The organism is Planctellipticum variicoloris (assembly GCF_030622045.1).
GTDB lineage: Bacteria > Planctomycetota > Planctomycetia > Planctomycetales > Planctomycetaceae > Planctellipticum > Planctellipticum variicoloris.
Genome location: NZ_CP130886.1, coordinates 2,652,889 through 2,883,574, shown reverse-complemented (window position 1 = coordinate 2,883,574; position 230,686 = coordinate 2,652,889). Strand labels below are relative to the sequence as shown.

At 63.6% G+C, this 230,686-nt stretch carries 165 protein-coding genes, 2 tRNA genes and 1 pseudogene (2 of these 168 running past the window's edge); 97 read left to right on the top strand and 71 right to left on the bottom strand.

All coding sequences use genetic code 11. The annotated features are described in order from the left end of the window. The 13 genes from SH412_RS11225 to SH412_RS11165 all read left to right on the top strand — a co-directional run. On the top strand, positions 1-619 hold the 3' portion of the coding sequence (locus SH412_RS11225; protein ID WP_336523605.1) for a PHP domain-containing protein. Its footprint begins 698 nt before the window's first position; only the last 619 of its 1,317 coding nucleotides appear in the window; the start codon falls outside the window, past its left edge; it ends in the stop codon at positions 617-619. A 271-nt stretch (positions 620-890) separates the two neighbouring features. Further along, positions 891-1,298, top strand: coding sequence for an IS5 family transposase (locus tag SH412_RS11220; RefSeq protein WP_336518887.1), 408 nt, complete (start codon positions 891-893; stop codon positions 1,296-1,298). Next, positions 1,193-1,690, top strand: a complete 498-nt coding sequence (locus tag SH412_RS11215; protein WP_336524152.1) for an IS5 family transposase — start codon at positions 1,193-1,195, stop codon at positions 1,688-1,690. The genes SH412_RS11220 and SH412_RS11215 overlap by 106 nt, the downstream gene beginning before the upstream one ends. Before the next feature lie 207 nt (positions 1,691-1,897). After that, the gene (locus tag SH412_RS11210) at positions 1,898-2,077 is read left to right on the top strand and encodes a hypothetical protein (RefSeq protein ID WP_336523604.1); all 180 of its coding nucleotides are present in this window, start codon (positions 1,898-1,900) and stop codon (positions 2,075-2,077) included. 613 nt (positions 2,078-2,690) lie between these two features. Continuing rightward, positions 2,691-3,701 carry a DUF1559 domain-containing protein gene (locus SH412_RS11205; protein ID WP_336523603.1) on the top strand — a complete coding sequence of 337 codons (1,011 nt, stop codon included), beginning with the start codon at positions 2,691-2,693 and terminating at the stop codon, positions 3,699-3,701. A gap of 150 nt (positions 3,702-3,851) precedes the next feature. Further along, positions 3,852-4,259 (top strand): hypothetical protein, encoded by a 408-nt coding sequence (locus SH412_RS11200; protein WP_336523602.1) that lies wholly within the window; start codon positions 3,852-3,854, stop codon positions 4,257-4,259. Positions 4,260-4,292: 33 nt separating this feature from the next. Next, positions 4,293-5,108, top strand: a complete 816-nt coding sequence (locus tag SH412_RS11195) for an endonuclease/exonuclease/phosphatase family protein (protein ID WP_336523601.1) — start codon at positions 4,293-4,295, stop codon at positions 5,106-5,108. A gap of 157 nt (positions 5,109-5,265) precedes the next feature. Beyond that, on the top strand, positions 5,266-6,702 hold the full coding sequence (locus SH412_RS11190) for a hypothetical protein (RefSeq protein ID WP_336523600.1): 1,437 nt from the start codon (positions 5,266-5,268) through the stop codon (positions 6,700-6,702). A 75-nt stretch (positions 6,703-6,777) separates the two neighbouring features. After that, the gene (locus SH412_RS11185) at positions 6,778-7,077 is read left to right on the top strand and encodes a hypothetical protein (RefSeq protein WP_336523599.1); all 300 of its coding nucleotides are present in this window, start codon (positions 6,778-6,780) and stop codon (positions 7,075-7,077) included. A 4-nt stretch (positions 7,078-7,081) separates the two neighbouring features. Beyond that, the gene (locus SH412_RS11180) at positions 7,082-7,633 is read left to right on the top strand and encodes a hypothetical protein (protein WP_336523598.1); all 552 of its coding nucleotides are present in this window, start codon (positions 7,082-7,084) and stop codon (positions 7,631-7,633) included. A gap of 416 nt (positions 7,634-8,049) precedes the next feature. After that, positions 8,050-9,183 carry a substrate-binding domain-containing protein gene (locus SH412_RS11175; protein WP_336523597.1) on the top strand — a complete coding sequence of 378 codons (1,134 nt, stop codon included), beginning with the start codon at positions 8,050-8,052 and terminating at the stop codon, positions 9,181-9,183. 164 nt (positions 9,184-9,347) lie between these two features. Further along, a complete protein-coding gene (locus tag SH412_RS11170) occupies positions 9,348-10,988 on the top strand; it encodes an ABC transporter permease (RefSeq protein WP_336523596.1) in 1,641 nt (546 codons plus the stop codon). A gap of 20 nt (positions 10,989-11,008) precedes the next feature. Next, positions 11,009-12,529 carry a sugar ABC transporter ATP-binding protein gene (locus SH412_RS11165; RefSeq protein WP_336523595.1) on the top strand — a complete coding sequence of 507 codons (1,521 nt, stop codon included), beginning with the start codon at positions 11,009-11,011 and terminating at the stop codon, positions 12,527-12,529. A gap of 102 nt (positions 12,530-12,631) precedes the next feature. Here the strand turns inward: SH412_RS11165 and SH412_RS11160 are convergent, their stop codons facing one another. Both SH412_RS11160 and SH412_RS11155 read right to left on the bottom strand, forming a co-directional pair. Next, on the bottom strand, positions 12,632-13,828 hold the full coding sequence (locus tag SH412_RS11160; protein WP_336523594.1) for a hypothetical protein: 1,197 nt from the start codon (positions 13,826-13,828) through the stop codon (positions 12,632-12,634). Between the two features lie 139 nt (positions 13,829-13,967). Further along, a complete protein-coding gene (locus SH412_RS11155; protein ID WP_336523593.1) occupies positions 13,968-15,065 on the bottom strand; it encodes a TlpA family protein disulfide reductase in 1,098 nt (365 codons plus the stop codon). 369 nt (positions 15,066-15,434) lie between these two features. Here SH412_RS11155 and SH412_RS11150 point away from each other — a divergent pair, with 369 nt between their 5' ends. The 10 genes from SH412_RS11150 (at position 15,435) to SH412_RS11105 (ending at position 27,398) form a co-directional block, all read left to right on the top strand. After that, entirely contained in the window at positions 15,435-16,418 is a 984-nt protein-coding gene (locus tag SH412_RS11150; protein WP_336523592.1) for a fatty acid desaturase family protein, read from the top strand. A 534-nt stretch (positions 16,419-16,952) separates the two neighbouring features. Next, the gene (locus SH412_RS11145; RefSeq protein ID WP_336523591.1) at positions 16,953-20,438 is read left to right on the top strand and encodes a tetratricopeptide repeat protein; all 3,486 of its coding nucleotides are present in this window, start codon (positions 16,953-16,955) and stop codon (positions 20,436-20,438) included. Between the two features lie 82 nt (positions 20,439-20,520). Continuing rightward, positions 20,521-21,576, top strand: a complete 1,056-nt coding sequence (locus tag SH412_RS11140; RefSeq protein ID WP_336523590.1) for a tetratricopeptide repeat protein — start codon at positions 20,521-20,523, stop codon at positions 21,574-21,576. A 313-nt stretch (positions 21,577-21,889) separates the two neighbouring features. Next, positions 21,890-22,780: a MotA/TolQ/ExbB proton channel family protein gene (locus SH412_RS11135; RefSeq protein ID WP_336523589.1), complete on the top strand. Its 891-nt coding sequence runs from the start codon at positions 21,890-21,892 to the stop codon at positions 22,778-22,780. Between the two features lie 104 nt (positions 22,781-22,884). Continuing rightward, positions 22,885-23,346, top strand: coding sequence for an ExbD/TolR family protein (locus tag SH412_RS11130; protein WP_336523588.1), 462 nt, complete (start codon positions 22,885-22,887; stop codon positions 23,344-23,346). A 62-nt stretch (positions 23,347-23,408) separates the two neighbouring features. Beyond that, the gene (locus SH412_RS11125) at positions 23,409-23,906 is read left to right on the top strand and encodes an ExbD/TolR family protein (RefSeq protein ID WP_336523587.1); all 498 of its coding nucleotides are present in this window, start codon (positions 23,409-23,411) and stop codon (positions 23,904-23,906) included. An 81-nt stretch (positions 23,907-23,987) separates the two neighbouring features. Continuing rightward, positions 23,988-24,665, top strand: coding sequence for a GDSL-type esterase/lipase family protein (locus tag SH412_RS11120; RefSeq protein WP_336523586.1), 678 nt, complete (start codon positions 23,988-23,990; stop codon positions 24,663-24,665). A gap of 197 nt (positions 24,666-24,862) precedes the next feature. Next, complete coding sequence (locus tag SH412_RS11115; protein ID WP_336523585.1) at positions 24,863-25,813, top strand: TIGR04222 domain-containing membrane protein; 951 nt, start codon at positions 24,863-24,865, stop codon at positions 25,811-25,813. 122 nt (positions 25,814-25,935) lie between these two features. After that, the gene (locus tag SH412_RS11110; RefSeq protein ID WP_336523584.1) at positions 25,936-26,832 is read left to right on the top strand and encodes an MbnB/TglH/ChrH family RiPP precursor modification enzyme; all 897 of its coding nucleotides are present in this window, start codon (positions 25,936-25,938) and stop codon (positions 26,830-26,832) included. After that, the gene (locus SH412_RS11105) at positions 26,829-27,398 is read left to right on the top strand and encodes a hypothetical protein (RefSeq protein WP_336523583.1); all 570 of its coding nucleotides are present in this window, start codon (positions 26,829-26,831) and stop codon (positions 27,396-27,398) included. Before SH412_RS11110 ends, SH412_RS11105 begins: the two co-directional genes overlap by 4 nt. An 86-nt stretch (positions 27,399-27,484) precedes the next feature. On the opposite strand, the gene SH412_RS11100 is transcribed toward SH412_RS11105, so the two are convergent. Continuing rightward, positions 27,485-28,273, bottom strand: a complete 789-nt coding sequence (locus SH412_RS11100) for a 3-keto-disaccharide hydrolase (protein WP_336523582.1) — start codon at positions 28,271-28,273, stop codon at positions 27,485-27,487. Positions 28,274-28,533: 260 nt separating this feature from the next. On the opposite strand from SH412_RS11100, the gene SH412_RS11095 reads away from it, so the two are divergent. From SH412_RS11095 to SH412_RS11045, 11 genes are all read left to right on the top strand, one after another. Further along, entirely contained in the window at positions 28,534-29,628 is a 1,095-nt protein-coding gene (locus SH412_RS11095) for a hypothetical protein (RefSeq protein WP_336523581.1), read from the top strand. Between the two features lie 324 nt (positions 29,629-29,952). After that, entirely contained in the window at positions 29,953-30,753 is an 801-nt protein-coding gene (locus SH412_RS11090) for a metallophosphoesterase (protein ID WP_336523580.1), read from the top strand. Between the two features lie 379 nt (positions 30,754-31,132). Next, on the top strand, positions 31,133-32,155 hold the full coding sequence (gap, locus tag SH412_RS11085) for a type I glyceraldehyde-3-phosphate dehydrogenase (protein ID WP_336523579.1): 1,023 nt from the start codon (positions 31,133-31,135) through the stop codon (positions 32,153-32,155). 133 nt (positions 32,156-32,288) lie between these two features. Next, entirely contained in the window at positions 32,289-32,975 is a 687-nt protein-coding gene (rpe, locus tag SH412_RS11080; protein ID WP_336523578.1) for a ribulose-phosphate 3-epimerase, read from the top strand. Between the two features lie 34 nt (positions 32,976-33,009). Next, positions 33,010-33,639 (top strand): histidine phosphatase family protein, encoded by a 630-nt coding sequence (locus SH412_RS11075; protein WP_336523577.1) that lies wholly within the window; start codon positions 33,010-33,012, stop codon positions 33,637-33,639. 23 nt (positions 33,640-33,662) lie between these two features. Continuing rightward, a complete protein-coding gene (accD, locus tag SH412_RS11070; RefSeq protein WP_336523576.1) occupies positions 33,663-34,508 on the top strand; it encodes an acetyl-CoA carboxylase, carboxyltransferase subunit beta in 846 nt (281 codons plus the stop codon). Positions 34,509-34,660: 152 nt separating this feature from the next. Beyond that, a complete protein-coding gene (locus SH412_RS11065) occupies positions 34,661-35,545 on the top strand; it encodes a serine/threonine protein kinase (RefSeq protein WP_336523575.1) in 885 nt (294 codons plus the stop codon). 39 nt (positions 35,546-35,584) lie between these two features. Continuing rightward, entirely contained in the window at positions 35,585-37,612 is a 2,028-nt protein-coding gene (locus tag SH412_RS11060) for an ATP-dependent helicase (protein WP_336523574.1), read from the top strand. A 7-nt stretch (positions 37,613-37,619) separates the two neighbouring features. Further along, positions 37,620-38,330, top strand: coding sequence for a tRNA (adenosine(37)-N6)-threonylcarbamoyltransferase complex dimerization subunit type 1 TsaB (gene tsaB, locus SH412_RS11055; RefSeq protein ID WP_336523573.1), 711 nt, complete (start codon positions 37,620-37,622; stop codon positions 38,328-38,330). A gap of 121 nt (positions 38,331-38,451) precedes the next feature. Further along, positions 38,452-38,775, top strand: a complete 324-nt coding sequence (locus tag SH412_RS11050; RefSeq protein WP_336523572.1) for a DUF6793 family protein — start codon at positions 38,452-38,454, stop codon at positions 38,773-38,775. Positions 38,776-38,893: 118 nt separating this feature from the next. Continuing rightward, positions 38,894-39,703 (top strand): SDR family NAD(P)-dependent oxidoreductase, encoded by an 810-nt coding sequence (locus SH412_RS11045; RefSeq protein ID WP_336523571.1) that lies wholly within the window; start codon positions 38,894-38,896, stop codon positions 39,701-39,703. 172 nt (positions 39,704-39,875) lie between these two features. Here the strand turns inward: SH412_RS11045 and SH412_RS11040 are convergent, their stop codons facing one another. The 3 genes from SH412_RS11040 to SH412_RS11030 all read right to left on the bottom strand — a co-directional run bounded on the left by SH412_RS11040 (position 39,876) and on the right by SH412_RS11030 (position 47,926). Next, the gene (locus tag SH412_RS11040) at positions 39,876-44,975 is read right to left on the bottom strand and encodes a tetratricopeptide repeat protein (RefSeq protein ID WP_336523570.1); all 5,100 of its coding nucleotides are present in this window, start codon (positions 44,973-44,975) and stop codon (positions 39,876-39,878) included. A gap of 186 nt (positions 44,976-45,161) precedes the next feature. Further along, positions 45,162-46,157: a S1/P1 nuclease gene (locus SH412_RS11035; protein ID WP_336523569.1), complete on the bottom strand. Its 996-nt coding sequence runs from the start codon at positions 46,155-46,157 to the stop codon at positions 45,162-45,164. Positions 46,158-46,336: 179 nt separating this feature from the next. Continuing rightward, positions 46,337-47,926 (bottom strand): sialate O-acetylesterase, encoded by a 1,590-nt coding sequence (locus SH412_RS11030; protein WP_336523568.1) that lies wholly within the window; start codon positions 47,924-47,926, stop codon positions 46,337-46,339. On the opposite strand from SH412_RS11030, the gene SH412_RS11025 reads away from it, so the two are divergent. The 12 genes from SH412_RS11025 (at position 47,918) to SH412_RS10970 (ending at position 66,031) form a co-directional block, all read left to right on the top strand. Next, positions 47,918-48,049 (top strand): hypothetical protein, encoded by a 132-nt coding sequence (locus SH412_RS11025; protein WP_336523567.1) that lies wholly within the window; start codon positions 47,918-47,920, stop codon positions 48,047-48,049. The two genes, SH412_RS11030 and SH412_RS11025, sit on opposite strands and share 9 nt — an antisense overlap. Before the next feature lie 621 nt (positions 48,050-48,670). Beyond that, complete coding sequence (locus tag SH412_RS11020; protein WP_336523566.1) at positions 48,671-50,821, top strand: transketolase C-terminal domain-containing protein; 2,151 nt, start codon at positions 48,671-48,673, stop codon at positions 50,819-50,821. 96 nt (positions 50,822-50,917) lie between these two features. Further along, the gene (locus tag SH412_RS11015; protein ID WP_336523565.1) at positions 50,918-54,004 is read left to right on the top strand and encodes an ATP-binding protein; all 3,087 of its coding nucleotides are present in this window, start codon (positions 50,918-50,920) and stop codon (positions 54,002-54,004) included. Continuing rightward, entirely contained in the window at positions 54,001-55,158 is a 1,158-nt protein-coding gene (locus SH412_RS11010) for a sensor histidine kinase (RefSeq protein ID WP_336523564.1), read from the top strand. The genes SH412_RS11015 and SH412_RS11010 overlap by 4 nt, the downstream gene beginning before the upstream one ends. Before the next feature lie 177 nt (positions 55,159-55,335). Next, positions 55,336-56,619 (top strand): OmpP1/FadL family transporter, encoded by a 1,284-nt coding sequence (locus SH412_RS11005; RefSeq protein WP_336523563.1) that lies wholly within the window; start codon positions 55,336-55,338, stop codon positions 56,617-56,619. A 328-nt stretch (positions 56,620-56,947) separates the two neighbouring features. Beyond that, complete coding sequence (locus tag SH412_RS11000) at positions 56,948-58,654, top strand: response regulator (RefSeq protein ID WP_336523562.1); 1,707 nt, start codon at positions 56,948-56,950, stop codon at positions 58,652-58,654. 72 nt (positions 58,655-58,726) lie between these two features. After that, entirely contained in the window at positions 58,727-59,584 is an 858-nt protein-coding gene (locus SH412_RS10995; RefSeq protein WP_336523561.1) for an alpha/beta fold hydrolase, read from the top strand. 255 nt (positions 59,585-59,839) lie between these two features. After that, positions 59,840-61,123, top strand: coding sequence for a metal-dependent hydrolase family protein (locus tag SH412_RS10990; protein ID WP_336523560.1), 1,284 nt, complete (start codon positions 59,840-59,842; stop codon positions 61,121-61,123). 564 nt (positions 61,124-61,687) lie between these two features. Beyond that, positions 61,688-62,083: a GntR family transcriptional regulator gene (locus SH412_RS10985; RefSeq protein ID WP_336523559.1), complete on the top strand. Its 396-nt coding sequence runs from the start codon at positions 61,688-61,690 to the stop codon at positions 62,081-62,083. After that, positions 62,080-63,003, top strand: coding sequence for an ABC transporter ATP-binding protein (locus tag SH412_RS10980; RefSeq protein WP_336523558.1), 924 nt, complete (start codon positions 62,080-62,082; stop codon positions 63,001-63,003). Before SH412_RS10985 ends, SH412_RS10980 begins: the two co-directional genes overlap by 4 nt. A gap of 108 nt (positions 63,004-63,111) precedes the next feature. Further along, entirely contained in the window at positions 63,112-64,476 is a 1,365-nt protein-coding gene (locus tag SH412_RS10975; RefSeq protein ID WP_336523557.1) for a hypothetical protein, read from the top strand. 106 nt (positions 64,477-64,582) lie between these two features. Further along, a complete protein-coding gene (locus SH412_RS10970) occupies positions 64,583-66,031 on the top strand; it encodes a hypothetical protein (protein WP_336523556.1) in 1,449 nt (482 codons plus the stop codon). Positions 66,032-66,036: 5 nt separating this feature from the next. Here SH412_RS10970 and SH412_RS10965 read toward each other — a convergent pair whose 3' ends face one another. After that, entirely contained in the window at positions 66,037-67,254 is a 1,218-nt protein-coding gene (locus SH412_RS10965) for an MFS transporter (RefSeq protein WP_336523555.1), read from the bottom strand. A gap of 24 nt (positions 67,255-67,278) precedes the next feature. Further along, positions 67,279-68,445: a tetratricopeptide repeat protein gene (locus SH412_RS10960; protein ID WP_336523554.1), complete on the bottom strand. Its 1,167-nt coding sequence runs from the start codon at positions 68,443-68,445 to the stop codon at positions 67,279-67,281. Positions 68,446-68,907: 462 nt separating this feature from the next. Here SH412_RS10960 and SH412_RS10955 point away from each other — a divergent pair, with 462 nt between their 5' ends. Next, complete coding sequence (locus tag SH412_RS10955; protein ID WP_336523553.1) at positions 68,908-69,801, top strand: hypothetical protein; 894 nt, start codon at positions 68,908-68,910, stop codon at positions 69,799-69,801. 44 nt (positions 69,802-69,845) lie between these two features. Here the strand turns inward: SH412_RS10955 and SH412_RS10950 are convergent, their stop codons facing one another. Next, positions 69,846-71,822 carry an SUMF1/EgtB/PvdO family nonheme iron enzyme gene (locus tag SH412_RS10950; RefSeq protein ID WP_336523552.1) on the bottom strand — a complete coding sequence of 659 codons (1,977 nt, stop codon included), beginning with the start codon at positions 71,820-71,822 and terminating at the stop codon, positions 69,846-69,848. Positions 71,823-72,581: 759 nt separating this feature from the next. On the opposite strand from SH412_RS10950, the gene SH412_RS10945 reads away from it, so the two are divergent. Further along, the gene (locus SH412_RS10945) at positions 72,582-72,866 is read left to right on the top strand and encodes a hypothetical protein (protein ID WP_336523551.1); all 285 of its coding nucleotides are present in this window, start codon (positions 72,582-72,584) and stop codon (positions 72,864-72,866) included. Between the two features lie 138 nt (positions 72,867-73,004). Here the strand turns inward: SH412_RS10945 and SH412_RS10940 are convergent, their stop codons facing one another. Then, a complete protein-coding gene (locus SH412_RS10940; protein WP_336518718.1) occupies positions 73,005-74,255 on the bottom strand; it encodes a hypothetical protein in 1,251 nt (416 codons plus the stop codon). Between the two features lie 88 nt (positions 74,256-74,343). Beyond that, the gene (locus SH412_RS10935) at positions 74,344-74,598 is read right to left on the bottom strand and encodes a hypothetical protein (protein ID WP_336518717.1); all 255 of its coding nucleotides are present in this window, start codon (positions 74,596-74,598) and stop codon (positions 74,344-74,346) included. 473 nt (positions 74,599-75,071) lie between these two features. Here SH412_RS10935 and SH412_RS10930 point away from each other — a divergent pair, with 473 nt between their 5' ends. The 4 genes from SH412_RS10930 (at position 75,072) to trpE (ending at position 83,928) form a co-directional block, all read left to right on the top strand. Beyond that, positions 75,072-75,674, top strand: a complete 603-nt coding sequence (locus SH412_RS10930; protein ID WP_336523550.1) for a hypothetical protein — start codon at positions 75,072-75,074, stop codon at positions 75,672-75,674. A gap of 424 nt (positions 75,675-76,098) precedes the next feature. Next, positions 76,099-79,761: an FG-GAP repeat domain-containing protein gene (locus SH412_RS10925; RefSeq protein WP_336523549.1), complete on the top strand. Its 3,663-nt coding sequence runs from the start codon at positions 76,099-76,101 to the stop codon at positions 79,759-79,761. A gap of 102 nt (positions 79,762-79,863) precedes the next feature. Next, entirely contained in the window at positions 79,864-82,224 is a 2,361-nt protein-coding gene (locus SH412_RS10920; protein ID WP_336523548.1) for an SGNH/GDSL hydrolase family protein, read from the top strand. Between the two features lie 204 nt (positions 82,225-82,428). Beyond that, complete coding sequence (gene trpE / locus SH412_RS10915; RefSeq protein WP_336523547.1) at positions 82,429-83,928, top strand: anthranilate synthase component I; 1,500 nt, start codon at positions 82,429-82,431, stop codon at positions 83,926-83,928. 205 nt (positions 83,929-84,133) lie between these two features. Here trpE and SH412_RS10910 read toward each other — a convergent pair whose 3' ends face one another. The 4 genes from SH412_RS10910 to SH412_RS10895 form a co-directional block, all read right to left on the bottom strand. Next, positions 84,134-85,918 (bottom strand): amidohydrolase family protein, encoded by a 1,785-nt coding sequence (locus SH412_RS10910; RefSeq protein WP_336523546.1) that lies wholly within the window; start codon positions 85,916-85,918, stop codon positions 84,134-84,136. Positions 85,919-86,272: 354 nt separating this feature from the next. Next, positions 86,273-91,210: a thioredoxin domain-containing protein gene (locus tag SH412_RS10905; protein ID WP_336523545.1), complete on the bottom strand. Its 4,938-nt coding sequence runs from the start codon at positions 91,208-91,210 to the stop codon at positions 86,273-86,275. Further along, a complete protein-coding gene (locus SH412_RS10900) occupies positions 91,207-92,709 on the bottom strand; it encodes a serine/threonine-protein kinase (protein WP_336523544.1) in 1,503 nt (500 codons plus the stop codon). Before SH412_RS10900 ends, SH412_RS10905 begins: the two co-directional genes overlap by 4 nt. Further along, positions 92,699-93,313, bottom strand: coding sequence for an RNA polymerase sigma factor (locus SH412_RS10895; RefSeq protein WP_336523543.1), 615 nt, complete (start codon positions 93,311-93,313; stop codon positions 92,699-92,701). Before SH412_RS10895 ends, SH412_RS10900 begins: the two co-directional genes overlap by 11 nt. Positions 93,314-93,494: 181 nt before the next feature. Here SH412_RS10895 and SH412_RS10890 point away from each other — a divergent pair, with 181 nt between their 5' ends. Then, positions 93,495-94,601 carry an efflux RND transporter periplasmic adaptor subunit gene (locus SH412_RS10890; protein ID WP_336523542.1) on the top strand — a complete coding sequence of 369 codons (1,107 nt, stop codon included), beginning with the start codon at positions 93,495-93,497 and terminating at the stop codon, positions 94,599-94,601. Further along, positions 94,598-98,008 (top strand): efflux RND transporter permease subunit, encoded by a 3,411-nt coding sequence (locus tag SH412_RS10885; RefSeq protein WP_336523541.1) that lies wholly within the window; start codon positions 94,598-94,600, stop codon positions 98,006-98,008. The genes SH412_RS10890 and SH412_RS10885 overlap by 4 nt, the downstream gene beginning before the upstream one ends. 3 nt (positions 98,009-98,011) lie before the next feature. On the opposite strand, the gene SH412_RS10880 is transcribed toward SH412_RS10885, so the two are convergent. From SH412_RS10880 to nirB, 4 genes are all read right to left on the bottom strand, one after another. After that, positions 98,012-99,370, bottom strand: a complete 1,359-nt coding sequence (locus SH412_RS10880) for a DUF1501 domain-containing protein (RefSeq protein WP_336523540.1) — start codon at positions 99,368-99,370, stop codon at positions 98,012-98,014. A gap of 125 nt (positions 99,371-99,495) precedes the next feature. Beyond that, a complete protein-coding gene (locus tag SH412_RS10875; protein ID WP_336523539.1) occupies positions 99,496-101,694 on the bottom strand; it encodes a molybdopterin oxidoreductase family protein in 2,199 nt (732 codons plus the stop codon). Continuing rightward, on the bottom strand, positions 101,691-103,385 hold the full coding sequence (locus SH412_RS10870; protein ID WP_336523538.1) for a DmsC/YnfH family molybdoenzyme membrane anchor subunit: 1,695 nt from the start codon (positions 103,383-103,385) through the stop codon (positions 101,691-101,693). The genes SH412_RS10875 and SH412_RS10870 overlap by 4 nt, the downstream gene beginning before the upstream one ends. A 184-nt stretch (positions 103,386-103,569) precedes the next feature. Continuing rightward, entirely contained in the window at positions 103,570-106,572 is a 3,003-nt protein-coding gene (gene nirB, locus SH412_RS10865) for a nitrite reductase large subunit NirB (protein ID WP_336523537.1), read from the bottom strand. A gap of 417 nt (positions 106,573-106,989) precedes the next feature. On the opposite strand from nirB, the gene SH412_RS10860 reads away from it, so the two are divergent. Continuing rightward, positions 106,990-108,846: an ATP-binding protein gene (locus tag SH412_RS10860; protein WP_336523536.1), complete on the top strand. Its 1,857-nt coding sequence runs from the start codon at positions 106,990-106,992 to the stop codon at positions 108,844-108,846. Continuing rightward, entirely contained in the window at positions 108,839-109,483 is a 645-nt protein-coding gene (locus tag SH412_RS10855) for a response regulator transcription factor (protein ID WP_336523535.1), read from the top strand. Before SH412_RS10860 ends, SH412_RS10855 begins: the two co-directional genes overlap by 8 nt. Positions 109,484-109,502: 19 nt before the next feature. Here SH412_RS10855 and SH412_RS10850 read toward each other — a convergent pair whose 3' ends face one another. Continuing rightward, positions 109,503-109,844 (bottom strand): cupin domain-containing protein, encoded by a 342-nt coding sequence (locus tag SH412_RS10850; protein ID WP_336523534.1) that lies wholly within the window; start codon positions 109,842-109,844, stop codon positions 109,503-109,505. 108 nt (positions 109,845-109,952) lie between these two features. Here SH412_RS10850 and SH412_RS10845 point away from each other — a divergent pair, with 108 nt between their 5' ends. After that, positions 109,953-111,194 (top strand): sialidase family protein, encoded by a 1,242-nt coding sequence (locus tag SH412_RS10845; RefSeq protein WP_336523533.1) that lies wholly within the window; start codon positions 109,953-109,955, stop codon positions 111,192-111,194. A 514-nt stretch (positions 111,195-111,708) separates the two neighbouring features. Here SH412_RS10845 and SH412_RS10840 read toward each other — a convergent pair. From SH412_RS10840 to trhA, 4 genes are all read right to left on the bottom strand, one after another. Beyond that, on the bottom strand, positions 111,709-112,710 hold the full coding sequence (locus SH412_RS10840) for an HAD family hydrolase (protein WP_336523532.1): 1,002 nt from the start codon (positions 112,708-112,710) through the stop codon (positions 111,709-111,711). Between the two features lie 93 nt (positions 112,711-112,803). Further along, on the bottom strand, positions 112,804-114,600 hold the full coding sequence (locus SH412_RS10835) for an arylsulfatase (protein ID WP_336523531.1): 1,797 nt from the start codon (positions 114,598-114,600) through the stop codon (positions 112,804-112,806). A 56-nt stretch (positions 114,601-114,656) separates the two neighbouring features. Then, positions 114,657-115,715: a formylglycine-generating enzyme family protein gene (locus SH412_RS10830; protein ID WP_336523530.1), complete on the bottom strand. Its 1,059-nt coding sequence runs from the start codon at positions 115,713-115,715 to the stop codon at positions 114,657-114,659. Between the two features lie 118 nt (positions 115,716-115,833). Next, positions 115,834-116,475: a PAQR family membrane homeostasis protein TrhA gene (trhA, locus tag SH412_RS10825; RefSeq protein ID WP_336523529.1), complete on the bottom strand. Its 642-nt coding sequence runs from the start codon at positions 116,473-116,475 to the stop codon at positions 115,834-115,836. A 227-nt stretch (positions 116,476-116,702) separates the two neighbouring features. Between trhA and SH412_RS10820 the strand changes: the two genes are divergently transcribed. After that, complete coding sequence (locus SH412_RS10820; RefSeq protein ID WP_336523528.1) at positions 116,703-117,503, top strand: LssY C-terminal domain-containing protein; 801 nt, start codon at positions 116,703-116,705, stop codon at positions 117,501-117,503. Positions 117,504-117,655: 152 nt separating this feature from the next. Here SH412_RS10820 and SH412_RS10815 read toward each other — a convergent pair whose 3' ends face one another. After that, the gene (locus tag SH412_RS10815; protein ID WP_336523527.1) at positions 117,656-118,468 is read right to left on the bottom strand and encodes a hypothetical protein; all 813 of its coding nucleotides are present in this window, start codon (positions 118,466-118,468) and stop codon (positions 117,656-117,658) included. Between the two features lie 242 nt (positions 118,469-118,710). On the opposite strand from SH412_RS10815, the gene SH412_RS10810 reads away from it, so the two are divergent. Beyond that, on the top strand, positions 118,711-119,010 hold the full coding sequence (locus SH412_RS10810) for a hypothetical protein (protein ID WP_336523526.1): 300 nt from the start codon (positions 118,711-118,713) through the stop codon (positions 119,008-119,010). A gap of 68 nt (positions 119,011-119,078) precedes the next feature. Here the strand turns inward: SH412_RS10810 and SH412_RS10805 are convergent. Then, positions 119,079-119,149 (bottom strand) — tRNA-Gln (locus SH412_RS10805). A 317-nt stretch (positions 119,150-119,466) separates the two neighbouring features. Here SH412_RS10805 and SH412_RS10800 point away from each other — a divergent pair. Together SH412_RS10800 and SH412_RS10795 are read left to right on the top strand one after the other, a co-directional pair. Further along, entirely contained in the window at positions 119,467-121,374 is a 1,908-nt protein-coding gene (locus SH412_RS10800) for a thioredoxin-like domain-containing protein (protein ID WP_336523525.1), read from the top strand. Positions 121,375-121,635: 261 nt separating this feature from the next. Then, complete coding sequence (locus tag SH412_RS10795) at positions 121,636-122,868, top strand: homocitrate synthase/isopropylmalate synthase family protein (protein ID WP_336523524.1); 1,233 nt, start codon at positions 121,636-121,638, stop codon at positions 122,866-122,868. A gap of 27 nt (positions 122,869-122,895) precedes the next feature. Here the strand turns inward: SH412_RS10795 and SH412_RS10790 are convergent, their stop codons facing one another. From SH412_RS10790 to SH412_RS10775, 4 genes are all read right to left on the bottom strand, one after another. Then, positions 122,896-124,281 (bottom strand): sigma-54-dependent transcriptional regulator, encoded by a 1,386-nt coding sequence (locus SH412_RS10790; RefSeq protein ID WP_336523523.1) that lies wholly within the window; start codon positions 124,279-124,281, stop codon positions 122,896-122,898. Further along, positions 124,278-126,362 carry a sensor histidine kinase gene (locus tag SH412_RS10785; RefSeq protein ID WP_336523522.1) on the bottom strand — a complete coding sequence of 695 codons (2,085 nt, stop codon included), beginning with the start codon at positions 126,360-126,362 and terminating at the stop codon, positions 124,278-124,280. The genes SH412_RS10790 and SH412_RS10785 overlap by 4 nt, the downstream gene beginning before the upstream one ends. Positions 126,363-126,371: 9 nt before the next feature. Continuing rightward, complete coding sequence (gene hpt / locus SH412_RS10780) at positions 126,372-126,923, bottom strand: hypoxanthine phosphoribosyltransferase (RefSeq protein WP_336523521.1); 552 nt, start codon at positions 126,921-126,923, stop codon at positions 126,372-126,374. A 158-nt stretch (positions 126,924-127,081) separates the two neighbouring features. Then, positions 127,082-127,288: a hypothetical protein gene (locus SH412_RS10775; protein ID WP_336523520.1), complete on the bottom strand. Its 207-nt coding sequence runs from the start codon at positions 127,286-127,288 to the stop codon at positions 127,082-127,084. Positions 127,289-128,321: 1,033 nt separating this feature from the next. Here SH412_RS10775 and SH412_RS10770 point away from each other — a divergent pair. The 5 genes from SH412_RS10770 to thrS all read left to right on the top strand — a co-directional run bounded on the left by SH412_RS10770 (position 128,322) and on the right by thrS (position 137,505). Then, a complete protein-coding gene (locus SH412_RS10770; protein WP_336523519.1) occupies positions 128,322-128,654 on the top strand; it encodes a Rieske (2Fe-2S) protein in 333 nt (110 codons plus the stop codon). Between the two features lie 265 nt (positions 128,655-128,919). Beyond that, positions 128,920-133,314: a PAS domain S-box protein gene (locus tag SH412_RS10765; RefSeq protein ID WP_336523518.1), complete on the top strand. Its 4,395-nt coding sequence runs from the start codon at positions 128,920-128,922 to the stop codon at positions 133,312-133,314. Continuing rightward, positions 133,307-133,924 (top strand): response regulator transcription factor, encoded by a 618-nt coding sequence (locus SH412_RS10760; RefSeq protein WP_336523517.1) that lies wholly within the window; start codon positions 133,307-133,309, stop codon positions 133,922-133,924. Before SH412_RS10765 ends, SH412_RS10760 begins: the two co-directional genes overlap by 8 nt. Positions 133,925-134,125: 201 nt before the next feature. Continuing rightward, positions 134,126-135,049 (top strand): PAS domain S-box protein, encoded by a 924-nt coding sequence (locus tag SH412_RS10755; protein WP_336523516.1) that lies wholly within the window; start codon positions 134,126-134,128, stop codon positions 135,047-135,049. 218 nt (positions 135,050-135,267) lie between these two features. After that, positions 135,268-137,505 (top strand): threonine--tRNA ligase, encoded by a 2,238-nt coding sequence (gene thrS, locus SH412_RS10750; RefSeq protein WP_419555779.1) that lies wholly within the window; start codon positions 135,268-135,270, stop codon positions 137,503-137,505. Positions 137,506-137,696: 191 nt separating this feature from the next. On the opposite strand, the gene SH412_RS10745 is transcribed toward thrS, so the two are convergent. From SH412_RS10745 to SH412_RS10725, 5 genes are all read right to left on the bottom strand, one after another. Continuing rightward, positions 137,697-138,260, bottom strand: coding sequence for a hypothetical protein (locus SH412_RS10745; protein WP_336523514.1), 564 nt, complete (start codon positions 138,258-138,260; stop codon positions 137,697-137,699). Between the two features lie 355 nt (positions 138,261-138,615). Beyond that, positions 138,616-139,122 (bottom strand): glycoside hydrolase family 18 protein, encoded by a 507-nt coding sequence (locus SH412_RS10740; RefSeq protein WP_336523513.1) that lies wholly within the window; start codon positions 139,120-139,122, stop codon positions 138,616-138,618. A gap of 266 nt (positions 139,123-139,388) precedes the next feature. Next, positions 139,389-140,738 carry a dihydroorotase gene (locus SH412_RS10735; RefSeq protein WP_419555803.1) on the bottom strand — a complete coding sequence of 450 codons (1,350 nt, stop codon included), beginning with the start codon at positions 140,736-140,738 and terminating at the stop codon, positions 139,389-139,391. 256 nt (positions 140,739-140,994) lie between these two features. Beyond that, positions 140,995-141,438 (bottom strand): bis(5'-nucleosyl)-tetraphosphatase, encoded by a 444-nt coding sequence (locus tag SH412_RS10730; RefSeq protein ID WP_336523511.1) that lies wholly within the window; start codon positions 141,436-141,438, stop codon positions 140,995-140,997. Positions 141,439-141,682: 244 nt separating this feature from the next. Continuing rightward, on the bottom strand, positions 141,683-143,065 hold the full coding sequence (locus SH412_RS10725) for a neutral/alkaline non-lysosomal ceramidase N-terminal domain-containing protein (protein WP_336523510.1): 1,383 nt from the start codon (positions 143,063-143,065) through the stop codon (positions 141,683-141,685). 271 nt (positions 143,066-143,336) lie between these two features. On the opposite strand from SH412_RS10725, the gene SH412_RS10720 reads away from it, so the two are divergent. Beyond that, positions 143,337-143,780 (top strand): hypothetical protein, encoded by a 444-nt coding sequence (locus tag SH412_RS10720; protein WP_336523509.1) that lies wholly within the window; start codon positions 143,337-143,339, stop codon positions 143,778-143,780. 732 nt (positions 143,781-144,512) lie between these two features. Here SH412_RS10720 and SH412_RS10715 read toward each other — a convergent pair. After that, complete coding sequence (locus SH412_RS10715) at positions 144,513-148,130, bottom strand: translocation/assembly module TamB domain-containing protein (protein WP_336523508.1); 3,618 nt, start codon at positions 148,128-148,130, stop codon at positions 144,513-144,515. On the opposite strand from SH412_RS10715, the gene SH412_RS10710 reads away from it, so the two are divergent. Continuing rightward, on the top strand, positions 148,129-148,560 hold the full coding sequence (locus tag SH412_RS10710; RefSeq protein ID WP_336523507.1) for a hypothetical protein: 432 nt from the start codon (positions 148,129-148,131) through the stop codon (positions 148,558-148,560). The genes SH412_RS10715 and SH412_RS10710 overlap by 2 nt on opposite strands. Here SH412_RS10710 and SH412_RS10705 read toward each other — a convergent pair. Beyond that, positions 148,557-149,855: an O-acetylhomoserine aminocarboxypropyltransferase/cysteine synthase family protein gene (locus SH412_RS10705; RefSeq protein ID WP_336523506.1), complete on the bottom strand. Its 1,299-nt coding sequence runs from the start codon at positions 149,853-149,855 to the stop codon at positions 148,557-148,559. The two genes, SH412_RS10710 and SH412_RS10705, sit on opposite strands and share 4 nt — an antisense overlap. A 273-nt stretch (positions 149,856-150,128) precedes the next feature. Between SH412_RS10705 and SH412_RS10700 the strand changes: the two genes are divergently transcribed. After that, the gene (locus SH412_RS10700) at positions 150,129-150,995 is read left to right on the top strand and encodes a hypothetical protein (protein WP_336523505.1); all 867 of its coding nucleotides are present in this window, start codon (positions 150,129-150,131) and stop codon (positions 150,993-150,995) included. A gap of 145 nt (positions 150,996-151,140) precedes the next feature. Here SH412_RS10700 and SH412_RS10695 read toward each other — a convergent pair whose 3' ends face one another. Both SH412_RS10695 and SH412_RS10690 read right to left on the bottom strand, forming a co-directional pair. After that, positions 151,141-151,974, bottom strand: coding sequence for a hypothetical protein (locus SH412_RS10695; protein WP_336523504.1), 834 nt, complete (start codon positions 151,972-151,974; stop codon positions 151,141-151,143). Beyond that, positions 151,974-152,096, bottom strand: a complete 123-nt coding sequence (locus SH412_RS10690; RefSeq protein WP_336523503.1) for a hypothetical protein — start codon at positions 152,094-152,096, stop codon at positions 151,974-151,976. The genes SH412_RS10695 and SH412_RS10690 overlap by 1 nt, the downstream gene beginning before the upstream one ends. Positions 152,097-152,548: 452 nt before the next feature. Here SH412_RS10690 and SH412_RS10685 point away from each other — a divergent pair, with 452 nt between their 5' ends. Beyond that, a complete protein-coding gene (locus SH412_RS10685; protein ID WP_336523502.1) occupies positions 152,549-152,815 on the top strand; it encodes a hypothetical protein in 267 nt (88 codons plus the stop codon). A gap of 306 nt (positions 152,816-153,121) precedes the next feature. Here SH412_RS10685 and SH412_RS10680 read toward each other — a convergent pair whose 3' ends face one another. Both SH412_RS10680 and SH412_RS10675 read right to left on the bottom strand, forming a co-directional pair. After that, positions 153,122-153,949, bottom strand: coding sequence for an SGNH/GDSL hydrolase family protein (locus tag SH412_RS10680; RefSeq protein ID WP_336523501.1), 828 nt, complete (start codon positions 153,947-153,949; stop codon positions 153,122-153,124). A gap of 84 nt (positions 153,950-154,033) precedes the next feature. Then, positions 154,034-154,735, bottom strand: a complete 702-nt coding sequence (locus tag SH412_RS10675; RefSeq protein ID WP_336523500.1) for a hypothetical protein — start codon at positions 154,733-154,735, stop codon at positions 154,034-154,036. Positions 154,736-155,017: 282 nt separating this feature from the next. Here SH412_RS10675 and SH412_RS10670 point away from each other — a divergent pair. The 3 genes and pseudogenes from SH412_RS10670 to SH412_RS10660 all read left to right on the top strand — a co-directional run. Beyond that, positions 155,018-155,371: pseudogene (locus tag SH412_RS10670) on the top strand (type I restriction endonuclease); the annotation flags it as partial. 26 nt (positions 155,372-155,397) lie between these two features. Then, the gene (locus SH412_RS10665; RefSeq protein ID WP_336523498.1) at positions 155,398-155,532 is read left to right on the top strand and encodes a hypothetical protein; all 135 of its coding nucleotides are present in this window, start codon (positions 155,398-155,400) and stop codon (positions 155,530-155,532) included. Between the two features lie 14 nt (positions 155,533-155,546). Further along, positions 155,547-155,696 (top strand): hypothetical protein, encoded by a 150-nt coding sequence (locus tag SH412_RS10660; protein ID WP_336523497.1) that lies wholly within the window; start codon positions 155,547-155,549, stop codon positions 155,694-155,696. Positions 155,697-155,701: 5 nt separating this feature from the next. On the opposite strand, the gene SH412_RS10655 is transcribed toward SH412_RS10660, so the two are convergent. The 5 genes from SH412_RS10655 to SH412_RS10635 all read right to left on the bottom strand — a co-directional run bounded on the left by SH412_RS10655 (position 155,702) and on the right by SH412_RS10635 (position 161,925). Continuing rightward, on the bottom strand, positions 155,702-156,118 hold the full coding sequence (locus tag SH412_RS10655; protein ID WP_336523496.1) for a hypothetical protein: 417 nt from the start codon (positions 156,116-156,118) through the stop codon (positions 155,702-155,704). 514 nt (positions 156,119-156,632) lie between these two features. After that, positions 156,633-156,706: transfer RNA gene (locus SH412_RS10650), tRNA-Met, on the bottom strand. Positions 156,707-156,874: 168 nt separating this feature from the next. Further along, positions 156,875-158,671 (bottom strand): GTPase, encoded by a 1,797-nt coding sequence (locus tag SH412_RS10645; protein ID WP_336523495.1) that lies wholly within the window; start codon positions 158,669-158,671, stop codon positions 156,875-156,877. Positions 158,672-158,862: 191 nt separating this feature from the next. Beyond that, entirely contained in the window at positions 158,863-160,752 is a 1,890-nt protein-coding gene (locus SH412_RS10640) for a GTPase domain-containing protein (RefSeq protein ID WP_336523494.1), read from the bottom strand. Between the two features lie 72 nt (positions 160,753-160,824). After that, positions 160,825-161,925 (bottom strand): glucose 1-dehydrogenase, encoded by a 1,101-nt coding sequence (locus SH412_RS10635; protein ID WP_336523493.1) that lies wholly within the window; start codon positions 161,923-161,925, stop codon positions 160,825-160,827. A gap of 586 nt (positions 161,926-162,511) precedes the next feature. Between SH412_RS10635 and SH412_RS10630 the strand changes: the two genes are divergently transcribed. The 4 genes from SH412_RS10630 to SH412_RS10615 all read left to right on the top strand — a co-directional run bounded on the left by SH412_RS10630 (position 162,512) and on the right by SH412_RS10615 (position 166,183). Next, positions 162,512-163,462 carry a GNAT family N-acetyltransferase gene (locus tag SH412_RS10630; protein ID WP_336523492.1) on the top strand — a complete coding sequence of 317 codons (951 nt, stop codon included), beginning with the start codon at positions 162,512-162,514 and terminating at the stop codon, positions 163,460-163,462. 446 nt (positions 163,463-163,908) lie between these two features. Beyond that, on the top strand, positions 163,909-164,268 hold the full coding sequence (locus SH412_RS10625) for an STAS domain-containing protein (protein ID WP_336523491.1): 360 nt from the start codon (positions 163,909-163,911) through the stop codon (positions 164,266-164,268). Positions 164,269-164,343: 75 nt separating this feature from the next. Beyond that, the gene (locus SH412_RS10620) at positions 164,344-164,772 is read left to right on the top strand and encodes an ATP-binding protein (RefSeq protein WP_336523490.1); all 429 of its coding nucleotides are present in this window, start codon (positions 164,344-164,346) and stop codon (positions 164,770-164,772) included. A 415-nt stretch (positions 164,773-165,187) separates the two neighbouring features. Further along, entirely contained in the window at positions 165,188-166,183 is a 996-nt protein-coding gene (locus SH412_RS10615; protein WP_336523489.1) for a magnesium transporter, read from the top strand. A gap of 95 nt (positions 166,184-166,278) precedes the next feature. On the opposite strand, the gene SH412_RS10610 is transcribed toward SH412_RS10615, so the two are convergent. The 12 genes from SH412_RS10610 to SH412_RS10555 form a co-directional block, all read right to left on the bottom strand. Continuing rightward, positions 166,279-168,804, bottom strand: a complete 2,526-nt coding sequence (locus tag SH412_RS10610) for a deiodinase family protein (protein WP_336523488.1) — start codon at positions 168,802-168,804, stop codon at positions 166,279-166,281. A gap of 52 nt (positions 168,805-168,856) precedes the next feature. Further along, positions 168,857-169,270 (bottom strand): hypothetical protein, encoded by a 414-nt coding sequence (locus SH412_RS10605; RefSeq protein WP_336523487.1) that lies wholly within the window; start codon positions 169,268-169,270, stop codon positions 168,857-168,859. Positions 169,271-169,337: 67 nt separating this feature from the next. Further along, positions 169,338-170,282, bottom strand: coding sequence for a DUF1559 domain-containing protein (locus SH412_RS10600; RefSeq protein ID WP_336523486.1), 945 nt, complete (start codon positions 170,280-170,282; stop codon positions 169,338-169,340). A 106-nt stretch (positions 170,283-170,388) separates the two neighbouring features. Beyond that, a complete protein-coding gene (locus tag SH412_RS10595; RefSeq protein WP_336523485.1) occupies positions 170,389-171,735 on the bottom strand; it encodes a TlpA family protein disulfide reductase in 1,347 nt (448 codons plus the stop codon). A 64-nt stretch (positions 171,736-171,799) separates the two neighbouring features. Further along, a complete protein-coding gene (locus tag SH412_RS10590; protein ID WP_336523484.1) occupies positions 171,800-172,216 on the bottom strand; it encodes a hypothetical protein in 417 nt (138 codons plus the stop codon). A gap of 90 nt (positions 172,217-172,306) precedes the next feature. Continuing rightward, entirely contained in the window at positions 172,307-173,227 is a 921-nt protein-coding gene (locus tag SH412_RS10585; protein ID WP_336523483.1) for a DUF1559 domain-containing protein, read from the bottom strand. Between the two features lie 108 nt (positions 173,228-173,335). Beyond that, positions 173,336-174,772 (bottom strand): carboxymuconolactone decarboxylase family protein, encoded by a 1,437-nt coding sequence (locus SH412_RS10580; protein ID WP_336523482.1) that lies wholly within the window; start codon positions 174,770-174,772, stop codon positions 173,336-173,338. A gap of 74 nt (positions 174,773-174,846) precedes the next feature. Continuing rightward, a complete protein-coding gene (locus tag SH412_RS10575; RefSeq protein ID WP_336523481.1) occupies positions 174,847-176,220 on the bottom strand; it encodes a carboxymuconolactone decarboxylase family protein in 1,374 nt (457 codons plus the stop codon). Between the two features lie 66 nt (positions 176,221-176,286). Continuing rightward, the gene (locus tag SH412_RS10570) at positions 176,287-176,661 is read right to left on the bottom strand and encodes a hypothetical protein (protein ID WP_336523480.1); all 375 of its coding nucleotides are present in this window, start codon (positions 176,659-176,661) and stop codon (positions 176,287-176,289) included. A gap of 129 nt (positions 176,662-176,790) precedes the next feature. Further along, positions 176,791-177,738 (bottom strand): DUF1559 domain-containing protein, encoded by a 948-nt coding sequence (locus tag SH412_RS10565; RefSeq protein WP_336523479.1) that lies wholly within the window; start codon positions 177,736-177,738, stop codon positions 176,791-176,793. A gap of 382 nt (positions 177,739-178,120) precedes the next feature. Further along, on the bottom strand, positions 178,121-178,534 hold the full coding sequence (locus SH412_RS10560; RefSeq protein ID WP_336523478.1) for a hypothetical protein: 414 nt from the start codon (positions 178,532-178,534) through the stop codon (positions 178,121-178,123). 85 nt (positions 178,535-178,619) lie between these two features. Continuing rightward, positions 178,620-178,829, bottom strand: a complete 210-nt coding sequence (locus tag SH412_RS10555) for a carbon storage regulator (protein WP_336523477.1) — start codon at positions 178,827-178,829, stop codon at positions 178,620-178,622. 351 nt (positions 178,830-179,180) lie between these two features. On the opposite strand from SH412_RS10555, the gene SH412_RS10550 reads away from it, so the two are divergent. Next, positions 179,181-182,489: a PVC-type heme-binding CxxCH protein gene (locus SH412_RS10550; protein WP_336523476.1), complete on the top strand. Its 3,309-nt coding sequence runs from the start codon at positions 179,181-179,183 to the stop codon at positions 182,487-182,489. Between the two features lie 189 nt (positions 182,490-182,678). Here SH412_RS10550 and SH412_RS10545 read toward each other — a convergent pair whose 3' ends face one another. Next, positions 182,679-183,215 (bottom strand): adenine phosphoribosyltransferase, encoded by a 537-nt coding sequence (locus SH412_RS10545; RefSeq protein WP_336523475.1) that lies wholly within the window; start codon positions 183,213-183,215, stop codon positions 182,679-182,681. A gap of 102 nt (positions 183,216-183,317) precedes the next feature. After that, entirely contained in the window at positions 183,318-184,019 is a 702-nt protein-coding gene (locus tag SH412_RS10540; protein ID WP_336523474.1) for an LON peptidase substrate-binding domain-containing protein, read from the bottom strand. Between the two features lie 247 nt (positions 184,020-184,266). Between SH412_RS10540 and nth the strand changes: the two genes are divergently transcribed. Beyond that, positions 184,267-184,947 carry an endonuclease III gene (gene nth, locus SH412_RS10535; protein ID WP_336523473.1) on the top strand — a complete coding sequence of 227 codons (681 nt, stop codon included), beginning with the start codon at positions 184,267-184,269 and terminating at the stop codon, positions 184,945-184,947. 67 nt (positions 184,948-185,014) lie between these two features. Further along, the gene (locus SH412_RS10530; RefSeq protein ID WP_336523472.1) at positions 185,015-185,923 is read left to right on the top strand and encodes a S1 family peptidase; all 909 of its coding nucleotides are present in this window, start codon (positions 185,015-185,017) and stop codon (positions 185,921-185,923) included. 124 nt (positions 185,924-186,047) lie between these two features. Here the strand turns inward: SH412_RS10530 and SH412_RS10525 are convergent, their stop codons facing one another. Beyond that, complete coding sequence (locus SH412_RS10525; protein ID WP_419555790.1) at positions 186,048-187,349, bottom strand: IS4 family transposase; 1,302 nt, start codon at positions 187,347-187,349, stop codon at positions 186,048-186,050. Positions 187,350-187,435: 86 nt separating this feature from the next. Then, positions 187,436-188,755, bottom strand: coding sequence for a 3-keto-disaccharide hydrolase (locus SH412_RS10520; protein WP_336523471.1), 1,320 nt, complete (start codon positions 188,753-188,755; stop codon positions 187,436-187,438). 326 nt (positions 188,756-189,081) lie between these two features. On the opposite strand from SH412_RS10520, the gene SH412_RS10515 reads away from it, so the two are divergent. Then, entirely contained in the window at positions 189,082-190,017 is a 936-nt protein-coding gene (locus tag SH412_RS10515) for a DUF1559 domain-containing protein (RefSeq protein ID WP_336523470.1), read from the top strand. A gap of 112 nt (positions 190,018-190,129) precedes the next feature. Continuing rightward, positions 190,130-190,378, top strand: a complete 249-nt coding sequence (locus SH412_RS10510) for a hypothetical protein (RefSeq protein ID WP_336523469.1) — start codon at positions 190,130-190,132, stop codon at positions 190,376-190,378. A gap of 78 nt (positions 190,379-190,456) precedes the next feature. Here the strand turns inward: SH412_RS10510 and SH412_RS10505 are convergent, their stop codons facing one another. The 5 genes from SH412_RS10505 to SH412_RS10485 all read right to left on the bottom strand — a co-directional run bounded on the left by SH412_RS10505 (position 190,457) and on the right by SH412_RS10485 (position 198,885). Next, the gene (locus SH412_RS10505) at positions 190,457-191,524 is read right to left on the bottom strand and encodes an alpha/beta fold hydrolase (protein WP_336523468.1); all 1,068 of its coding nucleotides are present in this window, start codon (positions 191,522-191,524) and stop codon (positions 190,457-190,459) included. 266 nt (positions 191,525-191,790) lie between these two features. Beyond that, positions 191,791-192,459, bottom strand: a complete 669-nt coding sequence (locus SH412_RS10500) for an OmpH/Skp family outer membrane protein (RefSeq protein WP_336523467.1) — start codon at positions 192,457-192,459, stop codon at positions 191,791-191,793. A gap of 212 nt (positions 192,460-192,671) precedes the next feature. Continuing rightward, positions 192,672-194,891: an FdhF/YdeP family oxidoreductase gene (locus SH412_RS10495; RefSeq protein WP_336523466.1), complete on the bottom strand. Its 2,220-nt coding sequence runs from the start codon at positions 194,889-194,891 to the stop codon at positions 192,672-192,674. A gap of 365 nt (positions 194,892-195,256) precedes the next feature. Continuing rightward, entirely contained in the window at positions 195,257-195,907 is a 651-nt protein-coding gene (gene cmk / locus SH412_RS10490) for a (d)CMP kinase (protein WP_336523465.1), read from the bottom strand. Positions 195,908-195,984: 77 nt separating this feature from the next. After that, positions 195,985-198,885, bottom strand: a complete 2,901-nt coding sequence (locus SH412_RS10485) for a hypothetical protein (RefSeq protein ID WP_336523464.1) — start codon at positions 198,883-198,885, stop codon at positions 195,985-195,987. A gap of 507 nt (positions 198,886-199,392) precedes the next feature. Here SH412_RS10485 and pilM point away from each other — a divergent pair. From pilM to fae, 10 genes are all read left to right on the top strand, one after another. After that, the gene (gene pilM, locus SH412_RS10480; RefSeq protein WP_336523463.1) at positions 199,393-201,669 is read left to right on the top strand and encodes a type IV pilus assembly protein PilM; all 2,277 of its coding nucleotides are present in this window, start codon (positions 199,393-199,395) and stop codon (positions 201,667-201,669) included. An 81-nt stretch (positions 201,670-201,750) separates the two neighbouring features. Next, on the top strand, positions 201,751-203,442 hold the full coding sequence (locus tag SH412_RS10475) for a hypothetical protein (RefSeq protein WP_336523462.1): 1,692 nt from the start codon (positions 201,751-201,753) through the stop codon (positions 203,440-203,442). A 98-nt stretch (positions 203,443-203,540) separates the two neighbouring features. Next, positions 203,541-205,841, top strand: a complete 2,301-nt coding sequence (locus SH412_RS10470; RefSeq protein WP_336523461.1) for a hypothetical protein — start codon at positions 203,541-203,543, stop codon at positions 205,839-205,841. Positions 205,842-206,107: 266 nt separating this feature from the next. Next, the gene (locus SH412_RS10465) at positions 206,108-208,552 is read left to right on the top strand and encodes a DUF1549 and DUF1553 domain-containing protein (RefSeq protein ID WP_336523460.1); all 2,445 of its coding nucleotides are present in this window, start codon (positions 206,108-206,110) and stop codon (positions 208,550-208,552) included. Positions 208,553-208,600: 48 nt separating this feature from the next. Further along, positions 208,601-209,926: a DUF1501 domain-containing protein gene (locus SH412_RS10460; RefSeq protein ID WP_336523459.1), complete on the top strand. Its 1,326-nt coding sequence runs from the start codon at positions 208,601-208,603 to the stop codon at positions 209,924-209,926. An 18-nt stretch (positions 209,927-209,944) separates the two neighbouring features. Then, positions 209,945-211,609 carry a PPC domain-containing protein gene (locus tag SH412_RS10455; protein ID WP_336523458.1) on the top strand — a complete coding sequence of 555 codons (1,665 nt, stop codon included), beginning with the start codon at positions 209,945-209,947 and terminating at the stop codon, positions 211,607-211,609. Between the two features lie 93 nt (positions 211,610-211,702). Continuing rightward, entirely contained in the window at positions 211,703-214,099 is a 2,397-nt protein-coding gene (locus SH412_RS10450) for a CehA/McbA family metallohydrolase (RefSeq protein WP_336523457.1), read from the top strand. Beyond that, complete coding sequence (locus tag SH412_RS10445) at positions 214,099-215,805, top strand: CocE/NonD family hydrolase (RefSeq protein ID WP_336523456.1); 1,707 nt, start codon at positions 214,099-214,101, stop codon at positions 215,803-215,805. The genes SH412_RS10450 and SH412_RS10445 overlap by 1 nt, the downstream gene beginning before the upstream one ends. Positions 215,806-216,169: 364 nt before the next feature. After that, positions 216,170-217,183, top strand: a complete 1,014-nt coding sequence (locus SH412_RS10440; RefSeq protein WP_336523455.1) for a nucleoside hydrolase — start codon at positions 216,170-216,172, stop codon at positions 217,181-217,183. A gap of 321 nt (positions 217,184-217,504) precedes the next feature. After that, positions 217,505-218,089: a formaldehyde-activating enzyme gene (fae, locus tag SH412_RS10435; protein ID WP_336523454.1), complete on the top strand. Its 585-nt coding sequence runs from the start codon at positions 217,505-217,507 to the stop codon at positions 218,087-218,089. Positions 218,090-218,178: 89 nt separating this feature from the next. Here the strand turns inward: fae and SH412_RS10430 are convergent, their stop codons facing one another. Further along, positions 218,179-219,687 (bottom strand): SMP-30/gluconolactonase/LRE family protein, encoded by a 1,509-nt coding sequence (locus SH412_RS10430; RefSeq protein ID WP_336523453.1) that lies wholly within the window; start codon positions 219,685-219,687, stop codon positions 218,179-218,181. A gap of 464 nt (positions 219,688-220,151) precedes the next feature. Between SH412_RS10430 and SH412_RS10425 the strand changes: the two genes are divergently transcribed. Both SH412_RS10425 and SH412_RS10420 read left to right on the top strand, forming a co-directional pair. Beyond that, on the top strand, positions 220,152-220,907 hold the full coding sequence (locus tag SH412_RS10425) for an FHA domain-containing protein (RefSeq protein WP_336523452.1): 756 nt from the start codon (positions 220,152-220,154) through the stop codon (positions 220,905-220,907). Between the two features lie 445 nt (positions 220,908-221,352). Continuing rightward, positions 221,353-221,997 (top strand): DNA-binding transcriptional response regulator, encoded by a 645-nt coding sequence (locus SH412_RS10420; protein WP_336523451.1) that lies wholly within the window; start codon positions 221,353-221,355, stop codon positions 221,995-221,997. A gap of 94 nt (positions 221,998-222,091) precedes the next feature. Here SH412_RS10420 and SH412_RS10415 read toward each other — a convergent pair whose 3' ends face one another. Continuing rightward, positions 222,092-222,880, bottom strand: coding sequence for a segregation and condensation protein A (locus tag SH412_RS10415; protein ID WP_336523450.1), 789 nt, complete (start codon positions 222,878-222,880; stop codon positions 222,092-222,094). Positions 222,881-223,099: 219 nt separating this feature from the next. Then, positions 223,100-224,023, bottom strand: coding sequence for a ribokinase (rbsK, locus tag SH412_RS10410; protein ID WP_336523449.1), 924 nt, complete (start codon positions 224,021-224,023; stop codon positions 223,100-223,102). A 234-nt stretch (positions 224,024-224,257) separates the two neighbouring features. Between rbsK and SH412_RS10405 the strand changes: the two genes are divergently transcribed. Then, entirely contained in the window at positions 224,258-225,550 is a 1,293-nt protein-coding gene (locus SH412_RS10405; RefSeq protein WP_336523448.1) for a PQQ-binding-like beta-propeller repeat protein, read from the top strand. Between the two features lie 108 nt (positions 225,551-225,658). Beyond that, entirely contained in the window at positions 225,659-228,778 is a 3,120-nt protein-coding gene (locus SH412_RS10400; RefSeq protein ID WP_336523447.1) for a hypothetical protein, read from the top strand. A gap of 34 nt (positions 228,779-228,812) precedes the next feature. On the opposite strand, the gene SH412_RS10395 is transcribed toward SH412_RS10400, so the two are convergent. Then, a complete protein-coding gene (locus tag SH412_RS10395) occupies positions 228,813-229,691 on the bottom strand; it encodes a hypothetical protein (RefSeq protein ID WP_336523446.1) in 879 nt (292 codons plus the stop codon). Positions 229,692-230,006: 315 nt separating this feature from the next. Between SH412_RS10395 and SH412_RS10390 the strand changes: the two genes are divergently transcribed. Continuing rightward, positions 230,007-230,686 carry the 5' portion of a PP2C family protein-serine/threonine phosphatase gene (locus SH412_RS10390; RefSeq protein ID WP_336523445.1) on the top strand. It continues 607 nt past the right edge of the window, so 680 of the gene's 1,287 nt are visible here — the first part of the coding sequence; its start codon is at positions 230,007-230,009; its stop codon lies beyond the right edge, outside the window.

The window sequence follows — 230,686 nt, the reverse complement described above, 5'->3', positions numbered from 1 at the left end:
CCAGCTCGCCCCGCACACCGGCGTCTCCGCGAACGACGCCCACCAGAACGTCGGACTCGTTATCCGCAAGATTGATGGAGACAAAGTCCGCGTCGAAGATCCCCTCGGCGAGAAACTGATCGAACTCCCCGCCGCCGCCGTCCAGCCTCTGCTCGCCACGCTCCCCCCGTCCGATGCCGGCGCCGACCCGTCAATCCTGTTCAAGCTGCAGCTCGACCCATACGCCAACGCTCTCCGCCACGTGGCCACGCATGTGCTGATGCCGGAACTGACGCAGCCCGCCCTGTGGGAGGCCCTGGAAGCCGGCCGGGCGTTCGTCGCCTTCGACTGGCTCGCGGATTCCACCGGCTTCGACGCCGCGGTGTTCGCGGGAGACGCCCGCCACGAACTGGGGAGCCGCCCGGCGTGGTCCGACGGCCTGCACCTCCAAGCCCGGGCCCCGCTGCCCGGTCACTGGAAACTGATCCGCAACGGCGAGCAAGTCGCCGAGGGAACTGGCCGGGCCTTCGAGCAGGCCATCGCCGAACCGGGCATTTACCGGCTGGAGCTGTGGCTGGATGTCGCCGGGGCGGAGCGGATCTGGGTGCTGGGGAATCCGTGGTTTGTGGGGGCGGAGTAGCGAGGGACTTCGGCCGTCTGCACCCAGGAGCGGACGACAATCGCCAGAATCCGGCGGTGGAGTTCTTCTTCGGCCCCGAGATTCCGTGATTCTGTGCGTCCGATCACTGTGCCATTGACATCACTGCGACGGGGGAATAAGCTGAAGCCTGCCAGTTGGGAGAGCTGTCCGCTGACGGCTCGCGTCTGGGCGACCAGACCCTAGGGCGTGTGGACATTCCTCTTTCGGAGATTTCCTGGAATTGCAATGATCTTGCGGCTTGAAACTGGTCATGGAGGACCTCGCAGTGCCGCCGCGACATGCTCTCACGGATGAACAATGGGATCGTATCCGGAATTTGCTTCCTGGAAAGCCGGGCGATCCCGGCCGGTCCGGGGAGGACAATCGGCTGTTCGTGGACGCCGTTTTGTACGTGGCCAAAACGGGAGTGCCCTGGCGCGATCTGCCGGAGCGTTTTGGCAACTGGAACTCCGTCTGGCGGCGGTTTGATCGCTGGTGCGAGAACGGGGTCTGGGAGGCCGTCGTCCGGGAGCTCGGCGAACTCGATCTTGAGGAACTGCAACTCGATTCGACATCGATCAAGGTCCATCTGGCCGCCGTTGGCGGCCGACGCGAAGCGGAGGAAAAAAAGAAGACGCGGACCGCCGTCGCGGCGTTGGCCGCTCTCGCGGAGGTCTGAACACCAAAATCCACGCGGCGGTGGAAAAGAACGGACATCTGGCGGCCATGCACCTGAGTCCCGGGCAGGACGGAGACGGCCCTCATGGCCGCGCGCTGCTCGAATCGTTCGAACCCGGACAAATCGAACACGTGATCGCAGATACGGCCTACGACGGAGATGAAACGCGAGACCAGATCCGGAAACTGCAGGCGAAAGCCTGCATCAAGCCCCACAAGAACCGCAAGACCAGGAAGCGCTACGACAAGCAGCGCTACAAACACCGCAACCAGGTGGAACGCTTCTTCAACCGCATCAAACAGTTTCGCCGCGTGGCCACACGTTACGAAAAGACCCTCGAAAACTTCGCCGGCTTCGTCTGGCTGGCGGCGCTCATGGTCGATGTCCTATGAATGTCCACACGCCCTAGCTGGCCTTTTCTTTGCATCTTGCGGGCCGGCAAGCATGTATCCGGTTTATCTACATCGCTCGCGCGATTGCCCCGACCTCCGACCGGGAACCGCTCGGTTCACGCATCAATCCCGGAAAGTGGGCACGGCGTCGAGTTCCTTAGCGTCGATCCTGCCATACGAGCCCGAATATCGCAGATCTGGGCGTAGATGAGTCTGGACGGGAAACCAGAATCTGTCCGCAGCGGCGAGCAAGTGACTGCGGGGACTGGCCGGGCCTTCGAGTTCGCACTTGAGGAACCGGGAGTCTACCGGCTGGAACTCTGGCTGTACGTCGCCGGGGCTGAGCGGATCTGGGTGCTGGGGAATCCGTGGTTTGTGGGGCAATGAGCCACCGAAATTCAAGCTCATGAACGTCGTCGGTCAGTCGGCGGGTCCCTCAGATCGATGTACGTCGATTCCATCGCCGACCGTAGTCTGATCGCCTCAATCGAGTGCGTTCGAAGTCGAATCGGCCCGCCGCTCAAACCCGAGGTCACCGACTTGAGTCCGGCCACTCATCTGGATCAGTTGGATGTGTCGCTCGCTGAAATGACCGACAGATTCCCGTCGGTCGCTTGCTGAGCGGTGATACGCCAGATACCCTCAAACGGCTTGTAGTGCAAACACCAATATCCGGACGTTCCGGTATCGTCGCCGGACTGGCCGTCGCGATGGCGTCTGAGGCGATTCGGGCTGTCGCAGTTCGTGAAAACCTTTTCGCAGCATCGTTTTACGTGATTCGTACGCCCACCCGGCCGTTTTGTCAGTTGCGACCGGAAAACTGCAGCAAGAAGATCTCGCTGGTGAAAACACCTGCGAACTTCATGGAAAGTTCGAATCCGCCTCGTAACCTGTCGGCGAACTGCGGAATGTGGGAATCACGCCTCGAGTTCTCGCCATTTCCCCAGGCAATTTTCGGTGGTCATTGATGTTTTCTGGTTTTACTTCTGAAGGAGCGATTGTGGTTCGGAAACGTGGCTTTACGCTGATTGAACTGCTCGTCGTCATTGCCATTATTGCGATTCTAATTGCCCTGCTTTTGCCGGCCGTGCAGCAGGCCCGCGAAGCGGCCCGGCGCACGCAGTGCAAGAACAATCTCAAGCAGATTGGCTTGGCGCTGCACAATTACGAGTCGACATTCACCGTCTTCCCGCCGGGGGACGTCTCGGTCAATTATGGTGCTGGCGAGATTCCTCAAGCGTCGACGCACGCGTATATCCTGCCGTACCTGGACGGCGGAAATAACTACAACACGTTTAACTTCAACTTCCAGGTCAACGGCAACAACAACAACGCGAACGCCCGTGTGCAGAATATTCCGTCGTACCATTGCCCGTCCGAAATCGGACCGATCACGAACAACGTCGCCGGACTCATTCTCGCCGCCAGCACGAATTACGTGCAGTGCCTCGGTTCGATCGCCACTCAGATGCCAACCTCTCCGACGCCGTACCACGGCGTGTTCTTCCGGAACTCCAGCACACGCATTGGACACATTACCGACGGCACGTCAAATACTGCCATGTTCGGCGAAATCAAAAAGGGGCCGAACAATCCCGTCAATCCCGGCGGTTCGTTTCTTGTGGTGCCCGCCGGCGATCCGCGAGATTTTCTGGTGGCGACCAACTACGGGTCGGCATTTACGTCAGCCGAACAACTCGCGGCGCCGACCGCCTGCGAAAACCGCGCCGGCAATGCCTGGGCCTATCGCGGCCTGCAGTACTATCGCGGCCTGCTGGTGGCGACGTACTACACGCATACGCTGACGCCCAATGCGCGTCTGCGAGATTGCATTACGACCCTTCCAACGTCGACGTTCAATGGTCACCTGGCGACCCGCAGCTATCACGTCGGGGGATCGCACGTGGTCATGGCCGACGGCTCCGTTCGCTTCGCCAGCGAGAACGTCGACGGCAATATCTGGCGGGCCGTGGGTTCCACACGCAACGGCGAAGTCGTCGGCGAGTTCTAAGATGCCTGGAAACTGAACATTTCCGTATGGAGGCGATGCGTCGCTGGATGTATCGCCTCCACCGAGGCGCTGCTAGCCACGCTATTGCCTTTGCCATTGTTTAACGGGGTTTCAGGGATGTCTTGTCGACGAGTGTTGATTGCGTGTGCCATGTCTTGTGCCACCCTCGGATGCAACCCGTCTCAACCGACGGGTGATCGGGAAGCCACGGTTTCCGCTGGTGGAACTCTGACTCACCAGGGCCAGCCCCTGGCCTACTATCAGGTGCTCCTCACTCCTCAGGCGCCGCAGCGCCCGGCGGCAGGGACCACCGACGAGCATGGGAAATTCACTCTCGGGACAAACGCTCCCGGCGACGGCGCTGTCGTCGGCAGTCACCGGGTCGCAGTCGTCTTTGTCGGACCGCCGGGCAGTGGCGGCGATGGAATGAACGACTTTGCGCCTCCTCCGGCGCCGAAGCTGAAACTCCCGGCGAAATACGGCAACGCCGAGAAGTCCGGCATTTCGGTCGAGATCCCTGCGGGGGGCGATCGCGAGTTGAAGATCGATCTCCCCTGACGTTTCTCCGTTACCTGCCGGAATGATTCCATCATGCCACGACTTCGCCGGTTGTCCGTCGTATTCCGCGCGAACATGCCGTTGGCTCTGACAGCCGTCCTGGTTCTGTCGGTCTGCGAATACGCCAGCACCGCCGAACCCGACTCCAGTCGGCTCCGAGTCCTCTGCTACAACATCCACCACGGCGAAGGAACCGACGGTAAGGTCGCCCTGCCGCGCCTGGCAGAAGTCATCCTCGGGGCTCGACCAGATCTGGTCGCATTGCAGGAAGTCGACAATCGGACGGATCGCACCGGCGGCGTCGACCAGACCGCAGAATTGGCCCGGCTCACGGGCCTTCACGGCCGATTCTGCAAACAGATTGACTACGAAGGGGGCGAGTACGGCCAGGCCGTCCTTTCCCGCTTCCCGCTGTCGGAGCCCACGATCCACTGGCTCCCCGGCATGCCGGAGCGCGAACGCCGGATCGCTGCCGAGGTCCAGTTCGAGGCAGCCGGACAGAAATTCTCGCTGGTCACCACGCACCTGCACCACAACCAGGAGCAGTTACGCCAGCAGCAAGCTGCGAAGCTCAACGAGATCTTCGCGGGTTCAGATCGTCCGGTCATTCTGGCGGGCGATCTGAATGCTAATCCGGACAGCGAGCCGCTCCGGATTCTGTCGCAGGAATGGCTGGTTGCAACGTCCGATCGGCCGCTTGCAACCTACCCGTCTGGCGAACCCGCGAACCAGATCGATTATATCCTCGCTCGTCCCCGCGGACGTTTCCGGGTGATCTCAGTTGAGGTTCTGCCGGAGCCCGTGGCCTCCGACCATCGCCCTGTCCTGGCTGTCATCGAACTACGTTGATTGGCCGCGACTGTTGAGAGTCAGGCGGCCTACTGCGATTACGATCGAGATTTGACGCCCACAGTTCGACTCTGCCACGATCCTTGCAGCCGAGTCCGAAGCTTCTCGTTATGCTGGCGCGACTTTCCCAATCGTGCTCGCATGACAAGATATTTGCATGCCCCTGCAACCCGCGTCCCCGCCCCTCTGGCAATCCCTCCTCTTCCCCTCGCTCGCCGGCGGCATGGCCTGGGGGATTCGCGGTCAATACGGCCACGAAACCGGGGCGATGCTCGCCGGGCTGCTCGTGGGGCTGGTGCTCGCCCTCCTCTACTGCCCCGCCGCTCCGTCCCTCTTCACCCTGCGGGCCGTCGCCTGGTGTACCGCGGCGATGGGGATCGGCGGCTCGGAAACTTACGGCCAGACGATCGGACTGACCCAGAACGCTCCCGTCATCGGGCACTGGGACGCCCTCCTCTGGGGCATGCTCGGCCTGGCGATCAAAGGGGGGCTCTGGATCGGCTTCGCCGGGGCGTTCCTCGGCATGGGGCTGAGCGGCGTCCGCTACCGCTGCTGGGAGTTGCTCCTGGTTCTGCTGGCGATGGTGGGCCTGTCGCTGCTCGGCGTCTGGCTCATCAATCAGCCGTATGACCCGGCGAACAAGGTTCTGCCCGCGGTTTATTTCTCCGCCGACTGGGTCTGGGAGCCCGATGCCGAAGCGTTAAAGCCCCGCCGCGAAGCCTGGGGGGGCATGGTCCTGGCGCTGGCGGGTCTGCTCGTCTGGACCGGCGGCGTCCGCCGCGACGGCCTCGCCTGGCGGATGGGTTTGTGGGGCCTGCTCGGCGGCGCGCTCGGTTTCCCCGGCGGCCAGTCGCTGCAGGCTTTCCACGCCTGGAACCCCGAACTCTTCCGCACCGGCGTCTGGATCTGGCTCGATCCGATCATGAACTGGTGGAACTGCATGGAGACCACCTTCGGCCTGATCATGGGGGCCACGCTGGGGCTCGGCCTCTGGCTCCATCAGCGCCGCATCGCGCCGCCGACCAAAGTTCCCGCGCCGACGCTCCTGCCGGTCTTCGAGGCCGTGCTGGTGATCGCGCACGTCACGCTGCTCGCCTGCGCCGAATTCACCGGCCTTGCCTTCCCGAGCAGACTCTACGAAATGGGCCTGGTCCTCGCCCTGATCCCCATCGTCGGCAGCGCCGGCGGCCGCTGGTGGCCGTCCTTGCTGATTCTGCCGATCACCGCCTTTCCCATCGCCGGCAAGACGGTCCGCCAGCTCGTGTACAAAGACCCGTCGGTCGCCCCACTGCCCGGCTGGCTGATCTACTTCGTGCTCCCGGTCGCGCTGACGACGCTCGCCGCCGTCTGGCTGATACGCAGGCCGAAAGACGCCCCCGCCGCGCCGGGCCTGCGGCTGTCGCTGCTTTTGACAACATGGCTCTACTTCGGCCTGAACTTCGGCTTCTTCCACCTCCCCTGGCCCTGGCAGACGTGGACGGGGCGCACGCCGAATGCGATGGTGTATGTGGGGTGCGCGGTCGGGTTGACGCTCTGCGCGCTGCTGTCGGGACGGCGGCGGAGTTCAGACTCAGGCGGCGGTCTGCCGGGATGAGGTGGCATCATGGATCAGGTTTCGAATTCAGCCCCGGTAAGTGATGTCGGACGGCGCAGATTCGAACGGATCGGATTGACGCTCGTCGTCCTGCTGTGCCTGTGCCGCTGGATTTCCGTTGAGTGGCGACTCGTAGAGCAAAGCATCCGCGCCAGCTTTGCCGTCGAGCAGTTCGGCATCTTCGAAGAGTTCGCCGAGAGGGACGGTGGTACCGGCCACATGGTGGATGACATTCGCAGCTACTACCCCTCGGGCACCAAGCAGGTCACCGGCTCGCACCTCGATCTGCTCGTCGAACGCTGCCGGCGCCTGGCGATCCGCCTGGCGAACTGCGATTGCGCGAAGTCAGCCGCTGACCAGAAGCGGAAGGAGTGACGCGGTGCCGTTACCAGGAACCAATTTCGGCTGGCACTCGATCCCGGAGTGCACTCTCACGTTGTACGGATTCGGAGGCGTTGTGCTCCGTCTCGTCACCCGAGATGTCCTCGGCACTCCCGAAACGCTGCACGACCCGTCCGCGATCCTGTTCGACATCGTGCTCGATGGGACTGAACCCATTGTCTATCGTGGCAATGGAGGGTTCTACGGCTCAATCTACGAGTTTCACCGGGATCTCACCGCACTCCGGCAAGGTGAGCGGGACGAGGTGAACTTCCATCTGGAATACCTGCGACTCCGAATTTTCAAACACGAGTACAAGGATCGCAGCGGCTACTGTGCCGAACTTATGGCAAGAAACGTCGCGCCGCCGCAGCGGCGGCGACCGAAGATGCCCGTCGACGAGCTCGCCGACCACGCAATGATGGAACGGACCCCGGCGTACGACCTGCGCTATGACTTTCCGGTCCCGCTCTCCGATCCTCCCGGAATCGAGCAGTTTCTGCGAGATGTCAGCAAACTGGTGGCGTATCTGCGCGGTCTGGCGACGTGAAACTGTCCGCGGGACGATTCAAATCGTCTGGCTTCTTTCGCCCCGGCCCGGGGCCTGTCGGATCGTTAATTGTGTCTCGCGGAATCGCGGGCTGACGCCGCGGGGCTATGACTCTGCCGCCCCTGGCGGGGCTGAGGGCTGGATCCCCGTCGCGTCCGGACCGGGGCTTCGCGACGACGCTCCAGCCGCCGGCCACCCTTGCGTTCAGAGTACGCTCCGTCACTTTCGACATTCCGCCTTCGTCATTCGACATTGTCTCCCCGCGCAACCATTCTCAATCCCGCCGCCAGTGCAGTTCATTGACCCGCCGGGCGTCTGCGGGATATCGTGCTCGGTTCCGATGGCGGGCGAGGTCCGGTCCCGGCGCGCTCGCCGCCACACGACACTTCTCAAGATGTTCCCCCGGAGATATCACCGTGAGCCGGCAACCCTGGAGCCTGATCTGTCTTGGCCTGAGCGTCGCCTGCACCACCCTGCTCGTCGGTTGCGGCGAACCTTCCATTCCGCGGGAAGCCGGGTCGTCCAGCGCCGCGAAAGCGCCGGAGGGAGCCGCCGGCGGCAAGCAGCGGTTCGTCTTTCTGACCAACGGCAACTCCCCCTACTGGGACGCCTGCCGGGCCGGCATTCAGGACGCCGAAAAGGAACTCAACCTCGCCGACGCCGGGTTCACGGCGATCATGGAAACCGGTGACGGCACCGTCGAAGGCCAGCTCAACAAGCTCAAGCAGTTCGGCGGCCAGGCCGATATCGCCGGCATCGCGGTCTCGGTCCAGCAGGCCGATAACGCCGCGATCGCCGCCCAGCTCAAGGAACTGCGCGACAAGGGAATTCCGATTCTCGCCGTCGACTCCGACGTCGAGCGGGCGACCTTCCGCAATTCCCGAGACGCCTTCATCGGGACCGATAACGTCGCCGGCGGCCAGGTCCTCGGCCTGTGCGCCAAGGCCCTCCGGCCCGAGGGCGGCGAGTTTGTCTCGTTCGTCGGCGATCTGGCCGCGCAGAACGCCAAGGACCGCATCGGCGGCTTCGCCGCAGGGGCTGGCGAAAAGTTCGTGGCCAAGGACGCCATGCCGGACGCCAATAAGCCGGACGTCGCCCGCGAGAATGTCCGCAATGCCCTGCTCAGCCACCCGCAGCTCAATACGCTGGTCGGCATCTGGTCCTACAACGCCCCGGCCATCGTCGACGTCCTCCGCGAAAAGAACCGCCGCAAGGACTTCGCCGTCGTCGTCTTCGACGCCGAGCCTTTGACGATTCAAGCGGCCGCCGACGGGGACATCGACGCGATGGTCGTCCAGAATCCGTATGCCATGGGTCTGGAAGCGATCCGCCTGCTGAAGGCGCTGAAGACGAAAGACGACGCCACGATCAAGCAGATGCTCCCCAACTTAGGCCAGCCCGAGGGAGACATCTTCGACACCGGCCTGAAAGTCGTCGTTCCGAACGCCGACTCGCCGGTCGAGAAAGACCTCTTCACCGGCAACGTCGAGTTCCTGACGCTCGACGAATTCAATGCCTGGCTGGCGAAGTACAATTTGACGCAGTCTTGAAGAAGTGGCGAGTGATTAGTGGCTAGTTGTGAGTGAAGAATACGACGAATGCTGCACGTAGGGCCGGCTATGCCGGCCGTCTTCCGTAGCCCCGTCAAGGGGCGATCAAATGTAGCCCAGGGTGTAAACCCTGGGCGATCTTGGCTGGTCACAAAGAGTCCGCAATGTCCCACGGAGCTTCATTGACGAATGCGGATGCCGGTCCGTTCGCGATCTTCCGCCGGCACGAATTCGGACTGCTCGCCGCCGTCATCGGCGTGGCGCTGCTGACCCTCGTTCTCGACACTCAGCACAACTACTGGTTTCGTCCCGGCAGCAGCGCGGTCGATCTGACTCGGACTGCCTCGCAGCTCGGCCTGATCTCGCTCGGCGCCGCCATCGTGATCATCTCCGGCGGCATCGATCTGTCGGTGGGGGCGGTGATCGCCTTCAGCGGCACGATCTGCGCCTCGATTCTGCTGCTCCTCGCTCCCGAGCAGATGCTGACCAATCAGCCCCTTCCCCACGGAGTGATCGCCGCCGCCATTGGCGGCGCGATTCTGTCCGGCGTGATGATCGGCAGCCTGCATGCCTGGCTGATCACCATTGTCGGCCTGCCTCCGTTCATCGCGACGCTGGGAACCCTCGTCGGTCTCCGAAGTCTCGCCCGCGCTATCTGCGAAGCGGTGACGCTCGAAGTCCAGGGGGGGACGAGCACGCAGATCAACGTCTCCGACGCCACATTCCGGTCCCTGGCCCACTGGTCCTTCACCGCGATCCTGCTGGGCGTCACCACCCTCCTGCTGGCCGGCCTGCTCGGCAAGACCGTCATCGGGCGGCATCTGTATGCCCTCGGCGGTAACGAACAGGCGGCCCGGCTCAGCGGCATCCGGACCGACAATCTCAAGTGGCTGGCCTACTGCCTGAGCGCCGTGCTGGCCTCCATCGCCGGCGTGATCGCCGTCGCCGAGCAGAGCGTCGCCACGCCGCAGACGCTCGGTGTGAACGCCGAACTCAACGCCATCGCCGCGGCCGTTGTTGGCGGCTGCAGTCTGCAGGGAGGCGTCGGCACCATGACCGGCACCGTCCTCGGGGCACTCTTCCTGCGCGTGGCCATCGACGGCGTCGCCAAGATCATCAAGACCGGGGCCGACGTCTACCAGGGACTCATCGTCGGCGTCCTCGTCGTCTGCGCAGTCACGTTGACCAAATCCTCCGATCAGTCGCGGATCGCCCGGAAACTCCTTTCCGGCCGGCTCGGCCTGGTGACGATCCTGAATCTCACGCTGCTGGCCGCCACGTTGATGGCCCTGATCGGCGGAAAACTCCTCGCAGGATCCGTGCAGCTCGAAACGAGCTGGCTCGCCGGGTTGACCGGACTGTCGGCCCTGGGCCTGATGCTGATCCTGCGCAGCAACCTGGCCGGCGGTCCCCGCCGGATGTTGCTGATCGTCTGGGCTGTCGCCACCGTGGTCGTCAGCATTGGACTCGACCGCGCCTATCCCGGCTGGCAGCGCTCCGCAGCGGTCAGCCAGATTCAGCAGCTCGGCGGCAAGGTCAGCCAGAACGATGACGGCCTGATCGTCGATCTCGCCGGCACCCAGGCCACCAGCAGCGACGTCCTGCGGCTCTTCCCCCGGCTGAAGTTCTTTCCCGCCGTCGCCGAACTGCGGCTCTCGGGAACTCAGGTTGACGATTCGCTCGTCGGTCAGCGCGGCGGCAGCTTCCCCGCCGTGAAGAAGGTCGACGTGACCGGCGCGAAGATGACGGACGGCGGGCGAATGAAGCTGAAGCGGGCCGTCCCCGGCGCTGCCGTGATCCCCTGAGTGTGGAAGGGAGCCCGTTCATGGTCGATATCGTACCGCTGATCCGTTTCGACGGCGTGACCAAGCGATTTCAGGCGGTGACCGCCCTCAGCGATGTCTCATTTGCCGTCCGGACGGGCGAGTTCCACGCTCTCTGCGGCGAGAACGGCGCGGGCAAGAGCACGCTGATGAAGATCCTTTCCGGCGTCATCACCGACTACGACGGACGGATCGAAGTCGACGGCGAAACGATTCGCTTGGCAGGGACGCGCGACGCCGAGGAACGCGGCATCAGCATCATCCACCAGGAACTCAACCTCGTCAGCGACCTCTCCGCCGCGGCGAATGTCTTTCTGGGACGCGAGCTGACCCGCGGATTCGGCTGGCTCGACACGGCGGCGATGGAGCGCCGCGCCCGCGAGCTCTTCCAGCAACTCGACTGCGTGATCGGCGTCCGCGAACCGGTCCGCCGGCTCCGCATCGGCGACCAGCAGCTCGTCGAGATCGCCAAGGCCCTCTCGCTCAACAGCCGCCTGCTGATCATGGACGAACCGACCAGCGCCCTGACGGAAACCGAAGTCGAACGTCTCTTCCGCGTGATCGGCCGCCTGCGGGACCAGGGGGTCACGATCATCTACATCTCGCACAAGATGGACGAAGTCTTCCGGAACGCCGACCGGATCACTGTCCTGCGCGACGGCAAGGTGGTCAGGACGCTGGATCGAGCCGACACGTCTCCCGAAGAAATCACCGCCCTGATGGTCGGCCGCGAGATCGCGGCGGTGGAGGTCGCCGAGGAACGCAGCCCGTCCGACGAACGGCTGCGCGTCACCCGGCTGTCCCTCCCCTGGCGGAATCATCCGCGGCAATGGCGGCTGAAGGACGTTTCGTTCTCAGTCCGTGCCGGCGAAGTCGTCGGCATCGCCGGCCTGATGGGCGCCGGCCGGACCGAACTCCTCGAATGCCTCTCCGGAGCGAGTCCGGAGCCCCCCACAGGGGAAATCCTCCTCTCCGGTCGCTGGGTGCGATTCCATCACCCGAACGAAGCCCTGGCGGCGGGCGTTTCGCTCGTCACGGAAGACCGCAAACGCTACGGCATCTTCCCGCAGATGTCCGTGCGCGAACACATCAGCCTGGCGGCCCTGGCGAAATGCGCTTCGGCCGGAATCGTTCGCCGCGCCCGTGAAAGCGAGCTGGTCGACGCGGCAATCGGCCGACTGGCGATCAAGACCGCCGGCCGGGAAGCCCCGATCACCAGCCTGAGCGGCGGCAACCAGCAGAAGTGCCTGATCGCCCGCGCCCTGCAGGTCCGCCCGCGCCTGCTGCTGCTCGACGATCCGACCCGCGGCATCGACGTGGGGGCCAAGGCCGAGATCTACCGCCTGATCGACCGCCTCTGCCGGGAGGGCCTGGCGATCGTGATCACGTCGAGCGAGCTTCCCGAGCTGCTCACCGTTTGCGACCGGATCCTGGTCCTCTGCGAAGGCCGGCTGACGGGCGAGTTCGCCCGCCACCAGTTCTCGGAAGCCGCAATCATGGAAGCGGCGACCGGGCAGGTCTGAAGACGGAAAATTTTACGCAACGATGCAAAGAGGAACGCAAAGACGCCAGGAAGAAATATCGAATGACCAAGGCAGAATGTCGAAAGGGGCGACTGCGGGGTATCACTCGCCTATTTCGTCGGCTTCTTTCCATCTGGCCAACGAGGCGTGAAAGTCACCCATGGTCTGCTTCAAGTCAATCGCATAAACGTCGCCGTACCAGCCCGCGACGAGTAGCTGTTGCGATGACTCGCTCCAGTAGAGAGCCCAGATTTCGGAGTTCTCAGCTCTGGCGACGAGCTCATCGTATCCCGTCGCCCAGTCGATGAATACGATTTGGCCTCCACTCAGCGCGAGAAAGCTGCCTCGAAGGTCTCTTGCGTCCACGGCCCCCCGCACGCGTAGGTCGCCGACGTAGTATCGATACTGGATTCCGCCGCGGGCGACACAACCGTCAAACTTGTAGGTGAATTGTGTGAGACCTCCTCCGTTCTGCTCGCGGTAAGGGCTTGGGTTAAAACACGCCATCCAGAGTCCACCTTCCCACAAGGCTGCGTGTTCAACGTGATCGCTGTTCTGATCGACCCAGCGGTACGAGACTTTACCGCTGGTCTCAAGAATGGAGAATCGTTTGTTTCGCCGACGAAGGGCAAATTGCGATCCCAATACGCACTCGACGTCCGCTCGTCGAGCAATTGGAAGTAGCGCATCTGACACATAATCCCAGATCAGGACCTCGTCACCCTCCAGAATGACTCGATCGTCCAGAAGGATGATTCGGCTTTGCTTCCATTGCCTCAGATCTGGGCTGTCGACTCGTCCGCGGAGATCGCAGACGGCGGCGACATCGCCGTTATGGTCGAGCGCCGCTAGACCAAATGCGAATCCAACCGCAGTGATCGGCGAGCCAGGCCGTGTACAAGACATGCATGCCGGCCCCAGGCTTTCCGGGACAGGGACAGGCCTTCCCGACAAGGTGAGGCCAGGAGCTTCTGAATCCCAGGGAGCGAAAAGGACCCTGCCAGCAACAACATCAAGAATTCGGTCTTCCATGAGCGCCGGCTCGTCGATCCAACGCGCCGTCAGGTCGTGTCGGTCAATTTCGAAGAGGTGACGCCCGAGGGCATACAAGCCGCCATCGCTGGACCGAAAGAACTGGTCGATCGGACGTCGGACGTGGCAGACCCCGCGGATCCGCAGATCGAGAGGCTCCGGTTTCCAGCCGGCCTGTCGTGCGATATCGGGAATCGCGACGGGAAAACAGGACTGGGGAGTTTCGTGAACCCAGGAGTCTGGCACCGTCTGTTTCCATTTCGACACGAAACGAGTCCTATTATGTGCGCCTGCTGCATGGCGAAAAACATTCTACTTGCCAAACTCCCGCCGCCGCATATTCGCGCCGGACAACAGTTCAATCCAGTTCATCAACAGCGGCGAAAGCCCCAGGCGGCCAATCGACTCACTGCCTCTCGTCAACCAGACGGCTGACCCAGGCGTCCAAGGTGTCGCCCAGAAAGCCGGTCGCCTTGTACCGGATCTTGTGGTCGCGATCCAGAACGTAAAACGTCGGCCAGCTCTCGATCTGCCAGGCGCGCGACAGCGGGCCGTCCGAACTTCCGTCCGCCAGACACCGCCAGGCGAGGCCGTCCTTCTTCATCGTCTCGGCGACCGACGCCAAGTCCTTGTCGGTATTGACTTCCACCAGTTCGACGTCTCCCGCCGAGTGCTTCTTGAGCAGCTCCTTTTCGACGGCGTGCATCGCCTTGCAGGGACCGCACCAATGGCCGGAAAACGACAGGACGACGATCTTGCCTTTGAGAGAGGTGAGCGAGAACTTCTCCCCCTGCAGATCCATCCCCGACAAGTCCGGCGCCGGACGGCCGAGTGCGAACGGTCCGCGCAGTTCGTCGAGGAGCTTCTGGGCGTTGTCCCCGTTTCGACCGTGGTAAGTTCCGACGTCCGGAAACTCGGCGATGACTCGCTTCAGGACGGATTCCGCTTCGTCGCAGAGTTTCAGGGAACTCTCGATCTCGGCCTTTGTCTTCAATCTCGCACCGAGCGTATACAGCGCCGATCCCCGGATGCTGGCATTGGGATGAGTCTCCACAAGATGGCGCAGCGCCGGATCAAGTCGACTCGATTGCGCGGGAATGAAGGTCGGGAGCACGAGCTGCAGCCGGATCTCCTCTTTCAATTCTCCGGCATGGTCGCTCATGAAATCCATCATGGCGTCGAAATCCGGTCCCGCGACGCCTTCGACGGAGATCCAGATCAGACAGTCCTGCCACGTCTCGGGGTCCGTCGCGTGCGCCTTCGCCAGGTTGACAAACCTCGCCGTATAAAGGCTGTTCAATGCGCGCAGTTGACGTCGAAGCTCGGGGCGCAGTTCGGCGGGCGATTCTTGAATCGCCGTCGTCAGAGCCTGCTTCGCGGGCTTCCATTCATTGTACACGACCCCATAGGGAGAGCGTTGCGGGGAGCCCTCCGCCGCAATGCTCGATGGCGCCGGTCCCCCTGCGAGAACTGCAATCAGAATCAGAATCAATATCGGCCTCATGTCGCATCACCTCCGTGAAGTGCCGGTCATAAAATCGTCGCTCGAACTCTGTTCGCCCGGCCGGGGCCTTGCACCCCCGCGTCCAAGAGAATGGCAGCCGTATGGTCTGGCGTCCGCACTGGCGCGTCGCTCGAACAGAACAGACTACCAGTTTCGATGAGTTCACCGGGACTGGATTCGTCGGGAAACTCAGCGGCAGCCGTGTCCTCGCCTTCGTCGCCGCAACGCACGAAGTGGTCGATCAAAGATCATGTGTGAATAACAGTTTTCTTGCAAAACCGTAATCCGGACGCCCGTGGCCGCACAGATGACATCCGGACGACCTGACAGTTAGAATTCTCCCGAAGCCTTTTTGGGAGGACACCGCTCATGTCCGAACTGCTCGAACCCGAGTCGACCGCCGCCGCCAACGACACGCACGATACGATCGAATTCGATTCCTTGCGCTGGCGGCTGTTCTTTCTGCTCTTCCCGTCGATCACCGGCATCGCCGTCTGCTGGTACGGGACATGGCCCTGGCTGGAGGCGGCGATCGTCGCCTGGACGTCGTACTTCTTCCTGTGCGGCACCAGCATGTTTCACGAGTTCACTCATCGCCACACGCACCCCCGCTGCCGCGGCTGGGCGCAGGTGATTGGAACCCTGATCCTGATCCCCGCCACCGCCTATCGCGAATCGCACGTCCGCCACCACGCCTACTTGAACAAGCCCGTCGACTGGGAGCTCTGGCCCTATTCGGATCCCCAATGCTCCCGCCTGTTCCGCATCGTCTTCGCCTGGATCGATCTGTTCGCCGGCTTCCTCACCAGCCCGTTCATCTATGGCCGCATCTACTGGCATCGCCATTCGCCGCTGCCGCCGAAGTCGCGAACCGCAATCGCCTGGGAATACCTCGGCATTCTCGCCTTCTGGGGGGTGGCGCTGACGATCATCGGCTGCTATGACCAGTGGACCGGTTTCCTGCGGGCGTGGGTTCTCCCCTGGGGACTCGCCGGCGTCCTGCAGACCGGACGCAAATTCACGGAACACCTGGGCATGAGCAGCTACGATCCGCTGCGCGGGACGCGCACCGTTTACGGCGGCGGCCTGCTGACCCGGGTCTGCTCGTACCTCAACGCGGACATCTTCATCCACGGACCGCACCACCGCAGCCCGATGGTCACCGCCGACGAGCTCCACGCCTTCGCCCGCAGCCTGCAGCAGCAGACTGACGAGGACCCGCTGCCGTTCTTTACGTCCTACGCCGCCGCCACGCGCAACATGCTGCCGCATCTGCTCCTGAACCCCGGCGTCGGCGAAAACGCCCGAACTCGCCGGACCGATTCCCCGGCGGCGGTCGAAATCGCCACCTGACCTGCCGTAGAACGACCGCGTCCGATTTCGCCTTCAGTCGTACGACGGACGTCACGTCCGTCGGCTGCTCAGCCGCGACCACATCGACGGCGAAAACGACGGACGAGGACGTCCATCGTACGGAACTCCGCCGTTCGACCGTCCGTTCCTTGCCGCCCGGCCTCCCGCAAACTCGCAGTTCCTCCATTTTGCGATTTGATTTTTCATTTTGCAGTTTGCAATGTCGTTCCCCTCCCATCCATCACGACCAGTCATTCCCGACCTGCCGGTCGTGCCGGACGAACCCTTATCGCCAGCACACCCGATTCGCCGGTGCCGCCGCAAATCGTGAAGTAAGCTTCGTCGCAGAATTCCGCCCGCACGGGGTGGTCGGCCGGCTGTACGATCTGCAAGCCGCGAAAGGGGTTGACCCGCTTGCCATTCGGATCGACAGCGGTTTATCCTGCTGGAACCAATCTGTCGAACTTCGCGAACTGGCGCACGCCCGGACCGGCCGGTCCGGGCGCAGCGATCTTGCAGACAGGATCTTCAACAATGATTCGTCGCTGGACGGCAGGAGTGTGGCTCGCCGCCATGCTCTGGACGACGGTGCTCCCCGCTGAAGAGCGGTATGCGGAGTTTCTCGACGGTCTGCGCGAGCGTCAGTATTACGACCTCGCGCTGCAGTATCTCGATCAGCTCAAGGCCCGGCCGGAAGTCCCTGCCGAGATGAAGGAGCTGGTGCCGCTCGAAAAGGCGCTCACCCTGCAGGACGCCGCGCGGATCTCCCGCAGTCCCGAAGCGCAGACCGAGCAGCTCGATCAGGCCCTCGCCTTTCTCGAAGAATTCGTCAAGGCCAGCCCCAGCCATCCCCGCGCCGGCGACGCCAACGCCCAGCGGGCGGAAATTCTGCTCGGCAAGGCCCGCGTCGAGATCATGCAGTCCCGCGCCCCGGCCAATCAGGGCGCCCGGGGCGAATACCAGCAGCGGGCGCGCGGTCTGATTCAGCAGGCCCGCAAAGTCTTTCAGACCGCCTACGACCAGCACGACGCCGCCTGGAAAGCCTTCGGCTCGTTCATCGATAGGCAGAAGGATCCCCAGAAGTTCGCCGACCGCGCCGCCGCCGAACTCCAGATGATCAGCGCCCTGCTGAACCTCGGCCAGTGCACCTACGAAGAAGCCCAGACCTGGGACGTCGGCGTCCCCGAGCGCAAGAAGCTGCTCGACGATGCGGCCGGGCAGTTCGAGCAGATGCATCAGCGCTATCGCAGCCAGGTCGGCGGGCTCTACGGCCGGCTCTGGCAGGGGAAGTGCTACGAAGAACAGGGCGACCTGCAGAAGGCGATGGGGATCTACAACGAGCTGCTCGATCACCCCGGCGACTCCGGGCCGCTGGTCAGGCTCAAAGATCAGACCCTGCAGTTCAAGCTGATCATGCTCAACCTGGACGCCCGCAAAGATCACCAACTGGTGATCGATCTGGCGCAGGAGTGGTTGAAAGAAAACGGTCCGACCAGCCGCACGCGGACCGGGCTGGGGATCCGCTGGGAACTCGCCCGCGCCTTCGAACTGCTGGGCGACAACCGCGAACTGCCCAAGAACGACGCCGAACGGAACTGGAAGCTGGCCCGCACCGAAGCCCAGAACATCGTCAAATTCCCCGGCGAATACCGCGACGTCGCCATGGCGATGATCCAGCGGATGGACGCCAAGCTCGGCGGCAAGGAACGGGACCCGGCGAATTTCGACACGGCGTTCGGTCTCGGCCGGTCGATGATTACGCCGATTCAGGACATCAAAAAGAAGATCGACGTCGCAAAGCAGACGAAGCAGCCCGCCGAGGAGATCAAAACCCTCGAACAGGACCTGACGAACACGCTGAACGAAGCGGCGCGGATGTTCGAACTGTCGCTGCGACTGGCGGACAAAGGGGACGAAGCCAAGAACGTCAATCAGGCGCGGTACATGCTCGGCTACGTGTACTACCTGATGCGTAAAAACTACGAAGCCGCCATTCTCTGCCAGTACGTCGCACGCACTGCCGACAAAGAGTCCGCCGCCGCCGGCCTTGACGCCGCCTACCTGGCGATGGGCGCGTTCGTGCAGGCCTTCAATGACGAGATCGGCACGACGGAGCAGAAAGAGCCCGACATGGGCTTCATCGTCAAAGCCTGCAACCTGATCGCCGAACGCTGGCCCGAGAGCGACAAGGCCAACGACGCCCGCATGACCCTGGGGCGAATTTACACCCAGGTCAAACGGCCCCTCGACGCTGCCGAGTGGTTCGCCAAGGTCCCCCAGGCCGACACCCGCTACGCCGACGCCCAGATGGCCTCCGGCCAGGCGTACTGGTCGGCGTATCTCGGAATCGGGCGCAAGCCGGACGAGTCGCCGACCTCGGCGCAGCTCGCCGAGTGGCAGGCGACCGCCCGCAAGTCGCTCGAAACGGGCATCGCCAAAATGTCCGCGGCCCTGCCGAAGGAAGGCGCCGCTCCCCCCGAGCTGATCGCGGCAAAGATGTCGCTCGCGCAGATCATGGTCAGCCAGGGGCAGGAAGCCGAAGCCATCAAGCTGCTCCTCAACGATCCGCACGCGGTCATCAAGGCCGTGCAGGTCGCCGACGAGACCAAACGACCGTCCAAAGGGGTGCAGGGCCGGCAATTTGCCACCGAATCGTACAAGCTGCTGCTGCGGTGCTACATCGGCAGCGGCAAGCTGAACGAAGCCCGCGCCACCATGACCGCGATGGAAAAGGTCGCCGGGGGCGAAGCCGGAGGCGACATCACCGACCTCTATGTCAGCCTGGGGCGTTTGCTGCGGGACGAACTGGAGCGGTTCCGCAAGAACGGCGAAACCGATCGTTACAACAGTCTGATGGGCTCCTTTGAAACGTTCCTCAACGATCTGGCCCAGCGAAAAGACGGCCAGTCCTTCGGCTCCCTGAGCTGGATCGGCGAAACGTACTTCGCCCTGGGCGAAGTCAGCGAAAGCGACCCCTCCCGCTCGGCAACGTTCTTCGACAAAGCCGGCCAGGCCTACGGCGAAGTCATCAGCCGCGCCGCCGCCGATCCGAATTTCGCCCCCCCCGATCAGCTCCTCGCCGTCAAGCTCCGCCAGGTCCGGGCCCTCCGGTTCAAAAAGGATTTCGAGGCGGCGAGGACGCTGGTGGCGGAGGTTCTCGCGCAACGCAGCAACGACCTCCGCGCACAAACGGAAGCCGCCTTCGTGTTTCAGGACTGGGGCGCCAGCGGCGACCCCGACGCCATCAAGCATCTCACAACCTCACTCACCGGCGACAAAACCATCGGCGCCTGGGGCTGGGGCAACCTGTCGAACCGCCTGCAGAACGCCTATCAGAACAAGCCCACGCACGAACTGCTCGACAGCTTTCTGGAGGTGCGCTACAACGTCGCCGCCGCCCGCCGCCAACTGGCGCAGGTCCAGACCAGCACCGAACAGCGAACGAAAGATCTCGATCTCGCCGAAATGGAGCTGGTCGCCACGGTCGCCATCCTGAAAGATCCGCCCGAGGACAAACTCGAGCGGCTGAACGAGATCTACCAGCAGATCCTCGCGGACGGCGGCAAGGAGCCGAAGAAACTGGAAGCCAGTCCGGACTTCGCCTCGGTTTCCGAGGAAACGCTCGCGGAGGTCGAGGCGGAAAAGGCGGCCATTGCCAAAGCCACCGCTCCTAAGCCGGAACCAGCCCCTCCCCTCGCGTCGAGCTCGATGGTCTTCATCATCTTCGGCGTCGTCGCGGTCATCGGGCTGGCCGGGATCGGCTTCGTGATGATGAAGGGGAGTAAAACCCCGCGACGTCACATGGTCGGCAGCGGCCCCGAGGCCCCGCCGTCGTTCAAAGTCCCGGCGGGTTTCTCCGTGCCGACCGGGATCGAAGCCCCCAGCTTCCCGACCGCTCCTCCTCCCCGCCGCACCCGACCCAAAACGGACGAGGGAACTCCCGCACCGAAGCGTCCGGCTTCGTCCGGCGAAGCCCCTGCAAAACCTCGCCCGCGACCGAAGCCGCCCGAGCCGACGTAAACTGCGTCTTCCGTCCCGTGACGGAGACCTTCCAGAAATCAGTTTTTCCACGACAGATGCGCCTCCCGCGAGGAACAGTTTGATGAATCAGTGGAGTCGATGGAGCCTGACGGCGATCGTTGCGTCGTCGCTGACAATCTCTGCAGCCCAGGCCGATACGATCCAGCGCAAGTCCGGCGGCCGACGGCTGAGCGGCGAAGTGACCGCGGTCTCCAAAACGGAGATTACCGTCAAGCCGCAGACCGGCGACGCGATCGTCATCCCGGCCAACGACATCGCCTCGATCACCTGGGACGACGCCCCCCCCGATCTCTCCGTCGCAATCAGCGACGAAAACGGCGGCCGTCTCGAAAGCGCCCTCGCCCGGCTCGCCAAGTCGCAGGAAGCCGCCAAGGCCGGCTCCGCGAACATCAAAACCGACATCGAATTCCTGATCGCCCGCGTGACCGCCCGGCAGGCGCTCGTCGACGCGGCAAAGCGGGACGAAGCCATCCAGAAGCTGACCGCATTTCAAAAAGCGGCCAGCGACAGCTTCCGTTACTACGAGGCAATCGGCTACCTGGGCCAGGTCCAGCTTGCCAAGGGGGACTACGCCGCAGCCCGCGCGGCGTTCGACATCCTGGCGCAGTCGCCGTGGAAAGAGTTCAAGCTCGCCGCCACCATTTCGACGGCCCGGATCCTTTCCGCCGAGGGGAAGCCGGACGAAGCTGTGAAACTCTACGACGAAGTCATCACGACCGCCGGCAGCGACCCCGCGGAGCAGGCTCGCAAGTACGAAGCCATGGTCGGCCGAGCCCGGGGACTGGCCGCGCAGAGCAACTTCGCGGAGGCGCTGACCTCGCTCGAAGAAGTGACGAACAAGGGCCCCGCGGACGATTCGGCCCTCCAGGCGGAGGCGTATGTCCTGGAAGGGGCCTGCCTGCAGGGACTGAACCGGACCAAAGAGGCGATTCTCGCCTACCTGCACGTCGACGTGCTGTTCGCGAAGGAGTCGGCGATGCATGCGGAAAGTCTGTATCAGTTGTCCCGGTTGTGGCGGCTGGTGCAGCACGACGATCGGGCGATCGACGCCCAGGCCAAGCTGGTCGCCTCCTACCCCAACAGCGAATGGGCCAAAAAGGCAAACGGCGGACAATGAAGTAAGCTTGTTTTCCGGGCCGCCGCGGGAGGCCGAGACATCGAGTCCTCCCGCAATCGGCTCGGCCGGTCGCCAATCGCGGTTCCCGGCGCGGCGATACGAAAACTCCGGCGAGGTCCGGTCGCAAAGTCGCGGCTGGATTCAGATTTTGCGAACGTCTAGAATTTCTGTTTCGAACATTGCGACGGGCGACGAGGTGAGAGTGGCAGACCGGTCTGCAGACCCCGCAGGGGGACTGCCCGGCGACCGGAAGCCGATCTCAATCGGCGTTTGTCGGACGCAGCGAAGAGGTGGACACGTGAAGGGGATCAGTGTGAGCGACTCTGCCATGTTTCGGCCGTTCTGGGGATGTCTGCTGCTGGCTTCGCTGGCCTTTGCCGGCTGGTCGGCGTCCGATGCCGGAATTTCTGTCGTCGCGGCTCAGGAAGAGACCGCAGCCCCCGAGGCCGCTCCCGCCGCCGCCGCGGCCGGTGGTGTCGTCGACGCGGAAGCCGCGGAACTGGAACGCCGCAAGCAGGAAAGCTTTCTGGCGTGGATGATCCGGGCGTCGGGGATCTTCGGATTCCTGATTCTGCTCTGTTCGTTCGTGCTCGTGGCCCTGATCATGATGGACTTCCTCCAGCTCCGCCGGGCGAACTATCTCCCGGCCGACTTCGTCGAGCAGTTCGAGCAGAAGGTCAACGCGCGGGATCTGCCCGGCGCGTTCGAACTCGCCAAAAACAACGATTCGTTCATCGCCCGGGTTCTCACCGCCGGCATGGGCCGGCTGAACCGGAGCTGGGAAGAAGCCGAGCAGGGGATGCAGGAGGTCGGCGAAGACGAAACGATGGCGATGGAGCAGAAAGTCGGCTATCTGGGCCTGATCGGCTCGGTCGCGCCGATGCTCGGATTGCTCGGTACGGTCCAGGGGATGGTGCTGGCGTTTCAGGTCATCGCCACCTCGGCGACGTCCCCGAAGCCCTATCAGCTTGCCGACGGTATTGCGACCGCGCTGTTCACAACCCTGGAGGGTCTGACCGTCGCCATTCCCGCAATTGTCTTCTTCTCGATCTTTAAAAACCGCCTGGCGCGGTACGTCATGGAGTGCGGCTTCGTCGCCGAGAACCTGATGAATCCGATTCAGAAGATGATGAAGGCTCAGGCGGCGGCTCGGCCGGCGGGCGGCGGCAGCGCCGCGACTGCTCCGGCTGCTCCTCAGTCGTAGTTCGACATCAGCCAGTCTTGCCGAGCGAATCACTCGGAGGAATCCGGGACGGTCGACGTGCAGAGCCGGCGGCCCGGATTTCTCTCGACGCGGAAAAGGCCATCATGCCGAAGACACGCCAGGTCACGATCACGTTTGAAGAGCCGGATATGACGCCGATGATCGACATCGTGTTTCAGCTCCTGACGTTCTTCATGGTCGCCATCAACTTCGAGAACACGCAAGCCGACGAACGGGTCAAGCTTCCCAAGGACATGCTCGCCAAGCCCCCGGAAGTCCGTCCGGACGACGAACTGGTTCTCAATATGGGCTACGAGAAGCTCGGAAGGCAGGGGCAACCGGTCGTGTTCTATACGGGTGAGGAGATTCCCGTTTCGAAGATGCTTCCGCGACTGCAGCAGGAAGCGCGAATCTTTCGACAGACGAAGGTCGATCCGAAGGCCGTCACCGTAGTGATCCGTTCCTCGGCAGACGTTCCCACCGGCGAGGTGCAGGAACTGATCAAGTCCTGCCAGGCGGCGGAGTTCGAAAAGTTTGCGTTGAAGGCGACGCAGGAAGAGAAATGACTCCCGCCGCCGCTTGACGAATCCGTCTGAACGTGCGCCTCTTGCTGTGAAGTTCTGCTGCTATGAAGCTATCGAAGTCGAAAGGTCCGAGCAAAGTCGAAATCCCGATGGCGCCGATGATCGACATCGTGTTTCAGCTCCTCGTCTTCTTCATGCTGAACCTGAAGATCATTGCCCCCGAAGGGGACTTCAATATCAACATGCCCATCGGCATGGCCGCCAGCAGCGAGCCGAATCAGCTTCCCGACCTGAAAGTCGGCCTCCGGGCCAATCCGGATGGATCGCTGGCCCAGCTCACTTTCGGCGGCAGGAACCTCGGAAACGACGACGCGGCCTTCGACCGCCTGAACGCCGAGATCCTGAAAGTCATCGTCAAGCCCGGCAACCCGCTCACCAAGGACATCGAAGTCGAGATCGACGCCGATTTCAACGTCCGCTACGAATACACGATCCGTGCCGTGTCGAAGTGCACCGGCCGGCTCGATCCCCAGACGAAACGCATCGTCCGGTATATCGAGAAAGTCAAATTCAAGCCGTCCAAGCGACCGGAAGCCGAGTAGCTCGGACACCGGCAGAGACTCCTCGAAGGCCCGGAATTCCCCCAGGGACGCCGGGCCTTCGGCATTCTTGGAGAACCAGCGATGAACGTGAGAAAATTCGCCGGATGGTGGCTCGCGATCGTAATGCTCTCGGCCGTGCCCCTTTCCGGTCAGGAACCGCCGGCTTCGCGGTGGGAAGATGCGATGCAGGCTTTCGAGCGACAGGACAGGAAGTCCCCCCCTGCACAGCAGGCCAACGTCTTCGTCGGCAGTTCCAGCATCCGGATGTGGAAACTGCAGGACGCGTTCCCGGGGCATGACTGCGTGAATCGGGGCTTCGGCGGTTCCGAAATGGCCGACGCCGCGCAGTATGTGAAACGGATCGTCCTGCCGCTCAAGCCGCGGGTCATTGTCCTCTACTCCGGGGACAATGACCTGTCCAAGAACAAGACACCGGAGGACGTGCTGGCCGCATACCAGGACTTCGCCCGGCAGGTCCGCGAACAGTCCGCGGAAACGAAACTCGTAGTCCTCGCCCTCAAACCCAGCCCGAGGCGTTTTTCGCTGGCCGACAAGTATCGGGCCGCCAATCGCCTGCTGGAAGCGGCTGTGAAAACCGATCCGCACGCGGTCTTCATCGACGTCTGGTCGCCGATGCTCGGCGAGGAAGGTTTCCCCCGTCCCGAACTGTACATGGCCGATCAGCTCCACCTGACCCCCGCCGGCTACCGCGTCTGGAATCAGCTCGTCGAACCCCATCTGGCCCCGCGAGCTCCGTAACGTTCTGACGCAAGATCCAGTCCAGTATGTAGATCCGGTGAATCGCATTTTCGGCGATGATCTGCCGGGCCGAAGTCCGCGTTCTCTCCTGCGCACCAACCACCGAGACGCCACCGGGGGCGAACCCGGGAGCCTGACAACGGGTCAGGCTCTGGCGATGATGACGATTCATCGCCTCCTTTCGCAGGGAGAGGACCATGCTGGACTGGCTCTGGAACAACCCGCTCGGAACGATGTACGGTCCGTACTTTCTCGCTCTCTACACAATCGCCATTGGAACGGTGATCGTCGGCAGCCGCTGGCTGATACGGCAGGGCGACGAAACGCGCCACGTACCGACGCCCCCCGTCCCCGAAACTCCCGACCCCTACCTGGTCGCCTGGCTCCGCGGCAACACCAACGAAGTCGCCCGCCTGGCCCTCTTCGATCTGCTCCAGCAGGGCCGCATCGAACAGTACGCGAAGAAAAGCGCCTTCGGCCTTGTCTCGACGCAGATGCTCCGCCGGGCCGAAGGGGCCCGCGGGGATGACCTGTCGCCGCTGTTGAATGCGGTCTGGAAGTGGCTCGGCACGGAACGCGAAGCAAACAAGGTCTTCCAGTCCGGACTGCCAGAAGCGGTCGCACCTTTCACCGAATCGCTGCAGGCCGACTGCGAGCGGCTGGGGCTGATCACCCGGGAAGAGGGGCTGCACGGACAGCGCCTGATCCGTGGCGCGGGACTCCTCGCGATCGCGGTCCTCGGCGGCTACAAGTTCGCGGTTGCCCTGGCGACCGGCCACCACAACGTCGCGATTCTGGTCGTGCTTGGCCTCGGCGGCTGCGCGGCCCAGCTCGTTCTGGCCCGTACCCGGCGGCTCACCGACCTGGGTCGCCGGACGCTCAAAGCCATGCAGACCGCATTCGCAGGAGTTCAGAAGGACGTCCCCGCCGACGCCACCACCGATCCGCGGCTGCTGCTGGCGATGGGCGTCTTCGGCATCATCGCGCTGCAGGGAACCGCCCACGGCGGGTTCTACGATCTCTACCGGAAGTCGGCAGCGGCGTCCGGCGGCTGCGGAGCGGGTATCGGGGCGAGTTGCGGCAGTGCGAGCTGTGGCGGCGGCAGCGGGTGCGGAGGAGGAGGCTGCGGAGGGTGCGGCGGTAGCTGATCACGCAGATTCATCAGGTAGGGTGAGTCGAGTCTTCGAGGCTCACCACTCCTTTCAACGCGATTCCAGCTTCGCCTGACTCCGCATGCAATTTCGCTGAAACCCCGCAAACAGGGCGTCCGATGCCACCCGATGCTATAGCCGCAGTTTCGCCCGACAATCAACCGGACTCGGCGTGGTCCGACCTGCCCCGGCTGGGCGTCGGCTTCGGGTTTCGCGCCCCCTATCGGGCGGACGTCTTCCTGCACGCCGGAAACATCGACTTCCTGGAAATCACCGCAGACCACTACTTCGACGTTCCGACCGATAAGCTCGACGAACTGGATCTCCTGCGCAACCGGTTTCCGCTGATCCCGCACGGCCTGTCCCTCTCTCTGGGCTCGGCGAATGGCCCGCGTCCGGATTACGTGCGCAAGCTGGCGGCGCTCGTCGAGTCGCTGCGGCCGCCGTGGTGGAGCGAGCACATCGCGTTCACGCAGGCCGGCAGCGGGAACATCGGACATCTGGCCCCGCTGCCGCTGACCCGCGATTCGCTCGCCATCCTCCAGCGCAACATCCGTTCGGTCCGCCAGGAGATTCCGGGCCCGCTGATCCTGGAGAACATCACGTACGAAGTGACGTATCCGTGGTCGGACCTCGACGAAGCCAGCTTCCTGGGCGAACTGCTCGACTCCGCCGGCTGCGGCTTGCTGCTGGACGTGACGAACGTCTACACGAACTCCGTCAATCACGGCTTCGATCCTCTGCGGTTTCTGCAGCGGCTGCCGGCCGACCGCATCGTCCAGCTTCACTTCGTCGGCGGCCACTGGCGCGACGGCGTGCTGATCGATAGCCATTCCAGACCGACGCCCCCCGAAGTCTGGCAGCTTCTCGAAGAAGTCGTCAAATTTGCCCCGGTGAAGGGACTGATTCTGGAACGGGACGAGAATCTCCCGCCGTTCGCCGAGATCCTGGACGAGCTGCAGCACGTTCGCGAACTCTGGCGCCAGCATCAACCGACCGTCGAGACGTCTCGATGACAGCTCTCGATCCGTTCGACAGCGCCGCCGAACTTCAGGAAGCGCTGGTCCGCTTGTGGACCTCCGCCGCGAACCGCGAACAGTTCCTGGCAAATCGGGAAGCCTGGCTGGCGACGGAATCACTCTCCGCCGAAACCTGCCGTAAGCTGAGGCTGCTCGACGCGGTCCAACTGCAACGCTTCGCGGACGGGCTGCTCCGCAAGCGACTCGGGCAGGTCCGGCAACTCCTCCCCGGCACGGCCATGCGACTCGGCCCCGCGTTCCCCGCCCGCTTCATCGCCTGGGCGCGCTCGTCGCCCCCGGGGGATTCGCAGCACCATTCCGACGACGCCCGTCAGTTCGCATTACTTCTGCTGCGCGACGGACCGGGCCGTGAGCTGAAAGACGTCCTGCGCTGGGAGTTGCTGCAGCTCCGTCTCAATCAGCAACGAACCGGTTGCGGTCTCCTCATCTTTCGTCACGACGTGCGCCGCACCGGACGGGCTCCCCTGCCCCGCCGGTTCCTGATCGCCGTCTGGTGGATCGCCGGCCGTCGCGCCCGGCCGCGATTGTGGATGCTGCCGTAGCGAGTCCGGCGGTGGCCGTCAGACCGGGGCTTCGCGAAGACGCTCCAGCCGCCGGCCACCCGAAACTGTTGCTCGCGCGTTCTGAATCAGTCCTTGAGCTTTAGCAGCTCCACCTTCCGGAAATCGATTGGATGGCTTTCGGACTGCAGCGAGATCGTTCCCCCGTTGAGCAGCAGTTGCCCGCCCTGCTTCGCCGCCAGCTCCTTCGCATGCGCGTCGCGATCGTCGAGCTGCGGCTGCTCGTACGACAGGACCTCTTCGCCGTCGATCAGATGCCGGATGACCTTGCCGCCGTGGACTTCGATCTCCACCGTCACCCACTCATCGCCCCGATACGTCTTCGACTTCGAGCTGGTGCAGTGACGCGTCACCAGCTTGCCCTCCATGACGACGTTCGTGCCCGGCGTACACAAATTGGCGTTGGTCCGCTCCCCGGTCGCGGCGCCGCCGAGGAGCTGCACTTCGATCGAAGCCGGGAAATCCTGGTCCTTGGCCATCGTCTGCGGGGCTTCGCCGTGAATCATGACTCCGCTGTTGCGGATGGCCCAGCCAGGTCCGCCGGGCGCCTGGTCGCCGACGAACCGATACTCGACGCGCAGCCGGTAGTGCGACAGCGGCTCCCGGTAGAACAGGTGCCCGAAGCGCTCGTCGAATTTTTCGTACTGGTCGTAGCGGACCTTGAGCAGGCCGTCTTCCACGCGGAACGTATTGCCGTAGTTCTCGCCCAGCGCCGAGTAGCGGATCTTCGGCGTCCAGCCTTCCAGGTCTTTGCCGTTGAAGAGGGCCGTCCAGTCCTCGGCCAACGCAGCACTGGAAACGCACGCCAAAACAGCCAGGAAAGCCATCGAACGTAGACTGACGGGCAGGAAGTGCATGGGAAGTTCCGCAGCAGAAATGGGATCTCACGAGGCGGCAGTCCGGTAGCGCCTGCCGCGCAGCATCACTATGCCGGAGAGGATCGGGGAACGCCACTGCCCTCCGCTCGGACAGTCTGTTTTGAGACGACGCAATGAGATTCTTTCATGGTTTTCATTGGTCACTCTGAGAGTCAGGCTGGTACCATGCGTCCAAGCGCCGGCGGGGTCCCGCGTATTGTGCCGGCAGACAGTCGGAATGTCCTGAAGGGAGATCGAAGATGCGACGGAATGGAATGCTGGCCTCGGCCGCTGCGGCCTGGCTGGCCTGTGCGTCATTGGGCTTCAGTGCCGATATCTACAAGCTGCCCAAAGGCTCCCCCGAACTGCAGTCGGCCGGGCCGCTCGCATTCGGTCCCGATGGCATCCTGCTCATCGGCGACCCGAAGGGGGCTGCCATCGTAGCCATCCAGACCGGCGATAAGACCGGCGACCCCAGCGCCGCGAAGTATGACATCGCCGGCCTCGACGCCAAAATCGCGACCGCCCTCAACGCTTCGAAAATCGTGATCAAGGATCTGGCCGTCAATCCTCAGACCGGCAATGTGTTCCTCAGCGTCATGGCCGGCGACGCTCCGGCGATTGCCAAACTCGACGCGGCCGGCAACGTCTCCAGCGTTTCTCTGAAAGACGTCCCGTTCTCGCGAGCCTCTCTCTCCAACGCGCCGGAAGACAAAGACGTCGAACAGCGCGGTCGGACCGTCAACAAGCGGATGGATTCGGTGACGGACCTGGCGTTCGTCGACGGCCAGGTCCTCGTGACCGGACTGAGCAGCGCCAAGTCGGCCTCAAACGTCCGGGCCCTGGCGTTCCCCTTCACCGAAGCCGACGACGGCGCCAGCCTGGAAATCTTCCATGCAGCCCACGGCCGCGTCGAAGACTATGCCCCGATCCGGACCTTCGTGCCGTTCATCATCGACGGCAAGCCCAACGTTCTGGCCGGCTTCGTCTGCACCCCCCTCGTTAAGTTCCCCATCGCCGCCCTGGAAGGGACCGAGAAGGTCAAGGGGACGACCGTCGCCGAGCTGGGCAACCGGAACCAGCCCCTCGACATGATCGTCTACAAGAAGGATGGCAAAGACTATCTGCTGCTGGCCAACAGCGCCCGCGGCGTGATGAAGATCGACACGGACAACCTCGATCGCGAGGAAGGCCTCACAAAGCCCATCTCGGGCGGCGGCACCGCCGGTCAGAAATATGAGACCGTCGATTCCTACGCCGGCGCCATTCAGCTCGACAAGCTGAACGAGACGATGGCGGTCGTCCTCGTCTCCGCCGATGGCAGCCTGAATCTGAAGACCCTGCCGCTGCCTTAACGCAGGCATCTCGCAGACACCATCCCGCAGTCTCCGCGGTCGGCCCCATTCCGCCGCGGGGACTGTTTTTTTCCCAAACCGGAACATGCTCCAGAAATAGTCGGGTGGTTGGGGTCGAGTCTTCGATCCCCCGGATTCTCGCCACTTCGCTTGGGGGCGGCTCAAAACGGCCGACGCCAGCGACCCCATTGAGGTCTGATCTGCACGGGTCACTGCACTAGCCCGTGCGGGCCGACCCAGTTACGCTGTTTTCCAGGGACGGAACGAACCCGGCGCAGCAATCCCGCGCCGGCTGACTTGCAGGGATAGCGAGAGGGGCGATCTGTGGCGGGTGTTTCACTGGCGACAAAAATTGACGGGCCGGTCGCCGTCATTGGCGACGTGCACGGCCAGGTCGACAAACTGCTGGCCGTCCTCGACAAACTGCAACGGCTCCCCGACTACGCACAGCGCTGGATCGTCTTCATCGGAGACCTCGTCGATCGCGGCCCCGATCCCGCCGGCGCCGTCGAGATCCTGGCGAAACTCCTGAAGAGCCATCCCCGCACCACGGCGATCGAAGGAAATCACGAGTTCGCCATGCTCTCGGCTCTCGGCTGGCATCCGTCGCTCGAATTCACGAACTGGCGCGAACGCTGGGTCGGTCAGTACGACGCCGAGACCACGTTCGAGTCGTATGGAGCAGAGTTCGGCAACCTCGAAGATCTGGCCGCAAAGGTTCCTCCGCACCACCGCGAACTGCTGGTCAATCTGCCTTGGGCCGTCGAGCATCCGAAATACCTCTTCGTGCACGCCGGTCTGGACCCCAACCAGCCCTACGACCTGCAGCGCCGCGTGCTGAAAGCCCGGGATTTCACTCTCAGTCGCCCTCCCTGGCTCTGCTCCAAGGCCTTCATCGAGCAGGAACCGCCGAACGACTGCCCGCTGGCGGTCGTCTCGGGACACGTCCGCGTCCCGGAAGTCGTGATTCGGCCGCGACGCCTGCTGATCGACACCACCGGCGGCACGCACGGCAACCTGAGCTGCGTCCTGCTCCCCGAAAACCGGGTCGTCTCCTCCGGCGAAGCCGCCTCCCCGGTCGCATCCTCCTCCGCCAAACCCAAATCCTGGTGGAAACTCTGGTAACCCGCCGGGGGCGGGGCCGCTGCCGACTCAGAAATGGGTTTGTCGTGGATGCCGCATTCGGCGGCGATGAATAGAGTGGCGCCCGGAGAAACGATCGGCGGGATCGTCAAACAGGAATATGTACATGCATTGGTCGCTGCCCGCCGGTCGCGCGGACAATCGCGCTCTCGTTCAGTCATGCGATAGCCGCAGGCTCTGGAAATCGTAAGGTGCGGTTGTCCGCAGTACCGACGACCGTTGCTTGTTCCCACGCTCCGGTATTCCTATAATTCGGCGCATTCCGGGCGTAACCGGAGGTATACAAACGGCTTGGCTTCAGCAGGCTTTGCGTCTCACGCAATCCCGCCAGCCGGGCTTGGTTCGTAAGGAGTTTCCCACAGTGGCAGCGGTGCGTGTCGGTATCAACGGTTTCGGTCGGATTGGTCGCGTGGCGTTCCGTGCAATGGCCGCCCGCCCGGACGAATTTGAGATTGTCGCGATCAACGACCTCGGGAAGCCGGACTCGCTGGCCACCCTGCTGAAGTACGACAGCGTCCAGGGACGGTTCAACGGAACCGTTTCCTGCGAAGGCGATTCGATCATCGTCAACGGCAAGAAGGTCAAGGTCTGTGCGGAGAAGGATCCGCGCAACTTGCCCTGGAAAGACCTCGGCGTCGAAATCGCCCTGGAATCGACCGGCTTCTTCACCGGCCGCGCGAAGGACGGCAAGCCCGGCTACGACAGCCACATCGAAGCGGGCGCCCGCAAGGTGATCCTCTCCGCCCCCGCCAAGGATAAGCCGGACCTGACGGTCGTCATGGGCGTCAACGACAATCAGCTCACCGCCGAGCACAAGACGATCTCGAACGCAAGCTGCACCACGAACTGCCTGGCTCCCGTCGCCATGATTCTGCAGGAAAAGTTCGGCATCGCCAGCGGCCTGATGACGACCTGCCACGCCTACACCAACGATCAGCGCGTGTCGGACCAGTTGCACGACAACATCTATCGTTCGCGGGCCGCCGCCATCAACATCATCCCCACCACGACCGGCGCCGCGAAGGCCGTCGGCGAAGTGCTGCCGGCCTTGAACGGCAAGCTCACCGGGATCTCGCTCCGCGTACCGGTCCCCGTCGGCAGCATTGTCGACCTCGTCGTCAACCTGGAGAAGGACGTCACCGAAGCCGAGATCAACGGCGCGATCAAGGAAGCCGCCGAAGGCCGGCTCAAGGGAATTCTGGAATACACCGAAGACCCGATCGTCTCCAGCGACGTCATCGGCAACCCCCACAGCTCGATCTTCCACGCCCCCTGGACCATGGTCCTGCAGAAGCGGATGGTCAAGGTCCTCTCGTGGTACGACAACGAGTTCGGCTACTCCAGCCGGACCGCCGACCTGATCGCCAAGGTCGCCCGTCTGTAGTCGGAACGGGAAGGCTCCCCTTCCTCTGCGGTCTTGTCCCGGCGGGGCGTCAGCCCCGCCGGGCAATCCGCCGCCGGATCGCCGCCCTGTCCGGTGCGGCAACTGGAAAACTTCTCAGCTTGGTCTGGGTCCCATGGATCGACGATCCCGTCTGGCCAGTCTGGCTGCCGATCACCCGCTGATCGCGCCGTCGATGCTGAAATGCGATTTCGCCGATCTCGTCGGCGAATTGTCCAGGCTCGACGCGGCCGGCGCGGACGTCATTCACTGGGACGTCATGGACGGCCACTTCGTGCCGAACCTGTCCTACGGCCCGATGCTGATCCAGGCGGCCCGGAAGCGGTCCGAGCGGTTCTTCGACGCGCACCTGATGATCTCGGATCCCGGCAAGTACCTGGACGAGTATCTCCAGGCGGGCTGCGACGCGATCACGATCCATATTGAAGCCGTTCCCGACCCGACGCCGGTGCTGTCGCGGATTCGCGAGGCCGGGCGCGTGGCCGGTCTGGCGCTGAACCCGGGGACCCCGGTCTCCGCAATCGAGCCCTTTCTGCCCGCCTGCGACCTGGTCCTCGTCATGAGCGTCCAGCCGGGATTCGGCGGTCAGAGGTTCATGCCCGAAGTGCTGCCGAAGCTGCAGCGATTGAAAGAGATTGTGTCACCGAAGACGGTGCTGTCGATCGACGGGGGCATTGCGGCCTCCACGATTTCGGCGGCCTCCGCGGCAGGAGCCCGGCTGTTTGTCGCCGGCAGCTCTGTTTTTGACGCCGCGGAGTACGGTCCGGCGATCGCCAATCTGGCGCATCTGGCCGGAGCGTAGCACGGATCTTCCCTGAAGGAGCTCGGTAGAGTTCATGGCGATTGTGGTGCTGGTTCGCCCGGGTGCAACGGCGTTTGAGTTGCAGGACCGGATCGAAGGCTCGTTGAGCCTGCCGATGTGCGAATCGTGTGTCGTGGTGATGGAACAGCTCGTCGAGGCCCTGCCCCGCGAAGTCTCTCCCCGCGTCGTTTTCTGCGGTCCCGCCGAGTCGTCCCGGGCGACGGCGGAATCGCTGGGAGGCTGGCTCGGCGTCCCGGTCAAAGCGACAGAAACCCTGGGAAACATCAATCTCGGGCTCTGGCAGGGGCTCCCGGAAGACGACGTCCGGCGCAAGCAACCCCGGCTGATCAAGCAGTTCGAAGAAAACTCGGTCTCAGTCTGCCCCTCGGGCGGCGAGACCATCGCCGAGTTCGTCGATCGCGTGGGAGAAACGCTCGAACGTCCATTGCGAAAATTCGACGCGATTGCGATTGTGATGGCCGAACCCGGAGCGTCGCTGGTGCGGCAGATGCTGCTGGGGCAGCCCTACGTGCTGGAGCGTCTGACCAATCGACTTCCCCCCGAAGAACGGGTGGAGTTCATCAATACGGAAACCGGCGCCTTCGGACACTGCTGGAACGAGATCCGCCGAGAACCGGTCGGCGCTGGACGAGTCGCTCGCTGAGATTGCGCCACATCGAGGCCGTTATGAATACCGAAGTTCCCGATTCGGACGCCAGCTCGCAGGCCCGCAAGAAGCGCGGCGTGCCCGAGGGCCTGTGGATCCGCTGCGACGCCTGCAAGAACACCGTGTTCAAAAAGCAGGTCGACAAGAACTTCGGACTCTGTCCCGATTGCGGCCATCACTTCTACATCTCCGCCCAGAATCGCATCGAGCAGTTGCTGGATCCGGAGAGCTTTGAAGAGTGGTATGCGGATCTCTCGCCGCTCGATCCGCTCGGCTTCGCCGATTCCAGACCTTATAAGGATCGGCTCGTCGCCGAGCAGCGCAAGACCGGACTGAAGGAAGCCTGCATCGTCGGCCGGGGTTACATGCGCGGGCGCCCGCTCGTCTTCGGGCTGACCGACTCGGCCTTCATCATGGGGAGCATGGGCTCGGTCGTTGGCGAGAAGCTGACGAGGGCCATCGAACGCGCGACCGAATTGTCGCTCCCCGTCGTGATCGTCAGCGGGTCCGGCGGCGGCGCCCGGATGCACGAGGGCATCCTGTCCCTGATGCAGATGGGCAAAGTCTCCGCCGCACTGGCGCGGTATCAGTCGGCGGGGGGGCTGTTCATCTCGGTGCTGACGAATCCGACGATGGGCGGCGTCGCGGCCAGTTTCGCGTCGCTGGGCGACATTATCATCGCCGAACCGAAGGCGCTGATCGGCTTCGCCGGTCCGCGCGTGGTCAAGGCGACGGTGAAGATCGAGCTCCCGCCGGACTTCCAGACCAGCGAATTCCTGTTGAAGCACGGATTCGTCGACCGCATCGTGGCGCGCCCCGAACTGCGGAGCGAGATCGCCCGCCTGTTCGACTACTGCGGCAAGTGACGCCGGCCATCCGACATCATCCGGGCGGAAGCGCGCGGTCTTCAGGTCCGTTCTCCGGGCTGTGATGGTCGCTTGGCGGGCAGCGGCGGTATACTGCAGTCTCCCGTCGACTCCCGAGTTCCGATCCGTCTGTTCGAGCCGGTGCCTGCTCCATGTGGAAGTATCTGACGTCGTTGCTGCAGCGGAAGCCCCGCGTCGACAAAGTCGACATCGTCCGCCGGTTCGAGCTGATCAGCCGCGTCGGCCAGGGGAGCATGTCCAAGGTCTGGAAGGCGCGCGATTCGCGCAGCGGACGGATCGTGGCCCTCAAGGTGCTGGACCTGGAGAAGACCCGCAAGCTCGAAGCCCGCTTCGACAAACGGCTGAAGAAGCCGACCGAGGGGGAGATCGCGATTGCGCTCAAGCATCCGCGGATCGTGGAAACGACCGAATACGGGATGACGACGAACGGCGAGCAGTATCTGGTGATGGAGTACGTCGAAGGGATGGCCCTCAGCGTCCTGATCGACGCCCAGAACGACGTGATGAAGAAGTATCGCGTCCGGATAATGATCGAGCTGGGGGATGCGATCCAGTACTTCCACAAGCAGCAGTGGATTCACCGCGACATCTGCCCGCGGAACGTCCTGCTCGACATGCAGTACCACGTCAAGCTCATCGACTTCGGGCTGGTCGTGCCGAATACGCCGCCGTACCAGGCGCCCGGCAACCGGACCGGAACGGCGAACTATATGGCCCCCGAGCTGGTGAAGCGGCAGCGGACTGACCAGCGGATCGACATCTTTTCGTACGCGGTGACGTGTTACGAAATGTGCGCCGGGCGGATGCCGTGGGACGCCGCCGGGACCCTGGAAGCAGTGATGCAGCACATGAATACGCCGGCGACCGACCTGCGAGTCTACGCCCGCGATATCGATCCGGAGCTGTCGGACACGATCATGAAGGGGCTGGAGCTGCGGCCCGACGATCGCTGGCAGACGATGGCCGAAATGCTGCAGCCGTTGCGGCAGTTGCCCGGCGCAACGATTCAGGGATGACTCTCCTCCGCCGCTGGCGGAGCCGATCAGGAGGATGGGGTGGCTGATTTGTCGTTGAGTGCGCCGCGCGGAAGTGCAACGGCTGCGGGGGGACACCTGTCGGGGCTCAACCCGTCGCAGAAGGACGCGGTCCTGACGCTGGCGGGGCCCCTGCTGGTCCTGGCGGGGGCGGGCACGGGCAAGACGCGCGTCATCACCTACCGCATGGCCGAGCTGATCCGGACGGGAACCCAGCCCGACCGCATTCTGTCGGTCACCTTTACGAACAAGGCCGCCAAGGAAATGCAGGAGCGCATGTCGTCCCTGCTGGGCGGAAAGCGACAGCGATCACGCCCCGTCGTCTCCACGTTCCACTCGCTGTGCGTGAAGATCCTGCGGCAGGAGATCACGGCCCTGGGCTACCCCGGGACGTTCCTGATCTACGACCGCGGCGATCAGGAATCGGCGGCCCGCAAGGCGCTCCGCGACATCCGCGTCCCCGACACGTCCCTCCGTCCCGGCGATCTGCTGGCGCAGATCAGCAAGTGGAAAACGCTGGGCGTCGGTCCGGAGGACGCGCGGGACTTCATCGAAGACGATCGCGGCATGCTGGCCGCCGCCGGCTACCGCAAGTACCAGGCGAGTCTGCGGGCCGCCGGCGCGGTCGATTTCGACGATCTGCTCATGCTGACGGATCTGCTGTTCCACGAATTCCCAGACGTCCTCGGCCGTCAGCAGCAACGCTTCGACCACGTGCAGATCGACGAGTACCAGGACACCAACGAGATGCAGTTCCGGATCATCCGGGACCTCGTGCTGCCGCATGGCAACCTGTGCGTCGTCGGCGACGACGACCAGTCGATCTACGGCTGGCGCGGGGCCGAAGTCAAGCACATCCTCGGCTTTCAGCAGCACTTTCCGGGCGCCAAGGTCGTCCGACTGCAGGACAACTACCGCTGCACGCGGCAGATTCTCGACCTGGCCAACTCGCTGGTCAAACACAACCGCGGACGCCACGAAAAGACGCTGGTCGCCCACAAAGACGGCGTCGAAGTCCTGGTCCGCCCGTATGCCGACGAACAGACCGAAGCGGAAGGGGTCGTCCGCGAGATCAACTATCTCACCAAACAGCTCAACATCCCTCCCGGCGATATCGCCATCCTGTTCCGCACCAACGAGCAGCCGCGGCTGTTCGAGCAGGAGCTCAGGCGCCTGAATATCCCCTACACCCTGGTCGGCGGCCAATCGTTCTTCGATCGGCGGGAAGTGCGGGATATGATGGCCTACCTGAAAGCCATCGCTCATCCCGAGGACGAAGTCTCGCTGCTGCGGATCATCAACACCCCGGCCCGCGGCATCGGTGATACCGCCGTGGAAAAGGTCCTGACGCGGGCCGTCAAATCGGGTCAGAAATTCTGGGCGGCGGTCCCCGACGCCGTGGCGGCGAAAGAAATCACCGTCAAGACGGCCAAGGCGATGGAGGAGTTTCATCATCTCCTGGCGCGGTTCCGCAGTCAGCTTCAGACCCCCGGGCAGAAAATCAGCACGCTCCTCCGCGAATTGGTCGACGTCATCGACTACGAGTCGGAGATTGAGAAGCAGTACAAGGAAAAGCACCAGCAGCTCGCCCGCTCGGGGACGATCGACGAGTGCATCGAAGCCCTGGAACAGTACGAAGAGCGGACGCACCAGCCGACGCTCTCGGAATTCCTCGAACAGACGACCCTGGAGGGGCGGGAAGAGAACTTCGGCAACGACGACAAGCAGCTCGATCGACCCGCGGCGAAACTGATGACGCTGCACAGCGCCAAGGGACTCGAGTTCCCCCGCGTGTTCCTCGTCGGGCTCGAAGAAGGGATCCTGCCGCACAAGCGATCGGTGGATGCGGAGGGGGACGATCCCAATGCGATCGAAGAAGAGCGGCGGCTGGCGTACGTCGGCGTGACGCGGGCCAAGGACTACCTGACGCTGACGCGCGCCGAAACGCGCACGAGTTACGGCAAGCGCAAGCTGACCAAGGTCTCGCGGTTTCTGCGAGAAATGTTCGATCTCGACAGCGAAGAAGAAGCCGCCCTGCTCGGGAAGTAGCCCCGCCATGACACAGTACCTCCTCGCCCTCGAAACCAGCGGACGGACCGGCAGCCTGGCGCTGCTGGCGGACGGGAGCGTGCGCGAAACGAAACGTCTCGACGACGTCGGCCGACGACACGCCCAGACCCTCGTCAGCGAGATCCACGACCTGCTCGGACGACACGGTCTCACGCCGCAAGATCTCTCCGCAGTCGCGGTCAGCCGGGGCCCCGGAAGTTTTACCGGACTGCGAGTCGGAATCGTCTGCGCCAAAACATTCGCCTACGCCGCGGGGCTGAAGCTGCTGGCGATCGACACCTTTGACGCCATCGCGGCCGCCGCGCCCGAGGACGCCCGAGTCGTCCAGATTGTCGACGATGCCCAGCGCGGCGATCTGTTCGTGGCGACCTTTCGACGCGGGTCCGACGGCAAGCTGACGGCCGACGGGCCCGTGACGATTGCCCCGGCGGAAGTCTGGGTCGCCGCCGCGGAGCCCGACGCACTGGTGCTCGGTCCGGCAGCCGCGGCGCTGCTCGACCTCGGGTTGCGGTCGAGAGTCGCCGCCGAACCCGCGCAGAACTTTCCCGCCGCAGGCGTCGTAGGGCGTCTGGCCTGGGAACGCTTCGCGCGAGGAGAAGCGGACGACTTCTGGACCGCAGGCCCGTACTATCTGCGGGCCAGCGCGGCCGAGGAAAAGTGGGCGCTGTCGCATGGAGGCGCTTCGCCTCGGGCCTGATTCGCGAGCCGAGTCAATTGCCGAAGAACTTCTGGACGATCCGGCGCAAGCAGGGCTATACTGAGCCCGCCAGATCACAGAGCGCGGTCGAAACTCCACGTCATATCAACGGAGGTGTCGCATGGCTTTGTACGAGATCGAAACGACCGCACACATCATGATTGCCTGGGGACAGAGTCAGGCCGAGGCGGAGTCCGCGATTCGCGAGCACTACCCCGACGAAGACATCGTCCGGATCACCAAGCGCCCTCGCGATGTGTGGGTCATCTCCAAGCGGCTCCTTGGAATCGAAGGCGCCACGGAGCCCTGCCACGCCGCCCGCGACTGCCTCAGCAAGGCTCGCGGCGACAAAGTCCACGCGATCCGGCTTTACATGCAGGATACCGGCGTCGATCTGCAGCAGGCCCAGCGGGCGATCGAGACGAACATGTCGCTGGGCTGGTAAAACAGGCCGATTTGAGTTCAATTAGCACGCGGACGCAGGCGGGCCGCACGGGAACCGTGCGGCCCGCCCTTCGTTTGCAGGACGGCGCAATTCCGACAACCGGGAGTGAAAGAACATCGTGGCGAGATTGCTCGAACGAAAAGTGGCGCTGGTCACCGGCGCCGGGCGAGGACTGGGACGGGCCTTCGCCGAGCGGCTGGCCGCGCTCGGCTGCCATGTCGGCATCCACGGCATGCGCGAAAACGGCCCCGCCGAATACGGCGAAGGGACCACGCTGACCGAGACTGCCCGTCAGATCGCCGAACAGTTCGGCGTCCGCACCGTGCGGGTCCTGGGTGACCTGACTCTCGAAGCGGACGCCGCGCGAGTCGTCGCGACGGTGGGAGCCGAACTCGGCCCGCTCGACGTCCTCGTGCACAACGCGGGCGGCGACATCGCCGCCGCCGGCGGCAAACCGAATCCCAACGACGCCGTCATGATCAAGGAAGTCGACGTCCGGTCCGTGATGGACCGCAACCTGCTGAGCACCGTGCTGATCTGCCAGCAGGCCGCCCGCGTGATGATGCCCCGCAAGTCCGGACGAATTGTGACGATCAGCTCGATCTCGGCGTTCAAAGGCAGCGAAAACAGCGCAATCTACGCCACCGCCAAGGCGGCGGTCGTCGAATACACGCGCTGCCTCGCCGTGCAGATGCGACCGTACAACGTGACGGTCAACAGTCTCGCGCCAGGGGACACCCGGACCGGACGTTACCTCGGCACGCGGCACGTCCCCGAGGACCGGCTCGTCAGCGATGGAACCCTCGATCGCGTCGCCCTCGTCGATGAAGTCGCTCGCGTCGTCGAGTTCTTCGCCGGCCCCCTGGGAGACTTTGTCACCGGACAGGTCCTGCGCGTCGACGGCGGCAGTCAGTGCTGGCCGGGATAGCCCGCGCGGTTGAAGAATTGTTGCAAGGAGTCCCGAACAGGAATGTCCGGGACACCTTTTCTGCGGAAACTTCGTCAGGTGGGACAGACATTCCTGTCTGTCCCCAATTCCTCAACAACCTGTATTGTCAGGCGGTTCATCGCGATGGAAGCGTTCGCTCGGCCCTGAATCGTCATTGGGGAGGCGCAGCTTCCGCCGGATCGGCTCGATCGATCTCGGCGTGCCGCTCCCGGTCGAGCGGATGAGATTGCTCCAGCGTCCAGCCCAGCTTGCGGGCGCGGCTCCAGGCCTCGACCGCCTCTTTCTTCTGGCCGAGCTGCCAGAGCGCCTCCGCCAGCCGCGCCTGCAGGCCGCCGCGCCGTTCCAGTTCCGGAGAATTGCGGAGGTCCTGCAACGCCGTCTGAGGGCTCCCGGTTTCGATGGAAACCGAAGCCGACGTATCCAGCAAATCGGGCTGTGCACCCGCCAGCTTGATGGCCTGCTGAATGGCTCCCCGCGCCAGTTCGGGATTCTTGTGCAGCTTCGCCGTCATAAACGCGGTGTTATTCAGCCCCACAACGTTTGTCGGCTCAATCTCCGTCACTCGCGAATACGCGGCCAGCGCCCCCTCCCAGTCCGCCATCGTCTGAGAAATATCGCCGATCAGAAGCTGAAGCCGCGCCCGACGTTCCGGAAGCGTCTCCTCGGCCGCCGCCTCGATCACGCGCGTTCGGGCCTCCTGAAGTTTGCCGGCCGGCAGCTTCGCATCGCGCACGATATTCGAGACCGTCGCCGCAGCCGTCAGAGTATCGAGCCGGGACCAGTTCGCCCCGACCAGCTCCAGAGCTTCGGTCACCCGCTGCTGCCGGACCAGCAGTCCCACGAGCTCCAGCACGTGAGCCGCCGTGCGAGCGCTCCCGGCAAGCACCTGCCGTCGCAAGGTCTCCGCTTCAGGGGCCGCGCCGAGCCTCTCAAGCAGTCCCGCGGCGTCGGCGATCGCCAGCAGTCTCCATTCGGCGACCAGCGGAGCAAGCACGGGTTTCGCCAGCAGACTTTGAGACGCGCTGTGATCGCCGCCATTCTGCGCCTTGACGACTTCGCCCCAGGCCCCCTGCATCGCGGGGTCTGCCGGCATCAGTTCCAGCAGCCGTTCGCCTTCGACGAGAAAATCGGGGCGCTCCACCCACTCGCTGATCAGCACCGAGCTGTCCTGCTTCAGTTTGACGTCGGCCGTCCGCGTGAGCAGTCCGATCGCCGAGGCCGCCTGGCCGTTGAGCTCCAGGAATGCCGCCCGGGCGCGCGCCGTTTCCCACGCCAGGGGCGCAATCAGCTCCAGCCGACCGAGCGCCTGTTCCGCATCCGATCTCATCTCCGAATCGGCGCCGAACCGCCGCAGCATCTGCTGGAGATATTCGATCTTCACTGCGATCGACGTCGGGAATTCATCTTCCAGTTCCCGATATCGAGCCGCAGCCTCCGGCCACCGACCGGCGACGGCCAGGATCCGCGCCGTCGCCAGGCCGCTGGCGGCGTCGCGAACGGCCCCGGCTGAATCGCTGACCAGCGCCGCGGCGCTCGCCTGCTCCGCCGGAGACGACTCCCGTTCCAGCGCGGCAGCCAGCGTCTGAAGCGTCGCCCGCGTGCGGTCTCCCAGCCGGACAGCCTCCAGCAGCGCCTGCCGCAGCAGGAGCCGGCCCGCGGGCCCCGGGTCGCGCAAGGCCAGTTGCGCGGTCAGCAGTTGAACGTCCCGCTGCACACCCGGAGGCAGGCTGGCCAGTCGATCGCGCAAGGGCTGCAGCAGTTCGACGGGCTCCTGGCTGTCGCGGAAACGCAGCGACATCCGCACGGCCGACAATCGCAGCAGATCATTCTTCGGTTCGGCCGCGACGGCCTTGCGATAAAACTCCATGGCAGCCTGCCACTCGGCGACACGCAGTTCGGGGCGTTCGCGACCGATCTGCTCGTGCAGCCGAGCCAGCGTCCAGGGTTTCGTCTCGGGCGGTGCGGCCGGAAGACGTTGCTCCGCCAACTTGACGATCTCGTCGAGCTGCGCTCCGGTCGCCCCTCGACGCAGCCGTTGCTGAATCAGAAATTCCCAGGCCTCTGGCAGTGCTCGACCGCGGTCGGTCACGAACGCCAGCAGTTCGTCGTCGCTGACATCCGACAGCCCGTTGCTGGCCGCAGCGTTAAACTGCCAGACGCGCAATTGATCCCGCGGATCGCCCGACTTGGCGGCGACCTTTCGCGCCAGCTCGCCCGCCTGTCCAAAATCGTTCCGCGCCGCGACCCACATCGAAACGGACCGTCCGAGCGGACCGAGCAGTTGCGACTGGTCCTCGGACTCCAGTTGCCGAACGGTGTCCCGGAACTCCGACTGTCGCTCGTTCTTGTACAAGTTCTCCAGAACCGCGTAAATCACTTCCTGCGAGCGATCCCCCAGTTGAAAGGCGTGTTCCCACTCCTTGACCGCCGCCTCTCGATCCCCCTGCAGACTCAACAGCAGCCCTCGCAGCCGGGGCACCGCCGACCAGGTCGGCCGCCACCGTTCCACCTTCTGGATCAGTTGACGCGCTTCGAGCAGTCGCTTCTGCCGATCTGCGGCATCGCTCTCGCGATTCAACCCCAGCAGCATCCGCCAGGCGTTCAAATAGGCCACCGTACTGTCCAGCGTCCCCTCTGCCCGACCAATTGCCGCCAGACTCTCGTCCCAGAGCTTCTCGGGAATCGGCGCATCCGGCCGAGCAGCCTGCTGCCGCAGCAGGGTCTCGACTAGCTGCAGCCGCAGGGCGTTGTCTTTCGGCGCCAGCGCGCAGGCCGCCTCGGCCAACCGCCGCGCCTCGTCCCAGTTCTCGCGCGAACCCCGCCAGATCCCCAGCGACGACAGCACCGCAGCCTGCCCCACCGCCGGCAGCTCCGCAGCCCGCCGTTCGATCTCCTGCAGGTAGTCTTTGGCCGCCGCTTCGTCCTTGGGCAGCAACGCGTTCGCCTCCGCCAGCAGAAGCTGCGGCGTCGTACCCAGCGCCGCTCGAGCGGCGTCGAGCTCCTTCTGCACCAGCGTACGGCGCTCCGGCTCGTCCAGGTCGATCCGTTCGTTGGCCGACTGCAGCCGCGCCAGCCAGATTGCGGCATCGGAGGGGAACCGTTCGCACGCGGCGGCGAACGCCTTATCGAGTTGCTCGACCTCCGCTTCCAGCAGCCGAGGCACGGCGGCGCTGCGAAGCGATGCGTCGGTCCACACCTTCAAACGGAGCGTACTCAGTTCCGCCGCCGCCAGTTCGGGCGAGTCCGGTGACACTTCCCGAGCTTTTTTCAACATGGCGTCAAGCAGTGACCATTTCCGCTCGCTGGGAGGGAGCGAAATCAATTGCCGTTGGAGAATTCCGCATAGCCGCAGCGCAGCCCCCGGCAGATTCGAGGCCGCCTTCAGGTGCGGAATCGACTCTTTCGAACGTCCCGCGGCAATCAGCGACTCGGCAAGGCTGAACTGCGTCGCGGCGGACAACGGTTCGCTCTTCGCCAGCGAATCCAGAACGTCGACCGCCTGCTCCGGGTGCCCCAACTCGTGGAACGCCCGCGCGAGCAGCCCCGCCGTCCGTCGACGCCACGGCGACGCTGTGCCGGCTCGATCTTTGAGTTCGCTGGCGATCAGCAGCATCTCGCGCGGCGACCTGGCCAGCAGCGCCGCGTGCAGCCGCAGAGAATCGACGATCAGCGGATCCAGCCCCGCCGACTTCATCGACTCGACGAGACCGTTCACTTCCGTCAGCAGCGGCGCCCGCTCACGGTCGGGAAGGCTCTCGCAGCGCTGCAGCAGCGCCTCCGCCAGTGTCAGGTTCAATCGCTGCCGGGTCTCGAGATCCCGAAGAAATGTGGCCGAGTATCGAAACTGCGGGCGGCGCTCCGGCATCGCCGACAGCCCCTGCCGGGCGCGTCGTTCCGCCGCCTCCAGGGCCGAAGTTCGCTCCGCGGCCGACCCCGCCATCGCCGCATCCCCCAGGTCGAGCTGACCCAGCAGCAGCTCGCAGCGAACTTTCAGCTCGGCGTGCTCCAGCCCCGCTTCGGCAATCCGACGCGCTTCACGCTGCAGCTTCTGAGTCTGATCGAGATCGACGTCCTGCAGCGCGATCCGGCGCGCCTGCGTCAAGTCGAGCTCCAGAGGAATGCGCTCGACCTCCGTCGCCTCCGTCGCCGCGGACAGCAGCGTCTCGACGTAGTCCAGCCGGGCGGTGCGGGCCGGACGCTGCAGGCAAGTGAGAAATTCCTCGGAAGTGATCCGCCCGTCCCCGTTTCGATCGGCGAACGGCGGAACTCGCATGTCCCAGCGCTTGGACCGCTCGATGACCCCGTCGTTTCTATCGAGTTCCAGCAAGCCAAAAACGGACGCCAGCTCCTGGTCCGCCGCCTGCGGCGACCGGACTCCGGTTTCGCGTTCGGCAGGCAGCTCCAGCACGAACTGGGCCGTAGCAAGCTGAGCCGACGGGCCGGGGATTTCCTCCCGCATCAGCGTCAACAGTCCGATCGCCGCCGGCACTCCGCTCAAACGGCTTCCGACAGCCGAATCGGTCAAACGCTTTCCAAAGTCCGACCACTCCTCAGACCGGGCCAGCATGGCGTCGGGAAGTTTCGGGGCGACATCCGACTCGGTCCAGAGTTTCGCCAGCCCCACGTAGGCCGCCGTCCGCTCCGGAGCCGCTTCCAGGCAGCGCCCCCAGCTTTCCTGCGCTTCAACAAACTGACGCAGCGCCACCTGACACTGAGCGATCCGCTCATCGATCCCGGGCAAGTCGGCGGCTGGGGCATCCTTCCGCAGAAGTTGGAGGTGGGCCACGGAATCGCCGTAACGCTGCAGCAGAAACTGTCGGTCCGCAAGCCGCGAACGAACTGCCCCGCGTCCCGGGTCGAGCCTCAGCAGTTCTTCTTCCGCCGCAATCAGCGCCAGAATCACTCGCGACTCCCGCGCCGCCGCTTCCTGCAGATCGACAATCCGTTCGAGGACGTCCGCCTGCTGCCCCGGACTCAGCCGGCGAATCGACCGTCCGAGCTGGAGGTACTGTCGGTAAAGTCCGACGGCACGTTCGATCTCACCCGCTTCGGCCGCTTGATCCGCCCGCTCTCGAATCACATCGCAATTGCGATAAACGAAGTAGCTCCGAAGTCCGTACGCCGTTCCCCCCAAGATGACCAGAATCACCAACGTCCGCAGAATCAGACGGCCGTTGAGACGCGAATCCTTCGACGATTTTCCCCGGGTGCGGGTCAGCTTTCTCAGTAGACGTTCGAGAAACTTGAGCATGGCGCTGCGGCGGCTCCTGAGGTGCACCGACGGATGTCAATCTCCACAGCTATACTCTAGCCGGGAAACCTGCCACAACGGGGCTGTTCACGAATCGTATCGGGAACCGCAAGGCGAAATCTCCCCCAGACGGCGCAATTGCGACAATCCCTCTTCAGAAACCTGCTCAAGCGTTCCGGACTTCGATCAGCGATCTCCGTCGGCAACCTGGGCCAGGACCGTCCCCAGGCGATATCCGGCCGAAACAATTCGAGTTTCCGCAACGGCCCCTGCCGACTTCAGATAGCTTTCGCTGAGCGCCAGCGACGGCAGCTCCCTTCGACCATCGCGGGGAAGTTGACGGAGAAACGCCAGCACCTCTGCGCAATATACCGCGTCGCGGCAGGCGGCATGGCTTTCGGCCACCCACTCGACTTCGTCGAGCTGTCGACCAGCCGCCTCGCCAAGGCTTCGCCGGTCAGGCTTCGCGATCAGTCCGAGAGCCCGGTTGCGAGCCTCCGTCACCGCCATCCGTCCCCCCGGCAATCCATCCCAGACCGAATGCAGATTGGACCTTTGCCCCGTTCGAATCAGATTGCCGCCGCGGTCCCCCTCGGGAAACAGCCCCTCCGCAAACATCGCCGTCGAATGCAGCGGCTGATGCACGTCGCCGACTGTGTGGAAGATCCAGGTCAGCATCAACGCCCGCTCCGACTTGTCGGCGGCGGGATCGCCAGCCAGACGCCGTGCCAGTCGGATGGCCTGCACGACGTTCAAATCCTGGACCGCGGACTGCGTCGGATCGAGCGTCAGGTTGATCGCAATCGAACCCTGCAGACGCTCCCGGTCCCGATCGGTCAGAAACAGAGGTCGGTTGATATAGTGCCAGGTGCCGCGATGAAATTTCTCCTTCTCCGCTTCCGGGAATCCGCGCACCAGATCCGGCCAGATCGCAGCCTGCTGGAAAGCCCATTCGTCCTTCAGCTCCGCGGCCCCCGAACGAACTTCCGCCGGCACGGCCCCCTCGAAATCCTGCGCGTAACGCGGATGATGTTTCAGGAGGGCGACGATCCTCTCGCGCTGAGCCGGCGTGAGCTGCCGGAACGCAATCGAAGCAATAATCTTGTGGCCGGCGTCGCTCCAGGCCTGCGCATGAGCCGCCAGGAACAGGACAAACAGCAGGGCTAACGTCGGCCGACGCATAGGGTGCCTTTCGGAACAATGAGGAGGGATCGCCAGATTCGTTATCCGGCGGGCGGACCCGCGGTTCCAGCGACGCCGGGAAAACTCATCGAAAACCCATCAATCCGAAAATGCTGGCAGCCGCAGAGTCTCCTCCGCGGCTGCCACCCGAGTTCAAACTTCCGTCGGCGCTAACTCGCTCATTTCGCGCTCGCGGTCACACCCGGCCAGTCGTCGGTCCGGAACGGCGTCAGCGGCAGTCCTTCCTCGCTGTACATGTTGCAGACCGGGTTGTCGGCCCAGGCATAGCGGACCGCGACCGGAACGGCGACATCCGGGCTGGAGACTTCAATCGTGTCCGGTCCAACGAGCTTTGCCTGGGCCGGGACCCACTTCTTATCTTCCCCGGCAATCGTGAAGCCGACCGGATCAGCCACGTCGAAGGGACGGAAACCCTTCCCGGTGTGGGCGAATTTCAGCACGATCTTCGCCCCCTGCTTCTCCAGGCTCGCGTACTCCGGACTGCGGTACGCCACGTCGACGCCATAGTCCTTCGCCAGCGCCCACCGAGCCAGCCGATGCGCGACGTCGACCTTGTTCCGCGGGTGAATGTCCTTCCCTTCGCCGATGTCGATAATCACCGCCTGGCCGACGTTCGGCAGCTTCGACATCGTCATCGTCTGGGCCTCGCGCAGTTCCGCCCAGGCGCTCTCGCCGGGCTCGGGTTTCTCGGCCAGGAAGTCGGCGAGCTGCACGTAGTAGAACGGAAAGTCCCCCTGCCCCCATTCATCGCGCCAGCTCTTGATCATCAGCGGGAACAGCTCGCGATACTGGTAGGCCCGGCCGGCGTTCGTCTCCCCCTGATACCAGATCGCGCCACGGATGCCGTAGCCGATCGTCGGCTTCAAGACGCCGTTGTAGATGTTCCCCGGACGGGCATTGCCGGTCAGTTGATTCCGCGGATCCTGCGGCTGACGGGGGGCCGGCTTGCCCGCCGCTTTGGCGTCCGCGACCGCTTTTTTCCAGTCCTCAAGTTGCTGCTCGTACCGGGCCACGGTCTCGGGTTTTCCGGCGTTTTCTTCGATGGCCTTCCAACGGTCGAGCAGCGGCTGGTACTGCGGGTCGGCGGCCAGAATGTCCCGCTTGATCCATGCCTCGCAGGCCGATCCCCCCCAGGCGTCGTCGATCAGCCCGACCGGAACTCCCAGGGTCAGGTGGAGCTTGCGGCCGAAGTAGTAGCCGACGGCGGAGAAGTCTCCGACCGTCGCGGGACTGCAGACCTGCCAGGCCCCCTTGAAATCGCGCTGCGGCTCCTGCGTGCCGACCTGCGGGACCGAAATCAGACGAATCTGCGGAAATTTGGCGGTCAGGATCGCCAGGTCGGCATCGGTCGACTGCTTCACCGCCCACTGCATATTGGACTGTCCGGAGCAGACCCAGACTTCACCGACCAGCACGTCTTCAATCGTCAGCTTGTTCTTCCCTTCGACGGTCAACGTCAACGGGCCGCCGACCGGCAACGCCTTCAGGCTGACCATCCATTTCCCGTCCGTTCCCGCCGTCGCTTCATGCGTCTGACCGGCGATTGCCACCTCGACCTTCTCGCCGGGATCCCCCCAGCCCCACACGCGGTTGGACTGCCCCTGCTGCAGAACCATGTGATCCGTAAACAAAGCCGGAAGCTTCACGTCGGCCCGGACGGGGCCGCAGACTCCAATCACAGCTCCCAGAGCCAGGCAAGCTGCGGCGAGCCCCCGCTGAAGTTGCCGCCGGCGTTGAACATGGTGCATATCACTGTTCCTTTCAAAGTGAACCCGAAACGGTGGGCCGACACGGTCGAGCGCGATTCGGAGATCGCCGAAACCGCGGCGCACGACGCGCTCGGCTTCGTAGCCGCATCGCAACGCATCTGACATTCCCGATGCCACGGCAGTATCAGCCGACAGCGGCAGGGATGCAAGGAGCCGGAACGACTCCTCAGCGACGCCCGATTCAGCACTCCACCCGGTCCCGGACCGGCTTCCCGTCCCAAGACCCGAATCGAAAAGACATGCACGTTTGAGCATACTTCGGATGCTCTGCCAAACAATCGCCCTCTCTCCCACGTTGCTTGATCGCCTCATTCTCGTCAAAACACCCATCCATCGGTGTTACCATCAGCCGGGGTCATTCCCAATTCACGCGACTCCACTTGATGGCATGCGAGCTCGATGCCGCGACGTGGCCCCACGGCCCCGCGGATCGGTTGCCGATGGTCGAACAATTCTCGCCAACCGACACAGATGCGTTGTCTGTAAGTCCGGTAATTACATCGGGATGTAGCGATTGTGTCGAGGCATCCTCGCGCGGTCGGAGTTCGTCCGCTCCGTCAAGTCTCACCGCTCGCCTTAAGCCGATTTGGTGAGCGCGCGAAAGTTTTTCTGCGGTCGAAGAACGAATTTCCGCACAAAACGAGAAACCCGAGAAACTGGTATTTTCACCACCCGTAGACCTGCTTAGGGTGTGAAGTTGAAAAAAGGAAACAAACTGGGGAAATGTCCTCAAGTGCGGATGTCCCCTGCCGGGTGTGGAATATCGGCCGCAAGGACTGTCGGGGAGGCGGATCGGAAATGAACCAGATCGACTGGGAACGGACGGGCGATTCGCAACCTGCCGGGGCTGGCTGGTTGCGTCCGCATATTGAGTTTGGTCAGTCCGAGGTGCTCCGTGGTCAGCCCGAGCAGGATCAGGCCCGCCCGGCCACGGTGGACTCGGAAACTCTGGCAGACTTTGTGTGCCGCGGTGTGCACGGCTGGCTGAATATGCGGCTGCAACCGCTCACTGTCGTGTCGCTCGTGCCGCAGAGCCTGCTCCCGCGGCTTTCGGAAGAGGGCGACAGCAGGGTCTTCTGGGCAGAGAACGACGCAGGCTCAGCCCTGCAGTGGGCGCTGTCCCTCGTCGGACGCAAGCAACGCGTCGTCGTCTTGATCTCGGCCCGCCAGCTCCGCCAGCACCTGGACGAAATCTGCGGCGGTATCGGAACACGCCTGCTGCTCATCGTCATTTTGACGCCGGACGACGACTCCGAAGCAGGCGGCCGCGGCCTGTCGCCCAATGAATCCTGCCTCTCAATGCTGAGCCTGCTCCCCTGGAAATCCGTGATGGTCCCGGCAGATCCCTTTGACTGCCGGGAAATGGTGTCACTGGTCGCCTCCGCCGTTGAGCCGACCGCAATTCTCGTTTCCGCACGGCCGCGGCTGCCGATTGCGTTTCCCGACTCGCGAACGTCGATCCAGTTCGGAAGATCCGAGTGTCTGTTTCGAGGCGGCGAGGTGGTCCTGGCGGCGATCGGCGAATCCGTCGCGCCGGCGGTGGCGGCAGCTCGTCGGCTGACGGCATCCGGGCAAACGGTTTCGGTGCTGAACCTGCGCTTTGCCGCGCCCTTCGATCACCGGACCCTGGCCCGGGAAGTTCGCGATGCGAAGCGACTCTACGTCATCGATGCCGGCGCAAAGCCATCGTCGGTCCTGACACCTCTCCAGGGAGAGATCCTGCGGTCCCTGCGACGGATCGGATGGCCGACTTCATCGCGGCAGATCGTGCTGCATGGCCCGATCACTCCCGAAACCCTGGAGTCGCACGTCGATCAGATCGTCCAGTCCGTCCGCAACTCGGGATTTGCGGCGAGAGATCGAGACCTTCACTCCTCGCCCAATCAGCCGATGAAACGCGCCGGGCTCGACAGCTTCGGATTCTCTCTCTCGTCCCTGAGGCACGAGCACGAAGCGGTCCAGGCCACGGTCCTGTCGCCGCAGATCGAAGCCTGGTATCAGACCTACTCGACGGTGGGACCGCGCGGTCGCTACCTGTGGCAATGGTGTCAGCACGGAGCCTATCTGACGACTCTTCCCTGCGTCCGGGAGGACTTGGTTCAGCACGTCTGCGAAACCAAAGTGCTGTCGATCATGCTCTGCGTCCTGCTGGACGACGTCGCCGACGAACAGGGGCGAGAGACCCTGCTCGACGTCCTGTTCCGGATCATTGAACCGCAGGAAGGGGTCGATCTGTCTGGCCTGTCGGCGCCGGACAGGCGCTGGGCGAAGGTCACTCGGGAACTCGCGACGACCTACCACGAACGGATTCGCGAGTGCCCGCTGTATGCGGAATATGCGGATCTGCTCAACTTCGATCAGCAGCAGTATTTCAACACAATGCGGTACTCGAGCCTCCTCAACCGGCATCTGAATCTGCTCAATCCGACCGAGCACGACCTGTATCTCCCACACGCCATGCACATGATGAGCTTCTCGACGCTCGACCTGATGTGCTCGCCCGGATTTCCCGCGGAGGATCTCGGGCGGCTGCGGGAGGCCCTGTGGCAACTCCAGTGCATGGGACGCGTCGGCAATCTGCTCAGCACGTGGCGCCGCGAGATTCCTCAGAGCGATTTCACCAGCGGGGTCTTTGCGCGGGCGGTTGTCTCAGGCGACCTGACTGTCTCGGATCTGGCCAACCCCTCTCCCCACTTTGTCGAAGACGCCGTTGTCGACGGCCGTCACGAACGGCATTTCGCGCGCCGCTGGCACAGCCATCGCCATCGTTACATTCGTAAGGCTCGTGATATCCGCAGTCTGGATTGGAAAAAACTGCTCGAAGGAAACGAGCGATTCTTCCGTATGCATCTGGGCAGCCGAGGCTTGATCTGATCGGCCGACGGCTGCCCTTCCTCCGGCCGATCAATTCCGATGTCGAGATCGCTCGCAGTAGCGACGAGTCTCGCCGGAACTCCTCGGACGGTAGAGATGCTCGACAGACTGCTGGACCGCTGCGGTGGGTGGTATGTCCTCGTGATGATGCTCATCACGAGGCCGCTCTGCCTTTTGGGCGGCGCTCTGACGATCTACTTCGTCAGCCTCTCCATGGCTCTGCCGCATGCCCTGCTCGAACACCTGATTCTGTTCGCCGCAATCTGGATTGCCATCTCCACCATCTCCACGGTGCTGCTCGCTCAGTACGAGACGCGCACACTGCGCAGGGTGATTGAAGAGATCCGCGCCGGACACGGCGTTTCTCCTGCCGATGGAGATCGAGCCGGCCGCGAAGCCGCGATGTTCAGCAGCCTGCACCACTGGCGCGAAAGCTGGCTGGTCCCGCTGACGACCGTCCTCCCGATCAATGCCTGGCTCTGGGTCGTCGATTCGCCGCCGCTCCTTCTGCTCCTGCAGATCGGAGCCGCCGGGTTTGTCGGCATTTCCGCCGTCCTGCTCATGACCTTCTTCGCCGCCGAACGCTGGATGGCGACCTGCACCACGTTTCTCCTGTCAAACGGCGTTCAAATCGACTTCCGCGACCTGCCGCGAAGTCATCTGCGACGACGCATGAACGTCTGCTTCGGCCTGACCCTCGCCATCACCGCCCTGATGATCGGCAGCCTGGCCAATCAACGCGCCTTTGAAATCGTCCAGAACCCCGCTTCGCAGATGGAGGCCGTCGCCAGCCTGCGCGAACACACCGTTGGCATCTCCATCACCGCCGTCGCCGTCGGTTTGCTCCTCTCCCACTTCCTCTCGTCCTCGGTCTCCACCCGCGTCGACCACCTCGTCGCCGCCATGCAACGCGTCAAATCCGGCCGGCTCGACGAGCGCCTGATGCCCGTCGGCAACGACGAAATCGACCACCTCGCCCGCGAATTCAACACGATGGTCGAGCAGCTCAACCGCAACGACGCCATGATCCGCGAACTCAACTCCACCCTCGAAGAAAAGGTCCGTCTGCGAACGCGACAGTTGATGCGGAGCAAGAAAACTCTCCAGAGATCCTTCCGGAAACTCCGCGAAACCGACCGGCTGAAGACCGAATTCTTCTCGAACGTCAGCCACGAGCTCCGCACCCCCCTCACTATGATTCTCGCCCCCGTGCAGCGGCTGCTCGAACAGTCCGACGCCCTCCCGGAACGCGATCGCTCCCTCCTCGACGTCGTCCGGCTCAACGGCCTGCGCCTGCTCGAACTCATCAACCAGCTCCTCGAATTCTCCCGCGTCGGCTCCGGCAAGGAAGAGCTGCGCCCCGAAAGCCTGCACCTCAATCGGCTCGTGGAATCGCTCGTCCGCTCGGCGGAACCCCTCGCCGAGCAGCGCGGCGTGCGGCTGACCGCTCGTCTTGAGGCCACTCTGCCACTGACCTCGGCCGACCCCGACAAGCTCGAAACGGTCATCCGCAACCTGGTCTCCAACGCGCTCAAGTTCACGCCGCAGGGCGGTGCCGTGCACGTCGAAACCCGGCTCCAGAACGACCGGCTGCTGCTCAGCGTGGCCGATACGGGAATCGGCATCAAACCCGAAGATCACAACCGGATCTTCGACCGGTTCGTGCAGATCGACGGTTCCCGCTCCCGCGCCTTCTCCGGCACGGGATTGGGGCTGTCGCTGGCGCGCGAGCTCATCGAACTTCACGGCGGCACGATCGGCGTCGACAGCGAGCTCGGCCGCGGCGCCACTTTCTGGATCGAGCTCCCGGTCGTCAAACCGCTGGTTCCCGTGGCGGCCGCGATCTCCCCCACCGCCTCGGGAATGCGAAGCACTTTCGCAGAACTGCAGACATTCCCCGGCTCCCGCCCGATCCCCGCGGTCGCGGGCTCCGTCGACGAAACGTCGCCGCTGATCCTGATCGTCGACGACACTCCCGAAATGCGGTTCCTGATCGGCGACGTCCTGTCGGACCACTATCGGATCGAACTGGCCGCGGACGGTTTCGAAGCGCTGGAGACCCTGGAGCGTCTGACCCCCGATCTGGTGATCTCCGACGTCATGATGCCGGGTCTCGACGGCTACGAACTGTGCCACCGGGTCCGCGCGGACGCGCGCTGGTGCAATCTCCCCTTCGTGCTGCTGACGGCACGCGCAGAAACCTCCATGAAAATCGAGGGTCTGCAGTGCGGGGCCGACGACTATCTGGTCAAGCCGTTCGACGCCGAGGAGCTCCGCGCCCGCGTCCGGTCGCTGCTGCGCGTCCGCGACCTGCACCGGCAACTGGAAGTCAAAAACCGCGATCTGGAATCGACGCTCCGCGACGTCAAGGCGATGCAGTCGCAGCTCGTCCATTCGGAGAAAATGAACTCCATCGGCCAGCTCGTCGCGGGCGTCGCCCACGAAATTAACAACGCCATCAACGCCGTCTACAACGGCATTCAGCCCCTGGCGAGCAAGGTCGGCGCCGTCCGCGAGATCCTGACCGCCCGCGAGGCGTCCGGCAGGCTGGACGTCGACATCGACCGGGGGCTGACGCGAATCTCAAGCCTGGCGGAAGTGATCCTCCACGGTGCGGAACGCGCCACCCGCATCGTCCAGGATCTCAAAACTTTCTCCCACCCGGGGGCGGAAGTTCCGCAGTGGTTCGACGTCAACCGCTCCCTCGACGTCTGCATGAACCTCCTCGGCCACGAACTCAAAGACCGCATTACGGTTCACTGCGACTACTGCGAATCGGCACGCATCTTCGGTCCGCTGGGAGAGCTGAACCAGGTCTTCATGAATCTGCTCAATAACGCCCGCCAGGCGATCTCCGGACCAGGTGACATTTTCGTCCGCACCAGTCTGGAAGAGGGCTGGCTGACCGTCGCCATTCGCGACACGGGCTGCGGAATTCCCGATTCGGTCCGGAACCGGATTTTCGACCCGTTCTTTACGACCAAGGACGTCGGCGTCGGAACGGGGCTGGGATTGTCGATCAGTTGCCGAATTGTCGAAGGCCTCGGAGGAAACCTCCGGTTTGTCTGTCCTCCGGAGGGGGGCACGGAATTTACGATCACCGTCCCCGCGGATGATCGAGGCGAGACGAAGTCAGGAACAGTCATCGAGGTCTCGCGACCTCTGGAGATCGTGGCGCAATGAAGCCGGAACTGCTGTACGTGGACGACGAAGTGGGCAATCTGGTGGTCTTCGAGGCCGCCTTCGAGGACGACTTCCAGATCACCCTCGCCCAGAGCGCCGAGGAAGTCCTCGAGCTGATGGAAGAGCGGGCGTTTGCCGTGGTCGTCGCCGACCATCGCATGCCGCGGATGACCGGCGTTGAACTCCTGGAAATCCTGCGGGAACGACACCCTCTGACCAAACGCATCCTCCTCACGGGCTACACCGACCCCGCGGCGATGATCGATTCGATCAACCGTGGCCAGGTCTTCCACTACGTCCGCAAGCCCTGGGAACGCCACGAGCTGCTGGCGATCCTCCGGCGGGCGTTCGAAGCCCACGATCTCGAAATCGCCAATCAGACCCTCACCAACCAGCTTATCGCCGCAGACCGGTTGGCGACGCTGGGACAGGCCACCGCTCGAATCGCCCACGAAATGGGCAATCAGCTTTGCATGCTCCCCCTGCTCGAAGTCATGCAGGGAGAGTTTGCCGGCAACCCGCGAATGCAAAAAATCGCCGGCTTCGCCACGCAAACCTACGAACGGCTTGTGGCCCTGGTCGAAGAAGTCAAGAAATTCGTCCGGCAGGAGCATGAGGAATTCGACCGACGCCCCCTGGCGCTGGACGAGCTGATTCAGGAACTGGTCTCCTTCCTCCGATTCGACCGCAAGATCGACGTCACTCGAGTCCACGCCCAACTGCGGGACGCCCCCCCCGTCCTCGGCAACCGCTTCAAGCTGCAGCAGGTTCTGACCAACCTCATCAAAAATGCCTCGGATGCCATTGACGGGCGCGAAGACGGCTGGATCCGCATCAGCCTGCAGCAGGATGGAGACCGCGTCCGCATCGATGTCAGCGACAACGGCTGCGGCATTCCGGAATCGATTGCCGAACGTGTCTGGCAACCGTTCTTCACGACCAAAGGGGCCAACGGAAACGGACTCGGACTGGACGTTTGCCGACGACTCGTCGAATCGCACGGCGGCTCGATCGCCTGCGACAGCGTCTGCGGCGCCGGAACCACATTCTCGATCAGCCTCCCCGCGGCGGATTCTGCGTCTGCTGCAGCGTACAGTCGTACGTCGACAGGCTTGAAGGCCGCTCTCCCCGTCATTTCCCGCCCGGAACAATGAACCTTTCTGCCTGTAGCAACTGCAGCGGAAGCGCCGGACATTTCGAACACAAGGGCCAAGACCGCAAAGGCGGGAATGAACCTCGCCGGGGGACCTGTCGAATTCTGTAGACAGGGCAACGGCTCGAGTGGCGAGCCATCTGTCGATGGACCTGCAGATTCCGCCGGACGCACTTTCATGCTGCATCGCACCTGGTTCCCGTTTCTCCTGGCAGTCCTGGCAGTCTGCAGTCCGGCGCTGGCGGACGGACTGGTCCGCGACGGCATCGGGCCGATCTCGGGGGGCCGCGGCGGAACCAACATCGCCCACTCCGACAACGGCGCCATTCTCAACGACAATCCCGCCGGCATGATCTTCTCGAACTCGGGGGGCCTGTTCGAGGGCGGCGTCGACACAGTGATCCTCGACCTGGGCTACACCGATCCCCAGAACTCGTACTCCCACAACAAGGTCTCCGGATTCCCGGTCCCGCAGTTGTCGGCTTTCAAAGTCTTCGACGACGGCGACCGACTCTGGGCGCTGGGCCTGGGAATCATGGCGCCCGCCGGCTTCGGGGCGGAGTTCTCGCAGGTCAATCCCGTCTTCGGCCGCCAGCAGTATCGCTCGCTGGGAGCCCTCGGGAAGATTCTGCCGTCGGTGGCCGTTCAGGTGACCGACCGCCTGTCGGTCGGCGGATCGTTCGGCCTGGCGATGAGCCATGTGGAATTGAACGGCCCCTTCTACCTGCAGACCGGACCGATGGCCGGGACGCCCACGCTGCTCGACCTCCACAGCACCGGCTACGCGCCGACCTGGTCGATCGGCGCTCAGTACGTGGCGACGGAAAACACGACCTTCGGCCTGGCCTTCATCAGCCGGACCGACTTCTCGATGAAGGGGGGCGCCGACGTGCAGGTGCCCCTCGGCCAGGGGCCTCCTCTCTTCGGCCGGTTCGACGCCGACGTCGACATTGCGTGGCCGTCGTCCCTCGGATTCGGCGTGAAACATCGCGTCGCCCCGCGGCATCAGGTTTCGGCCGACGTCATCTGGTACCACTGGAAATCGACCTTCAACAACCTGGGCCTGACCCTCTCCGAGACCGACAACCCGATCTACCAGGCCCTGCTCGGCAGTTCGGCCGACGACGCCGTCCCCCTGCAGTGGCACGACACGGTCTCGCTGCGGCTGGGATACGAATTCCTGAAATCGCGCGAACAGACGTGGCGGGCCGGTTACGTCTATCACGGCCGCCCCGTCCCCAGCAACACGTTAAACACCTACACGGACGGCGTGCTCGAACACGCCTTTTCGCTCGGCTTCAGCCGCGTGCTGGAAGACTGGACGCTCAACTTCGCATACCAGTACTCCTTCAGCCCGACGGTTCACACCGACGAGAGTCTGATTGCGGGGGGCGATTTCTCCGACAGCACCTTCCGGGCGCAGGCCCACTGGGTGATGCTCTCCGTCTCGCGGCCGTTCTGACGGAAATCATGTGTCTCGCTCGCGGCTCCGAGGCGGAACACATTCGGGAAAGGCGTCCCGGTGTTTCCCGAGTTTGAGCGGACGAATGAGTCCTGGGGGCGCTCGAAGAACGTCGTGAAACCGGAACGCCGACTGTCCCGATCTGCGGAATCTGCACGTCCGGCCCGCCCTGCAGGATTGACGAAAGCACTCGGTATGCTAGCGTTTACGCTGGGTCCATATCGGCCGGCTGCACCACTGACGAACCTATGACAAGCGTACCATGTCAACGGGCGGAAGCGATGTTCAGGAGTTGAACAGAACGGATCGTCCCCGGATCCATCGGATCTTGATCGTTGATGACGAGCCGCTCATCCACCTGACGATCGAGCAGGCCCTGACTGCCGCCGCCGCACAGTCCGCCCGGTATGAGGTCGTGGCGGTCGACAACGGCCACGCGGCGCTGAAGGCCGTGGAGATGGCTCGCCGGGACGGGTCTCCTTTCTCCGTCGCTTACGTCGACCTCCAGCTTGGATCTGACTGGGACGGACTCGAAACGCTGCAGCATCTCTGGGACGTTGACGGCGATCTGCAGGCTGTCCTCTGCACGGCGAATCCCGTCGCCGCCCGGCGCGGACTGGAATACTTGAAGTCCCGGCACGACCAGTTGCTCTTTCTGGAGAAGCCGTTCGGCTCTCTCGACGTCAGTCAGTTCGCCCGGGCGCTGACCAGCCGCTGGGAACTGCAACGGCGGATGCGCGACCACGCCGACGAACTCGAATCGCGAGTTGCCGAGCGAACGGAGGAAATTCGCCGGTCGCAGGAGCGACTCCTGGAGGCGAATGCCGCGTTGATCGTCGCCCGCGATCAGGCCGATGCGGCCAATCGGGCAAAGTCCACCTTCCTGGCGAACATGAGCCACGAAATCCGAACTCCGATGACGGCGGTGCTCGGCTTCCTCGACATTCTCGCCGACGCGGAAACAACTCCCGAGGACCGCGAGCTCTGCATCGAGACGATTCGCACCAACGCCATGCATCTGCTGACGCTGATCAACGACATTCTCGATCTGTCGCGGGTGGAGGCCGGAGAGCTGCCGATCGAACACCGCCCCTTCCACCCGCGGGAACTGATTCGGGACATCGTCGAGCTGCTGCGGCCGCGCGCTGCAGCCAAGGGCTTGACATTCGAGACCCGCGTCGACTCGAACGTCCCCTCCGTGGCTGTGACCGACGACGGACGGCTGCGGCAGATTCTCACCAATCTCATCGGAAACGCTCTCAAATTCACCGACCGCGGCGGAGTCGAAGTCGCACTGCGACTGCAGCACGCTACGGCCACACACGCGCAGTTGCAGTTCCAGGTGATCGATTCCGGAATCGGAATCGCGCCCGAGCGACTCGGCGAGATCTTCTCCCCGTTCGCGCAAGCCGACGATTCGGTGACCCGCCGCTACGGGGGAACCGGGCTGGGCCTGACCATTTCCCGCCAGTTGGCCCGCCGGCTGGGGGGGGATGTCACCGCCGCCAGCCAGCCGGGAGTCGGCAGCACTTTCGAAGTGGTCATCCCGGCGAGTGTCGGCGCAGCGACTGTGCCTTCGCCCGACGGCGCCGTCCGCGCGGACGGCGAGATTGACTCCGCAGAGACGAAATCGCTTCACCTGCTTCTCGCCGAAGACAGCGAAGATCTGTCCCATCTCTATATCCGCATGCTGGGACGTCGCGGGTGTGATGTCGTGCATGTGCCGGACGGTCGGCAGGCCGTCCGGCACGTCCTGGAAACACAGCGCTCCCGGCGTCCGTTTGACGCCGTCATCATGGACATGCAGATGCCGGTCCAGGACGGATATTCCGCCACTCGCGAGCTGCGCGATGCCGGGTACGACGGGCCGATCATTGCTTATACGGCCCACGCGATGACGGGAGACCGCAACCGCTGCCTTGAGGCGGGCTGCGACGTCTATCTGCCAAAACCCTCGGATGCCTCGTCGCTCCTCTCCGCCATCCGAACCGCCATTCAGGCCGTCGCCGACCGGCGGGAATCCGGCGGAATTTGACGCCGCCCGCCAGCGGGGTTACGGTGTCTCGGACTTCCCAGACACCTTCCGGCCCGATCGGCGTCTCGACTCATGTTTCGCGAACGCATTCTCTCCTGCGGCAAGCTCTCTCTCAATCTCGCCAGCGGCCCCGCGAACGGTCCCGCACTGATCGGCCTGCACGGCGTCAATCGCCGCTGGCAATGCCTGCTGCCGCTGACGACGGCGCTGCCGCCGCGCTGGCAAATGCACTGTCTCGACCAGCGCGGGCATGGGACGTCGGACCGGGCCGACCGCTACCTCGTCACCGACTACGCGGCCGACGTCGCGGCCCTGATCCGTACCGAATTTACGGAGCCGGTCATTCTGTATGGCCATTCGCTCGGCGCGATGGTCGCCGCCCATGTGGCCGCCGCAGAGCCCGCGCGCGTCCGCGCCGTCGTGGCCGAAGATCCTCCCTTTCACACGATGGGGGAGCGGATCGACTCGACGCCGCTGCTGAGCTACTTCCATGCGCTGGAAAACCTCTGCGGTCGCGCGCTGCCGCGGGCGGACTTGCTGGCGCAGCTCGGCGAAGCGCCCCTGCGGAATCCGCTCACCGGACACAACGTCCCGTTGAGAGAGACTCGCGACGCCGCGGCGATCCGCTTTGCCGCTGCGGCGCTCCGACAACTCGATCCCGCGGTCCTCCGGCCAATCGTCGCCGGGCAATGGCTCGACGGCTACGACGTGGAAGGCGTGGGAAGATCTCTGCAGTGTCCCGTCCTGCTGCTGCAGGCGGACCACGCGGTCGGGGGGATGTTGATCGACGACGACGCGGCCCTCTGGCGGCAGGTCGTCGCCGATCTGACGGTCGTTCGCTTTCACGGCGCCGGCCACATGCTCCACTGGCAGCGCACGCACGAAGTCGCCAATGTCGTAACAGCCTTCCTCGAATCGCTGGTTCTCTAAATCACCAGCAGCGATTCTTGAACAGTGTGTCTCTGAGTCTTGTCCCCTCTCCCGCTGTCTTCAGTGGGAGAGGGCCAGGGTGAGGGTCTTCAAAGAAGTCGAACGAGTGTCCACGGAGAAAAGACGGAGCGCCTCACAATCGTGGCCGGTGATTTAGCCGCCTCTCTCCGCGTTCAACGAAATCTCAGCCGCTGATCGTGAAACGCCGTCAACGCTCAACGCTCAACGCTCAACGCTCAACCAGGATTGCCCCCCATGAAGACCGCCACCGGAACGACGCTGATCACCCACGGGCAACTGATCGACGGCACCGGCCGCCCGGCGATTCCCGACGGGGCAGTCCTGATCCGCGACGGGCGAATCGTCTACGCGGGGCCGGCCACCGCCCTCTCCGACTCCCCGGCCCCGCCCGATCACACGCTCGACGCCCGCGGCGGCACGATTCTCCCCGGCCTCGTCGAGGCTCACTTTCATCCGACGTACTTTAACGTGGCGGCTCTGGAAGACCTCGATATCAAGTACCCGGTCGAATACGTCACGCTGCTCGCCGCCGCCAATGCCAAGCTGGCGCTGGAGTGCGGGTACACCTCCGCCCGCAGCGGCGGGAGCCTGTTCAATATCGATGTCTGGCTCAAGAAGGCCATCGAAGCCGAAATCTGCCCCGGCCCACGGCTCGCCTCCAGCGGACGCGAAATCTGCGGCGTCGCCGGGCTGATGGACTGGAACCCCGACTATCGCAAGATCGGCATGGAGGGACTTGTGCTGCTGGTCAACGGTCCCGACGAGGCCCGGGCCGCCGTCCGCAAGCTCGTCAAAGACGGCGTCGAATGGGTCAAGACCTATCCGACCGGCGACGCGGCTGCGCCCGACGCCAACGATCATCACACGCTCTGCATGACGTTTGAAGAGATGCACGCGGTGGTGCAGACGGCCCACAATCACGGCCTGAAAGTCACCGGCCACTGCCGGGCCACCGAAGGCATCCGCAACGCCCTGAAGGCGGGATACGACGCGATCGAGCACGGGACGTTCATCGACGACGAAACCCTCGAACTGCTGCTCAAGCGGAACGTCCCCGTCGTCCCGGCCCTCTACTTCGAGCTCGCCAGCATCGAACGCGGCCCCGAATTCGGCATGCCGCAGAAGGTGATCGACGGCCACCGGGAAACTCTCGAAGGAGGCGCGGAGAGCGCTCGCCGGATTCTGAAAGCCGGCGGCCGGATCGGACTGGGGGGCGACTACGGCTTCGCCTGGAATCCTCACGGCGACTACGCCAAAGAGCTGACGTTCTTCGTGAACTACGTCGGCTTCACGCCGCTCGAAACGCTGAAGTGTGCGACGCAGACCGGCGCGGAAATCCTCGGCCGGGCCGACGAGCTGGGGACGCTCGAAGCCGGCAAGCTGGCGGATGTGCTGGTCGTCGACGGCGACGTGCTGGCGGATATCTCCATTCTGGAAAACCGGACCAGATTCATCGCCATCCTGCAGGGAGGCGTCCCCAAAGCGGGACAGATCTGTCAGCCGCGCGAAGTCTGGTAACGGCCATCGCTCGCCAACTCGTTCCCAGCCTCCGCCCATCACCCTCGTTCCCAGGCTCCGCCCTCATTGCTTACTCGTTCCCAGGCTCCGCTTGGGAATGCCTCTTCCGACGCTCTGCGTCGTCTTCGCGGCCCCCGCCGGTTCGACTCCCCCTTGCAACTGCCGACAGAAACTCAATGGTCTCAAACGCAACCCGTGCCGTCACAGAACGTCGACCGTCCGGCCTCTTCTACGCGGAACTTCGCCCGAATTCCCGGCCTGGACGACACTGTCTTCGATCGAACGGAATGCGAGGCAGAGCCTCGCAAAGAGGCATTCCCAGGCGAAGCCTGGGAACGAGTTCATCGACGACCGCGATTGCGTGCCCCATCTCCGGTCCCCTCTCCCGACGTCTTCGTTGGGAGAGGGATAGGGTGAGGGTCTTCGATGTTCTCGCAGGACCAGGAACTCCACGCCCGGTCTCTCTCGACATCAGAATGCCGGGGAAGGGACAAGACAGATTCCTCCGTTTCTCCAAAATTGCCGCTTGACTCCGCCCAAGTGCATTACTATCGTAATACACATATGCACGACGGCCGTCTGCCACTTCTGGTTCATCCCTCCTCGGGCGTCCCGATCTACCGCCAGATCATGGACCAGCTCCGGGCTCTGATGGCCAGCGGACGGCTCAGAGCGGGCGATCTCCTCCCCTCCGTCCGCCAGCTCTCCGCCGAGCTGGAGGTCAACATGATGACCGTTTCCAAAGCCTTCGCCCGCCTCGAACAGGACGGGCTCGTGGAACGCATCCGCGGGACCGGCATGCGGGTCCGCGAACAGCAGCCCCAAGGCTCCGTCGCCGACCGGCAGGAGCAGCTCCGGGATCACGGAACCGCTCTCGTGACTCAAGGGCGGCAACTGTCCCTGACCGATGACCAGATCCTCTCCGCCGTGAAATCTCTCCTGCGGGAACACCGACCATGAACGCCCCCGTGATCGTCGCGACGAATCTGCACAAGTCGTTTCCCGAGAAAGCGGTCCTCCGCGGAGTCGATCTGGCGATCCCGCGCGGCGCGGTCGTCGGCCTGCTGGGAGCCAACGGCTCCGGCAAAAGTACCTTCATCAAATGCCTGCTCGGGCTGTTGAAACCGTCGGACGGCGAAGTCCGCCTCTGGGGGGAAGACCCCTGGTGGCTCTCGGAATCCAACAAAGCCCGGCTCGGCTTCGTGCCGCAGGAAATCCGGCTCTATCCCTGGATGACCGTCAGCCGCCTGACCCGCTACTGGGGAGCGTTTTATCCCAACTGGGACCACGCCTGGGTCGAGTCGTTGCTCGACACTTGGGAACTGGATCGCAAAGCGAAAGTCGGCACCCTCTCGGCGGGTCAACTGCAGCGAGTGGCACTGGTTCTGGCGGTGGGACATCACCCGGAACTGCTGGTGCTCGACGAACCGGTCGCGGCCCTCGATCCCGTCGGCCGCCGTGAGTTCCTGCGGTCCCTCGTCGAGATGACGCAGGACGGCGAACACACGGTCCTGTTTTCCACGCACATCCTGTCGGACCTGGAACGGGTCGCCTCGCATGTCGCTCTGCTGGCCGACGGCAAGGTGCAATGCTTCGACGAGCTCGATGCCCTCAAGGACCGCTTCAAACGGCTGCGGATCCGCGCGGACCGCGACCTCCCCTATAGTTTTTCGATCCCCGGTTCGATCCGCATGGAAATCCACGGCTCCGAAGCGGTCGTCACGATTACCGACTGCGACGAGGCTCTGCTCAGCGATCTGCGCGTCCGCTGGAACGCCGAGATCGACGTCGATGACCTCAATCTCGAAGAGATCTTCCTGGAACTGCACGGCCGCCCGGAACGGGGGCCGACCCCTTCGCGGACCGTAGCGGCTCACTGACGTTCTCCGGCTCACACTCCTCAGCACAGGTGCCCCATGCTGGACCGTCTCGCAGCCGCCTGGTCGACCTACTGGACCCGCCCGTTTCTTCTGTTCTACAACATCGGCTTGCTGATGTTCGTCGGCCTCGTGTATATCGCGACAATCGGCGACCGGCCGCCGTTCCAAGCTGACATCCCCGATTCAGCTTCAATCAGTACCCTGATGCCCTTTGCCGTAGCCTTCATATTCTCGTCGTTTGTCTTCGGACAGGTGTCATTGCAGTTTCAGAGTCCCTTCTCCCGGCTACTACCTCACTATGCACGGCCTCACCTGATCGTCGCGGGATTGTTGCTAAGTCTGGCGTGGTGTGTCGCGGCTCTCGTGATGCTATCCGCGAGTGCTCCGTGGCCGCTAAACGTCGTTGTTCCATCGACGTTCGTCAGCGGGGCGTTCGCCTCGTGCATGGCTGCGTTTCCTGGTCCCGCAGGAACATGGCTTCGCCGGTTCCTGCTCATCGTCGGCGGGCTGCCGTTGCTTGTGCTGATCGCAGTCCTGATGGCTCCGGCTGTTGGCCCGAGCAGAGTCGCAGATGCAATTCAGCCCTGGCACGCCGGATTGAGTCTGATTCAGTTCGCGTTTCTGGCGATCATGACAGTACGAGTTCTTCCTGAGTCCACTCGCTACTTTGCAGAAGATCGTTCTCAATCGCCGCCGATGGGGGTTGCCGGATTCGGCATGTTGTCAGAGGCCAGTCAGATGGACAACTCCAGGCAAGTCGGCCCTGGATTCCTGTGGTCCTCGTCGCTGCACGAGTCCGAACTGACTGGCTATCACGGCCAGCACTGGTTTCGCCGATTGCGGCTCTGGCAGGCCGGCGGCTCGCCTGGTCCGGCTGTGTTATTCGCCATCGGGATCTTGATGCAGTTAGTGTTCCTAGTAATTAGCAGCGTTCGCGGCGACGCCGAGACAATACAAGTGGGATTCGTCATCATGCAGATGGGAATCATGATTCCGATCACTGTCTTGTTGACAGCACTCCACCGCCAGCCGAGATTTGCCATGGAGTTACTGCGACCCGTATCGCGGCAGACCGCCGTCGGCGACCTCCTCCGAGGCCTGGCCTTCGATCTGCTGGCCATTCCACTGTTTGCCCTCTGGGCGGCCATCTGGGTCACGTGCGTCGAACGCATCGCCTGGACGGGACAGCACTGGCTGGGCCTCCTGGCGGCAGCGGCGGGAGCGTACCTTTTCAGTCTCGGCGTGGTCGCCATTCTGACAGCCGTTCGCACGACGCTCGCCATGGTTCCGTTCGCCATCCTGTTGTTCATCCCATCGATTCCAAGCATGTGGTTCTTCGATCCACCGCCGTGGAACCTGTCGCAATCCTCCTCGCTGCAAGCGTCAGCAATCATCGGCCTGTCGCTCGCTGTCCCCGGTGTCGCCATGATCGCTATCGCCCGGCGGAAGTGGCTGGACCGCGAACTGGCCTGACAGGACCTTGCCGATGGGATGACATCACGAACCAACAACAGACGAATCCCTCGAAACACCCTGGTTTTTGCAGGTATTGAACGCTCCTTCCGATGACAGGTGCAAGATGGACAGCCGGCTGTCGATGGTCCTGATGACCTATACCACGCGACCGTTCCTGCGGTTTCTGACGGCGATCCTGGTGTGCACGATGATCGGCGCGACGTACCTGGTGGTCCAACTGCCGGTCGCACCGGACTGGCAGGCGGGCGGCGACGCCAGCGGTTATGGCGTCCTGTATGGCGTCGTCGGCTATCTCAGCGTCTGCTGCAGCATCTTTGTCCTCGTGCAGGTCTCGCAGCAGTTTCAGCACGTTCATTCGAAGCTCCTGCCGGGTTATGCGGCCCCTCATCAGATCGTCGCCGGGGGCTTCATGACCGCCGGCTGGCTCTTCGCCGTGGGTGTGCTGGCCTGTTCCAGCAGCCCGGCGGCGGCCTGCTTGATAATTCCCTCGGTGTTTCTGGCGGCGGGCTTTGCGGTCCTGTCCGGTGCGTTCCCGCCGGCGCGCAGAACGCTCCTCAATCAGGTGTTTCTGTTCGTCGGCAGCGGGCCGGCGGTCGTGCTGGTCACCCTGCTGGCCTCGGGGGCCATCTCTGTGGGCGATCTGCTTCGCAGCTTGCAGCCGTGGCACGTCGGTCTCGCAATGCTGCAGTTGCTCTTGATGGCGGTTCTGACCGTCCGGTTTCTTCCCGAGTCGATCCGGTACTTTCTGCAGTCCGGCGCGCAGTTGCCGGCGCAGGGAGTTCCCATGTGGGACATGCCGATGGCGCGGGCGCTGGACGCGAATCCCGGTCAGCAGATCCGCGGTTTCCCGATGCTCAGCTCCGTCAGCGAATCCCTGCTGACCGGCTATCACGGCCAGCGCTGGTTTTCGCGGCTGCGGTTGTGGCAGGCGGGGGGCTCCGCCGGTCCGGCCCGGCTGTTCTTCGCCGGACTGATCATGCAGTTGGTCTTCACGCTGACGCTGGCGGGCTTCAGCCGGCAGCCGCACGAGCGGTTTGGCATTATCATGCTGGAAGCCGGGCTGCTGCTGCCGGTGGTGGCACTGCAGAGCATCCGGACTCGACGGTTGCGGTTTGCTCAGGAATGGCTGCGGCCGGTGTCCCGTGCGACGGCCGTCACGGACCTCCTCCGCGGGCTCGGCTGGGACCTGCTGGCGGTGCCGGCGTTTGTGCTCTGGGCCGCACTCTGGGTTCAATTGACGGCCGGCAGCGGCTGGACGGCTCTGCATTGGTGCTGTCTGGTCGCGGCCGTGCTCGGGACGTATCTGCTCAGCGTCGGGCTCGTCGCAATGCTGACCCTGGCTCGTTCGGAATTTGTCGTGATGCCCGCAGCGATGCTGCTGATCCTGCCCGTCCTGCCGACCGCGGCGATCTTCATGCCCCCCCTGGCTCGAAGTCTGCCGCAGTCGACCTGGCTGATCGGAACGGCCATCGCAGGTCTGTCACTCTCCCCGCCGGGCGTCGTGCTGATCGCCATCGCCAGGCGCAAATGGCTGAAACGCGAGCTGGGCTGAGACCGCTAAGCGTTTCGCTCTTCCGGCGGCTTCACATGGACGAATTCGCGGTAGAGCAGCAGGTCGTAAGCGATCTTGATCACGCCGCTCAGATAGAGCGGCCAGGCGATGCCGTGCGGCAAGGCAATGAGCTGCATGGCCAGCGCCGGCGAACAGGCGGCCCCCAGCGAACGGGCCATCATGGTCCAACCGGCAGCGGCCGAGCGTTCCGCCGGGGAGACGACCGCCATCAGGTAGGACTGTCGCGTCGGGACGTCCATCTGCGACAGGCTGTAACGGATGAAGAGGAGTCCGGCGGCGAGCGGAAACGTGGGCATCAGCGGAACGAGCATCAGCAGCACGTTCGACGGCAGATGCGTAAAGACCATCGTGTTAATCAGGCCGATCCGACGGGCCAGCCAGACCGCCAGCAGCGACGAAACCCCGGCCAGCAGATTGGCGGCGAAGAACAGTTTTCCCAAGGTCGCGGGTTCGACGCCGAAGCGGATCGTGAACCAGTAGGCCAGGACCGCCTGAACGACGAAGCCGCCGCCGAAGGCGTCCATCGCGAACAGAACCGACAACTTGGCGACGAGCTTTCGCGACTGCCCCAGGCCGCTGCGTCCCGTGCTGGCATGCGGCTTTTCGTGGGCCGGCAACTCGACGGCGGCCGACAAGCCCAGGACGCAGGCTCCCAGGACGAGCCCCAGGAGGCCGTAGCTCTGGACGACGGGGCGGTAGATCGCGGCCCCGGCGGCGCCGCCGGCCTGCATCGCCGCGCAGGCTTCGCCGGCGACCAGCGCGCCGCAAGCCGTGGTGAAGGAGCCGAGCAGGTTGTACCAGGCGAACAGGAGCGTCCGGCGTTCGGGTTTGAGGAGCTGCGTCAGCGCGGCCTGTTCGATGGCGAGGAACGGGCCGACTTCGCTGCCGCTGGGGCTGATCACGCCGATCGTCGCCGCAGCCAGCAGCCAGAGGGGATTCCGCGTCGCCGCGAAGACGAGTCCCGCCAGGACCATCAGGCCGGCTCCGACGAGCAGCATCCGGCGGCGGCCGCAGCGGTCGGCGAGAGTCGTCAGCCAGATCGTGAGCGCGGTGTCGCCGAGCAGCGTCAGCGTGAGCAACAGTCCCACTCGGCCGTCGGACAGTCCCAGTTCCTTGAGATACAGAACGAGAACGACCGATAGGAAGCCATAGGCGAACAGCCTTACGCCCCGACTGACGAAGAGCAGCGTCAGGTCGCGCATCGCGGGAGTCCGTTCCCTGGAAGGTTACTTGGCAGGGAGGTCCTGCAGGAGAGCCGCTGCGAAGGTGACGAGGTCGTTGCGCTCGGCGGCCGAACGGCGGAGGGCGTCGAAGCGGCCGGCCTGCTGGCAGAGCTCGGCGAAGGCGCCGGCGAAATCGTCGTCCGCCCCGACGAGATACTTTTCCGCGAGCGGAATGGCCTCGTCGTACTGCTGGACGCGCACGAACAGATCGACCAGCACGTAGGCGATCAGCGCCTGGTCGGTGGCGTCCGGTTCCTGCTCCAGCTTCTGCTTGAAGTATGCGATGGCCGCCGGACGGTCGTCGTTGGCGAGGAAGCGGAAGAACTGGATGTGCGCGGGGTAGAAATCGTCGAACGGGGGATCGCCGCCATACTGGAACTGGGGCGAGAGTTTCGCACCGTATTCGGCGAGATCCCGAGCCAGAGCCAGTTCCGGTGCCTCGGGCGAGAGGGACCGGGCGAAGCGGACCGTGGCGTGCAGGTGCGAGACGTCGATGTGGTAATTGTTGTCCTCGAACAGCCAGTCCCGGCCCTCGATCAGTTCTCGGAGCGTGTTCGCGGGGGGCGTCAGCGGCATGCGCTGTTTCACTTCGTGCTGCACCGACTGCAGCAGATCCTCGTGGAGCTGGCGGACGAGCAACGCCGCGCAGGCGGCCCGGTCTTCCGCCTTGAGCTGGGCGAACTGCTGGTCGAGCGAGGTGATCGTGCTGCAGGTGCCATGCGTTTTCAGCATGACCTGCAGTCCCTTGGTCGGGTGGACGCCTTTGAAGAGGCCCAAGTCGATGACCTCTTCGGAGGCTTCCGTCGTCTCGCGCGGGACCGGAAAGGCTTCGAGGGCGGCGGTCACGGGGCCGACTTCGCGGATGGCATGGAAATAGATCCAGGCCTGGCCGAGCTTGCCCTGGCCCAGCAGCCGTTCGCCGACGTCGCGGGCGGCGGCGACGTAGGTCTGTTCGAACGCTTCCTTCTGCTCGGCGGGGACGTCTTCGAAGGAGGTGGGACGATGGAGCGGCAGGCCGAGCTCGTGCTTGCGGCGCAGGAGCGTGGCGTCGAAGAGCTTGTGAAAGTCGCCCCGTTCGACGAGGGTTTCAATCAGGCGGTCAAAGACGGCGGACGCTCCACCGGTTTGCTGGGCGGATTCCAGGGTGGAGAAGGGAGTGGCCTCGGACATCGACGGCGTTCCTCGGGGAGCGACAGATGTGGTTTCGTGGATCTTACTACGGGCGGGGCCGGTCGCGTAGTGTCTTCGGGAAGATCTCTTGCGGGGAGATGAATGTCGAACGGAGGGCAGTCGAGAGACGAGAGTCGAGAGCTAAGAGCCAGAACGGGACGCTTGCTCTTGATCCCAGGCTCTGCGTGGGGATTTCTACTCGTCGAGGTTCCTCCGCCTCGGTCCTTTCGGGCTCGTTGGAAGACGACGCGGAGCGTCGGAAGAGGCATTCCCAGGCGGAGCCTGGGAACGAGGATGGCAATGATGATCGCCTGCGATTCGCTCCGTCACCACGCATTCCGGATTCTCTGTTGACAGAATGTCTTCATCGTCTATTTTGAATCGGTCCCCTGTGAACATCTCTCCTGCAAGAGCCCTGTTGTCGATCCGTGTGGTGCAATCCCGGAAAGCGAAGCGATCATCATGAGTCACGATCCATGGCCGGCGTCGTCCCCGTGGCTGTCGCGGCGGGGCCTGCTGGCGAGTTTCGCAGCCGTCGCCATCTCTTCCTCAATGGCGACGAGTCTTTGTGCGGAAGATGCGAGACCGTCCGGCAAGGATCGCGATGAGGTCTTGAAAGTGCGGAGGTTCGAACTGATGGAGTCGCGGGTGGCGGCGCTGACGATCGAGTCGGCGGAGGCGGGGTTTCCGTCGCAGTTCGCGTCGAAGCCGATCTTCAAATACAGCGACCCCGCGCGCGGCTACGTGGCGGCGTCCGTGTGGAAGCTGGGGGACCAGGGCCGGCCCAAGGCGCTGCTGGCGGTAGAACTCGATCGCAACACGTACGGGAAACCGTGCATCAGTTACGAGCGATCGTCGCTGACGGAGACGCCGTTTACGACGTCCGTGGAGGGTGTGGTCTGGTCGCCGAAGGGGACGCAGTATCAGTTCAAGCCGCTCCCCGGCGCACCGGTGCCCGCGAAGACGCCGCAATTGCGGTTGATTCAGATGCGATCGCTCGCCAATCGTTTTGCGTCGAGCGAAGTCGTCCGGAAGGAGAAGTGCGAACTGCGACTGCTGCCGCAGCCGGTGGATCGGTATACGCCGGCCGAGGCCGAGCGGGCGGACGGGGCGATTTTCTTTTTCACGTTCGGCACGAATCCGGAAGTGGTGCTGCTGATCGAGTCGGACGGCGAGCGCTGGGAGTTTGCGGCGGGGCGGATGACGGGTGCGCAGGAGGTTGTGCTGACGATCGACAATACGATTGTCTGGACCGGGCCGCCGCTGCAGGAGGGGGGCGACTCGCCTTTTACGGGGAATATCAAAGCGATTGAGATACCGGGGATTGCGGCGGATGGGAGCGAGATCGGGGAGTGAGATTACAAATGCCGTGGCGCCGGGGGGGGCTTGTCATAGAATCATCACTGAGGCGCGGGTTCCGTTGCGATAGACCGGACTTGAGGCACTGCAGAGACGGCCAGAGCAATCCGAAAACCGAGGCTGCGATAACGGTATGTACAACGCACGCCGTTGCGAGCTGAGGAACGGCAGCGCGCGGGTTCGATACCGAACTCACCGCCACGAAGCATTCCGTCATTGCGTACCGGAATCTCGACGGCCGGATCAATCGTGCCCGAGGCTTGAGACGCTTTATACAAGCCTGGATCCCAGCGATCCTGGACCCACTCCCAGACGTTGCCATGCATATCGAAGAGCCCAAACGGGTTGGCCCGCAAGTCTCCCACGGGGTGCGTCGTCCCTCCGGAGTTGGCTGCGATCCAGGCGGTCCGGGACAATTCCTTGCCATCGTCGCCGATCCAGTAGCGGGTGGTCGTTCCTGCCCGGCAGGCGAATTCCCATTCGGCTTCCGTCGGCAGGCGATAGCCGTTCCCTTCCGCTGGCGTTGCGGCGTCGCCGGTGACTACGTAGGACGGTCGCAATTGTTCTCGTTCGCTGAGCGTGGAGCAGAACTGTGCGGCGTCATTCCAGTTGATCTCTTCGACCGGAAAATCGTCGGTGTTCCGGTTGCCAATGGCCTGTTGACCGGCCCCGCCTGGTGCGAAACTCGACGGATTGCTCCCGGTCACCGCCTGATACTGCCGCTGAGTCACCTCGTGGATGCCGAGATAGATCGGCGATTTGAGGATGACAGTATGCTGCGGCGTCTCGCTCTCAATGTTCTTCGTCAGACGTTGCCGATCGACTGGCGGGAGTGCCGCGAGCGCCAGGGCGAAATCGTCGGGGGTTGATCCCATGACGAACTCGCCCGGCGGGATGAGGCGGAACTTCATGCCGATCGAGTTCGTGTATTCGACAGGTTTGCCCAAGAATTCCGCCCAGGCGGCCTGGTGCCGCTCGGCTTCCGTCGCCGTAAAGGGGGCTCTGGCCAGCGACGGTGGTGGCGGGCCCGGGGGAAGAGCAGACGGAGCGACTGGCATATCATTGGGACCAGCGGACGCAACGGCGGCCAGTTCGGTTTCCGGGGGATACTGGAAAGTCTTGTCCGGAACCGTAAAGGCGTCGGTGTGAGACTGAATCGTGATCTCCAGTGTCCGGTCAGGGCGCAGTCTGGCGGTCAACTGCTTTGTCTCGTTCTCGCCGATGCCGATTTCCTGAGTCGCGGAGGGGACTGCGATGCCGTCGACTGCGGCTTCGAGCGTGAGTCGATCCGACGTGTTCAGCAGATATGAGCGGCTCGACGTTTCCAGCGTGATCTCTTCGCCGGCGACCTTGATGACCACCCCGGCGTCGACGACTTCGAAGACCACGGTTCCCCGCGGAGTCTGGAACCTAAGATTGGCGGCGTAGACGACGGCGAACAGCAGGCCGATGCTCGCGACGGCGTAAGCGATGTGCCTGGGTTCAACGATTCGCCCGGCCGGATCGAGAAAGATCTGCTGGCCCTGACGGATCCTGACGGCCCGTTCGGGACCGTATCGGTTCAAATCGGTGGCCAGGGCGTGCATTGCCTTGTGGCCCGGCTTCAACTGCAGGAAGCGTTTCACCAGCATCGGCAACTTTTCCGGAAGCTGCTTTTCGATCTCCTGTTCGATATCCTGCTGCAGGAGCCGGATTTCTTCGTCCTTCTCGACGGCCTCGGCGAGCATTGAGAAAGCGTCTGGCGATTTCAATTCGGAGGGGATCTGCTTCAGGAGCTCGACGGCTCCCGCGTAATCCGATTTCTTCAGCAGCTTTCGAGCGAGCTGTTCGACCGAATCGATTTCGCCGCGCTGCCGGTCGAGATCTTCCCGCAGGCCGGTCAGCCGCGTTCGAGCCCATTCGGCCGCCGACGCATCGCTGAATGACATCAGCGTTTCGAGATCCTTACGGGCGGCCTCGAACTTCCCTTTGCGGATCAGTTCTTCGATACGCTTCTGCTGCAGTTTCCCTGTCGACACTGTGTCCTCCTGTCAGGTCGGCATATATTCTAACAGTACTTGCATCATTTTCACTTCTGATCGCTCCTCAGCTTTCGCGGTGCGCACGGCGACACCGGGCGAATCCTGGTGGATTCGACTTTGTTTCAAACCGGATTCGTCGTCAGCCCGGCCTGGACGGGGCGAGTTCCGGTGTTGGCCGGCGCTCCCGCCCCGTCTGTCGGCTGGCTGTTGACAGGTCAACCCCGCGTCTCCTGTCGAGAGGACGCGTCGGACATGCTCGATCGAGCCGCGGTGCGCATCGGCCGCACCGCCCAAAGAGCCCTCTGGCGAGGACTCCGGGTTCGGGCCCTGACCTGGCCCGCGTGCTGGCGGGATCCGCTCGAGCGCCTTCGGCGAACCTGGGGCGTGCATGCATGACCTTCACCCGACCAACGCGTCCGATCCTGGGCTGTTAACGAATTGATGTTCAATAGCAGTTGACGGGATTTTTCAAAAAACACGAAAAAATTCCTCGCGGAGATGCGGAGGTGGGAGGAGTTCGCAGAGAAGGCCGAAGAGGATTGACCGCGGAGACACGGAGGACGCGGAGAAAAGAGGATTGGAGAGAAAGGTCGAAGACGGAATGTCGAAAGGGAAGCCGCGAGGGGAGATTTTCCGGGTGAGCGGCTTGCGGCAGGTGAGAATTGCGAGATCCATGCGTTATGCGGACGCGTATCTCATCCATCCGCCGCGCGATGGTTGACGGTCACGGGAACGACGAAATGCGGATGGAGCTTGATGGGAGGTCGGGACATGTATCTGCTGGCGGTCCTGTGGATCGGCAGCGGCCTGCTGGGGGTTCTCCTCTTTGCCGCCAAAGTGCCGGAGAGCCCGTCGAGGACGTGTGCGGAATCGCTGCTGCTGATTCCCTTCGCGGTCGTCTTCGGCCCGTTGATTCTCCTGCAGGCAATCGCCGCCACGCCGAAGCAGAAGTGCCCGCATTGTCGGGCGATGATTCCGGCCGATGCGACGGTCTGTGCGCGCTGTACGCGAGAGATTTCGATGCAGAACTGGGACGGCTGAGGGCTCATGCTCTCAGGGCCGGTCTGGGGGCATGAGCCACTTTCGAGGCTCTGGCCGGGTCTTTTCGGATTCGCTTGAAGACGACGCGGAGCGTCGGAAGAGTGCGTTCCCAGGCGGAGCCTGGGCTGCGCGAAATCGTCAATTGTTGGCGGTCCCGGTTGATCCGGCTTTTGTTCCTGGAAGGACGGGGAGGGCCTGGCGGCGCTGGGCTGTCAGCGACTTGCCTAAGTGGTCGTCGATCCACGCGAGCAGGTCGCGATGCCGCACGGCGTTCAGGGCTTCGCAGATCTTTTCCTCGCTGATCCGCACGACCGACGCGGCCATCCCCAGAATCAGTTTCGTAAAGCCGCCGCGGCTGTGCTGGCCCTGCAAACGCTTGCCCTTGCCGATCAGCGATTCCAGCACTTCGCTGCTGGCCGGCAGACTCTGTCCGGGGAGCACGCCGCTCGACTGCTCGCTCACGAACTCCACCAGCCGCGCCGCCGCACGCTCACCGGCAGGCGTTCGGGCCACCGTCTCCAGTTGCCGGCGCAGCGTCTCGCCGGCGGCGGCGTGGTAGCCCGCCACGCGCAGGAACTCCAGCATGTGGTCCTTGACCGCCTGCAAGTCGTTCCAGTCCACGAGCGCCTCCCGGAAGTCGCGGATCCAGCCGAACTTCTCCTCGAGCCGCGTCAGGTCGAGACCCGCGGGACGTTCGGCCGCGGGCGTGTCGATCAGCCGCAGCATGCGGGCGCCCCAGCCGATCAGCGGCCCCAAGTTCAAGTAACGCCCTTTGACTTTCTGCGTGGGGGGAGCAAGGTGTCCGAGTTCCGTCTGCTTCACCCGTGGCTGCGTCTGCCCGCAGTGTTTGACGAACGCGATCCACCGCGGATCGGCGAGCAGTTCGTGCTTGAGCACGATCGCCGTCTTGTGGGCGATGTCGTGCAGCACCTGCGTCGTCGGGTGCTGTTCGCGGAAACGCTGAGCGCCGCCGAGAAGATCCGAACCCTCGTCGCTGAGGATGGCGGCCGGCACGCCGACCAGCCCGGCCGCAGCCGCGAGCTGCCGCTGGACGATCTCGCCGCTGGATTTTTCGACCGGCTGCAGCGCCAGCAGCGTCAGATCCTGGTGCGTCAGCGGCGCCGTCAGCGCTTTCCACGCCGACAATCGCAGCCCCGCGATGACCAGACACTTCCGCGACCCCAGTTGCAGCGTGTGGTCGACGAGGAACACCCAGTCGGCGGCGAATTCCTTGGGCCGCCGCAACTCGTGCAGTCCCAGCCGCAGCAGCCACGCTTCCGCAGTATTGGCCGCAGGAGCCCCCCGGAACTGGGGCAGGCTGTCCCGCAGCAGTTCGACCACCGCCCGGCAGCCGCGAAAGCTGACCGCTCCGGCCAGACAGAACTGCAACGTCAGGCCGATGGCCGCTGCCGAATACGCATGATGGGCCGGTCGGACGGCGTCCGGGAGGGGGCCAGGGGCTGCGTCGGCGACCCGGTCAGCGCCCGGATTTTAAGGCGGCGATCTCACGTTCCAGGTCCGCCGCGCGGCGTTCGGCCGCGGCGGCCCGCGTGCGCCACATCGCGCGGCTCTTCTCGACGGCGCGGGTCTGGTTCTGCAGGAGCTTGCAGGTTCGCTTCCACTGGCCGGACTTCGCCTTCCACCGATTGCGACTCCGCTCGAAGAACCGCACCAACTTGCCCGCCGGCGACGAATACCGGGCGACGGCTGTTTCGCTGGTTTCGCAGGTCATGACGTTCCTCCTTGAACAAAAAGCCCAGTGGAACAAAAACGCGACGATTCGCCGAGGCCAATTGCCCCTGAAAACGACGGATTTCGCGCAGCCCAGGCGGAGCCTGGGAACGAGAAGGCGGACCGATCGCAATTGTCATCGGCCGGGCGATCATCCGCCCCAGACAGATTGGTTGATATGCCGCCCGCCGCGGTCTTCGCGCCGCTTGCGCACGGGGGGAGCCTGTTTGCTCATTTGTGGTAAGGAGGGGACGTGTCCGGACTTCGGGCGGGTTCAGGTGGTGAATGTCGTTGGATGAAACCGCGTTCCACGGCGTCTCGGACTGAGTGCCCCGTTAAAAACGGCAAAGTCCCCCGAATCGCCTGATTCAAGCGGCGGCCGGATGCCGAATTCTACTCTGGGTGGAAGGTGCACCCGGCCGCGGCCGCTCTGGCTGGCAGTCGATCCCGCAGGACTCGGGCAAGGACGGATTCATGACGCGGTCTCAGTTCAGCACTCGGGTCGGATTCGCCGTCCTCTTCAGTACGCTGATGCTGGTCGGGTCTGTCGGCGCCGGCGACCGTTCCGTTGAGCAGGCCGGCTATAACGACGACGAAGTCAACGAGCACCACGACGCCAAGACGAAGTTCCTGTTTCACAAGGATCGCTGGCAGTCGAAGAAGGATGCCCAGGGCTTCAGCTACTCCTTCATTCCGCACTACGCCCGTCCGATGGCGTACCATTACCGCCCCGATTATCACTTTTCGAGCAACTACGGGCTGCGAGCCTACGGCTGGTATCAGGGGCGCGGGGGCTTCAACTACGGTCTGCCGTATGGTTACTCGCCCGCGCACGATCGGCTCGACTATCAGAGCTATCTGATGAACCAGAAGAATAAGACCGAAGCCTCGCTTCAGCCGCCCCCTCAGGGGTATCCGTACGCGGCGACCTATTACCGTCGGCATGAGAACGGGTGCGGCACCGGCTGCTGCTGCGGCGGCGGGATTCCGATGGCGGGTTACCCGTGTCACAAGTACTACAGCTACTCGCAATTTGCGGGCGGGAACTGTCCTCCGGGATTCGCAGGGAGCTGGTAGGGGTTGAGTGAGTGCTTGGGATGACGCGTGTGAGGGCACCAAGAGTCTCCGCGAGCATTGTGAACCCCTCTTGATCAGGGGTTGCCTCTGCGCGGCAATCTGCCGGGTGGAACCACGCGGTCCACGGGTTGCGCGTCGCGGTCCACGGGTTGCGCGTCGCGGTCCACGGGTTGCGCGTCGCGGTCCACGGGTTGCGCGTCGGCCGGCTTCGCCGCCCGCCGCTCCACCCGTGGCTACACTCCTGCGCCCCTCCGGGGCGAAGAACAGAGCTGGTGGATTGCTCCGACGACTGCTGGCGGCCCGCAACGGGTACGCGATGCGGCAATTTTCGGGTCCTCTTGCGATTCGGCCGGGATCGGACTGTAATCCTTGATCGTTCTGCGGGGCATTCGCCTCGCTGCGAAGCGCATCAGGGATGTTCAGCATGTCCGGTTCTCGCAAAGCCTCCGTGTCGCCGTTCGTAGTGATTGTCGTCCTGCTGGTATTGATCGGCGCAGGAGTCGTCGCGTACTTCGTGCAGGATCGCTGGTTGGCGGTCGAGCCGGTCGTCGTTGCACCGGGCGGGGTCGGGCTGCGAGATCGCGCGACCAGCGAGCGGCTGGTCGAGGCGCGCAATCTGTCGCTGGCCTACCTGGAAAACAAGGATTTCGGCAAGGCGGAAGAGCTGTTGCTGGAGCTCGATCGGGAACTGCCGGAAGAGCGGTTCGGGTTGCGAAATCTGGCGGTCAGCCAGGAGCTGGCGCTGCAGCAGATCGCGCCGAGCAACGCGGCCGAGCTGCAGGCGCAGGGGGACAAGGTTCTGGCGACGCTCGGTCGTCTGGGGGAGCGGGAGGCCGACTCGGGCGTGGCGGAACTGCTGCGATCGCGCGTGCTCCGCAAGCTGGGACGGTTGCCGGAAGCGCTGGCCGCGGCGCAGACGGCCGCGGATCGCGAGCCGACGCAGGCGGATTACTGGTACGAGATCGGGATGGTCGCGGAAGAACAGGGGGATACGGCTGCGCGCACCGAGGCGTTGCGGAAGGCGTATGAGCTGGCTCCGGATAACCTGTTTCTGATGAAGGACTGGCTGCCGCTGCTGGCGCGGAACCAGGACGCATCAATCATCGACGCGATCGTCGGGTACCGCGAAGGGCTGAAGCCGTTTGCAGAGACGATCAAGGCTCACTCGCGGATCGATGTGCTGCAGTTTCTCGCGGACGCCGAGACGGCGGCGAAGGTCGGCAACTGGCCGGGGGTGACCGGCAAGGTGGGGGGCGTATCGAACGTCGTGAAGCGGGAGGCGGTGGCTCAGGCGGATCGGCTGCGGCTGAACCGGCATTCGCTCGAATTTGTGGTGCTGGACTTCTCGCCGGAAACGCTGGCGACGCTGGAGATCGCTCCGCAGGCGGAGGAACCGATTCCGGTGTCGTTTGAGGCCTGGTCGCTGACTGCGCCGAGCCTGTCCGGCGTCCGAGATCTGGTCTCGCTGGACTGGAATCTGGATGGTCGGACGGATCTGGCGGTGCTGTCGGAACGGAAGCTTTCGATCCTGACCCCGGTTGATGGTGCGTGGACGGGGCTGGCGTCGCTGGATCTGCCGCGCGCGTACGCCGGGCTGCTGGCTGCCGATCTGGATGACGACGTCGAATTGCCCGCGGCCGGCGAACCTCCGCTGCCGCCGGGGCGGTGTCATCAGGCCGATCCCGATTTTGTTCTGTATGGCCCCGAGGGGCTGTTGTTCGTCGAAAGTTTCAAGGCGGATGCGATGTCGCCGCGGTCGTTGCGAGTGCCGGCGCAGTCGGCAGGCTGGGAGGCGTTGACGGGGATCACCGCGGCGGTGCTGATCGACTTCGATCACGAAGGGGATCTGGATGTCATCGCTGCCGGGGACCAGGGAGTGTCGCTCTGGCTGAACCTGGGGAATCGGACGTTTGAGGACGTTTCCGACCGGTCGCAGTTGCCGCCGGCGGACTTTGCCGTGACCGCGATGACGGTGGTCGATTTCGATCGGGATATGGATCTGGACCTGATTTTGGCGGGACCGAAGCCGGGGATGCTCGAAAACCTGCGCTACGGGCGGACGCGGTTCCGGGAGCTGCCGCGCGAGTTTGAGCCGCTGCAGAACGGGACGCGGCTGTTTGCGACGGAACTCGACGGGAACGGAAGCTGGGACCTGGTGGCGACGTCGATTTCCGGGGTCGGCGCCGTGCAGACGGCGATGTCGCCGGCGGGATCGGTGACGCCGAAGTCTTCCCGGACACTGCAGCAGACGTGGAGTGATGCGATCGTCTGCGATTTTGACAATGACGGGTTGCTCGACTGTCTGGCGGTTTCGGCCGCCGGGCTGATGGGATTGCGGGGGGATGCCACGGGAGTATGGTCGGAAAAGTCGGCGGTCGTAACAGCCGGCCCGACACAGACGACAGAGGCGACGCGGATTGTCGTGGGAGACTGGGATGGCGACCGCGACCAGGACGTGGTGATCGCAGGCGAGGAGGGGCTGTCGACGTTTCGGAATGAGGGTGGCTCGGCGAATCACGTGCTCGAAATCGCCATTCGCGCTCAGCAGAACAAAGGGGCCGACCCGACGGCGAGCGGGCGGGTCAATCACTTTGGGGTCGGTTCGCTGATTGAGGCGAAGTCGGCGGGTCGGTATCAGTCCGCAGTGGTTTCGGGGCAAGTCACTCGTTTCGGACTGGGAAAGCTCGCCGGGGCGGACGTGCTGCGGGTCGTCTGGACGAACGGGATTCCGCGGAATCTGGTCAGTCCGAAGGCGGATGAGTTCATTTGCGAAGAGCAGAAGCTGGAAGGCTCGTGCCCGTATCTTTACACGTGGGACGGTGAGCAGTTCGTGTTCCACACGGACCTGCTGTGGGCGGCGCCGATCGGGTTGAAGTTTGGCGAGACGGTGGTGGCACCGTGGCGGGAGTGGGAATATCTCAAGATTGATGGCGAGCGTCTGAAGCCGCGCGACGGTCGTTATGAAGTGCGGATTACCGAGGAACTGTGGGAGGCGGCGTACTTTGACGAAGTGAAGCTCTACGCGGTGGCCCATCCAGCCGGCGTGCAGATTCACACCAATGAAAAGGTCGGGCCGCCAGCTCTCGCTGAGCGGGCGATTCATACGGCGCGCCATCCGAGGCTCCCGATTTCCGCCAGCGATCCGGCCGGGCGGGATCAGCTTCCGCTGGTCCGGGAGCGGGACGATCTTTACGCGAAGACGTGGCAGACGAAGTTCAAGCAGGGACTGACGAACCGGCACTGGGTCGAGCTGAACCTGGGGGAGATCGGGACGCCAAAGCGCGTGCTGCTGTTTCTGACGGGGTGGATGTACCCGACGGATACGGCGATCAACGTGTCGCTGTCGCAGAATCCCGATCTGCCGGAACCGCAGCCGCCGTCGCTGTGGGCGCCGGACGGCAAGGGGGACTGGCGCGAGGTTCGCCCTTCCATGGGATTCCCCGGCGGGAAAACGAAGACGATCGTTGTCGACGTCACGGACGCTTTGACGCCGGGCGACTCGCGGCTGCGGATTGCGACGAATATGGAGTTTTACTGGGACGAGATCTTCTTCACGGTGGATGAAGAGCCGGCGCCGTACCGGGAGATCGAGCTGCCGCTGATCTCGGCGGAACTGCGATCGCGAGGGGGGATCTCGGCGACGATCGTGCATCCGCAGTTCGGTCCGGATCGGTACGACTATCAACGGATTCTGCCGGGAGAGCACTGGGCTCCTGTCGACGGCTGCCTGACCCGGTTTGGCGATGTGCTGGAACTGCTGCGGGAGCGGGATGACCGTCACGTGATCTTCGCGGCCGGGGACGAGATGGCGCTGTCGTTCGAGACGCTGAAGGAGCCGCTGCCGGAGGGGTGGGTGGTGGACTTCGTGATTTACAACGTCGGCTGGGACAAAGATTTCAACATGAATACGGTGTACGGTCAGACGGTGGAACCGCTGCCGTTCCAGACGATGACGGACTATGCCCATCGGAACGGGAAGGAACGTCGGCGGGATGCTGCGTATCGGGATTATCTGCTGCGGTATCAGACCCGCGAGCAGGCCCGCGGACCGTTCTGGGAGCAGATTCGCGACTGGAAACGGCCGTAGTTGGAGTCTTGCGAGCGGGGAACAGCGAGTAGCGAGTAGCGAATAGCCAGAATGTTGGCCGGCTGAAAGTTGTCACTGCAATCACTTGTGATGGGGTCCCGGATGTTTCTTCGATTCGCGGTCTGGGTCGGTCTCCTGGCTGGCGCTGCTGTCCCGGGGATGTCGGCCCCGCCGGGCGAGCCGACAGTCGTCCTGGCGCTGGGCGATTCGATCACCAAAGGGGTGCGGGGCGGGGTCACGGTCGAGGAGACGTTCTGCGCCGTTCTGGCGGCTGAGCTGAAGTCGTCCGGACGTGAAGTGACTGTGGTGAATCGCGGCATTGGGGGCGAGCGGACCGATCAGGCGCTGGCCCGACTGATGGCCGAGCTGAACGAGCACAAACCCGACTATGTGCTGCTGATGTACGGCACGAACGACTGCCATGTCGATCAGGGCGCGAAGCAGTCGCGGCTGTCGCTGGCCGATTTTCGCGGGAATCTCCGGAAGCTGGTTGACCGGATCCGCGCGGCGGGTTGCGAACCGATTCTGATGACCGAGCCGCGATATGCGGCGAAGTCGCCGGCGAACGGGCTGGGCGAGCACGGCAACGTCCGGCTGGAGCAGTACGTTGCCGTCACGCGCGAGGTGGCGGCGGAACGGCAGACGCAGCTCGTCGACCACTTCGCCGGGTGGGCTGCGGCAGAGGCCTCGGGGACGGATCTGGCCGGGTGGACGACGGACGGATATCACCCGAATCCTGTGGGGCATCGCGATCTGGCGGGGCGGATCTTGCCGGTCGTGCTCGAACGGCTCAAGACAGACACTTTGCTACCGTGGTGGAACTGGCGGCGATCGCCGCACAATGTGTACGCATTGCCGAACTTTCCACTCGCCGGGGCGAAGGTGTTTGCTCAACCCGGGGCGCTCTACTTCGTGCTGAACCAGGCTCCTGCGGAAGGCCGGCTGGTGCTGCCACGGCTGAACAACGTGGTGCATCGGGCGTGGTGGTCCGCGATGGGGCCGCGGGAGATTCGGACGCCGTTCGTGGAAAGGGGGGCGGAATATGGCCATCCATTCGTTCCGCCGACCAATTGGATGCTGCCGTTTGCACAGGACTCCAGCCGCTGGACGATCACGCTGTCGAAGGAGATGACGTATCCGGCCGTTGTGGTTCTGGACGTTCACGGACTGCCCGTTTATGCCACCGAACCGGTCGTCTCGCGAACAGGAGTCGACGGCGTGATCGTGCTCTCGGCGCGCGATGCAGTCGTGCATGGGGAGAAGCTGCAGTTTGAACCGCTCGATCACAAGAACACGGTCGGTTACTGGGTGAATCCTGCGGACTGGGCCGAGTGGAAATTCGCCACGGAGCAACCGGGCGAATGGGAGGTTGAGATCTTCCAGGGGTGCGGGACGGGTCAAGGGGGGAGCGACATCCGGCTGAATGTGGCCGGCCAGCCGCTCGATCTCAAAGTGCAGGAGACCGGGCACTTTCAAAATTTCCGCTGGCGATCGGCGGGACGGGTGACAGTTGCCGAGGCGGGGACGCATGCGGTGGAACTGCGGTGCACGAAACTGGCGAACTTTGCGGTGATGGACGTGCGGCAGATCCGGTTGCGGCCGGCGGGGACAGCTCAGGCGTCGCCGCGCGATCTGCGGGACGTTGAGCCGGATGTGATCGTACCGCCGGTTTCTTCGCTGCCGCCTGGCCCCGGACGGCGGGTGCTGCAGAAGGCGCCGGGATTCGAGCAGACGGAGGCCTACCATGTCGTGTCGTTGCCGACGGACTGGAGCAAGGGTCGGAAGTTTGCCGTCCTCGTCGAACTGGCGGGAAATGGTCCGTATCGGAATGCCGCCGGTGATTTCAATTCCGGCCGGGTGGAAGATGGAGAACTGGCGGCGGGACTCGGCGGGACCGATGGATTCCTCATGCTCAGCCTGCCGTATCTGAACAACGCAGGAACGGCGAATGTGACCCAGTGGTGGGGGACGGGGCCTGAGTATCGGGTGCAGCCGACGCTGGATTACTGGCAGGCGGCGATCTGGCAGGTGTGCGAGCAGTTCGGCGGAGATCGGGATCGGCTGGTGCTGGTGGGATTTTCCCGCGGGGCGCTGGCGACGCATTACGTGGGACTGCACGACGACCGGATTGCTCCGCTGTGGCGGGGGTTGGTCAGCTTCAGTCATTTCGATGGCGTCAAGACGTGGCCGTATCCCGGGAGCGACCGGGACGCGGCGCTGGTCCGGCTGAAGCGGCTCGGTGAGCGGCCGGAGCTGATCTGCAGCGAGTCGAGCGGCGTGGCGGGGGCGTCGCTACAGGCGGTCCGGGACTATCTGGCCGGGACCGGCGTGACGGGGGACTTCACGTTCCTGGAGACGGGGTTTGTGAATCACGACGATGCGTGGACGTTGCGGCCGAGCGCGGCGAGGACGGCTGCCCGGGAGTGGCTCCGGCGAGTTCTCGCGGAATCTCCCTCGCGGTAAGGCCCCACCAAGTCTCATTTTGAGTGCACCTAAGTCTTCGAAGCTCGCAACAATTCGTGATGGAAGAGGTGAGCCTCGAAGACTCGACTCACCCTACCCAGAACCTTCCTCGCTTGGTTGTGGCGTTCTGCGAACCTGCGGTAGGATTGCGGCGTCTGTGCGCTCAGTCATCAATCCCGCTCTGCCGACCGCCCTGGAAACCTGATGTCTCCCCGCCCCGACTTTGCCGCTTTTGACCGCGCCGCTACGCAGGGCGATCTGGTTCCCGTCTATCGCCAGCTCGTGGGGGATTCCCTGACCCCGGTCGGGGCGTATTGCCGAATCCGGCATGGCGGCGACTCGTTTCTGTTCGAGAGCGTCATTGGCGGCGAGAAAGTCGGCCGCTTCAGCTTCCTTGGGGCCGGGCCGTTTCTGCGGCTGGAGGCCCGCGGTCACACGATGACGCAGACGTCCGGCGGGGAGTCCCGGACGTGGACCGCCGAGGATCCGCTGCAGGAACTGGAGACGCTGCTCGCCGGCTATCGGGCCGCTCATCTGCCGGAGCTCCCGCGGTTCTGCGGCGGGGCAGTCGGTTATGCGGGCTACGACACGATCCGTTACTCGGAGAACCTGCCGCACGCGCCGGCGGACGACCGCCAGATTCCGGATCTGTCGTTTGCGCTCTACAACCGGATGGTGATCTTCGATCACATTCGCAAGACGGTGCTGGCGGTGGCGCACGCGGACCTGCGGCAGTTCGGGACGACGCGGGAGGCCTATGACGCTGCGGTCGCCCGGATCGACGACCTTTGTCAGCAGTTGAGAGCGCCGAACGCCGAGCTGTCGCTTTCCGACATTTCGCTGACCGGCTCCCCACAACTGGCGTACGAGTCGAATTTCACGCGCGAAGGGTTCGAGAATGCGGTGCGGAAGTGCCAGGAGTACATCCGGGCGGGGGACATTTTTCAGGTGGTGATCGGGCAGCGGCTGGCGCTGGAGACGGAGGCGACGCCGCTCGATATTTATCGGGCATTGCGGATCGTCAATCCGAGCCCGTTCATGTTTCTGCTGGAGAACCCCGACGTGCAGCTCGTCGGGAGCTCGCCGGAGATCATGGTGCGAGTGGAGGATGGCGAGACGACGATTCGGCCGCTCGCGGGGACGCGGAAGCGGGGTCAGACCGAGGAAGAGGACCGGGCGCTGGAACGGGAGCTGCTGGCGGACGAAAAGGAGCGGGCCGAGCATGTGATGCTGGTCGACCTGGCCCGCAACGATGTCGGCCGGGTGGCGCAGTACGGGTCGGTGGTCGTCAGCGACGTGATGAAGGTCGAGCGCTACAGCCACGTGATGCACATCACGTCGAACGTGACGGGGCAGTTGTGTCCGGGGAAGACGGCCCTCGACGCGCTGCGGGCGGGGCTCCCGGCTGGGACTGTCTCCGGTGCTCCGAAGGTGCGGGCGATGGAGATCATCGACGAGCTGGAGCCGACGCGGCGGGGCCCGTATGCCGGGGCGGTCGGCTACCTCGACTACACCGGCAACATGGATACGTGCATTGCGCTGCGGACGCTGGTGATGCAGGGGCGGAAGGCGTACGTGCAGGCGGGGGCGGGGATCGTGGCGGACAGCGACCCGGCGAGCGAGTTCGAAGAAACGCTGAACAAGGCCCGCGGCCTGCTGAAGGCGATCGAGGTGGCGCAGGAGCAGATTCATTCTCCTGGCTGAGGAAGAAGAGGACTTTGCCGCGGAGACGCGGAGAAATGCGGGAGAAAGTCAGCCGCACTGGTTCCCAGGCTCTGCCTGGGAACCGGAGGATTGCGAGGCTCTGCCTCGCTCTTTTCCTCTTTGCAGGCGAGAACGGAAGAGGACGCAGAGCGTCCGAAGACGACGTTCCCAGGCAGAGCCTGGGAACGAGGCCAAATTCATCTCTTCATTCAAAGACGAGGCGGCCGAATTTGTGGTACTCGTGGAAGCTGGGGCCGACGGGGACCCAGGTCCAGCGGGTCGATTTCTGGTCGTCGTAGTCGACGCGGTAGAAGTTGGCCCGCCACTGCGTGCCCGGTTTCGGCGGCACGTTCTGCAGCGGGGTCAGCAGCTCCCAGGGGATGAAAATCTCGGCGGTCCAGCCCTGGATGACGGCGCCCGGCTGTTTGTCGCCCCCTATGACTGATGTCGCCTTGCGGGTTTTGCGGCCCCCTTCGTAGTGCCAGGGGCGCCAGCCGATGAACTTGCCGCCGAGGTTGGGGACCAGGATCGGCAGCTCGGCTCCCAGCGGGGAGATCTCGTACTCGAAGTAGATCGGCTGTTTTTCGTCGGGCCAGAGGAAGATTTCGAAGACGTCCTCGACCCAGAGGTCGTCGAAGTCGGCCTTCGCCGTGGCGGTGAGTTTCGCGTCCGTACCGTCGAACAGCGTGTAGAGTCCGGTTTTGGAGTAGAGGAGCTTCAGCTTCGACTCGTAGGGGAGCCCGCCTTTCGTGCGCTGCGGGATCGTCACCCACTCGGCGGCCGACCAGGCTTTGTGGCTGCCGTCGCCGGTGACTTCGAAGTCGTCGGTCGGCTTGACCTTGAGAACCCCCTCGGGCGGTGCGGCGACGGCGGCCGGCTGATCGGCCATCGCCAGCAGTTTCTCGGCGTTTTTGTAGTAGATCTTTTCGAGGACGTCGTCGGGCAGGAAGATGCCGTAGATCATCCAGAAGCCCTGCAGGTGATGGCTGGCGGCGCAGTCGAAGTATTCGTCGTCGGTTTCGAGGAAGCGGTAGTAGATCCGGAAGGCTTCGCGCTTCGGCGTGGTGTCGGTCCCGAACAGGATGCGGTCCTGGTATTTCAGGAAGAACTTCCGCGTCGAGTAGGGTTGCCGGCCGAGTTCCGAGATTCTGGCGTCGAAGTCGACGTACATATTGGGGTGCGCGTCGAGCTCCCGTCCGACGGCGGCCAGATCTTCGGCGTTGTTGCCGAAGTGGGTATTGATAAAGATTGTTTCCGGATGCTTGCCGATCGCGTTGTGGAGCTGTTTCAGAATGTCTGCCTGGGGCGGGTACTGGTCGCCGAAGAACAGCCAGTTCGGGTGCTCGTTCAGCTCGTGCCAGCGCTCGTTGAATCGATCGAGGGGGGTGAAGAAAGCGGCGGGGTCGGAGACGTGGATGACGACGGGGCGCTTGTGCTTGCCGCAGACGGCCCAGATCGGATCGAGTTTGGGATCGTCGACGGGCATCAGGCGGCCGTCTTTGTAGCGGTAGCGCAGCCCCAGCCGTTTGTCGATCTTGAGGCCGCGGGCCCCCTGCTGAAAGCTCTCTTCGAGACGGGCGGCTTCGCGCGTCGACCAGTCGTCGTCGTCGATGCCATCGAAGTTGACGAGGGCGAACGTGGCAAACCGTCCCGGATGGGCCTGGTCGAGGGCGGCGATGGTCTGCTGCAGGCGTTCGCCCCAGCCGCCATCCAGGTTGACGACCGTGCGGACGCCGGCAGCGTCCATTTCGGCGAGGTAGCGTTGGACGCGTTCGTCGGTGAGAGTCTGCTTCCCGCCTCCCAGGTGGTTGTGGATGTCGATGACGGGAAACCGGGGAGTTTCGATCACGGACTCTTTGCGGACCAGCATTGGTCGGGGAGCCCAGTCCTTCAGTTTCAGCTCGCGAATGTCTTCCTGAGCGAGGATGGGTGACGACGCGAGACAGGTGACGAACGGACAGACCAGCAGCCAGGGCTGAAAGAGTTTCATGGAGCGAGTCTCCCGGACAGGACCTTGCGGGGTAAGGCGTGGCCGGAAGCGGACGGGTGAGGCCACCGCGGCAGGATGGCGCGCGGTGCGGCGAGTTGCAAGACTGGGTTGCGAGAGGAATTCGACGGTCGTGCGCGACGGTTGAGTTGACTCAGGGCGTCCTCACCATCTCCAGCCGCGATGGCGAAGTGACGCCGGTTCCGTCTCCCGACTTCTGCGCTGGACGAGGGGAAAGGCCGTCGCTTCTCCGTGGATCATCCTCCGGGACGTTCGAAGACCCTCACCCCGGCCCTCTCCCACATCAGAATGCGGGAGAGGGGGCAAGGCGCGAGCCTCACGCTCATGGGCAGTGAATCAGTTATTGACCCGCTGGGGATCGAGGGAGGGTTTAGCCGGTGGGGCGGGTGTGTCGGCCGGGGGCTGTTCAGTTCCCGGAGCTGCTCCTGGCAGCTTCTCGCCCGCTTTTTTCAGCAGTTCGAAACGGTTCTGCAGTCGTTGCAGAGCCAGATCGGCCTGAGTCCGACGGACGTTCGCATCGGTGACTTCGCGCATGGAGACCCGCGCCAGGTGGAACAGCGCCAACGTCTGCTCGGCCATGGTCGCGGCGCCTTCGTACTCGGTCTTGGCGGAGGCGAGCTGCAGTTCGAGATCCTTCAGGGTTGCCGCAAATTCGTCGAGGAGAATCTGGCGTTTGCGAGCGGCGCGGTCGCGTCGCTGCATGGCGCTGGTCACTTCGTCGATCGCCACGACTCCCTTCGCATGCAGTTTCACCTGAATGGCCAGCCTGGCTTCCGTTTCGCGGATGTCGGCTTCCGCCTCGGCCAGGTCGAGGGTCAGGCGGGCGGAGGCTTCCAGCGAGTCCGCCGGTTTGCGGGTGGGCGGAGTGATGGGAGCGGGTGCTGTCGCTGCACCGGAAGCGGCTTCGCCGTTGGACGGAAGAAACTCCCCCGACAGAGACTCATCGGACACACCTTCCCAGGCGACGTCGTTGATCCCGCCGGCCTCGAGAGCGGCTTCGATCGCCCGCCGCGTCGGAGACATTCCACCGTTTTCCGTCTCTTCACTCAGGAATCGCCGTAATGTGTTGCGGACGATGGCGGAGACAAACTTACCGCCGTCGCCCGGAACCATCCGGACGTTTACGACAACCTCGGGGATCTTGTTGAGCGGAGCGACGACAGCGCCGAGCAGCGTCTGGTTCTGATAGATGCCGTCAGTCGCGTAGAGGTCGACGACGATGTCGTGGTCCTCCAACGGCCGGCCGCGAACGAGCGATTCCGTCGCTGCGGCTGAACCTTCGGCCGGGCGAACCTCCTCGGGCGTGGCAGACTCGCTGCCGCTTTCCCAGCGGATATCACTGAGTCCGCCCGCTTTGAGGGCGCTGCTGATTGCCTGCCGGGTCGCGGACTCCTTGCCGGTCTGTTGTTTCTCCCGATGAATGCGTTGCGACGGATCGTGGACAATGGCGAAGACGAACTTGCCGCTGTCGCCGGGAACCATCCGAACGTTTACGACGACCAGGGGGATCTTGTTGAGCGCAGTGACGACAGCGCCGAGCAACTTCTGGTTCTGATAGATGCCGTCCGTGGCATAGAGATCGACGGTGATCTGGTCCCGGGCATAGAAATCGACTTGGACCTCGTCCGGGCTGACGAGTTGTCGAGATCCCGGCGCGAATTCGGCGCCAAGAAGGACTGGGAACTTTCCTGCTGCGTCCGGTAAGGCGTCCCAGTCCGTGACCGGATTCTCGAGCAGTTCCCGCATCCGCCGCTCGACGATCTGGCTCTGCGCAGCCTTCCGCTGCTCAAGCTGCGATTTCAGGCGTGTGAGGCGCTGTTCGAGGGTGGCGACCTGGCGCTGTTCGGACCGGAACTTCAGTTCGAGGGCTTCGGTAAGCGTCTGTTCGAGCTGCTGGCGGGCGGCGATCAGCTCGGGGTGTGGGGAGTCGTGGGTTTTCGTCAGTTCGCGGACTTTGTGGGCGAGTTCGGCGGCGCGGGATTCGATCGCGAGGAGGCCGGGAGGCTGGGAGCGGGATGGCGACGGGACTGGAGCAGAGGAGCGTTGCGACACGGCAAAGGGATCGAAAGATGCGGCGGCGACACTCCTTGCTGGTGCAGGAGCGTCGGGGGTCGTGACAACTCTGCCGAGAATCAGTTTCTCAAGTTTCTGTCGTGAAGCCACTCCGACCAGGCGCTCGACTTCGCGCCCGTCTTCCTCAATGATCACTGCGGGGATCGAGGTAATCTGATGTCGCTTCGCCAGTTCCGGTTCCCGGTCGACGTCGACGAACTGGATCGGCGCTCCCTGCTCGGCGAGCGAGCGCAGGATGGGGAGGATCTTCTGGCAGGGGCCGGCCCACGTTGCCGTGAAGGCCAGAGCGGTGCGCTGCGACTTCTGCATTTCTGTGGCCGTCGCAGAGCCATTCGGCGCGGCCGGCTTTGTTTTCGATTCGTCGAGGGCGCGCAGCAGGGCTTCGATCTTCTGCAGTTCCTGCTCCTCGCCGGCGGCGAGGATGGCGTTGATACGCGGGTCGGCGGTCAGTTTCGTTCCGGTGAAAATGTCCTGCAGCAGCTTGGCGTAGTCGGCGGCTACCCCGTTCTGGAGGTGGAAGATTTTTGTTACTTGTGGCGTTTCGGGTTCGGCCGGCGCCGGCGTTTGAAACTTCGCCGGGGAACTCTCGGTCTCCGAGGTGGGGCTCGTCTGGACTGCACTGACGACCGCCGCCGCATCGGCCGGCGGAGTGTCGAACGGCCGACTGAGGAAGGCATCAATGTCTTTCACCTGATCTGTCGCCGTCCGGACGACTTTGCCGGTGGCATCGACGAGAACAAACAGGCGCTGGACCGTGAGGCCGTAACGGACCGAATTGCTGGTGTCGACATCGTCCGCGTCGACGAGGAGAGGCATGTGCGGGCCGTCTTTTGCGGTTGGGCGAACGTACTCGGCGATCTGGTCGGGAGCCGCGGTCGGCAAGTGACAGAGGACTCCCAGCACATCGAAGCCGCGTCGACGAACGGCGTCGGCGAAATCGTCGGGGGTCTCCGCCGCGCCCCAGGAGGACTTGCCGGGGCGGAAGAAGACGACAACCTCCTGATTGCCGCGGAACTGTTTGAGCGACAGAAATTTGCCGTCGAGCGAGCGGCCGGAGACCTGGAGCGTCTGTCCGACGAGGCGGATGCGGCGAAGCGCACCGGCAGCCGCTTTGCCCCAGATCGAATTCGGAGACTGCTCGACGGCCCGCTGGAAGTAGTCCTCGTCCATTTCGGGGACATCGTCGCGCGGGCGGTAATTCGGACCAAGGTGGGCGAGAGCCCAGCGTTCGTATTCTGTGGCCGCGAGGTAGGCGGCCTGGGCGGCTGCGGCGGTGCGGGGGTAACGCTCGATGAATTCTGACGTGAGTTGCGGGCTGTCGGGGTTAATCTCGTTCTGCTGTTCCGGCGGTAACGAGTAGAGCTGACACCGAAGGCGTTCGATGCCGACCTGCGAGGCGAGTTCGATGCGAGCGGGGAATTCGCGGGCGAGGCGGGATTCGAGCTGTTCGAGATCGGCAAGGGACTTGGCTTGCCAGTCGGGAACTTCGTGACTGTCGCGATACAGTTGAGCCAGGACGCCCGCAGCCTGTCTGGCGAGCGGCAGGTGCAGTTCCTGGGGGATGGCCGGGATGATCAAGGCGGCAGCGTCTTTGGCCTGCTGCTGCAGGTGTTGGCGTTGATCGTCCGTGGTGACTTCGTCAGTCGGCCCGCGACTGGCGACCGTCAGGCTCGCGAGGACTTTGCCGTTGGCGGGGTTATTTCGGAAGGCTTCGGGGAGCTGGTTGACGGCGGTCTGAAGCGAGCGGGGCGGGAACTCGATGGTCGAAGATTCGGGCTGCCGAGTCTGCTCGGTAGTGCTGGCGGTCGTTGGTTGGTCCGCGGACGTTTTGACAGGAAGTGCCGAGGCCCCTTGAGCAGGCTTCGCCTGACCCAAAAACTCATCGAGGTTTTTGATCTCCGTCTGCTGCGTCCGGACGACTTTGCCGGATTCGTCGACGAGGACGAAGAGACGGGGGAACCAGGTGATTCCGAAGCGGACGGAATCGCTGGAATCCGCGTCAGCAGAGTCTTCAATGACTGGAAAGAGGTCGTTGTTCTGGAAAACTTCGGGTGTGGCGAGCTTGGGGAGATCTTCGACCTCCGTCTGTGGCAGCGTGGGGTTGTGGCAGTGGACGCCGAGGAGCTGGAAGCCACGATCGCGTGTAGCGACAGCGAACTCCAACGGGGTGGCGAACTGGCCCCAGGAGTCAATCTTTGGCGATGGATACCAGGGGGCCTTGTTCGGTTGGAGGTGCCAAGAGTCTTTATTCGCTCGGAAGAAGACGACAACGGTCGACTTGCCGCGGAGTGACTCGAGCGAGAGGGGCTTGCCGTCGAGGGAGTTGCCCGAGACCTGGAGCGTCTGGCCGACGAGGTCGAGGCGGTTCAGGCAGCCACGAGCGAGTTTTCCCCAGAGGGAGTCGGGGGCCTGTTCGATGGCGAGGTGGTACCAACGGCGCGTCGGTTCGCGAAACTGTCCTTCGGCGGGAAGGGGCAGGCCGGCCGGAGAGTTCTGGGCGACTTCGTAAGCGTTTGCCAGCAGAACGGCGGCATGGGCGGCGGCAGATGTCTGGCGGTATTTCTGGAGAAAGGCCGCCGTCGCAATCGGCCCCTCTTTCCAGTAGTCGTTTACGTGGCTGCCCAATTGCGGAATGGATGTTATTCGAAGCCGTTCGAGTCCGACTGTGGCAGCGAGTTCGGGCTGCGTGGAAAACTCGTCACCAAGGCGAGATTCGAGTTGTGCCAAGTCGGCGAGGACTTTGGTCCCCCAGCCGTCGACGGCCTCGGATTCACGATCCAATTGCGAGAGCAGTTGCGCGGCGAGGTCAACCAGCGGGGCGAGCTGGTCCTGCGGAGTATCGCGATTGATCAGATCGCCGACGGACTTTGCAATCTTTTGGAGGTCTTGACACCGCCTGTCGGGCGGCTTGCGGCGTGAGTTGAGAAAATTGAATTGAGTAGTGAGTCGCTGCAGTTCGTCGATCACATCGCGATGTCGGGGATCACTGCGGAACGACTCCGGCAGCCGGTCAATGGCCGACTTCAAGTTGTGTGAGATCGCATAAGTCCGGCTGACAATCTCACTGGTAGCCGCAGGGGCCGCCGGAGGAATGCGCGCCTCGGCGTCGGCGGGCGGGGCATCGTCCTGAGCAATCAATTGCCCAACCACCAACAGACACCAGGCCACGATCGTCAATCGCAGATCAAGCTTGGTTTTCATCGTTCTTCCTTGGACTGAGTGTCGATGGGTGCGGCAGACGTGGGGGAAAGGGAATGGAGATCCGCCGCGGCGGCGGCTTCGAGTTGATCAATTTGTTGAGCCGTGTCGTCGAGTTCTGATTGCGTGGCGTTCCAGTTGAGCGGAACGTCGGTCGCGGCGGGGGCGGCTTCGCCGGTCGCTTCGTGGTCGACTGAGTCGTTCGGAGCCGATGCGGGTTGCGACCGCGAGAACCAGAACGGGAGGCTGACAACGACCAACGCGAGCAGGGCGCCGGCGAGCCGGGCTTTCCCGATGGGGCGGCGGGAGGGGGCGGGGGCGAGTTCTCGATCGGTCGGCAGGGGCCAGTTGGCGATTTCGGAGGGGAGCGGAACCGTCGTCGGCTGCTGCGTATGGGCCAGGCACTGCTCGAGGAGCGTGGCGACGTCGCCGGCGGAATCGAAGCGGTCGCCGGCGTCCTTTTCCAGCAGCTTGAAGACGACCCGTTCGAGCCATTCGGGAATGTCGGGGTTGATCTCACGGATCGACCTCGGGGCGGTTTCGCGAATCCGGCGGAGGATGCCGAAGGTGGTTTCGGCGCGGAAGGGCGGCCGGCCGGTGGCCATGGCGTAGAGGACGGCGCCGAGGCTGAAGAGGTCGGAGCGATGGTCGACGGCGTCGCCGGCGGCCTGCTCGGGGGACATGTAAAGCGGGGTGCCGGCGATGACGCCTGTCCGGGTGAGGGAGGCGTCATCGACGGCCCGGGCGAGGCCAAAGTCGGTCAGCAGGACGCGATCGACGTTAGCTTCGAGCAGGATGTTCGCCGGTTTGACGTCGCGGTGGACGAGCCCCTGGGCGTGGGCGGCGGCCAGGCCGAGAGCCGTCTGCATCCCGATTCTCAGGATGTCTTTGACGTCGAGCGGGCCGTGGTGATCGAGCCGTTCCTGCAGCGACTGGCAGGGGATGAGGGGCATGACCAGGTAGGGGAGCCGGCCGCCGGCGTAGACCGAATGGATCGCCATGACGTGGGGATGAACGACGGCGGCGGTCGCCTGGGCTTCGCGGGCGAAGCGACGACGGGCGGCCCCGCTGGCGGCCAGGTGGGGCGAGAGGACTTTCACTGCGACATGGCGGTGGAGGTCGGGCTGATAGCCTTTGAGAACGACGCCCATGCCGCCCCGGCCGATGATTTCGACGATTTCGCAGTCTCCCAGGCGGCCGAGCAGCGAGGGATCTTCGGCGGGCTCGAGGAAGTCGACGGCGAAATCGGTGGCGAAGTGGGAGGAGTCGTCATCCTGTGCGAGGCCGCTGTCGTCGGATTGTCGGCGGTATGCGGTCGTGCGGCTGAGGCGCTCGCCGGCTTCGGTCCACCAGTGCCGACCGGCGGCAAGCGTTTCCAGTTGCTGCTGGCAATCAGGGCAGGATGCAATGTGCTCGGCGAGATCCCGCTCCGCCGGTTCCGGGAGGGACTCGTCGAGGAGCTGCTGCAGCCGATCGAGCTGGCAGGGGTTGCTACAGGTCATGGTCCCCCTCGAATTCTTCGATGAACTGGCGGAGACGGGCGATGACGCGGCTGCGGGCCACGTAGACGTTGCCTGCGGTCATGCCGAGCGTCTCGGCGACGTCGGCGACGGGTTCGTGGAGGACGCAGGTCTGCCAGAAGGCCTTCCAGGTGGTTTCGCGGAAGTCGTCGCGGACGCGCGTGGCGGCCCACTGGAAGATTTCATTGCGGTATTCGTCGTCGAAGGAGTCGACCGTGCGTTGTTCGGGCTCGGGAAGATTGTTGAAGAGTTCGAGCATTTCGGTGCCGCCGGCCCCGCGACGGACCGGTCCACGGGGAGGCGAGCCGCGCTGGAGCGACTTCAAGGCCAGGCGACGGGCGATGCCGAACAGCCAGCGGCGGAACGAGGCGTCGCGCCCGTCGGGCTGCCAGGAGTCGACGGCCTGCATGACGGCGACGATGACCTGCTGGGTGACGTCGCGGGCGTCGGCCTCCTGGAGGCCACGGGAACGCATCAGGCGGAGGAGAAGGGGCTCGTAAATCGTGACGAATTGCGTCCAGGCCTGCTGATCGGACGGATCGCGCAGTCGCACCATCAGGCTCGAACGTGTTTCCGGCTCGACCATTCACTGCCTCCTGCCAGTTTATTCCTCCGATGGCAGCAATCTTACACCAATCGTGCGAGAATCCGGTTCTTGTCGGCAGTTCGCCGGGTTGGCGAGCCGGTTCGGAAGAGGGTTGCCTTTCTCCGGCCGAAAAATAGAATAGATATCGCGACGTGTCGACCTCTCGCGAAGGACTCGCACGATGCAGACGAATGTGCGATCGAGTCGGTGGAGGGCGATCGGCCGGGGGCTGGTTGTCGGGGCAGTGACAGTTGGCGTCGGCTGGCTGCTGCTGGCGCTCGCGGGGACGTTTCACCACAAGACTCCGGCCGAAGTCACTGAGCCGCCCACGCGACGGCTGGCAGGTGAAGAGGTCATTGCGGTTGTCTCGATTCGTCGCCCGCGGTTTGAGACGGCGATTGGGTCGATTCAGCCCGTCCACGAGGCGGCGGTGGCGTCGAAGATTCTGGCCCGCGTCGTCGAGGTCCACGTCAAAGCGGGGCAGCAGGTCCTTCGGGACGAGATCCTCGTTCGCCTGGACGACGCCGAACTGGTCGCGCGCCAGCAGCAGGCTCTGGCGGCCGAGCGGGGGGCGGTAGCCCGGAATACGCAGGCGGCGGTCGACCTGGCCCGTTTCCGGGAGCTGCGCAAGCAGAATGTCGTCACTCAGGCGGAGCTCGATCAGGCGGAGGCGACCCAGCAGTCCGCCGCGGCGGAGCTGGATCGCCTCCGTCAGACGATTCGCGAAGCGGAGGTCCTGCTGGAATATGCGACCATTCGCTCGCCACTGACGGGGACGGTGATCGACAAGCGGATCGAACCGGGGGACACCGTTTCGCCGGGGCAGATTCTGCTGACGCTGTACGATCCGACGCACATGCAGATGGTGGCGTCGGTGCGGGAATCGCTGGCGACGCGGCTCAAGGTGGGGCAGGAGCTGCCGGCCCGCGTCGATTCGCTGGGGTACGAGTGCAACGCGACCGTCAGCGAAATCGTTCCGGAAGCTCAAGCCGCCAGCCGTTCGTTCACGGTCAAAGTGACCGGCCCCTGCCCGCCGGGCGTTTACAGCGGCATGTTTGGTCGTCTGCTGCTGCCGTTAGAAGACGAAGACCTGACGGTCATTCCGGCGCGTGCCGTCCGGCGGGTCGGCCAGTTGACGATGGTCGACGTCGTTCTGCCCGGCGATCGGATCGAGCGCCGGAGCATTCAGATCGGGCGTGACGTCGACGGGAGTAATGAAGTCCTGTCCGGTTTGACCGTCGGGGAACGGGTTGCCGTGTCGGCCGCCGGGGAGAGTTCATCCCGATGAGCCACCGCTCGACCGGCCCCACGCGTCACACCGATCCGCTGTCGCAGATCGTGCGGATCTTCCTCGAATCCAATCTGTCGATCATCCTGATCATCCTGTCGGTGATCCTGGGCGGAGCGGCCCTTGTCGTTACCGCTCGCGAAGAGGATCCGCAGATCGTCGTGCCGCTGGCCGACATCTACGTTTCGTTCCCCGGTCACTCGGCCCGCGAAGTCGAACAGCTCGCCGCCGCCCCGCTCGAACGGGCGCTCTACCAGATCGACGGGGTCGAGTACGTTTACAGCATGTCGCGCGAGGACCAGGCGATCATCACGGTCCGGTTCTACGTCGGTCAGGACCGCGAACGGAGCCTGGTGAAGCTCTTCAAGAAGCTGGAAGAGAGCCGCGATCTGGCGCCGCCCGGAGTGACCGGCTGGCAGATGAAGCCGGTCGAGATCGACGACGTTCCAATCGTGACGCTCACGCTCCGCAGCGGAACGGCCGACTCTTATGAGTTGCGGCGCGTCGGCGAAGAACTGGTCGAACGCCTCGCCGAGGTGCCGCAGGTCTCGCGGGCGTCGATCATCGGCGGGGAACCGCGGACGCTGCGAGTCGAGCTCGATCCGGATCGGCTGCAGGCGTATTCGCTCGGCGTGAAGGAGGTCGCCAGTGCGCTGCAACGCTCGAACTTGACGGCTCCCGCGGGAACGTGGACCCAGGCCGATCGCGTCGTTCACGTCGAGGCGGGATGGCCGTTCACGCGTCCCGGGCAACTGCCGGAACTGGTGGTGGGAGTGTTTCAGGATCGGCCGGTGTTTCTGAAAGATGTCGCCGATCTGCAGGACGGTCCCGCCGAGATCGCCAGTTACGTTCGTCACGCGTGGGGTCCCGCGCGCGGCTTCGGTGCGGAACCGGGCCATGCGGGGACCATCCTGGGCGCAGCCGATCGGAGCAGCAGTGAGGCCGTCGGAGCGGTCCCGGCGGTCACGATCGCGTTGGCCAAACAGAAGGGGGCCAACGCCGTCACCGTCGCCGAGAGAATTCTCGCAGCGGCCAGAGAGCTGCGAACACAGGTCGTTCCCGACAATATGGAACTGGTCGTTACGCGGAACTCGGGACAGACGGCCGACGAGAAGGTGAACGAGCTGGTCGAGGCGCTGGCCGTCGCGATTGTGATTGTGATCGCGCTGCTGACGTTGTCGCTGGGTTGGCGTGAAGCCCTCGTCGTAGCGGTCGCCGTGCCGGTGGTCTTCGGACTGACGCTGGCGGTGAATCTGCTGGCCGGCTACACGATCAACCGCGTCACGTTGTTCGCCCTGATTCTTTCGCTTGGGCTGCTGGTCGACGATCCGATTGTCGACGTCGAGAACATTACGCGGCACTTCAACGATCGAGGCCGGGCCGACCGCGAGACTGTGCTGGATGCGGTGGCGGAGATTCGGCCGCCGCTGATCAGCGCCACGCTGGCGGTGATCGTCAGTTTTCTGCCGATGTTCTTCATCACCGGCATGATGGGGCCGTACATGTCCCCGATGGCGCTCAACGTGCCGATCGCCATGCTGATGTCGATGCTCGTGGCGTTTACGATTACGCCGTGGCTGAGCTATCACGTCCTGGGTCGACACTTCCGGAAGCACGCGTCCGGTGCGGAACCCGCGTTGCCGGAGGGGCCGTCGGAAATCTACGACATCGAGACCGTTCAAAAGTCGGCGCTGTACCGGTTCTTCAAGCCGCTGATGACGCCGCTGCTGAAGACGCCGCTTCGTTCGATTTCGTTTCTGGCTCTGATGGCGGTGCTGACGATCGGGGCGATGGGTTTCGGCGCGTTCCGGGCCGTGCCGCTGAAGATGCTCCCCTTTGACAACAAGAACGAATTCCTGCTGGTGCTGGATCTCGACGAGGGAACGACACTGGAGCGGACCAGCAGCGTGGTGCAGGAATTTGAGCGGGCGCTGGGCGCGGTTCCGGAAGTCACCGACTTCACCAGCTATTCGGGGTTGTCGAGTGCCATGGACTTCAACGGACTCGTCCGGCACTACTATCTGCGGCAACTGCCGCATCAGGCCGAAGTGCGGGTGAATCTCGTCGGCAAGAAGGATCGTCGGCAGCAGAGCCACGGCATCGGCCTGCGTCTCCGGTCGGAATTGACGGAACTGGCTGAGGCGCACGGGGCGAAGCTGCAGATTGTGGAACTGCCGCCGGGACCGCCGGTGCTGGCGTCACTTGTGGCGGAGGTCCGCGGGCGGCCGGATCATACCTATGCCGACATTCTGAACGCTTCCGACGCCGTGGTTGCGCGGATGCGGCGGGAGCCGGGGGTCGTGGAGGTCGATGACATCCGCGAAGCGAGCCAGGAGAAGCTGGTGTTTGTGGCCGACCAGGAGAAGGCAGCCGTTGCGGGCATCTCCGTGCAGGATATCGCCGACACAATCCGGCTGTCGCTGGAGGGGGACTCGCAGGAGACTGTTCGACTGGAAGGGGAGCGGAATCCGTTGCGATTGACGGTCCGGCTGCCGCGGGCATTGCGGTCGCACGCCGCCGATCTGGGACAGCTCCGAGTGCGCGGTGCAACGGGGGCGTTCGTGCCGCTGGCGGAAATCGGCACGTGGGAGACACAGCAGGTCGATCAGACGATCTACCATAAGAATCTGGAACGAGTCGCTTACGTCATGGCCGAGTCGGCCGGGCGGCCGCCCGCCGAGTGCATCGTTGACGTGCTGGCCGATCTGCGGACGTCGGGCGAGACGGCTCCCGCGACCGCCGCGCCTCGGCCGCTCGACCAGCGGAGCTATTTCCACAACGGCAGCGGGCTGGCCTGGACTCTGCCGGCGGGAATGCAGGTGACTTTTGCCGGAGAAGGGGAGTGGAAGATAACGCTGGACGTCTTCCGCGACCTGGGTCTGGCGTTCGCCGCCGCGATGGTGATGATTTATATCATCCTCGTCGCGCAGACCGGTTCGTTTGTGATTCCGCTGGTGGTGATGCTTGCGATTCCGCTGACGGTTCTTGGGGTGATGCCCGGCTTCTGGCTGTTGAACGTGATCGCCGGCCAGACGGTCGGGGGTTATGCCGATCCGGTCTTCTTCACCGCGACGGCGATGATCGGGATGATCGCCCTGGCGGGGATCGTGACCCGCGACGCCATCATCTTGGTCGATTTCATCGAGCTGGCGATGCGACGCGGCCGGCCGCTGTTCGATGCGATCCTGGAAAGCCGCGTGGTTCGGTTGCGGCCGATCCTGCTGACTGCGGGCGCCGCCCTGCTCTCCAGCCTGCCGATCACGCTCGACCCGATCTTCTCGGGGCTGGGCTGGTCGCTGATCTTCGGGCTGGTGGCGTCGACGATCTTCACGCTGTTTGTGATTCCGGTCAGCTATGCGCTGCTGCACTCCCGGAAGCTGCCGGCTCCGGATGCCGACCGTCAATAACAGCTACAGCAGCTCGAATGGAATTGTGCCGCTGGGCAGCAGGTGCATCGGACGGCCGGTGTGGTCGATCACGGTGTCGTCGGCGTGCAGGCCGAGTGCGCCGTAGATGATGGCACAGAAGTCTTCGACGCCGACGGGACGCGACGTCGGATATTCCGCCTTGGCGTTCGTGCTGCCGATCACCTGGCCGTGGCGGTAGCCGCCGCCGGCCAGCAGAATGCTCTGGGCCTGCGGCCAGTGGTCGCGTCCGGCGTCCTTGTTGATGACCGGCGTCCGGCCGAACTCGCCGGCCGACATCACCAGGGTGTCGTCGAGCATTCCGCGCTCGGCGAGATCCTGAATCAGGACGCCGACCGCCCGGTCGTGCCGGGGCATCTTGTGGTCGAGTCCCCCTTTGATATTTCCGTGGTCGTCCCAGTAGCCGGTGTTGAGGGTCACGAAGCGGACGCCCGCTTCGATGAGCCTGCGGGCGACGAGGGCCTGCTCGCCCCAGCCGTCGCCGAAGCGTTGGCGGGTGGATTCGCTCTCCTTTGAGACATCGAATGCGTCGCGAATCCGTCCCGAGAGGACGATATCCAGAGCCTGCTGATCGACGGCGTCGAGCTGATCGAAGACCGCATTCTGCGAAAACTTGTCCTGCAGCCGGTCGAGCTGTTTCTGGAGCGACACGCGATCCAGCAGACCTTCCCGGCTGAGACCGTCGACGAGGGCAAAGCTCTTATGGTCGCCGGTCGGCAGCCTCCCGGCCTCGTTGCCGTAGTTGAACTCACCGAAGCGGAAGGGATTGTGGGAAACTCCCAGCCAGGCTCCGCCGTGGAATCCGAAGCCTCCGTCGTTCATGTTGACCGTCGACAGGGCTCCCTTCGTTCGCGGTCCGAGCAAGTGGGAAGCGATGGCCCCCATTGACGGCTGACGCGGTACGCGGTCGGAACCATTCGCTCCTGTGCGACCGGTGAGCATCCAATGAGCGGCGGCCCAGTGATCGCCGTTGCCGTGCGTGAAGCTGCGGATGACCGAGCAGCGATCCATCACCTTGGCCTGCTCGGGGCAGAGCTCGCAGACATCGAGCCCCGGCAGCGACGACGCGATCGGCCGATAGGGCCCGCGGACCTCCGCGGGCGCCAGGGGCTTCATGTCGAAGGTTTCGAGCTGTGACGGGCCGCCGTGCTGCCAGACCAGGATCACCGATTTCGGGGAGGTTCGCGAGACCGCCTTGCCGCCGGCGTCCGCTGCCCGGGCCTGACTTCGCAGCAGCGACGACAGCGACAGCCCGATCGCGCTGAGCGACCCGACTTCCAGAAACTGCCGTCGACTGACGCCGTCGCAGAATCGCCCCGTCAGCCCCGAATGAATCCGCAGCATAACCCGTCAACTTTCCGCCAGACGCAAACTCGCCGAGACCCTATCTCCGCAAGTTTCGACATCTTATCAACGGTTGCTTGCGCCTGGCAACTTCAGTCATTTGCCGGCGACGGGTTGAACGCCGCTCAGTCGGCCTTCCGAATCCGCACGGCACACGCCTTATACGACGGTTGTTTCGAGTACGGATCGAACACGGCGTCGGTCAGGCGGTTGACTTCCGGATAGTGCATCGGCAGGAAAATCTGCCCCGGCGCGACCTGGGGCGTGAGGAAGGCCTTGGCCGATACAGCCGCCCGGCGGGACTCCACGATGACGGTCTGCTGGGGTTCAATCCCGGCCTTCCGGGCGTCGGTCGGGTTGATTTCCACATACAGACTGGTAGGGGCGAGCTTGCGCAGCACGTCGGATTTCGCCGTGCGGGTCTGGGTATGCCACTGGGCCACGCTCCCACGGCCGGTCAACAGAATCAGCGGCCACGCTGCATCGGGAGGTTCGGGCATGGGACGCGGAGCTTCGTAAAGGAGTTTCGCCTTTTTGTCGGCGTGATAAAACCTGCCGTCTTCGAACAGTCGGCGTTCCTGGGCGACTTCACCGCTTTCTTCGGGACAGGGCCACTGGATTCCCCCTGCCCGGTCGAGATGCTGGTAATCTTCGATCCCGGTGATATCGCACGGCTGCCCGGCGGAGAGTCGTTTCAGGATCTGAAACACGGCCTCCGGAGACGACCACTCGCGGAACATTTCCTGCAAACCGGCCGCCCGCGCGATGAGTTGAAAGATGCGAAAGTCCGACAGGGCCTGCCCCGGAGCACGGGAGACCTGTTTGATCGGGGAGAACCGTCGCTCCGAATTGATGAAGGTCCCCTCCTTTTCTCCCCAGCCGGCGGCCGGCAGAACCAGGTGGGCGAGCTGGGCCGTTTCCGTGGAGACGTACATGTCCTGGACGACCAGAAACTCCAGCCGGCTCAGAATGTCGCGGGCCTGGTCCTGATTGATCCAGGAATGGGCGGGATTGGTGGCGACGACCCACAAGCCCTTGATCTTCCCCTGCAGAATTCCCTCCAGGATCTCGTGGTAGCTCCAACTGTCGCGATCGGGGATCTTCTCGACAGGGATGTCCAGGATCTCCGCGACGTCGGCGCGATCCTGCGGGTTCTTGAAGTCCCGCCCGCCGACGATTCCGGTGGTGTTGCTGAAAAGGCGGGAGCCCATCGCATTGCACTGGCCGGTGATCGAGTTCGCCCCGGTTCCCGGCCGGCCCATGTTTCCGGTCATCAGCGCCAGGTTGATCAGGCTCTGGGCGACGCGGACCCCCTCGTAAGACTGATTGACCCCCATCGTCCACCAGAACGAAACCCGCTCATGATCGTGAATTAGCCGGGTCAGCTCTTCGATCCGCGCTGCCTCCAGCCCGGTTTCCCGGCAGACGACTTCCAGCGGATAATTCGCCACGTGCGCGCGAAAACCATCAAAGCCAGTCGTGTGCCCGGCGAGATAATCCTCGTCCATCCAGCCCCGCTCGATCAGCATTTGCGCCAGGCCATAGAACAGGACCAGGTCGCTTTTGGGCTGAAGCGCGAGATGGTGCGTGGCCGCCATCGCCGTTTCGGTCCGCCGAGGGTCGATGACGACGACCTTCGGCGAGCGACGATTCCGCATCACGCGCTCCCACAGAATGGGGTGTGCGATGCAGGGATTGGCGCCGACGAAAATCAGGACGTCCGATTCTTCCAGGTCGGAGTATGCAAACGGCGGGGCATCAAAGCCGAAGGACTGCTTGTACGCGACTGCCGCCGTGGCCATGCACTGCCGGGTGTTCCCGTCGCCGTGAAGCATCCCCAGGCCGAATTTTCCCAGCGCTCCAAGGAACGCCAGTTCTTCGACCGTCGCTTGGCCGGTGCCCAGCCAGGCCACGGACTCGGCCCCGTGCCGTTCCTGGAGACTCCGCATCCGCCCGACGAAGGTGTGCGCCGCCGTGGTCCAGTCGACCGGTTCGAGCTTCCCGCCGGCGTTTCGCAGCAGCGGCGTCGTGGCTCGGTCCGGGCTGGCGAGCACGCGCAGCGCTTCCCAGCCCTTGGGACAGGCCATGCCGAGATTGACGGGATAGTCGGAGCTCGGCGACAGCCCGATCGCCTCGCCGTCTCGCAGATGGACGTTGAGCCCGCAACCCGTCGAGCAGAACCCACAGACCAGCGTGGTCGTGGCGTCCGGATGATTGCGGACCGGAAGCTGGCCCAGTCCGAACCGGCTGGGTTTCTGGACGAGCTCGCGAGTCAATGGCCCGGTGTGGGCGCGGATCAGTTCCTGGACGGCCTTGGGAATCATGTGCGCACCGCTCCCGGCATCCGCGGCGCCACCGCGGTCATGAAGAACAGCGTCCGTTCGGCCAGTTCGCCTGCCAGCGACAGCCCGAATGTCAAGCCGACCAGCACAACCCAGGTGGACGCCGACGTCTGCGCGGTCTCCTGCAGCATCATCCAGGGGAGAACGAGACCGCCCAGGACTCCCAGGGTGAATCTGCCAATCGACAGGAGTGACAGCGGCCCCGTCTGCAACCTGGCGACCCGTTTCAGGGAGGTATGGTGCCGGTCGAAGCGATGGAGCAGATCCTGCGCTTCGTACGCCAGTTTGGCCGCAGCCGCCGTCATCAGCGGCCAGCCCAGTCGGCCGACGAACTCGGACAGGACCGGGCCGACGCTCAGATCGCGACTCAGCGCGGCGGCGATCGTCGCTGCAAGCAGCGTCGCCGTCAGTCCCAGCCACGCCGCCGTGCCGAAGAATCGCAGGAACGTCCGCGGTCCCGACCAGGTCGGGCGGCGCGTCCAGTGGTAGATCATCGCCGAGCAAAAGACGCCCGCCAGTCCGCTGAGGAGCACCCCCGCCTGCAGCACGTACCATAAAGTCACGGCCATCGTCATCAGCCAGGGGAGAAACGTCATCCCGGCGGCATAGAGCGCGGCGGTCTTCGCGAAGACGCCGAACGCGACGATTTCGCGGCTCAGCCATGACGTCCGCAGCCCCAGAAACGCCCGCCAGGCGAGGTGGGGACGGCCGAGATGCAAGGTCGAGGACCCGAGCGCCAGCAGCCCGAAGCAGAGGGCTGTGACCGCCTGCCAGGGCCGGATGGCGTCAATCATCGGCGTCGTCGCCCCCGCATAGAGGGCCGCACTGACGAAACAGGCTCCGACCGAAAGCTGCGTCAGCACGAGCATCACGATCAGCGGAGCGTGGGCGTCCTCGATCCGGACATTGTAGTAGTCGGCCGGCAGCATGTTGCGCGGAAAGACCTTCTGCGTGCGATAGGTCGTCGTCGGGACGGTCAATTGCGGATCGGGCGCCCCTGGCAGAAAGACGTTGGCCTCGCAGTCCGCGGCGACATCGGCCTTCGAGACCACCTGAATCCGGATCGCCTCGTGCGGACAGGCCTGTACGCAGGCGGGGGCTTCCCCGACGGCCAGCCGCTGGGAGCACATGTCGCACTTGCGGACGATGCCCTTTTTGTGGCTGTATTTCGGCACGTCGTAGGGGCAGGCCAGGACGCAATACTGGCAGCCGAAGCATTGATCGTCGAGGTGCCGCACGATGCCGGTGACGGGGTCTTTTTCGTAAGCCCGCGTCGGGCAGCCGTTCATGCAGGCGGGATCGACGCAGTGGTGGCAGGCCGCGGTGACGTGCTGAATGACCGGGAGCGAGCTGGTTCCGCCGACCAGCAGCCCGACGTCCCGCCAGGTTTCGTGTTCGTCGAGTCCGTTGAGGGAATGGCAGGCGGTGACACAGGCTTTGCAGCCGGAGCAGCGATCGAGGTCGACTTCGAAGGCATACTGCTCGCCCGGTCCCGGCGGTTTCGCCGGCAGGAGCGAGCGGTAGTATTTGGCCTGGGCCGGCAGCGTGTCCGCCGCGTGGAGCTGGGCGAAGCGTTCGACGGCGGTGAGGTCCTGCTGCGCCCCGAGGAGTTCTTCCAGGAACGAGGGGAGGCTCGGGCTTTCGAGCACGGGGAGCGGCAGGTCGGTTTTCACGGGATTCGCTCTTCCGCACGAGAAGGACTCAATCACCGGCCACGAATGTGAGGCGCGCCGACTCTTCTCCGTGGACGACGCTTCGGCACATTCGAAGACCCTCACCCTGGCCCTCTCCCGCTGAAGACAGCGGGAGAGGGGACAAGACTAAAAGACGCATTGTTCGAGAATCGATGTCGCTGGTTTAGACCGACTGACCGATTGCCACCGGACTGCCGCTGCAGGAATGGCAGCCTGTCCCGCACCGGCGCTGCTCGACCGCCGGCGCCTCGGCCAGGCGCCCGGGGGGCGGCAGGTATAACAGGACATCGTCGCCATCGATCTTCACCGGGTAGGTGTCGATCACGTATTCCTCGCCAGTCAGGCACTGGCCTGTTTTGAGTGAGAACGTCTTCTTGTGGAGCGGGCAGGCGACCTTCGGTTCACCCTGCACGTCCCCCAGGATGCCGCGCGAGAGCACGAACTCCCGCTTGTGGGGACACATGTTGGAGGTGGCGTACCATTCGCCGCGGCTGGCGAACTGAAAGACTGCGATCTGCGCATATCCGTAGCGGATGGTTCCGCCGCCATCCTGGGGAAAATCCTTGACGTTCCCGACGCGCACCCAGGTCCGGCCATCGATTGCCGGAATATAAGCCTTGCCGTTCGGCAACTGGAGCTGGGCAAGTTCCGCCTCATCTGGCCAGTCGGCGGGGCGAGACTGGCCCCGTTCGGAGACGAACTCGATGTCCGGCTCGCTTTCGTCCGTGTTGACGAACTGCCGGAACCGCTGCTGCAGTTCCGGATCGTCGACGACGTCTTTCCATTCGCAACGGTAGGTATCGACGACGCGCTGCATCATCGCTTCGAGATCGGCGCACAGCCCGAGCTTGTCGTCGATGACCACGGCCCGCAGGTGTTCGATTCCCCCCTCCAGCTTGTCGAGCCAGACGGAGGTCCGCGTCAGCCGGTCTGCCGTGGTGACGTAATACATCAGGAAGCGGTCGAGATAGCGGATGCAGGTTTCTTCGTCGAGATCGGCCGCCAGCAGGTCGGCATGCCGGGGCTTCGCGCCGCCATTACCGCACACGTAGAGGTTGTAGCCTTGCTCGGTGGCGATCAGTCCGAAGTCTTTCCCCTGGGCCTCGGCGCATTCGCGCACGCAGCCGGAGACGCCCCCTTTGAGCTTGTGCGGCGAGCGGAGCCCCTTGTAGCGGTTTTCTATGCGAATCGCGAAACCGACGGAGTCCCCCACGCCATACCGGCACCAGGTCGATCCGACGCAGCTCTTCACCGTCCGAAGTGATTTTCCGTAGGCATGGCCGCTCTCAAAGCCCGCCTCCACCAGATCCGCCCAGATGTCGGGGAGATCCTGAACCCGCGCACCGAAAAGATCCACCCGCTGCCCGCCGGTGATCTTCGTGTAGAGACCGAACTTCTTCGCAACGGTCCCCAGGGCGATCAACTTGTCGGGTGTGACTTCACCGCCGGCGACCCGCGGCACCACTGAGTAGAGCCCGCCCCGCTGAATATTCGCCAGGAACCGGTCGTTGGTGTCCTGCAGCGTGGCATGTTCGCGTTTCAGGATCGGATCGTTCCACAGGCTGGCGAGAATCGACGCCACTGCCGGCTTGCAGATCTCGCACCCGTGCCCCGCGCCGTGACTGGCCAGCAGCGCGTCGAACGTCCGGCAGCCTTTGACTTTGACAATCTGAAACAGCTCCTGCCGGGTGTAGGCAAAATGCTCGCACAGCGACAGGTCCACCTTCTGCCCGGAGAGTTTCAGTTCCGCGTTGAGAATGTCCGTGACCAGCGGGATGCAACCTCCGCAGCCGGTACCGGCCTTCGTGCACTTCTTGAGTTCGCCGACAGCCGTGACGCCTCCGCGGATCGCTGCGCAAACCGTCCCTTTGGTGACGTTGTTGCACGAGCAGATCTGGCAATCATCGTCGAGGTCCGCCGCTCCGGCCGTGGCGGCCCCGCCCATTCCAAGCAGATCGGACGCCGAGCCCGGCAGCGGCTTGCCGCTCTTGCACAGCGACAGCAGGCGCGTGAAATCGGACGCGTCCCCGACCAGCATCCCACCCAGCAGATGCCGGCCGTCAGAGGTGACCAGCAGCTTCTTGTAGATTCCTGCGATCGGGTCTTCGAACGAGACGCATTTCGCAACATCGGCGTCGGCCTCGTACTGCCCGAACGAGGCGACGTCGACTCCCATCAGCTTGAGCTTGGTCGACAGATCGGCGCCGCGAAACTCGCCGGAATCCCCGGTCAGGTTCTTCGCCAGCGTCTCGGCCATGTCGTAGCCGGGAGCCACGAGGCCATAGATCATCCCGCGGTGCAGTGCGACTTCGCCGATGGCGTAAATGTGCGGGTCGCTGGTCAGGAGGGCATCGTTGACGATCACCCCGCCGCGCGGGCCGAGATCCAGCCCGCAGGCTTTCGCCAGTTCGTCCCGGGGGCGGATGCCCGCTGAGACGACGACCATGTCGACGTCCAGGCTGGTTTCGTCCGCAAACGCCATCCCGGTGACGCGGTGTTCGCCGAGAATCTGCCGGGTCTGCCGATTCAGGTGGACTTTCGCCCCAAGCGACTCGATCTGGCTTACCAGAATCTGCGAGCCGCGCTCGTCGAGCTGCCGTGGCATCAGACGGGGGGCGAACTCGACCACGTGGGCTTCCAGCCCCATATCGAGCACGGCCTTGGCAGCTTCCAGCCCGAGGAGTCCGCCGCCGATCACCGCGGCCCGTTTTGCCGATTCGCCCCAGGCCAGCATCTGGTCGAGATCGTCGATCGTGCGGTAGACGAACACCCCGGGCAGGTCCACTCCGGGTGTTGGCGGTACGAACGGCGACGACCCGGTCGCCAGAACCAGAATGTCGTAGCCGATTCGTCGCCCCTGCTGCGATTCAACCACGCGGTCAAACCGGTTGATGCTCACCGCCTTGTCGCCAACGTGCAGCTCGATGTCGTGCTCAGCGTACCAGGCGGGATCGGCGAGCATGAGCTGCCCGGCGTCGCGGTGCGTGAAGTATTTGCTCAGGCCAACCCTGTCGTAGGCGGGGCGGGACTCTTCGCAGAAGGTGACGATCCGGTACTGATCTTCGACATCGCACTCGACCAGTCGTTCGCAGAAGCGATGGCCGACCATGCCGTTGCCGATCACTACGATGGTGCGGGGTTCGCGGGAAGGTGTCTGTGAAATCATCGGGCAGCTCCGAATCCGATCGGCGAAGTCGTGTCCAGTCGGAGATCTCCGTGGAGCAAATTCCGCAGCCGTTGATCGCGGGATCTCATTCAGGCGGCGTCGCTCTTCGGAGAGCCGAAGTTTCGAGTGCGGAACTTCTCGCTCGGATTCGCCGCCGGGGATGCGGTTTAGCATGACTCGACTGCGGGTTTCCGAAGTCGACGGGCAAGTTCATGCCCATTCGCGCGGCACTCCACTGCTGCCGCGGCGAGCATGCCTGCCCCTGATTTCCCGAGAGACTTTGCAGACTGGTGCGGCAACGCCTCGATTTTCAGCAGCAATGCCGTTGCCGGTCGATGTGGGGAACGGCATTTGCTTTTGCCGGAAAGAGGGTCATCTCGACCCCACCCATGATGTCCCGCTGATGTGAATCCTCTGATGGTTGAACGGTCTGCACGCACGACCTGGTCGTCGGCTGACGCCGCTGAGAGCGGAGTGCTGCCGGTGCGGACCAGCTCGGCCCGGCTGCTGGGGCAGCGGTCCTGGTGGGCCTTCGCGCTGGTGGCGGCCCTGCTGGTGTTCCATCAGGCGCTGCTGCAGCCGGCAATCGCCCGGCTGACGACCGACGCTCCGGTGATCAATGTCTCCGGACGTCAGCGGATGCTCAGCCAGGAGCTCGCCAAGTCGGCGCTGGCGATGACCGCGGCGGATTCCCCCAGGGAACGGGAGCGGCGGCGCGACGAGCTGGCGACGACCCTGTCCGAGTGGCGTCTCTCTCAGCACGGTCTGCAGAAGGGCGATGCGGCCCGTCAGCTTCCGGGAAACAGCAGCCCCGACGTCCGACGGGCCTTTGACGAATTGAACCCGCACTTTGAAGCGATGGTGTCGGCCGCGGAATCGCTGCTGTCGGCCGCGTCCCCCCCGGATCCCGCGGCGACGCGCGCGGCGCTGGGGTCGCTCCTTGAGCATGAGTCGGAATTCCTGCCCCGGATGCACGAGATCGTGGGACTTTACGAAGCCGACGCCCGTCGGCACGTGGAGCAGCTCCAGCGGCTGGGGCTGATCGTCATGCTGGCCATCCTCGGAATCCTGGTGGCTTTGCAGCTCACGGTGGTTCGGCCGGCCATCCGGCTCGTCCGACGGGAGTTCGCCGAGTCGGAGGCTCAATACCAGCGACTGGTCGAGTCGATGAACGACGGCCTGGTGATGTTTGACGCGGCCGGGCGCGTGCAGTTCGCCAATCGCCGGTTCGGCGCGATGCTCGGTCTGCCGCGCGAAGACGTCAATCACAAGCCGGCCTCCGTTCTGCTGGCCGATTCCGACCGTCGGCGATTCGACGGACTGCTGCACCACACCTCCGGCCAGATCGGCCCGGTGGAGATTTCATTTCAGCATGCGGCCGGCCGGACCATCGATACGATCGTTTCTCCGCAAGGGCTGCAGAACCTGCACGGCGAGCCACAGGGCCTGCTGCTTGTCGTGACGGATATGACCGAGCGGAAGGCGGGGGAACAGCGGAGTCGCGAACTGCTCGATCAACTGGCACACGCCAACCGGTTGAAGTCGATGGGAGAAATGGCGGCCTCGCTGGCTCATGAAATCAACCAGCCGCTGGGCGCGATCGCCAACTACGCCGAAGGCGCACTGGCCCGGTTGCCGGCGCTGGGGCACGAAGCGGGCGAGCTTGAAGCCCCCCTGCGGTCGATTCTGCGCTCGACGCTCCGCGGCGGCGAGATCATCCGAAGGGCACGCAGCTTCTCGCAGCGCCGCCCGCATTGCCTGGAGCTGGAATCCATCAACAGCCTGGTGCGCGAAGTCGAGCAACTCTGTCTCCCCGAAGCGCGCCGGCGGGGAGTGTCGCTCGAACTGCAGCTCGGCGACGATCTGCCGGACGTTCCGGTCGATGGAATTCAGATTCAGCAGATCCTGACGAATCTGATTCAGAACGCGTTCGATGCGCTGTCCGCCGTGGAACCGTATCGGCGACGAGTGAGTCTGACCACGCGACTCGCCGGCGATGGGGATGTGGAAGTCCGAGTTGCGGACACAGGTCCGGGCATTGCATTCGACGACGCCGAACGGCTGTTTGAGCCGTTCGTCACGACGCGGGCCGAGGGGACCGGGATGGGGCTGGCGATTGCCCGCAACATTGCCACGGCGCACGGCGGATCGCTGCAGGTCGAGTCTCACAACGACGGCGGCGCCGTGTTTCGGCTGATGCTGCCGCTCCACCCCCCTGCTCTGCAGGATCTTCCCGCCAGCCGGCCCGCCGAGGAGGAGGCCATTCATGCCTGACGAGCCGTCCACGGTGTTCATTGTCGATGATGACGACGAGATGCGAGAATCCCTCGAGTATCTGCTGAAGTCGGTCGGTATTCGCACGAAGTCGTATTCGTCCGCGACCGCATTTCTGACCGACTACCAGCGGTCGCAGCCCGGCTGTCTGGTCTGCGACGTGCGGATGCCCGATCTCAGCGGCCTCGACCTCGCCGAGCGGCTGGTTCAGATGGGCATCCGCCTGCCGGTCATTTTCATGACCGCGCACGCCGACGTCCCGATGGCGGTGCGGGCACTCAAGTCCGGCGCGGCGGAATTCATCGAAAAGCCGTTCAATGCTCAGTCGATGCTCGAACGGATCCAGCGGGCGATGGTGGAGGATCGCAAGCAGCGCGCCGCCGCCGCTCACTGGAACGAATTCGCCGCAAAAATGGCAACGCTGACCCCCAAGGAGCGCGAGTCGCTGGTAATGGTCCTTGAAGGCGCCCCCAACAAGGCCGTGGCGGCCCGGATGGACATCACCGAGCGGGCGGTCGAAATGCGCAGGGCCTCCATCATGAAGAAGTTGAATGCCCATTCGCTCGCCGAACTGATCCGGCTCGTCACCGAGCACGAGCACAACGCCCATTGCCACTGTCCGCCCCGTCCGACGTGAAGCTCGGCCCGGCGGCGCACTATGCGACGGACTCGCCGTAGTGGACTGCGAGCCAGACCGTCGGTTCCTCCGAAGTCGTCCATTCCACGCGATGCCGCCGGTGCGGCGCGATGTTGAGCGCATTGCCGGTGTGCAACTCGATGGTTTCCTCGGGGTCTGCCAGCCGCAGCCGAGCCGAACCGCGCAGAACCAGCACCCACTCCGCCTGGGGCTGGTCGTACCAGAAGCCGGGCGGCGACGCGTGACCGTGTGAAACGATCCGTTCGATGCGCACCGCCGGCGCCGAGACCAGGGTCTCGAACAGTTCTTCAGGCAGCGAACTCGGCACGTTTGCCAGCAGATTCATTAACGCGTTCATCATGATTTCGCTCCTTCTCTGCAGTCGTCGGCCCCTCGCCGAGTCTTCACCGCCACGACCTGGCGCGTCAAGTCCGTGGTGGTATGCTGGTTGCAATCAGGAGACTTGCGCATGACCTCTGACGATCTTTGCTTCGATCGCCGCCAGGCGCTGCTTGCACTGGGGGCGGCCGCCGCCGGAGCTGCAGGGTCACTTTCTGCCGCGGAACCGACCGGCCTCGTCGCCGGGATCGAGAAGGAAACGCTGGCCCACGGACGGGATGGGACCGACCCCACGTGGTTCCATCCGCGGGCCTGCGTCGTTCCGACTGCGGGCGGTCCGCTGGTGTTCATGACGCTGCAGACGATTGGGGGCTCCGATTATTTCGGGCCAGTCCACTGGATGACGACCGCCGACCTGGGACGGACCTGGACGGCGCCGGAGCCGGTTCCGTCGCTGGGGCGCGTGCCACAGGCGAGCGGCTGGGACGAGGGGGTCTGCGATGTCGTACCGGAGTATCATCCGCCGACTGGCACGGTTCTCGCGATGGGGCACAACGTCTTTTATCGCGGCCCCCGCTTCGAGAAGCAGCAGCCGGCGCGCTGGCCGGTTTATTCGGTCTGGAAGGACGGCCGATGGGGGCCGCGGCGCAAGCTGGAATGGGACGATCCCCGCGGCAATAATATCTACACGAACAACTGCGGACAGCGGGTGGTGCTTCCGAACGGGCAGATCGCGTTCGTGATGTCATTCGGTGCGGCTCAGACGGGGAGATCTGCGGCGGGTGTGCGCTGTTCGTTCGATGGGGACAAGCTCTCCATCGAGCAGGTGGGACGCGAAATGAAGCACGCCGCCGGCCGGGGGCTGCTGGAGCCTTCGCTGGTCCACTGGCGCGACAAATACTACGTGACGCTGCGCGCCGAAGACGAGCGAGGTTACGTCGCCGCCAGCGACGACGGACTCGATTTCGCCGAGAAGCGGCCCTGGACCTGGGCCGATGGGTCGATCATTCCGATGTCGACGACGCAGCAGCACTGGCTGGCCCATTCGGAGGGGCTGTTCCTCGTCTATACACGTAAGGACGCCAGCAACCTGAAGGTGCCGCGCTGGCGGACGCCCCTGTTCATGAGCCAGGTTGACCCGGTCACGCTCCGTCTGCGCCGGGATACCGAACGGATCGTCCTGCCGCTGGTCGGAGACGGGTTAAATGCTCCCCAGGACGTGGCTTACAGCGGGAATTTTCATCCCGTCAGCGTCAGCCCGCGCGAGTCCTGGGTGACCGACGGCGAGATGCGTCCCAGGCACGGTTACCGCGGCGATCTCCTCCTCGCACGGATCCGCTGGTCGCAGCCAAATCGGCTGGCTCGCGGCTGACCTTGCGGAGGTCGATTCCCGTTGGCCCGTCGAGGCCAGGCCTGGCCGTATGACCTTGGATTCCGTCCGCGACCGGAATCGCGCCCGAGTTCAGCCAGTGGTATTGCCGGCATTGCTGGCAGGACCAGAACGGGAGATCCGTATCGACGGATTGAGTCACATGGCAGCTTTCGCAGCAACGCGCGACCACCGGCCGAAGCTCCGAGACGCTTGCCAGCGCTAGTCGGCACGCCTCCGCCGCACCGAAACCTGCGATCACCACCGCAATGACGATCAGGAGAGGCTGAAAAACGGCCCGCATGTCATTCTCACCGAGTACGTGGCGACACGGAGTCATGGAGGACTCCTGCCTGCCGCCACCTCTGGAGTTAAACACCCGTCGGCGCGAGAAGGTTTCGCAACAAATCACGCCACTGCACGTAATGCCACTTCGCGAGTGAGGCGAGGCCGATCCATTCTCACCTGACAAGGGCGCATATCCGGCCGCGAACAACTCTTCCTTCCGACGTCCCGATCACCCCCGCGGCGGGTAGATCACGTTCCAGTCGGACTTCATGTCGACCACGGTCCAGCCCCTGACGCCGGCCTCGTCGAGTCCCTTGTCAAGCTGGCCGATGTGAGACTTCCGGTCGTAGGCCCATTCCCGTTCGGCGTCGGTGTGATGGACGAAGAGGCAGAAACGCGGGCCGGGGCCCGCGGCGGTCCACTGGAGCATCTCCAAGTCGCCGTCGGAGTTGCCGAAGGCCGCGATTGGACGGCGGCCGATGTGGGCGTTGATGCCGACCGGCTTGCCGGCCTTGTCGTCGATGAAGTCGACTTCCGGCAGCCGGATCAGGACCGGCTTCCCGTCGCGCAGTTCGAACTTCGTTTTGATGCTGCTGCCGACGACTTGTTCCGGGGGGACGCCGTAGACCCGTTCGGCGAAGACCCGCATGAACTCAATTCCGCCGCCGGAGACGATGAACGTTTTGAAGCCGTTGGCCCGCAGGTAGGCGAGGAGCTCCAGCATCGGCTGATAGACCATCTCCGTATACGGGCGGCCGGTCGTCGGGTGCCTGGCCGTGGCGAACCAGTCGCGAACGATCTGTTCGAAGTCTTCGGTCGTCATGCCGGCGTGGGTGACCGTGAGGATTTCGACGATGGCCTTTTCGCCGCCGGCGAGGGCGGCTTGCGTATCGCCTTTGAGGAGCGAGGCGAACGGCTCCTGCTCCTTCCACTCGGGGTGCTGCGGGGCGAGGGCCTTGACGCGGTCGAGGGCGAAGAAGAGCTGAAAGTACATCGGCTGTTCGGCCCAGAGAGTGCCGTCATTGTCGAACGTGGCGATGCGTTCTCGTTCCGGCACGAAGTCGACTCCCCCTTCCCGGGTCGTCCTGGCGACGAAGTCGAGAATCGCCTGCTTCGATGGCCCTGCGTTCCACGACGGCAGTCCGTCGCCAGCCGCCTGCAGGCGGCCGTCTGCGAGCCCGCTACTGCAGACAACAGCGGCGAGCACGAGGCAACGGGCCGCGAGTAACATGGGAGCCCCTTGGTGTTCTGTGCGGATCTCTGAGAAGGCTGCCGACCGCGGGGTGCGGTCGGCAGCTCGAATTCCATCGGGACCGACGAACGCCTACTTGTGGTGACCTTCCTGCAGTTTCTGCATGATATCGTCCAGGTTGAAACTGCCGGCTTTCTGCCGCGGCGGAAACTCCTTGAAGGTCATCAGAAACTCGCCGACCATGTCCTGGGCCGGGTAGAGCAGGAACACGCGGTCGAGGAGCCAGTCGTAGTAGGTGTTCGACGTAATGTCGGCCCGCTCGTAGGGGTCCATCCGCAGATTGAAGATCTTGGGGACGCGAAGGCTGACGAACGGCTCGGCCCAGATGCGCAGCGTCCCCTCCACCCGCTGTTCCAGGAAGACCATCTTCCAGTTGTCGTACCGCAGCGACGTCAACTGCTGGTCGTCGTTGCAATAAATGAACCCTTGCCGCGGGCTCTTCTCGGTTTTTCCGGTCAGATACGGCAGCAGGTTGTGTCCGTCGAGGTGCACCTTGAACGACGATTCCCCGGCCTGATAGCCCTTGAGCAGTTTCTGCGTCACGTCCGGGTCGCCCGCCATCGCCACCAGCGTCGGCGCCCAGTCCAGGTGCGAGACAATCTGGTTGGAGACTGTTCCGGGCTGGATCTTCCCCGGCCAGCGGACCATGCAGGGGACGCGGTAGGCCCCTTCCCAGTTGGAGTTCTTCTCGTTGCGGAACGGCGTCATGGCCCCGTCCGGCCAGGTATTCATGTGGGGGCCATTGTCGGTTGAATACATGACGAAGGTGTTGTCCGCGACCCCGGCGTCGTCGAGGGCCTTGAGGACCGCGCCGACGTTTTTGTCGTGGTCGATCATGGCGTCGGCATACTCGCCCATCCAGCGCCCAGCCTGCCCCTTGCTTTCCGGTTTGACGTGAGTCCGGAAGTGCATGTGGGTGAAATTCACCCAGACGAAGAAGGGCTTGCCGGCTTTGGCCTGTCGCTCGATGAACTCTGCAGCGCGGCCGGCGACGTCGTCGTCGATCGTTTCCATCCGCTTTCGCGTCAGCGGACCGGTATCCTTGATGGTCTGACGGCCGATCTTGCCGAAGCGCGGGTCGACCGTGGGGTCGTCCGTCTCCGACGCCCGGCAGTCGAGCACGCCGCGGGGACCGTACTTCTTGCGGAACTCGGGATCTTTCGGGTAGTCGACGTTCTCCGGCTCTTCCTCGGCGTTGAGGTGATACAGGTTGCCGTAAAACTCGTCGAAGCCGTGAACCGTCGGCAGGAATTCGTTGCGGTCGCCGAGATGGTTCTTGCCGAACTGGCCGGTGACATATCCCAGCGGCTTCAGGAGATCGGCAATCGTCGGGTCTTCCTTCTGCAGACCCTGCGGCGCCCCGGGGACGCCAACTTTCGTCAGTCCGGTCCGCATGCCATGCTGTCCGGTGATAAAGGAGGCCCGACCGGCCGTACAGCTCTGCTCGCCGTAATAGTCGGTGAAGAGCATCCCCTCCCGGGCGATGCGGTCGATATTCGGCGTCTGGTACCCCATCAGACCGTGGGTGTAGATGCTGACATTCGACTGGCCGATATCGTCGCCCCAGATGATGCAGATGTTCGGCTTCTTGCCGGACTGCGCCAGCGAGGCGGCGACCAGTTCGTTATGCGCGGCGACGGCGAGCTGATCGCCCCGGCTGAGGCCTTTTGAGCAGCAGCCGGAGCCGGCTTGCGAACAGGTCGGCACGGAGAGGTTAACGCTGGCGGTGCTTGACGTGGCCTCGTTGATGCTCGGAAACTCCATCGCGGCACTGGCTACGGGGCGAACTTCAAGCGTGGCGGCGGCGAAACCGAGCACGCCCCCGAACAAGAGAATCATCCACGCGGACGACCACTGACTTTTCAGCATTCCAATTCCTCCATCGAACACGTTGAAACGCCGACACCCGCAATCCGACAAACATACTACGGGCCTGCGGTGACGAGAGACTTCACACACCGGAAACCGACATGCGACATGCCGGTATCGGGGGTGCAACCGTGCCGGGCGCTGGGACGGTAGCGGGAACAGTAACTGTCGTTGCACAGAAACGAACCGCCGCGCTGACTGCGCTGGGTCATGAAAGGACGCGAAGAGTTGCGACCGGATTCGGGACCGGACGGAGAAAGAGTAACGTCGGTCTGTGAACGGCGTGCGTAGAGATCGGGGTCGTACCTGTCGGCACACCACTCCCAGACATTGCCGGCCATATCGTACAGTCCGTATCCGTTCGCGGGAAACGATTTCACTGGGGCCGTGCGCACAAATCCGTCGGCGGACGTGTTGCGATTCGGAAACGTGCCCGTCCAGAGATTGGCCGGAGGGCGAGCGTCGTCGGGGGGCTCATGGCCCCAGACGTAGGGAGCGCGGTCGAGCCCGCCACGGGCGGCGTATTCCCATTCGGCTTCCGTCGGCAGGCGCTTGCCGGCCCACTTCGCGTAGGCGACGGCGTCGTCCCAGGAAATGTGGACAACCGGGTGATCTTCACGATTGGCCAGATCACTGCCGGGGCCCTCGGGATGTCGCCAGTTCGCGCCCGGCGTCCAGGTCCACCATTGCGAGACATCATCCAGCGGGACGGGGTATTCGGGAGGCGTAAAGACCAGCGAGCCGGGGACCAGCAGTTCGGGCGGCGGAGCGGGAGTCCCGGGCGGCGACTGGGCGAGGATCTCTTCGGCGGTCGGGGCGCGTTCCGCGGTGGTCAGGTACTGCGTCGCGTCGACGAACTTCCGGAACTGCGAGTTGGTGACTTCGGTCGCATCGATCCAGAACCCTTCGACGCGGACACGATGTGCCGGCTTCTCATCCTTCCACGCGTCCTTGGCGTCGGTCCCCATCCAGAACTCGCCGGGGGGAATCCAGGCCATGCCGTCCGGTACAGATGCAGATTCCGGGCGCGAACCGGCCAGTCGCGTCAGCCCGTAGGAGACGCCAAACGCACCGACGCCCAGCAGCAGCAGGATGACGATTCGAAGTCGCGACATGAGTGACGAATCAATTTTGATGGGAATCGCCAATGACCTGACGGGAATGGCGTCGCCAGCAGACGGGCGCGGCGCAAGGGATTGAGACACGGTATCCCGCTGACCGGCCGCACGCCAATCACTGGGAGGCAGGTCCTACTGCCAGGAGGATCGCCCGGTACTGACTGGCGCACCCGGCGATCACCAGCAGGTGCCAGATGGCGTGGGCATAGCGCACGCGGGCGCTGAGCGCCAGAAAGATCGCTCCGACGCCGAAACAGGCGCCGCCGAGGAAGAGCCACGGCAGCAGACCGGGAGGGGCCTGGCGGGCCATTTCGCCGAAGCCTGCGACCGGCAGGCAGCCCATCACGCCGAAGGCGGACTTGTCCGGCCCCGACAGGTCGCGGACCTGCAGGCAGCGGGCGACGCCCGCCGCGGCGCACAGCCACATGACTACGTGCAGCAACTGCCACCAGCCGTGGTCCAGCAGGGCGACGCCGAACGGCGTGTACGTCCCCGCCATCAGCAGAAAGATGCTGGCCTGATCGAGCGTCCGGAACCGCTTCCGGCGCTCGATGTCGTGAAAGACGTGCGAGAGGGTCGAACTGCCGAAGGTGAGCAGCAGCGTCGCGGCGTAAATGTCGCAGGCAGCGCGGATGGCCGGCGAACGGTCCGCCACGAGCCAGAGCAGGTAGACGGCAGCCGGAATGCTCAGCACAAACGCCGCCCCGTGCGTGATCACGTTAGCCAGTTCGTCATCGGGGCGCTCGGCGCTGGTCATTGGAAGTCTGTCGGTCAAACAAAACGGGGGCGGAGACGGCCCTGCGTCGAGGCCGCCTCCGAGTTTGACGCGAGTCCGGCGCTGCCGCCAGCGATGACGAGGCCGCGGCTGCGCAGAAAGGCAACGATGCCCTGCCTGTCAGTCGTGTCGCAACGCGCCGCACGCTATCTTCGTCTGCCACAGGCGCACCGCTGTCCGGCGCGCCGCTCGCCCCCCTGGGACTCGTCATGTCCGATCCACTGCCCGCTGCAAACTCCGCCGCTCCGGACCGTCGTCGCCGCTGGCTGTCGCCCGAGGGAATCGCGCGCGGCGGGCTGGTGCTGGTTCTCGTCTGGGCGGTGGTCGCATACATCGTGCTGCCGCTCGCGTGGCGAATCGCCACCCGACGGCATCCCGCGCTGTTCAACGCGCCGACGCGCACGCACACGGCCAGCGGCATTCCCGGCGATCCGGTGAATCTGGGCCTGATCGCCACGGAAATTGAGCTCCATCGGGGAATCCTCGCCGCCGGCTGGTTCCCCGCCGACCCGCTGACGCTGAAGACTTCGCTACGGATCGCGGCGGATACGATCTTCCACCGCGAATACACGGATGCCCCGGTCAGCAGCCTGTATCTGTTCGGTCGCAAAGAGGATTTTGCGTTCGAGCAGCCGTTCGGGGACGATCCCCGCCGGCGGCATCACGTGCGGTTCTGGCGCTCGCCCGAGGTGGACGCCGACGGGCGGCCGGTCTGGTTCGGGGCGGCGACCTTCGACGAGCGCGTCGGCCTGAGCCACACGACGGGCGAAATCACGCACCACATTGCTCCCGACGTCGACGCCGAGCGGGACAAGGTCCTGGCGGATCTGAAGAAGGCGGGCGCGCTCGCCGACGAAACCTGGATCGACGGCTTTCAGTCCCAACTGTCGGGAAAGAACGGGGGAGGCGACCCGTGGGAGACGGACGGGCGGCTGGGAGTCGGCGTGCTGCAGGCGCCGACGAGTCTGCCGGCGGAGAAAGCGCCGGGTGATGCGTCGGCGAAGGACTAAGGCGGCGGAAACGCTGCGAGTGGGAGCTCGGTGGGGTTGAACTTGAGAGAGAACGCTTCAGTCGCTGTGCGCGGCGGCGTGCTTGTTGCGGGCAGATGCGGATTGATGTGACGCGGGAGAACCGGTGTAACCGCCGTCACTCCTTCGGCCGGTCACCGATTTGACGGCATGGCGTTGCTTCGCTTGAAAGCGCCGAGATCGCCAGTCCGATGAAATTCGTGCAGAATCCGCAGACGCTGCTCGGCATCATGCACGACCTCTTCCTCAGAAATCGACAGTTTTCCGTCCTGGTAGGCCACGTACGAGGACCGGACGCGTGTTCGCACGTCGGTCAGTTCCTTCAGCACAGCTCGGTCCGGGGCAATTCGCCGGTTAATCGCATTCGTCTGGTCCAACCACTCTTTCGCAGTCAGCCGACCAGCATCCCGGTTCTGTTTCAGCTCACCGATCTTCGCCAAATCGGGGGCCAATCGCTCTTCACGCTCCCGGATCAGTTCGGCAACCTGGGAAAGGTACTCATGGACCAGCGATTCCGATTTCCGTTCGGAAAGGGGCGATTTCGCGATTGCCGCGACGTTTGCAGACGTGGGTGTCGCCTCGCCAGAACTCTCGGCGGTCGGCGGCGCATTGCCAGGATCCCAGGGAGCGGGAACCGGATCTTTAACGATGGGAATCGGTACCTGCCGTCCCTGACCGCCGTTGCCGAAGAACTGCGAGTGCTGCTGCCAGAGCAAGAGAGCGGCGATGCCGATCACGACGATCAGACAACCGCCGCAGCCACCCGCGTTTCCGCCTCCGCCTGTCGGACCTGAATTGGAAGAGCCGGAGCTGGATGCGTCAGTGCCCGGAGCGGGCGAGGAATCCATGCTCTTTCCACGCTCGTACTGGGCGGTCCACGCGGCATCGCGTTCGTTCTGGTCGTGACTCGTCGAACTGGGTTCGTTCTGACCAGAGGGCCACGTCATGGAGAACTCTTTCCCGGTAGTGAAACACTAGTGCGTGATGAATTGCTACGACACCAACAGGTTTTCGCGACCTTCGGCGATTCACGGCCCTCCCAGGAGCGTCTTGGCGAATTCCAGGACTCACGCGGACGGCGAGCACTAAGATAGCGACCCGATATCGCCAAAAGTAATCCTTTTCCAGCCATTTTCTTCCGGTATCCACCACAAGGTCCCTTTCTCAGGTCCCTCACGATGGAGGGGCCATGAACGCTTCCGGACTCTGGCAAAGCGCGGCCGGGCTGTTCGACGCCGGCCTGCGTCAGGCGCGGCATGCGTTCGGCTCTGACTCTGTCGACACGGGCGAAGGCAAACGCCGCGCCCCATCCGGCGTCACTCGCAGCGAGGACGACGAGCTGCCGGTGCAGAAGCGGCGGAAGCTGCTGTCGCAGACCCGCGACCTGGCCCGGAACTTCGCGCTGCTCGGCTGGGCCATCCGCCATGCGGCAGAATGCGCTCCAGACGGCAAGATCCGAAGATCGCCGTCAAATGGCGGCCACCCCTGAACGTGCCGGCTCCGCCAACGAAAAAACCCGCCGACGCAACTCGTGTTGCATCAGCGGGTTAGAGGGAGTTGCCCGACCAGGATTTGAACCTGAACTAAGTGATCCAGAGTCACTCGTGCTACCGTTACACCATCGGGCAATGTTCGCAGCGTGCAGTCGACGGACGAACCGGTCGCGTCACGACTTGCGCCGCAGGCGGTGCGTCCCTGCGATCAGGCGAAGTATAATGAGTCCCCCCGATTTGCCAATTCTGACCGGTGTTTTTTTTGACCGTTCCGGGATCTCGGCCGCGAATTTCCCGGATTCTCGTGAAACTGACCGTGACGGACGCCGTCCGGTTCGCTAGAAAACCTGCCTGATGGAGTACTTCCGTCGTTCCCGCGGGCGATTTCACGCCCCGGAACGGCGTCGAATCGGCGAGTTTACGTGACGCGACCTGACCAGGGAGGGGTGGGAATGTCCAGTCGAAGGCGCTGGTGGCAATTCGGACTTGCCATCGTTGGATGCTGTGGGACGACCGGAATTGCCGCGGCCGCGGACACGCCGCCGCTGGCGACGGTGTTTGCCTATAAGCCGTCCCAGAAGGACGTCGAGTGCGAGTCCCCGGCGGTCGCCGACTACCCCAAATGCAAAGTCGACGTCGAACGCCGCGGCAAAGTCTCCGGCTGGGTCGTCTTCGGACCCGGCGGTCAGGTCGTTCGCCGGTTCGTCGATACCGACGGCGACGGATCGGTCGATCAATGGCGGTACTACAACCTCGGCATGGAGGTCTTCCGCGACATCGACACGAACAAGAACAACAAAGCTGACCAGTGCCGCTGGGTCAACTTCGCCGGCAGCCGCTGGGGGATCGATACCAACGAAGACGGCCGGATCGATCAGTGGAAGCACCTTTCCGCCGCCGAGGCCTCCCGGGAAGCGATCAACGCGATCGCTGCCGGGGACATGCCGGCGCTGCAGAGCCTGATGATCAACGCCGAGGATCTCCGCTCGCTGGGAGTCGCCCGCGAGACGGCCGCCAAACTGCTGGAGGCGTCCGGAGGGGCGGTGAAGACGATCTCCGCCAGCAAGTCCAAGCTCCTGGGCGCCGGGACGAAGTGGATGCGCTTCGACGCGCAGATGCCCAGCCTGATTCCCGGGGACGACGAACGGGCCGGCAAAGACCTGCTCGTTTACGAAAACGCGATGGTCATCGTGGAGAACGGCGGAGCGTCCGGGCTGGTGCAGCTCGGCGAAATGGTGCTTGTGGGAGACGTGTGGAAGCTCACTCAGGCCCCGCTCCCGATCGAAGGGACCGAGACGATCGCCGCGGGCGGCATTCTGATGCAGCCGGTCCTGTCCGCCGGGGCTCCGACGGGCGGCAACGCCCCCTCGCCCGAGATGCAGAAGCTGCTGACGGATCTGCAGAAGCTGGATGACGCCCAGCCGCAAGCCGGCGCCACGCGGGAAGACGTCGCCAAATACAACGCCCGGCGGGCCGAGCTGATCCTCGGCCTCTACAAGCAGGCCGAGGGCGCTGAAGAGAAGGAAATGTGGCTGCGGCAGCTCGTTGACGGGCTGGCGGCCGCCGTCCAGACAGGGGGCGATGTCGAGGGCCTGTCGCAGCTCAAGAAGCTCGAAACCGATCTGCGGAAATCGAGTCCCGAGTCGAAACTGGTTTCCTATGCGGAATTCCGCGTGCTTCAGTCGGAATACACGCTGCAGATCATGGCAGTGCAGGAAACGGAAAAGCGAACCGAACTGCAGAAGCAGTGGCTGGAGTCGCTGGCGGCGTTCGTCAAAAAGCATCCCGAATCCGAAGACGCCCCGGACGCCATGCTGCAGCTCGCCGTCACCGAGGAATTTAACAGCCGCACCAAGGAAGCTCTCGAATGGTATCGCCGCCTGGCGGCATTGAAGGTCGACTCCTCGGCGGTTCGCCGCGCCGAAGGTGCGATCCGCCGCCTGGAGCTGAAGGGGAAGTCTCTCGCCCTGTCCGGCCCGATGCTGGGTGAAGGGACGCTGGACGTTGCGAAACTCCGCGGCAAGACCGTCCTGGTCATTTACTGGGCCACCAACTGCGTTCCCTGCACCGAAGATCTCCCCGAACTGCGGCAGCTCTACCAGGCGTACAAGCCCAAGGGCTTCGAAATTGTCGGCGTCTGCCTCGACATGGACCCCAAACCGGTCGCCGAATACATCCAGACTCACAAAGTCCCCTGGCCGCACATCTACGAAGGGAAAGGTCTGGAGAGTCCCGCCGCGATTCAATACGGCGTGATCTCGCTGCCGACGATGCTGCTGGTGAACGCTCAGGGAATCGTCGAAAGCCGCAACACGAGCGTCCAGGACCTGAAACTTCAATTGCCGCGGCTGCTCAAGTGAGGGGGAGAAGAAGTGGCTGGTGGATAGTGGGTCGTGGCTAGTGAAGCAGGCCGCCTGAAAGCTGTTGGGCGACTTGGATCGCGCAATTGGCAAGACGCACAATGAGCCAAGTCCCCAAACCTCCGTCAGATCTGCGGGGCCGAGCCTGCTCTTGCAGAGATGCGGCGGCTGCGGGAGCTGGCCCCGTTTTCTGATTTCGTCATCTGTGCTTGTTTCGGATTTCGTGCTTCAGATTTCGGGTTTTGCGGAGCGGACTTCGAAATGGCGTGGGGCCGGGGCGTGATGCGGCGGATCGGGCAGGTGGTGAAGCCGCTGGTGATTCGTCACCATCGCCACTCGGGGGCGGTGCTGTTCAGCGATACGACGCTCCGCGACGGCGAACAGATGCCGGGCGCCACGCTGGAACCGGACGACAAACTGCGCATCGCCCTGGCTCTTGAAGAGCTGGGCGTCCACTCGCTCGATGCAGGATTTCCCGCGTCGAGCGAACAGGACGCCGCGGCCATCCGCAAGATGGTCGGCGTTGTCAAACGCCCGGTGCTGACCGCACTGTGCCGCACGGTCCGGAGCGATATCGACGCTGCGGAAGCCGCCCTCGATGGCCAGCCGAAGCACAAGCGAGGAGTCAGTCTCTTCGTCGGCACAAGCCCCCTGCACCGGCAGTACAAGCTGCAGAAGTCCGAAGCGGAAATTCTTTCATTGATCGCCGAGTCCGTCGGCTATGCCGCTTCCCGATTTGACATCGTGGCCTTCTCGCCCGAAGACGCGAGCCGGACCGAGCTGCCCTTCCTGTGTCGGTGCTATCAGACGGCGATTGAAGCCGGGGCGACGACGATTGGTTTTCCGGATACCGTCGGCTGCCTCACTCCCGAAAAGGCCCGCGATTCCCTCCGCGCAATTCAAGATGGCGTCCCCGCCATCGAGCGGGCTCTGGTCGCAGTCCACTTCCACAACGACCTGGGCCTGGCGGTGGCCAATACTCTGGCCTGCATCGCGGAAGGGGCTCATGTGGTGCAGTGCACCATCAACGGCATCGGCGAGCGGGCGGGGAACGCGTCTCTCGAAGAAGTCGCCATGGCCCTCAAGCTGCATCCCGACCAGTACGGACGGACGATGCGGATCGACACCACGAAGCTCGTCCCGCTCTGCCGGCTCGTAGCGGAGCTGACGGGCTGCCCGCTCCCGCTCAACAAGCCGGTCGCCGGCGAAACCGTTTTTGCAACCGAAGCGGGGATTCATCAGGACGGGTTGCTCAAACACCCGGACACGTATCTCCCGTTTCGTCCCGAGCTCGTCGGCGGCGGTCCGATCCGGCTGATTCTCGGTCGCCACAGCGGCCGCCGCGCGGTCGCCCACCGGCTGGAACAGCTCGGCCTTTCTGCCGATGAGGTCTCGGTCGGCCATATCCTCGACCAGCTCAAGCTGGCCCCGAAGGGGACGCTCGTCGATGATGCGACAGTGCAAAGCTGGTCCCGCTCGCGCAAGTCCGCCTGAAGCTTATGCAACGCGGCTCGCAACCGCCTATCGCTCCGGCTTCAGCCCGAGCTGGTCGAGCTTCTGCTGCAGACTTTGACGATGCATTCCCAGGGCGCGGGCGGCCGCACTCAGATTCCCCTGGCTCGCTTCCAGCGCCCGCGTCACCATCGCCCGCTCAAACGCCTCGACGAGCTGAGTTTTGGCCTCCGCGAACGGCAGCGCCAGGTAAGGAGCGAAAAGATCGTCTCCCACAGGCGCCCTCGGCAGCGCCAGTCCCAGGTCGCGCGCATGCAGCACTTCGCCGGTCAGCATCGAAACGGCCGCCCGCAGCGCGTGTTCCAGTTCCCGGACATTGCCGGGCCAGTCGTGGGTCAGAAGGGCGTCGATCGCGTCGCGCCCGAACTCGGGGGCCGCGCGACCGGCGACCCCCGCCGCCTGCTCCGCAAAATGCGTGGCCAGAACCAGAATGTCTTCCCGGCGAGCACGCAGCGGCGCCAGCGGGATTTCAAAGCCGCGCAGCCGGTAGTACAGATCTTGCCGGAACCGGCCGTCTGCGATCAATTCTTCCAGGGGCTGATGTGTTGCACTGACGACGCGGACGTCGACGGCGATCGGACGTTCGGATCCTACGGGCGTGATCTGTCGCTCCTGCAGCGCGCGGAGCAGCTTGGCCTGGGCGGCCAGCGGCAGGTCACCGATCTCATCCAGGAACAACGTCCCCCCCTGCGCCCGACGAAAGACCCCTTCGCGGTCGCGCTCCGCTCCGGTGAACGCACCTTTCACATGGCCGAACAGTTCGCTTTCCAGCAGCGACTCCGGCAGTGCTGCGGTATTGACCGCCACGAACGGCCCGGCGCCGCGCGGACTGTGCCGGTGCAGCTCGCGGGCCACCAGTTCCTTACCCGCCCCGGTCTCGCCACGAATCAGCAGATCGACCGGCGCTGCGGCGGCCCGATGGACCAGCTCGCGCAATTCACGCATCGCCCGACTGACTCCCAGCAGCGGACTCGATCCGCTGCTGGCCTCAACCTCGGCCTGGAGCGACGAGACCCGCCGCTCCAGCAGCCGCCGTCGTTGAACACGTTCCACCGCCGCACGCAACTGTTCGAGTTCGAACGGCTTCGTCAGAAAATCGGCCGCCCCCAGCCGGACGCACTCCACGGCCGCGCTGACGCGATCGTTCGCCGTCAGGACAACGATCTCCGTGGTCTGCGTCGCCGGACCGAGCTCCCGCAATACCCCGAGTCCGTCCAGTTCCGGCATGTTCAGATCGAGAAACACCAGGTCCGGCCGTCGGGTGCGGATCAGCTCCACAGCCACTCGACCGTTCTCGGCCTCGGCGATCGTCCAGCCCTCACGGCGCAAAGCGCGAACCATTCCATGCCGGGCAGGTGCCTCGTCGTCGACAATCAGCAGCATCAGGTCCGTCACGTCGCAGATTCCTGGTCATTGCGAGGAAGGCGAACTCGAAACGTCGCACCGGCCCCCGGCGAACTCTCGCACTCCACCGAACCCTCCAGATCCCGCACAGTGCAAGCCACAGAGTACAGCCCCAGCCCGGTCCCCTGGGCTTTGGTCGTCTGAAATGCGTCGAACAGATGGTCCTGCACCTCGGGCGCCAGTCCCGGACCGGTGTCGATCACTTCCAGCACCACATGGCTGCCCGCGCCCCGGCACCGGACTGTAACGCGGCCGGACGGCGGGCAGGCTTCGAGGGCGTTCAACGTCAGGTTGAGCAGGATGGAACGGAGCGCTTCGCCGGGAGCAATGGTGCGCAAGGGAGACTCCGGGACTTCCAGCGACAGCAGGACCTGGCGCTGTCGGGCCAGATGCCCCGCCACCTGGACGGTCTGCCTGGCGGCCTCCGCAGCGTCGGCGACGGCGGCGCCGGACGGCCGGACGAAGCTGAGCAACTGGCTCGTCGTACCGGCCAGGCGGTCAATCTCCTGCAGCACGAGTCGTAGCGTGGCGGCATGGTCTGATCCCGGGTCCGACTCCTCCAGGGCGACAGCCGTCAGGGTCTTCATGGAGGAGAGCGGGTTCTTGATTTCATGAGCGATCGAGCCCGCGAGCAGGCCGAGTGCGGACAGCTTCTCATTCTGCCAGGCCCGCCGTTCCGCCGATTGTCGGTCAGACTGCAGCAGGCTGTTGGAAACGGCGCCGGCCCATTGTTCGGTCAACAGCAGCAATCCTCCCAGTTCCTCATCCCCCCAACCCGACCGGGCCGCCTGTCCGCCGATCAGTATCAGTCCTTCGATCGTCTGATATTCGCCACGAACGGCGAGCACCACCCGCTGTTCGAGCAGGAGCTCCGCATCGCCGCGAGTCGGGGCCTGGTCGGCATAAGTCAACCGGAGCCCCGCTTCGCGAAGGCGATCGCACAGCCCCGCCGCCCGCTCGGGGCTCAACAACTCACGAGAACTCGCTTCCCAGCGGCGCTGCCGGACTTCGTCCCGAAGCAGCACCTGCACATCCTGCCGCGGGAACAGGCTCTGCACGGCGTCGCGCATCCACGCAGCGAGCTGCAGCGGCGACTCGCCGCTGCGGGCCGCCAGATCAACTGAAGCCCGCTGCAACCGTTCCCGAAAGAAGACGACTCCCGGCCCCAGGAGGTATCGAAGGGCCTCGCGAACCCGTCGACGAATCGGAGCGTAGCCCAGGACGACTGCCAGCACGAGCACCAGTTCCGCCAGCGCCAGATCAATTCCGACCCGCTGCTGCCAGGATGCCTCCACACGGCGGACAATCGACTGGTGCAGCATGACCGCGACGGCGAGCAGTCCTCCGTAAATGAGACTCCGTTCGACCACCAGAGGAAAGAATCCGAAACGGATCACGGCATACGCAAACCACAGGCTCGGCAGCACCGGCAGGAGAATGATGACTGCGATCCAGGCATGGTACGAGTCGCCGGGCATCCGCATGACGACGAACATCGAGACGTTCAGCGCGACCGTGACGGAGCCGATCAGCAGAGACAACCCGGCAAAAAACCTGGGGGCTCCAGGCAGCGGCGTCCGGCGTCCGATCCGCCATACGACGGCGGCTGAAGCCGCATTGATGATGGTAATCGCCGCCAGGTACGGAACCATCCACGGCTCGACCTGTTCGAGAAACGATCCGGCGTCCGCACCCTGCAGCGACCCCGCGATCGGCGCGGCCAGCGCCACCGGGAGATACAAGAACCAGCGCCACCCGACGGGGGCGGTTTGCCCGGTCCAGCCGGTCTGCGACAACCGCAACACGGCATGCAGCAGGCTGCAGGGCATCAACAGCAGTCCAATCAGCATGGACAGCATCGACAGCCAGCGCAGCCCCGGAGACGCCGTGGCAAATCCGGTCGACCAGAAGTAGCCTGCGTTGCCGCCATGCCAGAACCAGGCGCCTGCCGCAAAAGTGACCATCCAGCTATGCAGAGCGGCCCGGTTGCGGCGCTCCATCAGCGCCACCGCCAGGACGGTGTCGACAGTCAGTCCGAGACCGGCAGCCAGAAGTTCGAGCGTCGTGAGCATGCTCGGCAGTCAATCGGGACGGGAAGGACGAAGGCCAATTGATGGCAGATCCTGCGGCTCAAGAATGACGATGTCCGGGCGATGGCGATAGTCGTTGTTGTAATCCAGGCCATAGCCAACGACAAAGGCGTTCGGAATGCGGAAGGCATGATAGTCCGCCATAAAGTCGACCTGTTGCGTCCCGTCCTTCCAGAGCAGGACCGCCGTCCTTAAGGAGGCGGGATGGCGGGCTGCCAGAAGCGCCTTCAGCGACGCCAGCGTCCGCCCCGTGTCGAGAATGTCGTCAATCAGCAGGACGTCGCGACCAGTAAGATCAGGCAAGCGGTCGACGGAAACGGTCAATTCCGATCCAGTAGTCGTCCGGCCGCGATAGCTGGAAGCCTCCACAAAGCCGATCTGATGGGGCACGTCGATGCAGCGGATCAGGTCCGCGAGAAAAACGACGCTTCCGCTCAAGACGCCGACCACGGTCAAGGGACGGCCGCGGTAATCGGCGGCGAGCTGAGTCCCCAGTTCGGCCACGCGGCGGGAGATCTGGTCTGCGGACAGAAGCTGTTTCATCCCGGTGGCCCGCACTGGTGTTCGCGACAGGCGCTGACCTGGCGAACACGGACTCAAAATTAGCCCGCCCGATGAATCAGTTCATTCGGGCGGGCCAATCTTAGCAGGCGTGACGATTTCCCGGCAGGCCCCCAGCAATGTCGCGAACGCAGAACCAATCAGCGCGACCGCGCGACCGCACGACTGCCCCTCTGAGATTCGGGCTGCGGCAGCCCGCGGTCCAGTTCGTGATGCAGCAGAAGGGCCAGCCGCCGGCAGTCGTCCCAGGCGCAGAGCGCGTCGTCCGACGGATCATCCGGGTGTTCTTCAAGCATCTTAGCCAGCTCTTTCAGTCGCGCCGAAAGGGCCGCCGCGTCCTGCTTCATGGTCCCGATTTTCGAACGCGAACGGAGGACATCGGGCCTCTCCGAGACGACCGGACTGGGCGGCGCAGGCAGTACGGGAATGGGATCGATGACTGCAGCGCCTGGCTTTACCGCAGGCATTGCCGGCGCTGGCATTTCAGCCACGGGGACGGCCGCGTCTGGGGACGCCAGGACGGGGGACGCCGCGATCTTGACCGGAGGCGCCGCCTCCATCGCCACGTCCGACGCTGGCGTCTTTGGAGGAGCGGCGACCGACACGGGCTTCGACGAACGTGGATTGGCCGCGGCCGGCTCGGAAGGAGCCTCGACCGGGGTGCAATGGCGAAATGCGGCAGGACGCCGTGCTGGCATGTTCTGAAAGGGAGGCAGCATCAGGGGCGGCGACGACGAAGCTGTCGGCTGACGAGGCGGACTCGGAGGGGGAGCGACCGGAGGGGGAGAGGTCGTCGATGAAGCCACTGCCCCCAGCGTCCGGAGAACCGCGTCGAGCTGCGATTCGACCACTCGAATCGGGCCGAACAGCTTCGACTGGGGAGTTGTCGGCATCGGCCGCTGGACGGGCGCAACCGGCAGAGGCGCGACGGACGCGAAATCCGTGCTTCTGACCGGCCTCGATCGGGAAAAATCCAACTCCCCGTCCGGACGGGTCTCGTCCGCCGCGGTGCTGAACTCCGCGGTGGCGATTCCGTCGGTCGATCCGGGATCGGAATGCCCCCCCATCAAGGAGCGCACCAGCAATCGACGGCGACGACGATCTGTCTCGCTTACGGTCATACCACGCCTCCTGCACCGGGTTTTCAGTTCGCGGCCCGCGATCCCGGGGTGTAACGCGGCCTAGTATGCGCAGTTTAAGTCGTCAGTGGAAGCCCTTGTTTTCTGCGGAGTCTTCCGAAACATCCCCAATCGACGGCCGAGCGTCCGAGCGGCCTCCAAGATGTCTCCCCCTTGACACTGCCAGCAGGTCAGTTGAAACTGCCCGCAGCCCCGCCAACTCCAGTTTTCACAGACACACTTGCCGAAACCCGACAACCAAATGGCAGAGTTTGAAGCGGTCGCGGCGGTCGACGAGATTCCCGAAGGTCAGGGGCGCGCGTTTACGGTCAACGGCCGGCGCGTGGCGGTCTTTCGTCGGGAAGGAGTGTTCTACGCAATCAACGACGCCTGTCCTCACATGGGCGCCTCGCTGGCGGAGGGGCATCTGGAAGGCACTGCGGTGATGTGCCCCTGGCACGCCTGGAGCTTTTGCGTGACGGATGGCGTCTGGCTGGACAATCCGAAAAGCAAGATCCGAACCGACAGTTATCAAGTTCGCGTGCTGAACGATCGGATCGAGGTCTGCGTTCCCGAGCCGCCAGCGCGCGGCTGAAGCCACCGATCCTCGGAACCATCGTTCGCGGGAGGTCGATTAGTCGCAGGGCGAGTTCACCATTGGCATTCGCCGGTCGGCATCAGTGGATTTCCTACGGCTCCATTTGTCTCCCTTTCGCAATGTCGTTGAACGGCATAGCTTTGAATCGCAATTCCCGTTCCAGAGAGGGAGATTGTCGGGCGACTGCGTCGCGGCAACGCCCGGAATGCGGAATGCGCACAACCTCTCTGCTTCCCGACGAACGACAGTGCGACGAATTCTCATGGAATGTAAAACGTGCGCCAGTTCAGCGCCCGAGACAGCTCGGTATTGCAGTCAGTGTGGCAGCCTGCTGCCGTTCGGGGCTTCCGGATCGGACCACTCCCAGTTGCCGTTCGGTTTCCGTTCCCCGCCATATTTCGCGCAGCGAATACTGGATGCCGCGCCACTGGCGATCGTCGCGCTGGATCCGTCCGGTCGCATCCAGTACATCAATCGATTTCTGGAGGAGCTGAGCGGCCGTCGGCTGGCCGAGATCGCCGGCCGGGACTGGTTCGACACGTTCCTGCCGGAGCGTGATCGAGTACGGATTCGCGAGATCTTTCGAACAGCCGTGACGCAGGCGCCAACCCGCGGCAATCGCAACCCGATTGTCACCGCTTCGGGCGAAGAGCGGGACATTGAGTGGAACGACGAGCTGCTTCAGGACGAACAGGGACGCGTGGCCGGCCTGATCGCAATTGGCCAGGACGTCACGGAACAGGTCCGGGCCGAGCGAGCAGCTCGTGAGAGCGAAGAACGCTTTCGAAAGCTGATGGAGCACAGCACCAAAGTCATCGCACTGTACGACGCAGACACGCGAATTCTGTATCAGAGCCCGTCCGTCCGCGATGTGCTCGGCTACGAACCCGAGGAGATGATCGGACGACTCGCGTTCGAGTACTGCCATCCGGACGATCGGCCGGCGATCCGCGAACGGATGCCGGAAATTCTGTCGACCCCCGGAGCGATTGGAAAAGTTGAGCTGCGCAGCCGCTGCAAGGATGGCTCCTACCGCTGGCTGGAGCTGATCGCCACGAACCGGCTCCACGATCCGACGATCCGGGCCGTCGTCGGGAGCTATCGAGACATCTCCGCACAAAAGGCGGTGGAAGAGATCCTGCGCCTGCAAGAGCAGGCCATCGCGCTGTCGCTCAGACCAATCCTGTTTGCGGACGGCGATGGTTGTCTGAACTCAGCCAATCGGGCTTTCGTGCGAAGCTGGGGTTACGCGGACACATCGGACATCGTCGGTCGCCGGCTGACTGAAGTCTGCGGCCCCCCCGCGGCTGTGGGCGAGATCCTCGACAAGTTGCGGGGAGATGGAAACTGGATCGGAGAACTGACGGGAACCCGCCACGACGGGACTCCGTTTCCAATCGAATGCACTGCCGTTGCAATTCGCGACGACAACGACCGGCTGAAATCCCTCATGATTTCGTGCGCGGATATCACGGAGCGAAAGCGGACTCAGGAAACGCTGCAGCTCAGCGAGCGGCGATTTCGGAAGCTGATTGAGAACAGCGCAGACGCGATTGCGCTCTACGATGCCGCCGGGACGATTCTGTATCGCGTTCCGACGGCGACCGCCATGTTGGGCTATCGGTCGGATGAACTGATCGGACAGAGCGCCTTCGACTATTGCCATCCGGACGACGCCCCCCTGGCGAAAGGAGTGCTCCTGGCAGTCCTGGAGCGGCCCGATCAGCCGGTCCGCCTCGAGCTTCGCTGCCGCACGAAAAGCGGTTCCTACCGTTGGGTGGAACTGGTCGCGACCAACCAGCTTGAAGAGCCTGCAGTCCGTGCGATTGTCGGCAACTACCGCGACATCACGGACCGAAAGGAGTCCGAAGAGCGCGAGGCGGTCCGGCTGGCGAAATTGCGACGACTCTCCGAATTGAGCATGCGGATGGCCGGCGAGCCCCCGTCCGTATTCACGCACGTCGTGCAGATGATCGGCGAGCTGTTCGGCGTCAAAATGGTCTGCCTGATGGTCGTCGAAAACGAGGATCTCGCGTTCCAGGCGATTTTCGCGAACGGCCGGGCAACCGTCGATCATCAACGTTGCGCGTTGGCCGGCACCGCCTGCGGGCTCGTTGCCTCGACCGGAAAACTCCTGATCTTCGACCGTGTTCGAGAGAGATTTCCGGATTCGAAGATTTTTCAAGAGCACAACATCGTCACCTACTGCGGGTTCCCCGCAGTCGACGGCAAAGGTTGCGTCGCCGCCGTCGTTTGCCTGCTGCACGATCATCCGCGCGAGTTCGCAGAGGAAGATCAGGAGTTGCTCCGGCTGATCGGGCAGCGCGTCGCCACCGAAGTCGAACGCACGAGAATTCAAACAGCCCGGCAGCGCGCCGAAGCGGAGCTGCGCAACAGCGAGGAACGATTCCGGACCTTGTTCGAATCGGCCCCGATCCCCATCGTTCTGACCGACCTCGACGGCAGGTACTCCGCCGTCAATCCGGCATTTGAGTCCTCGACCGGATTTTCCGCCGATGAGGTGATCGCAAAAACTTCGGTCGACATCGGACTGATTGCCGCCGAGACCCTCGAAGCTCGCGCCGCCAGCGCGGCCCTGAGATCTCACGGGCGCGTCGACAATCTGGAAGTTCTGACGCGGACCCGTTCGGGCCAGTTGAGAAATTGTCTGTTTTCGTCGCGAGTGGTCAGTCTCGGCGAAGCCCCGCAGGTCCTCTCGCTGGCGATCGATATCACAGAACGCAAACAGGCGGAAGCAGAACTTCGCACGACGAAGGAACGCTACGAGCTGGTGATCCGCGGATTGAACGAGGGGGTCTGGGATCTCAATCTGGTGACAAACGAGCTGACTCCTTCCGAGCGCCTGCTCGAAATGATCGGATTCGATCGAGGCGAGATCTCTCCCGACCTCAATGCCTGGCTCGATCTCGTTCATCCCGAAGACCGTTCGATGGTCGCCGAACAGATTCGTCGCCACAGCGCACGCCGCGAACCGTACAGCATCCGTTTCCGGCATCGACATAAGTCGGGAGACTATCTCTGGTTGCACGGTCGAGGGCAGGCGGTCTGGAACGAACGGGGAGAAGTGATTCAGCTCGCCGGTTCGGTCGCCGACATTACTTCGCAGGTTGAAGCGCAGCAGGCGCTGGAGGCCAGCGAAGAGCGTTTTCGAATGCTCTTCGAGGCGGCTCCGTTCGCCGTCACGGTCAACGGCATGGACGGCCGATTTACCGCCGTCAATCCCGCGTTCGAGCAACTGAGCGGATACGCCGCCAGCGAAGTCCTAGGGCGGATCCCGTTGGATCTCGGAATGGGAACCGGCTCCGTTGGCGTCGAGCTGGTCGTCGACATTCTCGAGCGATCCGGCCGACTGGATTATGTCGAAACGACGACCCGCACGAAGGGCGGTCGCCGCCGAAACGTCCTGTTCTGCTGCCGGCTGGTCACTCTGGGAGGCAAACGCCAGATCCTGTCGTCGTCGATCGACATTACCGATCGCAAACGCGCCGAAGAGGCGCTGCGCACCAGCGAACAGCGACTCGCCGAGGCCCAGCGAATCGCCCACGTCGGCAACTGGCACTGGGAGATTCAGACCGATGAAATCGCCTGGAGCGACGAGGTCTATCGGATTTTCGGAATGACGCCCCGATCGATCACGCCCCACTATCAGACCGAGTTCCTGAATCTCGCCCACCCCGAGGACCGTTCGGCAATCATCGCTGCCGTCCGCGAAACACTGGAGACCGGCCGCCCGTACGTCATCGAGCACCGGATCCGCCGCGCCGACGGAACCGAGCGCATTGTTCGTGAAAACGGAGAAGTCGTCCGCGACGAGCATGGGCATACGATCGGTATGAAGGGCACCGTGCAGGACATCACCGAACGGATCGCCGCCGAGTCGCAACTGAAGCTCCTCCGCGATGAAATGGCGCACGTAGCCCGCCTCGGCATGCTGGGAGAACTGGCCGCCGGGATCGCGCACGAGCTCAATCAGCCCCTCGCCGCAATCGCCAACTACGCCTTCGCCGTCGAATCGCGGCTGGCTCGCCAGTCGGAGGCCGGACGCCGACAGGCGCCGGAATCGAACCGGTCGATTATCCGACGGATTTCCGATCAGGCCGAGCGGGGGGGCGAGATCATCCGGCGGCTCCAGGCGATGATTCGCAACCAGCCGTCGCAGCGGTCGACCGTCTCGATCTCCAGGCTGATTGACGAAGTGCTGGCCCTCCTGGCCGGTGATCTGCGGCTGGCCCAGATTGATGTTTCCGTCGACGCGCCCGAGTCCCTGCCCTCCGTCATGGTTGATCCTGTTCAGATTCAGCAGGTTCTGTTTAATCTGATCCGAAATTCGATCGAGTCCTTGCGACAGCAGTCGGAGAATCGCCGCCTGGGAATTCGGGCCGATCTCGAACCGGAGTCGATGCTCCGGATTCGAGTCCGCGACTCCGGAGCAGGCGTCCCGGCCGATATGCAACCGCGCCTCTTCACTCCGTTTGCAACGTCAAAACCCAAGGGGCTGGGGCTGGGACTGCCCATCAGCAAGCGTATCATCGAGTTCCACGGCGGCGAGATTTGCTGCAATGCCGCAATCGACTCTGGATTCGAGGTCTGTTTCAGCCTGCCCATCGCCGACGGAGAAAGCTGCTCACATGCCTGAAGTACCAACCGTGTTTGTGGTGGATGACGACCTCGCCGTGCTCCACTCGCTGCAGACTCTGCTCGAGGAACAAGGATTGCCGGCGGAATGCTTCTCGTCGGCAGAAGCGTTCCTGAAGAGCGTAGATCCGCAGCGACCGGGTTGCCTGGTGGCGGACCTGCGGATGCCGGGCGTAACGGGGCTGCAACTCCTGCAACGCCTGGCGGAAAGTCGCCAGGGTCGCCCGACCGTCGTCATTTCGGGGTTTGCCGAGGTGAGCAGCGTCGTGCAGTCGATGAAGCTGGGGGCGATCGACGTCCTCGAAAAGCCTTTTCATCCGGGCAAATTTCTGGCAGCAGTCCGCAACGCGCTTCAGATCGACGACCAGTTGAGAGCCAGCACGGCCGAACAGCGAAGTGCGCTGGCTCAGATCGAAAAATTGACCGCGGATGAAAGGCCGGTCATGGCGGGAATTGTCCGCGGACTGACCAACCGCGAGATCGCCGACGAACTGGACGTGAGCCTACGGACCGTCCAGTTCCGACGATCCAGCCTGATGGCGACCCTGGGGCTGGAATCCAAGTCGCAACTGATCGAACTGGCGCAGCGTGCGGGCTGGTCGGCAACCTGACGTCACACCGCCGCCACAAGACCCATGTGCACACAAAATCAACTGCGTTGCGCATCCTGCGCAAATCACAAAGGATCGGAGAATCCGAACTCCGAGGTCCTCTGCAAACTGACGAAGAGATAATGTCGTCACGTGGTCACGTAGCGACACATACATTTCAACGCGTTCGCGACTTCATCAGTTCCAGCGGGCCAGGGATCGATGCGAGATGCAAAGTACGAGGCGCTGATCGCCGCCGCCCCGGATGCGATTATCAGCATTGACGCCTGCGGAATTGTCGTCGACTTCAATCCCGCCGCGGAACGGATCTTCGGCTACGAGGCGCACGAAATCGTAGGCCGGAATGTCTCGTTGCTGATGCCCGATCCCTACCGGAATCTGCACGATTCCTTCCTCGAACGATATCTCCGAACTGGAGAAAATCAGGTCATCGGAATCGGAAGAGAAGTCCGTGCCGTGCGGAAGGACGGGAGAATCTTTCCGATGGATCTGTCGGTCTGCGAAGTCACGACCGAATCCGACCATTTGTTCATCGGCATCGTTCGCGACATCAGCCCCCGCAAGGCGCTCGACTTGCGCCTTGTCGAGGAACAGCGGAATGCCGTCGACGGGCAACTCCAACTGCTTCGTCGCTGCAGTCGCCTCGAACAGGAAAACTCCGAACTTCGCCAGTCTCAGGCGGCGGCAACCAGCACCGGAGACCTCCTCAGAGCAGTCCTGAGCGCCAGTCGGATCCTGGCGGCGGATGACGACGCCGACTCCCGATTCCTCATCAAACGCTTTCTCGAATCGGCCGGCGCGGTCGTCGACACCGTCGTCAACGGCCTGGAGGCCATTGAAGCCGTCAATCAGGGCCTGCGACAGGGTGTCCAGTATGCCGCGATCGTGCTCGACCTGCATATGCCCGTCATGGACGGACGTCGCACGGCGGTCGAACTGCGACGGCTGGGTTACGCGGGGCCGCTCCTGGCGCTCACAGCCGACGTCTTCGGTCAGCGCGAACTGCCGGTCGAGAAATGCGGGTACGACGCCTGCCTGTTCAAGCCGATCAACAAATCCGCGCTGATCCAGGGGCTTCAGCGACAGATCGAGCTGGGCGAGCAGCGTGGCGGGCTCCGCGGTTGAGCCGCTCCAGGATCCCCCGATCGTCCATCCCGCTCGGGATTCTTCGTGACCTCCCTGCAGCGAATGACACCGCACCGAACCTCCGCTCACCGTCGGCTCTCGAACACAACAACGCCTCGATCCCCCCTCCATCCGGAGATTGACGGTCCGACCGGCGGTCCGATATAACACGGCCTCGCCGCCGCAAATCGTGGTGTGGCGGCGAGTTTCGCTCATTTGTGCCCGTCCGGCCACCCGACCGGCCGGCCGACGGAAAGTCTTCATCGATGTTGCAGGTACGTCTCCCGGACGGAGCAGTTCTGGAGGTCGCCGACAACGCGACCGCTCTGGATGTCGCCAACAAGATCAGCCCCCGGCTCGGTAGCGCCGCGCTGGGCGCAGTCGTTTCCGGAACGGTTGTGGACGTCATGCGGCCTCTGTTCGAGGCCACCGAAGAGCGCCCGGTCCCGGTCCAGATCCTGACCGAGAAAGACCCCCAATCGCTCGGAATCCTCCGGCACTCCTGCGCCCACGTGATGGCCCGCGCCGTCACCCGGCTGTTTCCCGACGTGGAGCTGGCGTTCGGACCGACAACCGGCCAGGGCTACTACTACGACATGGCCCTGCCGCATCAGATCAGCGAGGATGACTTCCCGCGGATCGAAGCCGAAATGGCGCGCATCGTCGCCCAGGCCGAGCCGTTCGAGCGTTTCGTGACCGATCGGGACGAGGCGCTGAAACTGGTCGAGGGGATGTCGCAGTCCCTCAAGAGCGAGCACATCCGGACCGGGCTGGCCAGCCATTCCACCGTCAGCTTCTACCGGCAAGGGGAGTTCGTCGATCTTTGCCGCGGCCCGCACGTGCCGGACGCCAAACGGATTAAGGCCTTCAAGCTGCTGTCCGTCGCCGGCGCCTACTGGAAGGGGGACTCCAGCGGTCGCCAGCTCCAGCGGCTCTACGGAACCGCCTGGTTCTCGCAGAAAGATCAGGATGCCTACCTGGATCAGGTCAACGAGGCCAAACGCCGCGATCACCGCGTCCTCGGCAAACAGCTCGGCCTGTTCACCATCAGCCAGGAAGTCGGCCAGGGGCTCTGCTTGTGGATGCCCAAGGGGGCGACCATCCGCGTCATCCTCGAAGACTTCATCAAGCAGGAATTGCTCAAACGGGGCTACCAGCCGGTCTACACCCCGCACATCGGACGCGTCGAACTCTACGAAACCAGCGGCCACTTCCCGTACTACCGCGATTCGCAGTTCGCCCCGCTCTATGGTCACGACGGCGGCCAGCTCGTCGACTTCTGGATTCGGAAGCTCCAGGAAGGTGTGCTGTCCGCCGAGGACGAAGCGAAACTCTTCGAGTCGGCCCGCGTCCTGGCGGTCGATGTCACCGAGTACCCGCGCAATGGCTCTCCCGAACAGAAAGTCGCCGCCCTGCGGACCTGGGAAAAGCAGCAGGAACGCTACCTGCTCAAGCCCATGAACTGCCCGCACCACATCCAGATTTACAAGTCGCAGCCGCGCAGCTACCGGGATCTCCCCGTCCGGCTCGCCGAGTTCGGGACCGTCTATCGCCACGAACAGTCAGGCGAACTCAACGGCATGCTCCGCGTCCGCGGACTGACCCAGGACGACGCCCACCTCTTCTGCACTCCGGAGCAGGTCGAGCACGAGTTCCGCAGCACGCTGGAGCTGGTCAAGTTCGTCCTCGCCAGCGTCGGCCTGGACGACTACCGCATTCAGTTGTCGCTGCGCGATCCCAAGAGCGACAAATACGCCGGCGAGCCCGCGATGTGGGCGACCGCCGAGGGAACCCTGCGCCGAGTTCTGCAGGAAGCGGGCCTGTCGTTCAGCGAACGGGAAGGCGAAGCGGCCTTCTACGGCCCCAAGACCGACTTCATGGTCCGGGACGCCATCGGCCGCGAGTGGCAGCTCGGCACCGTGCAGCTCGACTTCCTCCTGCCGGAACGCTTCCAGCTCGAATACGTCGGGGCCGACAACCAGGCCCACCAGCCCGTGATGATTCACCGCGCCCCGTTCGGCTCGATGGAGCGCTTCACCGGCATGCTGATCGAGCACTTCGCCGGGGCGTTCCCTCTCTGGCTGGCGCCCGAGCAGGTCCGCGTGATGTCGATCGGCGAGAAGTTCGAAGACTACGCCCGCCAGGTCGAAGCACAGTTCCGGTCCGCCGGCTTCCGCGTCGGGACCGACTTGCGGAGCTGCAAGATCAACGCCAAGGTCCGCGACGCCCAGCTCGAACTGATCCCCTACATGCTGGTCGTCGGCGGCCGGGACGTCGAAAACGGCACCGTTTCGCTGCGAGACCGCATCGACGGCGAACTCGGCGCCATGCCGATCGCCGACGCAATCGCCCGGCTGCAGACGGAAGTCACCGAACGCAAGGTCCGCCAGGTCCAGAAGGCGGCCCCGAATCCGTACGCCGAGTCGGCCGCGGATACGGAAGAGCACGAGTATTAGGAGCGGGTATCAGGTCTCGGGATTCGGGTATCGCAGACGAAATTTCTGCCGGAGCGTGAATTGCTCGTCGTTTGAGAACCGGGCGGGTGCCCATGTGAAGTCGGTTGGGTTCGCGTGGGATCGAGGGAAGGTGCGGCAACCGTAACGTTGGAATTCAGCGGCCGCCGGAGGCGGTCCGCTGGAATGGCGAGTTAGCCGGCCCCCCACGATTTCACGACAACAAAGTCTTGCTTTTCTTCATCCCACCTAGATTCAGCCCCCACGATTGCAGACGAGTCGTCACCGAACACTTGGAACAACTCCAAAAGGTCCTCGATTCGAAACTCATAGGCCCACTTGTGCCGCTTGTAATCCGAGAAGACGAGCATCGAGACGAAGGATCGATCTTCCGACCACGTTTCCATCCAGTAGTAGTGGATGAGTTGGTTGCACACGTCAAGGGCGGATAAGACGACCGACTCGGGGTGCTCCATATCGAAGCGCTCGTTCGGCCAACCCGAACCAGTTGCCGTAAATGGACGGCTGCCGATTTTCTTGTAACGCAGCGCCGACATGCCGGTGCTGCGCGCTTGATCGTTGACCTTCGGCCGTTCTAGCAGCGAGCGGACTTGAAAGGCCGCCAGCATCAGCTTGCGCTCGAATAGAACCTGCTGTTTCTCAGACCACCTGCGATACGCGCGATGCTTTTTCAGCCAAGCGAGATCGGCCCTCAACTCGGTGCGCCAATATCTGGACTCAATCATTGCGGCGGCCAACTAGTTTTGAGGCGGGTGGCTCTGGATGCAATTCTGAGGGCTACCGGGTCGCGGGACGCCAGGAGTTTGCGCGAGGGATGATTGTGGGGTGAACCTCTCGCGGCCCTGCGGCCCAGCGAGGTCGAAAACGGCCAAGTTGGGCTACCCGGCGGCGCCATTGATTCGAACAGAACGGACTGAGGCAAAATGGACGCCAATACTCCGGCTGTGATGAGTCCTTGCAATTAATGCAAACATCGAGCGACATCACGTCCCGCCTGCCGCATAACGGCGGTGGTTAGCGGGCTGCCGCCAAGAGGCCGTGGTTTCAAGACCGCATAATCGACGGCACCCTTGAACGCTTGGTTCTGATATATTATGCGTAACCTTGCCATCCGGAGGAACTTGGGACGAAACCTGATCCAGGTGGAATATCGACATAGCCTGCAAGTGGGGGCGTCGTCAGGGGTGGTTGCGTAGTTGTCGTGGTGGTCGTCACCAATCTAATTGGCTCGTCCGATGACAAGGGCCACTCACTCGGTCGCTCGGAAATTGCAAATGCGAGCGATTGGTCGCGATGCGCGTGGGCATATTCGAGACACGATGCAATTTCATCGTATGCGATTTTTGTATGTGAGCGAATCGTGTCGATGCCTTGCCAAAAGTCGCCATAAAGACAGATCCCAAGTACTATTCCGATGGCGTTCTTTTTCGCGAAGACCATCCACCCCTTCAAGCGACCAACAAACTGCATGTATGCGCCTTCATTGGCGAGTTCGTTCGGATTTGGCTGACCGCATTTCACTTCCACATCGCCATCAAACTTGTCGAGAACGGCCCGAAAGGCAGCCAAGATCTCGTCTTTGCTAGGTGGTTGGTCCATCGTCGTTTTTCCATTAGCAGAACTTGTGCCTACACTGATCCGTGTGTTACCTGTAGTCCGCAAACTTACACCCGAGCATGCAGGCGACGAATCGCCGCAACTCGATCGTATTTATCAGCGACATGCTCGCAACGTCTTCTGGCGGCCTGACAGGCGGTTTCAGCCTATCACTCATCGGGCCGGAGAGCCAGAACAGTCCGTCTGCCGTGCAGCGGACGCCCCATCCGCCCGTCAATCACAATTGTGCGACCAACCGGCGCAACGCCCTATTCGGGCGACGTCGAAACCTCATCCGCCCAGTACCCGCCCCGCCCGTGATCGTATTCGATCTCCGTGCCGCGGGCCGCGTCATCGATCTTTCCGTCCGCGAACACCGTCCCGCCGCCGACGATGGTCCGCACCGGCCAGCCGGTCAGCGTCACGCCGTCCCACGGACTCCAGCGGGCCTTTGTCTCCTGCTCGGCATTCCGGATCGTCTGCCGCCGGTCGAGATCCACCAGCACCACATCGGCGTCGTAACCCTTGGCGATCCGGCCTTTCCGCTGCAGGTCCCACACGCGGGCCGGGGCGTCGCACATCCAGTCGACGACCTGCTCCAGCGTGCAGAGTCCGTGATGAACGCGATCCAGCAGCAGCGCCAGCGAATTCTCCACGGCGGGCAATCCCGAAGGCGACTTCGGATACGGTTGCCGCTTCTCCTCCAGCGTATGCGGGGCGTGGTCCGTGGCGATCACCTGAATCGTCCCGTCCAGCAGGCCCTGCCAGAGGGCCGCGTTGTCCGCGGCTGTCTTGATCGACGGATTCATCTGCACCAGCGTCCCCAACCGCTCGTAGTCGTCGACGTTGAACAGCAGGTGATGCGGGCAGACCTCCGCCGTAATCAGCTTGCGATGATCCCGCACGATCGGCAGTTCCGCCGCCGTGGAAACGTGCAGCACGTGAAATCGATGATTGTGGCGATAGGCCAGGTCGAGCGCCCGCGTCGTGGCGATGACAGCCGCCTTCTCGTCACGGATCTTCGAGTGGTCGCGAAGTTCCGTTCCGCCGCCGAGGGCCGCGGCATTGGCCCGGACGGTCGATTCGTCTTCGCAGTGGGCGCAGATCGGCAGCGTCGTCTCAGCGAAGATCCGCTCCAGCGCCGGCTGCTGGTCGACCAGCAGATCGCCAGTGCTCGATCCGATAAAAATCTTGATCCCGGGCGTCCGGCGAACCGCCTGCAGCTCGGCCAAGTTCTCCGGCGTCGCGCCGATGTAGAATCCGTAGTTGACCAGCGACTTCCCGGCGGCCAGCGCCAGCTTCTCGGCCAGCCGTTCGACCGTGGTCGTGGTCGGCTTGGTGTTGGGCATCTCCAGAAAAGAGGTCACTCCCCCCTTCGCGCACGCGCGAGACGCGGTGTGCAGATCTTCTTTATGCGTCAGCCCCGGATCGCGGAAGTGCACTTGATCGTCGACGACGCCTGGAATGACATGCAGCCCCGTGGCATCGATCACCTCGTCCGCGGCGGCCGTCCGCGGCGGATCGATGGCCAGAATCCGCCCGTCTTCCAGCAGCAGATCGACTTTCGCCGTCTGATCGGGCAGGACGCAGGTTCCGCCGTGAATTCGCGTTCGCATGATTCGTCTTCGTTCCTGTTCGGAAAGAAGAAGATTTCACCGCGGAGACGCGGAGGACGCGGAGAAGACCAGGAGCAAGAAAGTGAAAAGTGAGTATTGAATAGTGAGTAGTGCAAAGTGACGGAGAGTGGCAGGCCCAAACGGCTCATACCACTTCTCACTTTGCATTACTCACTACTCACTTTTCACTTTCCTGGGATTTCTCTTCTGAACTCCGCGTCCTCCGCGTCTCCGCGGTGAATCCTCTTTATTAACTGATTCAAACGCAATCGGTCGGAATCGGGTGCTCGGCGAAGAACTTTTCGCAGGCTTCCAGCAGCGGGTTGATCGTGAACCGCTGGATGTCGTGCGGCGGTTCCCAGTTCCGCCATTCGAAGTCGCCGTGCTCGGTCACCGTAATCGGGCTGTCCTTCAGCAGCCAGCCGATGAAGATCACGAGAGTTTTCTCGACTCGGCCGGGGCCGAAGCGGGCTTCGTAGGGGTGATAGACCTCGCTGTAGCGGAAGCCCGGCTGGAGCCTGACCGAGTGAAACGAAATCCCCGTCTCTTCCCACATTTCCCGCAGCGCGCACTGCTCCTCAGTCTCCCCTTCCTCAATGTGCCCCTTCGGCAGATCGTAGCGATGGGGATGCTTCATCAACAGAAACGAGAGCTGCGGCTGCCGCCGAAAAACGAGAACTCCGCAGGCCTTGGTCTTCTTCATAACGAATCAGGTTTCTTAGCGATTGACCGGTAAAAAGCGGCTGATCGCAAATCGCGGATCGCTCATCGCCAGAAAGGTCAACCGGATGCTCCGTATTCTCTGGCTCTAGACTCTCATCTCTAGACTCTCAACTTCTTTCGACATTCCGCCTTCGACATTCGACATCTCCTACCATCGCCTTCTACGCGGTCTCTGCCCCCTCCGCGAGAGATCTTCTCTCCTCCGCATGGACTGCACCGAATGGCTACCTGGCGTTCAATCGCTTCACCAGGCGATCGACGCCGGCGGCGACCCGTTCCTCGACGTCTTCCGCCCAGCGATGGGCCGGCTGACCGTAGACCATCATCGAACTCTGCCCCTCGTAGCCCCCCTCCAGCAGGACGCGATACGACGGAATGTAGGCCATCACGTCGTTCGTATAACCGCTGACCCACGCGTCCTGTCCGTACTCGGCCTTGAACCGCAGGACGTAATCGACGACGACTTCGCCGCCGAGCGTGATCCACAACTGGTCGCCGCCGAGCTTCCAGGCCTGAATCGGATAGGGATACTCGCGCGGCAGCGCATGCCCCGCTTCGACTTCTTTCAGCAGCCGGGCGCCCCACCGTTGCGTGTAATTGACCGGCCCGCCGGCCAGCTTCTTGAGCTCTTCCCGCGTCGGCATCGGCCCCAGCACCAGGGGTGTGACCTCCAGCTCCATCTGCAGCGTCGGAGCGACTGGCGTCATCGGCTGCGCCAGGACAGCGTCGACGGCGTCCGCCAGCCGCTTCCCGTACTCCTTGGCGAGTTCCAGCGTCCGGCGGGGAATGGGGTTCTGATCGGCTCCGCAGCCCATGCCGAACAGGGCCGTGGCTCCCGGATGCCGTTCTTCCAGCAGTTCCTCGGCGAATCCCGCGTAGTCGCCGCTCCAGAGCTGGAAACCCAGCGTCGTATTGTGGCAGGCGTAGATGAAGAAGACGCCGATCAGTTCTTTCTTCGCATTGTGGACCGCCAGGACGGGGACGGAATGATCGTCCGGCCCCAGAAGCTGGTTCTCCGCCCGTCGCTTCGGGACATCTCCTTCGGGGTTCCGTCGGCGGTTGACGGCGAAGTCTGTCTGCCCCACGCCACGCGACAGAGTCGCCGGCTGCAGATTGGCGATCGCCTGCTCGATAGTCTTGACGATTTCCGCCGTCAGCCAGTCCGAGTATTCGTCGATCAACGAGAGTTGCTTGTCATCGAGCGGATAGATGTCGTAGAGGGCCCCTTTGAGGACCGGCCCGCAGTGCGTGTGGGAGGCGTGCAGCATGATCTGCGCGGGGGAAAGTCCCAGCTTCGCCTGGAGCTGCTCGCAGACTGCCGTGTAGATGCCACGGGGAATCCCGAGCGTATCGCTCGATAGAATGACGCCCCGCTTGCCGGCGGCGTCTTCCAGGGCCAGAGCCCGGATCCAGATGTCGTGGTGCTTCCCTTCCGCGGGAGCGGTCCGGCCGCCGTAACCGGCCATCCAGAGGGGCTTGTCGGGCGTGATGACGGCCTTGGCCAGTCCGGCTTTCCAGCCCGGTTCTGCCGCGACGAGTGCTCCCGCGAACAGCGAGAGCAGCAGGAACGAGCAGCAGAATCGAGCGAGCCATCTGCCGGTTTTCATCGAACCTCTCCGTAACGGATGACGCCTGCGGTCTGGTCGCCCCGTGGCGACACCTGTGACTGTTGTACGCGGAGATGCGGCGCGGGGAAAGGGTGCAGCGGGGAAGTGGCGAGTGGTCGGTGATGCACGGTGAGTGAGGAGAGACGATCGAGCTGGAGCCAGACGGCTGGAATGACGTGTTGCGAGCACAATTCGGCCGGCGGGAGTCTGCCGTCCGGGGAGGTGTTATACTGGGGGCGCATCGTCCGACTTCCTCCGTCAGAAGACTCTCATGCCGAAGAAATGCGTGCGTTATCAGTCGTCGTTCAAGATCCTCGGCTGGCCGTTGCTGGCCGTCGCCTGCGGACCTGACCCGGCAACGGGCGAAACACGCGGCTGGGCGCGCGGGATCATTGCCTTCGGGGACATCGCCACGGGCGTAATCGCCATCGGCGGCTTGGCGGGAGGCGGGATCGCGGTCGGCGGACTCGCCTGCGGCCTGGCGACAGTCGGCGGAGTCGCCCTGGGCGGCCTCGTTCTCGCCGGCGTGGCGATCGGCGGAGTCTCGTTCGGCGGCGTCGCCGTCGGTCACTATGCCAAGGGGGGAGTCGGAGTCGGCACCTACGTCGTCAGCCCGAAGCGCCAGGATCCGGAGGCACTGCGAGTCTTCGGCGGCAAGACGCGGGAAGAGAAGGTTGACCGGCCGCCGATGGAAGAGGACGCAAAGAAAGAATGACGCGAAGCGTCATCTCCGGAAGCGCCCAGTCAAAGCCCTGAAGCGAGAAATCGTCTTCACTCACCACTCACCACTTTCATCTCTCTGCGATCCCCGAATCCCGATACCCGATACCCGATACCCGTTTCCAGATGAGCGGCGGCGCGGCCGGTCGTCACCGGCCCGCGCCTGGTCCAGCGGGTTCGTCGTGCAGGTCGTGCGACGGGGAGAGCGGAGGGCGATCACTCGGCCGCGGCTTCCTGCCGGCGGGGCGCCTCGCCATTCCGCGACCGCTCGTCGACCCTTCGCGAGCGGTTTGCACGACGATCCCGATGACACTGCTCAGCTCATCCAGCTCCTCCGACGGTCGGACGTCGCTGCGATCGCCCGGCTTGCGGGGACAACAGGCGGCGACGCGGCAACAACCCGACCACTCACGCTTTCACTCTCTCGCGACGAGAGTGGGATCGGCCGGTTCCCCGACAAATCTTCGCCTGTCAAACGGCAACGATCACGGAATCCGGGTGAGAGCCGGAGGCTGTAGCGATTGTGCCGGATCGGAAGGGCGGCGCCCGTTTCGAGGGGAGGCCCCCCCCGGGTGGCACGCCCAGAGGCTTTGCGATGGGCGTGGTTCTCGGCACAAAGACACGCCCTTCGAGGACTCTGGGCGTGCCACCCAAATCGATCTTGGTGCTTGGTGCTTGGTGCTTGGAGTTTTGTTTCAGATTTCGTGCTTCGAATTTCGGATTTGAACTACCGTGGCCTCGGCAGCAGTTTGTCCAGCCCCCGACCCAGCTTGTCTTCGATTGCCTTCTGAAGCTTATCCTCGGCCCCTCCAAGCTTGTCGTTCAGCAGCGAGCCCGCCGTCGACGACGCGATCATCCGGCCCAGCTCGGCAATGGCCTGACTGTCGAGCTGAGGGCGATTGATGGAGCCGCGGACGGGAATGCGAATCGACTTCCCCTTCAATCCGGCCAGATACTTCTTGCCCGCGATCCAGTCGTCTTCGATCGGGATCTCCGCGATCAGGTCGATGGTTTCATCGAAGCCCACCGAACCCTGCGTGCGAATCGTGTATTCGCCGACACGCATCACGAGCTGCTGGTGATGGACCCGCCCCTCGATCACGCGGAATGGAACAGTCTGCTCGGCGAGCTTGATCCAGACCTTGTCGGCCGAGGCGGCGCCAAGCGGCTTCCCCTGGATCAGACCTTTGACCTGCTGCACGACCTCCGTGTAACGCAGCGCCAGCGGGCCGGGACGGACATCGACGCCGTGAATCTGCAGCGCGCCGGCCACGTCGCCGGCGCGGAGCGAGTCCAGCGGAACGGTCGCGCCGGTCAGATCGAGGGAGAAGCGGCCGTCGACGACCGCGGCGTCCGCAAGCATCGGGCCGACGTACTTCATCCATGTCGCGCACAGTTCGGGGGACGCCCGCACCTGGTCAATCACCCGGCCCTCGCCAAGGGTCAGCAGGCTTGGAGTGCGATCGAACCGCACGACCGGTTGCGCCCGCACATGCCCCTCCGCGACAGGAATGTCCTGCATGCCGAAGCGGCAGATCCCGCTCACCAGGTCGACCGAGATGGTTCCCGCACCGACCGGCAAAGCGTAGACCTGCGCGCTGTTCCAGCCGACAGCCGCCCTCCCCTGCCAGTCGGGACCGATCGCCGCGGTGGTCGCCGCCGGCGAGGTGGCCAGGCTGACGGTCGTCGCCGGGATCTTTCCCGAGGTCGGCGTCGCGGCGCTCACCAGCGTCCCTTCGAACGAAAACGCCTGCTGTCCCGCTCCGTCGATCTTGAACTGTTTCGTGACGGACGGCCCGAGCCGCGGCGATATTCGGGACCAGTCGTAGTCGAGCTGCCCGCTCAATTTCGCATGGGCCGCGGACTGCAGGTGCTCGATGGTTCCGGACGCGGCAAGCGCCAGGCCATCGACCTTGCCGCCGGCCTGAGTCAGCTCCAGCCGGTCCTCCGTCGTCAGATACTTTGCGGACCCGCTGAGTTGCAGTTTCGGCTCCGTCCAGAGCTGCTCCCACGTCGCTCGCTGAGGCGTCCGGCTGATTCCGGTGCCGACCGATGCGGCCGACATGACGATCAACTTGTCGACGTCGGTCTGCCAGTTCGCGGTGATGACGCCGGCTTCGGTCTTCACGTCGGCGGTCCCGGCAAGAAGCCCCTGGGCGGCGTAGACCGGGTCACCGGCGGCGACGACTTGCCAGCGTGACAGAGCCCCGAGGTCGGCCTGGTAGGTGAGTTTTCCCGTCATACGTGGGGACTGCGGTCCGCTGAACGCAACGTCGCAGTCGAGCAGTTCGCTGCGAAAGGTGGTTCCCACCAGCGACGTCGATTTCGCCTGCCAGCGCTGATCCGTCTGCGACCAGTCGCCCGCCGTCTTCAGTCGGATCTGCGGATCGCTGATCATCCAGCCGGGGGACTGGGCATAGAGCTGCTCCAGCAGCACGTCAGCCTGGCCGACCTGAATCGCATCTTTCGCGACGCGGAGCTCGCACATTGATTGAATCGAGCCCGCGAGCTGCCAGGCTCCCAGGTCCAGCCACGGTCGGATCCGTTTCTGCCAGCGAGTCAGGTCGCCGCGCAGGCCCGCCCGGCCGGCGATTTCAGCGCCGGTGAGAGTTCGGTTCCAGGGAGCGGTCAGCTCTGCGACGGCGAGATCGTCCCCGGCTTTCACCGTGACTCGCGCCGTCGTGATTTCCGCCAGCGGGACGCCCGCGACAGTCTGGCAGTCAGCCTTCAGATCGATGGTCAGTTCGGGTTCGGACCAGATCTGCGTCGGATTCAGCCCCACCTGCATCTGCTGCAGCAGCAGTTGACCGGTCATCGCCAACTGATCGCCGTCCGACCGCTGAACCCGACCGTTGAGCCGGGCGCGGCCGGTCAGTCTCCGTTCGCCAAGATCGACGAACCGCGCCAGTTCCTGCGCCAGCCGGTCGAGATTGCACTGGGCATCGACGGTGGCGTCCGACAGCGAACCTTTGCCATCGGCCGTGAAGAAGTCCGACTGACAGGCGAGCTGATCGAACACGACTTCGGTTCCCGCCAGATGTGCCGCGAAGTTCGCTTCGACCGGGCTGTCCCACGTCAGCGGCCGTCCGGCCTGCTGAGCCTCCAGTCCGGCGATCGCGGCCCGCCCCGTCCACTCCCGTCGGGACTGCTCTTCGCGACTGGTGAGCTGCACCTGCAGCGTTCCCGCCGTGATCCGGGTGTCTTCGCGGATCTGCAGCGTCTGCGGCAGCAGCGCCGCCAGGCGTGCCAGATCGAGCCGTCCGCCGACGAGATAGTCCTCTTCGCTGGCGACGGTTCGCAGGAACTCGGTCAGCGATCCGGGGTTCGCTCCGTCGAACGGAAAGCTGCCGGTCACGGTGATTTCTCCAACGTCGCAACCCAGGCGGCCCTGCGTCACAGCCAGACGCTGGTCGCGGCAGTGGATCGATCCGCCGAGTTCGAAGCTCTCCAGGCGGACGGCATCGCCCGCCATGCCGGGCGCACCTGTGACAACAACTTGAGCGACCGTCAGCCGACCGTCGACAAGGACCGTCGGAGTCTTGCCGTCAAGGTCTGCGCCGACTTTGATCTGCGATGTGAGGACTCCCTCCGCCACGAATTCGGGAGCCACGCGCTGCAGGATCGGCCGCAAGGGGGCCAGTGACCAGTTCATGGCGTCGAAGGAGACCGACATCGGCAGATGCTCGCTGTCTGCCGGTTGAGTCGCGAAGGCCAGCGCCACCTGATCCGCCGTGGCGCCCGCGGGACGAATGCCGACCTGAGCCTGCGTCGCCGTCTTGCCATCGAATGTCAGGCTGACCTGCAGGCCGTCGACCTGAGACTTGTCCCGGGTGACGATGTTGTCAAAGTGAACCGTCGTGTCGCGGAGTTCGAGCACAAACTGCGGCAGCGGTCCGGTGACCGGCGAGTTCCAGAAGTCCCACCCGGCGTCTTCGACATTCGAACCGTCCGCCCGAATCCGATCGTAGACCGTCATGCCGGTCAGCTTGATCCTTCCCAACTGGAGCGAATCGACGGCGAGCTTCCAGAGGGGCTGATCGACAACGATCTCCGGAATCTCAGCCAGCACCTGACCATCGGGATCGCGGGCGACGGCATTGCGGACGACGATCGGCGACAGCCAGCCGAGTGACGTTTCCCCGAGCTGAATCTCCCCCTTGAAGAACGGAAACAGGATCCCAGGGATACGTTGCCGCAGTTCCGTCTGCCCGACGATGGTTGGTGCGAACCACCCGATCCCCGCGACCAGAGCCAGCGGTAAAAGCAGCCAGCGAAGCCAGCGGCGGCGACGAACCGGCGGCTTGGCAGCCAGTGGCGCCTCGGCGGGGATCTCTGTCGTCGTCATGGTCCCGACTCCTTCCGGCTCTGACATTTCCAGCAACACGCATTCCAAACGCGTGCCACTGGCGGCTGGCCGCCAGCGATTTTGCAGCGCGGGCACGGGCGGACAAGCCACCCGCGGCGCATTTTCAGCGATCGTTGCCGTCACCCGTGAAACAGCAAGTATGTTTCACAGCCTTCAACGCACCGTTCCACTCTTCGAAATCGGCGTAGACCGGACGGGCGTTCCAGCCAATCTCGCAAACCCCGGCGCACAGAATAGCGGTTCTGCACAGGGCGCAAACTGCAGAATCTGGGAAAGGAACAAGCCGGGCAAAAAGCCCGGCTTGCGTGTGCGTGTGCGTGTATCGTCGATCGCTGATGGAATGCAGGCGATCGCAGCCCTGCGTCCGTCCGGCCATCGACCATCAACGATCGACCATCAACGAAACTAAATTCCCTCCAGCGCCTGCTTCAGGTCGGCGATGATGTCTTCGACGGCTTCGGTGCCGATCGAGAGCCGCAGGAAGTCCGGGGTCACGCCGGTGGCGGCCTGTTCTTCCGGAGTGAGCTGCTGGTGCGTCGTGCTCGCCGGGTGAATGATCAGCGACTTGCTGTCGCCGACGTTCGCCAGGTGCGAGAACAGCTTCACGTGATTAATGAGCTTGATCCCGTTCTCGCGCTGCTGCGTGGGAGTGGCCCCCTTCACGCCAAAGCCGAGAATCGCACCGCACCCCTTGGGCATGTACTTCTTGCCGAGTGCGTACGACGCGTGATTCTCCAAGCCGGGGTAGTTGACCCAGGAAACTTTGGGATGGCTCTGCAGGAACTGTCCGACGGCCAGTGCGTTACTGCAGTGGCGGTCCATCCGCAGGTGGAGCGTTTCCAGTCCCTGGAGCAGCAGGAAGGCGTTGAACGGGCTCATCGCGGCCCCCAGATCGCGGAGAAGCTGCGTCCGGACCTTCAGGATATAGGCCAGCTTCATCGGGCCGAAGACGTCGAAGAACTTCATGCCGTGGTAGCTGGGGTCGGCCTCGGTCAGTTCGGGGAACTTGCCGTTGCCCCAGGGGAAGTCCCCCTTCTCGATCACGATGCCGCCGATCGACGTGCCGTGCCCGCCGATGAATTTCGTGCAGGAATGGACGATGACGTCCGCCCCCCACTGGAACGGGTTGCAGAGGTACGGCGAAGCCAACGTATTATCGACGATCAGCGGAATCCCGGCTTCGTGAGCGATCTTTGCGATCGCTTCGAAGTCGGGGATGTCGAGACGCGGGTTGCCGATCGATTCCAGATAGATGCAGCGGGTCTTGCCGTCGATTGCCTTCCGGAAGTTCTCCGGATCCGACGGCTGCACGAACTTCGTCTCGATCCCGAATTTCGGAAACGTGTAGTGAAACAGGTTGTAGGTTCCGCCATAGAGACTGGTGGCGGAGACGACGTTCTGGCCGGCCTGGGTGATGTTCAGGATCGCATAGGACTCGGCGGCCTGCCCGGAGGCCACGGCGAGGCCTCCCGAGCCCCCTTCGAGGGCCGCCAGCCGCTTTTCGAGGACGTCGCACGTCGGATTCATGATCCGCGTGTAGATGTTGCCGAACTCCTGCAGCGCAAACAGATTGGCCGCGTGCTCGGTGCTGTTGAACGTGTACGACGTCGTCTGATAGATCGGGACGGCGCGAGAGTTCGTCGTAGGATCGGGAGTCTGCCCGGCGTGCAGGCACATCGTTTCGGGACGGTGAGTGTCGGTCATAGCAGTCTTTCGGGAGAACGAGGCCAACGCCGGTCCACGCCGGCAAAACGAGGTCGCCGGCGCACTGAACAGAACGTGCGGACGACAGGTCTCAGGATGGTACGCAGGGAACGGTGCCAAAGCAATTCGGCGAAGCCGGGAGCCGGGAAGTCACGCCCGTTTCGGGATTGATCGCAGTCCTCGATCCGCGCAGAATTCACTGGCGATACATACATCGAACGCACGTCGCGCGAACACGCCCTCTCGACTCACAAATTCAACTGGAGAGCTGCCATGGCCACGGCCTTCGCAATCCCGCTTGTCATCCTGCTGAGCCAGGTCGGCGCAGAACCAGCTTCCGACGGAGTGAAGTCCGCGGAAGGGAACGCCTTGAAGCGATGGGCGGAGATCTACTCCCGCGAGGCCGCCGCGTATGAGCTGTCGCTGGGACGTGCTGACGCCGCGAAGCTCACGCTGCATACGCTCCCCGTGCTGCAATATTCGAATCCAGTCCGTCCCACGGACCAGCACGGCGCGGTCTATCTCTGGACGCTCGACGGGCGTCCGGAAGCGATCGGGTCCATGTGGTCCAGCGTCGACCCGAAGGACGCGCGACAGCGCGCGATGTCGCACGAGTTTCAATCGCTGTCACTCGCCCCGCTCGAATCCCGACACGCCCGGCGGATCGGCCGCAAAGGGCCGGTCCCCGACTGGAAGGCGAATGAACCCGGCATCGCGCTGCGCCCCCTCACGGACGCTCCGGCCCCTGGAAAGACCGTCACGCAACGTCTGCGACAGATGCGGCAACTGGCCGCCGGGTTCTCCGCCAGCATCACGGCAAGCGACGTCGAAGTCGCCAGCGACCTGCGGCTTCTTCCGCAGCCGCTGCTGCGATATTCCAGCGAATCCGCAGGCGTCATCGACGGGGCTCTGTTTGCATTCGTCCTCGCGACCGATCCGGAGTGCCTGCTGCTGATCGAACTGCGTGAAGCTGCGGACGGACCGGTCTGGAACTACGCCGCGGCCCGCTTCACAAATCGCCCGCTGAAGCTGATGAAGGGTGAGCAGGAAATGTGGAGCTGCGCCAAAGCAGAGGACTATGTGGGAAACCGCCCTTACTTCCTTTATTTGGGCGTCGGGCGGCACGACGAGTTGGAGTAACAGTGCTCGGAAGAAATCCGCCAGGCGGCCCGTACGTGCATGCCGGGGAGCGTTGCCGCAATCTCGGGATGGCTCGCCGCCAGAAGCGGCAGCGTCAGCCACGCCGGTCGTTCTCTGTGGTTCTCGCGCTGTCGACCGGATTACGTCATTTGCCCACAACCTTCATCATCATCCGCCAATAGGAACTCGTCGGGGGCGGAAAGGTCTCAATTTGCGGCAGATGATGAACTTTCGTGTCGTCGTAGAACATCACCATCTCGGCGGCTCCGGAACGTCCAATGGCGAATTGCCAGAGCGGCTTTGCCTCGTCGGCCGACTGGACCGCTTCGAGAAAGAGCGTGGCTTCGGGATGCGTCCCTTCTGCAAAGACGAAGATTGCTCCGTCGATCAGCCCGCGTTCTCGATCATCGTACCGATGAACGGCGGATGGGAGCATTCGCAGTTCCACTCTTCCGCTCGTGTAGAACTCATGAGCGGAAAATCGCCGCATGAACTGTTTCATCTGACCCATCCGAGCCGCCGGGCTCTCCACCGGAACCGAAGCGTGCGGCAAAGATTGAAACGTGAGGTCGCTCGACTGGGGAGTCCATATTTGCCCCGATTCGGCGGTCAACTTGATGGGTCGGTCGGTCGTCGCGTGAAAACAGAACCAATCCTGGCGTAAATCAGACTTCAAGTTGTCATTTCGATTCAGCTCCAAGACCGCTGCAGGCCGTCCTTTGCGACCCCACACCCACAGCGTCCCATACACATTGCCGCGCACCGGCTCCGTGTATCGCAAGACGGGATCCTCGACTCGCTCAACTGCGGAGCCTGAGTCGACGTCTTGAATGGAGATGATCGCCGCGTTCGCCCGCGCAATGCCGATCTGCTCTGCCGCTTCACCGGTCGAGCGGGTTGGCGCCGGTTCCTGGGCGAGGGCGATCAGGCCGATCGGTCCGATCAGCAAACCCAGAAAGAATTGATTTGGACTTCGCATCACAGGCTGTCCCGGCCGTGGTGGAGAAACTCGACTCTGACCTGCACCCCGCTGACCCGCCCCGCATGACGCTCCGGCGGATCGCTCCTCTCCAGTGGCTGCACGACGAGTGTCTGAATCACGAAGACCTCCCGGGGACGGCAGCAGGGCGACGGGCCGGGCCCCCCCGGTCAGTCATTCCAGAGACATCCTGACCCGCCCAGAGTCGGTTGTCCAGACGTTGCTGATCCGACGCAGCAGGCGCAGATGCGCCATCCGGCTCGACCCTTAAAAGCCGACCGACTCCCGCCGACGTGTCGCGATTCGCGCGAACGTCGAGTTCGGGCGAATCGCAAGATGCAAGTCGAGACGGTTGTGGCGATGAAACGCCCGTGTCGCAATCCGCACGACACGGACCACCTCTCAATTCGACCGTCAACGGGACGGCGCGTGTCGGAAGCTCGTGCTCTCGGGGTGCTGACGCCTGAACCAGTTGAAACGCGGGGACATTTCCTCCTCAATGATCCGACGCGCGGTTTCGATGGTGATGGGAGGGGGCCGTGTCACTGAACCATCGAATGGGAGGAGCGTATTGATGAGATCGCGAATTGCACTGTTGTTTGTCGTTGCCCTGATGGCGGGCTCAGCGGGGACAGATGAGGCGTCTGCCCAGGACCGCCGTTGGCGCGTCCGCCAGACTCCGCGGGCCGAAATTCGTCCGCTGGCGAACCGTCCGACGACGATCATTCCAACGCGTCAGGAAATCGCCAGCGTCCCCGAACCGGGACAGGGTCGTCTGGTCGGCTACGTGCTGAATCTCTACCCGACCGGGAGGCTGGCGCGGATGGTGTTGAATCCTTGAATTTCGGGCAGGGATCGCGAAGCGGCCCCGCAGAGCGATCTGCGGGGCTCCCTGTCATTTCTCGAGGAATAATTCCAACAGGCAACGGCCCGACAGTCCGACCGACGAATTCATCGCCTGCCGATCGCCGCTTGTTCGCCCTGACTCTGATCACTTCACATCGATTCAGAGAGCGGAGCTGCGGGAATCGCCACTGCGTTCTCGTGAGCCGAAGAGGTCGTGCCATGCTCTTGGCCAGCACCATCTCCGGCCCCGGTCAGTGACGCTTTCCAGATGGCCGAGGCATTCTTATTGGCCCGCCTGCTACTACCGGGCGAACTTCGCTCGAATCAACGGCGCCAGGAACTTGGCGGTCTCGTCGCCGATCACGTGGTAGCCGGCAAGGTTCGGGTGGCGGTCGCCGAACCAGCCGGGGAGTTGTCCGAAATGCGCATCGAGGCGATTGTCCAGAACCTCGACCGTCGGAGCCTGTCCGGGGACAACGAACGGTTTGACGAACTCCCGGCGGTTCTCCGGAATCTTCTCCAGCGGGAACCGACGATAATTCAGCATGTCCGGGCCGCGCTTCAGTTCTTCGGCATAACGCGGGTAAATGTCGAACAGAAGCAGGTCCTCGGCTTTCGCAACCTGGGAGTTGAGTTCGTTCAATCGGCGGGACGTCGCTTCGTCGCCGTACGGAATGACCGTCATCACGACGAGCGTCGCCTGAGGATGGTCGTTCTTCAGTCGGCCGATCAGCTCGTGGTAGTCCTTCGGAAAGTTCTCGGCCAGGTTTTCGCGACGAGCGTTGTCGTTGAGGCCGTAGCGGATGAGGACATAGTCGATTCCCGGCAATTTGGAGGCCGCCTTCTCGTACCGGCCGGAATCCAGCAGTCGGCGGATGTACTCGCCGCTCAGGCCGAGATTGATGACATTTGTGGGCGGCAAGTCCTTCTCGGCAGCCAGCAGTTCGCGAATCACGTCCTCCAGATGCGGCCCCTGCGGAACGTGGCGTCGCGGAACGCTCCCTTCCGTGGTGCTGTCACCGAGCAACAGAATCTGAACCTTGCCTTCGTGCTCGGCTCGAACCAGAGTGCTGCCGGAGCCGAGAACCAGAATTGCCGTAACGACCAGCATCAGGAGTCGACAGGACATCGGGACGTTCCTTCGGTTTCAGAGTATTGCGGGGAATGACGTCGGGCGGGCCGAGGTTGGCATACACCGCCAGACTACCCGCCATTATCCCAGCAAGCCCTCCGACAGTGTATTGCGGTGCGAGGCGGTAATCTCGCCTATCGTGCAATTCGACCTCAACCACTCCCCAAGCTCGGCATAGAGCCGGTGCATTTCGGTCACTCTGGACAGTCCGGACCGCTGCAATTCAGTGATTACGGACCGATCTGAAATGTCCCAGACGGACTTTGTGATGATTGGCGGGGGCTGCTCAAAACCTTCCTTTCGCCTCCGGCTCCAGACGTTCAGGAACCGTCGGTCCACCGGGTCAATCCTGCCGACGGAACTCAGCCCGGATACCGTCAGCTTCGGCTCGCTCGGATCGACCACGCAGGACGCATACTGAATCTTGATCTGGTGAAACCAGTTCCATGCGTCCTTGTCTGTCCCGGACCGCCTTCGCTCTTCACCGGACGAATCGTAATACCAGTTCCACGCAGCCGGCAGCAATCGACGAACGCACTCATCCAGCGTCTCGAAGTCGTCGTTGGTGAACTTGGCCCACTTGTAGTATGGAGTGCCGAGACTGGAATTCTGGAGAAACTCCTCGGTGAGCGTGAGAGGCAGGTAGTGCGTCAGCGCATGCTCTGCGGCATTGATGACGTCGCCGAGCAGATGGTAGACGACCACCGCGAGTGAACCGCGAAGTCGCTCCCGCGTTAATGCGATCACCGGGAAATCAAACAGCAATGGCAATCCTTCCAGCACTTCGCATCCTCCGGCAACGCAACGACTTCTGTTCGGGCAGCCTCCAAGGACGATAGAACGAATGTCGCCAATGTCAAGTTCTTGATGATCGGCGAGTTGCGACGGTCGACTCCGTCGCGTGAAAGCATTCATTCCGTCGCCGGTCTTGGCTGGAATTCAGACGGCCGTGCGTCCAACGGCCATCGCAATACTCGGGCTGGCCCCAGCCCCCGCCGTCCCGTACAGTCTTAGACAGTGTTATCTTTCGTCCAGTTTCCGCCCCGCCGCAGGTCTGCCACCCTGATGACGGTCGACAAAACCTCCCTCTCCGAAACCGACATCTGCACGCAGTTCATCACGCCGGCCCTGCAGCAGGCCGGGTGGGATTTCTCCACGCAGGTCCGGCAGGAAGTCAATTTCACCGCCGGGCAGATCCTCGTCCAGGGGAAGACCGTCAAGCGCGGGGACAAGAAGCGGGCCGACTATGTCCTGTCGTACCGCGAAAATCTCCGGATCGGCGTCGTCGAGGCCAAGGACAACACCCAGGCGGTTGGGGCCGGCATGCAGCAGGCCCTGAGCTACGCGGCGCCCGACGCTCTCGACCTGCCGTTCGTCTTCAGCAGCAACGGCGACGGGTTCCTGTTCCACGACAAGACGGCGAAACCCCGAACGACGCCCAAATCGTGAAGGACTTCCGCGAGAACTGGCACTCCGAGAAGGCCAAGTTCTCGGCCGCCGAGATCCGGCAGGGCCTGGCCTGGCTGCGGGAAAACGGCCTCACCCCAACCGGGCGCGGGACGACGACGAAGCCACAGTAGAGCGAGGAGACAACATGGCAGTCTGGCTGATCCGCGCCGGTTCCGACGGCGAATTCGAGGCGACGTTCCTGCAGGAGAACCGCGTCTACGTGACCAAGGACACGCTGGATGTCGACCAGTTGAAGATGAAGGACCGCTCGGAACTGGCCGATGCGCTGCCGTAACCGCGTTACCCTCGATAGGGGCCGGCGAGCGGTGAACCGTGGCGAAACCGATTGACGATGTGCAAATTCTGCGGTGACTTGTCCACGGCAATTCCCAGGATTGGGCCGTGATACGAGGGCGTGCGTTTCAGCAGCGAAAACAGCCGCGGCTTCGCGAGCTGATCGGCCTTTCCACGGGCCACGGCGTTCAGCCCGTTCCATTCCGTCGACATGAGGAACAGCCGTTCGAATTCGGCAGTCCCCTGGCCGTTGAACTTCTCCATCAGCCGAGTCCAGAGATGGACGTTGTCCTCGATGGCAAAGTCGATGACGCTGTACGGCAATGGATCGCCGGCTTCCCGCTCAATTTCGATGGCGAAAATCTTCAGAGGCTCGCCGAAGGCGAAAATCCCTTCCAGTTCCCAGAAATGCCGTGCCGCCATGATTCGCTCCGTTGACGACGCCATCACCCAACTCGCGACGGCGGGGAATCGGGCGGCCCCGTGTCCACGCGAACTGGTGCACTGGCAGTATATCCCCAAAAGCCGAAGTGCCAACAGTTCGCGACAGCGATGGACCGTCCCCTGTCCAGGGCTGGCGCGCACTCAGGGCCATCGACGCTGGCCCTGACCGATCCCGCGGTGTTCAGTGATCGAGATGGCCGGGTTCAAGCCCTGGCCGAACCGGTTCCACAACCTGCGGGCGGCCTGGCCGACCGCTTCCCGATCCACGTGGTTTGCCAGTGGCTGGGGAACACGCAGGCGGTGGCCCAGGAGCATTACCTGCAGGTCACCGACGACCATTTCGCCGCGGCGCTGGAGTCGCCCAAACCCCCATCAGAAAATCCGACGCAAAATCCGACGCAAACCCACCCCGAACTGGCCCGAACCGACGCACATCCGACGCACAGTAAAAGAAAGAAACCCCTTGAAAACAAGGGGTTTCTGAAGAAATCAATAGCGGTGGAGGGACTCGAACCCACGACACACGGCTTATGAAGCCGTTGCTCTAACCGACTGAGCTACACCGCCTTGCAGTTCTGCAGACGTTCTGCCGCCGAAGCGGGTTCGCGTTGCTGGACGAAGTTTACCGAAATTTGCCCGCCGGGCAAGGGAAGGACGGACAAGTCGAGGGCCGAGCGTCCGGAGTCGAGAGCAGGCGCCCCGGAAAACCGGAAATTTCAGTCCCAAACTTGGGGACTACGAAGCCGCGAATCTCTTTCCGCCCAACGCTCCCCATTGACTGTGTCGGGCGCGGACTGACTCCACGTTGGCGGCCAGTCCTTCCAGGATCTCGTCGTCCCGCTGGAAGTCCCGGCAGGCGGTTTCCAGGGTTGGAAACAGGCGACTTCCCGCCCGACTGCCCGCCAGATCGGTGGTGATCGTGGCGATGTTCCGCCGAAGTCCCCGTCGCAGCCGGCCGGTAAAGACCATCAGAAACAGTCCTGACCACAGTAGCGTGAACAGGATGGCAGGAAGGTAGAACCGCAGATCCAGGTAGTCGCGGCCCAGAATCAGCGCGTCGTAGAAAAAATTCTTTGCGACCATTCCGAGCAGGAAGAGCGGCAGAACCGACCACAGCAGTTCGTACCAGGCTCTCACGCCCCAGCGAGAATGGCGTTCGGCTGCGGCCTCCAGACACTGGTCGATTCGCTCCGAGACCTGCCGGAGAAAATCTTCTTCGACCTGGTGCGACGCATCCGCCGCCGATTCCCGTGCCAGGCGCGTCCGGAATTCGGGTTCCAACCCGGCGTCCCGCGCGAAGCCATCGACGATGAGCTGCGCCTCGCGGAATTCGGTCTCGCCCCAGCCCAGACCTTTCAGGCCCGATGTCGTTCCCGCAAACGAATCGGCCTGCCGCTGGACCCACTGGGCTCCCTGCCACAATCCCAGCAGCGCCATTTGGGCGCTGCTCCGCGCCCTCAGCAGGGCCAGCGACGACAGCCAGGCCGCCGGCTGGTGGTAAACGCGAAGCAGGAGGCTGAAGGGGGAAAGACTCCATCGCGACAGCAGCTTGTCGAGCAGCCGACGTTCCCACAGTCCCTGGCTGGTCTCCAGTTCGGCGCGAAGTTGCTTCGACATCGCGGCGATCAACTTCTCCCTCTGCCGGGCCAGTTCGCCGGCCAGCCGCTCGACGGCAGCCCCCTGCCCGGCCAGCTTCTCCCGACAATGTTGAAGAGCCGCATCAACCAGCCCCAACAGGTTCGCCCGGCGGATTGATACCCGTTGCGACGACGACAGTTCCTGGGCCAGCACATTCATCAGCCGACCGAAGTCTCCGGTCGGTCGCATGCCGTGCTGCTGCTCCGCAAGCGCCTGCCGGGAATCGACGAAGAACATTTCCGCCACCCGATAGGCCGGGGCAAGCTGAGTCCGCCAGTCGTCGCGAATGTCCGAGTCACTGTCGGCGTGCGTCTGCACGAAAACCAGCCGGCAGCCCGCCGCGGCTTCCGCCAGCTCGTCTCCCACGCGCGCCGAGCGATACTTCTGTTGAGTCGTGACATACAGCAGGACATCGCAGAATGGCAGCAGCCGGTGGAGTCGCGCCAGATTGCTCTGTGGCGTCTCCGTATCGCTCGTGTCAGGGTCGGGGCAATCGAGCAGGATGACTTCCCGCAGAAACGGAACATCACAGCGGACGACCCGCAATTCATCGACCGGCAGGCCGTACGTTTCCAGGCGTGTTTCGGGATGGACCAGCAGGACCGGCTCGGTCGTTGTCGGTCGCTGACGTCCCGCCGGAGTCCGTTCTTCACCGATGAGCGCATTGACCAGTGAGCTTTTGCCGGTGCCGGTGCCGCCGAACGTCGCCACGACGAGCGGCGCTTCGAGGCGAATGCGTAAGGGTTCAATCCGGGTCAGCAGCCGCTGGACAAGAGCCCGGCAGTGTTGAACGGGCTCCCACGGCGAAGCTTCGCCGGCCCAGTGCGTCAGCCGCTTCAGCAGGCCGTCGACTTCTGTCAGAAGTTCCAGGTGGACCAGTTCGCTGGCGGACATCGGTGTGGCCCTGGGGGGGGGAACGAGCAAGGAACAGGGAGTAGAGAGTAGGGAGTAGCCAGCCGGAGAAGAGGGCTTATCGCTGATCGCTGATCGCCAGAAACATGGAGAGCGCTTTCATTTCTTTCTCGACCTCAATTCGTCACTACGAACTTCAAAACCCCTGCGCCTCTGCGAGATTCCATTCTCTTTCAACTCGCCCTGAGCAACGACTGCATGGTCTGTCGTAACTCGCGCAGCAGCCGAGCTGCCTCACGGTACTCGTCCGCTTGCGGCAGGCCCGCTGCCTGGTGGAACTCTGTCGAAAGGCCTCCCAGCAGCCGTTCTTCGAGCCGAGTCGCCAGCCAGCCGGCCCGCTTACGGGCGAAGGCATCCTGCAGCCGATGAAACCAGGCCTGCAGGTATCCCGTGGCCGTTGATGCGGTCTGGCTGACGGCGAGCTCGCCCCCCGCAGCGACCGCCGCTCCCCCGGCGACGTCACCCACCACATGGAGCGCCGCCTGGACCGCGGCCGCCGAGGCCAGGTGCGTGGCCGCTTCGCCGAACGGCAGTCCGACTCCCGTGAGCGCCAGGACGATCGTCAAACCCGGCCGGGCCGCCGCAGCAGCCGCGTCCATCCGCTTGAAGAGCTGATAAGACTGAGGATTCTCTTCCCGGAACGCCATCAGTTCCTGCCCGACGATCTGTTTCAGCTCGGCGTCAAAGGCATGGGTGCGATGCTCCTGCTCCAGACTCAGCAACAGTTCGCTTCGGGAGACGCCGGTCAGCAATCCATCTAGCCGCGATTTCAGCAGGGCGTTCCCCAGCTCGCTCAGCCATGTGAGCTTCTCGTAAATCTTTTCAACCGCGCGGACGACCGCGTCCCACTCCCGTCGGCGATATTCCTCGACCGGATCGACGGGCGGCCCCTGCCACCAGTTGCGGGCTGATGCGAGCGGAGTCAGCAGCGCGCCGCCGACGGTGTCGTAAAACCCATGGACCTTGGCCGACCAGCCGGTCCGCTGCTCACCCCACCAGCGACGAATCTCGCCGATCAGCAGCGGCGTCGGGGCGGTCGGCCAATTCTCGACCTCAGCCAGCCGATGGGCCGTCAGCAGATCCGCCGCACTGCGGAAGGCCTGACTGTGGGCGGCGATCTCCTCCAGATAGGCCGGTGCCCCGGAGCCAGGATTGAGCAGGCAATCGAGCGACCCCCGCAGCGTCTGCAGTCGAATCTCTCCAAAGCGCAGCGTCGAGAGGACTTCGCGGAAGGGGGTCTGGTGTTGAGCCGTGACCACTTCGCCAATCGGTTTCTCATCGACCAGCGACCATGTCCGCTCATGAAACGGTAATGTCAGCGATTCCGCCGACTTGCGATCGCCGGGGGTGACGTAGACCGCATGCGGAGACAGTCCCGTTTCGCCGGCGAAGGTCTTCAACCACAGCGGCCAGTAGGCCTCGTCGTCGGGCAGTTCGCACTGATTGAAGACGATCACCACAAGTTTGTCTTCCGCCGCCGCCTTGCGGAAAAACTGTTTCACGGCCGCGTCGTTGTATTTCTGTTGAGTCAGCACGGCAATCAGCACGTCCGCCACCTGTCGCACGGCGTCGGCGCGCTGCCAGTTGACGGGGGCGTCACTGTCGATGTCGGGAGTATCCAGCAGCAGCAGATTGCGGGGCGATCGCTCCGACGTCCGCCAGAAGAGCGTGTCGCCCGCCCGGTCCTCGAGCGCCTGCTCCGAGTTCTGCCACTCGACGAGCTGAAAGCTGCCGAAGACCTCCTCCAGATTGTGCCGCTGCGAGAAGTCGGCCGGCAGAACGCAGACCGGGTGCTTTGTCCCGCTCGCCAGCGGACTGCTGGCGCTGGCGCGGAATCCCGCCAGGTGGTTGAACACCACGCTCTTGCCGATGTTTGTTCCGCCGACAACGGCGACGACCAGATAGGGATCGTCGGCGAGCTGCGGCAGCAGTTTGCGATCGAGCAGTTCGTGCCACTCCCGCCCCGCCAGCGGCGAAAGATTCAGCGGACGCGCCGCCGCTTCGAGGCGGCTCAGCGTCCCATGCAGCTCCCGCACCAGTCGTCCGCACGCGGCCAGCGTCATCCCGGCATCAACTCCCGCACGATCTGTTCGGCGTACTGCCAGGAGCGAGAACGCACGCCAGGGCGATTCGGATCAGGCTCCGACGTTGACAAAGACTTTCAACGCGGACTTATCCTCGACCAGCAGTCGCATCATCTCCTGGTAGTTGTCGAGCCCCTGCACCGGATTCGTCAGGATCCGCTCGGTGACGCCGGGATAGGCCAGTTCCCCGTGAGCAAGGGCCTGAATGCCCAGCTCGAAGTGCCGGCGATTGCCATTCACCGACGCCACCAGCAGCTTGTTTCCCAGCACCCATTCCAGGTTGATCTTGTCGCCGGGGACTTCGACCTTGTGCTGTCCGCCGGTGATGCTCGTCCAGACCAGCGCCCCGTTATGTCCGAGGACTTCCATCGCCTGGAAAGCGATCGCGGCACTGCCGGTCGCTTCGAAAATCAGATCCGGCTTGCCGACATGCCTGGCCAGATCCGCCAACGACGTTTCCTGACTGCTGATGTATTTCGCGCCGTATGCTTCGGCGATCTCCTGCTTCAGGTTCGGGCCTCTCTGTCGAGCGACCGTGAAGACCTCGATCCCCCGCAGACGGAGCATCATTGTGGCCAGCAGACCGATCTGTCCGGCTCCCAGGACGAATGCCCGCTGCGGATTCCAGACCAGCAGACGCTGCTGCGCCAGGAACGCCTGCTCCAGCGCCTTGGCGCAGACGCTGGCAGGTTCCGAAAGTACCCCCAGGTGACGCAACTTTTGAGGCACCTTGACCATGTATTCGATGTCGTCGACGAAGTATTCCGTCAAGTAGCCGTGCCGCAGATTGATTCCGCGCTCGAAATAGACCTCGTCGCTGGTGATGTCATTCCGGCCGATCTGGTCGTAGATCGACGTCCCGGGACGTCGTACGGTGCAGGAGACCAGATCGCCGGGTTTCAGGTCCCGCACTGCGGAACCCACCTCGACCACTTCGCCAAAACTCTCGTGCCCCAGCACCAGGTAGTCGTTGCCGTCCGGAGCATTCCCGTAGAGCGCATCGTTAATTTCACGATCGGTCGCGTCGACGCCGATCTGCAGCACGCGCACCAGCACGCCGCGCCCATTCGGAATGTCCGCGAGTGACGGCTTGGGAATTTCTCGCAAATGGACGCTGTGGGGACGCCCGGGATGAACGGCAATCGCTTTCATGATTCGCTGATCAATCTCGCAGAGGACAATGAATGCAGGCCAGTTCGCGGCCTTGTTGCTGGAGGTCGAAACAGTGTAGCGACGCCCTCGACAACTCACCACGAATCGGCGATGTTGCACCTGCAGCAGGAAACCCGGAGTCCGTTCCTCGGTCCTGCGGCATCATTTTGTTTTTCATGGCGCACCCGATTTCCGGCCCTCCGACCCGTGTCCGGATCGGCGACCGCCGATACGTCGTCGCCATTCAAAGAAGGAATCGACGACGCGACACTTCCTTGCGGCACTTTTTACGCCGGAGTAGCATTCGCCTCTCGCTACGCTGGCCTTGAGTGTCGCCTCGAAATCGTTTGGAAGAGAGCGGCTCCTGCGGATTCCGACGATCGGGGTTGAAACAACTTTCCGAAACTCGGATGACTGCGAGACTTGTCGGGTAATAATATCAGGAGTCGCGGTTGCGTCGTCGTCCGCAGCTTCTGCCGGTGATCGTGGAGGACGTCAGGGCGTACTTCCCGGCGCCGCGTCAGGGATGAAACTGCATCGGTCGGGGTCACGCTCGGACCTGCCTGATTGACCGGAGTCCCGATTCGTGATCGAGTTCCGCCGTTTTCAGAACACCGATCTCCCGCGGCTGGTCCGGCTCTGGCATCAGGCAGGGCTCGGACGGGGCGCCGCCGGCGGATTCGGCTGCGACGTCTTCGACGATGTTGTCGTGGCGCAGACGTATTTCGATCGCGACGGCCTGATCGTCGCTGTCGACGGAACCGAAGTCGTCGGCTTCGCTCATGCCGGCTTTGGTCCGACCCGCGACGAATCGACACTCCAGTTCACCGACGGCGTGATCTGCATGGTGATCGTCCATCCGGCACATCGCCGCCGGGGAATCGGACGCGAGCTGGTCCGCCGGGCCGAAGCCTACCTTCGCGACCGGGGCGCCACCAGCATTCAGGCCGGGGCCAGTCCGGGGCGGGATCCGTTTTATTGCGGGATCTACGGCGGAGCGGAGTCCTCGGGGCTGCTGGAGTCCGAGCCGTTCGCGATTCCTTTTTTCGAGTCGATGGACTATGTCCCGAAGACTCGACGCCTGATCCTGCAGCGAGATCTGGAGACGAAGAACGATCCGGTCAGTCTGCGGCTTCTCAACGCCCGTCGAGCCACGCGGCTCGACGTCCCGGAACTTACCCAGCCACGGACCTGGTGGTGGCAGACACGACGCGGACGCCTGGATTCGCTCGATTTTGCTTTGATTCCCAAATCGGGAGGCGAACCGCTGGCGCAGGTCACCGTCGTGGGACTCGACTTCTATATTCCCTGCTGGGGAACTCGCGCGGCTGGACTGGTGGACCTGCGAGTCCGGCCCGATGCTCGCAAGAAAGGCTTCGGTCAGGCTTGCCTGATCGAAGTCTGCCGTCACTTCCGGCAGGAGATGATCAGCGTCGTCGAAGCGCACGTTCCCGCCGACGACACGCCGGCGCTGGCCGTTTTCGCGTGCGCTGGATTCTCCCCCGTCGACAGCGCTGTGGTCTACGAGAAATGTTGAACCGCGCGATTTCGGGGATCGACAGGCAGAAACCGCGACACGGCGCAGCCCGCCCGATTCCTGGTCCCGGATGAGCGGTCGTTCAACTCGCGCAGTCGCCAACAGCCCTGCAATCGATTTGTCCGGCACAGCCGCTGACGCCGGACTCCGGCATCCGGATCTCATTCCACAGCGGCGAACCGACCGATGGTGAAAACGGCGGAACCGCAGAAATCCCCAAGACTTTCGACGCGACTGCGCGAGATCACGCTTGACAGTCTGCGGAGACCGATCCAGAATTCCCTGATCGACGACTCGGGAGAAGTACCCATCCGGCAAACTCTCCCGCAGGCCGTCGATGATTCCTTTCGTTCCGCAACCATTCACGACGGCACGCCCGGTTTCCGAGCGACGTTCCAGAACCCCCGGACGCCACTTCAGAAGGCGTACCTTGAAAAGGTGAAGTCATGTCTGCCGGACAGCACCGCCGCCTCGACATCGAAGAAGTCGCCGACGTCACTGTCGCCAAGTTCCTCGACAAGAAGATTCTCGACGAAACCAACATCCAGATCATCGGCAACGAGATGTTCGGTCTTGTTGACGAAGACGGTCGCAAGAAGATCGTTCTCGACTTCACCAACGTCGAATACCTCTCCAGCGCCGCGCTCGGCAAGCTGATCACCATGGACAAAAAGGTGAAGGCGGCCAAGGGCAAGCTGCGGCTGTGCGCCATCCGGCCGGAAATCTACGAGGTCTTCGAGATCACGCGTCTCAACAAGATCTTCGACATCCGCAAGACCCAGGACGAAGCCCTCGAAGGCTTCTGACGAACGCGGCTCCCGGGCCTGCGCGGTCGGCGCGAGCCCGATTCACGGCACTCCGTTCTCCCCATTGCGGACGTCATGGCCAGCCAGGAACACTTCGAAATCCGCATCCCGAGCGATACGGCAGAAGGGCTGGCCGTGCAGGAGCGGATTATCGCGCGCATGGAAGAGCACGGCTTCCCGCCGCGCGACTGTTTCGGGATGCGGCTGGCGCTCGAAGAGGCCCTGGTCAACGCGATCAAGCACGGCAACGGGCTAGATCCCGCCAAGCAGGTCCGAGTCTGCTGCGATCTGTCGGACGAATCCGTCCGGGTCGAGATCGAAGACGAGGGGCCGGGCTTCAATCCGGACGACATTCCCGATCCGACCGAGGAAGAATTCCTCGAACGCCCGGGAGGCCGGGGGATCATGCTGATGCGGCACTACATGAGCCACATCGCCTACAACGATCGCGGCAACATGATCACGATCGAGAAGGTCCGCGGCCCGGCGCCGTCGGCGTCCTGATCCCGGTCACTCAACGCTGACCGCCTGATGCCGCAGACTTGCATGCGAATTGTGCGGCGCTGAGCGCCTGCTCGCAGATCGGCGCAAAACTTCTCGATTTCCTGAGCCGATCCCCCCAATGCCGCGTTCGTCGATATGAATTGACACCTTCGGCGAAAGCCTCTCCGCTTCCACGGCCCCAATCCTCGGCCACGCGGCCTCGCGCTCGGGACTGCAGACTCCCATGAACCGTTCCGATCCGATCATTCCCGATGATCTCCCTACGGGCCGCGCGCCTCACGACGAGGCATCGACCTCTGCCGATTCGACGCGCACTCCCAGCCCGACGGAGATTTCCGCGGAGGATTCCGCACCTCAAGAGATTCCGACGCCGTCGGCGTCAGACATCGAGATTGCCCGACCTTCCGACTCCCCAATGGGTTCGTCGCCCCGGAAGAGTGCCGACTGGCTCAGCGACCCGGTCACCCTCCACATGGGAACGGCGTCCCCGCTGCTGCACGTCAATCAGACGGTCGACGAAGCGATCGCAGTCGTCCGAACCAGTTCCGATGTCGGCCGGATCGTCTACTTTTACGTCATCGACGAGGAACGCCGCCTGGCGGGGGTCGTTGCCACCCGGAAACTGCTGCTGAGCCAGCCGTGGACGCCGATTCGGGAGATCATGGCATCGAAGACGACAGCCATTCCTGCGAATTCGACGGTGCTGCAGGCGTGCGAGTACTTCGCCGAACATAAGCTGCTGGCGTTTCCGATTGTGGACGAGGAGCGTCGCGTGGTCGGCGCCGTCGACGTGGGACTGTACACCGACGAAATTCAGGAGATCGACCGCCGACAGGACGCCGACGACTTGTTTCAGTTGATCGGCATCCATCTCTCGGAAGCGGCCAAAGTCCGTGCAGGCCCGGCGTTTGCGGGTCGATTCCCCTGGCTGCTGTGCAATGTCGCGGGGGGCATGCTCTCCGCGCTCATCGCAGATGCCTATCAGGACATTTCGACGCTCGCCGTAGTCGCCCCGTTTATTGCGCTCGTAACGGCCCTGGCCGAGAGCGTGAGCATCCAGTCGGTGGGCCTGGCGCTTCAGGCACTGCATTCCCAACCGCCTCGCTGGACATCGTTCCTGCGCAAACTCCAGCTCGAACTCACGGTCGGCCTGCTGCTGGGAGGCGCGTGCGGACTCGTCGTCGGACTGGTGGCGCTGCTCTGGAAGGGGAGCCTGGTCGTGGCCGCGAGCCTGTTTCTCGGGATTACGGGCGGAGTGTTTGCCTCGGCGGGAGTCGGTCTCAGTCTGCCGTTCCTGATGCGGCTTTGCCGGCGCGATCCCCAACTGGCCTCGGGGCCGATTGCGCTGGCACTGGCTGACGTCGTCACGCTGCTGTGCTATTTCAATCTCGGGCGGTGGCTGCTGGGTTGAGCCGGGGCGTGGTTAGTGGTGGTTGGTGGTTGGACTCTGAATCTCAGCGAGCGCCTGCGCGGCTGCAATCCGAAACAACTTGGCCCGTGCCCCGTTCAGCGAGATGGCTGGGCGGCCTTTTCTTGCGGTGGCTCGAAATCGGCGAAGACGTTATCGCGTTCGAGCGAGAGCTGAAATGCGTCTGAGACCTTCGTCATGAACTGACAGCGAGCGATCCACCAGATCAAATCGAGCGTCCGCGCCTCGCCGTGGGTGGCGAGCACCGGCTTCAGATCCTCGTCGGTCACCGACGCGGGATCTGCCGTCAGCCGGGCGGCGAGCGCAAAAGCCGTCCGCTCGGCTGGGGCAAAGGCCTCCCAGCGGGATTCCGCCATCTGGCGGGTGCGGCCGGCGATCTGCTCGGCATTCAGTCCGCCGACCTCCAGCAGCATTTCGCAGTGGCCCATGCAGTAGAAACAGCGCAGCTCGCGGGTCACCGCCCAGAAGACGCTCTCCTCGAAGACACGGTCCTGATGGGCTTCCCGGCCGAACACTCGCAGGCACTTGATCCAGGCGGGGCCCAGTTCCGGCTGTCGACCGATGACGAGCCGGCTCCAGCGGATGCGGAGCGGTTTGTCGGGGTTGTAGAGCCCCTGCGGCAGGCGAGAAATCACCTCCGACCATTCCGGAATGGCAATGCGGGGCTGACGATCCCGCTGCGCGGAGAGCCGTTCCTGCAGTTTGGCGAACGAGTAGTCGGACCAGTCGGGCGCCGCGACCGCAGAACCCTCCGGGCTTTCCGGCAAAGCTGGCCGGTCGGCCGCGGGAGTCAATGATCCTCCGGAAGTCGACTGAGCAAAAGCGATCTTCAGCGGCCGCAGCGGTCCCTCGGGTTCGAGCGGAAGCGCCAGCGCATGGACCAACCGGTCCTGGAAGTTCGCGTAGGCTGTCAGCAGCACAATCCCCACAAGCCGATCTTCGCCGTACGCGTTCCGGATCTGCTCGACCTGGGAATCGGTGAGATCGCGACCGGCTCGGGAGAGTTGGGCGGCGAATTCGTACAGTCGACGGTCCGCTTCGACCAGAGAATCCAGGCATCCGCGCGTCAGACTTTCGATTTCCGCGGTTGACACGCCGGCATAGCGCAACTCCATACCGGCATAGGTCAACCCGTACCCGCTGCGATTGACTGTCGCGGCGGCCAGACGGATAAGACCGCGTTCTCGCGGAGAGAATTGGGGTGTTGTCCGATAGAGCTGGTCGAGTTCGAGGATCGCCGCCACGGTGTGCGGCAGATGTCGCGCGAGGGCCCTCGCCCAGTGCGGCAATGGCTGGCCGCTGCCGGTTGTCGCCGACGGGAGCAGCTTCCAGGCTTCCTCGTTGTCGACGAGCGGGAACCGCGGACGATCGTAGAAGCGAGGGGCCGAGCTCTGATCGGGGGCGGCTGGCTGCTGGTCGAGGAGCGTCATCAGCAGCGCCTGTTCCATTTCCCCCGGCTTGAAACCGAAGGGGCCGCGACCGCTCTTGAAGGTCACCTTTCCATGTCGATCGATGACGTAGAGCCGGGCCGGCATGCCGCTATAGGCGTGGCCGGCAGCGTCGTCGACCGTGTCGACGACCACGGGGATCGAGGGTTTCAGCCGCTTGCAATACTGACCCGCCACGGAAACGCGTTCGGCAAGGGTCGTCGGCTGAGCGACTTCCACGCCGACCTTATCGTTGGAGCTCATCCGCCAGCCGTCGGTGGGGTGCGCCTCGCGCACGTAAACACCAATGAACGTGGCCTCGTTCTGATAGCGTCGGGCGATTTCGTCGACTTCGGGATACATCGAACGGAACGGGCCGCACGTGAAGTTGCCGAAGACCAGCACGACCGGTTTGCTGCCGAAGAGCTTTGAAAGCTGAATCGTCTGCTGTTCGTCGTGCGTCTGCAGCGTGAAGTCCGGGGCCTGGTCGCCGATCGAGGGGCCTTCGTGCATGGAGCCGACTTCGCCCGAGAAGAGTCCCTTCAGCAGAATTTCCGGAGTCGGGCCGTCGCCGGGGAGGAAATTCGAGGACATTCCCGCCAGCCAGTGGTCGCGCAGTTCGCCGGCCGTCAGGACTTCCCGGCCGTCCGCAGCCGCGTCGAAGAACTTGAGCCACTCGTCGCGGGAGAGGCGACCATCGCCGTCCGGGTCCATTTTGCGAAACAGTCGATTCGTGACGTAGGCGTGCTGCACCCAGGAATTGCGGTCGGACCAGTCGAGATCTTCTTGCGTGATGGCGCCGTCGCGATTGCGGTCCAACCGCGCGAACCAGGCGTCCGGACCGGAGAATTTCTCGCGAGGAAGGGGCTCCGCAGGGTCGGCGCCAGCCCGCTGGGCCAGCCAGTCCCAGGTGTAGCGGGCCTGAGCCGGGCCGAACCAGCCTTCGCCGGCTCCCATTCGCGATCCCTTCTGGATGGCGAGGTACATGCGGATCCCCTCGGGGGGAGTCCGGCCGGCATAGGCTGTTTCGATCTCCTCGACGGAGAAGTTCTGCAGCTCGGGGCTGAGGGGAAAGCTCGGTTCCGGAGTGGCAGGTTCATCCGCCGGGGCGGTTGAGCAGGAGAAGGTGATTGCCATCAGCAGGGCCTTCACAAGGGTCAGGGAGAGACGATGCATAGTCGTTTCCTTGAGCCGGCTGCACGAGCCGGCGATGTCTGCGGTCCGATCATCAGCGGAACATGTCGCGGAAAACTGTCAGAACGGGGCTGGTCCCGACGACATACGTCACGGTCTTCTCTGCGGGGGCGGCCTCGCCTGTCTGCAATGTGAGCTTGACCTTTGCAATCAGATTGGCGTCCACCGGCTCGTCCCCGTTGAGCACCTCAAAAGCGATCAGGCGGGCGCCTCCGGACCAGTCGAAATCCTGGACAACGATCTTTGGCGTCTCCTGCTGCAGCGAATCCGGGGTCGCGCCGGCCTGCCATTTCTCAAGAGTCGCCCGCAATGTCTCGCGGGCGACGTCGACTTTGACGGGAGGAGAGCTGCGGCCGTCTCCGCACCCCGACAGAGCGAGCGCCACGCTCGTCAACACCAACCAGGAAACTGCTCGCCAAGGATTGAGACTGGCAAAAGCTGTATTCATGGATGCTCCCTTCCGATTTCAGGCGCAGGCGCACGACTCGCGCCAGCGCCCGTGTGCAAGTCGTTTCTTAGAATTCGCCAACAGTTTCGCCACCGGCGCGCGAGCCAACGGCCCTCCAGAGCGGACGATCGATGTTTTCGCTGACGAAGCGGACCGAACCGTCGCAAAGCAGCAGGTGCACGCCGCCGATGTGCTGGCTGCTCGGCGGCATATTGGCCCGCAAGACGGTGAAAAAGCCGCACGACCGCGTGTTGGGCGTATCGATATGGAGGTACGTATGCTGGCCGTGGATCCACGGAGCGCCCATGAAGAGCGGAAACTGATTGGCCAGGTTGGTGATATCGACCGCGGCGCACATGCTGACGGCTTCGTCGGGCGTGGTCGGCGCCGCCGGGCTGAAGAACACGTCCGACCGCGGACTGACCAGTCCGTTGTTGCCGTCCGTCAGCAATCGCTCGCTGAAGGCCGCGGTATTGGAGGTGCCATCCGTAATGTCGCCGATGCGAACCTTGCTCTGATAGAACAGGACGCCGGTTTGCGGCGGAAAACCGGTATTGGGGCCGGTTGGATCCTGCCAGATCACGCCGGTCCCTTTGTTCGCCATATAGTTGATTCCTCCCCCCTGAGCGGAAAGCGTGTTCGGTCCGTCGCTGGGACAGCGGAAGACGGTCAGTTCGGTCATGCGGGCGGGAGTATTGGCAGGATCGTTCTGCGGGACGCTGAAGTTGATGAGGTTGTAGAGCGGGGCCTGATCGAGGTAGGGCAGGATCTGGCTGACCGCCGAGAAGCCTTTGGCGCTCGACTCCTGCGCATAGGGAAAGCAGCGGAAGCTGTCGTGATAGCTGTGCAGCGCGAGTCCAATCTGCTTGAGATTGTTTTTGCACTGCGTCCGGCGGGCGGCCTCGCGGGCCTGCTGGACTGCCGGCAGCAGGAGGGCGATCAGGATGGCGATGATCGCGATCACCACCAGCAGTTCGATCAGAGTGAAGCCGGAGCGGCGCAATCGCGTCATGATGAATACCTCGGGAATTGACTGATGACCGATGAGTTGTGATACCAGCCAAAGATGAACGAGGAGAACATTTCCGCCGGCGGCGGGATGCGCACGTCGATGATTTTCAACGACCAGTCGATTTTGCCGCATCCGCAGTCGGAGTCCCCGGCTGGTGATGGTGATTCAGCCAGTCGGCGACCACATCGAGTTCTTCGGCTTCCAGGAATCCATTGTCATTGACGTCGAGCTTCTCAAAGTGCGGCAAGAGGATTCCCACCGTTTCGTTCTTCGCAAGTTTCCCATCCTTGTTCCGGTCTCCGGCGAGCATTCGCGCTGTAAATTCTTCCGCATCCCAGTAGCCGGCTCCTTCGCCGCGCGCTCCGCCCCCGTCGATGTCCCGTTCGCGATGCAGCACGTATTCCTGTCGCACCGCATGGCAGCTTTCCTCGCCGACGCAGGCGAAATAGGTAACCGACAGCCGCAGCGGCTGGCCTTTCGGCCAGGCGGCGACGTTCAGCAGGAACTCGCGCGGGTCGCAATCGCTCGTCGCGGCGACTTCCGCTGCAGTCGCTGCCGCGGGATCGAGTTTCAGGCCGTCGGCCGCTTCGATCTTGAACGAAAGCGGCTTCGTCAGATTGTTCCACTTGGCTTTTTGAAACGGATCGAGGTGGAATCCGAGATAGAGTTGTCCCCGGCCGGACTTCAGCAAGTCCGCGTCGGCTTCCGCCCGGAGCTTCGCGAAGAAGGGCATTCCGTCGGACTCGATCTTCGGTTCCATGGCAACGGGCATCATCTGCGGTCGGGCGAGGCGGGGGACGACGCCGCGCGCCGCCGGGGCTTTCAGCGGCAGCCCCCGTTCGAGCCGCAACTCTTCGACTGTGGTGACATGTTCGACCGGGCCGACCAGCTCTTCGAGATCCTTGCGGACCTGCCCCGGATGGCTCCAGGCCCGTTTGCGAACGACGATTCCTTCGGGATTCACGAGAAATTGTGAATTCGGGCGGTCACCCAGCGCTCGCTTGAGCCGGTTATCCATGGCATCGACGATCCAGGGGATCCTGGTTCCCAACTGTTTCTCGGCCTGCCGAGCGTGGGCCAGGCGTTCGTCGAGCGTGAAGGGCTGCACGTAATCTCCCGCCAGTTCGGGATGCGCGAGCGACTTGTAAATGAAATAGAACTTAACCCCTTTGGGACCGTAATCCTGATGGACGGCTTCGAGGCCGGCGATATTCCACATTGAAGGCGGGCATGTCAGGCAGCCGAAGGTCAGCACCGTGTAGTGACTGCGAAGGCCCGCAGTCTCGAACGGCCTTCCGTCCGGCGAATGCACGGTGACATCGGGCAGGGGATCGCCGACCAGCGGTCTGGTTTTGAGAAATTCTTCCTCGCGCTCCTGCATTTTTTGAGCATGGAGGTTCTGAGCCGACAAGCCCAGAATCAGCGAGAAGGCCATCCATCGTTTGAAATTCATATTGGATTCTTTTCCGAATCGTTTGAGTGAAGACGATGGGAAGCGGTTCCTGGGCGAACTGCAATCAAAGAATGGCGTGGAACACGGTTAGAACAGGGTCCGTTCCGACGACGTACGTAACCTTCTTCTTGACCGGATCGCTCGCGCCGGACGAAAGCGTGAGCTCGACTTCGCAGAACCAGTTGGCGTCTTCGGCCCGACCGTCGCCAACGAGCGAGAAGTCCTGCAGCGTTCTACCGTTCGTCCACTGCAATTCCTGCACGACGATTTCCGGCGTGGAAGTCCGCAACTCCTCGATGGTTCCGCCGGCTTTCCAGTGGTTCAACACGTCCACCAGCGTGGCTTTCGCCAGCTCGACGTTCACGGGTCTGGCGCGCTGCTCTCCGCACCCTGACAACACGACGGAGAACAAACTGAAGAGCAGCACCGACGCACCGCGAAGTGAAGCTGCGCCGGTCGAATCCCAGGCAGAAGCAATCATCGTAAGCACTTTCTCAGGCCGGGCCCATACACGAACGACTCATCGGGCCGGCTGTCCTGTAGATCGGAGACCATGCCAATGATGGCGAAACTAAAAGTCCCCGAGGACTTCTCCGCCGTTGCGTGTTCCGATTCCCCGCCAGATGACCGAATCGATGTTTTCGCTCGCGAACCGGACGGCCCCGTCGCTCATCAGCACGTGAACTCCTCCCGTATGCCGGCTATTCGCGACCATCGTCGCCAATCCTGCCGGCTGGAAGCCGCAGGATCGCGAATTGGGGCTGCTGATGTGCTGGTAGGCATGCTTTCCGTCGATCCAGGGGGCTCCCATGAACTGCGGGAACTGATTCGCCAGATTGTTTGTGTCGACGGCGGCACACATCTCCACGGCTTCGGCCTGCGTCGTCGGCGTGGCGCTGCTCAGATACGTGTCCGAGTTCGGCGTGCTGATGCCGTTCGAACCGTCTGTGACCATTCGTTCGCTGAAGGCCGCAGTCTGGCTGGAACCGTCCGTGATCTCGCCGATGTCGATCGAGCTGAGAACATAGATCACGCCATTGGCCGCAGGATCATTCCACGTCAGGCCGCTCCCTTTGTTGGGGCAGTAGTTGACAGCTCCGCCGGCGGTGGGCTGCGAGTTCGGCAGGTCAGATGGACAGCGGAACTGCGGCAATTCCAGCAGACGCGCGACGTTGTTGACGGGGTCCGTGTACGGCTTGGAGAAGTTGATCTGGGCAAAGAGAGGCGCCTGATCGAGCTGCGGGAGCAACTGGCTCAACGCCGAGTATTTGTTCCCCGTTCCGCCCATGGCAAAGGGAAAACATCGCCACGAGCTGTGATAGTTGTGCAGCGCGAGTCCAATCTGCTTGAGATTGTTTTTGCACTGCGTCCGGCGGGCGGCCTCGCGGGCCTGCTGGACTGCCGGCAGCAGGAGGGCGATCAGGATGGCGATGATCGCGATCACGACCAGCAGTTCGATCAGAGTGAAGCCGGAGCGGCGCAATCGCGTCATGGTGAGCACTTCATAGTCCGTAACAGAGCTGAGACAAATGAATTCGAAGATTCTGGAAGAGCCTGGTGCGACCTCGTGCGCGAGCAATCTCTGCCGCACCCCGCCCATCTACTCGCGGCTGGACAATCGGGCCGCTTCCGTGACACGGTCAAACAACGCGCTGATCGTCGTGAGATGGACCGTCTGCACGACATCCCGCGGTCCGGCCAGCTTCACTGCCTCGGCCACTTCGCGATCCGTCAGCACCACCGGCGACGTTCCCAGATTCCGGGCGACGGTGAACAACGCCCGATCGCGCGGCGTGAACTCGCTCCAGTCTCCATCGAGCGCAAAGACCAGATCATCCGACTGGCCCAGCTCGTTCAGACGCTGCTTCGCCCGGTCAGCGGCGTACCACGCGCGATCCTGGCGCGCGATGATCCAGGCCACTTGCGCTTTGAGCACAGGCGACAGATCGCCCCCTGTTTCCGCCATGCGAATCGAATTCGCCCGCTGCACGCCTTCCCGCGGAAAATTCGCCAGCAGCCGCACCCACCGCGGCAGCGGCCCGGCGGGCCAGTCCGCGGGGAGCGCGGCGCGAGCCGCCGCATCATCCACCAGCGGCAGCCGTTCCTGACGGTCCTTGCAGGCGGCCAGGATCTGCTCGACTTCGGCCCGCGATTCCAGCGGCGGTCGGCGGCTCACCGTCAGCCGGGTTGGCGCACCGGTCTGCGGATCCAGGGTCACCGCGGCGGTTTTCGAAACGACCGTCCGATATTTCTCGCCGGTGGGCGTCAGGTAGGTCCCACTGGGCAGCGATGCGTTCTCGTTCTGGCGCGAGTAGCCCCCTTCGTCCTTCCGTTGCGGGACGCCGACCCCTTCCTTCCAGCGATTGATCGTGTTATTTCCCGCGACCGACAGCGTCATCTCCAGGATCTGCAGGTCGGTGTAGTGTTTTCGCAGGGATTCAAAGTCCGCGTCAGAGATTTCCTGCGGTGCAAGCGACAGCTTGCGGGCATAGGCAAAGGCCGCCTGCTGGGCCGGCGGATGGCCCGACCAGTCGCCGTCGAGCGCGGCGATCTCGTCCTCGCTGAGTCCGGCGTTCAGCAGTTTGGACTCCTGGTGCCCGAGGCAGTACTGGCAGTTGTTGACGCGCGAGGCGATCCAGAAAAGCTGCGTCTTGAAGGCGTAGTCCAGCGACATCGCCGGCTCCTGCTCCCGCCCGCCGCCGAATCCGCCGCGCGGCGCGCGTCCGGGAGTCCCCGGTCCGCCCGCCCCACCCGGGCGACGTGCGCCGCCGCCCGATGCTATGTCCTTCAGATAGTAGTATCGCAGCGCGGATTCATAGCTGACGGCCTGATCTCCCAGCTCCTGCCGGTCGGCGTCGGTCGGTTCCGGGAGCGGAATCCGCGGGACGCGAATCTTCACATCCTCGATGAGCTGCTTCAGTTCCGGTCGCGTCAGCGGAATCGGACGCGGCCGATCTGCGGGCGATTCGGCCCGCGAGAGACTGCTGACCAGCAGGCAGATCCCGATGATCGTTAAAGGAGCAAAAGCACTTCTCACAGTAGAACCCTCCGCGTCCATACGTTGCGTCTGCATCTGGGACTCAGAACTCACTCCGACGGCCAGGGATCGCTTCAGCGACCCGCCACCTCCGCCGTTCCGCCTTCCAGCGGCAGGCGCAGAGCTTCGGTGTAGCGATCGAAGGCGTTCGCATCGCAAGTTAACTGGATGATTTCCGCGATCTCGTAATCCGAGAAATGCTCTTTCAGACGGGCGACATCCGCATCGACGATCGTGTGCGGCGCCGAGGTCAGTTTCCGGGCAAACCGCAGCGCTTCCGCGTGACCGGGCTGACTGGCGGACTTTTCGAGCGCCGCGAAACTCGCCAATGCGGCTTGGTCGCCGCCGAGCGCCAGAAAGCGAGCCTGCGCGTGCCCTGCCGCGTACCAGGCGCGGTTTTCCCGTGCGGAAACCCAGGCGATCATCGCTCTCAGGAGGGAGTCGGTTTTGCCATCTCGCACCATGGCCTGCCGTTGTCGCCAGGCATCCAGCGCGACCGGCATGTCGGCAATCGCCTGCAACCAGACAGGGGGTGTCACGCCGGGAGTGTCGGCCGCGAGGACCTTGCGAGCGGCGTCGATCGACGGCAACTCGACCAGAGGCGTCCGAGACTGCGCCGCAGTCAGCGCCGCCAGCGCCTGGTCCATCGGCTCCCATTCCGGCCGCGGCTGCACGTCGTCGGGAGCGACTTTCGAGGGAACTTCTGCAAATTCTGCGGAGGTCGGCGTGTCGAGCTGCGAATGCTCTTCGCCGCCGAACGACTGGTCCTGCGGAATTCCGGTCGAAGCCGTCCAGCGATTCACCGCGTTGTAGCGCGCCACGGTGTAGGCGATGTCAATGATCTGCTTGTCGCTGAAGTGGAGCTTCAGCCCGGCAATGTCGGCTTCGCCCACATCCTGCGGCGTCATCGTGAGCTTGTGCGTGAACGCCAATGCGGCCCGCTCGGCGTTGGGAAACACCTCCCACTTCGAGTCGAGCGCGGCAATCTGGTCGTCCGTCATCCCGACCCGGCGCAGCTTGAGCTCCTGGTGCCCGAGGCAGTACTGGCAATCGTTTCCGCGCGAGACGATCCAGAAGAGTCGCGTTTTGAATCCGTAATCCGGACTTGCCTGCAGGGCGTTGAGCAGCGCGGTCGTATTGGCTGGACGCGGGCGATTCGTGCTGCCGCCCCATCCCGGCACGACAAAGCTCTGCCACGACGGCGGCAGGTAGATTGACCGCAGTCGCCCGTTGTTGACGAGCGATCGTCCCGACGCGATCTCTTCGGGGGTCGGCGCAGGCAGGGGCAGCCGCGCCGTGCGATTCTTGAGCGCCTGAATCCGCTGTTTCATTTCAGGGCGAGTCAGCGCGGGCTTCGACGGAGCGGGTTCTTCCGCGACGGCGATCGTGACACAGACGCCGCTGACAATCAGCCACTGAAGGATCGTCCGAGTTCGCTGGAAAATCATGCTTAGCGCTCTCTGCAGTGAGTTGAGGGGGAATCGCGCCTGCGAATCCGACGGGCAGGCGACGTGCTATTGCGGGAAGATGGTGATGACGGGTGATGTGCCGACGATGTAAATGGTTTCTGTTTTTGAGACTTTGCCCTTCGAGTCCCGGAGCTGGCAGGCCACTGGAATGTAGAGGTTGGTCCCGTCCGACCGTTCGTCGGCGGACTTGATCTCGAACGAAACCAGCGTCTGGCCGGCATTCCAGGAGGCGTCGCCGACGATGATCTCCGGCGCGAGCTCCTCCGGATGCTTTCCGTCCGCCCAGGCCTTCAGGGCCTCGTTGAGCGAGGCGCGAGCCAGGTCGGCATCCAGCTTCAAGTCACGCGCGGTCCTGCTGCATCCGCCGAGCATCAGAGGGAGCGCGATTGCGTAGACCAACAGTCTCCGAAACGACAGCATCGAACGATTCCTGACTGAAAACGGCCACTCTCAGTGTGCGGGGCTGGCGCCCGGCGCGCACGCATCGCTGAGTAGAAACCACCGGCGGCGAACGGCCGCCGGGGTACGCGGTTGGCCCGACGAATGCCGTTAGAATTCGCCGAGAACCTCGGAACCGGCGACGCTGCCGAGAGACCGCCAGATTTTGAGGTCCAGATTCTCGGAAATAAATCGCACGGAGCCATCGCAGAGCAACATGTGGACGCCGCCGGTATGTTGACTGTTGGCGGTCGTCGAGATCCGGCCCGGAGGATACATGCACGACCTGCCGTTCGGCGGCAGGACGTGGTTGTACTGGTTCGTGGAGTGGTACTGCTGCAGCCACGGGGCTCCCACGTTCGAGTAGCCCTGCTTCGACAAATCGGCCGGGTCCATCGCATTGCACTGCTGCAAGGCTTCGTCCGGGGTGGTCGGATAGGTTCCCGGCTGGAAGGTATCCGTCCGCGGGCTCGAAACGCCATTCGAGCCGTCGCCGGTCATCTTCTCGGCCATCGCCGCGGTGTTGCTCAAACCATCGGTGACATCGCGGAAGGCGATCTTGCGCGTGTGGTAGATGACGCCATTGGCGGCCGGCTGGCCGGTCAGCCCCGAGTCGTACATGACGATGCCATTGCCGGCGTTCCAGTAATAGTTGTTCCGTCCTCCCAGCGTGGACGGGAGTCCGTCCGTGTTGGAGGGACAGAGGAATGCCGGCACCTGAATCACGCGCACGGGGTCGTTGTTGACGTGATTGTAGGGAACATTGAAGTTCACCAGGTTGAACAGAGGAGCCTGATCCATTCCGGGGAGCAGGCGGGCGTGGGCGGAGATCGGCGTCGACGACCCGTTGACGTCGGCGATCGGAATGCAGCCGTAGTTGTCGTGATAGTTGTGAATCGCCAGGCCCAATTGCTTCAGGTTATTCCGGCACTGCGTCCGACGGGCCGCTTCGCGGGCCTGCTGGACTGCGGGCAGCAGCAACGCAATCAGGATGGCGATGATCGCAATCACCACCAGCAGTTCGATCAGAGTAAAACCGGAGCGGCGGGAACGAGTCATGATGAGCACCTCGAAGCAAGGAAAAACCAGGAATGAAGAAACGTATGGAATGCGCGAAATCACAGAGAACTCAGGGAACAGCACCGCGCAGCGTCGCCTGGACGCAATGCGCAGTTCTCGGAATCGAAACCTCATGCCGCATGGCAGCGCACACCCGGCGAACCGGTGCGAATCCTCCGGTCCTTCAGCAACCGGCAGAGCGCGGCGTAATGCAGCCGCCAGAGATGGTCTGAGCAATCGCCGCGGAGAGGGGACTTCGCTATGAGCCGCCGACCCTTGAGGGCCTGCAGACATTGCGAAACGCACGCGGATCCGGTCGAGGATTGCGTTCCAGAGCAGATCGCAATCCTCGAAGCCCGGGCGCACCTCTCCCGCGGGGAGGCTAGAGAGACTGCGGAGGCCGCTCGAGCCGGTCACGCAGCAGCAGGAGACCAATTCCGGCATCGGCCACAGGGCCCTGCGGTGAGGTCTCGGAGATCAGCTCCGGATTGGTGCTGACGGGGAGCCAGCCTCGCTCCGTCGACGAAAACTGAAACACGGGGGCGGGCGGAATCTGCAGCGGAGCCTTGGACTTCGAACAACCCGGTCCCTGACACGGAAGCCGTTCGTGCGAACCCTGACCCAGCCGCCACGGACCAGCATCGTCGGCAGCATGGTGGAGGTAGTCGCCGCAGGACGCGAGCAGATCTCCAGCGCCGGTACTGACCGCTCCCAGCACCAGCACCGCCAGCCCGCACAGGCGCAGCAGCGCCCGTGGAGAGCCCGACAGCCGGGAGCAAGGAAGTACGAATCGCATGGACGATCTGTCCGAAGACATGGTGTGTACAGGACACTATCGGCCAAAGCTACGCGACGCGGACCGAGGAATCAACACAATTTTTTCAGAATTGTTGTCCAGCGCTCGCCAACGGCTCGGCGAACTCGAACTCGCTCCTTGGAGCCCGGGTGACTTCCTGGCGACGAATTCCCACGCTGCTCGGGGCTTCAATCCCCAGCCGCACGCGGCCTCCGTGCACTTCCAGCACGGTCACCGTGATCTGCTTGTCGCCGATTTCGATCCGTTCATTGGGCCGGCGGGTCAGGATCAACATCGTTACTTCCTCCTTGTGATCGCCGAGTGATCAAAGACTCCGGCACATTACCAACAGCACTTGGCGCGCCGTATCGCCAGATTCTCGCGAGAAACTCGCAACCGTCTGGTTTTCAAATGATTTACGAATTGCAACGCCCCTCGGTCTCCGAACGCAACATGGAGCATTTTGCGACACTACGTTCAATAAGTGGCAAGCATTCTGCCCAAGGGAACCCGTTGGAGCGTGACGAACGTGAGTTGCGGCGCGGCTGCTGGCTTCCGTACAGTGCCATTTCTGCTGCGGATTTCCGGTCGCGACGACACTCGACCAACCATCGTCAGTCCGCCATCGACACCATCGAGATACCTCATGCCCGGTCTCCCACTCCGTTTTGCTGCGGCGGTTCTGGCCCTTGGACTGCTGAATTCGTGTCTTCACGCCGACGAGCCGTATGCACCGAAAATCGCCGAGGCCTCCAACGACGGTGAAGTCGCCCTGCAGCGATTCCGCCTCGTCGAGGGGATGACGGGCCGGCTCATCGCGGCCGAGCCTCAGCTCGCCAATCCCGTCGCCTTCGGCATCGACGAGCAGGGACGGATCTTCGTCTGCGAGACCTTCCGCCAGTCCAAGGGGGTCGAAGACAACCGGAGCCACATGAAATGGCTGCTGGACGATCTCGCCGCCCAGACGGTTGATGACCGCGTCGCCTTCTTCCGGAAACACCAGGGAGACCGCGTCGCCGAGTACGCGAAAGAACACGACCGCATCCGTCTGCTGACCGACGTCGACGGAGACGGTCAGTTCGAGAAGTCGACGGTTTTTGCCGAGGGCTTCAACCAGATCGCGGACGGAACCGGAGCCGGCGTCCTCGCCTGGAACGGCAACGTCTACTACACCTGCATCCCCAAACTCTGGCTGCTCCAGGACTCGGACGGCGACGGGGCAGCCGACGTGCGGAAACCTCTCTACGACGGCTTCGGCGTCCGGGTCGCCTTCCGGGGGCACGATATGCACGGTCTGGTCCTCGGTCCGGACGGTCGGATTTATTTCAGCATCGGCGACCGAGGCTTTCACGTCGAAACGCCGCAGGGACTGTTCGCGCTCCCCGATCAAGGAGCCGTCTTCCGCTGCGAACGGGACGGCTCGAACCTCGAAGTCTTTGCAACCGGCCTGCGAAATCCGCAGGAACTGGCCTTCGACGAGTTCGGCAACCTCTTTACCGGCGACAACAACTCCGACGGCGGCGACCGCGCCCGCTGGGTCTACGTCGTGCAGGGTGGTGAAACGGGCTGGCGGATGTACTACCAGTACCTCAACGACCGCGGCCCCTGGAATCGTGAAAAGCTCTGGCATCCCGCCCACGCCGGGCAGGCGGCCTACATTGTGCCGCCAATCGCCAATTTCGCCGACGGCCCATCGGGCCTGGCGCACTACCCCGGCGTCGGTCTCGCCGACCGTTACCGCGGCCACTTTTTCCTGGCCGATTTCCGCGGCTCGCCCGCCAACAGCGGCGTTCGCTCATTCTCGCTGGAGACGAAGGGGGCTTCTTTCGAGATGGACGACGCCCACGAGTTCATCTGGTCCGTCCTCGCCACGGACGTCGACTTCGGCTATGACGGCGGCCTTTACCTGTCCGACTGGGTCGATGGCTGGGAAGGAGAAGGCAAAGGGCGGATGTACCGCTTCCGCGACGAGCAGCACGGGAATTCCGACGTCGTCCAGCAGGTCGGCCGGCTCATGCGGGAGGGTTTCGCGGATCGCCCGGTCGCCGAGCTGATCGGCCTTCTGTCCCATCCGGACTACCGCATCCGCCAGCGGGCGCAGTTCGAACTCGCGGACCGCCGGGCGCTGGCGGAGCTGACCGCGAACGCAATTGAGAATTCCTCCTTGCATGCCCGCGTTCATGCCATCTGGGGCGTGGGACAAATCGTTCGTGCTGAGCCGGCCCGCGTGGAACCGCTGCTGGCGCTGGCCTCCGATCCCCAGGTTGAGATTCGTGCGCAGCTTGCCCGAATCCTGACCGACGCCCCGTGGACCGGGGCCGACCGGACGATCGATCTGCTGCTGAAGGACGAAAGCCAGCGCATCCGCTCACTGGCTGCCATCGCGGCCCGCGGCTTCCAGTCGCGCGATGTCTTCAGGTCACTGATCACTGTCCTGGCTGAGAACAACGACGCCGACCCGGTCCTCCGCCATGCCGCATCCTTCGGCCTGGCGAAGGCCGAAGATGCCGAAGCACTGGCGGAACTGGCCGGCCACGTCACGGCGCCCGTCCGGATGGGCGCCGTCATCGCGCTCCGACGGCTGCAACACCCTGGCCTGACCGCGTTCCTGAACGACACCGATCCGTTGATCGTGCTGGAAGCCGCGCGAGCCATTCACGACGTCCCTGTCGCCGCCGGATTGCCGGCCCTGGCGAAGCTCGCAGGGCAGCCGGGACTCAGCGACCCCCTGCTCCGCCGAGTGATCAGTGCGAACTATCAGCTCGGCGCGCTGGAGAACGCTCAGGCGGTCGCCGGCGTCGCGGCTGACGCCTCGGCTCCGGAGCCGGTGAGAATTGAAGCCGTGCAGGAACTGCTGGACTGGAACAAGCCCGATCCGCTCGGCCGGGTGCTCGGGGACTATCGCCCCCTGCCCGAACGCTCCGTCGACGTGGCGCAGGCCATCCGCCCCGTTCTGGGCGCCATTTTCGCCGGACCGGAATCGCTGCGAGAACTTGGCGCGAAACTGGCGGGGCGATACGGAATCAAGGACGTCGAGCCGTTTCTGATCGGGATCTTCCGGGATGTCGCCAGCCCGGCCTCCGGCCGCGTGGCATCTCTGAAGGCGCTCGAATCCCTCAAGAGCGGCGACCTCCTGACGGTCGTCGACGAAGGCCTGACGGACCAGGCATCCGTCGTCCGGAGCGAGGCCCGACGGGTGCTGACGGGACTCGATCCGGAGCGGGCGATCCCAGAGCTTGCGAAGACGATGCACGAGGCGCCGCTGGCGGAGCAGCAGTCGTCGATCTCCGTCCTCGCCAGCCTGAAACGCCCGGAAGCGGACAAAGTCCTCGCCGACTGGTTCGACCGGATGCTCGCCGGGAAGTCGCCGGCCGGAGTCCAGCTCGACCTGCTCCTCGCCGCCGAGGCCCGCCAGACGCCCGACCTGCAGACGCGGTCCGAAGCATTTTCAAAGCGTCGCAAGGCCGCCGACCCGCTCCGGGAGTATCGTGAAGCCCTGGAAGGTGGCGACGTCGAACGGGGTCGGGAAATTTTTCTGTCCCGCAGCGAGGTTTCCTGCCGTCGCTGCCACAAAATCGCCGGCAATGGGGGCGAAGTCGGTCCCGATCTGTCGAAGATCGGACTCGACAAGAGCCGCGAGTACCTGGTCGAAGCGATCGTCGACCCGAGTCGCCAGATCGCCAAGGGCTTCGAAACCGTGGTCTTTGCCATGGACGACGGCAAAGTCCACACGGGGATCGTCAAGCAGGAAGACGCCGATACCGTGCAGCTCATGAACTCGATGGGCGAGACCATCAAAGTCAACAAGAAAGACATCGACGAGCGGGCCACCGGCAAGTCCGGCATGCCGGAAGACTTGATCAAGAAGATCTCCAAGGCCGATCTGCGGGATCTGGTGGAGTATCTCTCCACGCTCAAGGGGCAGAGCGACACCGCCCACGGAAAGGGGCGGTAGGAAGTGGCGAGTGATTAGTGGTGAGTGGCAAGTGAGGAAAATGCAGGTGCGGCCGTCGCCCGACAAATCGCAAACAAGAGTGCCCTCCCCCCTTCCGACTTGCGATTTTCATGTTGACGGGATCCCGCGGCTATTGAGGCGCATGGACTAACCCATGCCGATCCGCGACCGTCCCGTGCGGTCACGCACCTAGTCTTCGCCGTGGTACTGGATCAGGCTGAAGATGTCGTGGTTGCCGAGGCGGTCCCGGCCTTTGAGGAAGGTCAGCTCGATCAGGAAGGCCAGGCCGACGATTTCGGCTCCGGAGCCCTCGGCGAGCTTCGTGCAGGCGTCGATGGTGCCGCCGGTCGCCAGCAGGTCGTCGACGAGCAGCACGCGGCTGCCGGGCTGGAAGGCGTCGATGTGCATTTCGAGCCCGTCGCTGCCGTACTCGAGGTCGTAGTCGAGCCGCCGAGTCTGCCAGGGGAGTTTGCCGGGCTTGCGAATCGGAATGAACGACGCACCGAGCCGGACGGCGAGCGGAGCGGCGAAGATGAAGCCGCGCGACTCGGCCCCCAGAATCGCCGTCGGCTTGGCGTCCGCATAGCGCTCGGCGATGAGATCAAGGGCATGCCGAAACGCGACCGGCGAGGCGAGGAGGGGCGTGATGTCGCGGAACATAATCCCCGGCTTCGGAAAGTCGGGTACGTTGCGGATGTACTGCTTCAAATCGAGCGATTGCGCCATGGAGAGTCACTGACCTGCTGAATTCTGGATCCCGAGACGGAACCGATTCTGACCGCCGAAACGATAAAGAGCAAACGCTCGGGCCTGACTGGCGACCCGTGATCAGTTCGGGCTGAATGTCGGTGGAAACGTGAGTTGCGGATCGGGACGCGAATCCCCCTGCAGATGCCGCAGGAGTTGCAGCAGATGGGCGCTGCGCAGATCCGCACGGAGCTCGTCCTGCAAGGTCTGCAGAACGGGAGCCGGGAGCGGCAGAGCCGCCGCGAGAATGTCGCAAACGGCGGCCAGCGGGACCGGCATCGCGAGTGCGTGGCGAAAGACGTCGTCGAGATCGGATTTAGGGAGGAGTTTCCTGCCGAACTGCATCAGTGTCTGACACCGTCGCTCACATTCGTCAACCGGCAGTTCGGGAGTGGTCTCCGGACAGAGTTTCAGTTTCCCGACTCGATAGAGCCGGTCGCTCTCCACTTCCCGCAGAACGCGCGCCCGCGCCAGTCCGCGCAGAAAGAGGTAATAACGGCCGTCCGGCAACCGCTCGTGCGCAATGATTTTTCCCAGTCCGACGACATCGTGGATGGCTGGCTGGCCGTCACTGGGCTCTTCCGGTCCTGCGGACCTCCGCAGCGCCATGGCGAGGTAGCCTTCGCCCGCGAGTGCATCGGCGGTCATCTGGCGATACCGGGGTTCGAAAATGTGGAGCGGCAGCACGGCATAGGGAAACAGGACCACGTTCGGCAACGGAAAGAGCGGCGCCAGCCCGGAAAAGTCCAATAGTGCAGGATCGAGAAAGCCAGCATCAGTCATGCATTGCCATCCTGACGGTAAAGATCGTTCCTGTTCGCCAGCGCGTTCCGCCACGTCGGCGAATTGCCGCGTCACCCTTGTCAGACTGACGCCAGCCTCCAGAATTCTAGTACGCTGTCGCCAGTTGTCGCCGGTCAGTCGCAACTTCTGCGACAAGTTGACGCAAGAACGGATCGTCCGCAAGCCGGAGTCGTCACCAGGCGGCTGCCCATTATCGATTGTGAATCCCGTATCAGAAGGACTCCGGATGGCCGCGCCCCGCATGCGCGAATCGAAAATCGCCCGCAAGGCGCGGGCGCTGGAAATCGCTCGCCGCCTCGCGGCGACCTATCCCGTCGCCGAATGCGCCCTGCACCATACCAATCCATTTCAGTTGCTGGCAGCGACGATCCTCTCGGCGCAGTGCACGGACGAACGAGTCAACATGGTGACTCCGGAACTGTTCCGGCGGTTTCCAGACGCTCCCGCGCTGGCCGCTGCGGACCAGACCGAGCTGGAGGAGATCATCCGGAGTACCGGGTTCTTCCGGGCGAAAGCCACCAACCTGATCGGAATGGCCCGGGGGCTGGTCGACGACTTCGGCGGCGAACTGCCCCGTACTATCGAAGAGTTGACTCGGCTGCCCGGCGTGGGACGCAAGACGGCCAATGTGCTGCTAGGGACCGCGTTTGGAATTGCAACGGGGGTGGTCGTCGATACGCACGTGAAACGCATCACGAATCTCCTCGGACTGACCGCCAGCGCCAATCCTGAGCACATCGAGCGAGATCTGATGGAACTGCTGCCCAGCTCGGAGTGGGTCAACTTCGCCCACCGGCTGATCCACCACGGCCGCAGAATCTGCATCGCCCGTCGGCCGCGCTGCGGGGAATGTCCGCTGCTGGAGGTCTGCCCGCGGAGAGGGCTTCCTCCTTTGAACGAAGCCTGATCCAATCATCGCTGTCGGCGTGTCCGACAGCTTGCCCGAATGCCGCCTCTTCCCGGGAGTCAGATTGATGTCGCCAGTTCGTCAGAACCGACCGTCTCCCTGGTTCCTCGTTCCGTGGATGCTGCTGATCGTCGCAGCTCCGGCGCTGCGGGCCGAGGATCCCGTTCCGAGAACCGAACCGCCCTACCAGGATGACCGGGAGTTCGTCCGCAATTTTGCCAATCGCCTCGGCAAGCTGGCCAAGGCGGGCAAATGTCTGGCCCCGACGGAATTAAAAGCGAAAATCAAACCCGGAAAATGCAGCCTGACGCTCCCCCCCGCCGCCGACAAGACCTTGTCCCCTGAGGAAATCTACCGACGGGCACTGCAGAGCACGCTGGCGATCGGTTCGGTCGAGTACGTCAACGACGACCGGCCGCGCTGGGAAGATGTCAGCATGGGAACCGCCTGGGTGCTGTCCGCCGACGGCGTCCTGGTCACCAATTGCCATATGTTTCTGGACATCGGCGAGGAGTTCTTTGGCGTCTGCACGCACGACGGCCGAGTGCATCCGGTCACCGACCTGCTGGCCTGCGACATTGTCGAAGACCTGGCGATCATCAGGATCGACGCCGCGGGGCTGACGCCGCTGGCCGTCGAATTGCACGAGCCCGTCGGGGCCTGGGTCGGCGTGCTCAGCCATCCGGCCGACGCCTTTTACACGTACACCCAGGGGTCGATTACGCGCTACTACACCTTGCGAGAACGCCGGGAGCTGACCTACTGGATGTCCATCACCGCCGAGTTTGCGTATGGCTCCAGCGGCGGTCCAGTGCTCAATCGCCAGGGGAACGTTGTGGGGATCGCGACGATGACCACCGCCGTCGTCTATCCAGGCGACGAAGAAATCGCACGCGACGATTCCCCGCTGCAGATGGTCGTCAAAGCGGCGGTGCCGACGTCCCGGCTGATGCGGCTCATTGAACAAAAGAAGTGATGGAAGAAGTGGCTAGTGGTTAGTGGCGAGGGAAAACGAAGATTTTCCAAACAACCCTGATTCTCGGGTTGGCAGCGTAGGGCAGGCTCCCGCCCAATCTCGTTCGGCACGGTGCTTGCATAATCTATGGCGGCTGGGGGAAGGCGGCGAGGAGTTCTTCGTCGTCGGCCCAGCCGGTCATGTAGAGACAGACCATTTCATACGCTCGACGCGACAGGTTGCCTCCCGTCGCCAGGGCCAGGAGCAGCCCGGCGAGCAGCGAACAGTAGAGCTGGATCTCCACGCCCCGCGTCTTCGCCGAGAGCAGTTGCTGGCAGCCCAGCACCTGCTTCAGAAACCGGAAGAACAGCTCGATCTGCCACCGGCATTCATAGATTAGCACCACCTGTTCGGCCGGGAGATCCAGCAGCGTCGTGGCCAGGATCAGGCCTTCCCGCCCGGTCTGGTCGCTGCGAAGCCGCCCCTGCCTTGCCGAACTTGGTCGACCGGGCACTGGCTCGACGGTGATCCGCCGCACGACGTGATTGGTTCTTGCGGGACTGGCTCCGCTGCCGCCGCCCAGCGCGATCAGTTCATCCGCCACGACCCCCGCGGCGCGATCGGCTTCGGTGAGCGCGGGGAGTTGAACCGCATGACCGTTCGCGTCGTTGACCGGTCCCTCGACCACGCGACCGTCCCCGCGATTGAGCCGGCAGACGTAGTCGCAGCGGGCTTCGACCAGTTCGTTGAACACCACGGCCGAGCGATAGCCCCGGTCCAGAATATAAAGGTCTCCCGGCGCACCGGCGGGTTGCGGTTCGCGGGCCTGGATCTGCTGGAGCGTGACGGCGCGCTCGGAGTGCGGCCCTTTGGCCGGCTCCTCGGTGAGGGTCGAGGCCACGACCCTCTGGTCGTGAATGCGAAGCTGGGTGTGCAGCCGCCACTGGCCTTGAGAACCGCGTCCCAGCCGGGCGGCGATCTGCGGCAAGGCCGACAGCACGGTCCCGTCGACGGCGACGAGACGTTCGACGATCGGGTTGGGAAGGCGTCCCAGCCGACCGCTGCGGCTCACGCGGAACTGATGCCGGGCGAACTGGCGGCGGAGTTCGTGAACGAGTCCTTCCAGGAGCGAGGGATCGAAGACGGACGAGGCCTCGGAGAAGGCCCCGGCCGAGACCTTTTGCCCGCCGGCGAGCTGTTGGACCTTTTTCAGTCCCGAGGCTGCGACGAGCGCCCGGGCGGACTTGAGAACGGGGTTGAAGAAGCCGATCAGGAGGAGCGCGGCATACTGGCTGTAGAACAGCTGCCGGTTGCGAGCGGTGTCGCGTTCTGTCCCGCAGGGAGCCAATCGTTGCAGCAGCGGAAAGATGCGCCGCAGCAGGACGGTCCCGGCCAAAGGACCAATCAGCTCCCGCCGCTCCTCCTCCGTCAGCCCCTTCTCCGCCATCGCCACTCCCTCCGCAGGGAGAAAGACTACAATCTCAATCGGCCTGCGCAAAAAGCGTGCCGAACGAGATTGGGCGGGAGCCTGCCCTACGGCGATTCGGGCGGCAGCTCGCGAATCAGGATGCTGGCGAACTCGATGGCGTCGCCGTGATGCTGTAGTGCGAGCGGTCCGCGAGGTTGGACACCCGGCAACTGGGCGTTTTCGATCACCAGCTCGCCGTTGAGCCGTACCGTCAGTCGATCGCCGCGCATCGTGATCAGGAACCGGTTCCACTGACCGACGGGCTTGTCTGCCCGCAGCTTGGGGGTCACTGCGCCACGGACTTCGGCCGGTTGGCCGGCGTCGGTGCGATAGCCGTAGACCTCCCCCGACCCGACCGGACGGCACCACATGTTGACCTGCGACTTGTCGCTGCCGCGCAAATAGAGTCCGCTGTCCCCGGCATCGTCGACTTCGATCAACTCCGGCTTTCCGTCTGCATCCAGCGCATCAAGGCCTGACGGCAGAATCCGGGACCAGGATTTCTTCACCGGTTTGCCCGTGAACCGCCAGTCGCAGATCAGTTCAAAGTCGCCGAACTCCTCCTCGGTCCACAGATGGGGATCGGCGGCCATGCACTGGCCGTCATAGCTCAGCTTCCAGTCATTGACCTTCCAGTGCGCCTGGTGCTCGTCGGTTGCTTTCCAGCCGCTGAGATCCACCCCGGTGTAAAGCGGCCGGAACCCGGTGGCTTCCAGGGCGATTTCTTCAGGTGCAGGATTCGTCGAGGGGAGTTCTTTGATCCGCAGATTGCGGAAATGGCACTCCGAGCCTTCCGATTCCAGGCACAAGTAACCCTTCCGGGGCCGGCACTCGCTGGCCCCGGAAACTTCCTTGCCATTGACGGCCAATTTGAGGACGCCGTCCCGGCAGGTCACGCGGTAGTGGTTCCACTCGGGCGAAGGCTTGCAGAGTTTTTCGCTCGGCAGGCAGCGTTCAGAACCATTCGGATGGGGGCGATCGGGCTTCATCCGGGCGCCCCAGATCGAGAAAACATCCCCGTGGCTGGTGTAGCTGGCGGTCTCTCGTCCATCAAGAATCTGGACTTCGATGCCTCGGGAGAACGGCACGCCGACGTGCGTGATCGGATCGCCCCAGACGAACAACCCCGCATTGCCGCCCGGCTGCAGATGCCGCCATTCCAGCTCGACGATGAAGTTCTCGTACATCCGGTCGGTGCGGAGCGTGCCTGTGGGCTTGCCGGTGCTGACGATCATTCCGTCGCGCGCAGTGAAGGTGCCGGGGGCGACATTCACGATCTTCCAGCCGGCGAGATCCTTGCCGTTGAACAGCGGGACGAAGCCGTCTTCGGCGGCATGCGCACTGGCGACACAGGCCATCAGCACGATCGACAGAAATCGAGTCATCAATGTTTCTCCCGGGACGGATCACGGCGCAACGGCAGGCGCCAGTCTACCGGCGTCCGGGGCATGCCGCGAGGACGTGCGCCGGGCGGGCAAATGTCTCGATACTCTCCTTGGCCATTCGGAGAGCCAGACGGTTTTCACCGACGAACCGCTGAAGCGTTATAGGTATTTACGCTTATTCACAATCCGTTCAACGATTCTTCACAACCTCTCGGTGTAATCACCCCCCTCGCCTTGGGGAGGGGGCCCGACTCCTCACCTGCCGGACTCGTAACGCCTGGTTGGCGTTCCTGCCTTTGTAACGTCTCATTTGAGAAGGACCTGCCGTGACTCTCGCCTCACCCGATCTGTCTCGCCGTACGCGCCCTAGGGGCTTCACTCTGATTGAGCTGCTGGTTGTGATTGCGATCATCGCGATCCTGATCGCTCTCCTGCTCCCTGCGGTGCAGCAGGCCCGCGAGGCCGCCCGCAGGACGCAGTGCAAGAACCAGCTCAAGCAGATTGGCCTGGCGTGTCACAACTACGTCGACATTTACAGCTTCCTGCCGGATGGCGGTGCCGACGACCAGCGGACGCTGCCCGTCGGCGCCTGGCCGTGCAGCGGCAGTCTCGCCTGCTGTAACTCGAAGTGGCGCGGCGGATGGAACTGGATGTATCAGATCCTGCCGCAAATCGAGCAGGCCAATCTGTACAACGAGCCGAGCGACACGAAGGTCTACCAGACAGCGATCGGCGTCTATTTCTGTCCTTCCCGCCGTCCTCCGATGATGTACGGCAGCTCCGCCAAGAGCGACTATGCGGGCAATGGCGGCGACGGAATGAATAGCTACAACGGTGCTATTGCACGTCGAGCCTGCAGCACTCCGGTCAACTTTGCACTGATCACCGACGGAACGTCAAATACCTTGCTGATCGGCGAAAAGCAGCAGAACCCGATGGGTTTCGGCAAGAGTGGCGGCGACAACGAGGCGTGGCCGAATTCGGGCTGGGACCAGGATGAGATCCGGAACGCCCGGTACACCCCTCAGAGCGACTTTGAATACGATACCGGACGACCGACGGCCTCGCCGGTGCCTCCCGAGGTGCGCCCGGACGGCACCGTAGCCACCTACTGGAGCGAGCGATTCGGATCGTCTCACGCGGGCGCGTTCAACGCAGTGCTCGTCGACGGTTCAGTCCGTTCCATCTCCTACAACGTCGACGCCGAAACGTTCCGCCGGCTCTGCGTCCGGAACGATGGTCAAACGCTTGGCGAGTTCTAGACGCTGGCGTCAACGCTTCCGATTTCAATTCACGCGTCAGCCCGCCAGTTGGAGAGACGATCCGCCGGGCTGGCGCTTTCATCGAACTCCACTCGTTCAGGATCTGCATCCGATGCGAACGTCTCGATTCTCTGCCTGGTCTCTCGCCGCCGCACTTCTCGCCGGCCTGACCATCCTGCCAGGTTGCGGCAGCGCCAATTCGGACGGAATTGCCTACGAGGGCAATGAAGAGGCTGTCCGGCAGCATATGGCCGAAGTCGATGCCGAGGAGCGTGCGCACTTCGAGAGTACGGTCAAGGCGGCCAAACCCGAAGCACAGCGCGTCGAGGAAGAAGAGCGGGCCCAGCGCGGCCGCAATTGAAAGGCGCCGGCGCCGAGCCGGACTTCTGTGATCGAAAACTGACGGGCCGGCGCTTCCGAGGGAATCGCCGGCCCGTTGCTATTTACTTCGGCCTGGTGGGATTTCGGTCTCGGCCGAAGACTCCCGGATCGGCCCGGCCGAAAGCTTCTGCAGCGATTTCTGCACCGCTTCCGGATCGTCGGTGCCGTCGAAAAACACGTGCGGTCGGATCAGCGCCGCAATCTCCGGCTGGCGATAGTAATTCGCCCAGGTATGCCGCGTCTGAATCAGATCGGTGACGTCGATATCGAGCAGCCGGCCGGCATTCGGCCCGATCGCCCGACGATCAGCGGGCCTGAAGCCCGTCAGCGCGACGGCCTGCGAGAGCGCGGGACTGCGCAGCGGATAAATCACGAGCGGCAGGTCTTCCTGATTGACCAGATTGATCAACTTCTCCACCCGCCCCGGAACCCGATCATAGAGTTCTCCGGGATTCAGCCAATGATGATCGAACGCGGCGGCCGCCAGCACCGCTCGAATGCGATGCCCCTGGAACTGGCCGCCGCCAAAACGCCAGCCTTCGACCTGTCCGCCCCCCAGAACATGCAGGGAAGCGGCGACGACTCGCCCGCCGTGGCTGTGCCCGATCAGACAGACGGGATGTTCCGGAGAAATCCGTGACAGAAGATCGGCGAGATACATTCCCTGCAGCCCGGCCCGCCGGCCGAGCAGATTGACGTCGGCCGCCAGATTCATCTGCGGCGTGTCATCACTCGGCCAACTGAAGAGAATCACATTGAGCGGCGTGGAGGGCGAACTTCCCTGCAACCAGCAGAACGTGGGGAAGGCGTCGCGTGCGACGGATTTCCACTCGACGAAACTGCCATGCACCATCACCGCGAGCGGCGTCTGCGGAGCAAGACTCCCGACAAGGTCTTCCAGGCGACACTCGCCGCCAATACCGCGGGAGGAACCGCGCCAGACGCGAAACTCCGCCGGCGCCAGACCACCTTCGACTTCGCGGCCGTCACGAGTGCTGACGACCCAGAATCGGCTTCCGACCGCGGATGGCCGCGAAATCGGCGCAGCCTCCTGCCCGAAGAGCTGTCCAGGCAAGAGCCACGCGGCCAGAAGCAGACCACTGATCAACGAGCCATGAATTCGCATCGAAAAGTCCTGCCGGCACCGTCAATACAAAGACTGGCGCCCGGACCCTGGGCTGGTCTTTCGACATCATTGCCGAACGACACACCTGTTCCATTCGACCGTTTCCTGCTCCGGCTGATGAGATTTTGCAACAAGCCCGAAAGGTTCTCCTCTCCGCAATGTCCACCACTCCGTGCGGAGCCCGCGCCGGATAGGAAAAAAAAGCGGCACGCTCCACTTCAGGGGCGTGCCGCTTCGCGTAACGAATTACAGCGGAGAGACTTCGACTACTGACGTTCTTCGCCGGCCGGTGCGGGCTGAGCGGCTGTGGCGTCGTCGCTTGGCATCGGAGCGGCAACTGCGGCAGCAGCCGGAGCTGCGACTGCTGGAGCCGCAGGACGACGAGCCTTGAGGGCTTCGAGAACTTCCGCAGTGATGTCCACGCCGGGGTCGACGCTGAGCAGGAAACCTTCGTTCTTAGGAACGACGATCCCGAGTCCGCGTTTGGCGGCAATTTCCTGGCAGATCGGACGGATCTCGGCACGCAGATCGGCGGCCACTTTGCTGATCGCTTCGCGAGAATACGCCGTCAGCGCCTGCTCGCCACGCTGCTTTGCGGCCCCCAACTGCTGCCCCGCGATATTGGTCATCCGGGCGAGCTGCTGCTTCTGTTCTTCGGTGGCTTCTTCGCCCAGTTCCGATTGCTTGGCGGCAAGCTGCTCCCGATAGCCTTCCTGCAGCTTGACCAACTGCTGATTGACCGCGTTTTGCCGCATGGTCACGGCATCTTTGATTCGCTGGGTCTGCCCCAGAGACTGAGCGATGGCGTCCAGATCGACGACAGCCATGCCGCCCTTCGGCGCCGTGGCGGCCTGCGGAGCGGTCCCCTGATTTCCACACCCGGACAACCACATTGCGGCGCCGGACAAAGCCAGCATGACTCCCATACGTCGCATCCAAAACTCCCTTCGCGGATGGAAAACGGTTGGAACAGTTTCAAGGCGCGGCGAACATTAGCGACGAATCCGGAGTGCGCGAAGAGGAGTTTCTCGCAGAAATCGCGTCCACCGAAGGAGTTGCCGCCAAACCGGCGGCCTTCGGCAAAATCCGCCGACCACAATCCCTTGTACTCAACGATCCGCCCAAGCGGATCGGGCGGGTGACCTGTTCAGCGGGAGAGGACGGGCAGAGGCCGCGCGGCGACGGCCGCGGATGCGGCAACTCGCACAGGAATCAGTTTGAAGGCCGGGGTCCGCGATCGGGGATCGCTGCTCCGCGGGACCAGCACGTTCGATTCCGGGTAGTACATGGCCACATTTCCGGCCCGAATCTGCTCGAAGGCCACCGCCACAATGCCGTCCATGCGGCCCGTGTCGCTGGTGATCGTCACCCGCTGGCGGTCGGTGAGCCCAAGTCGCTGCAAGTCATTGGGATGGATCAGAATGACGTCTCGACGGTCAATTCCTCGGTACAGGTCATAATCTTCGTACACGACCGTGTTGAACTGCCCCTCGCTGCGAATCGTCATCAGCCGGAGTTCTTCGGGGGCTCCGACGAGGACCGGCAAATCGTGAACCTGGAGTTGCGCCTTTCCGTTGGCTGTGGGAAACCGGGGCGTGTGGAACGTCCGACCGTCGAGCTGGAATTCTTTCTTCGTGCGGTCGATGTCGGCGATCTTGTCAAAGCCGGGAACGATCTTCGCAATCGCCTCGCGAATCCGGCTGGTGTTCTGCATCGCCTGCCAGTCGACCGGACCATTGTCGCCAAGCGTCCCGCGGGCGATGCGGGCGATGATCTCGACTTCGCTCTTCGGCCCCTGCAGGCGGGCCGGTCCGCCGTCGCTCATGCGGATGTAATTGAACATCGACTCCTGCGTGGTCGGCTGCGGCTCCTCGTCGCGGGCGAGGACCGGCAGGATGATCGTTTCCTTCGCCAGCCCCCAGGCGTGTCCGGTGTTGAGCGTCGTGTTCAGCGAGACGAGCGTCTCCAGCCGACTGAGCGACTGCTTCGCAAATGCCGAGTCGGGGTTCGAACCGTAGAGATTTCCGCCGAGGCAGAAGCCGAACTTGAGGTCCTGCCGGTCGGCGGCCTCCATGCAGGCCAGCGTGTCGAGACCGACCGTCGTCGGGAGAGTGACGCCGAAGTGCGACTGCAGCCGGTCGAAAATCGCGTCCTTCAGCTTGGGGGTCACGCCGACCGATCCGATCCCCTGCACATTCGAGTGCCCGCGAATCGGCAGCAGCCCGGCGTTCGGCCGTCCGACCATGCCCCGCAGCAGCGCCAGGTTGGCGATAGCCTCCACGTTCTGCACGCCGTGCGTGTGGTGCGTAATGCCCATCGTCCACGTGAAGACAACATTCTTCGCCCGGGCATAGCTCCGCGCCATCGCTTCGATCTCGTCGTGTCCGACGCCCGACTTGTCGTAGATCTCGTCCCAGCTCACCGACTGCAGGCGGACCTTCCACTCGGGCCAGTGATCGCAGTGCTGAACCAGGAAGGTCTCGTCATGCGCATTCAGTTCGAGCACGCGTTTGGCAATGCCCGTCAGGAGCGCCAGGTCCCCGCCGATGTGCGGCTGGACGTATTGGGTGGCGATTTTCGTCCCGAACAGCAGGCTGATCGGATCGCTGGGGACGCTGAAGTTGACCAGTCCCGTCTCGACCAGCGGGTTGATGACAATGACTTCGCCCCCCCGCCGACGGATGTGCTTGAGGGTGCTCATCAGCCGCGGATGGTTGCTGGCGGGGTTGCCGCCGATAATGAAGACGAGGTCGGCGTGTTCGACATCTTCCAGCAACAGCGTGGCCGTGCCGGTTCCCAGCACGCTGTTCAGCCCGACGCCGCTGGCCTGGTGACAGTAGAAACTGCAGTTATTGACGTTGTTCGTGCCATAGATGCGGGCGAACATCTGCAGCAGGAAGCCGGCTTCGTTCGAGCTGCGGCCGCTGAAGTACCAGAATGTCTCGTCAGCCGACAGCGTTTTGAGTCGCCCGAGAATTCGCTCGAAAGCCTCGTCCCAGGAAATCGGCCGGTAATACTGACTTCCATGTTCGTAAAGGACCGGCTCGACCAGCCGGCCGCAGGACTCCAGCTCCCGCGGCGTGAATGCCTGAAGCTGAGCGATGGAATAGGTCGACCAGAAGTCGGACCGGATGGCGCCCTGCATGTCGGCGGCCATCGCCTGCAGCGACTTTTTACAGACTTCGGGGAAGGCCCCGCGCTCGTTTACCATGCCGCCGCCCTGCCCCCCCATGCCCAGCGCACAGGTCTTGCAGGCGTTCTTCGAGCGCATCGCCTTCCAGAGCTTCCAAATCCCGCCAACTTCGCGGGCTTTTCGAAGCGTGTAGAAGAGGGCCGGCCAGCCGCCCCCGGTGCGAACGCGTCTCATGGAATGTCTTTCTCAGCAGCAAAGACCGCGACCGGCGACGTTGTGGCAGCGGCGCGGAGCCATCGGCTCCATCTTATGCGATGGTCGACGCCCGGACCAGCCGACTGTGACAGACCGGCAACAGGGCCGTAGAAGTGGGGGGGCCGTTTTCACCACACAGCGGCGGAAGACGCAGAAAACACATCCCCGGGGGGATGGCCCGTAGCGTGAACAGTGAATCGTGACGCGATCCTGAGTCGCAAAGTGCAATGTCCTTCATTCAATCCGGACTCATCACGACTCGATTCATGCATTTCATTTTCCAGAGTCTTCTTCCAAGATTTCTCAGCGCCTCCGTCGCGACGTCCTCTCCATCCGAATTCGTCTTACGGTCGGACTGCGCGCACTCGCCGTTCGAGGTGGTCGAGAACTTCGGCGAGTGGCATGTGCGATGTGTCAAGAATCTCGGCGTCGATGGCAGGCTTCAGCGGCGCCACAGTCCGGTTCAGGTCGCGATCGTCGCGCTCCGTCTGCTGCTGCAGGATCTCCTCCAATTGGATGTCCTGCCCCTGCTCGGCCAGTTCCCGCTGGCGTCGCAGCGCTCGCTCCTCGGGCGAGGCCGTCAGGAAGAATTTGCATTCCGCCTCCGGGAAGACCACGGTTCCCTGATCCCGTCCTTCGGTCACCAGATCGATGCCCTCAGCGGCCCCGCGCTGCAGTTCCACCAGCCGCGCGCGGACGGCCGGGATTGCCGCGACCTGTGAAGCCGCATGGCTGACTTCGGGCTGACGGATCGCCTCGGTCACATCCTCGTCATTCAGCAGCAGGCGGTGATGGGCAAAGCGAATCGAAAGTTGGGCGGCGACCGCGTCGGCAGCGGCGTCGGCGGCCGGATCGACACCCCGCCGCAGGCAGGCCAGTGCTACGGCGCGATACATCGCCCCGGTATTGAGAAACTCAAATCCCAGCCGGTCGGCGAGCTGTCGCGCGACAGTGCTCTTGCCGGTGCCTGCGGGGCCATCAATCGTCACAATCATCGGGATCTCGCGGAGGGTCGGCGTACGCCGGGCGATCTGGACTCAGGGACTGCACAATTCGGCCGGCACAGCCGGCCCTACGTTGCTGCAAATCTCAATTCAACATCGATCAGCTCGTGCGGGCCCATCTCGATCACGACGGCGTCGCCATCAATCGTCAGCTCGCCCAGCGAGCGCCCCCGCAGGTCCCGTTTGCGGGCGAACGTCGGATTGCCGTAGCACTTCAGCCGCACCGTACGCGCCTGGCCTTCCGTTTCCTGCAGCTGGACCGCCCAGCCGGAACCTTCCGGAAGCGTCGAAGGAATATCGTGCTCCCAGGGCTCCTCGTCGGTTGGTCGATCCATCTTCTCAAGAACTCGCAGAAGTTGCACGTTGCGAGCGTCGACAGAAAACAGCCAGCCGGTATTTCCCATCAGTGGCGGGCCGGCCGGGGACTCAACCACCAGCGGGGGGATCGTCGCATCTCGCGCGACGGCGAGCGGCCACGCTTCGTCGATGGCAATCGTGAAACGGAATGTTCTGCACTCTTCTCCCGCAACGATCAGCAGCGTATCGAGCATCCGCGGCCCCGTTTTGCGGTGAAATGGAAGCCCGTGCGGTATGATGGTGGCCCGCTCTCCTTCGCCGGCGATCTCCAGATAATCGAGCGTCTCGACCCGCTCGCCGCTGAAACCGTGAGCTTCTCCCAGCACCGATCGCGTCACCGCGGCAGTGCTGTCGTTCCACGCGAACCGCGAGACGAAAGCATTGTTCCAGGGGTCCCCTTCGGGCAGTCGGACCTCGCCAAGCTCGATCTCGACTTCGATACGCGGCAGGCCGCGCCAGATCCGCAGTGTCTGCCGGAACGTCGCGAGACGCTGACTGTTGGTCTGATCGACAATCTCGCCCCTCGTGACGACTTCGCCGTACGTCGGACCGGCGCTGGTCACTTCCGTATGCAGTCGGCGCGCCTCCGCGTACTGCGTCTTGATCACCTCAACCTCGTCGCCTTCGCCGATCCGGATCGTCCGCTCGCGAGGGAACCGAAACGACAACTGCTGACTCAACCGATTGGCCCGGCGATTCTGCAGGCGGATCTGGCTGATCCCCCCCGTCGCTTCACTGATGCTGACTTCCAGCAGTTCGTTGCGAATGGCGCCCGCCTCAGCGAGGGGCTGCTTTGGCTGCGCGGGATTCGGGCCGCGTTCATCCGCGGGAATCCAGGCGAATCCGCACGGCGGAAGGTCGACGACAACCGCGTTCTTGTCGGGAGCGACGGCAGAAAACTGGACGGCTCGAATCGGTCCCTGAACCTTCGGCGCCGACTTCAGACCCGGAAGCGACACCACGGCGCGCCGACGAAACGACAGGGAATTGAGCAACAGGAATCCGTGGCCATTGGCAGCGCCGTGCAAAACCACCTTCGCCAGGCGGGCCGGCCATTCCTCGGCAGCCAGTGCCAGCGGGGCCGCCGCCGCTTCGCGGGCAGCCGGTTCGGCGTCGGGGTGGGCCGCCACGATGTGCCGAAGCACGTTGCGGGACTCATCGGTCTCGATCGGCTGTCCGCAGACGGCCGCGGCCGCAGCCCGGCACCAGTCGAGGGCTTCGAACTGCTGCCATTGGCGGTACGAAGTTGCGTAGCGACTGATCGGGGCCGGTTCCCGGCGGGCGACATGCTGGATCAGATAGGGCGAGAAATACTCCCGCGGGTAGTACTTTCCCATACGGCCGGTGGCTTCGGTCTGCTCGAAGTACTGTTCCAGCGTGACCATCCGGCCGAGGACCGGAGCAAACTTCTGCATCCGGCGCAAGTCCTCGAACCACGGCGCGGAGACATCCGGCCAACGCGCCAGGATCACCGCGGCCACCTGGTCGTGATCCATCGACTCCGACAGCCGCACCGGCAGGCGGAGATAGCTGGACGCTGAATCCGCCGCAAGCGGAATCCGGCTGATGGCGTCGACAATCGAATCGTCGGTCCCGTACCAGCGGAACTTGCTGTACTCGGAGTCGGGATAGATGCCGTCGTCGAGTACCAGATGCAGCCCGGCCTGCATCCCCAACCGAGTCAGAAGCTGGGGGTGCTGCGCCAGCGGGCCAAATCGTCGCCGGCCCCAGATTTTCGGCGCGCGGCCGAGCAGCTCGCGAACGGTGGCATGTCCGGCAATGAGCTGCTCCAGCGCGGCCCCCAGCGGCATCAGTCCCGTGGCGGCTTCGTCGGCTTCCCCGCCAACCACGGCGATCTTGCGTTCGGTCCAGGCGTGGGCCAGGGTCTCTCGCAGGTTCGGGCGTTCGGTGAAAATCGTCTGCAGGTCGCGTCCGGTGACAAGCAGGCTCGTCGGAGGCGAGTTCTGCAGCCGTTCGGCGAAGTCGTCCTTCACAACGTCGGGCGTAAGCAGGCAGAGATCGAGGAGGTAGCACTCGATGGGATAGATCCGCTCGCGGGCTTCGAGCAGACATTCGAAGCAGGCGCGCAGGTGCGTTTCGGTCGTCTCGAGGTCGCCGGCCAGCGCCGACCGGGCCGCCGCCACGGAGCGCTGTCGAAGTCGCGGATGGTCGACCGTTTCGTAGCCGCGCATCCGGCGGGTCAGCAGTTCGACTTCGAGCCAGACGGTCCCGAGGGCCAGAAAATCGGCAATGATGTCCGCAGAGAGCTCCGGAGCGGCTTCGACCGCTTCTGAAACAGCCGCAACCCATTCGCTCCGGTCGACAAGATTCACCGCGACAACAGCCCCGGCCTCCCGGGCACGCTCGACCCAGCCGTGCGGCAGCCAGTCTTCGCAAATCGTAGGAATGAGGAAAATCTGATCGGGTCGGGGTTCCGGGGGTTCGTCGGCCCGGTGCCAGCGGGGGAGTTCGCCGGTCAGCGCGAGTGCGGCCGGGTGCCAGGCGGCGGCAAAGGCGTTCAGCAGGCTGGAGGCGGGTTTATCCCCCTGCTCAGTGGGGAAGTCTTCGAGGCTGTGGCAGGGAATCAGAACGGTGACTTCGCTGTAAGCCATTTCGCGGCAGCTCCTTGCGTCACGTCGTGCGGCGAGGACTCTCGGCGGCGGGGAGGGCCGTTTCATCGTTGCATCAGCCCGTCATCATAACGGGGCGACAAGGCGTGGTCTTGCTCGGCGGACTGTTTCAAAAATCATCGGGAACTTTCCCGATCGCCCGAACGTCTCAATTTGTGAAACCCGATCCGTCCGATTGTTCCGAAGGGGACGGGCGGGGATGTGAAAACGGAGTGAGGATTTGTCGGAAGTCCTTTTCTGAACTCGGTTTTCTGGTTGACAACTCGAAATGTCCCGGTATAGCCTGTTGATGGGAAAATCGAGACTTACGTCACGATGTTTTCCTCCTTTCCGCGAAGAGTTCGGCCGGTGTTTCACGCTGACCGATCAACATCTGTTGCTGCATTCGATCTGAAATGTGAGTCCATTGACCGTCGGTTCCGACGGAGAATGCTCGTTCGTGGTGTTTTGGCGAACTGCTCAAACTGCGCTCGTCCGAGGTGATGTGTTATGGCTGAAAACCAGGCAGTCTGGGGCATTGAGATCGGTCAAGCCGGGCTGAAGGCGATCAAGCTTCAGTATGCGGAGACCGCTGGCCAGGTACTCGCAACCGCCTTTGATTACGTCCCGCATCCCAAGCTGCTCAGCCAGCCGGATGCTTCGCCGGACGAACTGATCGCTCAGGCTCTCGAAACGTTTCTTTCTCGCAACAAGGTCGCCGGCGATACGATCGCCGTCAGCCTGCCCGGCCAGACCGCGCTGGCCAAGTTCATTCAACTGCCCCCCGTCGAGTCGTCCAAGCTCGCCCAGATCGTCGGCTTCGAAGCCCGTCAGCAGATCCCTTATCCGCTGGAAGAGGTGATCTGGGATTATCAGCCGATCGGCGCCGCCGGCGTGGAAGAGAGCGGTTTTCTGCTGGACGCCGAAGTCGGCCTCTTCGCGATGAAACGGATCGACGTCGAGCACCATCTCCGTCCGTTCCTCTCCCGCAAAATTGAAGTCGAGCTGGTACAGATCGCGCCGCTCGCTCTGCACAACTTCCTCTGCTACGACCGGATGGGAATTCGTCTTGGCGAAGACGCCGAACCCCGCGAAGACTACACAATCGTCCTCGATATGGGCGCCGACACCACCACGCTCCTGGTGACCAACGGCAAGAAAATCTGGATCCGCAACGTTCCGCTCGGCGGCAACCACTTCACCCGGGCGTTGACCCGCGAGATGAAGCTGACGTTTGCAAAGGCCGAGCACCTCAAGTGCAACGCAACCAAGTCTCCCGACCCGCGGGCCGTCTTCCAGGCGCTGCGGCCGGTCTTTACCGATTTCGTGTCGGAAATCCAGCGGTCGATCGGCTTCTTCTCCAGCGTCAATCGCTCGGCGAAGATCGGCCGGGTGGTCGGTGTCGGCAACGGATTTAAGCTGGCCGGTCTGCAGAAGTTCCTGCAGCAGAATCTGCAGTACGAAGTCGACCGCGTGGATCACTTCCAGGCGCTGGTCGGCGATCAGGTGCTGGCGGCGCCGCTGTTCCAGGACAACCTGCTGACGTTTGCGGTGCCCTACGGTCTGGCGCTGCAGGGTTTGAAGCTGACGGACATCCACACGTCGCTGCTGCCGCCGGAAATCATGCTGGCCCGCAAGATCCGCCGCAAGAAGCCGTGGGCGGTGGCGGCTGCGGCCACGCTGCTGGCCGGGCTCTCCGCATCCATCGCGGGCTACGGCAATGTGCAGGCATCGGTCAGTCCCGCCTTGTATGGCGGCGCGGAGACCGCGGCGAGCGATCTTGCCGGCAAAGCCAGCAAGCTGAAGGCAGACTTCGGCGCTATGGAAAGCGCGAATACAGCGATCAAGGCCAAAGGCGACGCGCTGGCCGGTTCGCTCAAGACCCGCGAGCTGTGGCTGGAAGTCTACAAGGCGATCAACGACTGCCTGCCGCGCGATGTCGGGACCGACCTGGATCAGACCGACATCACGAAGCAGAAACGGATCTCGCTCAACAGCATTACCTGTAAGCGCTATCCGGACCTGTCGACGTGGTTCAATGATCCCCGGCAGATCAACGACAGCGCCAAGCTGATGATGTCGAACGCCGATCGAGCGACCGCCCCCAGCGGAATCGGTTACGTCTTCACGCTGGAGGGGGTGCATTATCACGACGACGGAAATCCGGCGACTGGGCAGGGGACGGGCTTTATCAGGCACTATTTCCTGAGCAATCTGCAGAAGTGGAAAGTGAAGCCGGACGGGAGCAATCTCGAGACGCCGGTCGGACAGATCGGCATCAGTCATGCGACGATCACCTATACGCCGCCGCCGATGGACGTTCCCTATTCGCCGTCCGGTCGTCCGATCACCGGTGGAGGGTTCGGGACGCCGGGGGCCGCATTTGGCGGGCCGGGGGGGGGATTCGGAACGCCGGGCGGCGGATTTCCGGGGGCCATGCCGGAGGGAGCCCTGGCGGGAGCGCCGGGAGGTCCCGGAGCGTTTGGAGCCGGCAGGCGTCCGGTGTATCGCGAAGAGGACAAGGGGTCTGAAGACATCAAGCTGATCAAGCAGAACGTGTTTACAATTCAGTTTGCCTGGAAGCCGACTCCCGCCGCGGATCGACCTGAGGAAGCCCCGGCAGCCGCAACTCCCGAGGCGACCGGCGAACAACCTGCGGCGACCGAAGAGACGCCGGGAGAAGCCGTGCCGGGTGTGGGGGTGGCTGTGCCTAAGGCTCCCGCCACGGGCCGACCGGGGATGGGAATGCCTGGCGGCGGCGGTTTTGGACCGGCCGGAGCGCATTAGCATCGCCCGATGACCGGGACTGGACGTTGTCAGTCGTCATGTTTGTTGTGAACCGCACGCGCCGCAGTGGCGGAGGTGATCATGGATAAGCTCAAGCCCGTTCTGGCACAGAAGTTCTGGATTCTGCTCGGCGTGGGACTCATCGTGAGTTTCGTCGGCTGGTCGATGGCGTCCGGGGAGATGGCGGCCACCATCGCCAAGCGAACGGAAGACATCAAGAAGGCGCGGGATGCCACGAACATCGGGGAAGTGCAGAACGAAACCTGGCAGGCGGCGATCGGCAAGATCAACGAGCAGCAGACCCTTAAGGTCGATGAAGCCCGGTACAAGCTGTGGCAGGATGAGACCGCGGTCATGGAATGGCCGGAATCGATGATTCAGTATGTGCACAAGGCCAAGTCCTATCGGGGCGAGATGAATGACGCCGGGGCGCTGACGGTCTATCGAAATGATTACCCGGGTGCGTTCGAAGGAGTCTGGAGGACGGTCCGTCCGATCCGGCCCTACGATCAGACCGGGATTGTCGACTTCCCGAAGATGAGGATGCAGCCGCAAAGAAACTGGGGCAATCTGACGCCGACTTACCAGGAGATCTGGGAAGCTCAGGAGGACCTGTGGCTGTTTAAGTCGCTGTTGAAGTCCATCCTGGCCGTCAATGGCGGGGAAGAGGCGTCGAAGCTGGACGCCAGCATTCACTCCATTCTGCAACTCGTGCTGATGGGCGGGGACCGCTCGACCATTGACGCGGGGGGGAGTGTCGGAGGCGACGCTGGCGGCATGATGATGGGCGGCGAAGATGGCGGGGCCGGCATGATGGGGATGCCCGGCGGGGCGATGGGGGCGGGTTTTGGCGGCGGCAGTGGAGGAAGTGCTGGCGGCGAAATGATGGGGGGGAGTCGAAAGGCGGCTTCTGCCGATTTCGACCCGAAAGACGAATTCGGCACTCCGGGCGGAGCGTCGGCGGGCGGGGGCGGCATGGCTGGCATGATGCCGGGTGAAGCCGATATGGCCGGAGGAGACCCCAGCGGCGGCCAGACGGCGAGCCCTCCGCGCCGGTATATCGATGACGACGAGAGCCAGCCCTTCCAGACTCGCGGGTTTTATCTGTCTGTCGTCATGGATCACCGACGCGTCCCTCAGTTGTTGTGCGAACTGACGGCCAACGAATACTCGCCGTTTCCAGTGGAAATTGTCCGCGTGCAGATCTCTCGACTGAACGACGACAGCCCTGGCGGGAGCCAGCGTTTGCTGGGCGGAATGGCGGGGGGAATGCCCGGAGGAATGCCGGGGGCCGGGGCGTTTGCAGGCGGCGGCGGGGGTGCCGGTATGCTTGCAGGCGAGGATGCCGGGGAATTGGGTGGCTTCGGACCCGAAATTGGCGGGGGCTTCGGTGGCGCCGGGGCGATGCCCGGAATGACCGGCGGTCGGATGGGTGGTCCCGACCCCTATCTGGCGGACCCATTTATGGCGCAGGTTGCGATCAGCGGTTTGATGAGAATTTACCGGAAGGCCAGTCTGCCGGTGCTGCCGGGGACTGCGGCCCCGACCGCAGTCCCGGAAGCGGTGCCAGCGTCGGTGTCCGAGGATCCTCCGCCAGTCACTCCTTCGGAAGGAGCGCCGGCAGAAGGGGCGCCGCCTGAAGGAACTCCTCCGGAAGGTTCCGCTCCCGGCGAAACGCCGGCGGCACCGGCGAAGGACAGTGCGCCGCCGGCCGCCGCTCCGGCGGAAGGGGCGGCGCCGGCCGCGCCTGCGACCGGGGCTCCTCCCGAGTAATGCAGAACTCCCGGCCGCCCGTTGCAGCGGGACCGGGACTGGATGAGTCCGCAAGTGTTTCGAGAAGCACGGAATCCGATTGAGATCGGCAGGTGATCATGAAAAAGCTCAAGGGTTTGCTGAGCGTAAATGGCATCAAGGCGCTGTTCGTCGATCACGGCGAAAAGATCGGCTTTGGCGTGATCGGCCTGGTGGTGCTGCTGATTCTGTCGGGCAGCCGCTGGTTGCCGATTGAAGGGACCCCTCAGGACATCCTTGGTAAGGTGGAAGAGGGGAAGAAGGCGATCGCCGCGAATAACTGGACCCCCGACAAGGGCGAGAAGTACGCGCTGGTGGACTTCGTGCAGGAAGTCAACCGATTGCGTCAGCCTCCGAGCGTCCAGGAGTACGAGTTCTCAACCAGTATGTTCGCGCCGCTGTATCGCAAGCAGGAGCTGGCCAAGGAGCCGGAACTGCTGCCGGTGGAGTCGCTGATCGCGACCGCCGGACGCGTCATTCTGGGGAAATCTCCATTGCCGCCCGAAGGGAGCCTGCTGGCCGATGGAACGATGCCGGAAGGGGCCGCCATTGGCGCCGACGGAAATCCCGGGCTGGGCTTTCCGGGAACGGCGGCGACGAAAGTTGATACCAATGATCCCTTCGCAAAGCGAGGTGCAAGCGTTGGTGGCTCCGGCTTGCCGGGAGGCGGAGCCGGTTTTCCAGGCGCGGGGTTGGCCCCGGCTGGAGCTCATGGTGCCGGTGCGCCGGCCGGGATGCCCGGCGCGAACGGGGCGCTGAATACGCGAGGGAGCGGTGCGGGACATGGCTCCGGGCCGGGAATGCCGATGGCCATGGGCGAAGAGATTTACGGCGGGATGGGCATGATGGGGGGCGGTTCCGGAATGGAACCGGATGGAAAGCTGTTTATCGCCGTGCGGGGCGTCTGGCCCATCAAAGAGCAGCTTCTGAAGATCCAGCGGGCGTTGAATCTGCAGTCGCTGAATGAGGCGACCGCCTACTTGAATCTGATTGACTTTGAGCTCGAGCGTCAGATGGCCGTCAGCGGAACCGACCCGTGGCAGGGTCCGTGGGAGGCGGTCAGCCTGGATACGGCGCTGGAGGTGCTCGATCAGGCGGCAGACTACGGCGTCGACGAAGTTCCGCCGGACATTCAGGATCCCGTCATCACGTGCCCGCTGCCCGTCCGGCTGCAGGGCTACTGGGGAGAGTTGGCGACACATCCGCGGATCCGGGGCTTTCAGTTGAGTCCTCAGGAAATGGCCAAGGAAGAAGCGTTTCTGGCCAAGCTCCGCGAACAGTACGACAAGGCGATGGCTGCCGCCGGCCCGCGTCGTCCGGAGCGGCAGGGTTTCGCTGGTAAGGGCTTTTCGTCGCGCAGCAATAACTATCGCGACATGGCGAGCACGATGATGGGCTTTGCCTCGGAGGATTCGAACTACGGCAACGACATGTACTCCAGCTTCGGACAGGGCATGATGCCCGGAATGCCGGGTGGTCCTGGAATGGGAATGCCCGGCGGCGGAGCTCCAATGAAGGCGGAGGACGTCAAAAAGCGGTTGAGCCAGATGACGGCGGCGGGGACGTTTCTGCTGTTCCGTTACTTCGACTTCGACGTCCGTCCGGGGATGGCCTACCGGTATCGGGTGAATCTGAAGATCGAGAATCCGAACTGGGAGCGTCCGCCCGAGACTCTTGTGGATCCGGCGATCGCGCTGGGAGAAACTCGCGAGACTCCGGAAAGCAATGTTTCGAATCCGGCAGTGGTGCCGGAGAAGGTCGATTACTTCGTCAGAGATGTCAAACGGGATCCGATCCATGAGGCCCTCGGCAACGCCAGCAAGCGGGCATTGGCGGTCCTGCAGATGTTCGAACAGGATGAAGAGTATGGGACTGTCAATGCCGATTCGATCTCGCTGACAACGCTGGGACAGTTTATTGGCGAGGCCAAGAAGAGCCTGCGCCTGGATGTCTCGAAGCCGACCTTTAAAACGGACGATGTCAAATTCGCGAGCGACGACGTCTTTCTCGACGCCAATGGCGACTTCGACTTGAGTCCCGCGAATCATCCGGATCTGAAACTGCCGGCTCGCGGCAGCATCGGGTTGCCCGGCGAGATTCTGGTGGCGACCGAAACGGGAGAGTTGAAACTGCTCGACCCCGCAACGCGGCAAAACCGCTGGTCGGAACTGGATGCGTTTGTCGCGGGGCAGCGCAAACCGTTCGAGGACATCAAAGACAAAGAAGAGACTCCCCAGGGCGGCTTGGATGCGGCCATGTATGGAGACTATCCCGGCGCCGAAATGTCCGGGATGGCAGGGATGCCTGGAATGCCGGGGATGCCGGGCATGGGGAAGTCGAATAAGAAACCCGGCAGAGGCGGTCGGGGCGGAGAACGCTGAAGTCGCGGAGTTGCCAGGCCTGATTCGATCGATTGCTGACCCCGGCAAGCTCTGAAGAGTTTGCCGGGGTCTTTGTCTACAGGATTCGGGTGGAATATCCCCAGGACGTGGCCTTATGTTCATTTTTGTCGCGTCGGTGCATCGTAAAATTGCCGGCAATCGGGCAAATCTCGACATTGGATCTGCCGACGCTTCAAGATATACTGATGCGAGAGCGATGTGCTCTGAGACCCGCCCATTTGCCCCGCCTGTTCGTCGTGTGAGTCATGCCGTCTAATTTCTGGCTGCTGCTCTGCCTGGGAATCGCCGTCGCCGGTGGTGAATGCGCCGCAGCGGACGATGAATTGCGCGTCCTGCCAGGCAAGGTCTCGCTCGATGGACCTCACGCTTCTGCGCAGATCGTCGTGCTGGAACTCCGGGACGGCGCTTGGTGCGACGTGACCCGGGAATCGCGCTGGGCGAACGACGGCAGTCTGGTGCGAATCGACGATCGAGGACTGGTTCTTCCGATAACCGACGGCGCGGGCGTGATTCGTCTTACCGTCGGCGAGCGGACAGCAGAACTTCCGGTTGAGGTCAAGCGTCGCTCGAATCCTGCGCTCCTGGACTTCGAACGGGACGTGCAACCGATCATGACCCGGTTCGCCTGCAATTCCGGACCGTGCCACGGCAAGCAGCGCGGGCAGAACGGCTTTCAGTTATCACTTCTCGGTTTCGATAACGATTTCGACTTTGATTCGCTGACGAAAGAGGCTCGCGGCCGACGGATCTTCCCGCCGGTTCCGGAGCAGAGTCTGCTTCTGCAGAAGCCGCTCGGGGAAGTGCCGCACGGCGGCGGCAAGCGGCTGTCTCCGGAAAGTCCCGACACGGACGTTCTCCGCCGCTGGATTCGCGAAGGAGCGACCCGCAGCGTGGCCGGAACGCCCGCGCTGGTGTCCGTCAGCGTGGAACCTCCTGATCTTGTCCTGCTGCGGAAGACCTCCTACCAGTTGCGCGTGACGGCGAAGTACAGCGACGGCTCCGAGCAGGATGTGACGCGTCTGGCCTCCTACCAGTCGAACGAAGCGCCGGTCGTCGCCGTTGACGAACGGGGGCTGATGACCGCCGGCGGTGCGCTCGGCGATACGGCGGTGATGGCCCGGTATCTCGGGCAGCTTGCCGTCTGCAACGTGGTCGTGCCCCATCCGGATGCCATCGCGCCGGAAGTCTTTGCCGCACTGCCGCGAACGAGCGCCATTGACGGGCTGGTCTGGGACCGGCTGCAGAAGCTGCGAGTGACCCCTTCCGCTCCGGCGGAAGAGCACACCGTATTGCGCCGCCTCTATCTCGATCTGATCGGCCGCGGCCCGACCGCTGCGGAGGCGCGGACGTATCTCGAAGACGCGACCGCCGACAAACGACAGCGAAAGATCGACGAACTGCTGGACCATCCCGAGTTCGCCGAGCACTGGGCGAATAAGTGGACCGATCTGCTGAGGCCGAACCCCTATCGCGTGGGCATCAAGGCGACTCACGCCTTCGACACCTGGATTCGAGACTCGTTCCGCAAGGACAAACCCTACGATCAGTTCGTGCGGGAGTTGCTGACCGCTCGGGGAAGTTCGTTTCGGGACGGGGCGACAGTTCTGTTCCGCGATCGGCGCAGCCCGGATGAGCTGACGACCATTGTCAGCCAGCTCTTTCTCGGGATTCGCCTGGAATGTGCGAAGTGCCACCACCATCCGTTCGAAGTTTACGGGCAGCAGGACTTCTACAGCTTCGCCGCGTACTTCGCGAAGGTCGGCCGGAAGGGGACGGGAATCTCGACTCCGATTTCGGGCTCCGAAGAATTCATCTTCGCGGGGACGAGCGGCTCTGTCGCCCACCCGCTGACGGGCGCCGTTCTTCCGCCAAAGCCATTGTACGGCGCCGCGGTTGAGCCGGTCGAAGGTCAGGACCTCCGCGAAGCGCTTGCGGCCTGGGTGACTTCGCCCGACAATCACTATTTCCGGTGGGCGATTGCAAACCGGGTCTGGGCCGATCTGATGGGCCGGGGGCTGGTCGAGCCCGTCGATGATCTCCGCGCGACGAATCCCCCGTCAAACCCGGCGCTGCTCGAAGAACTGTCGCGCGATCTGCAGCGGAACGGGTTCCGGCTGAAATCGCTCGTGCGTTCGATTGCGATGTCGAACGTCTATGCGCTCAGTTCGCTTCCGTCGGAGCGGAATACCGCCGACTATCGAAACTTTTCGCGGCATTATCGCCAACGGCTACGGGCCGAGGTGTTGTACGACACGCTGAGCAGCGTCCTGGACGTCGAAGAGGATTTCTCTGCGGCTCCTCTGGGAACGCGGGCCAAGGAGCTGTGGACGGTGCGAGTGGATTCGCTGTTCCTGGACGCCTTCGGGCGGCAGGATCCCAACCAGGATCCCCCCTGCGAACGGAACAGCGACGCCACGATCGTGCAGGCGCTGCACCTGATGAATTCTGAAGAACTGCAGCGGCGACTCGGCAAGGACGGCGGGCGGCCCGCCGCGCTGGCGGCTTCAGACAAGACGCCGCCGGAACTCGTTGATGAGATCTATCTGACCGTTTACGGGCGGTTCCCTGCAGAGGATGAGCGTCAGGGGGCGGCGACTCTGTTGGGGGTCGCGGCCGAACAGCGTCGGCAGGCGGTGGAAGATCTGTTCTGGGCGCTGATCAATACGCCCGAATTTGTGTTTGAGGATTGAACCGTGGGCCGGAACGATCCGGTCCGAATTCGTGGTGGGTCAGTAACCATGAGCAGCTATCTCAACTGTGCGGGCATGCGTCGCCGGAATTTCCTCCAGCTTGGCCTGGGGGGACTGCTGGGAGGCACGGTGTTTGGTCGGCTGGGCTGGAGCGCCGAGGGAGGTCCCTCGGGGTTGCCCGTCGCCGCGAAGAGCTGCATCCTGATCTGGCTCGACGGCGGGCCGACGCACTACGAGACTTTCGATCCGAAGCCGCTGGCACCGGCGGAAATTCGCGGCGAGTTTGAGCCGATCGCCACGCAGACGGCGGGAGTTTACTTCTCCCAGCACATGACCCGGCTGGCGGCGATTTCGAACAAGATTGCCGTGATCCGATCGATCTGCCACGAGCAGGGCAACCACGGGGCCGGCAACCACTACATGATGACCGGCGCGCCGCCGAGAATTCCGGTCGGCTGCGGCTCCTTCGTGAGCTATCACCCGAGCATGGGGTCGGCGGTGGCTCACAACCGCGGCCATCAGGACGGTCTGCCGGCGTATTTCTCGCTGCCGTCGATGACGCGCTCGGGCGGACCGAACTTCCTGGGCGCCGAGTACGCTCCGTTCGTCGTGCCGGACAACCCCAACAGCGACAACTTCCGCGTGCGCGACGTCGCATTGCCGGGCAAGCTGACGCAGGATCGCTTCGACCAGCGCCAGCAGATTCGCGGCCAGGTCGATCGTCTCGTGCGAATCACGGACGCCGCCGCAGCCGATCCGGTTCGCGCGCTCGACGGCTATTACCGTCAGGGACAGGACCTGATGCTGTCGGAGAAGGCCCAGGCGGCTTTCAGCATTCAGAAAGAATCGGACGACGTCCGCAAGCGTTATGGCCGTCATACGTTCGGCCAGCGGGCGCTCCTGTCCCGTCGGCTGGTCGAGGCGGGCGTGCCGTTCGTCGTCCTCAACGAAGGGGGCTGGGACCACCACTCGGATCTGTTCAAGAGCTGCACCAAGCGGCTGCCGGAAGTCGACAATACAGTGGCAACGCTGATCGAGGATCTCGAACAGCGCGGACTGCTCGACACCACGCTGGTCGTGATGCTGGGAGAGTTCGGCCGGACGCCGAAAATCAACAAGGACGGCGGCCGCGACCACTGGTCCAATGCCATGTCCGTGCTGATGGCGGGCGGCAAGATCCCCGGCGGCCAGGTGCTGGGCGCCACGGATCGTTCGGGGTACTCGGCCGTCGAACGGGTTCTGTCTCCCGAAAACTTTGTAGCGTCGATCTACCGGAAAATGGGGATCGATCCCGATCAGATTCTGTATACGCCCCAGGGGCGCCCGGCGCACCTGGTGAGCGATGCCACCATCATTCCGGAACTGTTTGCGTAACGGTCGAGAGGGGCGGACGTGAAGTTGAGGTGCGCATCCGCTCTGGTCTGGCTGGGGCTGGCTGGGGTCACTCAGGCGGCTCCGCCGTCCGTGTCGTCGCTGCTTCCCGCCGGCGGTCAACGGGGGACGGAAGTCGCCGTCACGCTGCAAGGCAAGCCCGGCGAAACGGTTCCGGAAGCGTGGTGCGATCGCCCGGGGCTGGAGCTCGTCCGACCGGAGAAACCCGGCCCGATCACCATCAGGATCGCCGCCGACGCTCAGCCCGGCCTGTACTGGTTGCGGTTCTCTAACGACGAAGGCTCGGCCGCTCTCCGGCCATTCTATGTCGGAGCGTTACCGGAGGTTCTGGAGGTCGAACCCAACGACAGCTTCCGGAAACCTCAGGCGCTGCCATCCACTCGAGTCGTCGCAAACGGCGTCCTGGCCAAGGCTGAGGATGCCGACGTCTACGCCGTTCCGCTGTCAAAGGGGCAGTCTGTCGTCGCGTCGGTCGCCGCATTCGGGGATCTGGGGTCTCCGATGGACGGCGTGCTGCAGATTCTCTCTCCCGCCGGTTTCGTTCTCGAACAGAACGAAGACGACCAGGGATGGGATCCGCGGATCACCTTCACAGCGCCGGCCGATGGAACCTACTACGTGCGGCTGTTCGCGTTCCCCGCGACGCCTGACAGCTCCATCCGCCTGGCGGGAGGCGCCGACTACGTGTATCGGCTGACAATTTCCAGCGGAAGTTTCCCCGATCACGTCTGGCCGCCGGTACTGCCGGTGGGAGAGTCTTTCGGGCTGACGGCCTTCAACGCCGACGGCCAGGAGTTCCCCGACAAACCCGCGCTGAGCGCGATTCAGGCCGGTCCGCAGCGAGTCTGGTCAGAAGTCTGGGACGGCCCGGCCTGGGTCGTCGGTGCGGCGGCGGCTCCGGTGCCGGAGACAGTTCCCGATGCCGATGCTCCCCAGACCCTGCCCGCGATTCCAGCCACCGTGATGGGCCGGCTGGATCGCCCCGGCGACACCGACCGGTATCGCGTGACGCTGGTCAAAGATCGGGCCATCGAGATTGAGGCGTTCTCGCGGTCGATTGGAGCTCCGCTCGATCCCGTGGTGAAGATCGCCGACGCCGCCGGAAAGGTCCTGAAGGAACTGGACGACCTGGGCAGCAATCCCGATCCGCGGTTCGACTTCACCGCCCCGGCCGACGGCGAATATGAAGTTCAGATCACCGAACGTTATGGCAACGGGGGACCGCGCGGCGTCTATGTGCTGGCGATCCGCGATCTGGAAGCGACGGCTCGGCTCACGGTGGCCAGCGACAACTTTGTCATTTCCGGCGATAAGCCGCTGGAGATTGCCGTCTCGGTCGAACGCATCGCGGGCTATGACGGCGAAATCACGGTCTCCGCAGTCGATCTGCCGGAGGGTGTGACTGCCGAGCCGGTGGTTGCGAAGCCGAAAGAGGCGAGCGACAAAAAGGGCGGTCGGCGACGCGGCCGGGCCGGAGCGAATGCAACGGATACCGCAACCCTCAAACTGGTCTCGACGCGGGCGGAAGCGTTTCGCGGACCGCTGATGATTGTCGGAAAGACGGCAGGAGACGAACCGCGCGAATTCCGCGTCGACGCGAACATCAAAGCGCCCGATGCGCTGGTTCCCCACGTCTGGCTGACGGTCGTTCCAGTCAAGAAGTAAGCATCCGTCCGACGCGCCTCTTGCGACCGCGGGAGATCCGCCGCAGAATGGCCCGGCTCAAGTTCTGCCGCGTGTCTGCAGAAGGATCCACTCATGAAGCCGCATCCGGATGTGACTCCGTGCTCCTCGCGACGATTGATTGCCGCGCTGCTTCATTCGGCGGTGCTGATTTCGACCGTTGCCGGCATCGCAGTGGGGGCCGATGAAAGCTGGCCTCGGGTCGGCAGGACCGAAACGCAGCCCCTCGTCGCGGCGACCGAACGCCTGATCCAGGCCCTGGATTTCGTCGGCGCTCCGCTGGGCCCCGAAGACCGTACATCGCTCCAGGCCGCCCTGAAGGAGACCGATCCCGCAGATTGTACCCAGGGGGTCGAGACAATCCTCGACAAGTACTGCGTGGTCGGCGTGACGATCAATCCGGAAAGTCGCGTGTCGGTGACCGGCGGACCTGTCGCGAAGGAACTGATTCAGCAGGGCTGGCGCACGTTTCTGGTCAAGGTCCGCAACCAGGCGGGAGTGACGGCGGAGCTCAAGCCCGAAAGCGAAAATCTGCTGCCGGTCTATCAGCGCGGCAAGGGACCGCGCGAACGCCCCATGACGGTCGATAACCTCGTGACGTCAGATCAAGTCCCCAACCGATTTCTCGATGCGGCCATGTATAACCGACAGCCGCTCAAGCCGGAACTGTCGGGACTGGAGCTGGAATATCGCATTCTGCAGCTCTACAGTCGCGATGCCGGTCGACGGGAGGCGCAGCTTGGATTTCACGTCGGACAGGGGACGCAGGACATCGGTTTCCGGAACTCGACGCCGATTCTGTTCCGCTGTCTCCCCGCCGTGGAAGTGACGCTGGGCGTGAGGGATGTTGACGGAGCTCCGACGACGGCGGCGCTGACCATTCGCGATCAGTATGGGCGGGTCTATCCGAACCCGGCTCGCCGGCTCGCCCCGGACTTCTTCTTTCACGATCAGATTTACCGCGCCGACGGCGAGAGTCTGCGGCTGCCGCCGGGGGATTATTCGATCACCGTCCAGCGCGGTCCCGAGTATCGCGTCGCGAAGCACGCTCTCAAGGTTGGCGACGATTCCCCGAAACAGAACTTTGACATCAAGCTCGAACGCTGGATTCACGCGGCCGACCGGAGATGGTTCTCGGGCGATCATCACGTCCACGCGGCGGGATGCGCCCATTACGACAGTCCCACGGAGGGCGTCGGTCCGGAAGACATGTTGCGGCACATTCTCGGCGAGGATCTCAATGTCGGCTGTGTGCTGAGCTGGGGTCCCTGCTGGTACACCCAGAAGCAGTACTTCGAGGGTCGGACGTCGGGTCTTTCGAAACCGAACAATCTGATGCGGTACGACGTCGAAGTCTCCGGCTTTCCGTCGTCGCATGCGGGCCACCTCTGCCTGCTCCGACTGACCGAGGACGACTATCCGGGGACGACGCTGCTCGAGCAGTGGCCGACCTGGACGCAGCCAGTTCTGGCCTGGGGGCGTCGGCAGGGAGGCGTCGTAGGCTACAGCCACAGCGGCTGGGGGCTGCAGCTCCCGGATTACGACGAAAGCGGCAATCGCGTGCCGACCGGCAAGGGCCGGGCGGCCGACAAGCTCCCGGACATGGCGATGCCTCCGTTCGACGGCATCGGTGCGAACGAGTTCATCGTGACGGCGGCGAACGACGTCTGCGACTTCATCTCGGCCGTCGATACTCCGTCCACCTCGGAACTCAACATCTGGTATCACACGCTCAATGCGGGCTGTCGCACGCGGATCAGCGGCGAAACGGACTTCCCCTGCATCTACGGCGACAAAGTCGGGCTCGGACGGATCTACGTCAAAGTCCCCGAGGGAACCGAGCTGGACTACGACACCTGGGTGCAGGGCCTCAAGGATGGTCGCAGTTACTGCGGCGACGGGTTGAGCCACATCTTCGATTTCGCGGTCAACGGGTTTGGCGTCGGCGAGAAAGGAGCTGACGGCACGGTCAGCGAACTGAAACTCGCCCAGCCCGGCCAGGTGACTGTGACGTTCGACGCCGCGGCCCTGCTGGAACCTGAGCCGACCGCGGAGACGGAAGCGATCCGCGGTCGACGGCTCGACCACAAGCCATACTGGCATCTGGAACGCTGCCGGATCGGCCGGACCCGGAACGTCTCCGTCGAGATCGTCGCCAACGGAGACGTCGTGGCCCGCCGCGATCTGCTGGCCGACGGCAGCGTCCGGCCGATGAAATTCGAGATTCCGTTGCAGAAGTCGGCTTGGGTCGCCGTGCGGATTCTGCCGTCGGTCCACACCAACCCGGTCTTCGTGGAAGTGGCGGGACGGCCGATCCAGGTGAAATCGAGCGCCGAATGGTGCCGGAAAGCCGTCGATGTCTGCTGGAAGCAGAAAGAAGGTCGAATTCGTCCAACCGAACGCGAAGCGGCTCGCTCCGCGTACGACCAGGCGGCGAAGTTCTACGAGCAAGCGATTTCGTCAGGAGAGTAATGTTGCTGCAAGTCCCGATTCTTTCGATGACTCCGGTCCGCCTGATGTCGACGGTTGCCTGGCTGATCCTGGCGACCACTGGAGTTGCGGCCATCGCCGCAGATCCCGACGTCGACCTCGGCGGCGTGGCGGAGACTCACGCCATGGTCCCGATGCGGGACGGCGCGAAGCTCTCTGTCTGGCTCTACACGCCTCCGGGGGCAGGACCGTGGCCGGTCCTGTTCGAGCAGCGGTACGCCGACCTGCGGGGGAAGGGAACCCGCGTCGCGGCGGCCCGGCTCGCAGCCCGCGGATTTGTCGTGGCGCTGGTGAATTATCGCGGGACGTATCAGTCCGAAGGAACGTGGCAGGGCTATCGCGCCCTCGCCTGGGGCAAGCTGCAGGACGGGTACGACGTCTGCGAATGGCTGGGGACGCAGCCCTGGTCGACGGGGAAGGTGGGAACTTTCGGCAGCTCGCAGGGGGGCTACGCGCAGAACTTCCTGGCCGTCACGCAACCGACCCATCTAGTCGCGCAATACATGACCGATACCGGGCTGTCGCTCTTTCAGGAAGGCTATCGCATCGGCGGAGTGACCAGGCCCATCCGCTTCAAGTCGCTGGAAGGAGTTTGCCGGGACCCGGAGGACAACCGGCGGCTGATGAAGGAGTGGTATCAGCATCCGGATTACGACGACTACTGGCGCGATGAGGACTGTTCGCTCCATTTCGACAAGATGAACGTTCCCTGCATGACGATCGGAAGCTGGTACGACTTCATGAACCAGGGCTCGATCGCCAGCTTCATCGGACGGAATCACCAGGGGGGACCGAACTCGCGCGGCAAGCAGCAGCTCGTGATCGGTCCCTGGCTCCACGGCCGGCTCAACAAGGGCTCCAAGGTCGGAGACCTCGTTTATCCCGAGAACGCCGCGTGGCCCGAAGAAGACCACATGGTGCGATGGTTCAATCACTATCTGAAGGGAGACGATAACGGTGTCGACCGCGATCCGCCGGTCCGTTACTACGTGATGGGAGCCGTTGGAGAAGACGGGGCGCCGGGCAACATCTGGCGGGCGCGAAAGTCTTGGCCGCCCGGGTCGAAGTTGACGCCGTGGTATCTGCAGGCGGATGGCAAGCTCGGCCTGACGGCGCCGGACTCGGAGCAGGCGGGAACGTCGTGGATTAGCGATCCACTCCACCCGATGTCGATTCCGGGAGCGGGCTTTCCGGGAGCGACTGACGCCCGGCCGTTTGAAGCGCAGTCCGAAGTGCGAACGTTTACGACCGAACCTCTGACGGAACCAATCGAATGGACGGGACGCGTGCGGGCCGAGGTCTATCTGTCATCGACGGCGAAAGATACCGATGTCATCGTGCGCGTCAGCGACGTCTACCCGGATGGGCGGTCGATCCTGATCATCGACTATCCGCTGCGGCTGCGCTATCGGGAAGGATTCGACAAACAGGTCCTGATGGCGCCCGGCAAAGTTGAACGAGTCGCCTTCGACATCGGCTGGCTGAGCCAGGTCTTCAACAAGGGCCATCGCATCCGCGTGACGATCGCCAGCACAGGCTCGCCACTCTACGAACCCAACCCGCAGACCGGCGAACCGCTGACGATCGAGCCTCCCGACAAAGTGGTGAAGGCGACGAATACCGTTCACCACGACCGCAAGTACGCTTCGCGGATCATCGCGCCGCTGGTATCGGCGGAAGAGAAATAGAAGACAAGCAGGATTCACCGCGGAGGATAGTGAGGGAGGGAGAAGAAAGGGAGAAAGGCAGCAACACTGGTTCCCAGGCTCTGCCTGGGAACCGGCTGATTGCGAGGCTCTGCCTCGCTCTTTGCCATCGTGCGAGCGAGAAAGGAAGAGGACGGACGACGTTCCCAGGCAGGAGCCTGGGAACGAGGTCAATCGTGGCAGGCATGGACTGGTCGAAAACAGTTCGAACGCACTTTGCTCCCATCATTAATCACTTTTGCGATCTCCTGATTTTCTTCTCTGCGCCCTCCGCGCCTCCGCGGTACAGTTCTCTTCCTCTTCGCATCTGAGTGCACATCGAATCGTTTGCAGAAAGAGTCTTCGCATGCGGCTGCTGTTGATTGGCCTGGTGACTTGTGGATTCCTGGGCGTCGTTCCTGAATGTCCGGCCGCGGAGCCGGTGCGGGTGATCTTCGACACCGACGTTGGCAACGATGTGGACGACGCGCTGGCGCTCGGGCTGCTGCATGCCCTGGAATCGCGGGGACACTGCAAGCTGCTGGGAGTGACAATCACCAAGAACGATCCGCTCGCGGTTGAATACGTCGATGCCGTCAACACGTTCTACGGTCGGCCCGACATTCCGGTCGGATCGGGCCGCGAAGCGGTCAGGACCGAGCCCAGCAAGTTCTTGCCGCTGGCCGAGACCAGGGACGACGGCCAATTGCGCTATCCGCACGATCTGCGGGAGCCGCAGGCGCTGGAGTCGAAACAGCTTCTCCGGAAGCTCCTGGCTGCGGAACCGGACGGTTCGGTCGTCGTGGTCCAGGTAGGATTTTTCTCGAATCTCGCCGGGCTGCTCGATACGCCCGCCGACAATCTCTCTCCGCTCACCGGCAAAGAGCTGATCCAGAAAAAAGTCCGCCTGCTGTCGGTGATGGCTGGGGCGTTTCAAACGATTGAGTTCAACAACCACTACTGCGAATACAATGTGATCAAGGACATTCCCGCCGCTCAGAAGCTGGCGCAGGAATGGCCGACCCCGATCATCTGGAGTGGCTTCGAGATCGGAATTGCCGCCCCGTATCCCGCAGTGAGCATCGAGCGGGACTTTGGCTACGTCACCCACCACCCGCTGTCGGAGTCTTACCAGCTCTATCTGCCGACGCCCCACGAACGCCCGACGTGGGATCTGACCAGCGTGCTGTACGCCGTCCTGCCGGATCGAGGGTTTTTCGGAACCTCGCCAGCCGGACGGACGAAGGTGGAAGCCGATGGCTTCACCCGGTTCACGCCCGACGGAAAAGGTCCGCACCGGTTTCTGACCATGAACGCCATTCAGGAAGCCCGGGTGCGGGAAGCGTTCCAGCAGCTCTGCAGCGAACCCCCGCAGCGATGATTGAAGATGAAGACAAGCGGAAGAAGCGTTTCGACATGGCGGTGCGGAAAGACTGGAGGGAACGTGGCCAGTGAGTTCTGAATTGGGACGATCTCAAAATCCTTCTCCCGGCGTTTGTTTTTTCGAACCTCTCTTGTCCGCTCTTCGTCGTTCCGACTTTCTCATTCGGTGGTCATTTTCGCGGCCTCCGCGACTCCACGGCGAAATCTGCTTCTCAGTTCCCGTCAACCGCAGCAACGATTGCATTCGGCCCCGGCGTCTGCTCTGATTCCGCCCGGTTGTCCGATCCCGTTCTCCAGCGACACTCGTCGAGGATTCCTCATGCCGAAAAAGAAGAAGGCCGCCGTCAAGAAGGTCAAAGTTCCGCAGCGGATCGTCATGCGCACCGGCGAAGCGCTCGTGGAGGCCGAACCGGCCTGGTCGGCCGCTGAGCCGGAAGTTGTGATCGGCGAACTCGACGGACCGGTCGGATACGCCATCGCCAACCTGATCGGCGATCAGACCAAGGGACATTCGCGCGTCTTCGCCATCCTCAACTGCGACGTGCAGGTCAAGCCGGCCACAGTGATGGTCAGCAAAGTGACCGTCAACAACGAAAAATACACCAACATCCTGATGGGCACCGTTCAGGCCGGGATTGCCAACGGCGTGCTCGACTGCGTTCGCGAGGGAATCATTCCGGCCAGCAAGGCGAACGACCTGGGAATCATCGTCTCAGTCTGGCTCGATCCCTCGGTGGTGGACGTCGAGATCGACCATAAGATTCTGTTCGAGACCAATCGCGCCGCAACGGCGAAAGCCATTCGCAAGGCGATGCATAACGAGCCGTCGATCGAGTGGCTGCTCAAGCACCAGCACGAAGTCACACATTTCTTCCATGCGATGGGGGTCGAAGGCAAGCTGTAGAACCCGTTGGACACGTCAGAACGCAAAAGCGGCCCCGATTCTCACGAATCGGGGCCGCACCGTTTTTGTCGACCGCCAGCGTCCGTCGCTTATTTCTCGTACGGTTTTTCCTTGGCAGCGTCCGCGCCGAACGAAGCCCGGAAGCCTTCCGCCGCGGCGGCGACGGTCTTGTCGGGACCGGTCAGCTTGAGGAAGTAGGCTTCTTTGGCGTCCCCTTTGGCGACCACCAGAATCACACCCAGCGACCGCGAGCCCGGCACCGCTTCCGTCCGTCCGGCGATCGGCGGACCAATCGAACGGTTGTAGGTTCCGGAGATCTCGCTGAAGTAGTATTCGCCCTGCGGGCAGTTCCCGAACGTAATCTTGACCTTGCGCCCCTCGCCCTGGAACTGCTTAACCCAGCGTTCCAGGTTGGGATCAATCCCGCCACCGCCCCCTGCGAACGAAGACACCACGAGTTCCGCCGGTTCCTTGTCTCCGTCGACCGCGGGAATCTTGAACTGCGCCAGTCGCAGACGATTGGCGGGAGGTTCCTGCTTCCAGGTGGCAGGTGCGTTGAGGGTGATGTCTTCAATCTTGACTTCCTTGGCCTCGGCGGCCGGCTTGTCCTGGGCAAAGCTGGCCAGCCGGACGGGAATTTCCTGCCGGCGGTGAGTCACTTTCGCCGCCGGACTCGGACCGGATGCGACCGTGGGAGCGCCGGCCACGCTCAAGCCGATCGAGTACAGGCTTGTCCGGGCGGTGATGTACAGCGTCTTGCCGTCGGCGCCGCCAAAGGTGCAGTTCGCCGGTCGCTCGGGAACAGGAATCCGTCCGATCAACTCGCCGGCCGGCGACAGGACGACAATCCCGCCGTACGTGGCGTAAATGTTGCCGTGCTGGTCGAGCGCCATCCCGTCCGGTCCGCCGCCGTCGAGCTTCGCGTCGCCCGTGAAGATCAGCTTGCCCTCGCCGACCTTGCCCGGTGCGGAGATTTCGTACTTCCAGAGCTGCGAGAGATTGGGCTCGGCGACATAGAGCGATTTGCCGTCGGGAGAGACCAGCACGCCATTGGGCCGCTGCAGCTTGTCGATCACCCGCATCGACTGGCCCTGGGGGTTGATGTAATAGACCCCCATCACTGGCTGGTCGATCTTCGGGTCGGCGCCGTAACGAGGATCGGTGAAGTACAGCCCGCCGTGCCCGTCGAGCGCCAGGTCATTCGGGCTGTTGAGCGGTTTGCCGTCGAAAGCATCCGCAAGGACTTCGATCTTGCCGCCCTGGGAACCGATCTTGACGACCCGCCGGTCCGTTCCCTGACAGGCGTAGAGGTTGCCATGGGCATCGAAGACCAGGCCGTTCGCTCCGCCCGAAGGCTTCAGAAAGTCGGAGACTTTTCCATCGCTATCCACTCGCACAATCCGCGAGTTCGGGATATCGCTGAACAGCAGGAAGCCCTGCGGATTCCAGGCCGGTCCTTCGGTGAATTTGCAGTCGCCGACGACCTTTCGGGCCTCGGCGCCCGCGGGTACGAGATCGTTCAGGTCCGCCGCCGAGGCGGTCGCAGCAGCAATCAGCAGCCCGCAACAGGCCAGCGTTCTCTCGAACAGTTTCCGCATGAATCCGTCTCCGAACTGGGATGCAAGTCACGACTCTTCAGGCGCAGACGATTGTCGGTCAACACCCGCGGAATTGCAAACTGCGATCGATTCTCCCGTCGCTGCGAAAGATTCTCTGAAGAAACGAACGGGATTCGGACGTGAGGACTTTTATTCAGGGGATAAGCCTTCTGCGACGGCACAACGCCTCCCACAATTGCCGGGCGTGCGACACGAACCTCAGACCTTGCGCAATCGAAACAGTCTGCTGCGAAACCGGGCACAGCGCGGCGGCATATTCTGCCGGACCGTCCTCCGTGCGCGGAGCCAACCTGAGCCGCAACTCCCGGCCCCGCGCGTGGTTGACAATGGCCCGATGAAACACTCATGGCATGCCGCGCGGCTGGTCGAAATTTCCAAGGCCGGGAGGGAATTCCCCCGAGTTTCTCATTGAGCGCTCAACACGATGTTGAAGCGAGGTTGCCATGCCCGTTCGAGAGATGGTCAATCCGACCGATGCGGCCAATGCCCCTGTTCCCGTGCTGCTGGAACTGATCACTGACGGCGGTGACACCGAGTGGCTGGAACTGGCTGAAGGGGACTTGACGCTCGGGACAGCCAGCCGGTGCGACCTGCGGTTGACCGGCGGACCAGCGCTTCATAGCGTCGTCCATCGAAAAGGGAACAACGTCTGGATCGAAGCGACCGACGCGGCCAGCCGCCTGGAGATCAACAGCAGGCCCGTGCGACGACTCTCACTGCGCGACGGCGACCGGATGGTCATCTCCGGCAGCGAACTCTTCGTCCATATCGGCGAGTCGGCGCTGCTGGCCGCCCGGAGGCGTGAGGCGCAGATCGACGCCGCGAACATGACGGCGGAAGAACTGTGTGACCGGATCGCCGCGGAGGAGATGGCGATTCAGCAATTCGAAGGTCGCCGTCGGCTCGGACTGCAGGCCCTCCTCGCAGCCCTGGGAGACGCGTCGGGAAACGAGCCCGATTCGAGCGAGGCCGAGCTGGCCGAAGCCCGTCGCTTCGAAGAGCTGCTGGAGCAGATCAAGGTTCTGTCCAACGCGCTGGACAACCGGACTCAGATCCTGGCGGACCGCGAGAGCGAGCTGCTTGAAACCAGTTCCCAACTGCAGTCGGTCCAGGACCGGATGACGCGCCAGCTCGACGAATTGATGTTGCGACTGAACCAGCAGAACGGGGCGCCCGACGAACTGCGGGCGAGCGCATAGCCGTTCGAGGCTGTTTGCGTCGGTCGGCTACGACGATGAGACCGTTGGGCGAAACCAACGACATGCGCCCCGCGCATTCCGGTCGACTCGTTGAGGTACTGGATGCGTCGGATGCGGCCAGGTCGCCATCGTGGGGCCCCGCCTCAGGTTCGCGCTCGGGCCGCTCCTTGGCCGGGGCCTCTCGGCGTGCTATCGTCGCAATGAAACTTCGAAGACTTCCGACACGACGACTTCATTCGCGTCTCGTTTCGACTTACCCATCGCGTGGGACGTTGGCCGTCGCAGTCACAACGTCTGCGGCGTCGGAATTGCCAAAGTGCAGACCAATGTCGCAGAAACTGGCGGCTAACCGTTTGTGATCGGCTTGATTTTCTTCGAATGTGACGTGGAATACAGGGAGGAACACAATCGTAGCGGGTCTCACTCGCAGGACGTCCATTCGCCGATGCAAATTCTGATCGTGAGCCACATTGGAGCGCAGCGCCGGTCGCTGCAGCTTGTCCTGCAGGGGGCGGGACATCTGGTCCAGACAAGCGATTCGCTGGAGGGGGCGTTCAGCGTGCTGACTCGCAGTCTGAATGTTGAGGTTGTGATCAGCGAATGGAATCTGGGGAGCAGCTCTGCCTGCGAGTTGCTCGGCCGCTTGAAGCAGATCCCGCGTCTGGCGGATGCAGACACCGAGCCGCGAGAACCCTCGTTTATTATTCTCAACATGCCATCTCTCCACACGGACCATGGAGGGAGGACGTCGTCCGTCACCCACATGCGTTCGTTCGGTTTTCGCGACATCCTGGAGAAGCCGGTCAGCCGCGAGACGCTGATTACCAAGCTGAAGGAGATCGAAGCCGAACGCTACTCGCTGCCAACGGACGCGGAGAGAGGCTCGGACGACAGCGCCGATTGCCTCCCGATCGTGGAAGCGACCGCGGTTACAGCAGAGCCGAGACCGGACGTCTGCCCGGTCCCGCAGTCGGACCGACGCCTGCTGGAACTGGAGAGGGAGATTCGCCAGCTCCGGGCTGAGATTGATGAGCAGCAGCGGCGTCTGACACGGATGGCCAGCGAGATGGGGGAGTTGACTCAGCGTTGAGTCAGCAGGCATCAGCGCGATCGCCGTCCCGCCCGGTCTTCGTCGCCGTCTGAACTCGGATTCGCAGGCGTGAGACGTTCCTGGCAGCTCTGGCTCAATTCGGAGCGGAGACCGTGTCGCGCGGCGGTTCGACGACCGCGGACGTAGCGTCCGCGGAACCAGGCGGAAGGACATAGATATCGCCGTACTCATCGGGCTGTTCGGCCCGAAAGTGATGGTGGCGCAGCAGTTCGAGAATCGCGAGGAAGATTCCGATGATCTTGCTGCGGAGATTCGTCCCTTCAAAAAACTCGCTGAAGGGGACCCGACCGTCCGCTCTGACGCGTTCGGCGATTCGTTCGACGTAGACCGAGATTGGCGTGTCGTCGTAGCGGATGCTGGACGTTTCTTCGACGATTCGCTTCTGCAGCACGCGGGAGAGGGCGCTCACCAGATCCCAGAGTTCAACCTCCTTGATGGGGTCGGCCGAGTGATCCTTGGCCGTCCGCGGTCGTTCGTCGGTCAGGCGCGGATAGCGCTCCTGCCACTCGGCGGCCTGGTGCTCCAGGGCCAGGGCGGCGTCCTTGTATTTTTTGTACTCGAGGAGCTGCTGGATTAATTCGCTGCGGGGATCGTCGGCGAGCGGCGCTTCGTCGGGCTGCTCATCCTCGGCCCGAGGGAGGACCAGGCGGCTTTTGATCTCGACGAGGGAGCTGGCCATCACAACGAAGTCGCCGACCAGATCGAGGTCAATCAGCTCCAGGACTTCGAGGAACTGCAGGAACTGTCCGGTGATTCTGGCGATCGGCAGGGAGACAATGTCCACCTCGTTCCGCCGGACCAGGTACAAGAGGAGGTCCAGCGGTCCGGAAAAGACATCAAGTTTGACGCGGTACTCGGCCATCCGTGCCTTGTGTTTCACGTTCGTGGAACGGTCGGCTGCTGCGCTTCGCAGCGCAGCAGCCGACTCTGAACGCGAACGCCCCCCAGACACCTTATCGTCCGAATGCGCGGAAAAGTTTCACACAAGGGGGAGATCGTCGCGGCGCACAGGGCTTATGCCGCTGGGCTACCTTGAATCGCCCTTGGAAGGCTGCCTTTCGCTCGATGTGGAGCTGGTTGCTCAACGCGACGTCTTGAGTCGTTTGAGAATCTCCGCGCGGCGAGGCGCCGACGGCTGTGCGCCCATCCGGGTGACGGAAATCGCTGCCGCCGCGGACGCAAAGTGGACGGCTGCGGCTAGCGGCTGGCCTTCGACGAGCCGGGCGGCGAGGGCGCCGTTGAAGACATCACCAGCGGCGGTCGTATCGACCGCCTGCACCGGAAATGGCGGCGCGAGAAAAGTCCCAGCCGGCTCGCTGACCCAGGCCCCGCGGGCGCCGAGCGTGAGAATCACCGTTTCCACGCCGAGCTCATGCAGGACGCGGGCCGCCAGGTTGGCGGTGCGCGGGTCCCGGACCCGCCGGCCGGTCAGCAGCTCGGCTTCCGTTTCGTTCGGGGTGATGATCGAAACTCGCGGCAGAATCTCCGCGGGAAGCGGCCCGGCCGGGGCGGGATTGAGAATCAGCCTCGCCCCCGACGTTGCGGCCAATTGGGCCGCGGCAGTGACCGCAACCGGCGAGGTTTCCAGTTGGACGAGGACGACGTCTCCGGGACCCACCACAGCTTTCGCCCGACGGACATCCGCGGCGGAGAGTTTCGCATTGGCGCCGGGAGCGACCGCGATACTGTTCTCACCGGCGGCGCTGACGCAGATCAACGCGACGCCCGACGGCTCGCGGGCGTCGCGGACGATGAACTGCGTATCGATGCCGTCGGCGTGAAAACCCTTCAGCGCAACGTCGCCGTAGGCGTCCTGTCCCAGCCTCGCGACAAACGTCACTTGCGCGCCGGCCCGTGCGGCCGCGACGGCCTGATTGGCCCCCTTCCCTCCCGGCGCGGAGAGGAACCTGCCGCCGAGCAGCGTTTCGCCGGGGCGCGGCAGTCGCTCGGTCCGGACGATGAGATCGGTATTGGAGCTGCCGACGACAAGGACGCGGCCGGTCATGGGGGGACTCGCGGAGGGCGGATCGGGAATGGCGAGAGTTTAGCAGGTAGAGAGTGGATGGTGGTCAGTGGATGGTGGATGGTGGATGGTGAAGAAGAATGCTCAACGCTTAGCGCTCAACGCGGATGTTGCGGGGGTGGGCACGGCTATCTATACTTGCGGGCAGTCTGCCTGCCCCCGGTCTGCCGGGAATTGCCTGCCATTGTCTTCATCCCACAAATGACTGGATCGCGTATGTCTCGCCTTGCCCTCCTCGGTGTGTGTGTCGCTGCGCTCGCTTCGGCGACAGCGTGGGCGCTGGAACCGCTGCGTTCAACAGACTGGCCGCAGTGGCGTGGCCCCGGACGCGAGAATCGGAGCGCCTCGACCGGACTGTCGACCGACTGGGAGGCGCATCCGCCGACGCTGGCCTGGAAGGTCGCCGGCTTGGGCAAGGGCTATGCCAGCGTGTCGATCGTCGGAGACCGGCTCTACACGACCGGAAATCACGGCGACTCGCAGCACGTCACGGCGGTCGATCTGAAGTCACACAAGGTCGTCTGGAGCCAGCCGGTTGTCGACTTCGAGCCGAAACACGGCTACGAAGGGTCGCGCTGCACGCCGGCGGTTGACGGCGACAAGCTCTATGTGGTGACCTCCAACGGGGCGATCACCTGCCTGAACGTGGCCGACGGCAAAATCGTCTGGCAGCGGGACTTCAAGGAGTTCGGCGGGAAGATGATGTCCGGCTGGGGTTTCTCCGAGTCGCCGCTGGTGGATGGCGACCGGGTCGTCTGCACGCCGGGCGGCGAAGACGCCATGATCGTCGCGCTCGACAAGCAGACCGGCAAGGACGTCTGGAAGTCGGCCGTGCCGGACTTTGGCGAGGCGGGCAAGCCGGGCGCCGGGTATTCTTCGATCGTGATCAGCGACGCCGCGGGCGTGAAGCAGTACGTCACCCTCGTCGGTCGGGGCGCGATCGGCGTCCGGGCGTCGGACGGCAAGCTCCTCTGGACGTACAACCGTGTGGCGAATCCGGTGGCCAACATTCCGACGCCGCTGATCGCCGGGGACTACGTCTTCACGTCGTCGGGCTACGACCAGGGAGGGACGGCGCTGTTGAAGCTGACCCGCGACGGCGACGGAGTCTCGGCGACTGAAGTCTATTACCATCCGGCCCGCGAAATGCAGAATCACCACGGCGGAATGGTGCTGGTCGGCGATCAGGTCTTCATGGGACACGGTCACAACAACGGCTTCCCGATGTGCATCGACCTGGCGACCGGGAACGTCCTGTGGGGCGGGAAGATCCGCGGCGCCGGTTCGGGTTCGGCGGGAGTGACGTATGCCGACAAGCACATCATCTTCCGCTATCAGAGCGGCGACGTGGCGCTGGTGGACGCTTCGACGGACGAGTACAAGCTGCGGGGTTCCTTCAAGCCGGAAATCGTCGAGAGCCCGAGCTGGGCGCATCCAGTCGTCGTCGGAAATACGCTCTACCTGCGGGAGCAGGATACGCTGATGGCGTATGACGTAGGCAAGAAGTAGAGTGGTGGGTGGATAGTGGGTGGTGAAGAGAAAAGTTAGACTGCGCGGGCCCTGGGATCGGTGGATTCCGGGGCTCGCGATGTTTCGGGCGACAGTGAGGGGACGGCGATGAGCGGTTCGGTGTGGGTTCGCGTGGGATGTCTGCTGGCAATCTGCTGGAGCCTGCCGGCGGAAGCGCTGGACTATCGCGTCACCGATCCGGCGCTCAAGGTGGAGCTGCTGGACAGTTCGGAGACGGACTCATTCCTGGCAGTGCGGGTCGACGCCGCCGGTCGCATCTTCGTGGGCGGTCGGAAGACACTGTTCGTCTACGAGCCACTCCCCGACGGAACCTACAAGCCGCGGGAGCTGCTGCTGGAGTTTCCCGATCACACGTGGGTTTACGACATCGAGATTCGCGGCGACGATCTGTACCTGATGACGGTCAGCGCCCTCTACATCGTGCCGGGAGGACGGATTCAGCGGACCGGGCTGAAGCCTCAGCGGCTGGTGTGGGGCGTTCCGAACGGGCACGTGCATCAGTGCCTGCATGCCTGCGCCTGGGGGCCGGAGGGAGATCTCTATTTCTCGATGGGAGACCCGCTGTGGTATTACGGCGACTTCAGCCGGCCGGACCACTGGGGCTACTGGTCGATGTTCTTCAGGCCGGACGAAAATCATCCGGCCGGGGCCAACGGCTTCGCGCGAGTCCCCTACCACGGCGTGGGGGCGGTGTTTCGCGTACAGCCGGACGGGACGAAGTTGCGGAGCTTTGCGCGCGGCCTGCGGAACAGTTGCGGACTGAACTTCGACCGGAACTGGAACCTGTTCACGAACGACAACGACCACGAAGCGATGCCGGCCTTCTACGCGCCGGGGCGGCTGCTGCAGGTGTCGCCGCAGGCGTACTACAGTTGGCCGCGGGGCTGGCTGCTGAGCAAGACGCCTGACCGGGCAGATCTGCTGCCGACGCTCAACGAGAGCCTCGGACGATTCGTGCCGGTGCTGCAGACGTATTATGCGGACAAGTTCCTGCCCGAAACTTACGACAACAACCTGCTCGTCGCCCGCTGGGGCCGGCGGACGGTGTCGCGGTTTCCGCTGGAAAAGAAGGACTCCAGCTTCACGGCCGCCGAGCACGTCATGCTCGAAGGGCAGAACCAGGCGCGACCGGTGGGGGTGTGCGTCGGTCGCGGCGGGCGGGTGTTTGTGACGCTGAGCTACATGTCCCAGAACGAAGGTTCGCCGGTTTATCGAAGCGACCTGGCAATAATCACGCGGGCGGACGACTCGAAGGCCATGCCGTTCGACGGCTACGAGCCCCCCACTGCGACCGCCGATAAACTGTGGAGCGAGCTCGCTTCGCCAAGCTGGTCGCAACGGTCCGTGGCCCATCAGGAACTGCTGCGACGGGGCGGCCCGCTGCTGCTGGAGGCGGCCCGCAAACTGAAAAATGCCGTGGCGACCGACCCGGCGACGCCCCATCTGCTGTGGCTGGCGGCGGCCTCGGCAAAAGCTTCGAAGACGGACTATGCGGGGCAGATTCTCCGCAAGCTGGCAAATGGCGAGAACGCCAACCTGCGGCTGCAGGCGGTCCGGGCGCTCGATCACTTTCCGGAGCTGCATACCGGCCGGGACTTCTTCGTCTCCAAGTTCGACGACGCCGATCCCCAGGTCCAGGTCGCGGCGGTTACGGGACTCTTCTCCCGCATCGGCGAAGAAGAAGTTCCTTACGAAGTCCTGGAACTACCGGCGCGGAGCAAGGATGCCTTCGTCCGCCACACGACGGCGATTCTGCTGTCGCAACTGGCGCCATTCGATCAGATCGCTCAGCTCGTGAATTCCCGCGACGCCCAAAGCCGGATGACCGGCGTCCTGGCGGCGGGGTTCGCGATGACAGTACCTGGCGTCCACGACGAACTGCCGGAACAGGCGCCGCTGGAGCCGCAGCGGACGGAGGCGGCGAACATCATCGAATTCGCCGACGGCAAAGTGGACCTGCGGGAGCAGGGACGACTTGGCAACTACACGATGGCCGAATACTGGAAGAGCGCGCCGCGGCCGGGCGAGACCGAAATGTTCTTTGCGCTCCTGATGGAACGACTCGCCGATCCGAACGATCAGATCCGACTGCAGGCCGCCCACTTTCTGTCGGTCGTCAACGATCCCCGCAGCGAGCCCGAGATCGCCAAGGTGCTGACCGACGTGCAGGATCGACGGTTGAGCCTGGCGGGCGGACGGGGCGTCGCCAAGGTCTGGATGCTCGGTCCGCTGCCGGACGGCGACAAGGGCTTCGAGACGGCGCATGCTCCGGAACTGGGACCGGTCGATCTGCGGGCGAAGGTGGAGGCCGGCGGCATGTCGCTGGAGTGGAAGGAAGTTGCCCAGACCGGCAAAGACCGGCCGCTGTATGATTTCGCCCAGCTCTTCGGCCCCAGCCCTCAGTCATCGGTCTACTCCTTGTTCCGGATCGAGAGTTCGGTCGCTCAGCGGTGCCAGTTGCTGCTGGGAGCCGAAGACGGTCTCAAGGTCTGGCACAACGGCAAGCTGGTCTGGTCGAAGGACGACGTCCGGCCGAACATTCAATACGACGACGTGGTGACGATCGATCTGCAGCCGGGCGGCAACGACATCCTGCTGCGGGACCGCATGCGAGCGGGACTTGGGGGGCAATACATCCATTACCGGACGCTGCAGGACGTGCAGATCACGCTGCCGCCGCTGCCGGACGGACTGTCGCTCGCCGAGCGGCTGAAGGCGGCGGGGACGGGGAATCAGCCGATCGATCCGAAGTTTCTGGAAGTCGACTGGGCCATGGCCCTGAAGGGGGCGGACGTCGAACGGGGCCGGAAACTCTTCGGGGCCGAATCCCTCGGCTGCGCGAAGTGCCACGCCGCCACACCGGTCGCCGGGACGACCGGCGGCCCCAGCCTGGCGGACGCCGGGCGGCGATTTGAACTGGCCTATCTGGTGGAATCGGTGCTGGCCCCGAACAAGGTGATCTCGCCGGTCTTCAAGTCGACTGCCCTGACGACTGTCGACGGAAAAGTTCTGACAGGTCTGGTCGTGATGGAGACGGCGGACAAACTGGAGCTGCTGCTGCCGGACACGAAGCGAGTGACGCTGGCCAAGTCGGAGATCGAGGACCGGAAAGCGTCGGAGGTCTCGGCGATGCCCGCCGGCGTGGTGAAGACTCCGGAAGAATTGCGCGACGTCCTGGCGTACCTGCTGAGTAATCCAATGCAGTAGGGAGCCAGCGTGGCAGGATGCCTGCGACGTCGGATTATGGCTCTTTTTTTGCGCTCGGATCGTCGAACAGAGTTGCAGGAATTGTCGCCGGATTGACCGCAATTGAGTACGCCATGACCGGCGTGACATAGACGCTCGGGACGCCCCATACTTCGGCGTCGTCGAGGATGGCCCACAACTTGGCGCTGCCTGAACGCGCGAAGCCGTAGGACCAGGATTCGCCATCGGACTCGATGAATAGCAATAGCTCGGGATTGACGCCCCACACTCCCGCAAAAATCGTTCCGTCGGCCAGAGGCTTGGCCGACGGTTCATAGCGGTCGAGCGGTGTTGGCAGCAGTCGCAGTTCGATCTGGTTACCCAGGTGGAATTCGCGCAGAGTGAACTTCTGGGCCAGCCGTTTCATCTGGACCAGCCGGAGCTGCGGTGTGGCGGCGGGACGTTCGTCCGTTTTGAACTTCTGGAAAGTCAGCGCTGATTCGGCGGGTGGTGCCCAGGTGAAGGCGCCGCACTGCATCGTCAGATGCGGTTTGTCGATGGCCAGAAACTCGTGGTTGAGCTGGTAAGATCTCCCCTCGGCCGGACCAAAGGGACCGTAGATTTCCGAGGTGACGAGCGCAATGGGGCGTCCTTTGGCGCCAACGCGCCAGACGGCGGAGTCGGCGATCTTGCGGGCGGGATCGGAGTACCGCAGGATTGGCTGGGCTTTAAAGGTCAGTTCGCGCGGATCGCCGGGATCGGTCGGACTGATGGCGATCTTGCCGACCACGTTTCGCAGGAATTCGAGTCGGGACGGACTCGATCCGTCCTGATCCGGTTTTACCGCGCTCTCCTGTGCCGAAAGGGAACTGGCGCAGAATGTTGCGAGTAAGCCAGCCACCAGATGGACACGCTGAAAACTGATGCCGTTCATGAAGGATAACTCCGTAGAAGCTGGCTCGTCGGGGTTGAGCGGGAATCCCGCGGGACGTGTCTGCAGACGTCAGGCGTTCAATGCAGTCATCGTGACTGTTCCGTTAGGCCGCCGCAAGCGAGGTTTCCGGGACGTGGAGAATTCCTACACGGCGACAGGTGTTCGCGGACGTTGCATGCCCCGACGTGTACCCGGCCGATGCCGTCCCCTTCGTTCAACCGCCACGTGCGATCGCCGACCGGCGAAACGGCACCGGTATCCTGCTAGAATTGTGGTGACGCCGAGTGCATTCCGTAACGGCGACAGGAGCGAGGTATGTTGAGTCCCAAGCGGACCTGGCAGGACGAACTGGCGATCATCGACCGGACGATGAAAGCCATCTCCGGCGTCAACGACCCCGAAGAGCTGGTGTCGATCTACTGGAACGGCATCGGCGAGCTGATCGAGACCGACGACTACGTGGCTGTCTCGCGGCGGAATGTCGATTCGCCATTCTATTTGATTACGCGTTCGTCGCGATTCGCCGAGTCGTACAATCCCTGGACCCAGCGCGACCTGCTGCCGAAATTGACTGGCGGACTTCTGGGCGAAATCGCCTATGGCAGCAGCCCGGTGATCATCGAAGACCTGCCGTCCCGGCTCGCGGCGGACGATCCGGCCTGGTTTTATCTGCAGGGGTTTCAGGCGCTGGTCGCACTGCCGCAGTACGATGGCGGCGAGGCTCTCAATCATACGATTATGCTGGTCCGCCCCGGGGCCGACGTGAACCACGGCATGATTCCCATGCTGCACTGGCAGGCGGGGCTGTTCGGACGCGGGACGCAGAACCTGGTGCTGCGCAATCAACTGAGCGCGGCCCTCCACGCGCTCGATCGGGAGCTGCAGGTCGTCGGCAACATTCAACGGTCGCTGCTGCCGGACCAGCTCCCGACAATCCCCGGCTTCGAACTGGCCGCCCACTACGAAACCAGTTCCCGGGCCGGCGGCGACTACTA

Bases quoted from the DNA above. Each gene is read 5' to 3' on its own strand.
- SH412_RS11220 (WP_336518887.1), top strand. From the start codon at position 891: ATGGAGGACCTCGCAGTGCCGCCGCGACATGCTCTCACGGATGAACAA.
- SH412_RS11210 (WP_336523604.1), top strand. From the start codon at position 1,898: ATGAGTCTGGACGGGAAACCAGAATCTGTCCGCAGCGGCGAGCAAGTG.
- SH412_RS11200 (WP_336523602.1), top strand. From the start codon at position 3,852: ATGTCTTGTGCCACCCTCGGATGCAACCCGTCTCAACCGACGGGTGAT.
- SH412_RS11195 (WP_336523601.1), top strand. From the start codon at position 4,293: ATGCCACGACTTCGCCGGTTGTCCGTCGTATTCCGCGCGAACATGCCG.
- SH412_RS11190 (WP_336523600.1), top strand. From the start codon at position 5,266: ATGCCCCTGCAACCCGCGTCCCCGCCCCTCTGGCAATCCCTCCTCTTC.
- SH412_RS11170 (WP_336523596.1), top strand. From the start codon at position 9,348: ATGTCCCACGGAGCTTCATTGACGAATGCGGATGCCGGTCCGTTCGCG.
- SH412_RS11165 (WP_336523595.1), top strand. From the start codon at position 11,009: ATGGTCGATATCGTACCGCTGATCCGTTTCGACGGCGTGACCAAGCGA.
- SH412_RS11155 (WP_336523593.1), bottom strand. From the start codon at position 15,065: ATGAGGCCGATATTGATTCTGATTCTGATTGCAGTTCTCGCAGGGGGA.
- SH412_RS11150 (WP_336523592.1), top strand. From the start codon at position 15,435: ATGTCCGAACTGCTCGAACCCGAGTCGACCGCCGCCGCCAACGACACG.
- SH412_RS11145 (WP_336523591.1), top strand. From the start codon at position 16,953: ATGATTCGTCGCTGGACGGCAGGAGTGTGGCTCGCCGCCATGCTCTGG.
- SH412_RS11140 (WP_336523590.1), top strand. From the start codon at position 20,521: ATGAATCAGTGGAGTCGATGGAGCCTGACGGCGATCGTTGCGTCGTCG.
- SH412_RS11130 (WP_336523588.1), top strand. From the start codon at position 22,885: ATGCCGAAGACACGCCAGGTCACGATCACGTTTGAAGAGCCGGATATG.
- SH412_RS11125 (WP_336523587.1), top strand. From the start codon at position 23,409: ATGAAGCTATCGAAGTCGAAAGGTCCGAGCAAAGTCGAAATCCCGATG.
- SH412_RS11120 (WP_336523586.1), top strand. From the start codon at position 23,988: ATGAACGTGAGAAAATTCGCCGGATGGTGGCTCGCGATCGTAATGCTC.
- SH412_RS11115 (WP_336523585.1), top strand. From the start codon at position 24,863: ATGCTGGACTGGCTCTGGAACAACCCGCTCGGAACGATGTACGGTCCG.
- SH412_RS11110 (WP_336523584.1), top strand. From the start codon at position 25,936: ATGCCACCCGATGCTATAGCCGCAGTTTCGCCCGACAATCAACCGGAC.
- SH412_RS11105 (WP_336523583.1), top strand. From the start codon at position 26,829: ATGACAGCTCTCGATCCGTTCGACAGCGCCGCCGAACTTCAGGAAGCG.
- SH412_RS11100 (WP_336523582.1), bottom strand. From the start codon at position 28,273: ATGCACTTCCTGCCCGTCAGTCTACGTTCGATGGCTTTCCTGGCTGTT.
- SH412_RS11095 (WP_336523581.1), top strand. From the start codon at position 28,534: ATGCGACGGAATGGAATGCTGGCCTCGGCCGCTGCGGCCTGGCTGGCC.
- rpe (WP_336523578.1), top strand. From the start codon at position 32,289: ATGGATCGACGATCCCGTCTGGCCAGTCTGGCTGCCGATCACCCGCTG.
- SH412_RS11075 (WP_336523577.1), top strand. From the start codon at position 33,010: ATGGCGATTGTGGTGCTGGTTCGCCCGGGTGCAACGGCGTTTGAGTTG.
- accD (WP_336523576.1), top strand. From the start codon at position 33,663: ATGAATACCGAAGTTCCCGATTCGGACGCCAGCTCGCAGGCCCGCAAG.
- SH412_RS11065 (WP_336523575.1), top strand. From the start codon at position 34,661: ATGTGGAAGTATCTGACGTCGTTGCTGCAGCGGAAGCCCCGCGTCGAC.
- tsaB (WP_336523573.1), top strand. From the start codon at position 37,620: ATGACACAGTACCTCCTCGCCCTCGAAACCAGCGGACGGACCGGCAGC.
- SH412_RS11050 (WP_336523572.1), top strand. From the start codon at position 38,452: ATGGCTTTGTACGAGATCGAAACGACCGCACACATCATGATTGCCTGG.
- SH412_RS11040 (WP_336523570.1), bottom strand. From the start codon at position 44,975: ATGCTCAAGTTTCTCGAACGTCTACTGAGAAAGCTGACCCGCACCCGG.
- SH412_RS11035 (WP_336523569.1), bottom strand. From the start codon at position 46,157: ATGCGTCGGCCGACGTTAGCCCTGCTGTTTGTCCTGTTCCTGGCGGCT.
- SH412_RS11025 (WP_336523567.1), top strand. From the start codon at position 47,918: ATGGTGCATATCACTGTTCCTTTCAAAGTGAACCCGAAACGGTGGGCC.
- SH412_RS11030 (WP_336523568.1), bottom strand. From the start codon at position 47,926: ATGCACCATGTTCAACGCCGGCGGCAACTTCAGCGGGGGCTCGCCGCA.
- SH412_RS11020 (WP_336523566.1), top strand. From the start codon at position 48,671: ATGTCCTCAAGTGCGGATGTCCCCTGCCGGGTGTGGAATATCGGCCGC.
- SH412_RS11015 (WP_336523565.1), top strand. From the start codon at position 50,918: ATGCTCGACAGACTGCTGGACCGCTGCGGTGGGTGGTATGTCCTCGTG.
- SH412_RS11010 (WP_336523564.1), top strand. From the start codon at position 54,001: ATGAAGCCGGAACTGCTGTACGTGGACGACGAAGTGGGCAATCTGGTG.
- SH412_RS11005 (WP_336523563.1), top strand. From the start codon at position 55,336: ATGCTGCATCGCACCTGGTTCCCGTTTCTCCTGGCAGTCCTGGCAGTC.
- SH412_RS10995 (WP_336523561.1), top strand. From the start codon at position 58,727: ATGTTTCGCGAACGCATTCTCTCCTGCGGCAAGCTCTCTCTCAATCTC.
- SH412_RS10990 (WP_336523560.1), top strand. From the start codon at position 59,840: ATGAAGACCGCCACCGGAACGACGCTGATCACCCACGGGCAACTGATC.
- SH412_RS10985 (WP_336523559.1), top strand. From the start codon at position 61,688: ATGCACGACGGCCGTCTGCCACTTCTGGTTCATCCCTCCTCGGGCGTC.
- SH412_RS10980 (WP_336523558.1), top strand. From the start codon at position 62,080: ATGAACGCCCCCGTGATCGTCGCGACGAATCTGCACAAGTCGTTTCCC.
- SH412_RS10970 (WP_336523556.1), top strand. From the start codon at position 64,583: ATGGACAGCCGGCTGTCGATGGTCCTGATGACCTATACCACGCGACCG.
- SH412_RS10965 (WP_336523555.1), bottom strand. From the start codon at position 67,254: ATGCGCGACCTGACGCTGCTCTTCGTCAGTCGGGGCGTAAGGCTGTTC.
- SH412_RS10960 (WP_336523554.1), bottom strand. From the start codon at position 68,445: ATGTCCGAGGCCACTCCCTTCTCCACCCTGGAATCCGCCCAGCAAACC.
- SH412_RS10955 (WP_336523553.1), top strand. From the start codon at position 68,908: ATGAGTCACGATCCATGGCCGGCGTCGTCCCCGTGGCTGTCGCGGCGG.
- SH412_RS10945 (WP_336523551.1), top strand. From the start codon at position 72,582: ATGGGAGGTCGGGACATGTATCTGCTGGCGGTCCTGTGGATCGGCAGC.
- SH412_RS10935 (WP_336518717.1), bottom strand. From the start codon at position 74,598: ATGACCTGCGAAACCAGCGAAACAGCCGTCGCCCGGTATTCGTCGCCG.
- SH412_RS10930 (WP_336523550.1), top strand. From the start codon at position 75,072: ATGACGCGGTCTCAGTTCAGCACTCGGGTCGGATTCGCCGTCCTCTTC.
- SH412_RS10925 (WP_336523549.1), top strand. From the start codon at position 76,099: ATGTCCGGTTCTCGCAAAGCCTCCGTGTCGCCGTTCGTAGTGATTGTC.
- SH412_RS10920 (WP_336523548.1), top strand. From the start codon at position 79,864: ATGTTTCTTCGATTCGCGGTCTGGGTCGGTCTCCTGGCTGGCGCTGCT.
- trpE (WP_336523547.1), top strand. From the start codon at position 82,429: ATGTCTCCCCGCCCCGACTTTGCCGCTTTTGACCGCGCCGCTACGCAG.
- SH412_RS10910 (WP_336523546.1), bottom strand. From the start codon at position 85,918: ATGAAACTCTTTCAGCCCTGGCTGCTGGTCTGTCCGTTCGTCACCTGT.
- SH412_RS10905 (WP_336523545.1), bottom strand. From the start codon at position 91,210: ATGAAAACCAAGCTTGATCTGCGATTGACGATCGTGGCCTGGTGTCTG.
- SH412_RS10900 (WP_336523544.1), bottom strand. From the start codon at position 92,709: ATGACCTGTAGCAACCCCTGCCAGCTCGATCGGCTGCAGCAGCTCCTC.
- SH412_RS10895 (WP_336523543.1), bottom strand. From the start codon at position 93,313: ATGGTCGAGCCGGAAACACGTTCGAGCCTGATGGTGCGACTGCGCGAT.
- SH412_RS10890 (WP_336523542.1), top strand. From the start codon at position 93,495: ATGCAGACGAATGTGCGATCGAGTCGGTGGAGGGCGATCGGCCGGGGG.
- SH412_RS10885 (WP_336523541.1), top strand. From the start codon at position 94,598: ATGAGCCACCGCTCGACCGGCCCCACGCGTCACACCGATCCGCTGTCG.
- SH412_RS10880 (WP_336523540.1), bottom strand. From the start codon at position 99,370: ATGCTGCGGATTCATTCGGGGCTGACGGGGCGATTCTGCGACGGCGTC.
- SH412_RS10875 (WP_336523539.1), bottom strand. From the start codon at position 101,694: ATGATTCCCAAGGCCGTCCAGGAACTGATCCGCGCCCACACCGGGCCA.
- nirB (WP_336523537.1), bottom strand. From the start codon at position 106,572: ATGATTTCACAGACACCTTCCCGCGAACCCCGCACCATCGTAGTGATC.
- SH412_RS10860 (WP_336523536.1), top strand. From the start codon at position 106,990: ATGGTTGAACGGTCTGCACGCACGACCTGGTCGTCGGCTGACGCCGCT.
- SH412_RS10855 (WP_336523535.1), top strand. From the start codon at position 108,839: ATGCCTGACGAGCCGTCCACGGTGTTCATTGTCGATGATGACGACGAG.
- SH412_RS10850 (WP_336523534.1), bottom strand. From the start codon at position 109,844: ATGATGAACGCGTTAATGAATCTGCTGGCAAACGTGCCGAGTTCGCTG.
- SH412_RS10845 (WP_336523533.1), top strand. From the start codon at position 109,953: ATGACCTCTGACGATCTTTGCTTCGATCGCCGCCAGGCGCTGCTTGCA.
- SH412_RS10840 (WP_336523532.1), bottom strand. From the start codon at position 112,710: ATGTTACTCGCGGCCCGTTGCCTCGTGCTCGCCGCTGTTGTCTGCAGT.
- SH412_RS10835 (WP_336523531.1), bottom strand. From the start codon at position 114,600: ATGCTGAAAAGTCAGTGGTCGTCCGCGTGGATGATTCTCTTGTTCGGG.
- SH412_RS10830 (WP_336523530.1), bottom strand. From the start codon at position 115,715: ATGTCGCGACTTCGAATCGTCATCCTGCTGCTGCTGGGCGTCGGTGCG.
- trhA (WP_336523529.1), bottom strand. From the start codon at position 116,475: ATGACCAGCGCCGAGCGCCCCGATGACGAACTGGCTAACGTGATCACG.
- SH412_RS10820 (WP_336523528.1), top strand. From the start codon at position 116,703: ATGTCCGATCCACTGCCCGCTGCAAACTCCGCCGCTCCGGACCGTCGT.
- SH412_RS10815 (WP_336523527.1), bottom strand. From the start codon at position 118,468: ATGACGTGGCCCTCTGGTCAGAACGAACCCAGTTCGACGAGTCACGAC.
- SH412_RS10810 (WP_336523526.1), top strand. From the start codon at position 118,711: ATGAACGCTTCCGGACTCTGGCAAAGCGCGGCCGGGCTGTTCGACGCC.
- SH412_RS10800 (WP_336523525.1), top strand. From the start codon at position 119,467: ATGTCCAGTCGAAGGCGCTGGTGGCAATTCGGACTTGCCATCGTTGGA.
- SH412_RS10795 (WP_336523524.1), top strand. From the start codon at position 121,636: ATGGCGTGGGGCCGGGGCGTGATGCGGCGGATCGGGCAGGTGGTGAAG.
- SH412_RS10785 (WP_336523522.1), bottom strand. From the start codon at position 126,362: ATGCTCACGACGCTCGAACTTCTGGCTGCCGGTCTCGGACTGACTGTC.
- hpt (WP_336523521.1), bottom strand. From the start codon at position 126,923: ATGAAACAGCTTCTGTCCGCAGACCAGATCTCCCGCCGCGTGGCCGAA.
- SH412_RS10775 (WP_336523520.1), bottom strand. From the start codon at position 127,288: ATGAAGCAGGACGCGGCGGCCCTTTCGGCGCGACTGAAAGAGCTGGCT.
- SH412_RS10770 (WP_336523519.1), top strand. From the start codon at position 128,322: ATGGCAGAGTTTGAAGCGGTCGCGGCGGTCGACGAGATTCCCGAAGGT.
- SH412_RS10765 (WP_336523518.1), top strand. From the start codon at position 128,920: ATGGAATGTAAAACGTGCGCCAGTTCAGCGCCCGAGACAGCTCGGTAT.
- SH412_RS10760 (WP_336523517.1), top strand. From the start codon at position 133,307: ATGCCTGAAGTACCAACCGTGTTTGTGGTGGATGACGACCTCGCCGTG.
- SH412_RS10755 (WP_336523516.1), top strand. From the start codon at position 134,126: ATGCGAGATGCAAAGTACGAGGCGCTGATCGCCGCCGCCCCGGATGCG.
- SH412_RS10740 (WP_336523513.1), bottom strand. From the start codon at position 139,122: ATGGACCAACCACCTAGCAAAGACGAGATCTTGGCTGCCTTTCGGGCC.
- SH412_RS10730 (WP_336523511.1), bottom strand. From the start codon at position 141,438: ATGAAGAAGACCAAGGCCTGCGGAGTTCTCGTTTTTCGGCGGCAGCCG.
- SH412_RS10725 (WP_336523510.1), bottom strand. From the start codon at position 143,065: ATGAAAACCGGCAGATGGCTCGCTCGATTCTGCTGCTCGTTCCTGCTG.
- SH412_RS10720 (WP_336523509.1), top strand. From the start codon at position 143,337: ATGCCGAAGAAATGCGTGCGTTATCAGTCGTCGTTCAAGATCCTCGGC.
- SH412_RS10710 (WP_336523507.1), top strand. From the start codon at position 148,129: ATGGTCCCGACTCCTTCCGGCTCTGACATTTCCAGCAACACGCATTCC.
- SH412_RS10715 (WP_336523508.1), bottom strand. From the start codon at position 148,130: ATGACGACGACAGAGATCCCCGCCGAGGCGCCACTGGCTGCCAAGCCG.
- SH412_RS10705 (WP_336523506.1), bottom strand. From the start codon at position 149,855: ATGACCGACACTCACCGTCCCGAAACGATGTGCCTGCACGCCGGGCAG.
- SH412_RS10700 (WP_336523505.1), top strand. From the start codon at position 150,129: ATGGCCACGGCCTTCGCAATCCCGCTTGTCATCCTGCTGAGCCAGGTC.
- SH412_RS10695 (WP_336523504.1), bottom strand. From the start codon at position 151,974: ATGCGAAGTCCAAATCAATTCTTTCTGGGTTTGCTGATCGGACCGATC.
- SH412_RS10685 (WP_336523502.1), top strand. From the start codon at position 152,549: ATGAGATCGCGAATTGCACTGTTGTTTGTCGTTGCCCTGATGGCGGGC.
- SH412_RS10680 (WP_336523501.1), bottom strand. From the start codon at position 153,949: ATGTCCTGTCGACTCCTGATGCTGGTCGTTACGGCAATTCTGGTTCTC.
- SH412_RS10660 (WP_336523497.1), top strand. From the start codon at position 155,547: ATGGCAGTCTGGCTGATCCGCGCCGGTTCCGACGGCGAATTCGAGGCG.
- SH412_RS10655 (WP_336523496.1), bottom strand. From the start codon at position 156,118: ATGGCGGCACGGCATTTCTGGGAACTGGAAGGGATTTTCGCCTTCGGC.
- SH412_RS10645 (WP_336523495.1), bottom strand. From the start codon at position 158,671: ATGTCCGCCAGCGAACTGGTCCACCTGGAACTTCTGACAGAAGTCGAC.
- SH412_RS10640 (WP_336523494.1), bottom strand. From the start codon at position 160,752: ATGACGCTGGCCGCGTGCGGACGACTGGTGCGGGAGCTGCATGGGACG.
- SH412_RS10635 (WP_336523493.1), bottom strand. From the start codon at position 161,925: ATGAAAGCGATTGCCGTTCATCCCGGGCGTCCCCACAGCGTCCATTTG.
- SH412_RS10625 (WP_336523491.1), top strand. From the start codon at position 163,909: ATGTCTGCCGGACAGCACCGCCGCCTCGACATCGAAGAAGTCGCCGAC.
- SH412_RS10620 (WP_336523490.1), top strand. From the start codon at position 164,344: ATGGCCAGCCAGGAACACTTCGAAATCCGCATCCCGAGCGATACGGCA.
- SH412_RS10615 (WP_336523489.1), top strand. From the start codon at position 165,188: ATGGGTTCGTCGCCCCGGAAGAGTGCCGACTGGCTCAGCGACCCGGTC.
- SH412_RS10610 (WP_336523488.1), bottom strand. From the start codon at position 168,804: ATGCATCGTCTCTCCCTGACCCTTGTGAAGGCCCTGCTGATGGCAATC.
- SH412_RS10605 (WP_336523487.1), bottom strand. From the start codon at position 169,270: ATGAATACAGCTTTTGCCAGTCTCAATCCTTGGCGAGCAGTTTCCTGG.
- SH412_RS10600 (WP_336523486.1), bottom strand. From the start codon at position 170,282: ATGACGCGATTGCGCCGCTCCGGCTTCACTCTGATCGAACTGCTGGTG.
- SH412_RS10595 (WP_336523485.1), bottom strand. From the start codon at position 171,735: ATGAATTTCAAACGATGGATGGCCTTCTCGCTGATTCTGGGCTTGTCG.
- SH412_RS10590 (WP_336523484.1), bottom strand. From the start codon at position 172,216: ATGATTGCTTCTGCCTGGGATTCGACCGGCGCAGCTTCACTTCGCGGT.
- SH412_RS10585 (WP_336523483.1), bottom strand. From the start codon at position 173,227: ATGACGCGATTGCGCCGCTCCGGCTTCACTCTGATCGAACTGCTGGTC.
- SH412_RS10575 (WP_336523481.1), bottom strand. From the start codon at position 176,220: ATGATTTTCCAGCGAACTCGGACGATCCTTCAGTGGCTGATTGTCAGC.
- SH412_RS10570 (WP_336523480.1), bottom strand. From the start codon at position 176,661: ATGCTGTCGTTTCGGAGACTGTTGGTCTACGCAATCGCGCTCCCTCTG.
- SH412_RS10565 (WP_336523479.1), bottom strand. From the start codon at position 177,738: ATGACTCGTTCCCGCCGCTCCGGTTTTACTCTGATCGAACTGCTGGTG.
- SH412_RS10560 (WP_336523478.1), bottom strand. From the start codon at position 178,534: ATGCGATTCGTACTTCCTTGCTCCCGGCTGTCGGGCTCTCCACGGGCG.
- SH412_RS10555 (WP_336523477.1), bottom strand. From the start codon at position 178,829: ATGTTGATCCTGACCCGCCGGCCCAATGAACGGATCGAAATCGGCGAC.
- SH412_RS10550 (WP_336523476.1), top strand. From the start codon at position 179,181: ATGCCCGGTCTCCCACTCCGTTTTGCTGCGGCGGTTCTGGCCCTTGGA.
- SH412_RS10545 (WP_336523475.1), bottom strand. From the start codon at position 183,215: ATGGCGCAATCGCTCGATTTGAAGCAGTACATCCGCAACGTACCCGAC.
- SH412_RS10540 (WP_336523474.1), bottom strand. From the start codon at position 184,019: ATGACTGATGCTGGCTTTCTCGATCCTGCACTATTGGACTTTTCCGGG.
- nth (WP_336523473.1), top strand. From the start codon at position 184,267: ATGGCCGCGCCCCGCATGCGCGAATCGAAAATCGCCCGCAAGGCGCGG.
- SH412_RS10530 (WP_336523472.1), top strand. From the start codon at position 185,015: ATGTCGCCAGTTCGTCAGAACCGACCGTCTCCCTGGTTCCTCGTTCCG.
- SH412_RS10525 (WP_419555790.1), bottom strand. From the start codon at position 187,349: ATGGCGGAGAAGGGGCTGACGGAGGAGGAGCGGCGGGAGCTGATTGGT.
- SH412_RS10520 (WP_336523471.1), bottom strand. From the start codon at position 188,755: ATGACTCGATTTCTGTCGATCGTGCTGATGGCCTGTGTCGCCAGTGCG.
- SH412_RS10510 (WP_336523469.1), top strand. From the start codon at position 190,130: ATGCGAACGTCTCGATTCTCTGCCTGGTCTCTCGCCGCCGCACTTCTC.
- SH412_RS10505 (WP_336523468.1), bottom strand. From the start codon at position 191,524: ATGCGAATTCATGGCTCGTTGATCAGTGGTCTGCTTCTGGCCGCGTGG.
- SH412_RS10500 (WP_336523467.1), bottom strand. From the start codon at position 192,459: ATGCGACGTATGGGAGTCATGCTGGCTTTGTCCGGCGCCGCAATGTGG.
- SH412_RS10495 (WP_336523466.1), bottom strand. From the start codon at position 194,891: ATGAGACGCGTTCGCACCGGGGGCGGCTGGCCGGCCCTCTTCTACACG.
- cmk (WP_336523465.1), bottom strand. From the start codon at position 195,907: ATGATTGTGACGATTGATGGCCCCGCAGGCACCGGCAAGAGCACTGTC.
- SH412_RS10485 (WP_336523464.1), bottom strand. From the start codon at position 198,885: ATGGCTTACAGCGAAGTCACCGTTCTGATTCCCTGCCACAGCCTCGAA.
- pilM (WP_336523463.1), top strand. From the start codon at position 199,393: ATGGCTGAAAACCAGGCAGTCTGGGGCATTGAGATCGGTCAAGCCGGG.
- SH412_RS10475 (WP_336523462.1), top strand. From the start codon at position 201,751: ATGGATAAGCTCAAGCCCGTTCTGGCACAGAAGTTCTGGATTCTGCTC.
- SH412_RS10470 (WP_336523461.1), top strand. From the start codon at position 203,541: ATGAAAAAGCTCAAGGGTTTGCTGAGCGTAAATGGCATCAAGGCGCTG.
- SH412_RS10465 (WP_336523460.1), top strand. From the start codon at position 206,108: ATGCCGTCTAATTTCTGGCTGCTGCTCTGCCTGGGAATCGCCGTCGCC.
- SH412_RS10460 (WP_336523459.1), top strand. From the start codon at position 208,601: ATGAGCAGCTATCTCAACTGTGCGGGCATGCGTCGCCGGAATTTCCTC.
- SH412_RS10450 (WP_336523457.1), top strand. From the start codon at position 211,703: ATGAAGCCGCATCCGGATGTGACTCCGTGCTCCTCGCGACGATTGATT.
- SH412_RS10445 (WP_336523456.1), top strand. From the start codon at position 214,099: ATGTTGCTGCAAGTCCCGATTCTTTCGATGACTCCGGTCCGCCTGATG.
- SH412_RS10440 (WP_336523455.1), top strand. From the start codon at position 216,170: ATGCGGCTGCTGTTGATTGGCCTGGTGACTTGTGGATTCCTGGGCGTC.
- fae (WP_336523454.1), top strand. From the start codon at position 217,505: ATGCCGAAAAAGAAGAAGGCCGCCGTCAAGAAGGTCAAAGTTCCGCAG.
- SH412_RS10430 (WP_336523453.1), bottom strand. From the start codon at position 219,687: ATGCGGAAACTGTTCGAGAGAACGCTGGCCTGTTGCGGGCTGCTGATT.
- SH412_RS10425 (WP_336523452.1), top strand. From the start codon at position 220,152: ATGCCCGTTCGAGAGATGGTCAATCCGACCGATGCGGCCAATGCCCCT.
- SH412_RS10420 (WP_336523451.1), top strand. From the start codon at position 221,353: ATGCAAATTCTGATCGTGAGCCACATTGGAGCGCAGCGCCGGTCGCTG.
- SH412_RS10415 (WP_336523450.1), bottom strand. From the start codon at position 222,880: ATGGCCGAGTACCGCGTCAAACTTGATGTCTTTTCCGGACCGCTGGAC.
- rbsK (WP_336523449.1), bottom strand. From the start codon at position 224,023: ATGACCGGCCGCGTCCTTGTCGTCGGCAGCTCCAATACCGATCTCATC.
- SH412_RS10405 (WP_336523448.1), top strand. From the start codon at position 224,258: ATGTCTCGCCTTGCCCTCCTCGGTGTGTGTGTCGCTGCGCTCGCTTCG.
- SH412_RS10400 (WP_336523447.1), top strand. From the start codon at position 225,659: ATGAGCGGTTCGGTGTGGGTTCGCGTGGGATGTCTGCTGGCAATCTGC.
- SH412_RS10395 (WP_336523446.1), bottom strand. From the start codon at position 229,691: ATGAACGGCATCAGTTTTCAGCGTGTCCATCTGGTGGCTGGCTTACTC.